Source organism: Microbacterium sp. Leaf161 (assembly GCF_001423645.1).
GTDB classification, from domain to species: Bacteria; Actinomycetota; Actinomycetes; order Actinomycetales; family Microbacteriaceae; genus Microbacterium; species Microbacterium forte.
In genome coordinates, this window is record NZ_LMOW01000001.1 from 897,946 (window position 1) to 1,123,293 (window position 225,348).

Consider the following 225,348-nt stretch of genomic DNA (forward strand, 5'->3'; position numbering starts at 1 on the left):
CGCGGCCATGATCACTCGCGGGATCGCGAGTCCGATGAGCTTCCAGACGTTGCGCGTCGACGTCATGGTCGACGTCAGGAACCGGTCGAGGTTGAAGATGATGAGCGCCCAGACGACCGCCAGCGGCACGGCCAGCCAGATCGCGGCCTGCACTCCCGTGGTGAGCGCGAACAGCATCGAGATCGCCGAGACCAGCGCGGTGCCGGCGAGCACGAAGAACATCTGCACGAAACGAGGCGTCTCGCCCGGAACGCGGTCGAGGATCTCGCCTTCGGCCCCGCCGAGGATCGCGAGCTTCCGCAGTCGCGAACCCGGCACGCGCGGTGTGCGCTCACGTGGCTGACGGCGGTGCTTCGGCTCGCGCGCGGGCTCGGGAGATGCTGCGGCATCCCGCTCGCCCTCTGTCGCCGGCGCAGAGTCGACCGCGTCCGGCGCCTGCAGATCGGCGCCGGTGGGCTCGTACTCGCGAAGGAAGTCGAGGTCGTCCGTGTCAGCATTCGGGTCGCTGTCGAGGATGATCCGGCCCTGCGAATCGAACCGTCCGGGGCGGTGAGCAGAATATTGCATCCGGACAATCTACGAAACATCGCCTGTGGATAACGTGCACGAACCCTGTGCTTCCGCCGCTCCGCCCGCAGAACCGGTCAGTTCCGCAGCATGCGGGCGAGCGAATCCGCGCTCGCGGCGAGCGCGTCGTCGAGCGAGAAGTGCCCTGCGGCGCACAGGGTTCCGAGACCGTGCACGAGCCCCCAGACGCCGGTGACGCCGCTCTTGCTGTCGAGCCCTGCGGCGACGGATGCGGTCGACAGCAGCTCTTCGAGCTCGGCGATCAGCGGGGCCATCGTCTCGCTCGGCTCGCCGGGGATGCAGACGGTCGGGTCGTAGATCACGTCGAAGCCGTGCGGATGCTCGACGGCGAAGCGGATGTACGCAGCACCGCCGTCGATCGCAGCCGATGCCGGGTCGGATACCGCCTCGATCGCCACGCGCACCGCGGCGACGAGGTCGGCCATGCTCCGCTCGGCGAGCACCTTGAGCAGCCCCCGCCGGTCGGAGAAGTGGTGGTACGGGGCGTTGTGGCTCACATCGGCGGCGCGGGCGACCTCACGCAGGCTGATCTCCCCCGCCGGCTTCTCGGCGAGCAACTGCATCGCCGCCGCCTCGAGGGCGTGGGCGAGGTCGCCGTGGTGGTACCCCGATCGAGAACTTGACACAAGCAACATTGTTGCCTATCTTGACAGTGTCCATCAAGCTTGACACTGTCAACATAGGAGTCCGCATGCCTTCCGCCCTGATCATCGACGGCCACCCCGATGCCCGCTCGCTCACCGCCGAGCTCGCCCGGCGTTACGCCGCAGCGCACGGAGATGCGCGCATCCTCGCGCTGCGCGATCTCGAGTTCGATCCGTCGCTGCGCTTCGGCTACCGCCAGCGCATGGAGCTCGAGCCCGACCTCATCGACGCCAAGCGCGCCCTCGCCGAGGCCGCGACGGTCGTCGTGTTCACGCCGCTCTGGTGGGGGTCGGTGCCGGCCCTGCTCAAGGGCTTCTTCGATCGGGCACTGCTCCCTCAGCAGGAGTACCGCTACTCGAAGCTCGGCCTTCCCGAGGGGCTGCTGCCCGCACGCAACGGACGGCTGTTCCTGCTCGCCGACACTCCGTGGTTCCTCACACCCTTCACGGGTCTGCCCGCGCAGACGCACGTCGCCCGTGGCACGCTGCGGTTCTGCGGGGTCCGCTCGGTGCGCACGACCAGGATGCTGGGCGTCAAAGATGCGAGCCCCGACCGCATCGCATCGTGGCTGACCCGGGCGGAGTCACTGGGTCGCCGAGACGGCATCCGCGACAGCTCGCGCACCCCGTCGGGGCCCGCAGAGCGTCAGGGATCTCAGGCCATCGCGGCGGAAGCCGCTTCGTCCTCGGTCGTCGCGACGAGCTGACCGCAGGCACCGTCGATCTCCTTGCCGCGGGTGTCGCGGAGGGTCGTCGGGATGCCGGCGTCGTTGAGACGACGCACGAACTCGTTCTGCGCTTCGCGCGTCGATGAGGTCCAGATCGAGCCGGGGGTCGGGTTCAGCGGGATCGGGTTGACGTGCACCCATCCGCGGCCGCGCTCGTTGAGCTTGTCGGCGAGCAGGTCGGCGCGCCAGGCGTGGTCGTTCATGTCCTTGATCAGCGCGTACTCGATCGAGACTCGGCGGCCCGTCTTCTCGTAGTAGTACCGAGCGGCATCGAGCGCCTCGTCGACCTTCCAGCGCGAGTTCACGGGGATCAGCTCGTCGCGCAGGTGATCGTCGGGTGCATGCAGCGACAGCGCGAAGGTGACGGGGATGCCCTCGTCGGCGAGCTTCTTGATCGCCGGCACGAGTCCGACCGTCGACACCGTGATGCCACGAGCGCTCATGCCGAGTCCGTCGGGCTGAGGTGCGACCATCGAACGCACGGCATCCATCACGCGCTTGTAGTTGGCGAGCGGCTCACCCATGCCCATGAAGACGATGTTCGAGACGCGCTCCATCGAGTGGTCGTCGGACTTCTTGCCGCCCAGACCACCATCGGCGATCAGGCGGTTGGCGCGCACGATCTGCTCGATGATCTCGGCAGTCGACATGTTGCGCGTGAGACCGGCCTGGCCGGTGGCGCAGAACGGGCAGTTCATGCCGCATCCGGCCTGCGACGACACGCAGAGTGTGATGCGACCGGGGTAGCGCATCAGCACCGACTCGACCAGGGCGCCGTCATGCAGACGCCACAGGAACTTGATCGTGTCTCCGCGGTCGGTCTCGAGGCGACGCACCTCGGTGAGCAGCGGCGGCAGCATGCCGGCGACGAGCTGCTCGCGGGTGTCGGCGGGGAGGTCGGTCATCTCCGCAGCATCCGACGTGTAGTGGCGGAAGTAGTGGGTCGAGAGCTGCTTCGCGCGGAAGCCGGGGAGGCCGAGCTCCTTGACCTTGTCGATGCGCTCGGCCGGCGTGAGGTCGGCGAGGTGCACCGGCGGCTTGCCGCGCTTGGGGCTCGCGAACTGCAGCAGCGGGCGCCCCTCGGCATCCTTCTGCTGGGTCCATCCCTCTGTCGCCGGACGCACCTGGGCGACGCCGGTGGAACGGACGGCCCCCGAACGGGACGACGCGGGTGCCGTGGCGGGGCGCGTCTCGCGCGTGCGGGGAGTCTCGGTCATACCTCCAGGGTACGCGGTGCCGGGTGGGAAGGCCCTGGGGCCGGGGCGCACGCATCCCTAGACTGAGCGAATGGACATCATCATCGCTGTCGGCGCGGTCATCGCAGCTGTCGTCGTCGGCGTGGTGATCATCGGCGCAGCGCTGCGGTCGATGCGCCCCCAGGCGCCAGAGCCCCACGTCTTCACCCCTTCGCCGACGATGGCCCGCTCGGTGGCGTCCACATCGACGTCGACCGCATCGGCGTCGCAGCTGACTCCCGCGGCGATCGCCGAGATCGACCGACTCGTCGCGGCGGGGCACAAGATCAACGCCATCAAGCTCTACCGGCAGCACACGGGCGTGCGCCTGCAGGAGGCGAAGGATCGCATCGACCACTGGTCGGTCAGCACCACGGCCCCGCATCTCGCGGCCGTGTCGAACACCTCGGCCGTGCACTCGTCGATCACGGCGACGCCGTCGTCGGTGCGCGGGGCACTGCCGGCATCCGTCTCATCGGAGGTCGACCGGCTCGTGTCCGCCGACCAGAAGATCCAGGCGATCAAGCTCGTGAGGGAGCACACGGGCCTGGGACTCAAGGAGTCGAAGGACGTCGTCGAGGCCTGGCCACGACCGCGTCAGTTGTAATTACAGGTTGCGGTCGGGGAGAATGGATGCGATCCCCCACTGAAGGAGCACCGATGTCCGACCGTCTCTCCCGCGCCCGCGTCACCGGCGTCCTCGCCGTGCTCCGCGCGCCCTCCCCCGAGCTCGCGCTCGAGGCGTCCGAGGCGATCATCCGCGGCGGCGTGACCGGCATCGAGGTGACCTTCTCGACACCCGACGCCCCCGCCGTGATCCGCGAGCTGATCGCTCGCCACGGTGATGCCGCATACATCGGCGCCGGCACCGTCACCACCGCCGCGCAGGCCGCACTCGCCGCCGACGCCGGTGCGGAGTTCCTCGTGAGCCCCGGCACCCTCCCCTCGCTGACGCGCGCGATGCTCGACACCGGCCGCGTCGTGATGACCGGCGCGATGACTCCGACCGAGGTCATGGGCGCGCTCGAGCTCGGTGTCGACGTCGTCAAGATCTTCCCCGCTTCGCTCGGCGGCCCCTCCTACCTCGGCGCGTTGCGCGGACCCTTTCCCGACGCCCCGCTGATGCCGACCGGCGGCGTCAGCCCCGACAACCTCGCCGAGTGGTTCCGAGCCGGCGCCGTCGCTGTCGGCGCGGGCGGCGACCTCGCGAACGGTGCCTCGCTCGCCGCCTCCGACTGGGCCGACATCGAGCAGCGCTCGGCTCGATTCGCCGCAGCCCTCGCGGCATCCCGCGGCTGATGTGATCGAACTCGCACCCCTGGCGTGGGCCGCGCTCGGCCTCGCCGCGGTCACGATCGGCATCTCGAAGACCGCGTTGCCAGGTGGCAGCATCCTGGCGATCGCCCTGTTCGCGACCGTGCTGCCCGCGCGCACGTCGACCGCCGCGATGCTCCTGCTGCTCATCGTCGGCGACGTGTTCGCGCTGATCACCTACCGTCGCCATGCGCACTGGCCGACTCTGCTGCGCCTGGCGCCGGCCGTGCTCGCGGGGCTGCTGGCGGGGTTCGCGTTCCTCGCGATCGCGGGCGACGGGATCGTCCGACGAGCGATCGGGGTGATCCTGCTCGCGATGATCGCGGTCACGCTGTGGCGGCGCTGGCGACAGAATCCGGCGGATGCTGTGGCCCCCGCCCCCGGCGGCATCGTGCTCTCGGGCGTCTACGGAACGCTCGGCGGGTTCACCACGATGGTCGCGAACGCCGGTGGCCCGGTCATGTCGATGTACTTCCTCGCGACACGCACTCCGGTGCAGGTCTTCCTGGGCACCTCAGCCTGGTTCTTCGCGATCATCAACCTCGTCAAGATCCCGTTCCTCGCGGGACTCGGCCTGTTCGAGGGGCACGTGCTGCTGATGGATGCCGTGCTCGCGCCGCTCGTCGTGCTCGGCGCACTGGCCGGCATCCGGCTGGCGAAGCGCATGAACCAGGTGCTGTTCGACCGCATCGTGATCGTCCTGACGATCGCCGGCGCCGTCTACCTGCTGTTCTGAACCTCCCGCCGGAGCGTAAGCCCCTCAGTCGAGGAAGATGTCAGGGAACAGCCGGTCGTCGGGGGTTCCCGGCACGGCGGCGTACTGCGAGAAGTCGGTGACGCCGTCGGCTTCGAGCACGTCCTCGACGATCAGCGTCTGGCCGGTGTACTCGGCCGCGGGCTTGAGCAGCACGGCGTAGGCGGCATCCGCATAGATGTCGGGCGTGCGGCTCGCGGCCATGACCTTGTCGCCACCGAGCAGGTTCTGCACTGCGGCGGTGGCGATCGTGGTGCGCGGCCACAGGGTGTTCGCGGCGATGCCGTCAGGGGCGAACTCCGACGCGAGGCCGAGCGTCACCATGGTCATGCCGAACTTCGCGAGCGTGTACCCGGTGTGCGCGCCGAGCCACTTCGGCGTGGGGTTCAGCGGCGGCGACAGCGACAGGATGTGGGGGTTCTCCGCATCCTTGAGGATCGGGATCGCCGCGCGGGAGAGCATGAAGGTTCCCCGCACGTTCACGTCCTGCATGAGGTCGTACTTCTTCGCGCCGAGGTCGAGCGAGCGCGAGAGGTCGATGACGCTCGCGTTGTTGATGACGATGTCGATGCCGCCGAACTCGCCCTGCGTCTTCATCACGGCCTCGGTGATGTCGTCGTCGTCACGCACATCGCCGACGATCGGCAGCGCCTGACCGCCGGCTGCCCTGATCTGCTCGGCCGCCGAGTGCACTGTGCCCTCGAGCTTCGGATGCGGGGTGTCGGTCTTCGCGAGCATCGCGATGTTCGCGCCGTCGGCCGCTGCGCGCAGCGCGATCGCGAGTCCGATGCCGCGGCTCCCGCCCGACATGAGGATCGTCTTTCCTGCCAGTGTGCTCATCGGCCGCCTTCTCGTTTCGAATCGCGTGAATTGCTGTGTCTGGAGCTCGAATCGGGTCGGTTGCGCGATTCGAACGCGGGTGGGCTTACTTCGGTGCCATGCGGATCGCGCCGTCGAGGCGGATCGTCTCTCCGTTGAGATAGCCGTTCTCGACGATCTGCTGAACGAGGGCGGCGTATTCGTCGGGGCGTCCGAGGCGCGAAGGGAACGGCACCTGCTGACCGAGCGAGTCCTGCGCGGCCTGCGGGAGACCCATCAGCATGGGCGTCTCCATGATGCCGGGGGCGATGGTGCAGACGCGGATGCCGTAGCGGGCGAGCTCGCGAGCGACCGGAAGGGTCATCGCGTGCACGCCGCCCTTGGATGCCGAGTACGCGGGCTGACCGATCTGACCGTCGAAGGCCGCCACGCTCGCGGTGTTCACGATCACGCCGCGGTCACCGTCATCTGTCGGCTCGTTCTTCGCGATCACGGCGGATGCCTGCGAGAGGACGTTGAAGGTGCCGACGAGGTTGATGCGCACGATGCGCTCGAAGTCGGCGAGCACCGCGGGGTTGCCGTCGCGGTCGAGCACCTTGGCCGGCGGGGCGATGCCAGCGCAGTTGACCACGATGCGCAGCGGCGCTGCCGCCTGAGCTGCGGCGACGGCCGCGGCGGCATCATCGGCGCTCGTCACGTCGCCGCCCGCGAAGACTCCGCCGAGCTCGTCGGCGATCTCGGCTCCGGCCGAGGACGGCAGGTCGAGGATCGTGACGACGGCGCCCGCGGCGGCGAGCGTTCGTGCGGTGGCGAGGCCCAGACCGGACGCACCGCCGGTGATGAGAGCACTCGAGCCCTGGATCTGCATGCGGTTCTCCTTCGAAACGTGTGCGACTCAGTGTCAGTTTAGCTGATTCCGAGTTTCAGGCGACACGTCAGGAGTGTGGCATCCGTCGACAGTGTCGATCTCGAGCCTACGCCGCGCACGCCGAAGGGGCGGAGCCGTCATGGCCCCGCCCCTTCCAGGCGACTCGCGAGATCAGACCTCGATCTGCGCGGCGATGCCCTTCAGCTTGTGACGTGCGAGCGCGAGGTTCGCCGACGCGCTGTTGAGCACCAGGTAGATGAAGAGACCGCTTGCGCCGGTCGCGTTGAGCACGTTGATCAGGTGGTACTGCGAGCTCAGGGTGATGAGGATGTCGTCGATCTCGTCGGTGACCCCGAGGTCTCTCATGGTCGCGAGCTTGGCGCGCACGACGTTCGAGTTGCCGGCCGCGGCGATCCCCAGATCGAACGAGGGGTTGCCGCCCTGGGCGAGGGCCATTCCGCTGCCGTAATCGACGATCGCGGCGCCCGTGGCGCCCTCGATGGCCAGCAGCTGCTGCAGGGCGTCGTCAAGTGAACTCATGTTGTACTGCTCCTCTATGGTGATGCGTGCGCCGGTGTCGTCGGGCGCGGAGGCGGATGCGGATGCCGGCACGGATGACTCGGCGTCCTCACTCCAGATCCACTGCACGAACTGGTCGAGATCCCGTTCACCGGACTCCTGCGTCGAGATCGCCGGAGCCTTCGGCAGTCCGAACGCGGTAGCCTGAGCGGCGCCCGGACCGGGCACCTCGGATGCGGACGAGGCGGCGTCGGCATCGCTGCCGTGCCGCCGCCACCACTGCGACCGAGACGAAACGCGCACGAAGACCTCTGGGTGTCGAGTGGGATGGATGATGCGGCCGCCGACGGCGACCGGGACTGACACTAACCGCGCATGGCCTCCGAGAACCGGGAAAATACGTGCATTCCGATATACGTTCACACACGAGGTGAGCGACCCATGAGCATCCCATCCGCCACGACGGACATCCCGCCGATCGTGCGGTCCTTGGCCGCGGCGCCACGCTGACTCGGCTGGTCGTGTGTCATGGCGACGCGTGCATGCCGAACACGCTGCTCGACGATGCCGGTCGACCGCTCGCACATGTCGATCTCGCGGCACTCGGCACAGCCGACCGCTACGAGACCTGAGCCTCAGCCCATCGGCGCAGAGGCACCCGGATCGGCATCCGCGGCGGCATCGACGTCGGCGTCCTCGTGCAGAACCACCCGGATTTCGGCGATCCGTCGCCGATCGACCGCAGTGACCCGGATCGTCGCCCCAGGCACCTCGACCGAGTCGCCGACCACCGCGAGGCGCCCGAGCATCTCGGTCACGAAACCGGCGACCGTGTCCGACGCGCCTCGGGGCAGGGCGATGCCGGTGATCTCAGCGAAGTCCTGCAGGTTCAGGCGTCCGTCGAGGGCGCCGCCGGCATCCTGCATCCGGTCTTCCGTGTCGTACTCGTCGAAGATCTCGCCGACGACCTCCTCGACGAGGTCCTCGAGGGTCACGATGCCGTCGGTGCCGCCGTACTCGTCGACGACGACCGCGATCTGGTGCCCGGCCGCCCGCATGCGGGTCAGGGTCGGCAGCACGCCCGCGGTCGACGGCACGTACTCGACCGGGCGCATGAGGCCGACCACCTCGCGCGTGGCGTCGTCGGCTGCGGCCTCGAAGAGATCGCGCACGTGCACGAAGCCCACGATGTCATCGAGCGACGCGTCGATCACGGGGTACCGCGAGAACGGCAGCTCCCTGACCTGCGAGATCGCCTCGGCCAGCGTCGCCGCACCGTCGAGTGCGACGACCTCCGGACGAGGCCGCATGACCTCGCTCACCTGGCGGCCACGCAGCGACAGCACGTCGTCGAGAATGCGTCGCTCATCGTCGGGGAGGCTCTGATGCGTCGCGACGATGTCGCGCAGCTCTTCTTCGCTGAGCTCGTCGGCGGCCTTGTGCGGATCGCCGCCGAGCAGGCGCACCACCGCGTTCGTCGACACCGAGAGCAGCCAGATGACGGGCCGCATGACGGTGGCGAAGCCGTCGAGCACCGGCGCGACGGCGTACGCGAACTGCGCGTTGCGCTGGATCGCGAGGCGCTTGGGCACCAGCTCGCCCAGCACGAGCGAGAGGTACGCGATCACCAACGTCAGCAGCACGGTCGCCAGCGTCAGGGCCAGCGGCGCCGCGACGCCGAGGCTCTCGAGCAGCGGCGCGACCGACGGGGCGATCGAGGTCGCACCGTATGCCGCGGACGCGAAGCCGGCGACCGTCACGCCGATCTGCACCGCCGAGAGGAACGTGTTCGGGTTGCGAGCCAGGCTCGCGACCTTCTCACCTCGTCTGCCGCGGGCGGCGATCGCGTTGATCTGGCTCTCACGCAGCGTGACGAGCGCCATCTCGGTCGCGGCGAACACGCCGCCGACGAGCACGAAGACGAACACCAGGGCGATGTTCACCGCGAGGTCGCCCATCAGCGGGTCACCTCACGAGGTGCGGGGGTGCCCGAGGTCATTCGGGCGCCGGATCTGTCGGGGTCTGCGGACGCGTCGGAGCGGCGCGACTGGTTCACGAGTGTTCCTTCTGGGTGTGGGTGGTGCCGGTGTCGGAGGAGGAAGCGGAGGTCGAAGCGGAGGTCACCGTGGAGTCGGCATCCGAGGCTCCGGGGAGCGCAGCTGCGGCTTCGGTCTCGAGCGCGGTGCGCTTGTCATCGCGTCGCGTCTTCATGAGGCTCGCGATGGTGGCGACGGCGATGGTCGCGCCGATGAAGACCAGCGAGAACCAGATCGGGATCTCGGGCACCCACAGCAGCGGCTCGCCGCCGTTGATGAACGGCAGCTCGTTGACGTGCAGGGCGTGCATCACGAGCTTCACGCCGATGAAGGCGAGGATGACTGCGAGACCCTGGGCGAGGTACACCAGGCGCTGCAGCAGACCGCCGATGAGGAAGTACAGCTGACGCAGACCCATGAGGGCGAACGCGTTGGCCGTGAAGACGATGTACGCCTCTTCGGTCAGACCGTAGATCGCGGGGATCGAGTCGACCGCGAAGATCAGGTCGACGAAGCCGATCGCGATGATCACGAGGAACATCGGAGTGAAGAAGCGCTTGCCGTCGCGCTGCACGGTCAGGCGATCGCCGTTGTACTCGTCGCTCACCGGCAGGACACGGCGCACGAACCGCATGAAGCGGCCGTTGGCGGGGTCGGACTCGCCGTGCGCGAACGCCTGGCGGTAGGCGAGGAACAGCAGCAGGGCGCCGAAGAGGTAGAAGATCCACGAGAAGTTCTCGATCAGCGTGGCGCCGAGCGCGATGAACCCACCGCGCATGATCAGCGCGATCACGATGCCGATCATCAGCACCTTCTGCTGATAGATGCGCGGCACGGCGAAGCCGGTCATCACGATCAGGAAGACGAAGAGGTTGTCGATCGACAGCGCCTTCTCGGTGAGGTATCCGGCGAAGTACTCGCCGCCGTAGGTCCAGCCGGACACGGTGCCGATGCCGACGCCGAACAGCAGCGCGAGGCCGATGTAGAAGGCAGACCAGCGGGCGGACTCGCCGATGGTCGGCTCATGGGGCTTTCGCACGTGGGCGAAGAACTCGTACACGAAGAAGGCGATCGTGACGGCGATCGTGATGATCCACACGAGAGGCGTGATGTTCAAGAGGTCTCCAGAAGACGTAGGCGTGACGATGTCGACGCCAAGGTCTTCTCCATCCTCGAGAACGAGAACCGGGGACCCGGGATGCAGGGACATCCGTAATGACGAGCCGCCCGTGGTGGAGTACTCCCCTTGGGTTCACTCGATGCTAGCGAATACATCGGCATTCCAGCTATGAGAAAGCTGAGTGGATGCTGCGGGTCTGTCTCGTTCGTGCGCCTCAGGCGGTCGGGCCGAGGATGAAGTTCCACGCACCGGTGAGCACAGCCACGGCGATCGCCACCACCGGGATCACCGCCGCGACGACGACCAGTACCGTGTCCCGCCGATCCCACCTCGACTCCCTCGCCCACGAGCGGGTCGCTGTGCCGCCGAAGCCACGGGCTTCCATCGCGGTGGCCAGGGAGGATCCGCGCCGGATGGCCAGCACGAACAGCGCGAAGGCCATGCCGAAAGCTCGGCGAACCCGCCCTTCGTCGGCCACGCCGCGAGCCCTCCGCGCGAGTGCCAGTGCGCGCCAGTCATCGGCGAGCAGGCCCAGCATCCGCATGCCCGCAAGCGCGCCGACGACGAACCGCGCCGGCAGCTTCACCCGCTGCGCCAGGTCGTCGGCGAGATCGGTGGGATCTACCGTGACGAAGAGCACCACGGCCGGCAGCCCGATCGCGAGAACGCGCACGGCGGTCGCTGCGGCGAGGGCGAGCGACCCGTCGCTGACGCGCATGACCAGCCACTCGAAGTGCACCGTTCCGCTGGTCGCGCCGTAGAGCGCGATGGTGACCGCGCTCAGCGGCGCTGCGATCCACAGCACGGCGGTGCGGGTCCAGAACTCCTTGGCCCGCAGGCCGGCGAGAACAAGCAGCGGGATCTCGAGCAGCAGGGCGACGGATGCCGAGACGACGTCGATCGTCAGCACGAGCGGCAGCGCGATCAACAGCGCCGCGGTGAGCTTCGCGAGGGCTGAGCGAGGGGCGATCGGCCCCGGTCTTTCGATGCGGGCGGTCAGCGGGTCGATCATCGGCCGACCTCCAGGCGCCGCGCATGCAGGGCCTCCAGCACGGCCTCGTCATGGCTGATCGCCACGATCGCCGTGCCCTCGTCACGCAGGCGTGCGATCAGGCCGACGAGTTCGGCCCAGGTCGTGGCGTCCTGCCCGAAGGTGGGTTCGTCGAGCACCAGCATCCGCGGCCGGGTGGCGAGGGCCGCGGCGACCGTGAGCCGCCGCTTCTCCCCGCCGGACAACGTGTACGGGTTGGCTCCGGAGAGCGAGGTGAGCCGCAGTCGTTCGAGGAGGTCGTCGACACGAGCGGTGATCTCGGGCTCGGAGAGTTTCAGAGCCCGGGGGCCGACCGATAGCTCGTCGCGCACGGTCTTCGCGAGCAGCTGGTGCTCGGGAGTCTGCATGACCGATGCGATGCGGGTGAGCAGCGCGCGCGACGACCAGCGGATGGGGTCGGGCTTCTCTCCGGCGGCGAGCGCGGGCAGAGCCGCGACCCGGCCGTCCTCGGCGGGGATGAGCCCTGCGAGCGTGAGTCCGAGCGTCGACTTTCCTGCGCCGTTCGCGCCGGTGACTCCGAGCACCTCGCCCGCGCGAACCTCGACATCGAACGGCCCGGCGACCGCGAGCCCCCGTCGCCGAGCGACCGTGAGGCCGCGCGCTTCGAGGAGGGTCTCCCCCGGCTGGTGCGCCGGCGCGGGCGGAACGGCGGGCGGGTGGCCGGGAACCCACACACCGGATGCCGCGAGCTCTGCCCCTCGCGCGCCGAGCACCTGCTCAGGGCTCCCGTCGGCGAGGACGACCGTGCCCTCCGGCTCGGCGCCGAGCACGATCACCCGCGTGACGAGCGGCAGCCAGACGTCGATGCGATGCTCGATCACCACGAGGGTGGCGCCCGTTGCATCGAGGGCGGCGGCGACGGCATCCCGCACGTCCTGCACTCCCCCGGGGTCGAGGTTCGCGGTCGGCTCGTCGAGCAGGATCGCGCCCGGTCGCATCGCCAGCACGCCGGCGAGCGCGAGACGCTGCTTCTGACCGCCCGACAGCGCGGCCGTCGATCGATCGAGTGCGACATCGAGCTCGACGGCGTCCAGCGCCGCGCGCACCCGCTGCCAGATCTCCTCGCGGGGGACACCGAGGTTCTCGCAGCCGAACGCCACGTCGTCGCCGACCCTGGCGAGGATCGTCTGCGTGTCGGGGTCCTGCAGCACCATGCCGACCCGGCCGCGCGCCTCGGTAGGCGGCACGCCGTCGACGAGCAGCCCTCCGCGCGTCTCGCCCTCGTCCGCCCCTCCGAGCACCCCGCCGAATCCCTGCAGCAGGGTCGACTTGCCCGAGCCCGAAGCCCCCAGCAGCAGCACCCGCTCGCCCGGTTCGATCCGCAGATCCACGTCGCGCACCGCCCACCGCAGTCGAGTCGCGTACCGCCACCCCCAGCCGTGGGCTTCGAGGGTGGCGGGCGTCGTGGGCGAGCTCACACCCGTGCGGTGACCTCGCGGCCGGCGGCGAACCGGCTGAGGGCTCCCGTCGCCGCGAGTCCTCGGGCGATCAGCCACGCGCCGAGTCCGGCGATCACCGCACCCGAGATGGTGGTCGAGACGATGTAGACGGTGGTGAAGAGCGTGTCTGCCCCGGCGTACCAGAGGATGCGGTCGTTGATGCCGCACGCGAGTCCGGCTCCGGCACCCGCCAGCATCGCGACAGGCAGACGCCAGACGCCGTAGAGGAACACGAGGAAGATCAGCTCGGCACCGAGACCCTGCACGAGGCCCGAGACGATGGTCAGCGGACCCCAGGCGTTGCCGACGAGGGCCGAGATGATCGCGGCGACCAGCTCGGTGTAGAGCGCGGCGCCCGGCTTGCGGATGATCAGCGCGCCCAGCACACCGGCGATGAGCCAGGGGCCGGCGAGCAGGCCCTGCACGCCGGGGAGCAGCGGCTTCAGGATGCTGCTGGGCACCTCGTAGCCGACGTTCCAGAGCAGGAAGATCAGCGCGCACGCGACGGCGATGACGCTGGCGACGACGATGTCGACGACCCGCCAGCGCCAGAGCTCAGGGCGACCGAGGCCCTTCGAGGCGCGCGAGACGGCTGCGGATTCCGTGGTGGATCCGGGCGTGGATGTACTCATCAGTGACTCCTCCCTGCGCTGGCATTACCCAGATCAGGTTCGACGGTCGAAGCGCGATTCGCTCCCTCTCAGCCCGGCTCGCCGGACTCCCGTGGTTGTTCTGACGATCTTACCCAGTGACGACACTCACGTCTGCTCTTGTTGCAGCGACACTGATCCCTGCGCGAGTTCGGTACCGTGAGGAGGTGACCGCTCCTGACTCCGCCGAGGCCACCGCCTCCGCCGTTCCTGCGGGCGATGCGTCGACGCCCGATGCGACAGCGCCTCATGCGTCAGCGCCTGCCGGTGCCACGGCTGACTCGTCGGAGCCCGCCGGTTCGCCTGCGGCGCTTCCTGATGCCGACGTCTCGTCGGCCGGCACGACGGATGCGGCACCCAGATCAGATGCGGATGACGACGCACCCGGGCTCATCGCTCTCGAGGCGGCTCTCGAGGCTCCCGAGACGACTCCCCACGCCCAGTGGGCAGAGGGCGCCAGCGGTGGGACGCCCCTGACGTGGGTCGACGCGGTCGAAGTCGCGCGGCACCCGGCGACCGAGGCGCTCGATGACACGCCTCCCGCCGCGAGCGGCGGCGCACTTCTGACCGGAGCCCATCTGCGCCCGGCGATCACCCGCCCCGGCGTGCTGGTCCCGCTCGGCGTTCTCGTCGGATTGCTCGGCACCTATGTCGGGTCGGCCATGCTGTGGCCGTTGCACGAGGTGGCGCCGACCGTGCAGGCAGTGGAGCTCTCCACGGTCGCCGCGCCCACAGCCGCCATCACCTGGCCCACCCAGGGAAGCGCCGCCGTGGGAATCGGCGGCATCGGCACGACGTCGTCATCGCTCGATGCGGCGGCGATCGCGAGCGTCACCAAAGTGGTCTCGAGTCTGATGGTGCTCGATCGGATGCCTCTCGCCGTGGGCGAGCAGGGCCCGGAGTTCTCGTTCACGCGGGCGGACAACCTGGCGTACTGGGACTACCGCCGCTCCGACCAGTCGGCGCTCGACGTGCCCGTGGGCGGCACTCTCACCGAGTTCCAGCTCCTGCAGGGAACGCTGCTCGGTTCGGCGAACAACTACATCGACCGCCTCTCTCAGGAGATCTGGGGCTCCCCCTCGGCGTTCACCGCTGCGGCGGAGGTGTGGCTGCGCGACCGTGGCCTCGACAGCATCACGATCGTGACCCCATCGGGATTCGACGCCCGCAACACGGCCACGCCTGAGTCGCTCGTCGCACTGGCCGAACTGGCGATGCAGAACCCCGTGTTCGCCGGCATCGTCGGCACTCCGTCTGTCGATCTTCCGGGCGCCGGCACAGTGGTGAACACGAACGGGATGCTGGCGGATCCTGGCGTGGTCGGAGTCAAGACCGGCACGCTCGGCGACAGTTGGAACCTGTTGACCGCGAAGGTCATCACGCTCGACGACACGACCGTGCACCTCTATGCGTCGGTTCTCGGGCAGGCCGACGATGAGCAGCGCCTCGCCCAGACCCGTTCGCTGTTCTCGCAGGTCGAGACGGCATTGGAGCAGCAGGCTCCCGCTGTCGCGGCCGGCACCGTCGTCGGCACGGTCACGACGCCGTGGGGCGCGACCGCTGATGTGGTGACGGATGCCGATGCCGACATCGTGCTGTGGAACGGCGCGATGGCCGAGGCCTCGACCGACTTCTCCCTCGGCGACAACCGCGAGTCGGGCGACGAGGTCGGCACCTTGACGAGCTCAGGACCGTTGAACACGGTGACGACGTCGTTGTCGCTCGCCGATGACGTCGATGCCCCGAGCCCGTGGTGGCGCCTGACCCATCCGCTCGAACTCCTCGGCATCACCGAAGCGCAGCGCTGACGACATCAGAATGCCCCGCCCCCGGATGAACGGGAGTCGGGGCATTCTGCTTCTCGGCCGTCGTGCGGATCAGCCCTTCTGGCCCCCGTCGTCCGAGCGTTCGACGACGGACTGTGCCGCAGCGGCTTCGGCGGCAGGAACCTGCGCCCCCACCGAGACCCCGACCTGTGCCGCCGCAGCAGCTTCTTCGGCGTCGCCGCTGACGACGACAGGGGTCGAGCCCGTGAGCGCGTCCTCTGCGTCGATGTCGGTGGCCGCCTGCTCGAACTGCGACTGGTAGAGACGCCAGTACGCACCCTGCGCCGTGATGAGCTCGTCGTGCGTGCCCTTCTCGACGATGTCACCGTGTTCCATCACGAGGATGAGGTCGGCGTCGCGGATCGTCGACAGTCGGTGAGCGATCACGAACGAGGTGCGTCCCTGTCGCAGCGCCGCCATCGCGTGCTGGAGCAGAACCTCGGTGCGGGTGTCGACCGCCGACGTGGCCTCGTCGAGGATCAGGATCGACGGCTGAGCGACGAACGCTCGCGCGATCGTGATCAGCTGGCGCTCACCCGCCGAGACGTTCGATGCGTCCTCGTCGAGCACCGTGTCGTAGCCCTCGGGGAGGGAGCGCACGAAGCGATCGACATACGTCGCCTTCGCCGCCTCGAGAACCTCGTCGTCGGTCGCCGTGGAGCGTCCGTATCTGATGTTCTCGCGGATGCTGCCGGCGAACAGCCACGGATCCTGCAGCACCATGCCGGTGCGTGAGCGCAGCTGCTCACGCGTGACCTCGGAGATGTCCTGACCGTCGAGCAGGATCCGCCCACCGTTCAGTTCGTAGAACCGCATGATCAGGTTGACGAGCGTCGTCTTGCCCGCTCCGGTCGGACCGACGATCGCGACCGTCTGACCGGGCTCGACCCGGAAAGAGAGGTCTCTGATGAGCGGACGCTCGGGCGTGTACGAGAACGCGACGTTCTCGAACTCCACGACGCCCTTGCCGTCGGCGAGCTTCGGAGCATCTGCGGCGTCGGCCTCCTGCTCTTCGGTGTCGAGCAGCTCGAACACCCGCTCGGCGGACGCCGTTCCCGACTGCACGACCGCGGCCATTCCACCGAGCTCCGACAGCGGCTGCGTGAACTGCTGCGAGTACTGGATGAACGCCTGCACGTCGCCGAGACGCAGCTGCCCGCTCGCGACCATGAGACCGCCGAGCACGGCGATGCCCACGTAGGTGAGACTGCCGACGAAGGTCATCGCCGGCATGATGATGCCGGAGAGGAACTGCGCCTTGAAGCTCGCCTGGAACAGCTCCTCGTTCTCGGCCTTGAACTTCTCGAGTGCATCCTGCTCGCGACCGAAGACCTTGACCAGCGCGTGGCCGGAGAAAGCCTCTTCGACGCGGGCGTTCAGGCGACCGACCTTGCGCCACTGGGTGCCGAAGGCCTTCTGTGACCGAGGGCCGATGACCCCGAAGATCACACCCATGAGCGGGAGCGCGATCAGCGCGACGAGAGCGAGCTGCCACGAGATCGAGAACATCAGCACGAGCACGCCGACGACCGTGAGCACGGCCGTGATCGCACCGGACAGCGACTGCTGCATCGTCTGCGTGATGTTATCGATGTCGTTGGTCACACGGGAGATCAGGTCTCCGCGCTGCACCTTGTCGAAGTACGACAGGGGCAGGCGGTTGATCTTCGCCTCGACCGCTTCGCGAAGGCGCCACATGGTGCGGACCATGATGACGTTGATCACGTAGCCCTGCAGCCAGCTGAGGAAGGCGGCGGTGATGTAGATCGCCAGCACGGCGATGATGATCCACCGCAGCGCGTCGAAGTCGACACCGTCACCGACCCTGAAGCTGCCGAGAGCCTCGACCTGGTTGGCGAAGTCGTCCTGCCCGCCCTGGCGGAGCGCGGCGACGACATCGTCCTGCGGGGTGCCGGCGGGGAACCCGGGGAAGTCCCCGTTCGCCTGCGCGAGCTGCACCGAGATGAAGCCCTTGTAGATGAGGTTCGTGGCCTCGCCGAGCACCTTCGGCGCGGCGACCGTCAGCACGACGCCGACGGCGCCGGCGATCGACACGAGGATGAACCACACGGCCGAGGGCTTGAGCAACCCGATCATCCGGCTGAAGCTCTGGCCGAAGTTGTCGGCCTTGCCGGGTGCGACGCTGTCCCAGCCGCCGCCGTCCTGGCGCGCCTTCTCGGCGAGCTCGGCTTCGTACTTCTCTTCTTCGGTCAGTTCGGGTGCGACCGCGGCGGTCGCGGCCGTGGCCTTGGCTGCGCGACCGCGACGGGTCTGAGGTGTGTTCTGCTCGCTCATGCGTCCACCCCCAGCTGCGATTCGACGATCTCTCGGTACGTGGTGCTCGTCTCGAGGAGCTCCTCGTGCGTGCCGACGCCGACCATGGTGCCCCCTTCGAGCACGACGATGCGGTTCGCATCGGTGATGGACGAGACGCGCTGCGCGACCACGATCTTGGTCACGTGCGGCAGCTCACGCCATAGGGCCTGCCTCAATCGCGCGTCGGTGGTGAGGTCGAGAGCCGAGAACGAGTCGTCGAACACCAGGATCTGCGGCTGACGCACGATCGCGCGGGCGATCGCCAGACGCTGACGCTGTCCGCCCGAGACGTTCGTGCCGCCCTGTGTGATGCGCGATTCGAGGCCCTGCGGCATCTCCTCGACGAAGTCGCGGCCCTGTGCGATCTCGAGGGCATGCCAGAGCTCTTCGTCGGTCGCGTCCTCTCTGCCGTAGCGGAGGTTCGACGCCACCGTGCCGGTGAAGAGGAACGGGCGCTGCGGAACGAGACCGATCGTCGCCCACAGCGATTCGACATCCGCCTCGCGGACATCCGTGCCGCCGACGAACACGGCTCCGCCCGAGACGTCGAAGAGTCGCGGGATCAACGACACGAGTGTCGTCTTGCCCGCACCGGTCGACCCCACGATCGCGACGGTCTCGCCGGGCTCTGCAGCGAAGCTGATGCCCTTGAGCACGGGAGAGTCGGCCCCGGGGTAGGTGAACTCGACGTCGTCGAAGGCGACCGAGCCGGGCGTCGGGAACTCGGTGACGCCGTTCGCCGGGCGCTCCATGCTCGACTGCGTGTCGAGGACCTCGCCGATGCGCTCGGCCGAGACCGCGGCGCGCGGGATCATGATCGCCATGAAGCTGGCCATGATGACGCCGCCCATGATCTGACCGATGTACTGCATGAACGCGAAGATCGTGCCGACCTGCACCGTGCCGCTGTTGACCTCGATGCCGCCGAACCACACGACTGCCACGATCGTGACGTTGAGGATCAGCATGAACAGCGGGAACAGCAGCACGAACAGCGAGCCGACCTTGCGGCCGACCACCATGATGTCGGTGTTGGCTCCGCGGAAGCGCTCTTCTTCGATGTTCTCCCGGACGAAGGCCCGCACGACGCGCACGCCGGTGAGCTGCTCGCGCAGCACGCGGTTCACGGTGTCGAGCTTGCCCTGGTAGCTGCGGAACAGCGGCACCATGCGGCTGACGACGAGCCCGGCGACGATCAGCAGCAGCGGCACGGACACGGCGATGAGCCAGCTCAGACCGATGTTCGTCTGCACGGCGAAGATGATGCCGCCGATCGCGAGCAGCGGCGCGGTGACGAGCATGGTGGCGCCCATCATCGCGAGCATCTGCACCTGCTGCACGTCGTTCGTGTTGCGCGTGATGAGGGAGCCGGCACCGAACTGCGACACCTCGCGCTCGGAGAATCCGCTGACCTTGGCGAAGACGTCGGCGCGGATGTCGCGCCCCGCGCCCATGGACGCGCGGGCGGCGAAGTAGGTGGCGATGACCGAGGCGATGATCTGCCCGAGCGAGACGGCGAGCATGAAGAGCCCGGTGCGCCAGATGTAATCGGTGTCCGACTGGGCGACGCCCTTGTTGATGATGTCTTCGTTCAGGCGCGGGAGGTAGAGGGTGGCGAGCGCGCTGGCGAACTGGAACACCAGGACGGCCGCGAGCAGCCATTTATAGCGGGCGAGATAACGGAGGAGGATTTTTCCCAGCACAGGCGGACTTTCTAGGAAGGATGAATCGGCGGATCTCCCGACGGGCGGACGCAGGCCGACGATCGCGCACAAGCAAGAGTGGCATGAACTTCGGACATTCGTATCCCCCGATGGGCGGACCTTCGCTGACAGCGAACCATTTAGCCCGCGGCCAGCGGTTTATGCACCGCGGCGAACAACCGCAGATATATCGAAATACCTCAGAAGAGCGAGCGTTCGGGCACGAAATCCCGAGCCTCAGCACCGGCATCCGACGGGAGCTCGGCGATGGTCGCCGGGTTCCACTTCGGATTGCGGTCCTTGTCGACGACCTGCGCACGGATGCCCTCGACGAGATCGGGATGCCGCGTCACGAACCACATCACACGGCGGTACTCGCCCTCGAGAGCGGCGCGCAGGTTCGGGAGTCGACGTGCCTCCCTGACGGCGTCGAGGGTGACGGCGAGTCCGGTCGGCGCCAGGCTCTCGAGCAGGTCCGCGGTCGTCGCGGCATCCGCAGCCTCCTCGGCGCGGAGCCGCGACACGATCTCCGCGATCGTGTCGGACGAGAACGCGCGGTCGATCCAATCGCGTGACGCCGGGAGCGCAGACGGCTCAGGAGTCTCGTCGAACAGCAGCACGATCTCGGCCGGCCCGGTCGGGTCGGCACGATAGGCCAGCGCCTCGCGCAGCGCATCGAGCCGATCGGACGGCACGAAGTGGTCGGCGAAGCCGAGCAGCACCGCATCCGCTCCGTTCATCGTCGAGCCCGTGAGTCCGAAGTACTCCCCGAATCGCCCTGGCATCCGCCCCAGCAGCCACGTGCCGCCGACGTCAGGGGTGAATCCGATGCGCGTCTCGGGCATCGCCAGCTGGGAACGCTCGGTGACGATGCGGATGGCCGCGTGACCCGAGAGGCCGACGCCGCCGCCCATCGTGATGCCGTCGGCGATGGAGACGATGGGCTTCGGGTACTCGGCGATCATCGCGTTCAACGCGTACTCGGCGCGGAAGAACTCGGCGGTCTCTTCAGTGCGTCCGGCCACGATCTGCCCATGCAGTGCGCGAACGTCTCCCCCGGCGCACATGCCTCGCTCGCCCGCGCCGTCGATGACGACGATCTGCACATCGGTGTCGTCGCGCCAACGCTCGAGGGCCTCGGTCAGCTGCTGGATCATCCCGGGGTCGAGCGCGTTGATCGCTTCCGGCCGGTTCAGGGTCAGCCTGCCGAGGGCCCCTTCGGTGCGGACGAGGACCCGGGAAGCAGCGCTGGATTCGGTCACGGGTGCCAGGCTACCCGGTTGACGGACCCTTGCATCCGGCCGCGTTCGTAGGGTAAATGCACGATCCTGCGGCTTTTCCGGCAGGATAGACAGAACTGCCCACTGCAACGAGAGGTCGCAGATGCCCGACGGACAGGTGCTCGAGTTCACGCACGTCACGAAGCGCTTCAACGACGTGACGGCGGTGTCCGACTTCTCCGCGCGAGTCGAGCCCGGTGTCGTGACCGCTTTCCTCGGCCCGAACGGCGCCGGCAAGACCACCACCCTGCGCATCCTCCTCGGCCAGGTGCGCGCCACGAGCGGCACCGCCACGATCGGCGGAGTCTCGCATGCAGAGCTGCGTCACCCGCTGCGCACGATCGGTTCCGTCCTGGAGGAGACCGCGTATCGCCCTCGCCGCTCGGCCTCACGCCAGCTGACGATCGCTGCCAAAGCCAACGGCATCCCGCTCTCGCGTGTCGACGAGGTCCTCTCGCTGGTCGGTCTCGAGCACGAGGCCGAAGGTCGCATCGGCAGCTTCTCGCTCGGAATGCGTCAGCGGCTGAGCGTGGCACACGCGCTGCTCGGCGACCCCGGCGCTCTGGTCTTCGACGAGCCGGCCAACGGCCTCGACCCGGAGGGCATCCGCTGGATCCGCCTCCTTCTGCGTCGCCTCGCCGACGAGGGCCGCACGGTTCTCGTCTCCTCGCACGTGCTGAGCGAGATCGAACAGGTCGCAGACCACGTGCTCGTGCTCTCGAAGGGCCAGCTCGTTCTCTCGAGCGGCATCGAGACGCTCGCCGACCCTTCTGCCGGTTCGGTCGTGGTTGACGCGGCGGATCGTGCCGCACTGAAGTCCGCGCTCTCGGCGGCGGGCCTCGAGGTCGAGGTGCTCCGATCGGGTCTCACGGTTCGCGGCAGCAACGCGGGAGCCGTCGGCGCCATCGCGGCATCGGCCGGCATCGCCCTCGCCACCCTGGTGCAGCGCGGCCCCACTCTCGAGGACGTCTTCATCGAGCTCGTCCGCGGCGGCAGGCTCGCGCCGCAGGCCATCACCGCCGCCCCGGTCGATTCCGCAGCGCCGGTCGCGGATGCCGGAGCGCCTGCCGTCGATTCCGCGCCGCCATCCGAGTCGTCGGACGTGGCCGACTCCGACCACGCCGATTCCGAGACCCTGCAGGCTCAGGATGTCGCGGGGTCCGATGTGTCCGAGTCCGATGCAGCTGCGACCGATGCGGATGCGTCGGTTCTCTCCGAATCCGATGCGGACGTGGCCGACGCCGCCCGCGCGGAGGCCGACGCGGCGGATGCCGAGGCCGACGACGCGGCGGATGCGGCGGATGCGGCTCGTGACATCGAGTACGCCGCGGCAGAGCTCCGCTATGCGGCCGATGCCTCGGATGCGAACGACGCGGAAGATGCGGCCGACGTCGCGTCGGAGGCCGCGCATGCGGGCCGCGAGGACGCCCACGGCGATGATGACCCGGCAGGCGGATCGACCGAGCCGCAGACGCCCGCGGACACCGAAGCTGCGAACGCCCAGCCGTCGTTCGACGACATCCTCTTCGGCACCGCCCCGGCCGACGCGCCGGACGCTCATGCCGCCGACGACACCGACGCCCGCGTCAGCGACGACACCGACGGTCACGTCCCTGACGCGACAGACCCGACTGCGAACGAAGACGGCACCGGCGAGCACTCCGGAGTCGAGTTCTTCGCCGAGGCACACGATTCCGACGAATCCGACAAATTCGACGAATCGTCGGCTGAAGCTTCTGATGACGCGTCGGCTGAAGCGTCTGGCGACGACGACCCTCGTTCGGCTGCCGTCACCTCCATGCTCGCCGCAGCTGCGCGCGCCTACTACGAGGACGAGCCCAAGGACTACCCGCTCGGAGAAGTCGACGCATCAGCAGAGGCGGAGACAGAGGCGGATGCCGCTCCCGAGGCGGACGACGGTCGCGATGGCGAGCACTACGAGCAGCACGAGGGCGAGCACCACGAGCACCACGAGGGCCAGCACCACGAGCACCACGAGGGCCAGCACCACGAGCACCACGAGGGTCAGCACCACGAGCACCACGAGGGCCAGCACGACCGGTCCTGAGGTCACCCCTCGAGGGCACCGACGCGAACGCCCTCCGCGCCGTGAGGCTGCGGAGGGCGTTCGCTCGTTCTCGGATCGCTCAGGCGGGCCGTGGGCGGATCACCGGACGGCGACTCCCCTTCGACACCGGCGTGGGCGATGTGGCCACGATCTCCTCGACGTCTGCCGGTTCATCCGACACATCGAGTCGGAGCGCCTGGGTCAGAGCGAGGCCGTGCCTCGTCGTGAGGATCAGTCGTCGATACTGCTCGTCACCGGAGAGGTCGATGACCACGCTGGGACGCCGGCGGCGGATGAGGACGAAATCGACGCTGCCCGCAGCCTTCCACGTTCCGGCGGCGAGCACACCGGGGATGTGCGTCCCCGGATTCGGCACGCCACGCAACCAGGTCCATGCGTCGTCGATCAGCTGGACCTTGGTGATGGTGTCGCGCACGAGCCTCACGTTGTCACGGTGGAAGCTCGCCGCACGCTCGATCGGCGAGAGCACGATCTCGAGTTGCGTCTGGTCCAGCAGCAACGTCACCATGCGTCCAGTCTGCCAGCGGCACCCTTCCAGATGTCTGTGTCTTGTTCACAGGAAGGCAACGATCCGTTGTCGGTTCCCACGATTCCACCTTCTTCCATTCCGATGTTCTGCTCGACCTTCGAACAAATCTACTAGAGTCGGAGCATGACATCCGCCACCGATCCCGACCGCGAGCAGCGCGCAGAGCTGCTCGACTCGTGGGTCGAGAAGCGGCGACAGATCGCAAGCCTCGAAGCCGAGGCGTCCGATCTCCTTGCCGAGCGGATGCGCCTGAGCCGGTCTGACTCCGACGAGAACCCGTTCCACCGCGACGCCATCCACAGGTCGATGATCGCGGAGTACTCCGCGGCGGGCCGATTGGCTCAGGGCAGCGTCGAGTACGCCTTCAGCGACGCCGGCTTCCTCGACGCCAGCCACCCCGGTGTGCGTTCGGCTTTCAGAGCCGGCAGCATCACGGCGGCGCATGTCCGCGAGATCGTGCGGGCGGCGGGAGTGGTCCGTGAGGCCGTCAACAACGGGCGAGCGGAGGCCGATGTGCTGCCGCTGTACGACACGGTCGCGGTCATCGTGGCCGAACGGGAGACCCCTGCCCGAACACGAGCGCACCTGCGCGAGCTGGCCGCCGTCCTGGCAGGCTCCACGGTCGCCGAGCGCCATGCGCGCTCGAAGTCGGAGCGCACCGTCACCGTACGCCCGGCAGGAGACGGTCTGTGCGTGCTGACAGCCGTGCTCCCCGAGCATCTCGCGACGGCGATCCTCGACCGACTAACGCGACTCGCGCACGTCGTCGTCGCCGGGCGGAACGACCGCGAGCCGACGCTCGCTCCGGTGGACGATGGCGAGAATCCGATCTATCCCGAAGACATCGCGCAAGACGACCCGTCGCGAGACGACTACGCGATCTTCGGCGACGGGACCTTCACGACCGATCCGACCGGCCCCACCGTCGAGCACATCCCGTCCGACACCCGCACGATCGATCAGGTGCGGGCAGATCTGCTGATCGACCTCCTGCTCGCCTCCGATCCGAGCGCCGCCAACGGGTCAGGACTCGACAGCATCCTGGGGCGCATCCACGTCACAGTCGCCGCCTCCACACTCGCGGGCTGCGACGATCGCCCCGCACAGCTCGACGGACACGGGCCGCTGCACCCCGACATCGCACGCGATCTCGCGGGCCGCAACGGCGGATGGACCCGGCTGTTCCTCGATCCGACCGGGCTGGTCGTCGAGACCGACACCTACCGGCCGACAGAACCCATGCGACGGTTTCTCCGAGCGCGAGATCAGCACTGCCGGTTCCCCGGCTGCAGGATGCCGGTGCATCGGTGCCAGATCGACCACACCTTCGATCATGCGAAGGGCGGACGGACCGAGATCCACAACCTCGCCCATCTGTGCGCGCGTCACCACTCCCTCAAGCATCCAGACGTCGCTGACGACACTCGCTGGACGGCGCAGCAGCTTCCCGACGGCACGATCGACTGGTTCAGCCCGCTCGGCCGCACCTATCGGGACTCACCGTCACGACGAGTCATGTTCGTCTGAGGCGGGATCGTGCAGCTTACGCGTGTGCGCGGGCAGCAGCGTCGGCCGCGATCGGGAGCGCTGCTTCGATGCGCTGAAGCTCTTCCTCGCCGTGCGCGGCTGTCAGGAACCAGGCCTCGAACACGCTCGGAGGCAGCGCGACGCCATGCTCGCGCATCGCGTGGAAGAACGGCGCGTACCGGAACGACTCCTGGGCCTGGGCCTCGGCATAGTCGCGAGGCGCTGAAGCACGGAACGAGGCGCTGAAGAGGTTTCCCGCATGCGCGACGGCGTGGGTGACACCTGCGTCCGCGAGAGCGGCGTCCAGAGCGCCAGAGACCCTGGCTGCGGCGGCATCGACGGTCGCATAGACCTCGGGGGTCGCGAGCCTCAGAGTCGCCAGGCCGGCAGCGACCGACAGCGGGTTGCCCGAGAGCGTGCCCGCCTGGTAGACCGGGCCGAGAGGTGCCAGCAGGTCCATGACCTCAGCGCGTCCACCGAGAGCGGCCAGGGGCATTCCTCCGCCGACAACCTTGCCGAACGTGAAGATGTCGGGCAGGTAGTCCTCGCCGGCCGCGGCCTGGAGCCCCCAGAAGCCTGCGGGGTGCACGCGGAAGCCCGTCAGCACCTCATCGAGGATCAACAGCGCGCCATGAGCGTGTGCGGTCTCGGCCAGCAGCCGGTTGAACCCTGGCAGCGGCGGAACCACACCCATGTTCGCGGCTGCGGCCTCGACGATCACCGCGGCGATACGCGGACCGTGCTCGGCGAAGACGGCCTCGAGCGCGCCCGGGTCGTTGTAGTCGATCACGAGGGTCTGTGCGGCGATCGGCGCGGGCACCCCCGCGGACCCGGGCAGAGCGAGAGTCGCGACGCCGGACCCGGCCGCGGCGAGGAGACCGTCGGAGTGACCGTGGTAGTGGCCGGCGAACTTGACCAGCAGGTCGCGCCCGGTGGCGCCGCGGGCAAGGCGGATCGCGGTCATCGTCGCTTCTGTGCCGGTCGAGACGAGCCGCACTCGCTCGATGGGCCGGGTCTCCCCGAACCGCACACGATCCGCGATCAGCTGAGCGAGTTCGACCTCGCCCTCGGTCGGGGCGCCGAACGAAAGTCCTCGAGTCGCCGCCTCCTGCACGGCGGCGACGACCTCAGGCTGCGCATGGCCGAGCAGGGCCGGACCCCACGACGCGACGAGGTCGACGTACTCGTTGCCTGCGGCATCGGTCACCGTCGCACCCGCGGCCGACGCGAGGAAGCGCGGCGTGCCCCCGACCGAACCGTATGCGCGCACGGGTGAGTTCACACCACCGGGGATCACCGTGCGGGCAGCGGAGAACAGGTCATCATTGCGGTCGGTCACAGCACACTCCTCAGCGATGCACGGAGCTCTCCCGGCATCCCCTCCAGGCTAGTCCGCAGAGCTGAGGGAGGGACTCAGACGACCTCGTCGAGTCGACGGAGCGCGATCAGGGGCGTAGCCAGCGAGCGGCTTCTGTCGCCCAGTACGTCAGGACGACATCTGCGCCAGCGCGGCGGATCGACAGCAGCGACTCGAGGATCGACGCGCGGCGATCGATCCAGCCGTTCGCGGCAGCGGCCTCGATCATCGCGTACTCGCCGGACACCTGATATGCCCACACCGGAATGTGCACGGTGTCTCGCACCTCACGCAGCACGTCGAGGAAGGCCATGGCGGGCTTCACCATGACGATGTCCGCACCCTCCTCCTCGTCGACGACAGCCTCTCGCACGCCCTCGCGGCGGTTGCCCGGGTCGAGCTGGTACGTGCGACGGTCGCCCTTCAGCTGCGAATCCACGGCCTCACGGAACGGACCGTAGAACGCGCTCGCATACTTCGCGGCGTAGGCGAGAAGCAGGGTGTCGGTGAAGCCCTCGGAATCGAGCGCCTCGCGGATGACGGCGACCTGGCCGTCCATCATTCCCGAGAGGCCGAGCAGCTGAGAGCCAGCCCGAGCCTGAGCCAGGGCCATCGACGCGTAGCGCTCAAGCGTCGCGTCGTTGTCGACGGTGCCGTCAGCCGCGAGCACGCCGCAGTGCCCGTGGTCGGTGAACTCGTCGAGGCACAGGTCGGTCTGCACCACGAGGGCGTCCCCGACCTCGGCCGCGAGCACCTCGGTGGCGACGTTCAGGATGCCCTGGGGATCGTCGGCACCCGAGCCCTGCGCGTCTCTGACTGCGGGGACTCCGAACAGCATCACACCGCCGACACCCGCCTCGGCGGCCTCGGTGGCGGCGGCACGCAGAGAATCGAGCGAATGCTGCGCGACTCCGGGCATCGACCCGATGGGGGCGGCCTCGGTGAGTCCCTCACGGACGAACAGCGGGAGCACCAGCTGCCGCGGCTCGAGGGAGGTCTCACGCACCAGACCCCTGACGGCAGGGGACTGCCGCAGGCGGCGCAGTCGGACGTCGGGGAAGCTCACGGCGCCAGCTCGTCCGCCGCGTGCGGGAGGGTGTAGCTCGACACGGCATCGATGAGCGCGTCGACCGTCTGACGATCGGCGACGACCGTGATCGGAAGACCTGCCTTGTCGGCATCCTTCGCCGTCCGCGGACCGATCGCAGCCAGCAGCGTCTCATCCGGGATCAGCGGGAACTGCTCGCGCACCTGCTCGGCGACCGAACCGCTCGTGATCAGGATCGCGTTGATGCGTCCGTTCTCGACGTCGCGCTTGATGCGGTCTGTGACCGGCACGCCGACGGTCCGGTAGGCGACGACGCTGTCGACGTCGTGACCGGCCTCCTGCAGAAGGACGCTGAGCACGGGCTTCGCGATCTCGCTGCGCAGAGCCAGGATGCGACGCGGCTCGGCCTCGAGGGCGATGAGCTGCTCGGCCATGCCCGCAGCCGAATTGTCTTCATCCGGCACCATCGCGACTTCGTACCCGACGGCCTGCAGAGCGGCTGCGGTCGTCTCTCCGACTGCCGCGATCTTCGTACGGCGCGGCACCACGGCGCGGTGCGCGAACATCACGTCGACGGTCGTCGCACTGGTCACCGTCAACCAGTCGTACTCTCCGGCAGCCAGCCGGGTGAGCGCCACGTCGAGCGCGGCCTGATCTGTGGTGGCCGCGAAGTTGATCAGCGGCGCGACGACGGGCACCGCTCCCCGGGAACGGAGACTGGCGGCGACGCCGTCGCCCCACGGGCCTCCACGGGGTACGAGGATGCGCCAGCCGTCCAGCGGTCGGTCCTGCTTCGAATTGGTCATGATGAGGAATGCTCTCGGGAGACGAGGTCGGCCGCCCCTTGCTCGAGCAGCCGATGGGCGACAGACAACCCGAACTCGCGTGCTGTGCGCATCGGGTCTGCACCACCGGCAGCATCCGCTCCATTGCCGCTGCCGTTCCGACGAATATACTCCCCGTTCAGAGTCTCCGTGACGTCGAGGCCGATCCGGCGACCGCCGTCGGTCGAGTAGACGACCGTCCTGACGCGGATCTCATCGCCGTCCACGACCGCATGAGCGGCCATCGGCGCCTGGCATCCGGAGTCGAGTCCTTCCAGAATCCCCCGCTCGACCGTGATGGCCAGCCGGGTGTCGTGGTCGTCGAGTTCGGCGAGCGCGGCGAGGAGCTCAGCCGGAGCGTCGGACCGGGTCTCGACCGCGAGCGAACCCTGACCCGGTGCGGTCGGCCATTCGGACAGCCCCAGCTCCTCACGGCGAAGCGGCGAGTCGGTGCCGAGGCGCGAAAGGCCGGCGGCAGCGAGGATGACGGCGTCCAGCTCACCCGACGCGACCCGCTGAAGACGCGAGTCGACGTTGCCGCGGATGTCGACGACCTCCGCGTGCGGAGCCCTGCGGCGCACCTGCGCGATGCGGCGAGGTGACCCCGTGCCGACCTTGCTGCCGGTGCGCAGCTCGTGCAGCGGCGTGCCCCCGCGCGTGATCGCGACATCGCGCGCGTCCTCGCGCACCGGAGTGGCGGCGATGACAAGCCCCTCGGGGATCGCCGTGGGAAGGTCTTTGAGCGAATGCACGAGGATGTCGCACTCCCCCGCGAGCAGCGCCTCACGCAGACGCGTGGCGAAGATGCCCTGGCCGCCGATCTCCGACAGCGACGCACGATTCGTGTCGCCCTCGCTGGTGATCGGCACGAGTTCGACGGGGCGCCCCGAGATCTTCTCGAGGGCGGCGGCGACATGACCCGACTGCGCCTGCGCGAGCGCGCTGCGGCGAGTGCCCAGTCGGATCGGGACGGCTGTGTGACTCTGAGTGCTCATCGTCGACCTACTGCAGCACGTCCGCGATCTCGTCGAACCGGAGGCGACGGCCCGTGTAGAACGGGATCTCCTCCTTCACGTAGAGACGCGCGTCGGTGTAGCGCAGGTCACGCATGAGGTCGACCAGCTCGGTGACCTCGTCGGCTTCGAGCGGCAGGATCCACTCGTAGTCACCCAGAGCGAATGCGGCGACCGTGTTGGCGATGACTCCCTTGAAGGCGGCACCCTTGCGACCGTGATCGGCGAGCATCTTGCGACGCTCCTCCTCCGGTGCGAGATACCACTCGGGTGTGCGGACGAACGGGTAGAGGCACAGCCAGTCCTTTGGCTCGACACCGCGGAGGAACCCGGGCACGTGCGCACGGTTGAACTCGGCATCCCGATGCACGCCCATGACGTTCCACACAGGCAGCAGAGTGCGCAGCAGCTCAGTGCGACGCAGGCGCCGCAGGGCCTTCTGCAGATCTTCCGCAGTGTCTCCGTGCAGCCACACCAGCAGGTCGGCGTCGGCCTTCAGGCCCGAGACGTCGTAGAAGCCGCGGACCGTGACTCCGGAATCCTCGATGTAGGAGACGATCGTCTCGAGTTCCGTGGAGTCGGACTCGGTGACCGCGACATCGGGGTTTCGTCGCCAGACGGCCCAGAGGGTGAAGCCGGACGGGTTCTCTTCGCGTGCATCGGACATGGATCCAGTCTGCCCCCTTTGTGAATCACTCGCGAACGCGAGTCAGGATGCGAGGATGCGCCTGCGGTCAGCGAGAAAGCGCGCGGGCGATCGCCCAGACGGCTCCGCCCACGATCACGGCGACTCCCACCGCTCCGGCGATGGCCGCGGCAGGGTTGCGGTCGGCGAAGACCCGTGCCTTCGCCGCAGCGCGCTTCGATGCCTTGTCGATCCGCCGGGGGAAGTTGCCCTTGACCTCGATCGCCGCGAGCGCGGCCTTGAGCTCGGCGCGGGCGGACTGCACCGGATCGACGATCCCTGCGGGGACAGCCGTCTTGGGCAGCGGCCTCGTGATCTCAGAGTTCGTCATAGCCGGCTTCCTTCACGAGTCTGATGTCCTCGCCCACCGCCTGGGCGGGGTTCTTCCGAGCGAGCACCTTGCGGAACTTCAGGATGCCGAGCAGCGCGAACAGCAGCACGGCGAGGATCAGGATTCCGAACACTGCCAGCGCGGAGAGCCAGACGGGCCACCACGACGACAGCCCGGCGATCGCGAAGACCAGGATCACCGGCACGGCCCAGAACAGGAAGAAGAGTGCGACGAGGAACCAGACGGAGCCGATCCCGGCATCCTTCGCCGTCTTCGAGATCCAGGTCTTGGCCGCGTTGATCTCGGCCTTCACGAGGCTGCTGATGAGCTCCGGAAGATCGCCGATCAGGGACAGCAGGCTGTCTTCGGCACGATCGCGGTATCCGCGGGGCATGTCAGCTGCCAGACTTCGCGGCGGTGGAGCGCGAGGATGCCGGCTTCTTGGCCGCAGGCTTCTTCGCGTCGTCCTTCTTCGCGGCGTCCTTGACCTCTTCGACAGCGTCTTCGGTGGCGTCGACGATGTCGTCAGCGGCCTTGCGTCCGGCAGCGACAGCGGAATCGAGTCGCTGACCTGCGGTCTTGTCGCCGCCACTGGCCGACTTGACGACCTTCTGCACGCCGGTCCAGATCGCACCGGGCACTGCTGCGGCCTTGTCGCCGACGTAGCCCTTGACCTTGTCGACCTGGTCCTGCACGGGGTCGAGGTTCCAGACCTTCAGCCACTGCGTCTTGATCTGCTCGTAACGCTCGCGTCCTGCGCGCGTTCCGAGTACGTATCCCACGCCGATTCCTACGACGAGTCCGATCTTCCCCTTCATGGGGTCTCCTCACGTTGTTCCGGTGTGAACGCCTGGGGCGAACCGACGACATGGAGCCGCCTGCCAGGTGTCCAGCGTAGCCCCGTATGCCGATTTCGGCATCTGTCAGGCAGAGGGTTGACAGCAGGGCGACTTTCGGATTGACCTCAGGGTGCGCGTCACGCTCTCGGCCGCGCCCGGAACTCAGCCCCACGCCACGCGTGTCAGTCCCAGATCAGAGAGCGCCGCAGCCGATCGGCTTCCTCTCGCGCGTCGGGGATCACCTGCGCGAGTCCGGTGCCGGCGAGCCACGCACCCACCGCCGCGAGGCCGGGAACGGCCTGGATGGCCGCGCGCGCCGCCTCCCGCCGCTCGCCCGAGCCGATGATCGACGCGGGCTGCGACTGCACGAACCGCGAACGGTGCGCACCGATGAGATCGCCAGGGGCGAGCGGAACGCCGAGAAGAGCGGATGCCTCACCGAGCGCGAGCTGAGCAGCCGCGTCCTCGTCGAGGCCTGCGGTGGCGGCCGGTTCTCCCTGCGCGCCGAACGAGACGCGCACCAGATGCCGATCACCGGCGGCGGCCCTGAGCCATTCCCACTTCGCCGTCGAGTGCGTGAGCGCCTTCGCTGTGTGGCTTCCTGGAACTGTCAGGACTCCCGTCCCCCGAGGAGCGCCCTGGAGTGCGGAGGCCCGCAGCAGCAGCGTGACGATCTCGATCTCGGGCGCATCCGCCGCCGTGGTCTCGGCGAGTGCGGGTGCGATGTTCTCGAGCAGACGCCGTGCCACCGCCTCCGAGGTGCCCAGCACCACGCCGTCGGCGCTGAACTCGAGGGCCTCCGTGGCCGACTCCGCATCGCCATCCGAATCCGCGAGCGCTCGCCCTTCGGCACGCACCGTCCAGCTCGCAGCGGACTGCGCGATCTCAGACACCCGCACACCCGTGCGGACGACGCCGCCGAGCTTCTCGATGTCGGCGACCAGTGCATCGATCAGCACCATCATGCCGCCGGCGATGCCTTCCACGGCCGCACCGGGCGCCTGCGCCGCAGCCGCCTGCGCCGCGCTCTCGTCACGCAGAGCCTGCACAGCACCCGACAGAGAACCGACGCGCGTGAGGGCGGCGTTGAGCCCGGGCGCAGCGATGTCGACATCGACGTCTTCGGGTGATGCGGAGTACACGCCCGTCGTCACCGGAGCCACCAGCCGGTCTCGCACCTTGACGCCCATGCGCGAGGACACCAGCTTGCCGAGGCTCTGGCTGTGGCCGATCGTGAGGGGCGGGCGCACGCGGTCGAGGTAGGCACGCCACACTCCCGACCAGCCGATGATGCGGCGCACGTCCTCTTGGAACGGGTTGCTCGGGATGCCGAGGATGCCGCCGACCGGCAGCGGTGCGGCACCGACGCCGGGGATGCCCGCGAGCCAGGCGCTGCCTGCCGCCGGGGCGACGATGCGATCGGTGAGGCCGAGTTCGTTGAGGAGCGCTCGCACCCGTCCGCCCCGCGTCGCGTAGCTCTCCGCCCCGGCATCCACGACGACGCCGTCGATCTCGGCCTGACGGATCGCGCCGCCGACGGCATCCGACGCCTCGAGCACGGTGACGTGCATGCCGACCTTGACGCATTCGCGAGCCGCGATCAGTCCCCCGATGCCACCGCCGATGACGACGATGTGGCGCGTGGCCGCGCGGGCTGCCAGCGTGGCGGGCTCGGCTCGGGACGACTCACGGTTCGCGGGATTCGACGGCATACGTCAATCCTTTCACCCGCGACCTGGATGCCTCGCCGGTTGCGACCGGAGAAACGGGCACGGTGCGGAGATCCATCGGCGGCCGCTCGGGCGAGAATGCGCCGGCTCAGGCCTCGACGGTCGCAGTGGCGGCGCGCCCGGAGCCACGCTTGCGCACCTCGCGGAGCACGATCTGCTCGGGGCACACGGTCGAGAGGAAGTCGCCGACGGAGAGCGCGAGACGCTCGCCGACGAGGGAGTACAGGATGCGGTTGGCATCGCGACGCTCACTGACGAGGCCCGCCTGGCGCAGCACGCTCAGGTGCCGCGAGATCGTGGGGCCGCTCGCCGAGAACCGCGAAGCGATCTCACCCGCCGCGAGCTCGCCGTCCTTGAGATCCTGCAGGATCTGACGACGCGTCGGATGGGCCAATGCCGCGAAGATGTCTGACGCACTGTCTGTCATGTTTGCAATATAGCACTCATGCTATATTGCGTTGTGCTCCCGAAACGATGACGCCGGAGCGAACCGCCCCTGGCTGTCAGATCGGGTGGACCGGTTCTCTCAGATCGAGTGCACCAGTTCGACGATGCGGGTGAGCTGATCGGGGTCGGTCTCGGGGGGAACCCCGTGTCCGAGGTTGACGATGTGGCCCCTGGCCGCGCGCCCGCGCTCGACCACGTCGCGCACGTGCGTCTCGAGCACCGACCACGGCGCCGAGAGCAGCGCCGGGTCGATGTTGCCCTGCACCGAGACGTCGGGTCCGAGGATCGCCGCGGCCTCATCGAGCGGCAGGCGCCAGTCGACGCCGACGCCGTCTGCGATGCCACCCAGGCGCATGTCATCGAGGAAGGGCCCGGTGCCCACGCCGAAGTGGATGCTCGGCACGCCGATGCCGTCGAGCGCGACCTTCGAGTGCGGAGCCACGAACGCGCGGTAGTCGGCGGTGCTCAGGGATCCGGCCCACGAGTCGAACAGCTGCACCACGGATGCTCCCGCGTCGCGCTGGATCTCGAGGAACCGGCGCGAGACCTGCGCCAGCCAGCCCGCGAGACGGTTCCACGAGTCGGGGTCGGCGTGCATCATGGCGCGGGCCCGCAGGTGCTCCTTCGACGGGCCGCCCTCGACGAGGTAGGCGGCCAGCGTGAACGGAGCGCCGGCGAAGCCGATCAGCGGGGTCTCCCCGAGCTCTGCGGTGACGATGCCCACGGCCTCGGCGATCGCGGAGCCGTCGAGCGAGAGGGGATCGATGGAGGTGATGCGATCGACGTCACCCGCGGTGCGCACGGGATTCGCGAACACCGGACCGCGTCCGGCCTCGATCTCGACCTCCACGCCCGCCAGTCGCAACGGGATGACGATGTCGCTGAAGAACACCGCAGCATCGACGCCGTGACGCCGCACCGGCTGCAGAGTGATCTCGGCGGCGAGGTCGGGCGTGAGGCAGGCGTCGAGCATCCGCGTTCCGACCCGCAGCTCGCGGTACTCGGGCAGCGATCGGCCGGCCTGGCGCATGAACCACACGGGGGCGTGCCCGGGTCGGGGGCCGGTGAGGGCGCGCAGCAGCGGAGCGTCGGAGAGAGGCATGCGTCCATCCTCCCATCCGCCCCTGGGCCGACCTGCATGAAGCCTCAGGTAGAATCGAAAGGTGCTGCTGGTTGTCACGGCGAGTCACAAGACCGCCCCCTTCGAATTGCTCGAACGCCTGAGCCGCACCCCCGACGACGTCGCCTCCACGGTTGTGGACATGGCGTCCTGCGTGCAGGGTGCGGTCGTTCTTGCTACCTGCAACCGCTTCGAGGCCTACGTCGAGATGGACGAGCCCGTCACCGCCGCAGGTGCGATCGGCGTCGAGGCAGTGCTCGAGGCCGTCGAGGCGTCCACGGGCATCCGCGCCACCGAACTCGACGGCGCCTATGAGGTGCACTCCGGCCGCCGTGTCGCAGAGCACCTCTTCTCGGTCGCATCCGGCCTCGAGTCCGTCGTGTCGGGCGAGGGCGAGATCGCCGGGCAGGTGCGTCGTGCGCTCAAGTCCGCACGCAAGGAGGGCACGACCTCCCCCGAGCTCGAGCGCCTCTTCCAGCGGGCCAGCCAGGCGCAGCGCAAGGTCAAGAACGTCACTGCGCTCGGCCGCGCCGGTCGTTCACTCGTGCGCCTCGCTCTCGAGCTCGCCGACAGCCGCATCGTCGACTGGTCGGCTGAGCGCGTGCTGCTCGTCGGCACCGGCGCCTATGCAGCCGTCACCCTCGCGACGCTGCGCGAACGAGGAGCCGTGAACATCTCGGTGTACTCGCCCTCGGGACGCGCTGAGAAGTTCGCCGCGAAGCACGGCATCCGCCCGGTCTCCGCTGAGGACTACGCACGCGTCGCCTCGCGATCGAGCCTGCTGATCACCTGCACGACGGCGGCCGCTCCCGTGCTCACCCCCGAGCACCTGCAGGCGCCGATCGGTATCGCCCCTGAGGGCTGCCCCGTCGCATCCCACAACCAGATGGTCGTCGACCTCGGCATGCCGCGCAACGTCGACCCCGCTGTCGCTGCCCTCGAAGGCGTGGCTCTGCTCGACCTCGAGACCATCAGCCTGCACGCACCGCTCGAGGAGCTGCAGGCGACGGATGCCGCGCGCACCGTCGTGCGCGAAGCCGCCGACACCTTCCACGTCGTCGGCAGCCGCCAGAGCGTCACCCCCTCGGTCGTCGCGCTGCGGTCGCACATGTTCGCACTGCTCGAGTCCGAGATCGCCCGGGCCCGCGCCAGGGGCGACGACGACGGCAAGGTCGAGCAGGCCCTGCGCCACCTCACCGGCGTGCTGCTGCACGTGCCGACCACGCGCGCGCACGAGCTCGCCGCCACCGGCCGGGCAGACGACTTCGCCGCCGCGCTCTCGACGATGTACGGCATCGAGCCGATCGAGCCCGCGCAGGCATCTGACGCAGACGACGCCGCGACCGCCTGAGGGCCTCACCCTCACTGCACTATCAGCCTCGGCGGAGACCTCTCCCCCGGCTCCGAGGATCTCGGCTCCGACGCCTGCACGCATCGTCCGTGCTTCATATCGTCGAACCATGACAAATCCCTTCCCCGAACGCAGACTGGGAGGATGCTCGTGGATCCGGATGTGATCGGCATCATCATCGCCCTCTTCGCGTTCACCGCGACCGTGCTCGGCGGGGTCTCCAGAATGCTCGCGAAGCAGTCCCGGGGACTGGACACCCGCTTCGACAACATCGATGAGAGGTTCACGCGAGTCGAGACGCAGATCACCGAGCTCAGGGTCGAGCTCACAGGCGACATCGCCGACGTGAGAGTCGAGATCGCCGATCTGCGCACCGAACTCAAAGCCGACATCGCTGAACTCCGGGTGGAGCTCAAGGGCGACATCGCCGAACTCCGAACCGAACTCAAGACGGAGATCGCCGCCGTCAAGACGGAGCTCAAGGCCGACATCGCGGACGTCAGAGTGTCGATCGCTCGCCTCGAGGGTCCGCTGCCCAAGCTGCAGAGGATCTGACTGCGCGTCGCCCGGGCGGGGATGCCAGACTGGACGCATGGCCCTTCACATCACCGGAGACACCGCCGCCGACGCTCTGCTCACCGACAATCCGCTCGCACTGCTGGTCGGGATGCTGCTCGATCAGCAGGTCCCGATGGAGACGGCGTTCGCAGGACCCCTCAAGATCGAGCAGCGCACCGGCGCGACCGATGCGGCCACCATCGCGGCGATGGACCCCGACGAGTTCCTCGAGGCGTTCAAGACGACCCCAGCCGTGCATCGGTTCCCCGGTTCGATGGCGACTCGCGTGCAGACGCTCTGTCAGGAGATCGTCGATCAGTGGGGCGGAGACGCCTCGGCACTCTGGACCGAAGGCGACCCGTCGGGCGCCGAGGTGCTCACGCGACTCAAGGCTCTCCCCGGCTTCGGCGAGCAGAAGGCGAAGATCTTCCTGGCTCTGCTCGGCAAGCAGTACGGGTTCACCGGCGCCGGGTGGCGCGAGGCCGCGGGCGACTACGGTACCGAGGGTTCCTACCGCAGCGTCGCCGACATCGTCTCGCCCGAATCGCTCACCAAGGTGCGCGAACACAAGAAGGCCATGAAGGCCGCGGCGAAGGCGAAGGCATGAAGCCCACCGGCGACGACGTCGCCGGACTCATCGCCCGATCCACTCCGGCGGTCCGACGTCGGGATGCCGAGACGCTGACCGCCCTCATGCAGGAGATCACAGGCCGCGACCCTCAGACCTGGGGCACGATCATCGGATTCGGCAGCTGCCACTACAGGTATCCGACCGGCACCGAGGGCGACAGCGGACTCCTCGGCTTCGCCCCCCGCAAGGCGGCTACGACGATCTATCTGTTCGACGGCGTCGACGCCCACTCCGAGGCACTCGAGAAGCTCGGCCCGCACAGCACGGGCGTCGGATGCCTCTACATCAAGGATCTCGAGAAGATCGACCTCGACGTGCTTCGCGGCATCCTCGAGCGATCGCTGGCCTGGGTCGAGGCGGGCGGCACCGATCAGGTGCAGCTGACCGTCACCGGGTGACGCGAGAGGCCCGCCGTCCTGTCGGATAGCGGGCCTCTCGTTCTGATCGTCCGAACGTCACGCGCCCTTGAGACGCTCAGCCAGGTACTGGTGCAGCTCGTCGATCGAGACGCGCTCCTGCGCCATGGTGTCGCGGTCGCGCACGGTGACTGCACGGTCGTCGAGCGAGTCGAAGTCGATCGTGACGCAGAACGGCGTGCCGATCTCGTCCTGTCGGCGATACCGGCGACCGATCGCACCCGCGTCATCGAAGTCGACGGCCCACGAGCTGCGCAGCGTGTCGGCGACCTCGCGAGCGAGCGGCGACAGCCGCTCGTTGCGGCTCAGCGGCAGCACGGCCGCCTTGACCGGAGCCAGACGCGGGTCGAGCTTGAGCACTGTGCGCACGTCGGTGCCGCCCTTGGCGTTCGGCACCTCCTCTTCGCGGTACGCGTCGACGAGGAAGGCCATCATGGCGCGGGTGAGGCCGAACGACGGTTCGATCACGTACGGCGTGTAACGGTCGCCCGTGGCCTGGTCGAAGTAGGTGAGGCTCTGACCAGACGCCTCGCTGTGGCTCGACAGGTCGTAGTCGGTGCGGTTGGCGACGCCCATGAGCTCGCCCCACTCCTTGCCTGTGAAGCCGAAGCGGTACTCGACGTCGATGGTGCCGGCGGAGTAGTGCGCGCGGTCGTCTTCTGGCACGTCGAACTGACGCATGTTCTCGGGGTCGATCCCGAGATCGATGAACCAGTTCCAGCACGCCTCGACCCAGTGCTCGAACCACTGCTGCGCGTCTGCGGGAGGCGTGAAGAACTCGATCTCCATCTGCTCGAACTCGCGCGTGCGGAAGATGAAGTTGCCGGGGGTGATCTCGTTGCGGAACGCCTTGCCGACCTGGCCGATACCGAACGGCGGCTTCTTGCGGCTGGCCGTCAGAACGTTCGAGAAGTTGACGAAGATGCCCTGTGCCGTCTCCGGGCGGAGGAAGTAGAGGCCCGACTCATCGTCGACGACACCGAGGTACGTCTTCACGAGACCCGAGAACGACTTCGGCTCGGTGTACTGGCCCTTGGTGCCGCAGTTGGGGCACGGCACGTCGGCGAGGCCGTTCTCCGCCTTGCGGCCCTTGCGCGCCTCGAAGTCCTCGATCAGAGTGTCGGCGCGGAAGCGCTTGTGGCAGCTCAGGCACTCGACCAGCGGGTCGGTGAAGGTCGCGACGTGACCAGAGGCCTCCCACACGCGCTTGGGCAGGATGATGCTCGAGTCGAGTCCCACCATGTCGCCGCGGCCGCGCACGAACGTCTGCCACCACTGGCGGCGGATGTTCTCTTTGAGCTCCGTGCCGAGGGGCCCGTAGTCCCACGCGGACCGGGAACCGCCGTAGATCTCACCCGCCTGGAAGACGAACCCGCGGTGGCGGGCAAGGGCGATGACCTTGTCAAGACGGGACTGTTCGGCCACGGTGGCTCCAATGGTCGCATGCGGGAAAGCCCGTGATCACGGGCACATCAATCTTATCCGCGACCGGTTCGCGTCAGGACCCTGGCCAGGTCGGTCCGAGCCCTCAGGCCGTGAAGAGGTAGCCCTTCTCGACATCGAACCCCGAGAGCGTCAGACCGCTGCCCAGCAGGCCCTCCATCTGCGCACGCAGACGGGTGCGCCATTCATGCGCAGCATCCGGATCCTCGACGCGGATGCTCTCGATGTCGCTCGGGATCTCCAGCGTCTCCACGACCTCGTCGGATGCCGGCGACTTGGCGATGTCGGCGAGCGCCCATTCGACGTCGAGCCGGTCGCTCTCGTCTCCGGCATCCCCTCCGCCGAAGATGCCGTAGCGGTTCACCGAGTACCCGGTCACGCGGGCACCGAGCACCGTGAGGAAGAAGTGCGCGTTGCGGGCGACCAGCGGGTCGAACGTCCAGGTGATGCGACCGACGTCCCGCGAGAACGCCCATTGGCGCTGGTGCTCTTTGAGCTCTCGTCCCCAGCCGCGTCCGCGGTACTCGGGCAGCAACGCCGTGATGTGCGAGTGCATCGCCCGACGTCCGGGGGCGCCGAAGAAGGCGATCGAGGCACCCACCATCCGCTCTTCCCCGTCCTCGGCATCGAAGAGTCCGACGACGTAGTTGCCCGACTGCTGAAGAGCTCGCAGAGTGCCGGCGTCGATCACGCGCTCGGGGCCGCGGATGGAGTCGAGCAGGCCCTGCGCGGCGATGATGAGTTCAACGGTGTCCAGATCACGGATGGTTCGCACGCCCCTAGTCTGCCCCTCCGGTCGCAGATATCGGAATCGAACACGTGCGAGTGGGCTGGGAACCACGTCGCGACCGGGCGTACCGTGGAGGAATGGCAACCAGCGACACGACGGCCGAGAAGTCCGACACCCGATTCTTCGGGCAGCCCTGGGCACTCGTCCACATCTTCGGCGTCGAGATGTGGGAGCGGTTCAGCTTCTACGGCATGCAGGGCATCCTGCTCATCTACCTGTACTTCTCGGTCACCGAGGGGGGCCTCGGACTCTCCCAGGCCGTCGCCGGCGGGATCGTCGGCGCCTACGGCGGGTCGGTCTACCTCTCGACGATCCTCGGCGCCTGGATCGCCGATCGGATGCTGGGCTCGGAACGTGTGCTGTTCCTCAGCGCGATCGTGATCGTCGCAGGGCACGTCGCCCTCGCCCTTCTCCCCGGATTCATCGGCGTCGGGGTCGGCCTCGTGCTCGTCGCGCTCGGCTCGGGCGGCCTGAAAGCGAACGCGACCTCTGTCGTCGGCACCCTCTACAGCGCAGACGACACCCGTCGGGATGCCGGATTCTCGCTGTTCTACCTCGGCATCAACCTCGGCGCCTTCATGGGTCCGATCCTCACCGGCATCCTGCAGTCGACCCTCGGATTCCACTACGGCTTCGGGCTCGCCGCGATCGGCATGACGCTCGGACTCGTGCAGTACTCCTTCGGCCGCAAGGCGCTGCCGGATGGGGCGCGACGCGTGCCGAACCCGCTGCCCTCCTCGCGCTACCCGCTCGTCGCGATCATCGCGGTCGCCGCCATCGCCCTCATCGCGGTGCTGGTGCTCGTCGGCGTGGTCAGGGCCGACAACCTGGCGTCCATCGTGATCATCGGAACGATCGTCGCGACGGTGGCCTACTTCGCGGTCATCCTCAGCAGCCGCCGGATCGACGGCACCGAGCGCTCGCGCGTGTGGGGATTCCTGCCCCTCTTCATCACGAGCGTCGCGTTCTGGTCGCTGTACCAGCAGCAGTTCACCGTGCTCACGGTCTACTCCGACGAGCGCCTCGACCGCAACATCTTCGGATTCGAGATGCCCGTCTCGTGGGTGCAGTCGATCAATCCCGTGTTCATCATCATCCTGTCCGGCGTCTTCGCGGCGATCTGGACCCGCCTCGGCCGCCGTCAGCCCTCGACACCGGTCAAGTTCGCACTCGGCGCGATGATCATGGGGGCGGCGTTCCTGCTGTTCCTGCCGTTCGCGGGCGGCGGCGCCAACTCCACCCCGTTGATCGCCATCATCGGCATCCTGTTCGTGTTCACGGTCGCCGAGCTGCTGATCTCGCCGGTCGGGCTGTCTGTGACCACGAAGCTCGCCCCGAAGGTGTTCCACACCCAGATGGTCGCGCTGTTCTTCCTGTCGATCGCGCTGGGCACGGCGATCTCGGGCTGGCTCGTGCAGTTCTACGACCCGAAGAACGAGGTGCCCTACTTCTCGATCCTCGGTGCCATCGCGATCGTGGTCGGCCTCGGACTGCTCGTCGCCGTCAAGCCGGTGCTGCGACTGATGAAGGGCGTGAGCTGACGATCGCAGCACGCGGGCTCGCGCCTCGGGTGGCTCAGACGCCGATAGCCTGAAGCGATGGGAGAGAACGATGAACGCGCGCGCAGAAGACTCTCCCGGACATCACCGAAGTGGGCGATCGTCGCGGTCCTGGCGTTCGCCGGTCTCTGCTCGTCGTTCATGTTCACACTGGTCGTGCCGCTGCAGGCCGAGCTTCCTCGCCTGCTGAACGCATCCCGCGAAGACACCACCTGGGTCGTCACGATCACGCTGCTCGTCGCCGCGGTCGCCACCCCGATCTCCGGCCGACTGGGCGACATGTACGGCAAGCGCCGCGTCGTGATCGTGCTGCTCGGGCTGCTGATCCTCGGCTCGCTGATCGCCGCGCTCTCGGGCTCGATCATCGGAGTGATCATCGGTCGCGCGCTGCAGGGCGCGGTGACCGGCGTGGTCCCGCTGGGCATCGCCATCATGCGCGACGTGCTGCCGCCCGAACGCCTGGGCACCGCCGTCGCCCTGATGAGCGCCACGATGGGCGTGGGCGGTGCGATCGGGATGCCGGTGGCCGCCCTGCTCGCGGTGAACGCCGACTGGCACTGGCTGTTCTGGCTCGCGGCCGCTCTCGGCGTCATCGGCCTCGCCCTCGTGCTGCTCGTGATCCCCGAGGATGTGCTGCGGTTCCCGGGGCGCCTCGACGTGATCGGCGCGATCGGACTCGCGATCGGCCTCACCGGCATCCTGCTGTTCGTGTCGCGCGGCGCGGAGTGGGGCTGGACGGCACCGCTGACCCTCACATGCATCATCGGAGGCGTGGGGGTGCTGCTGGTGTGGGGGTGGTATCAGCTGCGCACGAAGGATCCGCTGCTCGATCTGCGCGTCGCGGCCCGCCCCGCCGTGCTGTTCACCAACATCGCCGCGATCGGCATGGGCTTCGCCCTGTTCGCGTCGAACGTGACCTTCCCGCAGCTGCTCGAGGGGCCGGTCGCCTCCGGTGCAGGCTTCGGACTCGACATGGTCTCCGCCGCACTCGTGATCATGCCGGCGGGTCTCGTGATGATGGTGATCTCTCCGCTGTCGGGCTGGCTCGAGCGCACCGTCGGGCCTCGCCCGCTGTTCACCGTCGGCGCCGCGGCGATCGTGCTCGCCTACGTGTTCGTGCTGCTGTGGTCGAGCGAGGTCTGGCACATCCTCGTCGGAAACCTGCTGATCGGCGTCGGCATCGGATTCACGTTCGCCGCCATGCCGATGATCATCATGCGATCGGTGCCCGCGAACGAGACGGGTGCCTCGAACGGACTGAACGCGCTCTTCCGCTCGATCGGCACGTCGAGTGCGTCCGCCGTGATGGGCGGGGTGCTCGCCGCCATGAGCATCGACGTCGGCGGAGTCTCGGTGCCTACGCGGGCGGCGTTCGATCTGTGCTTCTGGCTGGCGATCGGGGCCGGGATCGTCGCTCTGGTGCTCTCGATGTTCATCCCCCGGCAGCGTGCAGCAGAGCAGCATCCGTCGCTGCCCGGCTAGCCGTCAGCCCGGATCGCGATCAGAGCACGCGCGGATCGGGATCGCCCGTCGTCGGCGCTCGCAACCGCGCAGGGATCGGCCACTCGAGCACGTACTGCTGCACGGGCGGACGCGCCATGTCGCCGAAGTCGTCGATCTTCACGACGATGCGTCCGGGAACGCCTTCGTCGTCGGGAGTGACCTCGAGGATGCGCACGCGAAGAGGCCTGTCGGCTTCACCCTCGAGCATCCACGGATCGGCGAGCCAGCCGATCCCCCGCTCCTCGAGCGCGGTCTCGGCGTCGAGCCACTCGGTGGGACCGGAGACCGGGCGACCCAGCACGTCGACGGCCACCCACTCGTCGCCGTCGGGGTGGATCCATCCGAGCAGCTCGCCGTCGTCACGGCGGTGCGGAGTCCAATCGGGGCGAGGCATGCCTCCAGGCTAGCGACGCCGGGGCGAGGGCGTCCGTGAGCTCAGTGCGTGTACTCCATGAGCTCGACCCCGAGCACGCGGAAGGCATCGTGTGCACGAAGCCGGTGCGTGATCGACAGGTCGTCGAAGCAGACGATCAGGGAATAGGCGACGCCGGCGCGTGGCCCGGCGAGGACTCCCGCCTCTGCCCGCACGCCGCGATCGCGCCCGGTCTTGTTGATGAACAGCAGACCGTGGGCGTCGTGGTCGTGAGCGAAGGGATCGAGGCCCGTCGACGAGGCCACCAGGCTCAGGTCCTGGTTCAGACTGAGCCACTCGGACACCTGAGCGCTCACCGAGGCGCCCACCACCTGCGAGTTCACGAGTGCCGAGAAGAGTCCGGCGAATTCGCGCGCGGAACCCACGGCGACCTGGGGCGCGTCGTCGGGACCGCGCTCGTCGCGGAATCGATCGAGAAGGGCTGTGCGGCGGAGTCCGAGGGCCTCGATGCGCTCACGCACGCGATCGTGACCGACCCGCTGCAACAGGGCGTTGACTGCGATCGGGTCGCCGGCTGTCGCTGCGAGCACGGCGAGATCTTCGAGCGGCAGCGCGGGCGCATGCAGGTGTCGCCAGAGACCCGAGGTCGACACCGACTCGACGGCGGAGCGCTCGACGATCTCGAGCGGGTCGAGGGTGCCTGCATCGAACGCTGCCGCCACCTCGATCAGCAGCGGTACGACCCCGAGCCCCGCGACAGGCATGGTCACATGGTCATCGCCGGAGAGGACATGCGTGTGGTTGTCGAGATCGACGACGTGAACCGACACCTGCGCGCCCGCGTCCGCGAGCTGTTCGAGCGCCCGGAGGGTCGAAGTGAACGACCGACGCCCCGAGGCCGCACGACGCGGCAAGCGTCGGCTGGGCCGCTGAGAGCGGCGCAGCGAGGCCAGTGGCGGGCCGTCGGCAGGCTCGGAAGCACCCACGCGTGATCCTTAATAGGGGGGTTGGATTGGCGGGATGCTGCGGTGTCCATCCTCCGCAGCACCGATATCGTAACCCCGTCAGGTGAGGATGCCCTACATACTCCGGTATACGGTCATCAGATCGTCATCCGGGAGACAGCAGGGCACCCGTCGAGACCTGATCGGCTACGCGGAACGACTCACCAGATCGTCACTCGCGAGCCCTGCGGCAGCCACAGCGCGTCGGATTCGGCGACGTCGAACGCCTCGTAGAAGGCGTCGATGTTGCGGACGATCTGGTTGCACCGGAACTCGTTCGGGGAGTGCGGGTCGATCGTGAGCAGGCGAAGCGTCTCGGCGTCGCGGCTCTTCTGCTGCCAGACCTGCGCCCACGACAGCAGCAGGCGCTGCACGCCCGTGTAGCCGTCGATGACCGGGGCCTCCTCTCCGCCGAGCGCGATCTCGTAGGCCTTGAGCGCGATGCCGAGGCCGCCCAGGTCGCCGATGTTCTCGCCGATCGTCAGGGCGCCGTTGACGTGATGCTCGGCGTCGAGGCCTTCGGGCACGAGCTCGTCGTACTGCGCGATCAGTGCCTTGGTGCGCTGCTCGAACGCCGTGCGATCCGCATCCGTCCACCAGTCCTCGAGCTTGCCGTCTCCGTCGTAGCGGCTGCCCTGGTCGTCGAATCCGTGACCGATCTCATGGCCGATGACCGCGCCGATCCCCCCGTAGTTGGCAGCCGCATCACGCGACGCATCGAAGAACGGATACTGCAGGATCGCCGCCGGGAACACGATCTCGTTCATCGACGGGTTGTAGTACGCGTTGACCATCTGCGGCGGCATGTGCCACTCGTCCCGGTCGATCGGCTTTCCCACCTTCGCGACGTTGCGGTCGTGCTCGAAGATCGCCGCTCGCCGCACGTTGCCGAACAGGTCGGCGCGGTCGATCTCGAGGCTCGAATAGTCGCGCCAGACGGCGGGGTGGCCGATCTTCGGCGTGAACGAGTCGAGCTTGGCGAGAGCTCGCTCGCGGGTCTCGGCGGTCATCCACTCGAGGTCGGTGATGCTCTGCCGATAGGCCTCGATGAGGTTCGCGACGAGCTCGTCCATCGCCGCCTTCGCCGTCGGCGGGTAGTGCCGCTCGACGTACACCTTGCCGATCGCCTCGCTCAGCGCGCCCTCGGTCACCGAGACGCCGCGCTTCCACCGCTCGCGGATCGAGGGGACGCCGGTCAGCTCGGTGCCGTAGAACGAGAAGTTCTCCTGCACGAAGTCGTCGGTCAGATACGGAGCCGCGGCGTGAACGACCTGCGCGCGCAGCCAGGCCTTCCAGTCGTCGAGGCGCTCGGGGGTGAGCAGCGATCCGAGCCCTTCGAGGAAGCTCGGCTGCGAGACGACCACCTCGGCGAAGGCCTCGGGGTGGGCCGGCGCGACGGAGTCGCGCCAGGGCTCGAGGTCGACACCGGCGAGCTCCTGGATCTCGGCCCATGTCTTGAGGTTGTAGGTGGCGACGGCGTCGCGACTGCGCACGTTGTCCCAGTGGTGGCCCGCGAGCTCGGTCTCGAGGGCGATCGAGCGGTCTGCGGCGCCCGCGGCATCGGCGACACCGGCGAGCGCCAGCAGACGCTCGAGGTGGGCGCGGTAGGCCGCTCGCGTCTCGGCGAAGGTATCGAGTCTGAAGTAGCTCTCGTCCGGCAGCGACAGGCCGGACTGCACGATCACCGGAAGGTAGCGCTCGGGGTTTCCGGGGTCGCCGTCGACGTAGAACCCGATCAGGTGCGCGCGACCGTCGCGGTCGTAGGCGCCGACGGTGCGCAGGAACGCGGGGATGTCATCGATCGCCTCGATCTCGGCGAGGGTCTCGGCGAGCGGCGTGACACCGGCCTCGGCGATGCGCTCGGTGTCCATGAAGCTCGCGAACAGATCGCCGATCTTGCGGGCGAGGGTGCCCGGTTCGGCATCCTGCGACTCCTCGATGATCGCCCTGACGTCCTTCTCGGCCTGCTCGGCGAGCAGATGGAACGAGCCCCAGCGCGCCTTGTCGCCGGGGATCTCGGTGCGGGCGAGCCATGCGCCGTTGACATGGCGGTACAGGTCGTCCTGCGGGCGGATGTCGGAGCTGAACTCGGAGGTCTCAAGGCCAGAGGGAAGCACGTCGGTCATGCCGACCAGCCTATGCGTCGCTCCGACATTCGGGCGGGAACGGGCTGGCGGTCCTCGCCGACCTCAGCCCCGGCGACGGATGCCGAAGCGACGCGTGCGCGGCTGGATCGGCTCCGGCGTCGGCCGGGCGGCCAGGCGCGCCGCTCGACGCTCGGCCCACGCGGCCACCTCGGCGTCGATGTCGCGAGGCTCCGTCACGACGGGCGGTCCGCCCTGCAGCTGACGTCGCGCCTCGATGACGCGACGGTTGAAGTCCTCGAGCACCTCCCGCATGTCGACCTCGCGACCGAGCAGGTCGAGCTGGTCGTCGAGCTCTCGGTTCTCGGTCCGCAGCAGGATGGCGGGCGGGCCGAGGCCCGTCAGGTTCTCCTGCTCGATCTTGCGCCGGATCCACCAGTCCGGGTCGTGGTGCGTGCCGAGACCCTCGAGCGGCTTGCCTGCTCCGGGGAGATCGTCGAAGTCGCCCCTGCGGATCGCGACCTGGATCGCCGTCTCGATGAAGGCGGCCCGGTCGGTGGCTGCGGCGATGCCCGGTGCCGTGCCGGATTCGGCGTCCTCGCCGTCGTTCTCACTCTGCTGTCGCGCGCGGTACCTCGCCGCGGCCTCTCGTGGATCCGTCATGGGCGCCTCCGTCGCATCCGGGATTCCTCCAGGGTACGACTGCACGGGATCCGGCGGGCCGAGTGCGGGCGCGCTGGATGCTCTGAGGTCGACGCCAGCCCATAGGCTCGGAGGATGACCGAGCGCACTCTCAATCGTGAGATCCTGCGCCTCGCTGTCCCCGCGCTCGGCGCCCTGATGGCGGAGCCCGCGTTCCTCATCGTCGACGCCGCCCTGGTCGGGCACCTCGGCACGACGCCGCTCGCCGGGCTCGGCATCGCGGGTGCGGTGCTGCAGACGATCGTCGGACTCATGGTCTTCCTCGCCTACTCGACGACCCCGGCGGTCGCCAGGCTGTTCGGCGCCGGCAGGCCGGGCGAGGCCGTCTCGGTCGGCATCAACGGCATGTGGCTGGCGCTGGCGATCGGGGCCGTGCTCGCCGCGGCCGGGGCGGTCGCCTCGCCGTGGCTCGTGTCGCTGTTCGGCGCGAGCGAGGCCGTGGCCGCCGATGCCAACGCCTATCTGGTCGTCTCGATGTGGGGGCTCCCGGCGATGCTCATCGTGTTCGCCGCCACCGGACTGCTCCGCGGGATGCAGGACACCATGACGCCCCTGTGGATCGCCGGCATCGGCTTCGGCGCGAACGCGCTGCTCAACGTGCTGTTCATCTACGGGCTGGGCTGGGGCATCGCCGGGTCGGCGGCCGGCACGGTCGTCGCCCAGTGGGGCATGGTCGGCGCCTACGTGCTGGTGATCCGGCGCCTCGCCGCGAAGCACGATGCGTCGCTGATGGCGCAGCGAGCGGGCATGGGCAGCACTGCGCGTTCGGGCGGCTGGCTGTTCCTGCGCACGGTGAGCCTGCGGGCTGCGCTGTTGGCGACCGTCGCGGTCGCCACGGGCATCGGCACGGAGGAACTCGCCGGGTGGCAGATCGTGTTCACCATCTTCTCGGCGGCCGCGTTCGCACTGGATGCCCTCGCGATCGCGGCCCAGGCACTGATCGGCAAGGAGCTCGGTGCGGGCGACGAACGCCAGGTGCACCGGGTGCTCAGACGCACGGTCGCCTGGGGAGTGTGGTTCGGCGTCGTGGTCGGCGCGCTCATCGCGGCGCTCTCGGGTGTGCTCGGCATCGTGTTCACGGGTGATCCGTCGATCGCCGCGCTCGTGCAGCCTGCGCTCCTCATCCTCGCGGTCGCGCAGCCGATCGCGGGTGTCGTCTTCGTCCTCGACGGGGTGCTGATGGGAGCGAACGACGCGCGCTATCTCGCGATCGCGGGCGGCCTGAACCTCCTGCCGTTCCTCCCGGCACTGTGGGTCATCGCCGCGACCGGCGTCGACGACACCGCAGGTCTCGTCTGGCTCTCGGTCGCGTTCTTCGGGGTGTACCTGCTCGCTCGGCTGGCCACCCTCGGCTGGCGCGTGCGCTCAGGCCGCTGGGTCACTGCCGGGGTCTGAGATCAGGCGTTCTCGAGTTCGGCGATCACGATCTTCTTCATGTGCATGAGCGCCTGGATCTGCTCCGGCCTCTGCTGCAGCAGATCGAGGCCCGCGGGCACGACCTGCCAGCTGACGCCGAACCTGTCCTTGCACCAGCCGCACGCCTCCGACTCCGGCACGGCCGAGAGCGCCTGCCAGTAGTGGTCGATCTCGGCCTGGTCCTCGCATCCGATCACGAACGAGATCGACTCGTTGAACGCGAACTCAGGTCCGCCGTCGAGGCATCCGAACGGCGAGCCGTTCAGCGTGAAGTCGCCGTTGAGGACCTTGCCGGTCATCCCTTCGAAGTGTCGATCGAGCGATTCGTCGGGGTAGAGCACCACCTGGTCGATCGACGAGTTCGGGAACACCGAGACGTAGTACTCCATCGCCTCCTGCGCCTGACCGTCGAACCAGAGGAACGGGCGGATGCGACTGATCTCTGCCATGTCGACCTCCTCAGATCGGCACTCACGCTACGCCCGCGCAGCCGCCGTGTCGAGAGGGTCCGCCCACCTGTCAGCCCGCGTGCCTCCGGCACCACTCGTACATGATCACGGCGGCTGCCGCGCTGGCGTTGATCGATCGCGTCGAGCCGTACTGCGTGATCTCGATATGGGCCGACGCCGCGGCGAGCGCGGCATCCGACAGCCCTGGCCCCTCCTGACCGAACAGCAGCACGCAGCGCTGCGGCAGGTCGGCGCGGTCGACCGGCACTGCGCCGTCGACGTTGTCGACCGCGATGACCGGCAGCCCCTCTGCCGCGGCCCAGGCGGTGAACGCCTCCACGTCCTCGTGGTGCACGACGTGCTGGTAGCGGTCGGTGACCATGGCGCCCCGTCTGTTCCAGCGCCGCCGCCCGATGATGTGCACGGTATCGGCGAGGAACGCGTTGGCGCTGCGCACGATCGAGCCGATGTTCATGTCGTGCTGCCAGTTCTCGATCGCGACGTGGAACGGATGCCGTCTGGTGTCGAGGTCGGCGACGATCGCATCCATCCGCCAGTAGCGGTAGCGATCGATCACATTGCGCGTGTCGCCGACCGCCAGCAGCTCAGGGTCGTACTGCTCTCCCGCGGGCCATTCCGCCTCGCCTCCGGGCCACGGCCCCACTCCGTAGCCGGGCTGCGCCGACGATCCGCCTGTCTCTGCTGCATCCGCGGCCGCCTGCTCTTCCATTCCGCCAGGCTATCCGCCGAGCCCCGCACAACATATTTAGGTACACCGAAAAATCCGCTACGATTTCGGCATGCCTAAAAATTCCGCACTCGAGACGGCTGCGCCGACCGCTCGCGCCACAGCGCCCCGTAGCCTCTGGCTTCTCGGCCCCGCACTGGTGGCCGGCGTCGCGTATCTCGATCCGGGCAATGTCGCGAGCAATATGACCGCGGGCGCGCAGTACGGGTACCTGCTCGTGTGGGTCGTGGTCGCCGGCAACATCATGGCCTGGCTGATCCAGTACCTCTCGGCCAAACTCGGAGTCGTCACCGGTCAGAGCCTGCCCGAAGTGCTGGGAACGCGACTGAAGAACCCGTGGGCACGACGCGCGTACTGGCTGCAGGCCGAGCTCGTCGCGATGGCGACCGATCTGGCCGAGGTCATCGGCGGCGCCGTCGCTCTGTATCTGCTGTTCGACATCCCCCTGCTGCTCGGCGGGATCATCACCGGGGCGGTGTCGATGATCCTGCTGGCGGTGCAGAGCCGCCGAGGGCCCCGACCCTTCGAGTTCGTGATCATCGCGCTCATGGTGATCATCACCGTGGGTTTCATCGCGGGCCTCTTCGTCGCCCCGCCCGACGCCTCGAGCATCGTCGGCGGCCTCGTGCCCCGCTTCGAGGACACCGGATCGGTGCTGCTCGCCGCATCCATCCTCGGCGCCACGATCATGCCGCACGCGATCTACGCCCACTCGTCGCTCACCCGAGACCGCTTCGGCTCGACGACGACCGATGCGCCGACGGAGGCCGTGCGCACGGAGACCTCGCGCATCCGTCGCCTGCTCACCGCGACCCGGTGGGACGTCTCGATCGCGATGGTCATCGCGGGTACGGTGAATCTCGGCATCCTGCTGCTCGCGGCCGCGAACCTCGCCGGTGTCGAGGGCACCGACTCGCTCGAAGGCGCGCACGCCGCGCTGGCCGCCGGGCTCGGTCCTGTCGTCGCGACGTTCTTCGCGGTCGGGCTGCTGGCCTCAGGCCTCGCCTCGACATCGGTGGGCGCCTACGCGGGAGCCGAGATCATGCACGGACTGCTGCACGTGCGCATCCCGCTGCTCGCGCGTCGGCTGGTGACTCTGATCCCCGCGCTCGTGATCCTCGGCATCGGCGTCGATCCGACGCTCGCCCTCGTGCTCAGCCAGGTCGTGCTCTCGTTCGGCATCCCCTTCGCCCTGATCCCGCTCATCGCGCTCACGGCTCAGCGCCGCACGCTCGGCGTCTGGGCGAACCGCCTGTGGACGACGGCGGCCGGCATCATCGCGTCCGTCCTGCTCATCGCCCTCAACGGCGCCCTGCTCTGGCTGGTGCTCACCGGCGCCTGAACCGCAGCCCCTCGAGCAGACCGGCACCGGGACGCAAGACGCAGGGGTCAGGACGCAAGACGCAGGGCGCACAGAACCGCCCCGAGCCGGCACGGGAAGAGTCGACTCGGGGCGGCGGTCTGTCACCGAGAGCGGAGGTTCTCCGTCCATCGCGAGGTCGCGCCGTCGGCGATGCGGTAGCCGGCGTCCGGCACCGCCACGACGGTCACCTCACCGGTGACCCGCACCTTGCCGCCCGGCGATTCGACCTTCTCGCCGTTCACGTAGTAGCTGACGCCCTTCACGTTCGTCGGCACCTTGACCTCGTCGCGAGAGGTGCCCGGCTTGTCGGTGAACTTCGGCGCCTTCGGCTCCGTCGGGGCGGTCAGCACCGGCACGTCCGCCCAGTCGAGGTCACTCGCGATATAGAACGAGGTGTACGCCGGCTGGTTGTAGGTCGTCTGCTGACGCGCGGTCTCAGCCCGGTACTGCACATCGTGCATGAGGGTCGTGAGCTTGTGCGCCGTGGGCTCGGTCGTGGTGAAGAACCGCAGCGCGCTCGAGTCGGCCGTGCGCACCAGCAGCTCCTCGCGCCAGTCGCCCAGCACATCGGCGACGAGCGAGGGGTTGCCCTTCGTGCCGTTGTTGGTGAGCGTGCCCTTCGCGGTGAGCACAGTGCCTCGCGTCCAGTCGTCGATGGTCGGCGTCTGGTCGCCGCTGCCGTTGACGAGCTGCGTCGTCAGGTCGCCCGCCCAGCGGATCGACATGTTCGTGCCCGGCGTCTGCGCCTGCAGCACCTCGCCCGTCGCACTGAGCAGACCGCTGCCCTCCGTGCCGCCGGGCATGCTCGACCACACCTCGATGCCGGGCACGTCCGGCCGCACGTCGCCGATCATCGCCCGACCCGTGTCTCGGCCCGAGTAGGCGCCGAAGAGAGACTCTCCCGTGGCGGCGTCGCGCATCACCGACCCGTACGGCGCGCTGGTCGCACCCTCATGTGCCGTCCAGATCTCCACACCCGGGCGGCTCGGATCGATGTCGGTCACGTGCATCGCGTCGCCGTGTCCCAGGCGCACCGATGCTCCTGGATCCGCACTGCCCTCGGGGAGCACGTCGAACGAGCTGTACAGCAGGCTGCCGTCGTCGTCGATCGTCGCGGAACCGTAGACGAGCTCCTGCCTGCCGTCGCCATCCACGTCGGCGAAGCTCAGCGAGTGATCGCCCTGCGTCGTGATGGTGCCGAACTCGGGGTCGCTGCCGTCGCGGCCGTGCGGCGAGTCGTTGAACGGGTTCGTCAGGGGCACGTGGCCGCTGTCGACATCCCAGCGGGCCTTCAGCCGCTTGCCGTCCCAGTCGAAGGCCGCGACGGTCGTACGTGTGTAGTAGCCGCGGGCGAAGACGGCGGACGGATGCTGACCGTCGAGGTAACCGACTCCCGCGAGGAAGCGGTCGACGCGGTTGCCCGGCTCGATGCGCGACATCGCGTAGTCGCCCCACAGCAGGCCGTCGTCGCCGCGCTCGGTCGGATACGGGATGGTCTGCAGCTCCTTGCCTGTCGCGCTGTCGAAGACGGTGAGGTACTCGGGTCCGTCGACGATGAAGCCCTCGAACTCTCGCAGCAGGTTGCGAGCGCTGCGACCGGGCGCGTACACGTCGATGAAGGTCCTGGCGAGCTCCTGCGCCGACTCGGGAGAGAGCGGATACTCGTGCGCGACGGGCATGCCCCACGCCTCTTCGAGAGTGGCCGGCCACTGACCCGACACGACCTCCTCCCGCTCACTCCAGCCGAGGAACATCTCGACGAGGTGCTGCTCGTAGTCCGCGGCGCTGAGTCGGTAGTCGTCGTCGTTCGAGTAGCCCGCCTTGCGGTCGTCCTTCGGCAGCGTGATGTACGACTCGCTCGCGACGCTGCCGTCGGCGGTGTACTGCACGGACTTCGTGCCAGGGGCCGTCTTCAGCATCGTCTCGGAGCGTCCGTCGCCGTCGAAGTCGTAGACGAGGAACTGCGTGTAGTGCGCACCGGCGCGGATGTTCACGCCGAGATCGAGGCGATTGAGCAGCGTGCCGTCGAGCTCGTAGGTGTCGAGGTAGACGGGGCCCGTGTAGCCGCGCTGCGAGACGTCCTTCGAGTTCGAGGGGTCCCACTTCACGACGTACTCGTACCGCCCGTCGCCGTCGACATCGCCGACCGACACGTCGTTGGCCGAGTAGGTGTATGCCTCGCCCTTCGGCGTCACGCCGTCTGCGGGCTTCTGCAGCGGAAGGTCGTAGTGCCCCTCCGCCCACGCAGAGACGGATGCCGAGGCGGATGCTGTCAGCTCGACGCCGTTCACCACCGGCACCACGGAGTACTGCGATGCGGCCGCGCCGTCGGCATCCGCGTAGTTCGTGCTGTCGGTGATCGTGGCGATCTTCGCTCCGTCGCGGTAGACGGCGAAGTCGGGACCCGCGAGCCCCGTGGCGGTCGCACCGCTCGCCTCGGTGGCGAGCAGTCTCCAGCTGAGGAAGACCCCGTCGGCGGTCGAGACGGCGACAAGACCGCGGTCGAGCGTCTCGAGCTGTGGCGTCTTCGGACCGGAGTCATGGCGACCGGCCGTCGGCGCTGTGGGCGACGCCGCCGTCGCACTCTGCGCGCCTCCCACGAGGAGGCAGCCGACTGCGGCCACCGCCACGACGGCGCGGAACGATTGGTGTCGGATATTCATCGTCGAAATCCTTCTCTGGGCATGGCGCCCGCTCGGATAGCGTTTTCCCGTGCCCGGTCGAAGCTACCCGCAGAGCTCGTCCCCCGTCAAGGAATCCGGGCCGATTGACACGATTCACAGCGTGCGCGGCGGAGTGCTCCGACGGTTAGGCTCGAGGGATGTCTGCCGAAACCGCGCGCCGCAACGTCCGCATCCTCACCTGGATCGGCATTGCGACCGGCGTGATCGGCGGGCTGCTCGTCGCCTTCCCCACCGTGCTGCCCTTCGGCGGTCCCTGGGTGCAGCTCGCCCTGGGCATCGCGACCCTCGTGCTGGCCTTCCGCGCGCGCAAGATCGGCATCGCCGAGATCGAGGGCTTCGACGGTCGCCTCTCGCTGTTCGCCGCGCTGCTCGGGTTCCTCATCGTGTTCTTCGCGGGGCAGGTCGCCTTCGGCATCCTCGTCGACGTCGCGAACCCCTGATCTAGGCTGGACCCGTGGCATCTCCGGCAGCAGACGACTATCTGAAGACCGTCTACGCGCACACCGAATGGCAGGACGCGCCGATCACCCCCTCGGTGCTCGCGGCGAAGCTGGGCATCGCCCCGTCGTCGGTGACCGAGATGGTCAAGAAGCTCGCCGCCGCCGGGCTCGTCTCGCACGTTCCCTACGGCGCGGTGCGGCTGACGGAGGCCGGCACACAGCGAGCTCTGGCCATGGTGCGTCGACACCGCCTGATCGAGACCTGGCTGGTGCAGGAGTTCGGCTACGGATGGGACGAGGTGCACGACGAAGCCGAGGTGCTCGAGCACACGATCAGCGACCGTCTGCTCGAGGGCATCGACGCACGCCTCGGACGCCCGCGGTTCGACCCGCACGGCGACGCGATCCCCGACGCCGCAGGTGTCGTCGAACGCGAGCCCTTCGTGCTTCTCGCCGATGCGCCGTCGGGGCACGTCGGACGCGTGCTGCGCGTCGATGACCGAGACCCGGAACTGCTGCGTGCTCTCGAGGGGGCGGGCGTCACCGTCGCCGCGAACATCACGACGACCCCCACGGGCATCGAGCTCGAGGGCACCGCGACCGAGCTCCCCGACGGCGCCGCACAGGTCGTCTGGCTCAGCGCCTGAGAACCTCGTCAGAACCTGACACCTGCCCGTAACCGCCGCCGCATAGGCTGTGCACATGGCACACCGCGACAACATCGAATGCTGGCTGACCGACATGGACGGCGTGCTCGTTCATGAGAACGATGCCATCCCCGGAGCGTCCGAGCTGCTCGCAGGGTGGGAGCAGAACGAGATCCCCTACCTCGTGCTGACGAACAACTCGATCTTCACGGCGCGTGACCTGTCGGCCCGCCTTCGCGCCAGCGGTCTCGTCGTGCCCGAGGAGCGGATCTGGACCTCGGCACTGGCGACGGCCGACTTCCTCGCGCAGCAGCTGCCCGGCGGCTCGGCCTTCGTGATCGGCGAGGCGGGCATCCTCACAGCCCTGCACGAGGCCGGCTTCATCATGACCGAGACGAACCCCGACTTCGTGGTCGTCGGCGAGACCCGCAACTACTCGTTCGAGGCGATCACCAAGGCGATCCGGCTCATCATCAAGGGCGCGCGCTTCATCGTCACGAACCCGGATGCCACCGGGCCGTCAGCCGACGGCGTGATGCCGGCGACGGGCGCGATCGCGGCCCTGATCACCAAGGCCACGGGCAAGGAGCCGTACGTCGTCGGCAAGCCGAACCCGATGATGTTCCGCTCGGCCCTCAACAAGATCGGCGCGCACTCGAAGAAGACCGGCATGATCGGCGACCGCATGGACACCGACATCATCGCCGGCATCGAGGCAGGACTGCACACCGTGCTCGTCATGACGGGCATCAGCGACGAGGCCGAGGTCGAGAAGTACCCGTTCCGCCCCGACGAGATCGTCGACTCGGTCGCCGATCTGCTGCCGACGGTCACCGAGTCGATTCCGACGCTCGACGAGGACTGAGATGGGCGCGCTCGACGAAGGAGAACGGGTCGTCGCAGCGGATGCGGCCGCCTGGCGCGCCTGGCTCGAAGAGCATCACGAGCGCACCTCGGGCGTCTGGCTGTTGAGCGTGCGCGGTCAGAACGCGGGCAGGGTGGGATACGACGACGCCGTGCGTCAGGCTCTGTGCTTCGGATGGATCGACGGCCCCGTGCGCACGTTCGACGACGAGACCGTGGGTCAGTGGTTCTCGCCCCGCCGACGCGGCAGCGGGTGGGCGGCGACCAACAAGGCGCGGCTGATCGACCTCGAGGCCGCCGGGCTGCTCGCGCCCGCCGGCATCCGCGTGCTCGAGACCGCCAAGGCCGACGGGTCGTGGACTCTGCTCGACGGACCGGAGGCGGGCATCGAGCCGCCGGAGCTGACCGAGGCGCTGGATGCCGTGCCCGCTGCACGAGCCAACTGGGATGCCTTTCCGAAGTCGGTCAAGAAGTTCGGCCTGACGCACATCGCGATGGCCAAGCGTGCAGAGACGCGATCCGCCCGGATCGCGAAGATCGTGGCGGATGCCGCCGAAGGGAAGCGCCCATGAACCAGTCCGACCTGCTGTTCCTGGTGATCTTCGTGATCCTGCTCAGCTCGCTCACCGTGTTCATCGTGCAGTTCGTCCGTTCCCGTCGCCGCGGCGGAGGCGACGTCGACCGCCGCGCCGGCTGGTGGGAAGGCCCCTGGGACGACGACGACCGCAAGCGCTGACCGGCGGCGCTTCGCACCCGACGTGGATCAGCGCAGAGTCAGGCTGCGCACGCGCTCGACGGGCTCGGGCATGCGCAGCGGCCCCGCACCCGGCGTGATCGTGCCGAGGATGCGCGGCTCGCGAGCTCCCGTGCCGCCGGGCGTCACCGCGGCGACTCCGTGCATGGTGCACCAACCGATCAGTGCGAACAGGATCGCCTCCTTGCTGTCGACCGGGGCACCGAGCTCATCGGCGAGCACGACCTCGACGCCGGGGAGAGCATCGCGCAGACCCTGCATGATCAGGGGGTTGTGGCATCCGCCTCCCGAGACGGCCAGGAATCCGATGCCGGCAGCCCGCACGTCCTGAACCACGGTGCGCACGGTGAGTTCCGTGAGGGTGCGCACGAGGTCTTCCGCTGCGATGTCGTGCTGCGCCCGGTCGACGTGGCCGCGCACATAGTCGAGGTGGAAGTGCTCCTTGCCCGTGCTCTTCGGGGCAGGGAGTGCGTAGTAGGGGTCGTCGAGGAGCGTGGCCAGCAGCGCCTCGTCGACGGCGCCGGTGCGGGCGATCGCGGCGTCCGCGTCGTAGCCGCGCTCGTTCAGTCCCTCCGCGACGACGACGGCGTCGACCAGCGCGTTCGCCGGACCGATGTCATACGCCGAGAGCCCGTCGGCGCCCACCACGGTCATGTTCGCGATGCCGCCGAGATTGACGGCCGCCGAGACGCCCGCTCGGCCACGCAGCAGCAGCTCGTCGAGGAACGACACCAGCGGAGCACCGTGTCCGCCGGCGGTGATGTCGCGGATGCGCACATCCGACACGACCGGCGCGCCGACCCGCTCGGCGATCCATGCGGGCTGGCCGATCTGCAGCGTGCCGAGCGCGTGGCCGTCGGCGACCCAGTGGAAGACGGTCTGGCCGTGCGTGCACACGGCATCCACTCCCCCGACCGCGTCGGATGCCGCCGCGGCGACCTCGGCGAAGGCCTGCCCGATCAGAGTGTCGAGTTCGCAGACCTCAGCGAGGGTCGTGGGCGCCGGGGGCAGCGCGGCGACGAGTCGAGCCCGGAGCTCTGGCGCGTACGGGATGCTGTCCTCGTGCAGCACGGTGCCGTGCAGCGCGCCATCGCTCTCCTCGAAATCCACGACCGTGACGTCGATGCCGTCATGTGAGGTGCCCGAGAGCAGTCCGAGTACGCGCATGCGTGTTCCTTCCGTCGCCTCCTCCGAGCGTAAGGCCGATTTGTTAGGGAGGCGAACGGAAAGCTGATGCCGTTCTGCACGATCACTGTCTGGGCCGCGTTCTCCCCACTGCCCGACGGACGACCCGCACCGCTGGCGGCCCCCGGTCGTCGCCTGCGTAGCATTCTGCGAGACCCCACCGTCCACCCCCAGAATGGGAGCATGTTCGTGTCCGCAGAGATCATCACGATCGTCCTCAGCGCAGTCGGCCTCTTGCTGACTCTGGGCGGCACCATGTTCGCGGGCTTCGCCTGGTGCATTCGCAGATCCGATGCCCTCCGCACCGATCTCACGAACGTCGAGAAGTCACTCGGGGCGCGGATCGACGGAGTGGAACGGAAGCTCACCGCACGCATCGACGGAGTCGAAAGCTCGCTCGGCGCACGCATCGACACGGTCGCCGCCGACACGACCGAGCTCAAGATCGCGATGGCCAGACTCGAAGGGCCGCAGCGTCATCTGATCGTCGCGACGCACTGACCTGCTGTCAGGGGTCGGACGTCAGCGCAGGACGAGCGCCGCGGCGCCGATGAGCGGCCCCTCGTCACCGAGTCCCGAGCGCACGACTCGGGTGCGACGCGAGTAGTCGTGCGCCGCGCTCGCGGTGAGGGCCTGCTGCACGAGGTCGATGTAGTCGGCGGAGACCCGAGAGAAACCGCCGCCGATCGCGACGGTGTCGAGGTCGACCAGGGTCGCGGCATCCGCCAGTGCCTCGCCGACCGCCTTCGCCGATCGCTCGATGGCAGCGCGGGCGATGGCGTCGCCCGCCGCGGCATCCCGCGCCAGGTCTTCACCGGTGGCTCCGGTCCAGCCCTGCTGCTGTGCCCACGCGGCACTTGCGGGCCCCGAGGCGATCTCCTCGAGCGTGAGTCCGCCTTCACGGCGCACCTGCCCCAGGTGTCCGGCGTTGCCGGTAGCGCCGGGGATGTACGCGCCGTTCACGACGAATCCGCCGCCCACGCCCGTCGAGACGACGATCGACAGCGAAGAACGGGCATCCTTCGTCGCACCGAGCCAGGACTCGGCGAGCGCGAGCGCACCACCGTCGTGACCGAAAACCGTGGGCAGCGCACGGCCGAGGAGCCCCGATGCGGTCGTGCGCACCGCATCCGCGAGACCGTACCCTCGGGCTGCAGGCATGTTCACGGGAAGGATCTGACCGACGTTGCGGTCGATCGGCCCGGCACTGCCGATGCCGGCGCCGACGAGCTCTGCATCTTCGGGAAGACGGGACAGCGCATGGGAGATCAGTGTCGCGATCGCGTCATCGAGCGACGCCGGAGTGGCATCCCGGCCCGTCGCCCGGCGGCTGCGGCTTCCCCGCACGAGCGCGCCGTGCTCGTCGACGAGCGCGGCCTCCATCTTGGTGCCGCCGACGTCGACGGCGAGCGCGTAGCGGGTCACTGGGGGTCGAGTCCGAGGTCGTCGAGGTCGAAGGCCGCACGCCATTCGAGACCCTCGGCTTCGATCGCGGCCTGAGCGCCGGTCTTGCGGTCGACGATCACGGCGACGGCGACGATCTCGGCGCCCTCCTTGCGCAGCGCCTCGACGGCCTTGAGCGCGGACTGACCCGTGGTCGAGGTGTCTTCGAGCACCACGACGCGCTTTCCCTTGACGTCTGCGCCCTCGATCTGGCGGCCGCGGCCGTGATCCTTCGGCTCCTTGCGCACCACGAAGGCGTCGAGCGGCTTGTCGGCGGCGACGGAGGCGTGCAGCACCGAGTTCGCGATCGGGTCGGCGCCGAGTGTCAGGCCACCGACCGCCACGATGTCGAGGTCGCCGATCAGGTCGAGCATGATGCGGCCGATCGCGGGAGCGGCGCGGTGGTCGAGGGTGAGCTTGCGCATGTCGACGTAGTACGTCGCCTTCTTGCCGCTCGAGAGCGTGAAGTCTCCGTGGAACACGGCCTCGTCCTTGATCAGGTCGAGGAGGGTCTGGCGGTCAGCGTCGAGTGCGGTCACGGCATCCAGTGTAGGAGGTGGGCCCTAGGCTTGACGCATGCGCTTGGCCACCTGGAACGTCAACTCCATCCGCACCCGCGTCACCCGCACCGTCGAGTTCGCCGTCAGAGAAGACATCGACGTGCTGGCGATGCAGGAGATCAAGTGCAAACCCGAGCAGTTCCCCTACGGGCCGTTCGAAGAAGCCGGCTACCACGTCGAGGTGCACGGCCTCAATCAGTGGAACGGCGTCGCCATCGCGAGCCGGCTGCCGATCACCGATGTGCGCACGGCGTTCGACGGCATGCCGGGCTTCGCCAAGGGGCATGAGGGGCCGGATGCTCCGCTCGAGGCTCGCGCCCTCGGTGTGCTCGTCGACGGCGTGCGCGTGTGGAGCCTGTACGTGCCGAACGGCCGCTCGCTCGACGACCCGCACTACGCCTACAAGCTGCACTGGCTCGAAGAGCTGAAGAAGTCGACCGCTGCCGAGCTCGCGGCGAACCCCGATCTGCCCCTCGCCCTGGTGGGCGACTTCAACATCATCCCGTTCGACGCCGACAACGGCGACCCCGACATCGTCGAGGGTGTCTCGACGCACGTCTCGCCGCAGGAGCGCCAGGCCTTCTTCGCGTTCGGCGACGCGGGAGTCACCGACGTCGTGCGCCCGCTGCTTCCTGAGGGCTACACGTACTGGGACTACCAGCGCCTGAAGTTCCCCCGCAACGAGGGCATCCGCATCGACTTCATCCTCGGCTCGAAGACGCTTGCGGAGGCGGTCACCGGCGCATCGATCCACCGGGAAGAGCGCAAGGGCGAGCAGCCCAGCGATCACGTTCCCGTGGTCGTCGAGTTCGACCTCGGCGGTGCCGACGAAGACGACGACGACCTGCCGATGATCTTCTCCTGACTTCCCCGTCGTTGAGCGAGCGAAGCGAGACGTAACGGATGACCCTGCGCCTGATCGCCACGGACCTCGACGGCACTCTGCTGACGTCGGCATCCGAGGTGAGCGTCCGCACGCGCGCGGCGCTCGACGCGGCGCGGGCACGCGGCATCCACGTCGTTCCGGTGACGGCCCGTCAGCCGATCGGCTTGCGCACTCTCGCGAGTGATGCAGGATTCGACGGATGGGCGCTGTGCAGCAACGGCGCCTACGCGACCCACCTCGTCGACGGGCGGATGCTGTTCGCCGAAGAGCTTCCGGCAGAGACCATCCGCACCCTGGCCGAGGCGCTGCGCGCCAGCATCCCCGGGCTGCTGTTCGCGAGCGTGCGGGAGGGCGGCGAGACGTTCGTGGCCCAGCACGGCTACGCCGAGATCGCCGACCTCGCCGACCACAAACGCGATCCTCGCACGATGGGCGGCGTCGCCCTCGACCACGTGCTCGCCGCACCGAGCCTCAAGTTGGTGATCCGGCATCCCGAGCTCGCCCCGACAGCGCTGTTCGACGCACTGTGCGCGCTCGGGCTCACCGGCTTCGAGGCGACGCTGTCAGGCGCCCCGTTCCTCGAGGTCATGGCCGAGGGCGTCACCAAGGCCACCGGACTGGCACGCCTCTGCGAGCACCTGGAGATCGAACGCCGCGACGTCATCGCCTTCGGCGATGCCCTCAACGACGTCGAGATGCTGCGCTGGGCGGGCCACGGCGTCGCGATGGCCGGCGCGGCGGACGTCGTGCAGGATGCCGCCGACGAGACCGCCGCATCGAACGACGACGACGGGGTGGCGAGGGTGATCGAGCGGGTGCTCGGGATCGGCTGACCGGCCCCTCAGTCGCGGGGCTCGTCGCAGGGGCTGTCGCTGACCTCACCCGAGTGATCGACGAATCTCCAGTCCGGACGACGTGCCGCAATGTACACGAACACGGAAGACACCCGCCTTACGACCGCACCATGTGATCACTGGTTGGCCTTCCGGATCGTCAGAGAGATCGGCCGGTCGGGCGCTACCGCCTGAGAAACAGCGCAAGAGAAAAGAAAGCGCGTGGCTCCGGCGACGGCCGGCACGCCGAGAGATAGACGCCGCAGTTCTCTCAACATTCGACTCCGCCCCTCCGCCGCGAGTACTTCTGACGGCACGATGTAGCGCTGGGGATCGGCCCCGTGTCCGCTGACGTCAGCGCGGAAGCTCCACGAGGCTTTGAGCTCAAATTGGAGTTCTCGTCCACCGGGAGCAGTTCTGACCTCTTTCATTGCGAGACCGCATAGATCGCGTAATTCTCGAAAGTCCAAGGTGCGCGTGTGACGTCATCGCTGACCGGTCCCGGTGCCAGACGCCGCCAAGTCAAGGGGGGACAGTCACCCACGTCAGTCGCGGGGCATGTCGCAGGGGCTGTCGCTGATCTCGCCCGAGTGATAGACGAACTTCCCGTCCTCTAGGCTCTTCACGTCGATGTTGTTGAAGGCCATCTCCGCTCGAACATTCGGCCCCGTCAACACCAGGAAAACGGTGATCGTTCCCGCCAAGGATGAGAGGGGGATGTCGTTGGCTTCCACGACAGGAAGACCTGCGAAGGTGGTCTGCAGGTCCACCGGCATCTGCGGCGCGAACTCCACCGTGTCCTCGTCGTCGCCCTCCGCAGTGAGCACCGGCCATTCCCGTTCTTGCCCGCTCTCCTCCCGTATACGCGCAGACACATACGTCACTCGCATGCTCTCGTCGAGACATTGCACCCAGGAAATGCGATCGCCCACGGCCGTGACGCTGATCGGTTGGACCGCAAGCGGCCGAGACGGAAGGATAGGAATGCACCCGACGAGCACTACGGACGCCACCATTGTCGTTGCAACTACGCCGAGGGCTTTGCACCGAAACGGAGTCAGCAAGACGAGTACCTCCCTTCTTGCAGACCCGCGTCGAACTCGAACCAGATGCTCTTATTTTCTCGCGGTCACGCGAACATCGACCCCGATTCCCACAAGACAATCGAGGACGTCTCGGCCAAGGACAATCCCAGCAATTCCCCATTCCGCAATCAATTCAACGTCCAGGTTCGTAGCGTCGATTCGTGTCCCTCGCTCGCCATAGTTAGCGAACCAATCCACAAGCTCAGCCTGCCTTCGATCTGCGTCGTTCCCGAGTATCTCCTGTGACGCCACAACGTTATGGCCATTGCGGAGCACCATATTGATCACATCCGTCCCACCACTATCTTGCTTGGAGTCGGATACCTCCACCCAGATCTCGTGCACCAGGTGACGCCACTCCACGAGCCAATCGTGGGAAACTACCAGAGAGTCACCTTCGTGAACGAGCCACGCGACGATCTGCATCCCCTTGGATGACGCGGCGATCTCGGCCATTTCGCGAATTGCTGGGCTCCCGTCCAACGGATGCAGACCCAACAGCTCCGCCACACTGAGCGTATGACTGCCTGGTGTAGCGGCATATTCGGCGACCAGCCTCGTCCCCTTGCGAGTGGTAACGAAACGCAAGGCCAGCGGCCCTGCAACCTCAAAACTCAAAGGAGAATCGATGGCTACGTCGCGGATTGAGAACTGAATCGTAGACTGCTGCGTTTTCATGTTGGCCTCTCGCGCTATCCCGTAACTGCTGCCGCTGGAGCCGAGGCTATGAAGCCCACTACCGCCAACAATCCAATCATCACACCCGCGGTTGCGGCGCCGATATCTATCGTCGGCCCTTGTTGCGGAGGCGCCCAGTGCGACTCCTCAAAGTAGTCGTCAAGATTTCCCACGGGTTCACCGTCACCACCCTTGATGCGAACTTCTCCGGTCTCAATGTTCACTTCCACATCCGGGTTCTTTCTTGCACCCGGATATTTCAACTCATCTTTGAGTTCGTGGATCGCCGACTTGACATCCTGAACGCTCCTTCCCCAATCGCGGGCGATGCGTTGCTCACTGCCGGTCCATACGCCCGCCGGGTAGGCCGTAGGGGCTTGTGGAGTCGTAGAGGGGGAGGGCATCCACCTCCCTGACCGTTGCATTCCGTTTACCATTTCGCGTGAACTGGGTTGGACGCTCGACGATGGTCTGTTCGAGACAGGACTCCGCGGAGTCAGCTTCTGCGCAATCGTGGCCGAACCTTTGGGGCAATTCGGCTCGCACCCGATGGACAGTCGGAGTCCGGTCGGGTCCATATACGTGGTCGGGTTGTTGCCCGAGTACGTATAGCCCGTGTTCTGCTGCGGCAGGTTCGTGTCGATCACCGGATCCACAGACAGGAACTTCCCCAACACCGGGTCGTACGTGCGAGCACCAACGGTCGTCAGCCCCGTCGACGCGGTGACCGGCTTGTTCATATACCCGGTGCCACTCGACCACACACCGCTCGACCCACCGATCGGAGCACCATACGGATCACGCAACATCCGAGTCGTCGTCCCCACGGCACTCGCGACAGTCTGCACGTCCACCGTCCCCTCCAAGTTCGAGAACAACCACGTCAACGTCGTCCCCGTGGTCCCGGTCTTCGCCGACTTCTCCGCAATCGGCTTACCCTCCGCACCAGAATACGTCCGCACACCCGACACCACCGAAGAACCCGGCGCCTGAGACAGCACCGTGTCACCGACGAACAACGACGCACCCTCCTTCGAGCTCTTGCGCAGAAGAAGACTGCCATCGACGTTGTACACGTTGTCCTGCGTCACCGACCCGGTGACGACCTTCGACACCTTGCCGACGTCGTTGAACGTGATCGTCTGCCCCGGACGACCCGTCATATTGCCCGCCGCGTCGTATGTGTAGGAGCCCGGCCCCGTGCCCGCAGGACCCGTCACCGTGTTCACCGAGTGCGGGCGGTCCCCGCCCGCGGCAGGATACGTGTACGCCGCCGTCGATACCGCGCCCATCGTCGACCGCTTCACCAGGCTCGTGCGGTTGCCCGTCTTCGTGTCATAGGTGTAGTCGTGCCAGTACGGCTCAAGCCCGCCCATCGCACCCGCCGAAGGAGCCGCCGTGCAGGCTGTGGCCGCATTCGGCGTCCAGGCTCGCGTCAACTGCCGCAGACCGTCGTAGGTATAACAGGTCTTCTGCGTGCCATTCGTCGGCAGCACCGAGTTCATCGTGGCTGACGTCACGTTGCCCACAGCATCCCGCGTATATGCGCGACTGGCGACGCTATGCCCGGTGCCCCCGAAGACAGCGAGGTCGTCGATCGCCATCACAGCACCGGTGGCCTGGTCATAGGCGTAAGTGGAATACGCCGTGGATGTCGAGCCGTTCATGCGATTCAACTGCGAGAGCTGACCGATCGGTGAATACACCGTGTTCGCGAGGATGATCGAGGTGCCTCGCACGCCGCTCAGCTTGCCCCAGGTGTCGTAGCTGTATCGGATGAGCTCCGACGGGAGCCCGCCCATCGCGGGCATCTGCTTGGCTTGCAATGACGAATCCGGGTTGTAGTACAGCGTGGTCTTGTAACTCGTCCCCGCGAACGCCGGGGCACCGGCGGGGATCGACAGCGTCGTGTCGAGCGGGTTGCCTGCCGCATCGTAAGCGCCCACCGTCGTCGCGTATGCGAGGCCGGGAGTTCCGGGTGCCGACCCGGTGTACGACGTGGACGTCGTGACCAGACCCTTCTTCACCGAGTCATATGTCCACGACGACAGCATCGACCCCGAAGCCGTGCCGGCGTAGGTCGCCTTCTTGCGATTGAGCTCGTCGTACGTGGTGGTCACCGTCTTGCCACGTGCATCGGTCGTCGACGTCATGTTGCCGACGAGGTCGTAAGTCGCCGTCGAGACGCCCGAGTCCGCATCGTCCTGGCCCACGCGGTTGCCGAGAAGATCGAACGTCCACGTCCAGGCGTTGCCCGCAGGGTCGGTCATCTTGGTCATCCGGTTGCCGCCGTCATACGCGAACGTCGTCGACTGCCCCGTCCCGCTGATGGCACCGGTGAGGTACTGCACCAGCTTCGTCTTATGACCCAGAGTGTTGGTGAAGGTGCTTGTCGCCGTGCCGCCGATCGGCGGAGTGGTGTCGACCCGGTCTGCGCCGGCGTATGCGTTGACCGTTTTTGAGCGCAGGGAACCCGTCGTGTTGAGCGTTGAGGTCAGGGGCCGCCCGACAGCGTCGTAGGCCGTGACCACCTGCGACGGCACGTTGTCCTCGGTCACCGGGGTGAAGAACGCCGTTCCGGGTGAGATGGATGCCGTCCAATAGTCGTTGTCGACGAAGTAGACGCGCCCCTGGTGGTCGTAGTTCGTCGTCTTCACGACCGTGCCGCCGCCGACCGCAAGGGTCTGTGTCTGCGTGGCACGCCCGAGCCCATCGAACAGCTCGAACTTGTCGACGACCCCTCCACCCGTCACCGTGCTGGTCTTGATCGCGTTCGGCGCGGTCTGCGACAGGGTGTATGAGAACGCCATCGAGGGCGAACTCGGGTTCGTCGCCTGCGGACGCAACGGCAGCCAGACGTTCGTCGTGCGCCCCAGACCGTCGATGGCGATCGTCGTGGTCGAGCCGTTCGGATCCACCACCTTCGACGTGGCGCCGGTGGTCGGCTCGAACGACGTGACGGTCTGCCAGGAGAAGGGCGCGGTGTTGGTCTCGGTCGTCGACAGCAGCGGCTGAGCTGCGGCTGGCGTGTATGCCGTAGAGGTCTTCCGCCCCAGCGCATCCGTCTTCGTGAGCGCTCGCCCGAGGGCGTCGTACGTGCTGGAGCCGGCGTTCACCCAGTGCGGCTGACCGTTCTCGTACTTGTCGACCACCTGCGACGACGTCGCAAGGCCCTTGCTCGGCGCCGCACCCCACGCCAGACCGTCATACGTCGTCTTGACATCGCTGACGAGATCGCGGGGGAACTGCGCCGCCGCGAGATCCGCGCAGGTCGTGTTGACCGCGCGCTCCTGGCTGGGCAGGCCGATGATCCAGGCCGAGGTGTTCGGTGCCGCATAGGTGGTCGTCACACACTTGCCCGTCGCGTCGGACGGGATCGTGGACACAGTGAGCGGATAGCCATAGGTCGAGTCGAAGGTCGTGCGGGTCTCGAGCGTGCGGTTGCCGCCGGTGGAGAGCGGCTCAGTCACGATCGTCTTCTGAACACCCGTCTTGCGCGCCTGCCGGGTGCCGTCGTTGGCACTGATGCCCGATGCCCACGGCGTGCTGATCTGGTCGGTGACCAGCGCGCCACCGACGCCGTTGAACGTCTGCTGACGATATGTCTGCCCGGCGAACCATCGGTCGTCGGGGATGCTGGTGCCGGTGACGTTCACGGCCTTCGTGCCGCCGGTCGCCGTAGCGCGGTCGCCGTTCATGCCCTGGTAATAGGTGTATTTCGACACCTTCTGCGCGGCAGGCGTGGCGGGGTTGCCTTCGCGGACCTCGACGGCGTCGACACCGGCGAAGACGTTCCACGTTCGCGCGTTCGCGACCGTGAGCGGCGAATCGTTGTAACGCCACTTCGGGGTGCCGTAGAAGTACTGCGTCTGCTGCACCTGACTGAGTGGACCGCCTGTCGCCCCGTTCACGAGGATCGACGACACCGGGTACTTGTGGAACAGGTCCTGTCGACCACCGAGCGGGATCGTCGACTGCGGCACCCACCATTCGGGGAAGCACCATCGGGTGTTGTTCGCGAGGTCAGCGAGGATGGCTGGCGCCTGCGCTGCCGTGCACTGCTGCGGACGGTAGTTGACGCTGATGGCGGCGCCGAGACTCGTCTTGATCGAGGTGAGTCGCCACTTGTCGAGAGGAGCGAGACCATCGACGACCCACACACGGTTCTGCATGGTGGCGCCACTGAAGAGGGTGGGGGGCTCCGCGATCGCTGCCTGACCCGCGGCCGTTCCGGTGCGCTGCACCTTCGTGAGCCAGAGAGCGGCAGAGGTGTTGTCACCTGGGTCGGGGAAGGAGTGCGACAGGACCCACGAGTCGACTGTCGAATAGGCACCCGAGACCTTCGCCTGCGACGTGACCTTCGCCAGGCTCGCGTTCGTGAAGAAGGTCGGCACGATCTGGGATGCCGAACACGATGTACCCGTGCAGAGCTGATCCCAGGGTACGTCGGGGTACTTCGCCGGGTTGGCCGGCGCGACCGCGCCGTCTAGGGTGCCCGTGGTGCACGTGGCACCGGACGCGTCGTTGCACCGCCCCTTCGCGTCGTACGTGAAGAGCACGCGGTAGCCTGCGGCATTCGCCGCGAAGATCTCAGTCGAGCGGAATCCGTACTCGATGCGGGTGAGGGCACCACCGCGGTGGTATGCCGTGGCGCCGGAACCACCCTTGGCGTACTTGTTCGTCTCCGCCGTGTAGTACATCGTCTGGGCGTTGCCGTGCACGTCGACCACGTAGTCGAGGTTCCATCGCCACGCCTGGTTGCACGAGGACGTGGCGAAAGTGGAGGCGTGGCACGGTTCGCCCGCATCGTTGCCGAAGACCGGAACAGTCCAGGTCGAATTGGTGGTCGGCTTCCCGCTCGACCATCCCGGCAACTGGTTCAGTCCGAAGAAGTACCGGGTTCCGTCTGTCGTCGTCATGCGCCAGCACTCGTTGTTCACGGTTCCGTTGGGGGCACAGCCCTGGGCGGTGCCGACGAGACGCTCGAACCGGGTGCCGTCGTCGTTCTGCAGACGCCACACGCCTGACGCAGCATCCTTGATCAGCGCTCCCGACCGACCTGCCATCGAGACCGTCGCGTTGTCGGTGCGCCAGCAGAGGTCGCCGGACGTGGCGACAGCGCCGCTCGCTCCGTCGTCTTTCGCGCAGGGGATGTAGCTGCGCTCGATGAACCCCGCTCCGGTGAGCTCCCATCCTTCGCCGACTGCGGACGGCTGATTGTTCGTGGACGCCGTCAGCCCGTCGACGGACTGAGAGTTGTACGAGAGCCCGACCGACGGCACCGGTCCCGCTCCGGCGGTCGGCGCCCCCATCTCGTAGTTCCATGTGAACGCGCCCGTCTGTTCGGCGACATCCCACGTCGACGACGACTTCAACGGCGTGGCGGCGTAGGACCCGGTTCCACTGCTCGAGCTGGCTCCCGCGAGCGCCGCGAGCAGCATGGGCTCTGCCGAGACCGCAGGCGTGAGCACGAGGCCTTCGTCGGTCGACGCGGTCGCGACGCTCACGGACTCCTTGCGAAGATCCGAGGCCTTCGTGTCGGCCGGCACCTGCACCCATTCGAGCCTGCTGTCGAAGTCCGCCCCGTACGCTGCAGAGAGGAGCTCGTTCGGAAGACGGACCGCGACAGAGTTACCCGTCTCGGGGGCATCGGCGCGCGTCAGTGACAGGACGAGACCGTCCAGGCCTTTCTCGGTTGTCGCCTTCTCATCGAGGACCTCGACGGCGAGCGCGGTAGGGGGCTCGACCTCATCCTCAGCCGCGTCCGGCTTTTCCTCGTCCGGCTTCTCCTCGTCCGGCTTCTCCTCGTCCGGCTTCTCCTCGTCCGGCTTCTCCTCGTCCGGGTTCTCCGCATCCGGCTTCTCCGCGTCCGGCTTTTGCTCGTCCGGCTTCTCCTCGTCCGACTTCTCTTCGTCCGACTTCTTTTCGTCGGGTTTCTTATCAGGTCGCACGCCCGCCGGCGCAAGTGCGATGCCCGTATCAGCGAGCGGAGTCCATTCACCGATCACGGTCGCCGCGGTGCTGTCCTCTTCCCCTTCCGTGGTCACGCCCACGGAATCCGACGGCGCGAGGGAGACCTCTGTGACCTTCAACTGCGGCAGCTCCTGCGCGCTGGGCGTGGCGGCGGTCGTCGACGAGGCAGCATCCTCGCCTGTCTCGACGTCGCCGAGGACAGCGCCGGGAACGGGATCTCCGAACACCGGGGTAGGCACAGTCGGGGTCGCATCGGCTATTGCAGCGCCGGGCGCGGCGACCAGTACACCGCAGACCAGCACAGCGGCCACGGCGACGCCCAGAACACGTCGCCCCAAAGAGTAAGTCATCATCGGCTCCGAATAGGTCGAACGTCGTCAGTCGGAAAAGGGGATCTCGAAGGCAGCAAGGCGCGCAAGCTGGAAATGGTCGATCACTCCGGGGACTAGCACCGGATTCGTGAACAGCCCCTCCCACCGGCCGGTCATCGGCGCGGGACCGAACACCAACGGGCCGTGCGCGGACCTGTCGCCCGCGCCGAGGATGTGCCCGTTGATCGCCGTCGGGCTGATGGAGTTGCCCACGTGCAGCCGCAACTGCTGATTCACCGCATCCCACACGCCTGTGACCAGCTGCCACTGCCCCGTCATCTTGCCGCCGGTGGCGCAGTTGCTTGCACGATTCGTGCTCGACGACGACACGTTGTTGTCGCCGAGACAGAAGGCGTAGATGCCCTCCGGTGTGACTTGGAGCTGGATAGACCCCGCCGCCCCTCCGCCTTGAATCGCGATCTTCTGCGCCGAGCCCGTGCCGGAATATCCGCCCTTGAGCCAGACGCTGAAGGAGAAGCTGTTCGTGGCGTTCACCGGTGGGAGCACCGTGCTCACCTCGAATGCAGTCCCCCCTGCAGTCGAGAGCACGGGAGACACCAACGGCGGATCCGGGAGATCCGTCGACGTCCTGGAGCTGGTCTCGGGGACGAGCAGATCGATCCCGTTCGCCCCGATCCACGGGTTGGAGTCGGGGATCGCGTCCGGGAGCGGACTCGACATCGACGAGAGCTGCCAGGCGTGTCCCGCGTCGAGGTTCGCAGAAGCTGCCGGGGTGGTGTCGTTGCCGTTCGGATACAGCGGAAGTCCGACGACTGCGCTCTGATTGCCCGCCCTGTCATACGCCGAGACCCACAGGGTCGACAAGGAGTCAATGGGCGCAACGTTCATCGTCGCCGGTGTGGCTCCGCTCGCGCATTTCCACCGCACCGTGGACCCGGCTCCGATGTTGCAGTCGGGGAGTGCTGCAGCCACGTTGATCGTGCCGTCGACAGGTATCGCCGGCGACGGAGATGTGCGACGGGTCGGAGTGACCCACGAGACGTATCCGGCAACGTCTGCGGCGGCGGTTAAGGACACCGACACGCCCTTGCCAACGACGTAGGTCGCGCCTCCCGGGGCGGTCACCGCAGGCGCGGCGGGCTTCGTCGTGTCCACCGTGAAGTAGCACCACGCCGTGAACCCGACTCCGTCGAGTCTGTGGTCGCTTCCCCGTGCGCGCCAGGCATACACCTCACCGTTGGTCAAGCCTGTGAATGTGACCGACTTCAACCCCTGATCGCTGAACCCCCCTGCTTTGTCCTGGATCTTCACGCCCAGGTTCGAGGCTTTCGCGAGGTGGAAGTTGGTGTCGACGTTCCCAGGGTCGGGGTCCGTCTGGTGCACCTGCACGACGACGTTCGCCTGGCCGAGAGTTGCCGGGGAGGCGGCCGTGCCGCACTGTCTGCTGGGCGAGGTGAACACCGGATTGGTCGGGACACCGGGTGCAGAGTTATACGTCACGGTGAGCGTCGCCCGCCTTTCGAAGTGACGGCGAGACGGTACATTCTCGTCTTGCGGCGCGAGCCCCAACTGAATCGCGTGCGCGCCCAGACGGGACCGAACGCCTGCAGTCACGTCCCATCCCACGCTCACGGGGCCGCTGCCGCACGAGCCCGGATTCTTCGTGTCGAGGACCGGCCCCCACAGCGCGTGGTTCTGCTGGTTCCAGGTGAAGCCTGCAGCCTGGAGGCCGAAGGTGCGCACTTGCACAGGGCTGTTCGGGCAGGCCGCCCACGTGATCTGCGTCGCCCCGAGCTGCGCTGCGACGATCTCCTTGCCACTCAGAGCGCTGAGTGGAAACTCGAAAAAGGCATTCCCGTGCATATTGCCCCAACGGCCCATACGGAGCGGGACAGAGTAGTCCGCGCTGAGGTACGACTGACTCGGGTACTCCGCATCCGTGTACCAGGACTGGACGCTCCCGGCCGCCCAGTCCGGGTCGACGAAGATCGGGTAGGTGACGTCGTCACCGTCGCGTCGCTCCTCGGCTGCCACCGTTGCGCCGACGTCCAGAGCCACACGGTCTTCGAGCACTTCGTGCGCAACCGGCAGGATGGGCTCGATGCCGCCTGGCTCTCGGTATGTGCCGCCGTCGGACGAGTCCCACCACAGCGGCTGGCCGGCCACGACCTGCGAGCCGTCTGCCAGCTCCGCTTCGACGGCGCCATTCGAGGTCGTGGTGAGGTCGGCGTTCTCGATGACCACGTGGAGGTCGTCGAGGCGCGCGGACAACGCAGCCTTCTCTGTCTTGACCACGTAGATGGACGCCTGGCCGGTCCTCGTGGCGACCATCTTGAGGTCGACATCGGGAAGCACGTCGGGGTATGTGGCGGTGTCGCCGTCGATGATGGGGGCGGGAAGCGTGCCGTACGGCCACCGTTCGGTGATCCACTCACCCGTCTCTGTCTGAACCTGGGCGAGTTCGTCAGTGCCGCCGGGCGAGAACCGCACGGGCGCCGCCGAAGCGACGGGCTCGACCCAGTCTCCGACGCGCACGAGCGTGGTGTCGATCGCGACCCACTCGCCGTTCCGCGCGACGCGCACGGGCACGGTGGTTGCTTCGTACACCATGGTTCCGTCGGGCATTGCGAGAGTCTGCTCGGTCGGCGTGGTCATCCCGTCGACGGCGACGCCTTGCCCCGTAGCCGCGGCCGCGGAGCTCGCCGCGCTGATGGCAGCGCGCTGAACATCGCGGAACGAAGTCGCGGGAGCCATTCTGCTGGCTCCCACAGCAGTAGAGATCTGTGCGGCGGATGCCGAGATCGGCGCACCGGCGAACACGATCACAGCCGCGCATACAGCCGCGATGAGACGAACAGATCCAGAGGTGGTGCGAAGGCGAGTCACATACCGAAAGCTATGGTTGCGCTGAGAGCTGCACCAGTATTTAGCGCTCATCAACGATGTTTGTAAGGTATTCGTCGCAGCCGCAATACGTCGGCGATCAGCCCGCGCGGATCATCGACCGCGGGGCGAGCAGCTCCGACCTCGAGCCGACGTCTTGGCCGAGCTCTCCGATGAGCTTGGCGCGAGCTCGGCTGAGGGTAGTGAACACGGAAGCCTGCGAGCAGCGATCGAGTTCGGCGATCTCGCCCGCAGCGAGCCGATCCCAGTAGAAGAAGATGACGAACCGTCTCTCTCGGCGCGTGAGCACCGAGTCGATCGCGTGGCGCACGGCGAGAACATCGAGCACGTCATGTGCTCGCGCCCCCTCGGCCATGCGGCGGACGGCCTCCATGGCCCCTGCCCGAACGCGGAGGGTGCGGTCGCGGTCCTTGAGCTTGTTGTCCGCGGTCCTGAGCAGCCAGATCAACCCCAGAGGCCTCAGTATGTCGAGCTTCACCCAAGCGAGCGAGAACACCTCTGACACAAGGTCCGAGACCTCATCATCGTCATCCAGCACGCACTCCACATGGTGTCGAACCGCCCCCCAGTGCGCGACGAAGATCTCATTGAACACGCCCACGCGCTCCGCGTGAGCGACTTCCCCCCGGGTGCGCACATGGAGGATCGTACTGCGACCGCGTCGGCTCGGACAGTAGTCGAAAGTCGCTATCTCAGACCCCTCGGGGAACGTTGGGGCCGGGTTGCGTGAGGCCTCAGCCCTCGAACGTCCCGACCTCCGGCACCCGATCCGTTCGTCCGTAGCGCAGCAGCATCACGCCGCTGTCGTCGACGACCGGCGGCTCGAGCAGGCGCAGCACCGACGGCATGGCACCGTCGTCGAACACCTTCTTGCCCGTGCCGAGCAGGATCGGATACACCCACAGGTTGAGCTCGTCGAACAGCCCTCCGGCGAGCAGCGAGTGCACGAAGTCGATGCTGCCGATCACGTGCACCTCGTCGTGCTGCGCTCTCAGTTCGGCGATCTCGGCGGCGAGATCGTCCCCGACGCGGTGACTGTTCTGCCACGAGAGCGCGACATCAGGGTTCCGCGACGCGACATACTTCGGCACCCGGTCGAAGAGCCTGCCGATCTCCCCCGACGGGCCTTCCGTGTGATGCGGCCAGTACGACGCGAAGATGTCGTAGGTGCGGCGGCCGAGCAGCAGGGCGTCGAGCCGCTGCATCCCCTGCGAGACGGTCTCTCCCATGCCCGACGACGGATACCCCGCCTGCCAGCCGCTGAATTCGAACCCTCCGGACGGATCCTCGTCGGTGCCGCCCGGGCCCTGGGCGACGCCGTCGAGGGTCATGAAGAGGTCGATCAGGATGCGTCCGGTCATCAGAGTGCTCCTTTGCACAAGAGTGCGGCGATGTTCCCAGTATGCGCTCGTGCGGTGCCGTCGCGCCGTCTACCCTTCCGCACCCCAGCGCCCGAGCTGCTCGATCGCCTCGCGCAGCGCGAGACCACGATCAGTGAGCGCGTAGGCACGCGTGTTGTGCCGCAGCGGAAGTCGACTCAAGACCCCGGCCGCTTCGAGCTCGCGCAGACGGGTCGCGAGGATGTTGGTCGGCACCCCGAGCTCACGCTGCAGGTCGCCGTATCTCTGCGGCCCAGCGAGCAGCTGCTCGACGATGAGCAGCGCCCACCGGGCGCCCACGATGTCGAGGGCGGCAGCGAGGTCGCTCACGCGTTCTGATCGGAATCCGACTTCATCCAGAACGGCGAGTAGTGATACCCGTCGGGGTCGTCGAACTGGCGCTGATACATGAACGAGTAGTCGTCGGTGTCGCCGATCCTGCCACCGGCGGCAGCGGCACGCTCGACGAGCTCATCGACGGCCTCGCGGCTGCCGAGATCGAACGAGACCGTCACCTTCGACGGCGTATCGGGTCCACCGATCACGTCCTCGGTGCCGCCGACGCTCGCATACATCTCGCGGCTGCCGAGCATGACGTACTGCTCGGGCGCGATCGCGAAGCACGACACGTTGTGATCGGACATCTCGGCATTGAGGGTCCAGCCGAGAGCGGTGTAGAAGGCGGTGGCCCGGTCGACGCTCTCGACGGGGCAGGTGATGAAGATGCTCATGCGCCCACACTTGCAAAATACAAGTAACACGTCAAGAGGTCTTCGCGGCGAGCACACGATCCCCCGTGCGGGGGATGCCACCGCATCCGCCCCGGCTCTACGGTGGGGGGATGCCTGCAGCGCCGTTCACCCGCATCCCCAGCGTCCGCGAGCAGCGCGGCGATATCGTGCTCGCTGCGGTCATGTTCGTTGGCGCCGTTCTGAGCGCCGCACTCTCGACGGTGGCCGAGATCTACGGCGACACCAGGGCAGAGCCGTGGACCGCGCTGGTCTACGCGGTCGCCGTCACCGCGCCGCTCGCCGTGCGCCGGCGCTGGCCCGCCCCGGTCGCCGTCGCCATCTCGCTCGCGTACTTCCTCGCGATCACGTTCCAGGTGCCCGAGATCTACGTCGGCAACATCGCCATGTTCGTGTCGCTGTACACGGTGGGCGCGTGGATGAACAACCGCAGAGTCGCGATGATCGTGCGCGTCTCGATCATCGTCGGCATGTTCGTCTGGCTGATCATCACGATGTACCGACAGGCGATCGAAGAGGCCGACAAGGCCGAGGTCGCGGCGGGCCTCCTCTCGCCCTATCTCGCCTTCATGCTCATCCAGCTGCTGCTGAACGTGCTGTACTTCGGCGGTGCCTACTACTTCGGCGAGCGCTCCTGGCACGCCGCGCAGGAGCGAGCGGTGCTGGAGCAGCGCACGGCCGAGCTCGAGAAGGAGCGCGAGGTCACCGCTGCCCAGGCCGTCGCGCTGGACCGCGTGCGCATCGCCCGAGAGCTGCACGACGTCGTCGCCCACCATGTGTCGGTGATGGGCGTGCAGGCGGGAGCCGCCCGGCTCGTGATCGATCAGGATCCGGAGAAGTCCAAGAGCATCCTCACAGGGATCGAGGCATCGGCGCGTGATGCGATCCACGAGCTGCGGCAGCTCCTCGAGACCCTCCGCACCCCTGGCGGCGAGACGACGGATGTCGCATCGACGGTGACCTTGGACGACATCCGCTCGCTGGTCGAGGCGTCGACGGAAGCGGGGCTGCCCACGCACTACGTCGTGATCGGCGAGCCGGTGCCCGTGCCCTCGATCGTCGCCGTGAATCTGTATCGCATCGCCCAGGAGTCGCTCACGAACGCCCGTCGTCACGCCGGCGTCGGCGCCACCGCCGATGTGCGCGTGCGTTACGACGACGACGGTGTCGAGGTCGAGATCGTCAACACCGGCCGCGCGGTGGCGGTGCTGCGTCCCGGGCTCGGCCAGCTCGGCATGCGCGAGCGCGCCGCAGCATCCGGGGGCACGCTCGACGTCGCCCCGCGTGCGGCGGGAGGGCTTCGCGTGCGGGCTCGCGTTCCGCTGACCGGCGACGGCAGCACCCAGACCGCGCAGACCGAGCCCACCGCTCCCACCGCCCCCACCGAGACATTGATCGAGACGAGCACCACCTCATGAGCCAGACCGATGCGCCGATCCGAGTCCTGCTCGTCGACGATCATGCGATGCTGCGAGCAGGATTCCGGACCATCCTCGACACGCAGCCCGACATCACGGTGGTCGGCGAGGCGGCAACCGGCGCCGAGGCGGTCGCCCAGGCGTCTGCCCTGCGCCCCGACGTGATCACGATGGACGTGCAGATGCCCGACATGGACGGCATCGAGGCCACCAGGCGGATCGTCGCCGATGCGGGCGTCGGAGCGGCCATCGCGATCGTGACGACGTTCGACCGCGACGACTACCTCTACCAGGCGCTGGACGCCGGAGCGAGCGGCTTCCTGCTCAAGAACGCCGGTGCGGAGGATCTCATCGCGGCGGTCCGGGCTCTCGCAGCGGGCGACGGGATGCTGGCGCCCGAGGTCACGCGTCGGGTGCTGGCTCGATTCACGACAGCATCCTCTCCAGCATCCTCTCCGGCATCCGCTTCGGCATCCTCTCGGGCATCCGCTTCGGCATCCGCAGGGGAATCGACGCCGACCGCCGCGCCGTCACAGGTCGCCCCGACCGTGCCCGTCGACCCGCTCACCGAGCGCGAGGCCGAGGTGCTGGTGCTGCTGGCCGACGCCCGCAGCAACGCCGAGATCGCCGGCGCCCTGTTCATCGGAGAGGCCACCGTGAAGACCCACGTCTCGCGGATACTGCAGAAGCTCGGTGCGCGTGATCGCGTGCAGGCCGTGGTGCTCGCGCACCGGATGGGACTCACATAACGCCGACCCCGATACCCTCGGATCCATGACCACCGCCGCACCTCTGTCTCGACCGATCCTGGCCGGGGTGGTCACCGCACTGGTCGGATTCACGAGTTCGTTCGCCGTCGTGCTCACGGGTCTCGGCGCTGTCGGCGCCACGCCTGCGCAGGCGGCCAGCGGGCTGCTCGCCGTCAGCCTCACGATGGGACTCGCCTGCATCGTGCTCGCCTGGCGGTATCGGATGCCGATCACCGTCGCCTGGTCGACCCCCGGCGCCGCACTCCTCGCCGCGACCGGAGTGGTCGACGGCGGATGGCCTGCCGCCGTCGGCGCGTTCCTCGTCGCGTCCGCGCTCATCCTGCTCACGGCGCTCTGGCCGGCGCTCGGTGCGCTGATCGCCCGCATCCCGCCGTCCATCGCGCAGGCGATGCTCGCCGGAGTGCTGCTGCCACTGTGTCTCGCGCCGATCACCGGCCTCGTGGCGAACCCGTGGGGCGTGGTTCCGGTCGTGCTGACGTGGCTGGTGTTCGCACGCCTCGCGCCGCGGTGGGCCGTCCCCCTCGCCTTCGTCGCCGCAGCGGTCGTGGTGGCCGTCTCGCTGATCCAGGAGCGCTCCGCAGTCGACGCCGGACTCCTCGTGCCCCGGCTCGAACTCACCGCCCCCACCTTCACGGTCGGCGCTCTCGTCGGTCTGGCTCTGCCGCTGTTCATCGTCACGATGGCCTCGCAGAACGTCCCCGGCATCGCCATCATGCGCAGCTTCGGCTACGAGGTCCCCTGGCGCCCAGCGATGCTCGTGACGGGAGTCGGAACGGCGGTCGGCGCGACCGCCGGCGGCCATGCCATCAACCTCGCGGCGATCAGCGCCGCCCTCGCCGCCTCACCCGACGCCGACCCCGATCCGAAGCGCCGCTGGGTCGCCGGGGTCTCGACCGGAGTCTCGTACCTGGTGCTCGGCGGCTTCTCGGCAGCCTTCGCCACACTCGTGCTCCTCGCTCCCGAGGCGGTGATCCCGGCGGTGGCAGGGCTCGCACTGTTCGCCGCCTTCGGGTCTTCCGTGCAGCAGGCGATCGACGACCCGGGCGAGCGCACCCCCGCGGTCGTGACCTTCCTTGTCGCGGCCTCCGGCATCGCGGTGCTGGGAGTCAGCGCCGCCTTCTGGGCTCTCGTCGCGGGCCTCGTCGTGCGCACGGCGCTGCATGCCGGGCGCCGCTGACCCCGGCCAGCACTGACACCGGCCAGCACTGACACCGCACGGCGCCGGCACCTCACGGAACGCCCTCGGCTACCGTGGACGCGTGACAGTTCCCACGCCTGCTCCTGTGCCGTCGGCCGGTGCGCCAGTCGGATACTTCGACGCACGTGCACTGCTCGACCCGGTGAACCCCGCCGAGGTCGACGCCTTCGCCCGAGCGCAGCGCGCGGCGAACCCCACGCCGGCCGGTCGGATCGTCGCGTGGGTGGTCGCGGGGTTCGCCCTGCTGTGCGTGGTGCCGGTCCTCGCGATCATGATCCTGGGCCTGGGCTATGCGATCGGTCGTGAGACGGGGGTCGCGGTCGCCGCTCTCCTCGGACTGATGCTGCTCGCGGGCCTCGTCATCGGGATCGTGATGCTGGTGCGTCGCAGCATCCGTCTGCGCAATCTCACCCGATTCCGCCTCGCGCGCTTCGCCGGGGCGAACGCGATGAGCTACATCGAGCGGATCGACGACCCGCCGTTGCCCGGCATGATCTTCTCGTCGGGGTCGAGCCGCATGTCGACCGACGTGCTGCGAGGGGTCGAACCGCGCTTCGTCGAGTTCGGCAACTACCAGTACACGACCAGCAACGGCAAGCAGTCGACGACCCACCGCTGGGGATACGTCGCGGTGAAGCTCGACGTGCCGCTGCCGAACATCGTGCTCGACGCGCTCGGCAACAACACCCTCGGCAGCACGCTCGCGGCCGCGTTCCGCAGCGACCAGCGGCTCTCGCTCGAGGGCGACTTCGACCGGTACTTCTCGTTGTACTGCCCGACCGGATACGAGGTCGACGCCCTGTATCTGTTCACCCCCGACGTCATGGCGCGGTTCATCGACCACGCGGCGCAGCTCGACGTCGAGATCGTCGACGACTGGCTCTTCCTCTATGCGCGCCGCAACCTGTCGACGCTCGACCCCGCGACCTGGGCGTGGCTCTTCGGCGCGGTCGGGGCGCTGCTCACCAAGCTCGATCAGTGGGCGCGGTGGCGCGACGACAGGCTGCGGCTCGCAGCGCAGCATCCGTCCCTCCCGACCTACGGCGCCCCGGCTCCGGCGCCTGCCGGAGCACCCGCCTTGCCGTTCGCCGCTCCGGCGGGGATGCTGACCCCTCCGCCCATCGGCGTCGCCCCGCCCGGTCAGCGCCTCAGGCGACGGAGTCCCTGGCTGATCGTCGGGATCATCCTGGGGATCACGTTCGTCGTGACCGCGGCGCCGTTCGCGCTCGGGATCTTCTCGGTGCTGTTCCTGCGCTGAGCACTTCGCTCTCCCGCGCGCGCTTCACCGCTCTCCCCCGCACGGCTGACGACTGCCCACGCGGGGCACTCGCAGATCCCCCTCACAGATCCGCCACAGGGGGGATGCCGGGGCCGAGCACCGCGCCATAGCGTGAGGGCATGACCACAGGAAAGCTCGTACTCACCGGCATCACCAAGAGCTACGGCTCTCGGCGCGTGCTCGACGACGTCTCGTTCGAGGTGTCCCCCGGGCGCCTCACCGGGTTCGTCGGCGGCAACGGCGCCGGCAAGACCACCACGATGCGCATCGTGCTGGGCCTGCTCGGCTCCGACGGCGGACGCGTCGAACTCGACGGCGTCGCCCTGACCAGCGCAGACCGCCGCCTCTTCGGGTACATGCCCGAGGAGCGTGGCCTGTACCCCAAGATGAAGGTGCTCGAGCAGATCGTGTACCTCGCCCGGCTGCACGGCATGAGCAAGGCGGATGCCACGGCACGGGCGACCGCCCTGCTCACCGAACTCGGGCTCGAGGAGCGCCTCAACGACACGATCGAGTCGCTGTCGCTCGGCAACCAGCAGCGCGCGCAGATCGCCGCAGCGCTCGTGCACGACCCCGAGGTGCTGATCCTCGACGAGCCGTTCTCGGGCCTCGACCCGCTCGCGGTCGACGTCGTCGCGTCGGTGCTGCAGGCATCGGCTGCCAAGGGTGCGTCGATCCTGTTCTCGTCGCACCAGCTCGACGTCGTCGAGCGGCTCTGCGACGACCTCGTGATCCTCGCCGGAGGCACGATCCGTGCGTCCGGCTCGCGTGACGGGCTGCGCGCACAGCACGCCGGCAATCGGTACGAGCTCGTCTCCGCCGGGGATGCAGGATGGCTGCGCGCCGAGCCCGGTGTCACCGTGGTCGACTTCGAGGGCGGCTACGCCCTGTTCGACGCCGAAGACGCCGACACCGCCCAGCGCGTCCTGCGCACCGCCGTCGAACGCGGCGATGTCGCCAGCTTCGCACCCAAGCATCCGTCCCTCGCCCAGATCTTCAAGGAGGTCATCCAGTGAGCACCTCGAGCACCACCGGCTCGCCGTCGCAGGCATCGCTGATCTGGCTCGTCGCCGAGCGCGAGATCGGATCGAAGCTGCGCAGCAAGGCCTTCCTGATCTCCACCGGCATCCTGCTGATCCTCGCCCTCGCCGGCATCGTGATCGGCGGCTTCGCCAGCAAGAACACCGACGCGATGCCCGTGGCCGTGACCTCCGAGACGGCATCCGTCGTGTCGGCTCTGCCCGCCGTCGAGATCACCGAGGTGGCAGACCAGGCCGCGGCCGAAGAGCTCGTGCGCTCGGAGAAGGTCGACGCCGCGGTCCTTCCCGGCGACGGCCCGGCGGGAGTCACGATCGTCGCTCTCAAGGACGCGCCGACCAGCCTCGTGTCGGCGCTCTCGCAGGCGCCGGACATCGAGATCCTCGAACCCGCGACGACCAACCCGCTGCTGCGGTACTTCATCGCGATCGCGTTCGGCATCGTGTTCATGGGTGCGGCCGCGACCTTCGGCGGCACGATCGCGCAGAGCGTCGTCGAAGAGAAGCAGACCCGCGTCGTCGAGATCCTGCTGTCGACCATCTCGGCGCGCACACTGCTCGCCGGCAAGGTGATCGGCAACACGATCCTCGCGATGGGGCAGATCCTGGCGCTGGCGGCGGTCGCGACGATAGGACTCATAGCGACGGGTCAACGCGAGGTGCTGTCGACCCTCGGCGCCCCCATCATCTGGTTCGCGGTGTTCTTCCTGTTCGGGTTCATCCTGCTCGCGGCCCTGTTCGCCGCCGCCGCCTCGATGGTGTCGCGCCAGGAGGACATCGGCTCGACCACGACTCCGATCACGATGCTGATCATGGCGCCGTACATCCTGGTCATCTTCTTCAACGACAACCCGCTGGTGCTGACGATCATGTCGTACGTGCCGTTCTCGGCTCCGGTCGGCATGCCGATGCGGCTCTTCGTGGGCGAGGCGCAGTGGTGGGAGCCGCTGCTCAGCCTCGTGATCCTGCTGGCCAGCTGCGTCGCGGCGATCATGATCGGCGCGAAGATCTACGAGAACTCGCTGCTGCGCATGGGTTCGCGGGTCAAGCTGGGCGAGGCGCTGCGAGGCTGATCACAGCCCCGCCCCTGACGCCCTCTCCATCGACGAAGCCCCATCCTGCAGATGTCTGCGGGGTGGGGCCTCGTCGTTCAGACGGTCACGGACCGGTTCAGATCAGGCCGTCCGACAGGGTGGTGGGGTTGCCGAACCGGTGGTTGGTGATCGACACGGCCTGCTCGTGCAGGAACGGCAGCATCTCGACTCGACCGGCGCCCGTGACCGCATGCGACCAGACGGCGACATCGGGCGTGCCGCCGAGCGCCTCGAACAGCGCAGCCGCATCGCCGCCGACGAGACGCACGCGCTGCCAGCTGTGCTCGGCCTTCGCCGCAGTCTTCGCGTAGCGCTTGACCCAGGCGGCGTCGTTCTCGAGCTTCGGAGTCACGCCCTGGGCGCGCAGCGCCTTCTCGACCCGCGAGGGCAGGGCCGATGCGGACACCGTGAACGGGCTGCCGCTGCGCAGGGCCGCGGCGATCACGCGGATGCCGTCGGCGAGCGGTGCATCCTCGGCGATGCGCACGTCGACGGCGACCGGGCGGTACCGGAACACGTTGCGCTCGACGCCGAGACCGGACTTGTCGCTCACGGCGCCGAACTCGTCGACCCAGGCGCGCTCGTCGGAGGCGGCCGCGCGGTGCAGCCACTCGATCTCGACGGCGCCGAGGTCGGAGCCGGCCGCGCTGAGCACCGCCTCGACCGAGGGGTTCACCGCAGCCCCGGGAGCCGCGGCGGGGAGCTCGGCCGGAGCCCACTCGCCGAGACCGAACAGGTAGTTCGGGCCACCGGCCTTGGCGCCGGCGCCGACGGCCGACCGCTTCCAGCCGCCGAACGGCTGGCGCTGCACGATCGCGCCGGTGATGCCGCGGTTGACATAGAGGTTGCCGGCGTCGACGCGGTCGAGCCAGGTGGCGACCTCGTCGGAGTCGAGTGAGTGGATGCCGGCGGTGAGGCCGTAGTCCACGGCGTTCTGCAGGCGGATCGCCTCGTCGAGGTCCTTGGCGTGCATGATGCCGAGCACGGGTCCGAAGAACTCGGTGAGGTGGGTCGTCGAACCGGGGGCGACGCCGATCTTGACGCCCGGCGTCCACTGCGTGCCCTCGTCGTCGAGCTTCTTCGGCTCGACGAGCCAGCGCTCGCCCTTCTCGAGGGTCGTCAGCGCGGTGAGCAGCTTGCCGTTCGCCGGCTCGATGATCGGACCCATCTGCGTGGCGGGGTCTTCGGGCAGTCCGACGCGCATCGAGGTGACCGCATCGACGAGCTGACGCTCGAACCGCTGCGAGTCGGCGACCGAGCCGACGAGGATCGCGAGCGATGCGGCCGAGCACTTCTGCCCGGCGTGGCCGAATGCACTGCGGGCCACATCGGCGGCCGCCAGGTCGAGGTCGGCCGAGGGCGTGACGATGATCGCGTTCTTGCCGCTCGTCTCGGCGAGCAGCGGCAGGTCGGAGCGGAACGAGCGGAACAGCTGCGCCGTCTCGTATGCACCGGTGAGGATCACGCGGTCGACCACGGGGCTGGCGACGAGGCGGGTGCCGAGGTCGCGGTTCGCGAGATCGACCAGTGCGAGAAGGTCGCGCGGAACACCCGCGGCCCACAGCGCCTCGACCATGACCGCGCCGCAGCGCTGCGTCAGCTTGGCCGGCTTGATGATCACGCCGGAGCCCGAGGCGAGACCCGCGAGCACGCCACCGGCGGGGATCGCGACCGGGAAGTTCCACGGCGGGGTGACGACGGTCACCTTCGACGGCACGAACTCGGCACCCGAGATGTTCTCGAGGTCGAGGGCGCGCTCGGCGTAGTAGTGCGCGAAGTCGATCGCCTCGGAGACCTCGGGGTCGGCCTCGGCAATGGTCTTGCCCGCCTCGTGCGCCATGATCTCGATCAGCTGACCACGGCGGGCGGCGAGCTCATCACCCGCGCGGTGCAGCACGGCGGCACGCTCGGCGGCAGGAAGCGCCGCCCATCGAGCGGCGGCGGCGGATGCGGCGGCGAAGATCCCGTCGAGCTCGTCGGTCGTCTCGACCTTGGCCAGAGCGATCGAGTCCAGACCCAGCGTCGAATCGACCGAGCGCTGCAGGATCTCACGACCCCAGGTGCGGTTCACGGCGATCGCCGGGTCGCTGTCGGGCTGGTTCTCGAAGCCGGTGGTGACGGCCCCGCCCGCACCGGCAGCCGCCTCAGCGGCGCGGTCCTGCACGCGGTTCGACGAGGGCACCGAGCGGTCGGCCTCGAGGCCGGCGAGCGAGCGCTCGAACCGCTCGCGCTCCCGGGTGAGCAGCGCCGGGTCGGAGGCCAGCTCGAACACGGCAGACATGAAGTTCTCGGGGCTGGCGTTCTCTTCGAGGCGACGCACGAGGTAGGCGATGGCCACGTCGAACTCGGCCGGGTTCACGACGGGTGTGTACAGCAGCAGCTGACCGACGTCCTTGCGCACGGCCTCCGCCTGGCCAGTCGCCATGCCCAGGAGCATCTCGTACTCGACGGCGTCCGTCACGCCACGCGCCTGCGCGAGCAGCCACGTGTAGGCGATGTCGAACAGGTTGTGGCCTGCGACGCCGATGCGCACGGCATCCAGTCGCTCGGGAGTCATCGACCAGTCGAGCACGCGCTTGTAGTTCGTGTCGGAGTCCTGCTTGGTGCCATAGGTCGCCAGCGGCCAGCCGTGCACCTTCGAGTCGACCTCTTCCATCGCCAGGTTCGCGCCCTTGACGACGCGGACCTTGATCGGCGCTCCGCCCTTCGCGCGCCGGGCGGCGGCCCACTCCTGCAGCTGCTGCATCGCGCCGAGCGCGTCGGGCAGATAGGCCTGCAGCACGATGCCCGCCTCGAGCTTCTCGAGACCCGGCTGGTCGAGGATGCTGGTGAACGCCGCGATCGTCAGGTCGAGGTCGCGGAACTCCTCCATGTCGAGGTTGATGAACTTCGTCCTGCCTGCGGCCTCCGAGGTCGCCGCGAGCTCGTAGAGCGGGGTGAGCTTCTCGACGACGTCGGCCACGGCCTCGTCGAACGACCACATCGACAGCTGGCTGACGACGCTCGAGACCTTGATCGACACGTAGTCGACGTCCTTGCGGGCGAGGAAGTCGTAGGTGCCCTGCAGGCGACGACCGGCCTCGCGCTCACCGAGCACGGCCTCGCCGAGGAGGTTGAGGTTGAGGCGGTTGCCGCTCTTGCGCAGCTTCGCGATCGCGGGGCCGAGCTTCGACGGGGTCGCGTCGAGCACGAGGTGTCCGACCATGGCGCGCAGCACACGCCGCGAGATCGGCACCACGACGCCGGGGAGCTTCGGCGCCCAGAACCCGCCCGTCTTGATGGCGGCACGCAGGTATCCGGGCAGCAGCGAGGGCGTGATCTCCGAGAGGTCGGCGAGCGCACGGCCGGCGACGCTGAGGTCTTCGGGGCGCATCACGCCGTCGACGAAGCCGACGGTGAACGCGAGTCCGTTCGGGTCCTTGAGGACCTCCGACAGGCGCTGGGCGGCGGGCTCGACGGGGTGGGTCTCGCTCTCGGCGAGCCAGCGCTGCACGAGGGCGGCGACCTCTTCGGTGCCGGGGGTGGTGCCGCGCGGGGTGGCGTCGGGGGTGGTGGTGTCGGCGGCGACAGTCATCGGGGAACCTTCCAGGGGGATCGCACACCCGGGTACGTGTGCGGCTCGATCATTGTCAGGCGCGCCAGTAGGCTACGTCTATCAACCGATTCGCTAGCGTTCTGTTCAGTCAGAGTGAACGATTGGGACCACTCGGAAAGGGAGCGGATGCTTGACGTGAACCGACTGCGGATGCTGGTCGAACTGTCGCGCCGAGGAACCCTCTCAGCCGTCGCCGACGCCCTCTCCTACAGCAAGGCCTCGGTGTCTCAGCAGCTCAGCGCGCTCGAACGAGACGTGGGCGTCCCGCTGCTCCGCCGCGTCGGGCGAGGCGTGCAGTTCACCCCGCAGGGCAACGTGCTCGTGGCCGAGGCCATCGGCATCCTCGATCAGCTCGAGCACGCCGAGGTCGCTGTCGCCGAGTCGCTGACGGAGGTGACCGGAACGGTGCACATCGCCGTCTTCCAGTCCACGGCGCACTCCCTGCTGCCCGGCGCGCTCAACGCGCTGCGTGAGCAGCATCCCGCGCTCCGCGTCGAGGTGACCGAGAGCGACCCCGAGACCGGACTCGTCGGCGTCTCGAGCCGCGACTTCGATCTGATCCTCGCCGAGCAGTACCCCGGTCGCACCCGCCCGATCCATGCCGACCTCGACCGGATGGTGCTCGTGCACGACTCGATCGCGCTGGCCCGGCGCCCGGGCACGCCGGAGACGGCGGATGCGGTCGCGGCGCTGTGGTCGACGAGAGACGAGCCATGGGTGCTCGAGCCCGCGGGCACAGCGTCGCGAGCCTGGGCCGAGCAGCTGTGCCGCACTGCCGGCTTCGAACCCGATGTGCGATTCGAGGTCGCCGACCTCACCGCCCACGTGCGTCTGATCCGCGCGGGCCTCGCCGTCGGCCTGCTGCCCGAGCTCGTGTGGGCCGGCGAGGCGCCCACCGTGACGCTCACACCCCTGCCCGACGAGCCGCGTCGGGAGATCTTCTCGTCGGCTCGCCGGGTGTCGGCCGCGGCCCCGTCGATCCGCGCGGTGCGCCGCGCACTGGCATCCGCCGCATCCCGCAACCTGCTGGACTGAGCCGCCTGCGCCGTCATCGGCGTTCGGGCGTCACACGACGTCATCGGGAATATGCATTCACATGCATCTGTTGAGATCCTCGTACCCGGACGAAGGAGTCCGATCGATTCCTTCTGAAAGGCACTTCTGTGAGCACTCCCGTGATCGACCGCACCGCCCCCACCGAGCACCCCGTCCTCGACGTCCTCGCCGGGCGCTGGAGCCCGCGCGCGTACGACGCCGAGAACTCGATCGACGACGCCAAGCTGAACGCCGCCCTCGAGGCCGCGCGCTGGTCGCCCTCCGCCTACAACCTGCAGCCGTGGCGCTTCATCGTCGCTCGGCGCGGCACCGCTCTGTTCGACCAGGTCGTCGACTCCCTGGTCGAGTTCAACCAGCTCTGGGCCTCGAAGGCCTCGGCTCTCGTCGTCGCGATCGCCGAGACCGAATCCGAAGAGGGCAAGGCCATCAGCCACGCGGTCTACGACCTGGGCCAGGCCGTGGCGCACTTCTCGGTGCAGGCTCACCACGAGGGTCTCCTCGTGCACCAGATGAGCGGCTTCGACCCCGAGGTCATTCGGGAGTTCGCCGATCTGTCGCCGCGTTTCTCGGCCATCACCGTGATCGCCGTCGGCGAGCTCGGCGATGCCTCGGGCCTCCCGGAGGGCCTCCAGCAGGGAGAGACCGCCCCGCGCGTGCGCCGTCCGATCGCCGAGACGGTCATCCTCAGCGCCTGACGCTCCCTCGCACCACGAAGGGCGTCACCCGATATACGGGTGGCGCCCTTCTGCGTCGCGTCCGCACGCGACCTAGAATCGTCCGCATGGCGATTCAGCGAAGGATCAAATCGGTCGAGCAGTCGATGGCCGAGACGCACGACGAGAAACGCTCGCTGAAGCGCTCCCTTGGCGTCTGGGACCTGGCGGTCATGGGCGTCGCCGTGGCCGTCGGCGCCGGCATCTTCTCGGTCGGCGCCGAGGCGTCTGCCCGCCACGCCGGACCCGCGGTCATCATCTCGTTCATCATCGCCGCGGCCGTGTGCGGACTCGCGATCCTCTGCTACGCCGAGTTCGCGTCGTCCATCCCGGTCGCCGGCTCCGCATACACCTTCACCTACTCGACCCTGGGCGAGTTCCTCGCCTGGATCATCGGCTGGGATCTCATCCTCGAGATGCTGATGGCTTCGGCCGTGATCGCGAAGTACTGGGGCGTCTATCTCGGCGACGCGGTCTCGCTGTTCGACCTCGAGATCCCGATGACCCTGCAGCTGGGGCCGCTCTCGTTCGACTGGGGCCCCGTCGTCATCGTGGCGATCTTCACCGTGCTGCTCGCGCTCGGCACCCAGCTGTCGAGCCGTGTCAACAGCGTGTTCACGGTCATCAAGGTCGCGATCGTGCTGTTCGTGATCGTGGTCGGCTTCTTCTTCGTCAACGGTGCGAACTACACGCCCTTCGTCCCGCCGGCCGAGTCGGGCGCCGCCTCTGAGAGCGCCTGGACGCAGTCCCTCTTCTCGTTCATGACCGGCTCCGACCCGACGATGTACGGCGTCTTCGGCATCCTCAGCGGTGCGGCCCTGGTGTTCTTCGCGTTCATCGGCTTCGACGTCGTGGCGACCAGCGCCGAGGAGACCAAGGACCCGAAGCGCACGGTGCCCCGCGGCATCATCCTCGGCCTGATCATCGTCACCGTGCTCTATGTGATGGTCGCGATCGTCATCACCGGCATGGTGTCGTACACCGAGCTCGCGAAGCTCGACGAGCCGTCGCTCGCGAGCGCGTTCGAGCTCGTGGGCGCCACCTGGGCCGCACAGGTGATCGCGATCGGCAGCCTCGTCGGGCTCACCACCGTCGTCATGGTGCTGCTCATGGGCCTCGCGCGCGTCGTGTTCGCGATGAGCCGCGACGGCCTGCTCCCCCGCTCGCTGAGCGTCACCGACGCCAAGCGCGGCACTCCCATCCGCATCCAGCTGATCGTCGGAGTGATCATCGCGATCATCGCCGGATTCACCGACGTGCAGGTGCTCGGCGACATGATCAACATCGGCACCCTGTCGGCGTTCGTGCTCGTCAGCATCGGCGTGCCGATCCTGCGCAAGAGCCGCCCCGACCTCGAGCGTCCGTTCACGGTGCCGCTGTCGCCGTGGCTACCGTGGATCTCGGCGCTCGCCTGCTTCTGGCTCATGCTCAACCTCAGCACCGAGACGTGGCTGCGCTTCGCGATCTGGCTCGCCCTCGGCCTCGTGATCTACTTCGCGTACTCGCGGCGCCACTCGCTGATCGGCCGCGAGCTCGCCAAGGATGCGATCACAAGCCGCGGAATGCGGATCTAGCGCACGCGCGTACGCAGACGAAGAGGGGCGGATGCCGCAGCATCCGCCCCTCTTCGATTCCAGGATCAGTCGTCGAGCAGCTCGGCCTCGATCACGTCGTCGTCTTCACCGGACCCCAGGTCGGGTTCGGGCTCGGGCGAGGTCGATGTGAGCACGAGGCCCGCGCCGTCGACCGCGACATCGACCCTCACCAGGTCGCCGTCGTGCACGCCGCCGGAGAGCAGCGCCGTGGCCAGCTTGTTCTGCACCTCGGTCTGGATGAGACGGCGCAGCGGGCGAGCACCGAACATCGGGTCGTATCCGCGCTCGGCGAGCCACGCCCGAGCATCGGGAGTGACCGCCAGCGTGAGTCGCCGGTCGTGCAGCCGGTCGTGCAGCTGATCGATCGACAGCTCGACGATCTGGGCCAGGTCGTCTTGGCTGAGCGCCGAGAACATCACGATGTCGTCGAGACGGTTGAGGAACTCGGGCCGGAACGCCTGGTGCACGAGAGCCATCACCTGCTCGCGCTTCTCATCGGGCGACAGCGTCGGGTCGATGAGGATCGGTGAACCGAGGTTCGAGGTCAGGATCAGGATCACGTTCGTGAAATCGACCGTTCGCCCCTGCCCGTCGGTCAGACGACCGTCGTCGAGAACCTGCAGCAGCACGTCGAACACCTCGGGGTGCGCCTTCTCGACCTCGTCGAGCAGCACGACGCTGTACGGACGCCGCCGCACGGCCTCGGTGAGCTGCCCGCCCTGCTCGTAGCCGACGTATCCCGGAGGGGCGCCGACGAGCCGCGAGACCGAGTGCTTCTCGCCGTACTCCGACATGTCGATGCGCACCATGGCGCGCTCGTCGTCGAACAGGAAGTCGGCCAGAGCCTTGGCCAGCTCGGTCTTTCCGACGCCGGTCGGCCCGAGGAACAGGAACGATCCGGTCGGCCGACCGGGGTCACTGATGCCCGCCCGCGAACGGCGGACCGCATCGGACACCGCCTTGACGGCATCCTTCTGCCCGATGAGGCGCTTGCCGAGCTCGGATTCGAGGTGCAGCAGCCGCTCGCTCTCACCCTGCAGCAGTCGACCGACGGGGATGCCGGTCCACGCGGCGATCACGGCGGCGATGTCCTCGTCGGTGACCTGCTCGTTGACCATGCGCCCCTCTGTCGAGACCGTGGCCTCGGCCTGCTCGGCTTCGGCGATGTCGCGCTCGAGGCGCTTGATCGTCTCGTATTCGAGCTTCGAGGCACGCGTGTAGTCGGCCTCGCGCATGGCGAGGTCGCGCTGCGTGATCGCGTCGTCGAGCTGCTTCTTGAGTTCGCCGACGCGGTTCAGCCCCTGGCGCTCGCGCGCCCAGCGGGCTTCGAGCTCGGCCAGCTGCGCCTCCATGCCCACGAGCTGCTCGCGGAGAGCCGCGAGTCGCTCTTTCGAGGCCGCATCCTTCTCGCGCTTGAGAGCGAGCTCTTCGAGCTTCATGCGGTCGACCTGGCGCTTGAGCTGGTCGATCTCGACGGGAGACGAATCGATCTCCATCTTGAGACGCGACATCGACTCGTCGATCAGGTCGATCGCCTTGTCGGGGAGCTGCCGCGCGGGCAGGTACCGGTTCGACAGTGCAGCGGCGGCGACCAGCGCGCTGTCGGCGATCGTCACCCCGTGGTGCGCCTCGTAGCGCCCCTTGAGCCCTCGCAGGATCGCGATGGTGTCTTCGACCGTGGGCTCGCCGACGTAGACCTGCTGGAAGCGCCGCTCGAGAGCGGCATCCTTCTCGATGAACTCGCGGTACTCGTTGAGGGTCGTCGCGCCGATCAGTCGCAGCTCACCCCTGGCGAGCATGGGCTTGAGCATGTTCGACGCGGCCACCGAGCCTTCACCACCGCCGGCGCCCATCAGCACGTGCAGCTCGTCGATGAAGGTGATGATCTGCCCGTCGGATTCGGTGATCTCCTTGAGCACGCTCTTCAGCCGCTCCTCGAACTGCCCGCGGTACATCGCACCCGCGACGAGGGCCGAGATGTCGAGCGACACCAGCTCCTTGTCCTTGAGGGACTCTGCGACGTCGCCCGCGACGATGCGCTGGGCGAGGCCCTCGACGACGGCGGTCTTGCCTACGCCTGGCTCGCCGATCAGCACCGGGTTGTTCTTGGTACGGCGCGTGAGCACCTGGCTGACGCGCCGGATCTCGCTGTCGCGCCCGATCACCGGGTCGAGCTTTCCCTGGCGGGCGCGGTCAGTGAGGTTGATCCCGAACTGCTCGAGGGCGGACTGCTGGTCGTCGTTCTGCGTGCTCTGTGGGGTGGGCATATGTTCCTCCTGAGGAGACTCCTTCTGGTCGCTGTCTTGTTGTCATGGTCCGCAAAGTTGAGTGGACTTGACTCAAGTTTAGCGCATACTGCGCACGGCATCCAGGATCGCTCGTGCGACCGCGTGCTTAGAGCCTGACGCGGATGACACGACGGCGCCACCCCCTCCTACGACCTCGACGGCGTTGTCCCTCTTCTCGAAACCGTGATCGGCATTCGCCAGGTTGACGGCGAGCAGGTCGACGCCCTTGCGCTCCCGCTTGCGGCGAGCACGTTCCCGGCGCTCAACCGGATCCTCCGAGGTCTCGGCGGCGAAGGCGACGATCGTCTGGCCCTGCGGTGCTCGGCCGTCGGCGCGCGATGCGGCGAGCGCGGCGACCACGTCTTCGTTCTCGACCAGATCGAGGCGCGTCAGCACGCCGTGCTCCTTGGTGAGCTTGTGCTCGGACACCGTCGCGGGGCGATAGTCGGCGACGGCTGCGGCCATGATCACGATGTCGGCCGCCTGCGCCGCCTCCTTCATCGCGTCGGCGAGCTCCGCCGCGGTGCCGACGGGGACGACTCCGATGGACGGATGCCGCGCGTCGGCGAGCACATCGGCCGAGATGTTCGCCGCGACCACCGTGACGTCTGCACCGCGCGCTGCGGCATCCGCGGCGAGCGCGATGCCCTGCCGGCCACTCGACCGATTGCCCAGGAAGCGCACGGGGTCGATCGGCTCTCTGGTGCCACCCGCCGAGACGACGACCCGAAGCCCTTCGAGATCGCGCGGCGCGAGCAGCGCGATCGCCGCCTCGAAGATCTGCTCGGGCTCCGCCATGCGGCCGGGTCCGCTGTCACCGCCGGCGAGCTCTCCGTCGGCCGGGCCGACGAGGTGCACCCGGCGGGACCTCAGCGTCGCGATGTTCGCCTGCGTGGCGGCGTTGCGCCACATCTCGGCGTGCATCGCCGGCGCGAGCAGCACCGGCGCCTCGGTGGCGAGCAGTGTGGTGCCGAGCAGGTCGTCGGCGATGCCCGCGGTGATCTTCGCGATCGAGTTGGCGGTCGCAGGGGCGACGATCACGAGATCGGCGCCCTGGCCCAGCGCGACGTGCCGCACCCGGGCGACGTCGTCGTGCACGCTTGTCGTGACCGGATGCCGACTGAGCGCCTCCCAGGTGGGGGTGCCGACGAATCGCAGCGCGTCCTCGGTCGGAACGACGGTCACATCGTGCCCCGCCTTGGTCAGCAGACGCACCAGGTGCACTGTCTTGTATGCGGCGATGCCACCCGTAACCCCGACGACGATGTTCACGGTTCGATTCTGCCCCAGCATCCGTGGCCGCGGGCCCGAGACTGCTCGACCCGCTTCTAGACTGAAACGCGTGTGCACCGTGGTGATCGATGTGGCCGGCCCCGAGACCGCGCGGCTGCTCGCGGTGCGAGACGAAGACCCGCAGCGCGAGTGGGACGCCCTCGGCGAATGGTGGCCCGACGCCTACCCCGGCGTCTCGGGCATCCGCGACCGGCGGGCGGGCGGCGCCTGGCTCGCCGTGAACGCCGCCGAGCGGCGACTCGCTGTGCTGCTCAACCGCGCCGACGTCGTAGACCTCGCGGCTGACGTCGCCCTGTCACGCGGCTCCCTCGCCCTGGAGTCGGTCATGGGTCACTCCCCGATCGCGCCGCTGCCCATGCACGGCTTCAACCTGCTCGAGGTGCGGCCCGAGGGGGCGCGCGTGCTGAGCTGGGACGGCGTCGAGCTGCGCGAGACATCGCTCGCCGACGGCATCCACATGATCGCGCACGATGACCTCGACGATCTCGACACTCCGCGCATCGCCGCCTGGCTGCCCGAGTTCCGCGCTCTGGGCGCGACGGGCGACAGTCTCGACTGGTCAGGCGCGTGGACCTCGCTGCTCGCCTCATCCGCTCGGCTCGACCCAGAGGATGATCGGGCGATCATCCGCGACAACCGTCCGCATGGCTATCCGACGCAGTCGCTGCTGTACTGCACCGCGTCGGTCACCCCCGAGGGCGTCGACGTGGACTATCGCGCCCTCCCGAGCCCCGGACACTGGGACCACTGAGCGCAGCGCGCGTCGCAGCGCTCTTCACGGGGGCTCGTCGCAGCGCTCGTCGCAGCGCTCGTCGCAGCGCTCGTTGCGCGCTCGTCACCGCGCGGCAGGCGATCGAGCGGTCAGGCCGCAGACGACTCCGCATCGTCCGCGCACGAGAAGCGCGCGCGATAGGCCGTGGGAGTGGTGCCCAGCACCCGTGAGAAGTTCTGCCGCAGCACGGCCGCCGACCCGAAGCCGCATTCGTCGGCGATCTGCTCGAGTGACAGATCGCTGCGCTCGAGCATCCGCTGGGCGTGCAGCACGCGCTGTCGCGCGAGCCAGGCCGCGGGAGTCGCGCCGTATTCCGCCTTGAATCGACGAGCGAAGGTGCGCGGAGACATGAGAGCGCGAGCCGCGAGCTGATCGACGCCCAGGTCGTCGCGCAGGTGCTCGACCGCCCAATCGGCGACGGCAGCGAGCGAGTCGTTCTGGGCGACGGGGATCGGTCGGTCGATGAACTGCGCCTGACCGCCGTCGCGCTGCGGCGGAACGACCATGCGGCGCGCGATGCGGTTGGTGAGCTCGGCGCCGAGCTCGATGCGCAGCAGATGCAGGCACGCGTCGATGCCGGCCGCCGTGCCGGCGCTCGTGATGATCCGGTCGTCCTGCACGAACAGCACGTCGGGGTCGATGTCGATCGCGGGATACATCTCGGCCATCACCTCGGAGTACATCCAGTGCGTGGTCGCGCGACGCCCGTCGAGCACGCCGGCGGCACCGAGGATGAACGATCCGCTGCAGATGCTCAGCACCCAGGCGCCGCGTGCGACCGCGTCTCTCGCGGCATCGAGAAGGAGCGGATCGATCTGGCCCCAGTACTCGCGGGGCACGGGACAGAAGACGACGAGGTCGGCCTCGTACGCGAAGGACAGGTCGTGCTCGACGTTGATCGAGAAGCCCAGCTTCGAAGTGACGACGCCGGGGCGCGGCGCGATGACCCGGAAGTCGAAGTTCGGCACGCCGTCGTTCGATCGGTCGAGGCCGAACGCCTCGCAGGCGAGACCGAACTCGAACGGTGCGAATCCGTCTTGGACGATGCAGGCGACGGTCTTCATCATGGCGCTCTCCCGGTTTGGCAGTTTTCCTACGAGCAGAGTCTATTCTGCCACTCGTGGCAGGTCAACAGTGATCGTAGCGTTTCTGCCATGATCCTTATCATCGCACTCATCACCCTCGCCGTGTGGGCCCTCGTCGCCACGGTCATCGAACTCCGCCGCGACGGGCACCGACGCGTTCCCACCGACTGGACACGTGTCGTCGAAAGGGATGCCCTCGACCGCGCGGAGGCCGGGCACGTCTATCGCTGACCCGCGGCGCGCGATCTCCCCCATGGGACGACGCACGCGGCTACGCTCGTGAACATGAGCGAGCCTCAGCAGCAGCCTCCTGCGCAGCCACACGGAACTCCCCCGCAGTACGCGGGCTCGCACTATCCGGCACAGCCGCCGCAGTCGTCGCAGCCGCCGCAGTCGCACTCCGGCCAGCCATACGGTGGGCAGGCGTACGCGGGGCATCCATACCCGGCGCAGCCCTATCCTGAGCCACAGCGTGCGGCTTCCTCTGGCAGCTCAGGACTCGGTCGTCTCGCCTTCCTCCTCGCCGTGGTCTCGCTGGGGATCGGGCTCCTCGTCACGCTGTCGTATCCGCTGATGTACCGGATGATGGGCGATCCATCAGCCATCGGCGCGTTCGGAGCGGTCGGCAACGGGCTCGTGCTGATCATCGCCGTCGTGGGGCTCATCCTCGGCCTGATGTCGGTGCGGCGACCAGGGTCGCAGATCCTCGCGGGCATCGCGATCGGTGTCACCGCCTCGCAGCTCGTCGGGATCGTCATCTCGTGGGTGTCGAACCTCTTCTACGCGTTTTCCTTCTGATCGTCCGGAGAATCGATGACCGAGCAGCAGAATCCAGACCGGCCGCAGAACGACGGACAGATCCCGTATCCGCCGCAGCAGCCCGGCCAGCCCTACGCCCAACCCGGCCAGCCCTACGCCCAACCCGGCCAGCCCTACACGCACCCCGGCCAGCCCTACACGCACCCCGGCCAGCCGTACGCCCAGCCGTACGCACAACCCGCCCAGCCGTACGCACAACCCGGCCAGCCCTACACGCACCCCGGTCAGCCGTATGCCCGACCGGGCCAGCCCGATGGAGTCGCGGCGGCGCCCTACGCTCCGGGCCCGGCGACCGCCCGCCGTTCCGGAGGTCTCGGTCGCACGGCATTGGTGATCGCCGTGAGCGCCGTGGCGATCGGGCTGCTCTGGCAGCTCGTCACCCCGTTCATGTATGCGAGCGTCGGCTTCGGCGTCGTCGACCTGCTGTCGAACGTCGTGAACCTGGTCGTGATGGCAGGCGCAGGTGTCGCCCTGGTGCTCGGAATCATCGCGCTTCGACGCCCGGCGCCTCATCTGCTCCCGGCGATCGCCATCGGCGTGGGAGGCAGCACGGTCGTCGGCACGCTCGTCGCGTGGGTGTCGAACGTGTTCTACTACTTCGGGTTCTGACTCCGAGGATCAGCGCGCGAGCACGCGCTCGTAGATCTCGATCATCGCCGCGGTGCGCGACGACTGCCGGAACGACTCCGAGACTTCGCGCATCGGCTGCGGTGCGATGCCGGCGGCGATGTCGGATGCCGCGCGGTGCAGCGTCTCGACGAGACCCGCTCGTCGCTGATCCTCGGTGCCGGCGGCTCCGGGCACGGCCCAGAGTCCGCCGCCGAGCTCTGCCGCGATGTCGGGGTCGCTGATCACCGACGGCGTGCCGAGGGTGGCCGCCTCGAACGGCGTCATGCCCTGCGTCTCGAAGCCGATCGACGTCTGCACGAGTGCGTCGGCGGCGGCGATGCGAGCGAGAGTGTCTGCGTAGCTGAGCTTGCCGGCAAAGTGCACGTTCGACAGGCCCGAGACGATCTTCTCGGCGGCGGCGCGCTGAGCGCCGCCCCCGATGATCTCGAGGTCGGCGTCGATTCCCGACGCGACGAAGGCCTCGAGGAACGGCAGCAGGCGCTTCTCGGGGCTCATGCGCCCGAGCCAGACGAAGCGGGGACGCCCGGGGGTGCGTTCGGTCGGAGCGGCGGCGAGCGTCGCCTCGCGCACGTCGTCGTCGATGCCGTTCCACACCACGTCGACGGGGCTGAAGACCCCGTGCTCTTCGAGGCGGCGTGCGAAATGCGTCGAGGGTGCGGTCACGGCCGACGAGCCGCTCGCGATGCCACGCAGGAAGGCCCAGCCGTCGTTCCCGCGCATCTGCTCCGCGGCGCCTCGCAGCGCGCGGCGGCGCCAGAGGTTGAGTGCTCGAAGCACCGGGCCGTGCAGCGGCGTGACGGCGGCGATCCCGACATCGACGCGGTTGTGCATGGTGTGGACGACGGGGATGCCGTGACGAGCCGCATACCGGTGGCCGATGAAAGCGCCCCAGAAGTCGGCCTGGACATGCACCAGATCGACCGGAGGGCGGTGCGTAATCGCGCGGTCGAGCGCACGGTCGGTGGCGCGGCCGGGCCAGCTCATCGAGTACTCGCGGTCGGTGGTGATCGGCACGGACGGCAGATCGACGTTCGACGAGTCGGCGACGCGTGAGGCGCGAGCCCCGTGCATCTTCGGTGCGACGACGGTCACCGTGTGGCCGGCGCGCTCGAGGAACTCCCGCTGCAGCCGCATCGACACCTGAGCTCCGCCGAGGGAGTCCAGGTGCTGATCGCCGAAGAAGACGATGTGCATGACGGGCGTCGTCACTCGGGAAGCGGCTCGTCGCGGTACAGCGCCTCGAACGTGTCGAGTGTGCGGTTGATGTCGTGGATCGCGACGCCGTCGAGCGATGCCTGCTGCAACCGCGCGTACTCGCCTGGCGATGCGGTGAGCACGTCGGTCAATCGCGCGGCGAGGGCATCCGCGTTGCCCGGCTCGAACAGGTAGCCGTTCTCACCGTCGTGCACGAGGTGCGGCAGGGCGACGGCATCCGCTGCGACGATCGGCAGCGCCGAGGCCATCGCCTCCATGGTCGCGATCGACTGCAGCTCGGCGATCGAGGCGATGGTGAACACCGACGCGCGCGACAGCAGTGCACGCAGCTGCTCATCCGTCGTGCGGCCGTGGAAGGTGACGCGGTCGGCGATGCCCAGCTGAGTTGCCAGGTTCTCGAGCTGCTTGCGCTGGTCGCCGCCGCCGACGATGTCGAACGTCGCCTCGAGCGCCGGGTCGAGCTTCGTCATCGCCTCGAGGATGACCTCGACCTGCTTCTCGGCGGTCAGGCGTCCGACGAAGATGATGCGGTTCTTGTCGCGAGGAGCGATCACCGGGGTGTACTGCGTGCGGTCGATGCCGCAGCTGACCGGGATGACGCCAGTGACCGCTACGGTGCGCTCGAGGAAGTCGGCGGCGCGACGCGTCGGTGTCGTGATCGCGCGCGTCAGAGCGAACGTGCGCTTCGCGTCTCCCCACGCCCAGCGCAGGACGAGGTCATCGACGAACTTCGGCATGGTGGTGTGGTCGAGGATGTTCTCGGCCATCACATGGTTCGTCGCGATCACCGGGATGCCGCGTTCGTGCGCGATGCGAGAGAGGCCGCGGCCGATCACGATGTGCGACTGGATGTGCACGACGTCGGGCTGCACGCTGTCGAAGATCTTCCGGGCATAGTGCTTCACGCGCCACGGCCAGACGAAGCGCAGCCAGTCGTGGGGTGCCCAGCGCACCGACGGCAGCCGGTGCAGGGTCATAGGCTCGCCCTCGATCACCTCGGTGCGCGGCGCAGCTCGGCGGTAGGCCTGGTTCGGTGCGACGACGTGCACGTCATGACCGCGCTGCACGAGTCCGGCCGCGAGACGCTCGGCGAAGCGGGCGGCGCCGTTGATGTCGGGCGCGAAGGTGTCGCATCCGATCAGGATGCGAAGCGGACGCTGCCCGGAGTCGGGGGCGACGTCGGGAGCACTCGTCGGATCGGAGGTAGAGGAGGACATTCTGCCTTACGGTACGGCGGTCAAAGAGCCCGATCGGGCGCTGGCCACTCTACCTGAGGGGCCTGATCGGACCGCCGAGGCATACCGGCATCCCTCAGCCTCACCCCCTAGCGTGGAGACATGCGACTGACTGCCGACGCCGACCCCCGGCTGTGGATCCCCGTCACCGATTCGCTCGGCTGGAAGGGGCGCCGGCACCGAAAGGCCGCCATCCGGATGCTGTTGGGGCAGGTGAACTCGGCGATCGGCGTCACCGAGCGCCCGGGTTCACGGATCGGCGCGTGGGCGATGAGCCAGGCGGCGCCGATGCTGATGCGCCGGGCAGACGGTCGCGTGCTCGTGTGGACGTGGAAGGCGGATCCGGAGCTTGTCGTCGCGATGGCGACCGTGCAGGCGTTGACTCCGCAGGTGCGGGTCGCTCGCGCGTCGATGCCGATGGACTACGACGACACCCAGTCGTTCTCGAGCCGGTGGCTGGGCACGGGAGAGAAGCTGGTGGTGGCGATGCCGCCGTCACCCGCGTCACCCCCGTTCGCCACCTACACCTGGGACACCGGCACGCATCTTGTGACACTCACCGCAATGTGCAGCGACCGCGAACGCTTCGGCACGCTGGACGGCGCTCTCGACGATCTGGCTCGCAGTATCCGCGTCGTCGACGAGGTCGCGGGAGGCGAGTCGCCTGAGGTGCTGAGGCTCGACCCGGCCTGATATCCCGTCTCGGTGCGCGCGGTTTCGCCCGGGTGTGCGTCGTCTCCCCCGGGTGTGCGTGGTTCCATCCGGGCGTGCGTGGTTCCCCTCGGTGCGCGTCGCCCCCCGGGTGTGCGTGGTTCCACCCGGGCGTGCTCAGACGCGAAGCGAGGTGCGGCGCACTCGAGCGGGTGACGGCAGGCTGAGTCGTGGGGTGCGCCAGTGCTGTGCGGGATCCCACCATGCCGGTCCGCGGACCTGCGGGAGGCCGTCTTTCATGCGGATCTCCCACCCGGAGGTGCCGAGGGAGCGGTGGTGCCACCAGCACAACGGCACACCGTTATCGGTATGCGTGGGCCCGCCCCTGGCATGCTCGGTGACGTGGTGGATCTCACACCATGAGGCGGGCACGTGACATCCCGGGATCAGGCACTCCTTGTCCCGGGCGATGATCGCCCGACGTTGATGCACGGTGAACACCCGATCCGTCGTCGTGATCCCGATGATTCGACCCTCGTCCATGAGGACGCGTTGGATCGCCCCGCTGCAGGCGACCTGCGCCGCGACGGAGACGGGGACGTGGGCACCGGATCCGGGGATCGTCGCCCACCCACCATTGCCGCCCGCTCCAGACCCAGCGCCTCCGAACGCAGCATCGGTGACAGCGCCTCCGAACGCTGCACCGGTGACAGCGTCTCCGAACGCAGCACCGGTGGCACGCGTGGCGTGGTGGGCGAGGTCTGTCGCGTCGACGGTGACGACGAGGACCGGTGATGCGCCGCCGAGGGTGGGCATGTCCTTGTGCCGGGCAGCGATCCCGAGCGCTGCGGCGAGAGCGTCGTGGCGCTTCTGCGCCGCGGTGCGGTCATCGAGCACGCTGCGCTCATCCGAATTGAACGGGTCCTCCCCCGCATCCGAGTCAGCGTTCGAGCCCGCATCAGCACCAGCAGGCGAAGAGTCGGCGTCCGAAGAATCTGTGTCCTCACCGGAGCTCCCACTCGGGGCGAAGAACACCCCCGGCATCGGCGGCCCGTCGCCCTTCGGGTTGAGGATCGCGTCCAGGATGAGCTGCAACTGGGCCGCGGCGTCCGGGGTCAGGTAGCCGCGGATCGCATGCATGCCGTCCTTCACCCGGCCGATCGTGATCCCCCGACGACGACGCGCATCCTCGTCCTTCGGTTCCTCACCATCCGGATCGAACATCGACGCGAGATCCTCCGCCAGAGCCTTCAGATCCTGCGCCGTCGGCGACGGACCCGCCGCATGCTCGTCCACGTCCGGGTCGTCACGGGTCGAGTCGTCATTGGGTGCCGCCTCGAGGCCGTGACCGCGGGCGCACCCCGCCAACGCGACATCCGCCGCCAACCGCTGATCGACCGTGAGCCGATCCCACACCTTCTCGATCGGACCCGTCGCCGCCAGAAACCCCGCGACACCGACCACCCCGTCCAGCAGGGCGAGCCGCATCTCCGCCCACCGTGCCGGCATCCTCTCCCCCGCCAGACTCATCGGCCGCCGCACCAGATCGACCACCCTGTCGACCCGGGTCGCACCCCGCACATCCACACCCACCGTCCGCTGCAGCAGCTCATTCAGCCCCCGGCAGCCCGCCGAATGCGGAAAGTCGCCCGGATCCCCCGTCGCGATCGTCTCCACAATCACCGCCTCGGCACGTCGGAACGCCGCCCCCGCACCCTGCAACACCGCAACCCGGTCCGCATCCGACAACCCCGCCAGCGCGTCGTCGGACAGCACCGCATCCAGGTCGGCGATGATCCGATCCAAAAGCTCCGCAGCGCTGTTCATACCCCCTAGTCAACCGGGGACCGCCGACATTCGAGACCTGAGTCCGCCCACTTTTACCCCAGATCAACGCCATATTCCGATCTCCCAATACAGCGCAGAGAAGGACGCGCGGCCGACGAAAGCATCAAGAAGAAGAAGACGGCGGAGGAGAAAGGGAAGGAGACGGAAGGAGACGGAGACGGAGATGGAGAAAGAGAAAGAAAAGGAGAAAGAGACGGAAGCGAAAAGGAGAAAGAGAACGAGAAAGAGAAGACGAAGGAGACGTAGGAGGAGAAAGGGAAGGGGAAGGGGAATTAGCAGGCGGAGCGCGAAAACTAGTGAATACAGGTAACTATGTAGTACCATCACAATCATGGAACTGCTTTTCGTCGACCGCCTGCTGCTGATCGCAGACCTCTTCCAGAGGGACATGGCCCGCGCTTTCGACGGCACCGGACTCACGACAGCCCGCGTGCACCTGCTCTGGGTGCTGCAGCACGCCGGACCGTCGACGCAGCAGACACTGGCACAGCTCTGCGATGTCACCCCTCGCAACATCACGGGGCTCGTCGATGCTCTCGAGAAGTCGGGGCATGTTCGCCGCACCCCGCACCCGACCGATCGACGTGCCGTCCTGGTCGAGCTGACCGAGGCCGCCACCGCGACGATGGCGCGGATGCAGGACGAGCACGCGCAGCTCAACGAGACGCTGCTGTCGGCGATCGACCCCGCCGACCGCGCGGCCGTCGAACGCGGCCTCGCGGCCGTGGCAGCACACCTCGAGCACCTCGTGACCACCGCCGCCACGCCCGCTCCCGAGAGCACGGGCGAGCCCTCCACGCCCGGAGACGCACCGTGACCGAACAACTGCAGACGACGGGCCCGACCCCGATCGCGCGCATCCTCAACTTCCTCCATCGCGCATGGATCGCCGAGCTTCGCGTCTACTCGAGCATCGCCCGCGCGATCGCCCGCCGCCCCGCAGTCCCGAAGGGCGGTACGGGAATCGGCTATCACCGCCCCGTGCTCACGGTGCTGTTCATCTTCATCGGCCTCTCCGCTGTCGAGATCCCGATCCTCGACCTCATCGTGCACCAATGGCCCGCCGTGCGGATCACGCTGCTGGTGCTCGGAATCTGGGGCGTCACCTGGATGGTCGGCCTGCTGTGCGCGATGCTCATGCGGCCGCATTCGGTGGGGCCCGACGGAGTGCGGGTGCGCAGCGGGCTCGAGCTCGATGTGCCGATCGGATGGGCCGACATCGCGTCGGTCGCGATCGACCGCCGGGTCGACGAACCCAAGCAGCCACGCATCACCGGTTCGGAGTACGCCGAGCGGATGCAGGATGAGACCAACATCGAGATCGAGCTCGAACGCCCGGTCGCGATCCGGCTCCCGGGCCTCGCTCCGAAGGGCGGAGTGCACCATGTCGACCGCATCCGGCTGTGGGCCGATGATCCTCGCGCCTTCCTCGACGCGGCTCGACCCTTCCTGACAGCGGCCTGATCAGTCGAGACCGCGCTCCGCGAGCCACTGCTTCGCCACGAGCACCGGAGCCCTCACGAGCCACGCATCCGCGATGATCTCGGCCAGCCGGCCGCGATCGACCGCGTCGAGCTGCACCAGCAGGCCGGGGTATCCGTCGAAGTGCGGAATCGAGAACAGACCCTCGGGCTCTGCCGCCAGCAGCATCGCCTTCTCCTCGAGGCTCGCGACTCGCACGCCCAGCACCGGCCCGTCGGGCCAGACGAGCCCGAGATCTGCGAGCTGGCGAAGATCGACCTTGCTGGCGCCGCGCACCCAGGCGATCTGACCGCTCGGCAGCCGCCAGGAAGGCTCGCCCGTGTGACCGCCCACGCGCTCGGTCACACCGGGCAGCGCGAGCGCGATCTCTCGAACGTCATCGACTGTCGCCATCCGCCCATCGTCCTCCCGTGAGGCAGCCCGCCACAATGGCGACCGCGGATGACGGAGGTCTCAGCGCACGATGCGCAGCGTCCGCACCTCGAACGGCCGCAGACGCAGCTCGCCGCCCACGCGCCCGTCATCCAGCGCGTCCTCGATCAGAGAGACCTCGCGGATCTCGCTGTGCTCGAAGTCGGCAGCGAGCGACCCGACCGCACGGCGCCCGAGCGCCTCGTAGAGGCGGACGATCACGTCGCCCGAGCCGTCGTCGGCGAGCTTCACACCCGAGACCACGATGCCCTCGCCCTCGACGCTCACGAGCGGTGCGACCTCGTGCGCGCCGCGCACGAGCGTCGGCAGCGAGTTGAGGCGGATGCCCTCGGCGGTCGCGATCGCGGCGTCCGCACCGACCACGAACCCGATCTCGATCTGGTGGTGGCCGTGATCGGTGCTGGGGTCGGGGAACCGCGGCGCGCGCAGCAGCGAGAGCCGCACAGTGGTCGTGACGGCCTCATCCGACACCTCGCGCGAGGTGTCGTAGCCGTAGATCGAGTCGTTCACGAGCGCGACGCCGAAGTCCTGCTCGCGCACCAGCACGAAGCGGTGCATCGAGGTCTCGAACTTCGCCGCCTCCCAGCTGGTGTTCGTGTGCGTCACCCGCGCCTGGTAGCCGAACTGCGTCTCGGCCTCGGTGTGCGTGGCCTGGACGTCGAGCGGGAACGCGAGCTTGAGCAGCTTCTCGGTCTCGTGCCAGTCGATGTCGTTGCGGAGCAGCACGGTGCGCTGACCGGGCGCGAGGGTGATGGTCTGCTCGACCGTCGACTGCGAGAACGACCGGGTCACGACGACGGAGGCCGTGCCGTCGACGACGGATGCCGAGATCGAGTCGACCGCGGTCAGATCGTCGACGCTGTTGCGGTAGTACTTGTCGATGTCCCAGGCGTCCCACATGTTCGGGAAGTCCTGGTGCAACTGGAACAGGTTCGCCGCGCGCCCCTCGGCCACCGCCTCGCGACCCGACGTCTTGTCGACCGCTGAGACGATGAGCCCCTCGGAGGAGATCAACACGGAGACGAGCTCATTCTCGAGGCGCCACCCGCCGTCTTCGCCGGAGAGCATGACGGATGCCGGGGCAGGCGCCTCGACGAAGCCCGCCCCGAGCGCGCGTCCACCGCCACCGACCGACGTCGGCACGAACCGCAGCTCACGATCGCCCTCGCCCGCGAGCGAGCGACGCGCGGCATCCGCGATGTCCCGGGCATCCGACAGCACGTTCGTGAGGACCTCGACGGCCTCGCGGTGCACCCACGCGATCGACGTGCCCGGCAGGATGTCGTGGAACTCGTGCAGCAGCACGGTCTCCCACAGCCGATCGAACTCGGCCTGCGGGTATGCGGCTCCGGTGCGCACGGCATCCGTCGCCGCCCACAGCTCGGCCTCGACCAGCGCGTGCTCGGCCCAGCGGTGCAGCGCCTTCGTGGCGTGCTGGCTGGTGAGGGTTCCGCGGTGCAGCTCGAGATAGAGCTCGCCGACCCAGACGGCCGGGTTCGGCAGCTCGGCGCGGGCGGCGTCGAAGAAGGTGTCCGGGTGCTCCCACACGACACGCGCGCTGCCCTCGAGGTTCTCGAGGCGCTTCGCCTTGCCGGTCATCTCACGCGTGGTGCCTCCACCGCCGTCGCCCCAGCCCACTGGCGCGATCGACCGCGATGTCACGCGGTTCTCCTTGAACTGACGCGAGGCCTTGGCGACCTCCATGCCGCTGAGCTGGGAGTTGTAGGTGTCCATCGAGGGGAAGTGCGTGAACACCTGCGAGCCGTCGATGCCCTCCCAGAGGAAGGAGTGGTGCGGGAAGACGTTCTGCTGGTTCCACGAGATCTTCTGCGTGAAGAACCACTCGAACCCGGCACGGCGCATGAGCTGCGGCAGAGCAGGCGAGTAGCCGAAGCTGTCGGGAAGCCAGACACCCTTCGAGCGGATGCCGAATTCGCGTTCGAAGAACCGCTGACCGTACGAGAACTGACGCACGAGCGACTCCCCGGTCGGCATCACGGTGTCGGATTCGACCCACATTCCGCCGAGCGGCAGGAAGCGCCCCTCGGCGACGGCGGCCTTGACCCTGGCGTACACCTCGGGGCGGTGCTCCTTGAGCCACGCGTACTGCTGCGCGCTCGACATGCCGTAGAGGAAGTCCGGCTGCTCGTCGATGAGCGTCGTCATCGACGAGGTGGTGCGGGCCACCTTGCGGATCGTCTCGCGCACCGGCCACAGCCAGGCGGAGTCGATGTGCGCGTGCCCGATCGCCGAGATTCGGTGCGCGCTGGCCTCGGCGGGGGCTGCGAGCACGCCCGCCAGGCGAGCGCGGGCATCGGATGCCGTCTGCACGATGCGCTGCAGATCGAGCACATCGAGGGCGTCGTCCATGGCCTGCAGGATCTGCATGCGTCTCGGCGACGTCGCCGGCAGCTCGGCCTGCAGCTCGAACAGCACCTCGAGGTCGAGGGACAGCTCGAAGACCTCCTGCTCGAAGACGGCGAGGTCGATGCGGCGGGTGCGATACAGCGGCTCGCGGGACGACGTCTGGATGTCGCCCTCCTGCGTCGGCAGGAAGGGGTGGTAGTCGAGCAGCACCGGGTTGGCAGCCGCCTCGAGATACAGCTCGACGGGCTCGTCGCCGTGAGCGTCCTCGGTGATCGGCAGCCACTGGTTGCGCGGGTTGATGCTCTTGACCGGACTGCCGTCGGGCCGGTAGACGAGCGCCTCGCACTGGAAGCCCGGCATGTTGATGTCGAATCCGAGGTCGATGACGGCCTCGACCCGGCGGCCGGCCCATTCGGCGGGCACGCGACCGGTGATCTTGAACCAGGTCGTCGACCAGGCGGGGCCCCACATGCTCGGCACGGAGGCCGGGGCGAAGTCGAGAGCGAGCCCGTCCGCGGGGCTGATCGGCTCACCCGGGAGCTGGTTCACCTCGATCGTCAGGGGCACGGATGCGGAGTGGACGGCCGGGCGGATGCGCTCGTCGAGCACCCGCTTGACGCGGCCGACGGTGAGCGAGGTGTCGTCATGCATGGTGTGATTCTCCGGGCTCGACGGTGAGAGGGGACCTGACTCGCGCCCGGGAGTCGGGCGGTTGCCGACAATGCTATCGGATTTACTAAAGCGATCTAGTAAACCCGCCCGGAATCACGCTCGACAGCTTCCGAGCGGCTAAACCGATCAAGTAGTGTGAGGCGCATGACCTCGGGCAAACGCGTCACCATCGCGGACATCGCGCGCATGGCCGGAGTCTCGCCCGGAGCCGTGTCGTTCGCGCTCAACGGGCGCCCCGGCGTGAGCGACGAGACCCGTCAGCGCATCCTCGCGATCGTCGAGGAGAACCACTGGCAGCCCAGCTCCGCGGCGCGCGCCCTGGTCGGCGCCCGCGCCAACACGGTCGGCTTCGCACTCGCGCGTCCCGCCCGTTCGCTCGGATCCGAGGCGTTCTTCACCGACCTCATCGCCGGCATCGAGTCGCGGCTCTCCGAGAGCAAGGTCAGTCTGCAGCTGCGCCTGGTCACCGACATCGCCGAGGAGATGGAGGTGCATCGGCAGTGGCGGTCGTCGAACCAGGTCGACGGCATCATCCTCATCGACCCCCGCGACGACGACCCCCGCAGCGACCGGATCGCGGCGCTCGACGCTCGCGCGGTGATGATCGGCTCGAAGCCCTCCCCCGAGGGAGCAGTGCCGAGCGTCTGGATCGCCGACGACGAGGTGGCCGAGACGCTCTTCTCCTACCTCGCCGCACTGGGACACACGCGCATCGCCTATGTCGCCGGCCCCGCCGAGCTCGAGCACACCCGTCTGCGCGCCGAGGTGCTGCACGCCATGGCCCCCGACGGCATCGCCGGCGAGGTGATCACGACCGACTTCTCCCCCGCCAGGGCATCAGCCGTCACACGTGCCCAGCTCTCGGGCCGCCTGCGCCCGACGGCGATCGTCTACGACAACGACGTGATGGCCGTGGCCGGCCTCAGGGTCGCCCAGGAGATGGGCCGCGCCGTTCCGCGCGACGTCTCGATCGCATCGTTCGACGACTCGGTGATCGCCGGCCTGATCAACCCGTCGATCACCGCGATGACCCGTGACACGTTCGAGCTCGGCGAGCAGGCCGCGACACTGCTGCTGCAGCAGATCGTCGCCGGCCTCAACCTGCCCAGCGCTCAGGGCCCGACGCCGACCCTCACCGCCCGCGAGAGCACGGCTCCGCCGGCGGCAGCATCCTGACGACGGCTCTCCGGCGTCTCGCGATGTCGTCGTCAGCCGTCGACGACGGTGTTGACGGAGCCGTAGGGGTCGACCCCGCTCGTCGAGAGATCAGGACGGATGAGGCGACGGATGCCGCGCGCGGCGAGCGTCGCGTCGTCGAGAGCCGTCTGCGACGTCACGAACGCGGGGTCGAGGCCGGCCTCGCAGGCATCCACCCAGGCCTGGAAGACCGCACCCCCGGGGCTGAGAGCCGCCCGGCTCACCGGCACCTCGCGCTCGTCGACGTCGACCACGATCGCCGCCTCCCGCGCAGGCGCCGCGCTGCGCTCGCGCAGTTCGGGGATCAGCTCGGCGAACCGCCGGCCGAGGGGCTTGGCCGCGCCGCTCTGATCGATCAGGCCGAGCGAGTACTCCAGCTCGGGGAAGTCGCCGAGGTCGCGGCTCACGTCGTGCGAGCACCACCAGGTCACGCCCCAGAGGTTCTCCGTGCGCACCGCCGACCGCAGCGTCGCCTCGAGGAAACCGGGCATCTCGCTCTCGTCGAGGCAGTTCGACGGTGCACCCACCTCCTGCAGCCACACGGGTCGATCGAGATCCGTGGCGAAGGCGCGGGAGAGCTCGATGAGGTATTCGGCGTGGCGGTCGGCGGCGACCGACCTGCCACCGTAGCGCTGAGCCGTGCCGTTGAAGATCCAGGAGTGGATCGTGGTCATCTCGCCCAGGCGCGACGCATGCGCGGGGGTGAAGCCGTGCCCGTCCATGTACCAGACCGCGTCGTACTCGCTGTGGACGTGCGAGAGACCGGGTGCCGCTCCTTCGGCGGCAGCGAGCAGCGACTCGATCCAGTGCCCCGCTTCGTCGGTCGTGACCGGCCAGGGCGACGGATGCGTGTGCGCCGAGAACTGGTTCGTCTCGTTGCCGAGGGTCAGCCCCAGGAAGTTCGGGGCGTCGCGCAGCGCGCCGGCGAGCGTCTGCACGAGGTCGACCTGCCCGCTGAGCGCTGTCGGGTCGGTGAACATGTTGCGGTCGTGCCAGGTGTAGAGCCAGGAGGGCACGAAGTCGAAGCTCGACAGGTGCCCCTGGATCACGTCGACGCTCGCGTCGAGCTCGAACTCGGCAGCGATGTCGACCATGGCGCGGACATCGTCGATCGCCTTCGTGCGGATGAGCGTGCGGTTCGGCTGCAGCACCGTCCACAGCGGGAAGACCCTCACGTGGTCGAGTCCGAGCTCTGCGAGAGCCGCGAAGTCGCGCCGCACGTCATCGGGGGTGAAGTCCAGCCAGGAGTGCATCCAGTCCTTCGACGGCGTGTAGTTCGCCCCGAATCTCAGGCGAGCATCGAGAGCGCGGCGCTGCGTCATGTGTCCGGACCTTTCCGACAGAGCCCTCCGGCGAGGACATTTCGCACCACTATAACGCTTGAGCACGAGGCCGCCACCCGGAATTCCGCTATCTGCATGCACGCGGAGCGTCGAGACCTTGACAGAGACCGCGACGGATGGTTTCATCTGCTAAAGCGTTGTAGTCCGCCGGACGGACACCGCCAATCGCCCGCCTCGAGGAAGAAGCACGATGAAAGTTCCCGCACGCATTGTCGCTCTGGCAACGTTCACGATCGGCGCCATGGCGCTCGCCGGCTGCACCGGAGGCGGCGCCACATCGGGTGCCGCCGGTCCGATCGACACCTCCGGTGAGCTGAGCGGAACCATCCAGTTCCAGACCTGGTCGCTGAAGAACGAGAAGTTCACCCCCTACTTCGAAGACCTGATCGACGCGTTCGAGAAGGAGCACCCCGATGTCACGGTCGAGTGGCTCGACCAGCCGGGCGACGGCTACCAGGAGAAGATCCTGAGCCAGGCGAACGCCGACACCCTCCCCGACGTGCTGAACCTGCCGCCGGACATCGCGTACCCCCTCGTCGCCGCCGGCAAGCTCGTCGACCTCGAGACGGCGGATCCCGACCTGAAGTCCGGGTACAACGCCGGCGCATGGGATGCGTACAGCCAGTACCCCGGCGTCGAGGGCACCTACGGTCTGCCCTGGTACCTCTCGAGCGACGCCTCGTGGTGGAACCTCGCACAGCTCGCCCCCTACGGCGTCACGGAGGAGAACCTCCCCACGACGGTCGACGAGCTGCTCACCCTCGCGAAGGACGTGGCCACCGAGTCCGGCGGCAAGGTGCAGCTGCTGTCGTCGATCCCCGCTCTCGACACATTCACCTCCGCCGGCATGGAGGTCATCAACGACGAGGGCGAGTTCGACTTCAACACCGAGGAGGCCGCCGCGATCATCGAGAAGTACGCCGACGCGTATGCGGCCGGGGCGATGCCCGCCGAGGCTCTGACCGGTGACTACGGCGGAAACGCCGAGGCCTACATCCAGGAGAAGGTCGCCTTCACCACCGGCGGCACCGGCTTCACGACCGACCTCGCCAAGGACGCGCCCGCGCTGCTGGAGAACACCGTCGCCACGCAGCGTCTCGGCATCCCTCCGCTCTATGTGCAGGGACTGAACGTCTCCGCCGACTCCGACAACAAGGAGGCCGCACTCGCGTTCGCCGAGTTCGCGACGAACGAGGTGAACCAGGTCGCCTTCTCGTCGCTCGCCGTCGGCACCGCGCCCGGCACGTCGTCGGGTGGTGACGCCGTGGTCGAGAACATCTCGTCGTCGATCACCGACGAGAAGCAGCTGTCGGCGATCGACACCGTGTTCACCGCGATGGAGGATGCCAAGGCCATCCCGTTCCAGTGGACGTCCGACATGGCCACGTACATGACCCAGCAGATCGCGCTCGCCGTCAACGGCGAAGCCGACGCGCAGGAGCAGCTCGACAAGATCGTCGAGTACGCCAACGCCAACCGCGTGGACAAGTAAGCCATGAGCGCGCACACCAGCATCCGGAGCCGGAGGAAGAGCATCACGTCCCACCGGTGGTTCACCCCGTGGCTGCTCCTCGGCCCCGCCGTCATCTGGGTGCTGGTGTTCGCGCTCTGGCCGTTCCTCAACACCGTCTTCCTGAGCTTCACCGACGCGCGCCCCCTGCGAACCCCCGAGTTCGTCGGCGGGGCGAACTACGAGCGGATGTTCGGCGACGAGATGTTCTGGAACGCCCTCACCACGTGCATCATCTACGTGGTCGTCTGCGTGCCGCTGCTCACGATCCTCCCGCTGCTTCTCGCGCTGCTCGTGCAGAAGAAGCTGCCGGGTATCGCGTTCTTCCGCACCACCTTCTACTTCCCCGTCATCGCCTCGGTGGTCGTGGTCGCGCTCATCTGGACCTGGCTGTTCGACAGTCGCGGCATCATCAACCAGACGCTCGAGTTCCTCGGCCTGGTCGACAAGCCGATGGCGTTCCTCGTAGACCGCTGGCTGCTGCTCGGCTGCGCGATCCTGCTGACGGTGTGGAAGGGCCTCGGCTACTACATGGTCGTCTACCTCGCCGCCCTCGGCAACGTCGGCAAGGAGCTGCATGAAGCGGCGATGCTCGACGGAGCAGGGTCGTTCCGCCGCTTCCTCTCGGTGACGATCCCCTCGGTGCGCGGTGCCATGCTCCTGATCGCGGTACTCATAGCGGTCTCGGCCATGAGGGTGTTCGCCGAGCTCGATGTGCTCTCGAAGAGCACCGGCGGGCCGGGCGGCTACGACATGTCGCTGGTCATGCTGATCCGTCAGGTCGGCTCCGGTCTCAACGGCAACATCGGCTACGCCTCGGCGATCAGCGTCGCCCTGTTCCTCCTCACCCTGATCCCGCTCGCCGCGATCGCCATCATGAATCGCGAGAAGAAGGCGAAGGTCCCCGCATGAGCACGCTCACCCCGCCGCGCGTCGACGACGACCGGCGTCCCGACGATCAGACCGCCGCGACCGCACGCGAACGCATCTTCCGCCGCCGCGGCTCAGGCGACTTCAGCAAGCCGACGCTCGGCGGGCTGATCGGCCGCTACGCTCTGCTGCTGTTCGTGCTCGTCCTCGTGATCGGCCCGTTCGTCTGGCAGCTCTCGACCTCGTTCAAGGGCCCGCAGGAGAACATCTACTCCTTCCCGCCGAACCTCATCCCCCGCGAGCCGACGCTGCAGAACTACGCCACCGTCGCCGAGATCGTCCCGGTCTATCTCTACGCCTGGCACTCCCTGCTCGTCTCAGTCGGCACGGTGCTCAGCAACGTGATCCTCGCCACGTTCGCGGGCTACGCCCTCGGCTGCATGCGCTTCCGCGGCAAGTGGATCGTCATGGCCATCCTGCTGTCGACCCTGCTCTTCCCCGGCGAGGTCACCGTGACGAGCAACTTCCTCACGATCCGCGCGCTCGGCCTCGCCGACACCCTGTGGGGCGTGTTCCTGCCCGGCGCGATCAGCGCCATGAACGTGCTGCTCGTCGCCACCGCGTGCCGGATGATTCCCCAGGACGTGCTGGATGCCGCGACCGTCGACGGCGCCACGACCTGGCAGCGCATCCGCCATATCGTGTGGCCCAACATCCGGGGCATGGTCTCGGTCGTCGCCGTCTTCGCCTTCATCGGCGCGTGGGACGACTACCTCTGGCCCCTCATCGTGCTCTCCGACCCGTCGAAGTACACGCTGACCGTGGGCATGGCCTATCTGAACAGCAGCTTCTCGGTCGACCCGCGCCTGATCGCGGCGGGCACCATGATCGCGCTCGTGCCGATCGTGATCATGTTCTCGTTCACGCAGCGGTTCTTCTTCAAAGGCGTGCAGGAGGGCGCGGTCAAGGGGTGAGCACCGTGCACCTCATGCCCGCCGACGGGCCCGCAGACCCTCCGTCGTCTCGCCCTCGGGCGGGCGTGCTCCCCGGCCAGGTCTTCGCCTTCTCCTTCGATCCGTCGGCCGGCGAGCAGCGGATCGACGTGCCCGGACTCGCAGACATCCCCGTCGCGTCCGACACCGTGCTGCACTGGGCGTTCTATGCCGACGGCGCCGACGCGACCCTCGCCCCGCATGCGGCGCTCGCGGCGACCGTCGATGCGCGGCGTGCCGACGGCGCGAGGCTGAGTGACATCGCCGCCGTGCGCGACCGGTACGATTTCCCGCTCACCGCCGATGCGCAGTTCGGGGCCCGCTGGAGTCTGCCGGAGCAGTGGAACGCCGACACGGTGTCTCTCGCCCCGCTGTGTTCGGGTTCTGTGCCGCACACCTCGGTCACCGTCGAACTCGTCCTGGGCACAGGATCCCTGGCGACCGACGCGGATCTCCCCTCGCGCGTCAGCGGCTTCGTGCAGTGCGTCGTCGAGGAGATGCCGGAGCACCCCACGGCGGCGAAACTTCCTCCCGTCGAACGGGTCGACACCCGTCGAGGCACACACTCCGGACCGCGCTTCTCGCGCGGCAACACGATCCCCGCGGTCGCCGTTCCGCACGGCTTCACGTTCGTCACTCCGGCGACCGATGCCTCGGACACCCGTTGGCCGTACCGCCCCAGCATCCACGACGACCCGCCGGGGCGACGCCTCGAAGCGCTGCAGTTCTCCCATCAGCCGAGTCCGTGGATCGGCGATCGCTCGGTGCTCCAGCTCATGCCGTTCGACGGACGCCCGATGTCTGACCGTGGGGAGCGTCGACGCTGGATCACCCCCGGGTCCGAGCGCGCCCGCCCGCACGAGTACGCGGTCGACCTCGGCGGACTGCGCGCAGAGATGACCGCGACCTCGCACGCCGCCGCCTTCCGGGTGCGCGGCGCCGAGGCCGACGCCATCGTCGGGTTCGTGATCGATCAGCCGACCGATGAGGGACGCCTGACCTGGACCGATGACGGCGGCTTCGAAGGGTGGACGCCGGAGGGCACCGAGGACTGGGGCAACGCTCCGCGCTGCTACTTCGCGGGCGTGGTGCTGCGCAACGAGGGCGACGACGCGTCGGGCCCGCGCGGCGCTGCGTCGGGCCCGCGCGGCGCGCTCGACGACGCCGAGCGGGTGCACGTCGCCGGCTATGTCGGCGGGCGCGGTTCGCTCGAGGTGCGCGTGGCGGTGTCGTTCGTGTCGGTGGAGCAGGCCAGACGCAGCCTCGACCTCGAAGCACCGGCAGAGGTGACATACGAAGACTTGCGAGCGGCATCCGCAGCATCCTGGAACCGTGTGCTGGGGCGCGTGACCATCCCGCCGCTCCCCGAGGCGGAGGCGCCGTATCGCCGATTGGCGCACGAAGAGCATCTGAGCCGGATCGCCGCGGCCCTGCACCGGATGCATCTGTATCCGAACACCGCCGCCGAGAACGCGGGAACCGCCGATGCCCCGATCCCTCGATTCGCCGACGTCTTCGCGGCGCGAGAGCCGTTCGGCGAACGCACCACCAGCGCCCCGATCGTCGACGGCGAGCTGGTGGTGAACAACGGCTACTGGGACACCTACCGCACCGAATGGCCGGCACTCGCGCTGCTCGACCCTGCGCTGACCGGCAGGCTGCTCGACGGACAGCTCGAGCAGTATCGTCGGGGAGGCTGGATGGCCCGGTGGAGCGCCCCGGGATACGTCGACAGCATGGTGGGAACGTCGAGCGACCAGATCTTCGCCGACGCCGCCCGGTGGGGAGTGGAGTTCGACCATGCGGAGGCGTTCGAGAGCGGCTGGCGCAACGCCTGCGAGCCGGGGCCCGATGCGCTGCGCGGTCGCAAGGGCATCGCCCGCGGGCGCTTCACCGGATTCATCTCGTCCGACGTGCCGGAGGGCATGAGCTGGACCATCGAGAACGCCGTGAGCGATGCGGCGCTCGGCCGGTTCGCCGCGCAGCTCGCCGCCGATGCGGAGTCCGCACAGGATGCCGCGCGCTACCGCTCTTCCGCCCGGTACTTCGCGAACCGGGCACTGTCGTACCGCACCCTGTTCGATGCGGACTCCGGCTTCCTCCGTGGCAAGGACTCCGCAGGCGGCTTCACGCCGGGCTTCGACCCACGCACCTGGGGCGGCGACAATGTCGAGACGAACGCCTGGGGCATGTCAGTCGGCGCCGTGCACGACGGAGCCGGACTCGCGACGCTGCACGGCGGCCGCGGCGCCTTCGGCCAGCATCTCGACGACCTCTTCGCGGAGCCCGAGACCGCCGACGAACGCTTCGGCGGAGCATACGGCGCGGTCATCCACGAGCAGCGCGAGGCGCGGGCGCTGCGCTCCGGCATGTGCGCGATCTCGAATCAGCCCGCCCACCACATCCCATTCATGTACGCGTTCAGTGACCGGCCGTGGCGCACCGCGGCGATCGTGAACGAGCTCGCCGCCCGCCTCTTCGCGGGCGCCCACATCGGTCAGGGCTTCCCCGGCGACGAGGACAACGGCGAGATGAGCGCGTGGTGGCTGTGGGCGGCTCTCGGGCTCTACCCGCTCGAGCTCGCGTCGGGAGTGCTGCGGATCGGGTCCCCCCTCTTCGACGACATCCGCGTCGATCGCGCCGACGGGTCCTCGCTGCGCATCCGCTCTCACCGCAGCGAGCCGGCCGCCCACGTGCTGCAGAGCGCGCGACTGGACGGGGTCGATCTCGATCGCGCCGAGCTCCCCATCACCACGCTGGCCGGTGACGCCGACCTCGAACTGATCTTCGTCACCGATCCTTCGGATGCCCTCGAGACGGGCGAGCACGCACCCGCAGCCCACTCGACCTGGTGTGGCGATCTGACGGCCGAGCGAGCCGATGTGATCGCAGCGGCATCCGTCGTCGATGCCCGGCGCCTCTTCGACGACGGCGAGCATGGCGGTTCGAGCGGCGTCGCCCTGGCCACCGGTGAATGGGCGGGATGCCGCTTCGCCGAGCCCCGCGCCGTGAGCGACCTCACCGTGACGATGGTCGCTGCAGCCCCATCGTCGCGCCTGCAGTGGGAGGTCATCGATGAGGACGGGAACTGGACCGCGGCACCGACCACGCACGACGCGGAGCTGGCCGCAGACCGCACCACCCCGTTCGAGCTGGCGTCACGGGTCGTGACCCCGGCGATCCGCGTGCGGGCGGAGGCCGGGGTCACGATCCGTCAGATCGAGGTCTTCGACCTCGGGTGATCACTTCGATCTCGGGGTATCACTTCGATCTCAGGGGATCACTTCGACAGGATGAACGACACCTCGGTGGTGTTCCCGGCGACGTCGACGACCTGCAGCGTGTTCGCGCCAGTGACAGCGCCGAAGGCGCCCGACTTCACGAAGTTCAGGTCGCTCCACTCGTTGTCTGTGAGATCCTTCTCGACGCCGTTGACGTAGAGCCTGTCGATCTTGCCCTCGTCGTAGAGCGTGAAGCTGACCCGCTGATAGCCGCCCGCCGCATCGCCCTTCGTGAACCGCGCGCCCTCCTTGACCGTGACGGTCGGGGGCGTCGTGTCGCGGGGCGCCGCCCGATACTCGGTCGCCTCGCCCTTCAGCGCCTCGGTGATGCCCGAGAGATACGCCGACTGGTCGGTCGCGGTGAGGTTGTAGGCGACATAGACGCCGTAGCCGTCGGCGACAGTGCGGGTCGCGAAGTCCGCGGCGGTGGCCGCGCTCGTGTTCGCCAGGTCGATGGCCGCAGCCCCGAGCAGACCGCGGTCCTCGAGGCCGGGAACCACGGGGGCGTCGTAGGTCGGGTAGTAGGGGTTCCAGGCGTAGTCGAGCACGCTCGCCGCGTCGAACAGCGTGAAGTCGGTCGTCGTATAGGTCGGGCCGATCGCATACAGACTGATGATCTTGTCGGGGCCGAGGCGGTCGCGCAGCGCGGTGGCCAGCCATCCGAACGACTCCGCATTGGGCTGCGGGGTGCCATTGGCGCCGTAGTTCGTCCACTCGTCGTCGAAGTCGATGCCGTCGAGCCCATAGGTCGTCACGGCGTCGGCGAGCTGAGCGGCGAACGCATCGGCCTGCGCGAACGAGGTGAAGTTCGCGAAGCCGGCGCCCTGGTGGTTGCCGAGCACCGAGAGCAGCACCTTGGTGCCCTTCGCCTGCACAGGGCGGATCTGCGTCTCGGCATCGTCGAGCGTCTCGGTGACCCGCTCGTTGAAGTGCAGGTATGCCTTCTCACCGTCGTAGTTGATGTTCGCAGCGAAGATCATCGCCATGTCGATGGCTGCATCGCCGGACTCGGCGAGCGTGTAGTCGGCGACGTTGGCTAAATCGTTCGAGTTCACCTCGACATAGACGGCGAGCTTCGGGTCGACCGGCTCAGCACTCTCGGCGGCAGCCCCCAGTGAACCGGTGAGAATGCCTGCAGCAGCGGTCGCGAGCACCCCCAGCCCGGCGATGCTCTTTCGCAATCGGTGATTCCTGACGTTCTGACTCATGACGGATCGTCTCCTTCGGCGTCGTTGTCGAATCCGGCCGCACCGTCGCGACCTGCGGCCGACTATAGCGCTTAAGTACGCCATGCGGAAGAAGTCCGGCCCGACGGCCGGGGGAGGGGGCGGATGCCGCAGCATCCGCCCCCTCCCCCGGCCGCCCTCCGGAGCTCACCCTCACCCAGCGGTCAGATCGTCACGTCTCCGACCAGGTTGACCTTGATGCCCATGCCCGCGAACATCGCGGCCTTGGCGACCAGCGCCTTGTCGGCCGTCTCAGCATCCGGCGCGTAGACGAGCTGAGCGTGATTGGCCTTGTGCCGCGCCATGAACTGATCGCGCGAGATGCCGTGCAGCACCACGTGCGCGATCGGCCACTCGGGGTTCGTCGCGTCCTTGCGGCGCTGGGTCTCCTCCGCCGGGAGCTCGACGACGGAGGCGCGGAAGATGTCGGCCTGCAGGATGCCGTCGGCGATGAACACGCGCGACAGCACGATCTCGCCGGGCTTCGAGACGCCGTTGATCGTCGCGCCGCCCGCCGGGAAGAACACGTGTCCTTGACGCCATCCTTCGGCGTTCTGCCAGCCGCCGAGGTGCGACGCGGGCACCGACCCCGAGATCTCGTAGACCCAGACGAACTGGCCGTCGTGATCTTCGCCCCAGCGCACGTCGTGCAGGGTGTTGTCGGGCACGAGTCCCATCGCGCGCCACACCCGATCGGTGACCAGCGCGTCGACCGCGACGCCCTCGTCGGCCTCGTTGAAGTGCGGGAACGCACGGCCCTCGTGCAGCACGCGCGAGCCGTCGCGCGAGGTGACCGGCGGGCGCTCGGTCGAGTTGAGAATCCCCTCGGCGAGATCCGATGCCGGAACCAGATCCTTCAGACCCTGCTGGTACTGGATGCCGACCGCGTCGAGGCCGAAGTCGTCGGCGATGCGGAGCGCAGCGATGTACATCTTCAGCTGCCACTGCACCTGCTCTCGGGTCAGTTCGGTCTCGGCATCCTCGCCGTACCGGAACGTCATGCCCGCATCGATCAGCCAGTCGTAGGCGGCATCCGCCTCGTCGTCGCCGACCTCGAGCATCTCGGCATACAGAGCCGACTGCGAGAGGCGCTCCTTGTAGATGCCGGTCTTGTTGAGCAGCTCGTCGTCGAAGATCGCGTTGTACATGCCCATGCAGCCCTCGTCGAAGACGCCGATGATGGCCTTCTCGGCGCGCAGCTCGGCGGCCAGCGCCTCGCCCAGCTGCTTCTCGGGGCTGTCGGGAAGTTCGGGCAGCGGGCGCACGTGCGACGCGTCGTGCGTGATCGAGCCGGTCTCGGTCCACTCCTCGATCCCGGCCCGGAACCAGTCGTCGGTGAAGTCGACCGACCAGATCGTGGCGTAGGGCTTGTCCATCTTGGTGAGGCCGGCGTTCAGGCCGAGGAGCCCGACGAGGCCGGGCCAGTCACCCGCGAAGTTCGCGACGGTGAGGATCGGACCCTCATGCGTGCGCAGACCTGCGAGCACGTGGTGCGAGTACTGCCACACCGCTTCGGCGACGATCAGCGGAGCATCCGTCGGGATGTTCTTGAAGACCTCGAGACCCATGCGCTGGCTCGAGATGAAGCCGTGGCCGGTCGCAGGGTCGACGTCGTTGGCGCGGACGACGGTCCACCCCAGGTCGTTGAAGACGCCGGTCACGCCTGCTTCGAGCTCGACCTGCACGGGCCAGCCGCCGGTGTTGGCGGCTTCACGCAGGTCACCCGAGGCGATCAGGTACGCGGTTTTCGGCGCGGACGCCGGTCGGGATGCCGGTGCCGGCAGGGTGTAGGTCATGACTCGCGTCCTCCTTGATCGCACGTGTTCTGCCACTGTATGTGAAATCGGTTTCAGACCGCAACCGGCCATCCGTTCTGCACCGTCGCCAACATCGCCGATTTGTGCACACCGAGTGTGAACTCCGGCATACAGCGCGGGACCCCGGTGACATCCTGAGTTCCGCGCCGAACAATGGAGGTATGGACTTGAGCGATCCGCAGGCCTGGACGATGATCGGCATCTTCGCGAGCGCGATGCTCGGCGGCATGACCCTGATGACGACACAGTTCAGCCGGGTGCTTCGCGCCGAGATCGGGGGCCTTCGCGGCGAGCTCGGCGGCGAGATCGTCGGCCTTCGCAGCGAGCTCGGCGGCGAGATCGGAGGGCTTCGCGGCGAGTTGCGCGGCGAGATCGACGTGCTGCGCACTGAGATGCGAGCCGGTTTCGAGGTGATGAACGTGCGGCTCGACTCCCTCGACACCCGACTCACTCGTGTCGAGGGCAAAGTCGACGACCTCGACACCGAGCTCACGCACCTCGCGACCCGGTTCTGGCGGTCTCAGTGAGGGACCGCGGGTGCTGTCAGCCCCTGGCCGTGGCGACGGCGCTGGCCGGCTGGATCTCGTTGCGCAGCACCACCGTGCGCGACGGCTGATCATCGCCGCCGATGCGCTCCAGCAGCATCCGCGCCGCCGTCACTCCCATGTGACGTGCGGGCAGCCGCACGACCGTCACGGCTGTGGGCGAGAGCGTCGTGAAGGGCAGCGAACCGATCACCGCCACGCCGACCTGCGGCGGGGTCAGGCCCTGCTCGGTCAGCACCTGGATCGCTCCGACGCCGATGAGGTTGTTGCCGGCCACCACGGCATCAGGCGGCTCGGGGAGTGCGAGCAGCTGCTCCATCGCCTCTCGCCCGCCGTCGACGCGGAACGTGGTGAACCGCTCGAGGTCGTCGAGGTCGAGATCCGGATGCGCTGCGCTCAGCGCCTGTCGCCAACCCGCGGCCCGTTCGGCCGCCGTGTCGATGTGCTCGGGACCGCCGATGTAGGCGATGCGCCGGTATCCGGCATCGATGAGGTCTTTCGCGGCCGAGGCGCCGGCCGCCCGGTTCGCCATGACGACGCCGTCGATGTCGTAGGTCGTGCTGCGGTCGACGGCGACGACCGGCCGCCCCGTCGCGAGGATGCCGCCGAGGTCGGAGCGCTCGTCGGCGGTTGCGATGATCACGCCGGACATGTGCTCGGAGATCGCGATCTGCAGATAGGTCGCCTCCTTCTCGAGCTGCGAGTCGGAATTGCAGAGCACGACCGAGTACCCGGCCTCCGAGGCGACGTCTTCGACACCTCGGGCCATCTCGGTGAAGTACGGGTTCTCGATGTCGGGGATCACGAGGCCGATGACCTCGGAGCTCTGCCGCCGCAGGGTGCGAGCGGTGCGGTTGGGGGTGAAGCGCAGCTGTTCGGCGGCTCGACGCACCGCCTCGACCTTCGACGCCGAGACGCTGGTGCCGTTGAACACGCGCGAGACGGTGGCCGGCGAGACCTGCGCGAGTCGAGCGACGTCGTAGATCGTGACCATCGGCACACTGTAACCGATTTCAATCCCGTCGGGGAGCTCGCGAGCGGGCGCACGAGGTCCGACGGTCAGTCGGCGAGCATCCGATCCCGCACCTGCCTGCGCAGCACCTTGCCGATGAGCGAACGAGGAAGATCATCGACCGCCGTGATGCGCTTGGGCACCTTGTAGGGGGTCAGCCGGGTGCGACAGAAGTCGCGCAGCGCGCCCGAGTCGAGTGTCGCACCCTCGCGGAGCACGACCGCGGCGGCGACCTCTTCGCCTCCGCTCGCTCTCGGAAGGCCGACCACGGCGGCGGCGGCCACGTCAGGGTGCGCCTCGAGCGCATCCTCGACCTCGCTGGGCGAGACGTTGAAGCCGCCGGTGATGATGAGCTCCTTGAGGCGGTCCACGATCGTCACGAAGCCGTCGGCAGAGACCTCGGCGATGTCGCCGGTGCGCAGCCAGCCGCCGGCGAGCAGCACGTCGGCGGTGTCGCTCGAGCGGCCCCAGTAGCCCTGGAACACCTGAGGTCCGCGGATGAGCAGCTCGCCCCGCTCGCCCACCGGCATGTCGACGTCGGTGTCGGCAGGATCGACGACGCGGATCTCCGTGCTCGGGAACGGCACGCCGACCGTGCCGGGGCGACGGCTGCGGCCCATCGGGTTTCCGAGTGCGACGGGCGAGCTCTCGGTCATGCCGTATCCCTCGACGAGCAGGCCGCCGGTCGTCTCCTCCCACCGCTGCACGGTCGCGACCGGCAGGCTCATCGCACCGGAGATCGCGAACCGGACCGTGGAGAGATCGATGGTCCCGCGTGACGCGGCACGCGCGAGCTGGTCGTAGATCGGCGGCACGGCAGGGAGGAAGGTCGGCGGACTCGTGCGCGCCGCCTTCGTGACGAGGCCGAGGTCGAAGGTCGGGAACAGCACGAGCTTCGCGCCGATGCTCATCGCGAACGTCAGGCACAGCGTCATCCCGTAGGCGTGGAACAGCGGCAGCACACCGTAGAACGTCTCCTTGCCGTCGACGAGTCCTGGCACCCATGCGCGACCCTGCATCGCGTTGGCGCGCAGGTTCGCGTGGGTGAGGATCGCGCCCTTCGGGTCGCCCGTCGTCCCACTCGTGTACTGCAGCAGCGCGATGTCGCCCAGCGAAGGGCCCTCGATGCGACGCGAGAGCGGACGATGGTCGACCAGCTTCTTCCAGGCCAGCGCGCGACGCGTCTTCGGGGTGGCTGTCAGCTTGGCCCTCGACGCCCGCGCCTTGGGGATGGGCAGCCGCAGGAGCATCCGCTGCGAGGCGGGCATCGCCTCGGTGAGGTCGACGCTCACGATGTGCTCGACCCGCAGGTCCGAGGGGAAGTCCGCGATCGTGTCGACCGTCTTGTCCCAGACGATCGCGACCTTCGCGCCGTGATCCTCGAACTGGTGCCGCAGCTCCCTCGCCGTGTAGAGCGGGTTGTGCTCGACCACGATGGCGCCGAGACGGAGTGCCGCATAAAAGGCCACGACATGCTGCGGGCAGTTGGGCAGCACCAGCGCGACGCGGTCGCCCTTGCGCACGCCCAGGCGCCGGAGCCCCTCGGCGGCGCGCGTGATCTGATCGCCGAGCTCGCGGTAGGTCGTCACCGCGCCGAAGAACTCGAGCGCCGGGCGACGCGCGAATGCGGAGACGCTGGCCGCCATCATCTCGGGCAGCGTCTGAGTCGGAGCCTCGATCTCCGCAGGAACGTCATCTGCGTAGGAGGCGAGCCACGGCCGGGATTCGTGCGGGTTGACGGACATGTCCTCCATCCTGCCCCGGTCGGCTGTGAGGCGCCCCCGCCCTGCCCCGGCGCACGCGTCTAGCGGTGCACCGCCACGACCCGCGCGACGGCCTCGCGCTCGGCATCCGTCGGCTCGGCGATCGCCATGCGGCAGTGCGTGTCGACGACGTCGAGCACGCGGTAGGCCTCCTTCATGCGCGCCATGTCGCCACCGATCAGCGACACGACGTCGTCGACGGCGGCCTGGGCTGCGGCGATCGCATCCGCATCGCCGGAGCGGCCGGCATCGGCCAACGCGCGGAACGGCTTGGGAGTGACGGAGGAGACCCCTGAGACGACACCCTGCGCACCCGAGCGCACCGCAGCGATCAGGTCGCGGTCGGCGCCGGTGTAGAGATCGAAGTCTGCCGGGACCGCAGCTCGGTAGGCGGCGATCTCGTCGAGAGACAGTTCGCTGACCTTCGCGCCCACGATGTTCGGCAGCGCGGCCAGGCGCGTGAGCAGCTCGACCGACACCGGATTGCCGCTGCGCGCCGGGTAGATGTAGACATAGAGCCGGCCGTCGCCGACCGCTGCCGACAGCGCTTCGAAATAGTCGAAGATCGACTGGTCGGTGGCCTTCAGATAGTAGGGGGTGAGGGCGGCGAACTCGGTCGCACCGAGGCCCTTCGCGATCTCGACCAGCCGCAGCGCCTCGAACGTGCTCGGCTGACCGACATGCACGACGACGCGCATGCGATCCTTCAGCTCGGCCAGCGCCGCCTCGACGATCGCGGCGAACTCGATCGCGTCGATCGCGGGGAATTCGCCCGTGGTGCCGAGGATGAACGCGCCCTCGTTGCCTGATTCGGCGACGAAGCGGAAGATCGCTCGCGATCCCTCGAGGTCGAGTGCACCGTCGCTGTGGAAGGCGGTCGGCACGGCGGTGAGGATGTCGTAGCGGGTCACTTCTCGTTCTCCTTGGAGTTCTTTCGGGTCTTTCGCGGGCGCCGCGCAGGAGCGTCGACGTTGCGGACGGTCGAGGTGAGCAGATCCGGGTCTGCGGCGAGTTCGCCGTGCGCCTTCTCGATCTGCTCGCGGCTCTCGGCGGGGAGGATCGACTCCGAGAGGGAGGCCCGCTCGGCGCGCGGGGTGCGGGCGGCTCGGATGGCCGGCATCACGATCGACAGCACGGCGAGCACGAGCAGCACGATCGCGATCGGGCTCACCACCTCGAAGAACGGACGCGTCGGCAGGATCGCCAGGGTGCGAGCGAGGTTCTCTTCGGCGAGCGGTCCCAGAAGAAGGCCGAGCACGATCGGGCCGGCAGGCACCTGCATCCGCTTGAGCAGCACCCCGATCACGCCGAAGACGAGCATGGTGACGACCGTCGAGAGACTGTTCGACGTCGCATAGGTGCCGATGATGCAGAAGATCAGGATGCCGCTCCACAGGTACGGCTGAGGCACATCGAGCAGCTTGACCATGCCCTTCATACGGACGAGGCTCAGCGCCAGCGAGAGCAGCGTCGCGACGAGCATGATGCCGACGATCGAGACGACCAGGTCGGGGCGGTTGGTGAACAGCGTGGGGCCGGGGGTGATGCCCCAGATGATCATCGATCCGATCATCACGGCCATCACCGAGTCGCCGGGGATGCCGAGGGCCATCGTGGTCGTGAGCGAACCGCCGAGCGTGGCGCTCGAGGCCGTGTCGGAGGCGGCGACGCCCTCGATCGACCCCTTGCCGAACATCTCGGGGTGCTTCGACGCCTTGCGCGCGCGCTCCCATCCGATGAGTCCGGCGATGTCGCCACCGGCCGCGGGGATGAGCCCGACACCGAGTCCGACAGCGCCGCCGACGGCAGTGGCGCGTCCGCTCTGCTTCAGCTCGGCCCTGTTCGGCCACCAGCGGCCGAGGCTCGAGATGGGCCGCACGTTCGACTTGCGGTAGGTGAGCAGCTGGTCGAACAGCTCGGCGATGCCGAAGAGCCCGATGATCACCGCGATGAAGTTGACGCCTTCGACGAGTTCGAGCACGCCGAAGGTGAAGCGCTGATCGGCCGTCGCCGCGTACGTGCCGACGGTGCCGAGCATGAGCCCGAAGAGTCCGGCCAGGATGCCCTTGAGCATCGACTTCGACGAGATGCCGATCATGATCGAGATGCCGAAGACGACCAGGGCGAAGAGCTCGGGCGACTTGAAGTAGTCGCGGGCGAAGCTGGCGATCGGCACGGCTGCGACAGCGAACAGCACCAGCGAGGCGAGGATGCCGACGGCCGAGACGATCGCCGAGATCGTGAGGGCGAGACCGGCGCGGCCCTGCTTCGCCATCGGATAGCCGTCGAGGGTCGTGGCGATCGAGGCGGGCGTGCCCGGGGTGTTGATGAGGATCGACGGCACCCGGTCACCGAAGTTCGCGGCCACGTAGATCGTCAGCAGCACGGCGAGACCCTGGACGGGCTCGAGCGTGAGCGTGAATCCGGCCGCGAGCGCGACCGCCATGGTCGCGGTGATGCCGGGGAAGGCTCCGACCATGAAGCCGAGCAGCAGCCCGACGAGCATGTAGAGCAGGATCGAGATGTCGAGGAGCGAGTTCAGCCCCTCCATGAGCGCGTTCACAGGGGGATCCTCAGGAGCATGCCGAACACGACGTAGACGAACGCGGTGACGGAGGCGGAGTAGATGATCAGGCTCAGCCAGCGGCGGTGGCCGTAGAGGAGCATGAGAGCGGCCATCAGCACGGCGGCGGCCACCGGGAAGACCTCGATGCGGTACCCGAACAGGATGACGGTGCCCAGCGACCACACCGCGATGAACGCTCCGGTGATCGCGAGGGTGGCGACGACCCTGACCACACCGCCGGGCTGGATGCGGTCGAGATCCTCGCGCCCCGGCGCGGGCCGGGTGACGGCGAGCGCCAGGATCGCGAGCGAGATGACGACCGCCGTGACGGCGATGACCATCGGCCAGAAGCGCGCGTCGATCTGCCCCGGGAGCGCTTCGCGGCGCAGCGGGATCTGCGTCGTGAGGAAGAGATACCCGGCGCTGAAGGCCAGGGCGACGGCCCCGAAGACGATCTCGAGCGGTCTGGACGCGGGTGCGCCCTGGTGTTCGTCCTGCTCGACCGCGGATGTGGCATCGGCGTGGGACATGGTGCTCCTTCCCTGGTCTGACGTCGGCGACTGGCTGCGGGGCCGGCGTGGCGGCCGGCCCCGCAGTCCGGGCCGGTCAGCCCAGGAGGTCCTTGAAGAGGTCGAACTGCTCGTCGACGAACGTCGTCCACTCGGCGGAGTCGCGGTAGACCACGAGATTGCCGGCGTCCTTCTGGAACTGCTGGTAGGTGTCGGACTCGACGGCCTCCTTGACGGCTGCCTCGAGCTCGGTCTTCACGTCGTCCGGCAGACCCTTCGGGGCGTAGATGCCGCCCCACCCGCCGAAGACCACGTCTTCGCCGATGGCCTCGTCGGCCGTCGGCACGTCTTCCGCATCGGGGTGACGCTCATCGTTCAGGACGGCGAGGATGCGCACGGCTTCGCCCTGTGCGAGAGCCTCGCCGAGGCCCGACACCGCGGCGACGGTCTCACCGGAGGCCGCGGCCGCCACGGCGGTGGCTCCACCGTCATAGGGCACCGGGGTGAAGTCGGCGCCGGTCGCGTCGCCGAGGCCGATCGTCGCGGCCTCCCAGATCGAGCCGGCTCCGGAGTTGGCGACGGTCACCGCGCCGGACTCCGCCTGCGTGACGAGGTCTTCCAGCGTCTCGATCCCGCTGTTGGCGCCGACCGTGACGACGCCGGGAGCCAGCATGATCTGACCCAGGAGGTCGAAGTCCTCGGGCAGGACGTTCGCGCTCTGCGTGGTGTTGAGCATCGCGATCTCGACCGGGGCGAACCCGATGACGTAGCCGTCGGGGTCCTGCGCTCCGACGTACTCCATGGCGAGCGCACCTGCGGCACCCGGCATGTTCTCGGGGATCACGCTCACGCCGAGGATGCCCTCGAGTTCGGTCGCGAGGGCGCGGGACGACAGGTCGGATCCCCCACCGGGGTTGGCCTGGATGATCAGGCGGATGTCGTTCTCCGGAAAGGTCGACGCCGCTTCCTCCCCCTCTTCGACCTTCGTGCAGGCCGACAGGACGAGAGCGGTGGCGGCGACGGCCGCGAGGGCGGCGGCCGCCCGGGTGATGCGCTTGCGGGGCATCTTTGCTCCTCTACGTGGGTCGACCTTGTTGTCGACTCCCCGACCGTACCAGTGTTGACTGTTAACAGTCAACACTGTCACCCTGTGCCCCTCCCATGAGGCTCACTGTCCTCGCCGCCCTCCAAGATGCCAGTATGGGAGCAGCTACGAGGGAGGCGGAGCATGTTCGACGAGCTCAGAAGACAGCAGGCACTGGAGGAACTCGGGATTCTGGACACCCCCCGGGATGAACGAGTCGATCGCGTGGCCCGCCTGGCGAAGCAGATGTTCGGCGTGCCGATGGTGAGCGTCTCTCTGCTCGACGGCGACCGCCAGTGGCGCAAATCCGAGATCGGCCTCGGCGGCGACGAGGCCCCGCGGCAGGATTCGTTCTGCGACTACACGGTCGGCCAGGACCGCACGGTCGTGATCGAGGATGCCAGCGCGACGGAGACGTTCGCCACGAACCCGTTCGTTGTCGGTGACCCGCACCTCCGGTTCTACGCCGGCCACCCGCTCCACGCACCCGGCGGCGAGCCCGTCGGCACGCTGTGCGTGCTCGACACGGAACCGCACTCGTTCTCGGAGGCGCAGCGCGGCCTGCTCCGCGACCTCGCCTTCTGGGTGCAGAGCGAGATCGCCTCCGACGTCGAACTCGATCACGCCACCCTGATCCAGAGCGCCCTGCGCCCGCAGTCCATCCCCACGATCACCGGATACACGGTCGCGGGCGGCGGCGCCTCGCGCGGGCGCCTGGCGGGGGACTTCTACGACCTGCGCCTCCACGACGGGGCTCTGCGCATCACCCTCGCCGATGCGATGGGCAAGGGCACGGGACCCGCCATCGTCGCGGCCGGAGTGCGCGCATCGCTGCGCACGGCACCCGAACGCAGCATCGCCGAAGCGATCGCCGACGCCGACCGCCTTCTCGAGGAGGACCTCTCGGAGACGACGATGTTCGTCACGGCCGTCCATGCCGAGCTCCAGCCCGAGACCGGCGACCTGGAGGTGATCGATGCCGGTCACAGCCTGGCGTTCATCCTGCGCAGTGACGGCTCGTGGGAGCACCTTCGTTCGACCGGGCTGCCACTCGGAATGGGCGCCGCACTGCCCGACCAGGGCGCTCGGGAGTCGCGGCGCACCCGCCTCGAACCCGGTGACGCGTTCGTCTGCTGCAGCGACGGGCTGCTGGACGTGCTCGACGCCGATGACCCGTTCGCCCACGTGGCCAGAGTGCTCGACACCCTCGGCCCCGACGGGGCGATCGGCGAGGCGCTCCGACTCATCTCGGACGACAGGGCGACCGACGACATCACCGTGGTCGTGGTGAGGCGCGACGCATGACAGCTCGCTTCGCCGCGATCCGGGTGATCGCTGTCCTCTCGGTGCTGCTGGGGGTGAACTACGTCGCCTGGCGGTGGCTGGAATCGGTCAACTGGTCGGCGTGGTGGATCGCCGTGCCTCTCGTGGTCGCCGAGACCTACAGCCTGATCGACACCTTCCTCTTCTGCCTGACGATGTGGCGAGCGAAAGAGCGCCCGGCGCCCGTCTCGCCACCCCAGGGCACGGTCGACGTGTTCATCACCACGTACGACGAGCCGATCGAGCTCGTGATGACGACGGCCCGCGCCGCACGGGGGATCGCCTACCCGCACACGACCTGGATCCTCGACGACGGGGCCCGCCCCGAACTCGAGCGGGCGGCTCGCGAGGCCGACATCGGCTACCTCACCCGCTCCGACGACTGGACGGGCAAGCCGCGCCACGCCAAGGCGGGCAACCTCAACAGCGCGCTGTTCGAGACCGACGGGGAATTCCTCCTCATCCTCGACGCCGACCAGATACCCGACCCGCTGATCCTGCACCGCACCCTGGGGTATTTCGCCGACGATCCCGAGGTCGCCGTGGTGCAGACCCCGCAGTGGTTCGTCAACGTCGACGAGGCCGACCCTCTCGGCAGCCAGGCTCCGCTGTTCTACGGCCCGATCCAGCAGGGCAAGGACGGCTGGAACGCGGCGTTCTTCTGCGGATCCAACGCGGTGCTCCGTCGTGACGCCCTGATGCAACTGGGCATCATCGGCTACGTGCGCGAGGTGACCGACACCGCGGCCCGCGCGCTGCGCACGTCGGAGACCCTGATCGAGAAGGAGATGCGCTCGGCATCCGATCCGGAACTCCGCCGCGAGCTCTTCGCGCTGCACGTGGCGATCGGCCGGGGTCGTCGCGATCTCGCCGGCGGCGCCCCCGTCAGGGAGGTCGCGGACGCCGTGCTCGCTGCGGTGCACAACGCGTCGGTGATCCTCGTCGCGAAGGACCTCGCGGGGATCCGAGCCGATCTCGCAGAGCTCGGCTCGCTGCCGATCGCACACGACGCGCAGCTCGATGCGATCGTGGTCGACGAGGTGGGACTCACCGCACTCGCCGACTCCGACCTCTCCCCCATCAACGCGCTGGATGCGGTCAGGGCACTGCTCGACGCGCTCCGGCTCGATCGAGGCGACGAGGCGCAGCCGATCCTCCCCCTCGCCACGATCTCGGTGACCGAGGACATGGCCACGGCCATGCAGCTGCACTCGCTCGGCTGGCGCAGCGTCTATCACCACGAGATCCTCGCCAAGGGCCTCGCCCCCGAGGATCTGCGCACGATGCTGACGCAGCGACTGCGCTGGGCGCAGGGCACCTTGCAGGTCATGCTGCGCGACAACCCGCTCGCCAAGCGCGGGCTGTCGATCGGCCAGCGACTGATGTACTTCGCCACGATGTGGAGCTACCTGTCCGGGTTCGCCGCTGTGGTCTACCTCACGGCGCCGGTCTTCTACCTCGTCTTCGGCGTGCTGCCGGTCACCGCCTGGTCGGTCGACTTCTTCGTGAGGTTCCTCCCGTACTTCCTCGTCAACCAGGTGCTGTTCCTCGTGGTGGCCAAGGGGCTGCGAACGTGGAGGGGGCAGCAGTACTCGCTCGCGCTGTTCCCTGTCTGGATCCGCGCCTGCTGGTCGGCGTTCGCCAACGTCGTGCTCCACCGCCCGCTCACATTCGCCGTGACGCGCAAGGACGGACGGGATCCACGAGGGGTGCCGTGGCGGGAGATCTGGCCGCAGCTGACGGCGATGGTCGTGCTCGGCATCGCTCTCGTGATCGGTGTGACCCGGGTCATCATCGGCACCGGCGACGGGACGGGCACTCTCGTCAACACGGTATGGGTGCTGTACGACCTCGTCGTGCTCAGCGTCATCATCCAAGCCGCCCGCTACCGCGGACCGGCCCGCACCCTCGAGGAGGAGAACCATGGATCTCAGAACTGACATCAGAGACGGCTTCGCCGTGATCGCCCTGTCCGGCCGCCTCACCGCGACAGGAGCGCCCCTGCTGCGCAAGGCGGTCAACGACCTCGTGGCCGGGGGCGATTCCCGGATCGTCATCGACATGACCGACCTGCAGTTCGTCGACTCCTCTGGTCTCGGCGCTCTCGTCGGCGGACTGAAGAGCGCCAGGGTCGCGGGCGGCGATCTGCGCATCGCGGCAGTGCCCGAGGCGGTTCGGACGGTGCTGCACCTGACCAACCTCGACCGCGTCCTGCTCGACCACCCCACGCCCGAGACGGCGTTCGATGGGCGCTGACCGGAGCACCGCGCACGTCGCCGGCCTCGCAGGGCCCGCCTTCGTCGAGCATGTCCTCGACGCACTCGACGCGCTGTGGGAGGCATCTCCGCACGTGACCCCGGAAGACCGCACGCTGTTCGCGCTGGCGGTCAGCGAGGTGTCGACGAACATCGCCGCGCACGGCGAGGCCGAGGGCGAGCCGGATGCAGGCATCACCGTCGAGGTCGACATCGCGGTGGCCGCCGATGAACTCGTCGCCACCTTCGTCGACACGGCCGATCCGGCCAGGATCGACTGGGATGCCGTGACGATGCCCGGCGTCGACAGCGAGAGCGGACGCGGTCTGGCCCTCACGACGGCTGTGCTCGACGACTTCGAGCACAGCGGCGATGCGACCGGCAACACGTGGGTGCTCCGACGCCGTCTCGCACCTCTCGCCTGAGCCCGGTGCCGGGCGGAACCGCGCGGCAGGCGCTGTCAGGCAGGTCGGTCGGCCAGCTCGCTGAGCATCCGGTCGCGCGCGCCGTCGAGGTGCGCGGTGAGCACCGACGCCGCCTCCTCGGGCGTGCCTGAGCGCATCACGTCCATGAGCTTCATGTGGTCGTCGGATGACTCGTGGAGGTCGTCGTCGTGGTTGATGGTCACCTCGAGGAGCGACGCGAAGGTCGGCAGGTACTGACTCCACGCTCCCTGCAGACGCGGATGGTCGGCGAGGACGTAGATCTCGGAGTGGAACTCGAGGTCGGCGGCGACGAACGCCGCATGGTCGCCCGCGTCGGCGGCCTGACTCATCCGGTCGACGGCGGCTGCCATCGCCGCCCACCGCGCATCGTCGTCGACTCTCATGGCGCGCGAGAGCGCGAGCTGCTCGAGGGCGCCGCGCAGGCTGTAGAGCTGGTCGACGTCGTCCTGGGAGAGACCGGTGATGTACACCCCGCGCGGACGCTGCACCTCGACGAGCTTCTCGAAGCTGAGCTGGGTGAGGGCGTCGCGGATCGGCCCGCGGCTCACCGAGAACTCCTCGGCGAGCGCCTCCTCGGTGATGCGCGCGCCGGGCGAGAGCTCGCCTCGGACGATGCGCTGACGCAGGACCTGCGCCACCTGTGCGCCGAGGGATTCTCCGCGCTTGACGGTCTGTGTCACGGTGACCTCCTGTTAACTGTTGACAGGATACACACCGGCAGAGGGGGCGTCCCGTGGAACGCCCCCTCGTCTCGTCAGCTGAGCCAGGCGGGAACCCGGCCGCGCAGGAAGGCGCCGTCGAGCGAGAAGCGCCCAGCGCCCATGAGCGCGAGAGCCAGCGCGGCTGCACCGAGCACGGCGACGAACTCGTATCCGCCTTCACCGACCCAGAGTCCCGCGGCGAGGTGCACCAGGACCAGCGCCACGACCATGTCGATCGCGAGCAGGATGCCGGCCAGGCGGGTGAAGAGGCCGAGGACCAGCAGGATTCCGCCGATCAGCTCGACGAAGGCGACGAACGGTGCCGCGATCTCGGGCAGGGGAACCCCCATGCCCGCGAAGCTGCCGATCGTGCCGGGGATCGTGTATACGAAGATCTTCTGCGCCCCGTGAGCGGCGAAGACGGCGCCGACCACGATGCGCAGGACGAGGAGTCCCAGCGAGGCGGCGGCGGAGGGGGCGGTGGTGTTCGTCATGAGGAGGTGTTCCTTCGTGGCAGGACACCGCGCGCCAGGCGCGGAGCAGGGGCTATCCCTCCTTCCACGCTATTCAGACGAGTTTTCCGTCTCCTGTGCGCAGCTCGTCGCAGCCCCGCTCGCCGCGCCTTCCGTAGACTCGCCGGATGGGAGATGCGCCGTCTGGACGACGATGCGCACAGCCGGAAAGGGGCACGAGGCGAGAGTGAGGGCACGATCGGCGTTCGGCGTGCTGCGCTTGGCCACGGCCGCAGTGTGCACCGTCGCGCTCGTGCACCGGCTGTTCTGGGGCCTGAGCTCCCGATCGATCGCGGGAGAGAACTTCTTCGCGTACCTGACGGTCCAGTCCAATTGCGCGCTCGTGGTCGTGCTGCTGATCGGTGCGGTGCTCGCCTTCATCCGGGCGACGGATCCTCGCTGGTTCACGGTCGCGCTGGCGCTCGTGCTCACCTGGACGATCACGGCAGGACTCGCCTTCGCGCTGATCGTCTGGCAGGCGGGACTCCGCGGCATCCGCGTCGACGTGCCATGGTCTGATCAGGTGCTGCATTTCTGGCTGCCCGCGTGCACCGCCCTCGCCTGGGTGCTCACACCGGGGCACCGCGGCGTGCCCTGGTGGGTGGTGCCGACGGCGCTCACCTTCCCGCTCGCGTGGGGCGGTGTCACGATGTGGCGCGGGCCGTCTGTGGGGTGGTACCCGTATTACTTCCTCGACCCCCGACAGGTATCAGGGCCTCCCGAGTTCCTGCTCACCAGCGGGGTGGCGCTGGCGATCTTCGCGCTCGTCGCGACGTTCATCGTGCTCGTCAGCCGGATGCGGCGACGCGGCCAGGAGCGCCCGGAGGTCTGACCCCGCTGCAGCCGGTGCGAGTCAGGTCGGTGCGAGTCAGGTCGGTGCGAGTCAGGCCGGTGCGAGTCAGCCCGGTGCGAGTCAGGCTCGGAAGAGTCAGGCCGGTGCCGTGAGGAACGGTGCGAGCGAGGCGATCGCCGCCTCGAGCGCCTTCTGCTCGCTCATCTCGGCGAACGTGGCTGCTGCTTCTCCGCCGACGATGCCCACCACGACGTTCTCGCCCGTGACCGGTGCGAGGTTGATCCAGGTGCGGATCAGCGCATCGCCGCCGACGACGTGCCAGAGCGTCGCAGCGGACTCGGCGTCAGCACCCTCTTGGGCGTCGCCTTCAGCGTCGCCTTCGGGCTCGGGTGCCGACACGATCAGAGGATCGTCGAAGCGCAGCCAGACCGTCTCGATGAGTCCCATCCCGAGCTCGGCGATGGCACCGCGATGACCGAAGGGCAGCGCCGGAGCGAACTCCACGCCCTCGCCCTTCAGCACTCCGAGCGGCACCGTGATCAGGACTCGGTCGAACGACAGCGACTCCCCCGAGGCGATGCCGAGGCTGACGCCGGCGTCGTCGTAGGCCACGCGACTGACGGGCGATGAGAGGCTCAACTTCGCGCCCTCGAGAAGCTCGTCGATGGCCGGGGTCAGGTCGCCGAGAGGTGCCACCAGCTGGTCGGTGGGAAGCCGAGGGGGGAACCAGGTCGACTCGTCGGAGGCATCGGCCCCCGATGCGGCCGCGATCGAAGCGAGCAGCGCCGCGAGTCCCGGCTCGTCAGGATCAGCGCCCGCTGCCGTCAGCGCATCCTCGAGAGACGAGTCGGTCGGCCCCTGCTGGGCGGTGGCGATCGCCGCCTGCACCGGTTCGATCGGCACCGGCTCGACGTCTCCGTCAGTCGACCGCCACAGCGAACCCGAGATCGGAGCCGTCCGGATGTCGCGGGCGTTGAGAGTCTCGAGCAGGACGTCGTCGGACGAGCCGAGCAGCCAGCCGCCCAGTTGCGCGGGGAAGGGCCAGGCCGTGTCGTCGACCACCGAGTGCACGCGTCCGCCGATGCGGTCACGCGCCTCGAACACCGTGACCTGCAGCCCCTCGGCGACGAGTCGGGCAGCGGCGGCGGCACCGGCGAGACCTGCGCCGACGATCGCCACGCGCTCACCGCTGTCGGCGGCGCGAACGAGCTCGTCGGCGGCTCGATCACCGGATCGGAGCGCGGCGGCGATCGTGCCCGGCGCCTCGACGTCGGTCGCTTCGCCCGAGAAGAAGAGCCGGTCGTCGATCGGCTCGGCCAGCGCCTCGCGGGCCCTCGCCTGGGTGCCGACCGGAGTGAAGCTCGCAGCGCCGAGCGCGAACGGGTCGGTCGTCCACGAGCTGCGGGCGAACGCGGCGGGGGTGATCGCACCCGCGGTCGGCTTCGGAGTGGGCGAGCGATCGGGCGTGGGCGACGGCGCCGGCTCGGGCGTGCAGGAGGCCAGCAGGACTCCCAGGACACCGGCTCCGGCGCCCATCAGCAGTGTGCGACGCGTCATCCTCATCGTGTCGCAACGATACCGCGCGCGGGTGGCCGACGTGTGCGAGGAGCCCTCCTGCACAGACTCGCCTGCCGCTCGATCCGCCCCCACGCCTGCGGGATCATCGCGGTCGGGCCTCGTCCGATCACGCAACACTGCCATTCTGGCGCGACGTTCACAGGATGGAGTCATGACGATGAACGAACCTCAGATCTGGACACTCATCGCGGTGTTCTCCGCGACGATGCTGGGGGTCGTGACGGTCATGACCACGCAGTTCAGCAGAGTCATCCGGGCTGAGATCGGCCGTCTCGACGGCAGGCTCACCGGACAGATCAGCGGGCTCGAAGGAATGCTCACCGGAAAGATCGAGGCACTCGACCATCGACTCAGCGGCAAGATCGAGGCACTCGACCATCGACTCAGCGGACAGATCGAAGCACTCGACCACCGGCTCAGCGGACAGATCGAAGCGCTCGACCACCGACTCAGCGGACAGATCGAGTCGCTCGAGTGGCGACTCAACGGCAGAATCGACGCTCTCGACTCGAAACTGACCGCGCGCATCGACACGCTCGACAAAGAGGTGGCCGACATCGCAACCCGATTCTTCGGTGCCGCCTAGCAGTCGTGCAGTTCGCCGACTATCAGCTGCGGCCGCTGCCCGGGTGCCAGAGCACGACCTCGGCCGAGCGGCGGATGCGGCGGCCACTGGGCACCGGAATGACGCCGGCGGATCCCGCGGCGAACACGCGCATGCCCGGACGGTTGTCGCGCTCGGCACGCAGCGCGGCGTCGAGTTCGGCCACGCGGCTGCGCAGCATCCGGTTCTCGTCTTCGAGGTCGAGGACACGCGCGATCGCCGGAAGACTCATGCCCTCGGATGACAGCTGGGCGACCTCGCGGAGTTGTTCGATGTTGCGGGTCGAATAGCGACGAGAGCCGCCGGAGGTGCGACCGGGCACCACGAGCCCGATGCGGTCGTACTGCCGCAGCGTCTGCGGGTGGAGACCCGAGAGCTGGGCAGCAGCGGCGATCGCGAACACCGGGGTGTCGGAATCCATGCGCTGGTCAGCCACAGTGGATCACCTCCTCCTCGGTGTTCGCGTTCGTCATGATCTTCTAGCGCCGTGCCTTCGCCATGAGGTCGGCACGCGGGTTCTCCGCCGGCTCCAGCGACTGGAACTTCTCCAGAGCCTCCCGAGCAGCCTCGTCGAGGTGAGACGGCACTGCGATCTGCAGCTCGGCGAGCAGGTCGCCCGTGCCCTTCGAGGTGGCGACGCCGCGACCCTTGACGCGCAGGACGCGTCCGGACGGCGTGCCGGGTGCGACACGGAGCTTGACCGTGTCGCCGCTGAGCGTCGGAACCTCGATCGTCGCGCCGAGTGCCGCCTCGGTGAAGGTCACCGGCACGACCACGCGCAGGTTCAGCCCCTCGCGGGTGAACACCGGATGCGGTCGCACCGCGATCTGCACCACGACGTCGCCGTTCTCCCCGCCATCGGGCGAGGGACGACCACGCCCGCGGAGTCTGATCTTCTGCCCGTCGGCGACACCGGCGGGGATCTTCACCTTGAACGGCTTGCCGTCGTCCCCCTGCAGGCTGATGGTCTCACCCTGCACGGCGGTGGCGAAGTCGAGCGTGGTGCGCGCCGTGACATCGGCGCCCTTCTGGGGGCCGCCGAAGCCGCGGTATCCGCCGGAGGTCTGGCCGAATCGACCGGAGCCGAACGCGCCGCCCTGACCCTGATTGAACATCGCGAAGATGTCCTCGAAGTCGGCGGACTGCTGCTGCCCGCGCCCCTGCTGCCCGAACCGGCTGAAGACGTCTTCGAAGCCGCCTGCGCCCGCACCGCCCGCCGTGAAGCGTGCGCCCGAGCCCATGGCGCGGATCTCGTCGTACTCCTTGCGCTGCTCGGGATCCGAGAGCACCGAGTACGCCTCGCTGATCTCTTTGAACTTCGCCTCGGCCTTCTCGTCACCCTGATTGGAGTCGGGGTGGTACTTGCGAGCGAGCTTGCGGTAGGTCTTCTTGAGATCAGCGTCGCTGACGTCCTTCGAGACCCCGAGGATCTTGTAGAAGTCCTTGTCGAACCAGTCCTGGCTAGCCATCGATCACCTACTCTGCGGGTACGGCGACGACGACCTTCGCGGGACGCAGCTCGACGTCACCGAGGCGGTAACCCACCTCGACGACCTCGAGCACCGTGGTCTTGTCGGCGCCCGGGGTGGGCTGCTGGAAGATCGCCTCGTGGCGCTGCGGGTCGAATTCCTCACCCTTCTCACCGTACGAGACGACACCGAGACGCTCGACGACCGTGCGCACCTTGCCGGCGATCACGGCGAAGGGCGTGCCTTCGACCAGATCACCGTGCTGAGCGGCGCGATCGAGGTCGTCGAGCACGGGGATGAGGCCCTTGGCGGCCTCGCCCTTCGCGCGCTCGATCTCGACCTGACGCTGCTCTTCGGTGCGTCGGCGGTAGTTGGCGTACTCGGCCTGGAGCCGCTTGAGGTCGTTCAGCAGCGCGTTCTCGGCATCGGCGATCGCGGCATCCCCCGCAGCGGCCTCAGCCGTCTGGTCGGCGTTCAGGATGTCGTCGATCGTGAAGTCCGCGTCGTCAGAGCCCTCCGCAGCCCGGGCCTCATCAGAGTCCGGGTTGTGCGGCGCGGGGCCGGATGCCTGAGCATCCGACCCCTCGCTGTGACCTTCGGCGGGCTCAGGAACCTGATTGTCGTCGAAGTTCTTGTCAGTCATGATTACTTCTTCTCGTCCTCGTCGTCGACGACCTCGGCGTCGATGACGTCCTCGTCGGAGGAGCTGTCATCGGCCGGAGCCTCGCCCGCGGCGTCGGCGCTCGGGGCGCCCTCTGCCTGGGACTGTGCGTAGATGGCCTCGCCGATCTTGCCCTGCGACTGGTTCAGCTTGTCGAACGCGGTCTTCACGGCCTCGTCGTCTTCGCCGGCCAGAGCCGTCTTGAGAGCGTCGACGTCGGCCTTGACCTCGGTCTTCACGTCCTCGGGCAGCTTGTCGTCGTTCTCGGTGATCAGCTTCTCGATCGAGTACGCGAGCGTCTCGGCCTGGTTGCGGACCTCGGCGGCCTCGCGGCGAGCCTTGTCCTCAGCCGCGTGCTCCTCGGCCTCGCGCACCATGCGCTCGATGTCCTCCTTCGACAGCGACGAGCCGCCGGAGATGACGATCGACTTCTCGGTGCCCGTGCCCTTGTCCTTGGCGGACACGTGCACGATGCCGTTGGCGTCGATGTCGAACGTGACCTCGATCTGCGGGATGCCACGGGGAGCCGGGGCGATTCCGGTGAGCTCGAACGTGCCCAGCGGCTTGTTGTCGCGGGTGAAGTCGCGCTCGCCCTGGAAGACCTGGATCGCGACGGACGGCTGGTTGTCGTCTGCCGTGGTGAAGGTCTCGCTGCGCTTGGTCGGGATGGCCGTGTTGCGCTCGATGAGCTTGGTCATCATGCCGCCCTTGGTCTCGATGCCGAGGCTGAGGGGGGTGACGTCGATGAGCAGAACGTCCTTGCGCTCGCCCTTGAGGACACCGGCCTGGAGGGCGGCGCCCACGGCGACGACCTCATCGGGGTTGACGCCCTTGTTGGCCTCCTTGCCGGTCTCGCGCTTGACGAGCTCGGCGACGGCGGGCATGCGGGTCGATCCACCCACGAGCACGATGTGGTCGATGTCGGCGACCTTGATGCCGGCTTCGCGGATGACGTCCTCGAACGGCTTCTTGGTGCGGTCGAGCAGGTCCTTCGTCAGGTCCTCGAACTTCGCGCGGGTGATGGTCTCGCTCAGCGACACCGGACCCGACTCGGTCAGCGACAGGTACGGGAGGTTGATGCTGGTGCTGGTCGAGGAGGAGAGCTCCTTCTTGGCCTGCTCCGCAGCCTCCTTGAGACGCTGCAGGGCGATCTTGTCACCCGAGACGTCGACGCCGGTGGTCTCCTTGAACTGCTTGATCAGGTGGTCGACGAGGCGCTGGTCCCAGTCGTCACCGCCGAGGCGGTTGTCACCCGCGGTGGAGCGCACCTGAATGGTCGAGAAGTCGTCGTCCTTGCCCACCTCGAGCAGGGAGACGTCGAACGTTCCGCCACCGAGGTCGAAGACCAGGATGAGCTCGTCTTCCTTGCCCTTGTCGAGTCCGTAGGCCAGAGCTGCGGCGGTGGGCTCGTTGATGATGCGCAGGACGTTGAGGCCCGCGATCTCACCGGCCTCCTTGGTCGCCTGACGCTCGGCGTCGTTGAAGTACGCGGGGACCGTGATGACGGCATCCGTCACCGTGTCACCCAGGTAGGACTCGGCGTCGCGCTTGAGCTTCTGGAGGATGCGCGCGGAGATCTCCTGCGGCGTCCACTTCTTGCCGTCGACGTCGAACGTCCAGTCGGTGCCCATGTGACGCTTGACGGATGCGATGGTGCGGTCGACGTTCGTGACGGCCTGGCGCTTCGCGGTCTCGCCGACGAGCACCTCGCCGTCCTTCGTGAATGCGACGACCGAGGGGGTGGTGCGGAAGCCCTCGGCATTGGCGATGACCTTCGGCTCGCCACCCTCGAGGACGCTGACGACGGAGTTCGTCGTACCGAGGTCGATTCCAACAGCACGTGCCATGTGATTCTCCTTAGTTGCTGAGGTTGATGTGGGTCTGGAAATCCGGGGCGATCAGGGAAACCTGAGTCGCGATGGCTCAACTGTACTCCGACCTCCGGACGCTGTCAAATAAAGTTGATACGAACCGGCTCAACTTTTGAATCGGACGCCTCGACCCCGCACATCCGCACCTGCGTCGAGGCGAGGTTCCCGAAACACCGCCGTCACACGGCTCACCTAGAGTCCCTGCATGAGCCGCCCCATCCTCCTCGCCGTGTCGCACGGCACCTCGGATGCCGAGGGAGCCCGCGCCATCGCCGACCTGGTGGGCGCCGTGGCCGCAGCGATGCCCGAGGTCGAGGTGCGCAGCGCCTTCGTCGACGTGCAGCAGCCCGATGCCGCCGATCTGCTGCCGACGATCGACGGGCCCGTCGTGATCGTGCCGCTGCTGCTCTCGCGCGGCTTCCACGTGCATCACGACCTGCACGGCATGGCCGCGAACAAGGCGGATGCCGTGGTCAGCGCCCCGATGGGCCCGGACCCCCGCCTCGCCGAAGTGCTCGCGGAACGTCTGGCCGAGACATCCGCGGAGACATCCGCAGAGACATCTCCAGAGACCGACGGACCTGTGGTCCTCGCGGTGGCCGGGTCCAGAGACCCCGCGTCGCTCACGGATGCCGAAGCCACGGCGTCCCTTCTCTCGCTGCGGCTCGGCAGAAGAGTCGAGCTCGCGTACCTCGCGGCGCGCGAGCCCGACCTGCCCCACGCGCTGCGCGAGCACCCCGACGCGGTCGTCTCGACATACCTGCTCGCCCGCGGCTTCTTCTTCGACCTCGCCCTGAGGCAGGCGCCGGGCCGACGCGTCACCGCTCCCCTGCTCGACGGCACGACCGTGCCACAGCCGCTGATCGATCTGATCGTCGCGCGATATGAGGAGGCCTCGGCGCAGTTGCAAGCCGCACTGACCCCCGAGCCCGCACAGTCATGACCCTCGGCACGGTCACCCTGGTCGGAGCAGGACCCGGCGATGCCGGCCTGCTGACCCTGCGGGGGCTGCGCGCCCTGCAGCAGGCCGATGTGATCGTGGCTGACCGCCTCGGAGCCCGCGCCGTGCTCGCACAGCTCGCCGACGAAGGAGTGCAGCTCGACGCCGAGGTCATCGACGTCGGCAAGCGCCCCGGTCATCACCCGGTGCCGCAGGACGGCATCAACGAGCTGCTTGTCTCGCTGGCCCAGCAGGGCCGTCGTGTGGTGCGGCTCAAGGGCGGCGACCCCTTCGTCTTCGGACGAGGGCGCGAGGAGCAGCTGTTCGTCGAAGCCGCCGGCATCGCGGTCGAGGTCATCCCGGGCGTCACGAGCGCAGTGGCGGTGCCGGGCCTCGCCGGGATCCCCCTGACCCAGCGCGGCATCGCTGAGACGTTCACCGTGGCCAGCGCCCATGACCAGATCGAGGCGCTCGGGGGCGGCCGCGACCACACCGTCGTGCTGCTGATGGGCGTGAACACGCTCGGGCATTCCGCGCATGTGCTCGCCGCCGGGTCGCGCGGCGCCGACTGCCCGGTGGCCATCATCGAAGACGGGTTCGGCGCCCGACAGCGGGTCACGGTCGGCACCCTCGGAACGATCGCGCACCTCTCCGCGGTTCGACAGGTGCGATCCCCCGCGGTCGTCGTGGTCGGTGACGTGGTCGCGCTCAGCCCGCACGCCGGGATCAGCCCGAGTTAGGCCACCCTCAGTCAAGAGGTGGCAGACTGTCGTCAGCGGACCGATTCTCGCCCGATGAGCGCGTCCGTCGGCGGCGCCGCCATGGTCGGCGCATCCGCGCCCGGTCACACGGCGGTCACCGCTCTTCTCCCGGGAGCGCGAATGACTGACACGGACACCTACGACGTGCTCGTGATCGGCGGTGGTCCCGCAGGACTCTCCGCCGCCCTCAACCTGGGCCGTTCGCTCATGCGCGTGCTGGTGGTCGACGCCGACCGCCCGCGCAACGCCGCCACGCTGAACTCGCACGGCTTCCTCACCCGTGACGGAGTGGCCCCGCACGAGCTGCGCCGCATGGCCCGCGACGAGCTCGCCGCGTACCCGAACATCGAGGTGCGCACGCGCGTCAGGGTGCTCGAACTCCGCAGATCGGCACCCACGGCGGATGCCGGGACGGATGCGGGAACAGGTTCGGGAACAGGTTCGGGAACAGACTCGGGAACGGATGCCGGTTTCACGGCATCCGTCGGCCGCAAGGACCCGACCGACGTGGTGACCGCTCGGAACGTGCTGCTCGCGACGGGCCTGCGCGAGACCCTTCCCGACGTTCCGAACCTGCGCGGCTTCTACGGCATCAGCCTGTTCAGCTGCGCGGCATGCGACGCGTGGGAGCTGCGCGGGCGACGACTCGCCCTCATCGGAGAGACGCCCGACCTCGCCGACCGCGCCCGTCTCATCTCGCGATGGACCGAGAGCCTCACCGTCTTCACCCTCGGCGCAGACACGGTCACGGCCGCGGAGGAGGCCGAGCTCGCCTCCACGGGGGTCGCTGTGCTGCGGCATCCGATCGCCGAGCTCGTCGGAGACCGCGGGCGCATCGAGGCGATCCGGCTGACAGACGGCACCGTCGTCGCGGTCGAGGGCGGTTTCGTGCGACCCGAGTGGCAGACCGATGTGTCATTCCTGCACGGGTTCGCCCCCGCCATCGACCACGACGGGCACCTCGTCACCGATCGGTCGGGCCGCACCGACATCCCGGGGCTCTATGCCGCCGGTGACGCGGCGATCCCCGGCCCCCAGCAGCTGATCGTCGCAGCCGGGGCGGGCGCGAGGGTCGCGTCGGTCATGGTGCACGATGCGGTCGGCATCGCCACGGCGCACTGAATCAGCCGGCATACCGGCGACTAGGCTGACCGGCATGACGCGCATCTCGCAGGCCCCGCAGCTCGTCCGCCTCGCCGCCCTCTCGGTGATCGCGCTGGCCGCGCTGCCGCTCAGCGGCTGCCTGTATGCGCAGATCCCCGTGAACGTGCCGGATGGCGACGGGCCAGAGCCCTCCCCGACCGCGATCCCGTCCGAGCAGCCCGCTGACGAGCCCTCAGGCGACCTGCCATCGACCATGACCTTCGCAGACGGTGCCGACATCCCTTCGGAGGGGTACATCCAGTGGGGCGACGGGCTCATCGCCGACGACGGCTGGAAGATCGTCAAGCCGGACGACGGCAACGGAGGCTGGACGTACGGCACGGTCGACGACACCTGCACGGCCCAGTTCTGGCAGGGCCTGATCCCCGATGTGCCGACCGTGGCCGGCGACGACAGCGTCAGCTCGGATGCCATGCTCGCCGTCATCCTCGGCGAAGCGGACGCCGCCGCGATCACCCCGCTCGCGACGACGGGGTCGTTCAGCTATCAGGTCGGCGGCAACGCCGACGTCGAGAACCGCCAGGTCGTGGGCGAAGAGGGTGAACGCCGATGGGCGATGGCCGCACGGGCCTTCACCGCGACCGGTGTCGGACTCTATGTGATCGTCGACTGCACCGGCGGCGACATGCAGGCCACGATGGCCGAGGTCATCGACGAGAACGCCGTCGTCATCCAGTGACGCCGGCCGCCCGGCATCCGCTCTGCTGAGGTCGGGCGGAGATCACTTGCCGCCCGGCGGGCCCACGAGCAGCAGGATCACGTACAGCGCGACGATGCCGACGGCGAGGAGGATCGCCAGAACCCACGGGCGGCGAAGGAACCAGCGCATGAGCCGGTCGTACCAGCGCGCATCGCGCGGGTCCTGCGTCTGCTCGAGTCGCCACTCGCCGGCCAGGCGGCCGGTGCGGTGCAGCCAGATCTCCATCGGGATCGTCGCGTAGGGGACGATGGCGCTCGCCACGGCCAGGATCGCGACACCGAGGTGCCAGCGCTGGTTGAGCGCGACGAGCACGGCGGTCGCCGCGTAGGCGAGGAACACGAACCCGTGGATGCCTCCGCCGATGGTGACGACGATTCCCGGCGCACCTGCGGCACGGGCGATGATCGCCAAGATCAGGATGGTCCAGGTGATCGCCTCCGCGATCGCGAGAACTCGGAACAGGCGGTCGGGTGTGCGGAACACGGGACTCCTCGGGTGGGGGTCCGTCCAGCGTATCCGGAATAGCTATGCGCCCCCGGGTGTTGCGGAAGGCATGGTGACCGTCGACTCCGCAGCCCTCGGGCACGTGCTCGACTCCGTCGACCTCCGCGTCGGCATCGCCCGACGCGTCGCCCTCGCCACCGGCGGGCTCCTGCCGATCCCCTCGGGTTCGGCCACCCTCGTCTACATCGCCTCGGGCTCGGTGCACGGGCATCCTCCGCTGACCACCGGATGCCGCCTGGACGTCGACCCCGCAGCGCAGATCGTCGCGGTGGACGATCGCCCGCTGCACGCGAACCTGGTCGCCGGAGATGCGTTCCTCACGCTCGGCCGTGCGTCCATCGCCCTCGAAGCCGACGGGGCGACCGACCTCGTCGTCGTCGACCTCGAATTCTCCGACAGCGCCGCGATGATCGCCGCGCTCCTTCCCGATCCGATCACCGTCATGTCGTTCGCCGCTCTGGAACCCGCTGCTGCCGCACTCGCCGGAAGCATGGGCCCCACCGATCCAGCGACCTGCCCGTCACGCCAGGGCGACCCGGTGATCTGCCGGATGATGGCGCAGACCGTGCTGCTCTCGGTGATCCGCGCGTGGGCCGCCAACGGCTGCGCGCCGGCCGGCTGGCCCTCCGTGTCGAACGATCCGTTCCTCGACCGCGTCGTCGAGGCGATCCATGAGCAGCCAGGCCGCGACTGGACGGTCGAGCGCCTCGCGAGCGTCGGCGCGATGTCGCGCTCGGTGTTCGCCGAGCGATTCCGCAGCGCGATCGGCCGCTCGCCCGCCGACTACGTCACCGAGGTGCGCGTCGACGCGGCGAAGCGGATGCTGAGCGAGGGCCGCTCGGTCAGCGAGACGTCGCGCGAACTGGGCTACGCCTCCGACGAGGGCTTCAGCCGGGCGTTCCGCCGCCGCACGGGGATGACTCCGTCGGTCTGGCGGGCGACGCAGCTCACCGCCGTCCCTGCCTGAGCCGGCCCTGCCCGCCGCTCAGGCGCGCTTCGCCGCCGCGACGCTCCTGCGGTTCGACATTCCGAAGAGCACGGCGCCGACCAGCAGGGACGCAGCCCCGAGCACGTAGACGAACTCGACGTCGAGGGTGTCGACGAGCAGTCCGCCGACTCCGGCGGCGATCGTGATCGCGCCCTGGAATCCGACGACCACGAGGCTTCCGCCCGCCTCGAGACGGTCGGGCGAGCGGTGCCCCACCCACGTGTTGATCACGAGCAGCCACGACGAGAAGAAGAAGCCCCAGACCAGCACGACGATGCCGATGCCGAGGACCGACCCCGACAGGAAGATCATCGACAGCACCGATGCAGCGATCACCAGCGGGGCGAACACCGCGAAGAAGCCGAAGGTGCGGTCGATGAAGAACCCGAGTCCGAGGTTGCCGGCGAGGCCCCCGAGCCCGAAGAGGGCGAGAAGCAGGATGATCGTCGACGGCTCGATCTCGGGGATGCGTTCGAGCGCGAGTCGCACGTACGTGTAGGCGAGGAAGTGACCGAGCACGACGAGCACGTGCCCGACCATGCCGAGCCCGATGCCGGGACGACGCAGCGTGTCGACGAGAAGCCGGATGCTGGCGCCCTGCTCGGCCGGGACCGACGGGAGCATGAACCGCAGCGCCACGGCGAGCAGCACCATGAGGACGCCCGCGATCGCGAACACGGTCTGCCAGTCGACGATCTCGCTGAGCATCACGCCGAGGGGCACGCCCGCGACCGTCGCGAGCGACACGCCCGCGGAGGTGAACATGACGCCTCGCCCGAGGTGCGCCGGTCCTGCCAGGCGCACGGCGACCGTGATCGACATCGCCCAGAAGGCGCTGATCGCCGCACCCAGCAGGAACCGCGCGAGCAGCACGATGATCAGGTTGGGCGCGATCGCGACGATGAGGTTCGACGCGGCTGCGGCGAGCGCCATCCAGACGAGCAGCGAGCGCCGGTCGAGACGGGGGAAGATCAGCCCCACCGTCGGCGCCACGATCAGACCGACGAGCGCGGTGACCGTGACCGTCTGCCCCGCCTGCCCTGGTGTGACGCCGAGGGCGTCGGCCATCTCGGTGAGCACGCCGTTGGGCAGGAATTCGGCCGTGACGAGAAGGAACCCCATCAGCATCAGCACGATGAGTCCGCCGTAGCGGATGCTCTCGGTGCGGGCGGTCGTCACGGGTACGGGCGCGGTCGTGGTCATGGTTCAACACTCCCAGGCGCGGAGGCCGGTCGCCCGACGCGGCGTCCAGGGCATCCGACCATTCGTCCGGACTGCGATGAGACCGGGAGATCCGGGTCTGGACAGCATCCGCCCGCGCCCCCTAGGCTCGACGACGCACCGGGTTCTCCCGGAAGGCCAGAGCGAGAGGAGTGGATGACATGAACACCGTCTCTGTCGTGCCCGTCGCCGACATCCTTCCTCTCGAGGCCCCTCGCTCCTGATCCGCGCGTGGCCTCCCTCTCTCGGAGCCACATCGTGTCTGATCTCTTCGCTTCTTCCGAAGCATCCTCTTCTTCCTCCTTCTTCGACGCATCCCCTTTCGATTCCGTCCCCACCTTCGCCGACGTCGAACCCGGTGAGCACCAGCGCTGGACCACCTGGCCGGCGATCACCCCGTCGGAGCGCGGGCCGCTCCCCTGGCCCGAGTGGGTCGTGACGAGCGCCGGCGCACTCGACACCGAGCTCGGCATCCTCAAGACCGGCAAGGAGGCCGACGTGTTCCTGCTCGAGCGCGCGGTGCCGGATGATCCGACCCAGCGCACCCTGCTCGCGGCCAAGCGCTACCGCGACTCCGATCACAGCAGCTTCCACCGCTCGGGCGTCTACACCGAGGGCCGCAGCACGAGGAACACCCGCGACACCCGAGCCCTCGCGAAGAAGTCCGAACACGGACGAGCCGTCGCCGCCCTGCAATGGTCGTTCGCCGAGTTCGACGCGCTGTGCCGCATGTGGGAGCTCGGAGCGCCGGTGCCCTACCCCGTGCAGGTCAACGGCACCGAGCTGCTGATGGAGTTCATCGGCGACGCGTCAGGAGTCGCGGCGCCCCGGTTGGCGGCCGTGCGCAGCGACCGGGCCGAGCTCGCCGGCCTCTACGACCAGATCGTCGACCTCATGCGCATCTTCGCCGCGGCGGGCTTCGCCCACGGCGACCTCTCGGCTTACAACCTGCTGGTGCACGAGGGGCGCGTGCGGGTGATCGACCTGCCGCAGATCGTCGACATCATCGCCAACCCCCAGGGCCTCGACCTGCTGCACCGCGACTGCGTCAACATCTGCGACTGGTTCACCCGCCGCCGCGTCGAACGCGACGCCGAAGAGCTCTTCGCCGAGATGCTCGCGGCGTCGTATGCGTGAGGGGTGTCGTCGCGACCGAGTCAGTCGCAACCGAGTCAGCTGCGGCCGAGTCAGCTGCGGCCGATGCGGGCGGCGAGCAGCGACACCAGCTCGTACACGACGTGGCTCGCCGCGATGCCGGTGATCTGCGCGTGGTCGTACGCGGGCGACACCTCGACGACATCGGCGCCCACGATGTCGCAGTCTCCGAGGGCACGGAGGATGCGCAGCAGCTCGCGGCTCGTGAGGCCCCCGGCCTCGGGTGTTCCGGTGCCCGGTGCGTGCGCGGGATCGAGCACGTCGATGTCGATCGACACGTACAGCGGCCTGTCTCCGACGCGCTGCAGGATGCGCTGGATGCCGGCCTCGACGCCGTGCTCCTCGATGTACTCGCTCGACACGATCGAGAATCCGAGGCGCTCGTCGTCTTCGAGGTCCTGCTTCGAGTACAAGGGCCCGCGCGTGCCGACGTGGCAGCTCGAGGTGAGGTCGATCAGCCCCTCCTCGCTCGCGCGGCGGAACGGCGTGCCGTGTGTGATCGGGGCGCCGAAGTAGGTGTCCCAGGTGTCGAGGTGGGCGTCGAAGTGCAGCACGGCGACCGGGCCGTGCTTCGCCGCCACCGCCCGCAGCAGCGGCAGCGCGACCGTGTGGTCGCCGCCGATCGTGACGATGCGCTGCACCTGCTCGCCGAGCGCGAGCGCGGCGCGTTCGACCTCGGTCACCGCCTCGGTGAGGTCGAACGGGTTGACCGGGATGTCACCGGCATCCACCACCTGTGCGACCGCGAACGGCGACACGTCCTGAGCGGGGTTGTACGGACGCAGGAGCCGCGAGGACTCGCGCACGTGCGACGGGCCGAAGCGCGTGCCGGGGCGATAGCTCACGCCGGAGTCGAAGGGGATGCCCACGACCGCGATGTCGGCGCGGGGCACGTCTTCGATCCTCGGCAGGCGGGCGAAGGTCGCGATCCCGGAGTACCGGGGGTTCACGGAGGCGTCGATGGGGCCCACGTTCTCGGTCATGATCAGTCCTGTCTCTGCGTGGGGATGTGCACGAGCTGCACTCCGCCGGCGGCGATGGCGTCGCGGATGCTCGGCACGATGTCGTCTCGGTCGTCGACCCGACGCCCGGTGGCGCCGAAGGCGGTCGCCAGCGCCGCCCAGTCGGGCTGCACCAGGTCGACGCCGATGGGGGTCATGCCTCGGTCGACCTCGTTCTGGCGGATCTCGGCGTAGCCGCCGTTGTCGACGCACACGATGGTGACGTCGAGCCGCTGTTCGACGGCCGTCACGAGCTCGTTGACGCAGAACATCAGCGCACCGTCTCCGATCACGGTGACGACGGGATGCTCGGTCTGCGCCACCCTGGCGCCGATCGCGGCGGGAAGGCCGTAGCCGAGGGTCGCATAGGTGGGCGTGTAGAGCAGGGAGTGCGGATGCTGCGAGCGCAGCACGCTGCCGAGCGCCATGTAGACGATCTGCGAGGAGTCGCCGGCGACGATCGCGTCATCGGGGAGAGCGTCGGCGATGAGCTCGGCCAGCGCGACCGCCTCGGGGGCGGTGTCGCGCATCTCGGCCTCGATCGCGGCGCGCTCGATGGTCAGGTCTCGAGCGGCCCTGCCCTCGCCGGGCAGCAGCGCGAGCAGGGCGGCGCTCACCGCGGCGGCGTCACCGACGATCCCCACGGTCGCGTCGAGATTCTTGTTCCGCTGCAGAGGCGAGATGTCGATGCGCACGACGGCGCCGCACGCCTCCAACCGCGGAGCCCAGAGTTCGGCCTCACCGAGCTTCGATCCGATGACGAGCACCACGTCGGCGTCCTCGGCCACCTCGCGGGCCGCAGCGAGACGCAGGTTCGAGCCGAGCGACAGCGGATGCCGCTCGTCGACGACACCCTTGCCGTTGAGCGTGGTGAGCACCGGGGCCCCGAGGCGTTCAGCGAGTGCGGTGACCTCGTGCGCGGCATCGACCGACCCGCCACCCGCGACGATGACCGGCCGCTGCGCACCCTGCAGCAGACGTGCGGCATCGGCGAGAGCTGACGGGTCACCCGACACCCGCGGAGGCATCGCCCTGGGGTGGCGCGCCTCCGCGGGGACATCGGCCGGGGCCTCGAGCACGTCGAGGGGGATCTCGATGTGCACGGGGCGGGGGCGGCCGGTCTGGAAGAGCGTGAAGGCGTCGTGCACCGCATCGACAGCCTCGGCGGCGCTGGACACTCGGCGCGACCACTCGGCGATCGCCCCGACCATGGCCGTGGCATCCTTCGTCTCGTGCAGGGTGCCGACATCGGCGAACTCGGCGCCCAGCGGCACCCCGGGAGACAGCACGATCAGCGGCCGCGACTCGCAGAACGCCGTGCCGATCGCGCTCATCGCGTTCTGCAGGCCGGGTCCGGAGGTCGTGATGACGACACCGGGAAGACCTGTCTGCTGCGCCCAGCCGTCGGCGCCGTAGCCCGAGCCCTGCTCGTGCCTGTTCGTCACCGCGCGGATGCCGAGATCCGCGAGCGGGCGGTACAGCTCGAGGTTGTGCGTGCCCGGGATGCCGAAGATCGCATCGACGCCGTAGGCGCGGATGGTCTCGAGCACCGCGCGACCGGCGGTATCGGCGTAGCGGTCGGCGGTATCGGCGCAGCGGTCGTCTGTCATGGTGGCATCCTCGCTCATGCCGAGACCATGACTGCGGCGCCGACGTGACGGCGTGTGCCGTCGACCCACGTCTCGCGCACGGCGATCGACGAGATCTCCTCGGCGTCGACGGTCAGCGGGTCGTCGGAGAGCACGACGAAGTCGGCGTACTTGCCGACTTCGAGCGAGCCGAGGTCGTCTTCGCGGCCGATCGACACGGCGCCTTCGATCGTGTGCGCGCGCAGAGCCGAGAGGGCGGAGACCCGCAGATCGTCTGGCCCGAGCTTGTGCCCCCGACGGGTCACGCGGGTGACGGCCGTCTGGATCGCCTCGAGCGGGATGGGCTCGGCCACCGGAGCATCCGACGAGATCGTGAACCGCACCCCCGCCCTCTCGAACTCGCCGAGGGGGTTGAAGCGCTCGCCCGGAGTGCCGATCGCCTCTTCGACGCCCTCGCCCCAGTTGAAGTAGTGCTGGGTCTGATTGACCGGGCGGATGCCGGAGGCCGCCATCCGGTCGATCTGCTCGGGCGTCGGCAGACCGCAGTGCTCGATGCGGTGCCGCGCGTCGGAGTCGGGGCGCTCGGCGAGAGCCGCCTCGATCGCCGACACGACCATCTCGATCGCGGTCGGCGACTGCGCGTGTGTCGCCGTCTGCAGGCCCGCCGCATGCGCCCGGCTGATCAGCGCCGCATATTCGGCGGGCTCGTGGTACAGCTGACCCGTGCGGCACGGGTCGCCGACGTAGCCGTCGGGGAAGTACGCCGTCCAGCCGCCGAGCGTGCCGTCGGCGTAGAGCTTGATGCCGGCGAAGCTGAGGTGGGCGTTGCCGAACTGCCCCACGAGACCCATCTCGAGCGCCTCGTCGAGCAGGTGCGACAGCAGGTACATCGACACCCGCAGCTCGAGGCGGCCGGCCTCGGCGAGACGCAGGTACATGTCGAACTCGCGCCGGGTGACCTGGCAGTCGCCGATCGACGTGACACCCCCGGCGAGGAAGCGCTGCGTCGCCGCATCCAGCTGCCGCAGGTGCTCCTCGGGCTCGTCGGCGAGGTGGAAGTTCGGACCGTGATGGCCGATCTTCACCCCGTGCACGCCGGTGAGGATGTTGCACGCGGCATCCGACAGCTCGCCCGTCAGCTCGCCGTCGGCGTCGCGGAAGAACTCGCCGCCGTCGGGATTCGGCGTGTCACGGTCGACGCCGTTCTTGGCGAGTGTGTACGAGTTGACGACGCCGCCGTGTCCGGAGGCGTTCATCAGGTAGACCTCTCGGTCGGCGGCGACCTCGTCGAGCTCGAAGCGGGTGGGATGCCGCTTCTCGGCGAGGTTGCGCTGCTCGTAGCCGTAGCCGCGCACCGGGCGTCCGGCGGGTGCGTCCACCGCCGCCGCCTTCAGCAGCGCCACGATCTCGGGGATGCTCTCGGCCTTCTCGGGTCCGCAGTCGACCCACGTCATCAGCTGCCCGAACATCAGCGGGTGGGCGTGCGCATCGACGAAACCGGGCACGATCACCGCGTCACCGAGATCGACGTGGTCGGGTGCGAGCCCCGCGCGCTCCGCCGCGGCCCGGCACTCGGCCGGGGTGCCGACCGCGAGGATCCGGCCGCGATCGGTGAGCATGGCGGTCGCCGTCGTGGCATCCGCATCCACCGTCCGGATCACGCGAGCCGTGAACAGCTGCGGGATCGTCTGGGCGGAGCGGTCGAAGGGAGTGAGCTTTCTCATGGCAGCCTGTTCGCGGTCGTGTCGGTGCGGGCGGTGAAGGATGCCGTGACCGGGGCCTCATCCGAGTGCTGCGGGGCGAGCTTCGTGCAGATGCCGGCGATCACAGCCATGCCGGTGAACATCGCGAGGACCGACCAGATGTTGCCTGTCCAGGCGATGAGCTGCGTCGCGAACCAGGGCGAGAATCCTGCCCAGATCGCGGCACCCACGCCGTAGGACAGCGCGATCGACGTGTACCGGGACTGCGGACGGAACATCTGCGCGAGCAGCGCCGCGATCGGAGCGTAGGTCGCGCTCATCGCGATGCGCACGAGCGAGGCGAAGAGGAAGATCAGCGGCTCGACGCGTCCGGGGAGGATCAGCAGGAACGGGACGAAGGTGAGCACCGAAGTGATCAGACCGATGTACATCACGTTCTTGCGGCCCCACTTGTCGCCCAGCCAGGCGACCGGCAGAGTCACGACGAACTCGACGAAGGAGGCGATCGTCATCGCGTCGAGGATCACGCGCTCGTCGATCGCGATCGGGTCGCCCGTCGCATAGGCCGTGGCGAAGGTCGTCGCAAGGTAGTAGCCGCCGGTCGAGATGGGCAGGATGCCGATGCCGAGCAGGATCGGACGCCAGTTGGTGCGCAACGCGTAGGCCAGGGGCATCGACTGCTTGCGCCCCTCGATCTTCGTCTCGAAGACCGGGGTCTCCTCGACGCGGTAGCGCACCCAGAACCCGACGCCGACCAGCACGATCGACAGCAGGAACGGGATGCGCCAGCCGCCGTTGATGATGAAGTCGTCGCCGACGCGCGACATGATCGCGAAGACGCCCGAGGCCAGCAGGGCGCCGGCCGGGTTGCCGAGCTGAGTGAAGCCGCCGTAGAAGGTCTTCGACTTCTCGGGGGCGTGCTCGACGCTCATCAGCACGGCGCCGCCCCATTCGCCGCCGACCGCGAGGCCCTGGACGGCACGGAGCAGGATCAGGAGGATCGGAGCGAGGATGCCGATGTTCTCATACGTGGGCAGGCAGCCCACGAGCACGGTCGCCGCGCCCATGAGCAGCAGCGTGATGACGAGCGACGTGCGCCGGCCGAGCTTGTCGCCGATGTGGCCGAAGATGATGCCGCCGAGCGGGCGGACGAGGAACGCGACGGCGAACGTCGCGAAGGCCGCTGCGGTCTCGGCGAGCCGGTCGCCGCTCGGGAAGAACAGCGGACCGAAGACGAGGGCGGCAGCGGTCGCGTAGACGTAGAAGTCGTACCACTCGATGGTGGTGCCGACGAAGGCGGCGAAGCCTGCGCGTCGCGCCTTGCTGTGGGTGGAAGTCATGTGTGGCCCGCTCCTTTGCGGAAGATGTCGGATAGCGAAGGATGCTACGGACGTGTGGACGCGAGGACAAGGTCAGAACTCCAGTGTGAAGCCTGATTCACTGATGTTGTGCTCGCTGGATCACGCACTATTCGCCTACCCAACCGCACTGACCGCTTTTAGACTGCAGTTATGCACCTGCGGCGGCGCGTTCGCGGGAAACTGACGAATGTGGGTGGTCCATGGATTTCGACGCCGAACTGATCCGCGCTCTTCAGGAAGACGGTCGCGCCAGCATCCGCTCGCTGTCGCTGCGCCTCGGACAGTCGAGAGCCGCGGTCGCCGCCCGACTGCGCACGATGCTCGACGATCGCACCGTGCGCGTCGTGGCAGCGGTGGATCCGGTGTTCCTCGGTCAGCACGTGCTCGCGCACGTGTCGATCCGCACCGATGGGGCCGTGGAGATCGTCGCCGAGCACCTGCGCGACATGAGCGAGACCGTGCTCGTCTCGGCGGTCGGCGGCGCCCACGACCTCGTCACCGAGGTGCGCCTGGGCACCATGGCGGATCTGCACGACCTGCTGGCGCAGATCCGAGCGATCGACGGCGTGCTCGACATCAACACGATCATCTACTCGACCGTCGTGAAGGGCTTCTTCGTCTCGGAGTACCACGGTGACGTCACGCTCGACGCGGTCGATGAAGACCTCATCGAGCGGCTGCAGTCCGACGGGCGCATGAGCTTCCGTGCGCTCGGCGAGGCCGTGCGCCTCTCCCCCTCGGCCGTCGCCACCCGGGTGCAGCGACTGATCGACGGCGGGGTGATCAAGATCAGCGCGGTCGAGGCCAGGGGTCTTGCGCACAGACAGCTGTCTATGGGCGTCGGCCTCAATCTCAACCACGATGACGAGGCGGTGATCGAGGAACTGAAGACCGGTCGAGGCATCGACTTCGCCGCCCGCACGCTCGGGCGCTTCGACGCGGTGGCGACGCTGGTCGAGCCGTCTGCGGGGGCGCTGTACGCAAGTCTCGAGCGGCTGAGGTCGCTCGCCGGCGTCACCCGCATCGAGGCATGGCTGCACCTGGCCGTGCTCAAAGAGGACTACGCGCGGACGCTGCGCGAGCCGATGCCCCACCCTTGACGTGCGGCGCGCCGTCACCGTCCGTTCACCGGGCGCCGTCAGACTGCGATCATGAGCGAATCCCCGCAGAGCGGCGCGGTGCCCGAGCCCGCCGCGACGGCGAACAGCGGCGCGGTCGGCGTGATCGGCCTCGACCTGCGCGGCGAGACCCCCGCACCGAAGAAGCAGGTCTACTCGTGGGCGCTGTGGGACTGGGCGACGCAGCCCTTCAACACCGTCATCCTCACCTTCATCTTCACGGCGCTGTATCTCACGACCGAGGCGTTCCTTCCGGCGGAGATCGCCGGCCTCGACGCGAAGGACCCGATCCGCGAGGCGGCCGAGGCAGACCTCGCCTCGGGTCTGGGCCTCGGGTCGACGATCGCCGGGATCGCGATCCTCCTGATCGCACCGGTGCTGGGTCAGCGCGCGGATGCCGCGGGGCGCCAGAAGCTCTGGCTCGGGATCGGCACCGGGGCGCTCGTCGCCTGCATGCTCGGCCTGTGGTTCGTCGAACCGACGCCGACGCTGTTCTGGCTCGGCGTCGCGCTGATCTCGGCAGGGTCCGTCTTCGGCGAGATCGCCGCGGTCAACTCGAACGCCATGCTGATCGGCATCGCGAACCCGAAGACCGTCGGGCGCATCTCGGGCCTCGGCTGGGGCTTCGGCTACATCGGCGGCATCCTCGCACTGGTGCTCGTCGTCGTCTTCTACGTCTTCGACTGGTTCGGCCTGCCGGATGACGCGGGACTGCCGTTCCGCATCATCGCGGTCGCCTGTGCGCTCTGGGCGATCGTCTTCTCGATCCCGATCTTCCTCAACGTGCCGGAGCCGTCGCTCGGACGCCCCGAACGCAAGGTCGGCTTCTTCGCCTCCTACGGCCTGCTGGTGAAGGACGTCGTCGGCCTGTACCGCAACCGCGACACTCGTCAGACGTTCTGGTTCCTGCTGTCGAGCGCCGTGTTCCGTGACGGGCTCGGCGGCGTCTTCGCCTTCGGCGCCGTCATCGCCAGCCAGGTGTTCGACTTCGGCTTCCTCGACCTCGTGATCTTCGGCATCGCCGCGAACCTCATCGCGGGCGTCTCGACGATCATCGCCGGGCGCTACGACGACCGCTTCGGCCCGAAGCGGATCATCCTCGTCTCGCTCGCCGCCATGGTGGTCGCAGGCCTCGCGGTGTTCTTCCTGGTGGATGCCGGAACGGTCGTCTTCTGGATCGGCGGTCTGGTGCTCTGCGCCTTCGTCGGCCCCGCCCAGGCGGCGTCGCGGTCGTTCCTCGCCCGCATCACGCCTGCCGGACGGGAGGGCGAGATCTTCGGCCTGTATGCGACGACCGGGCGTGCGGCGAGCTGGATGGCATCGGGCGCCTGGACTCTGCTGATCGTGCTCTCGGGCTCGACGTCGTACGGCATCCTGGGCATCGTGCTGGTGCTGATCGCCGGATTCCTGCTGCTGCTGCCGGTGAAGGCGACGCAGCGCGGCTGAGCGGCGATGCGGGAGTAGCCTGACCGCGTGACGGTCATCATCGCTTTTCTCGCCAACATCCTCGTCGCGATCGCCAAGACGATCGCTGCGGTGATCACGTCTTCGGCGTCGATGGTCGCCGAGGCGGCGCATTCGTGGGCGGATGCCGGCAACGAGGTGTTCCTGCTCATCGCCGACCGCCGGGGCGCGAGGGTGAAGGATGAGCGGCATCCGCTCGGCTATGGACGTGCGGCGTTCGTGTGGTCGTTGATCGCGGCGTTCGGGATCTTCACCGCGGGGTCGATCGTGTCGATCATGCACGGCGTGCAGGAACTCGCCGAGACAGGCCCCGTAGAGAGCCCCGGGGTGGCGTACACCGTGCTCGGCATCGCCTTCGTGCTCGAGGGGGCGTCGTTCACGCAGGCGATGGTGAAGTCGCGACGGTTGGCGCGCGAGCGCGGATCGTCGACCTGGGACTATGTGCTCGAAACGAGCGATACGACGCTTCGGGCGGTGTTCTTCGAGGACATGGCCGCCCTGGTCGGACTGGTGATCGCGGCCGGTGCGATCGCAATGCACCAGATCACCGGAGTCGCCGCGTGGGATGCCGTGGGGTCGATCCTCGTCGGCGTGCTGCTCGGGGTGGTCGCGATCATCCTCATCGGCCGCAACATCGCGTTTCTCGTGGGCTCTAACGCGTCGCCCGCATTGCGCGATCGCGTCGGGCGCGCACTGCTCTCGTCCCCGCAGATCCAGCGGCTCACCTATCTGCACATCGAGTACGTGGGCCCGAACCGACTCTTCATTGTCGCCGAGGTCGATCTCACCGGAGACGCCCGCGAACACGATGTGGCCCGGAGCCTGCGCGCGATCGAACAGCAGATCGAGGCGCATCCGGTCGTCGAGACCGTGGTGCTGTCGCTGTCGGTCGACGACGAGAAGTCGCTGGAGTTCGGCAAGGTCCCCTGAACCTCTCACCCTGGACGCCGAATCATCCAGCGGGAGCAAGGGCCGACTCTTCCGGAAGACTGAGCCGCGGGGTGCGCCATTGCTGTGCCTGGTCCCACCATGCCGGCCCCCGCACTTGCGGAATGCCGTCGTTCATCCGGATCTTCCACCCGGACGTGCCCAGACTTCGGTGGTGCCACCAGCACAACGGCACACCGTTGTCCGTATGGGTCGGCCCACCCCTGGCGTGCTCGGTGACGTGGTGGATCTCGCACCACGACGCCGACACATGACACCCCGGGATGAGACATTCCTTGTCGCGGGCGATGATCGCGCGGCGTTGGTGCACGGAGAACACCCGATCCGTCGTGGTGATCCCGATGATCCGGCCCTCGTCCATGAGCACCCGCTGAATCGTCCCCGAGCATCCGACGTGCGAGGCGACACTCGCAGGCAGCTGTCCCCACGCACCGCTGACGCTCGCACGCCCAGTGCCGTGCTCGAGGTCCTTCGCATCCACCGTCACGACCAGAGTCGGGGACGCGCCGCCGAGAGTGGGCATGTCTCGGTGTCGGGCGGCGATCGCCAGGGCGACGGCGAATGCGTCGTGCCGCTTCTGCGCCGCCGTGCGGTCATCGATGACGGCACGCGGATCAGAGTTGTACGGATCGTCGTCGTCGGCCGCGCCCGAATCGGTGGGGGTGAACGCCACGCCCGGCATCGGCGGCCCGTCGCCCTTGGGGTTGTTCACCGCATCGAGGATCAGCTCGAGCTGGGCCGCGACCTCGGGCGTCAGGTATCCCTTGATCGACCGCAGTCCGTCGCGCACCCGCCCGAGGGTTATCCCCCGGCGGCGGGCAGGCTCATCGCCGGGCTCGTCTCCGTCGGGGTCGAGCAGCGAGACCAACGTCTCTGCAAGGAGCTTCAGCTCGTCGAGCGTCGGGGCCGGGCCCTGCGCCTCTGCGCCGGGGCCGGCCTGCGGGTCGGGCCTGACGCCCCTCGCCGCACGGGCGAGGCACTCGTCGGCGTCGAGCCGGTCAGCGGCGCTGATGCGATACGACACCTTCTCGATCGGCTCGGTTGCGGCGAGCATCCCAGCGACTCCGATCGCACCGTCGAGCATCGCCTCTCGCAGCGCCGGCCACCGTGCAGGCATGCGGTCGCCGGAGACCAGGTTCACCCTCCGCCGCACCAGATCGACGACCTTCCCGACGCGCGTCGCCCCGCGCAGGTCTGTCAGCAGCGTGCGCTGCAGCAGTTCGCTCTGCGTGCGGCATCCGGTGGAATGCGGGAACTCCACCGCATCCCCCGTCGCGATCGTCTCGACCACCACGGCCTCGACCCGACGAAACGCCGCGCCCGCCGCCTGCAGCACCTCCACCCGTTCTGCGTCAGACAATCCGGCGAGCGCGTCATCGGACAGCACCCGATCGAGGTCGGCGACGACCTGATCGAGGAGGGCGCGAGTGCGGGATGACATGGCTTCATCCAACTCGGGGTCACCGACATTCAGACCGCAGAATCGAGCACTTTTCGACCAGATCAGAAGCATATTCCGGAACACCGGATGAGCGTTCCGGAACACCGGTCAGCGATCGCGGAACACCGGCGACCGGTAACGCCGGCCGACAGCGCACGTCACGTGCGAGCTCAGCTCTCCCAGTTGTCGGCGAGCTTGTTCAGCAGCGTCGCGAGCTGGTCGCGCTCGTCATCGGTGAAGGCCGCAAGCGCCTTCTCCAGCGCCTCTCGCCGTTCGCCCCGCATCCCACGGGCGATCTTCCGACCCTCGTCGGTCAGCGCGATCCGGGTGCGCCGCGCATCGTCGGGGTCGGCCTCACGGCGCACGAAGCCGTGTGCGACCCCCTGCTGCACGAGCCTCGATGCTCGGGGCTGGTCGACGCCGATCGCCGCACCGAGGTCACTGACGCTGAGCGGGGCCGACGCCGCGGCGAGCGCCTCGAGCATCCGCATGCGAGCCGGTCCGCCGAAGCGTCCCGACGGGTCGTTCATCCAGGGCGGCATGCCCGGGTGCCCAGGGCGCCCGTGCCCGTGATGCCCCTGGTCCGAATGGCCCGAATGGCCCGAATGGTCCGAATGCTCTGCGTGGTCGGCATGATCCGCGTGGTCGGAGTGCGGCCCGCCGTGCCACCCGTGCGGCCCGCCCATGCCTCGCGGGCCGCGCCCGCGCTCGCCAGGACGTCGTCCGCGCAGGCGCGACAGGGCGCGGGCTATGGCCTCGGCGGGGTCGTTCTCAGCGGAGCTCACGATTCGATTTTACATGCGACTTGACATGGATCATTACTGCATGTCACACTACATATACATGTATATTGACAAGCACATGCCCCATGACATCTAAGGACTCCACTCATGAACACCTCTGACACTCAGAACACAGACAGCACCCACCGCCCCTTCGGCTACTGGCTGAAGGCCGTCGACCGCCTGATGGCGGCCGAGTTCGACTCCGCATTCGAGGGCGAGCACGCCAGCCGCCGCGACTGGCGGATCCTCAACGTCATCGATGGCACCGCGCCCACACGTCGCCCCCTGAACGCCCACAAGCTGCATGCCCTCGTCGAGCGTGGCTGGGTCGTCGCCGACGGCGACGGCTGGACGCTGACCGACGACGGCCGTGCGGCCAAGGAGCGCCTCGGCGGCATCGTCGACGGCATCCGCGCCAAGGTCACGGACGCCGTGAGCCCCGAAGACCTCGAGACCACGATGAACTCGCTCGAGCAGATCGCCCGTGCGTTCGGCTGGGACGAAGAGACTCCGCTCCCCCGTGGGCGCGGTCGTCGTCACGGCTTCGGACCCCGCGGCTTCGGTCGCGGCTTCGCGTCCGAGCACGGGTTCGGCCCCGGCCGTCCCGGACGTGGCTTCGGCCGTCGCCACGGACACCCGTTCGGACGCGGTCGCGGCTTCGCACCCGGGTTCGACTCCGAGCACGAGCACGGAGCGGATGCCGAGCTCGGCGGCCACGACTGCGGACACCGCGGGCACCCGGGGCACGACCGCTTCGCGGACGCGCACGATCGCGCGCACCACGGTCACGCTGGCGCCGGGCGCGAGCACGGCGGACACGAGCACGTCAGGCACGAAGGGCCCCGCCGCGGCGAGCACCGCGTCGCCCGAGCGGCGCAGCACGCCTATGAGCGCGGCTTCGACGCCGGGTTCTCCCGCGGTCGCGACGCCTGACGGCATCCGTCAGCAGGCACCTGATCCACAGAACGCCCCGTTCGCTCCGGCGAACGGGGCGTTCGCCGTTCACCGGGAATGGGGCCACCTCCTACCGGAGAGCGGGAAGGACGACGTCGTCCACCAGCTGCACCACCGCATCCGGTTCGAGCGCACGCCGGCGCAGACTGATGCTGCCGAACGCGGCGGTCGGCACGAGACCCGCGATGAGCGCGACCGGAGCGTCCGCCCGGACCTCGCCCCGCTCGATCCACCGCTCTATCACCGCGCCGAGCGCTGCGACGGGCGGTCCCCCGACCACTCGATAGGCGACGTCGCGCAACTCGTCGTCGCGGCCGATCTCGCTCAGGATGCTGGCGAGCACGCCCGCCGTCCGTTCATCCGCCTGGGCGAAGTGCATAGCCGCGGCGATGAGATCACCGCGGAGCGTTCCGGTGTCCGGAACCGCGGCGGTCACCTGCAGCGCCCGGACAGCCGCCACGACGAGTTCGGCCTTGTTCTCCCAGCGACGGTAGATGGCCGACCGCCCGCAGCGCGCACGATCAGCGACCGCGCCGATCGTCGTGCCGGCATAGCCGTTCTCGATGAGGAGCTCCTGAACCGCATCGAGGATCGCCCCCTCGACGCCGGGGTCGCGGGGACGCCCTGCGCGCCGATTCGATTCGTCTTCGCTCATCGCACCCCATTGTATATTCCGGTATCGAGCAGTACCGTTATATCCGGTACTGATCAGTACCGGAATGAGATCAGCGAAGGAGTCGTCATGGTCACCACCACCGCCCGCGGAGATCGGCACGCCGCCGGTTCACGGTTGCGTCGCGCCCTCATACTCGCCGCCGCCGTGGCCATCGCGATCGCGGCGAACTCCATGGTCGCCCTCATCGCCGTTGCCGCCGGCGCGCCGACGACCTACGGCCCGCTGACGTTCCCCGCCTTCAGCCTGTTCACCACCGTGGGCATCATCGCCGGGTGGATCGGATGGTCGCTCGTGCGCCGCCACGCGCGCGACCCCCGCCGCACTCTCACCATGGTCGTGCCGATCGTGACCGTGGCGTCATTCGTCCCCGACGTTGTGCTGGTCGCCCTGCGCTTCATCCCCGGGACGACAGTGAGCGCCGTCATCGCGCTGATGGTCATGCACCTCGTGGTCGTCGCCGTGGCAGTGCCCGCGTACATGTGGGCGTCGCGGTCGAGCTGACGGGAACCCGCTGTATGTCAGACGGCGCGGTCCTCCGGACGGAGCAACCGAGAGGCACCGAGGAGTTCGATGCCGAGCAGATGGCCGTCCTCGTCGAAATCGAGGAACAGCTCACCCGAGACGCCGTCCGGCAGGTGGACCGGAACGGTTCGTGCAACCTCGCCGTCGGCGATCGGAGCACCCAGCGTCACATAGGCGGCATCGACCTCAGGGTCGTATCTCAGATCACCCATGCCACAGCGACCCGGCGACCGTCGCAGGCTCGCCAGTCGCCAGCGCGAACGACACGTTCGTGCCGAGATAGACGGCCCCGGCGATCGCTGCCACGAGCAAGACGATGAGGAACGCGAAGATCACGAAAGTCAGCGCGCCGTATCCGCCTGATGTCGGCGCCTCGGGCGCGACGGACGGCTGCGACCAGTCCTCCGCGACCGGCGCAGGTTGGTCGCCGGTGAGGATCGCCGGCTTCGGCCGCGATCGGCGCGTCGACGGAAGCATCGCCTCCGGGGGAGGCGGCGGGATCACCGCATCCGGAATCGCAGACTCCGACGGAGGCGGCGGGATCACCGCATCCGGAATCGCAGACTCCGACGGAGGCGGCGGGATCAGACCGTCGGGGATCGGGATCTCGGCCGGCGGCGGCGGAACGACAGCGTCCTCCGACGGGATGGACGGATCTCTGCTGTCACCGCTCATGTCAGCCCCCTACGGCTCCGACGTCGGTCGTTCCGACGTCGGTCTTGTGGAAGTTCTGGAACGAGCGGGATGCCGTGGGTCCGCGCTGTCCCTGGTAGCGGTTGCCGTACGGACCGGAGCCGTACGGATTCTCAGCCGGAGAGGTCAGCCGGAAGAAGCACAACTGTCCGATCTTCATGCCCGGCCACAGCTTGATCGGCAGCGTCGCGACATTCGCGAGCTCGAGCGTCACGTGCCCCGTGAAGCCGGGGTCGATGAAGCCGGCGGTCGAGTGCGTGATCAGCCCCAGGCGACCGAGTGACGACTTGCCCTCGAGGCGGGCCGCGATGTCATCGGCCAGCGAGACCTGCTCGAACGTCGCGCCGAGCGCGAACTCACCGGGGTGCAGGATGAACGGCTCGTCGGGGTCGACCTCGATCAGCCGAGTCAGCTCCGGCTGATCGACCGACGGGTCGATGAACGGGTACTTGTGATTGTCGAAGAGACGGAAGTAGCGGTCGAGGCGCACGTCGATGCTCGACGGCTGGATCATCTCCGGCTCGTGCGGGTCGAGACCGATGTGGCCGGAGGCGAGTTCTGCTCTGATGTCGCGGTCGCTGAGAAGCACGGCCCCAGCCTAGTCACCACACGCGGCCGACACTTTGGCCATGACGGATCGGGCGGGTAGGCTTGCGTTCACCCGCTCCTCGGATGCGGGTACGGGGCTGTAGTTCAATGGCAGAACTTCTGCTTCCCAAGCAGATAGCGCGGGTTCGATTCCCGTCAGCCCCTCCGTATATGTGAGCCCCGCTCGCTGTTCCCGCGACGCACTCCGGCACCTCCTCGTAGATCCATCACGGATTCGTCGGTGGGTGGTCGAGAGTGATGACGAGTTTCCGTGCCGATACGCCACGGCGAAGGGTGTCGATGGCTTCTTGGATGGCCGAAAGCCCGTGTCCTGCGATGTGGGCCTCCGGGTAGAGGTGGTGGCTGCCCGAGGCGAGAGCGGCAGGGAGATACCCGCCCCAGACGGCCGGACCCACGGGAGAAGCGGCGATGGCGCTTCCCCAGATGAATGATGCCCTGATGCCACGAGTGCGACTGCGCACCTGCAGGAGGGCGGTTCGCGTTCCGAGCTTCAGGAAGAGTCGGATGCGGGCGAGAGAGAGACCGCCACGACGGGGTTGTTCATAGAACGAGACGGGAGGGCTCGCCATCGCGAGCCGCGTGGCACCGGTGGCGCGGGCGATCCTCAGACACGGCTCGGCCGATCCCACCGCGACGGCGAGGATCCCCGCCACCGCGGAGCCGCCGACCGCCTCGACGATCCGATTCGCCGCTTCCGGGTCGCGATAGTCGAAGGCGGCTTCTGCTCCCAGCCGCCTCATCCGGTCATGGTTCTTCGCAGAGGCCGTCGTGATGACGCGATAGCCGGCCGCTCGGGCGAGTTGGATCGCATTGCCTCCGACGGCTGTCGCGCCGCCCCAGATCACGACGACCTCATCGCGATGCGCCGCGTCTCCGAGACGGGAGTAGTCCAGTCCCAGCTGTTCCTTCTCGAACAGGCCGGCCGCCGCTGTGGACACCGCCAGCGGCAGGACGGCGGCATCCTCGAAAGCGGTGGTGGCCGGCAGAGCGGCGGCCAGGCTCGCGTCGACCGCGACGTAGGCCTGGAAGCCGCTCTCGGACACGGCATCCCGGCCCTTCTCCAAACCCATCGCATACGCCACGACGCGGTCTCCGACGACGAAGTCGTCCACGCCCGCTCCGGTCTCGACGACCACGCCCGCGACGTCCTCCCCGAGGATCACCGGGTAGCGCAACCATCCGTACATGACAGTGCCGTTGGACTGGATGATCGCATCGAGCGGATTCACCGCCACCGCATGCACCTCGAGCACGAGCTGCCCCGCCCCCGGCTTCGGCATCGGGGCATCTCGAATCGTCAGGTCCGCATAGGCGGAATCGATCCACGCCGCAGTGTTGTCGCTCATTTTCTTCCGCTCTCCGAATCCGATGACATCTCGTGTCATCACAATCGAGCTTACGACAGTTCGTGTCATCATTGCTGTATGCCTCGATGGTCACCGGATGCTGCACTGCGGTTGGAAGCTGCAGCGATGAACCTGTTCACCGACCAGGGGTACTCGGGAACCACGGTTCCCCAGATCGCCGAGGCGGCGGGACTGACCACGCGGACGTTCTTCCGCCATTTCTCCGACAAACGGGATGTGCTGTTCCTCCGAGATCGCGAGTTCCCCCAAGCGGTGAGCGACTTCATGGAGTCCATCCCGCAAGAACGCGGCGGGACGGCCACCGTGCGCGCAGGCCTCGCGGCAGCATGCCGAGGCCTCCAGGAGTGGCGGGAGCAGATCGCACGTCGACGCAGCATCATCCGCAGCGAACCCGCGCTGCACGAACGCGATCTTCTGCGCAGTCACTACCTCGCGCGCGCCATCGAACGGTCACTGAACCAGCGCGGCATCGCCCCTGAGCACGCACATACCCTGGCCGCCCTCGCCGTGACGTGTTTCGACCTCGCGATGGACCGATGGCTGGAGGGCCCCTCCGATCTCTCACTCGAGGATGCCCTGACTGCGGTGTGGACCGACGTGCAGGGATGGATCAACGGGTGACATCGCCCCCACCGCATTCGGCTGGACACCGACGGGAGAGTGCCGAGACGTCGACTGGCCGAGACAGCAGCAGTGCCTTTCCCCATCCGATTCCTCCCGGGCTCCGAACAGGAGCAGATGGGCCCGTTCTCCCGCGCCCGAGAGGAGTTCCGATGATCGAATCGTCGACCCCGCCGCTCGCCGACCTCGAAGGGTATCGCAACGTCACCGACCTGCTGGTCGCACGCGCAGCCGCAGCTCCCGATCACGTCGCCTTCGAGGTCAAGGGCGCGGATGCTCGAGGCCCGTGGCGCCCGATCACGACTCGGGAGTTCCTCACCCAGGTCCGCGCTCTGGCCAAGGGCTTCATCGCCCAGGGCGTGCGGGCCGGTGACCCCATCGCGATCATGGCGCCGACGCGCTACGAATGGGCCGTCGCCGACCTCGCCTCCTGGTTCGCCGGCGCCGTCGTCGTGCCGATCTACGAGACGTCATCGCCGTCGCAGGTCAACGCCATCGTCGCCGATGCCGGCGTGCGCCTGGCGATCGGCGGCACCACGGAGCACGCGGTGCTTCTGCGGGCGGCGCTCACGCAGACCGGACGGAACACTCTCGGCGCCTGGACGATGGATGCCGCGGCATCCGGCACGCTCTCCGACCTGGTCGCGCGGGGCGTCGACGTCGCCGACGACGAACTCGAGGCTCGCAGGACTTCGGCCTCGCAGGACGACCCCGCGACGATCGTCTACACCTCGGGCACCACGGGCGAGCCCAAGGGCGTCGTGCTCACGCACCGGAACTTCCTCGGGCAGGTCCTCAACATCGCCGCCGCGTATCGCGAGATCGTGAACGAGCAGGGCAACACCGTCATCTTCCTGCCCCTCGCCCACGTGCTGGCGCGCGGGCTGCAGCTGATCTGCCTGGCCAGCGGCATGCGCATCGCGCACCTCTCCGATCCCTCGACGGTCGTCGCGACCCTCGACACTCTGCGCCCGACATTCCTGGTCGTCGTTCCGCGGGTGCTGCAGAAGATCCAGGCCGCCGCGGCCGACAAAGCCGCCGAGAAGAAGCTCTCGGCGGTGTGGGCCAAGGCCCGGTCGACGGCCGTCGCCTGGGGCCACCGCGCCGAACGGATCGACGCCGGCCGCCGTGTCCGGAAAGGCGTCGGGCTCAGCCTGCGGCACCGCTTCTTCGACGCTCTCTTCTACCGCCGCCTCCGCACCGTGATGGGCGGGCGCGTCGGATACATCCTGTCGGGTGGAGCCGCGCTCGACGCCGAGCTCTCGCTCTTCTTCCGCGGCATCGGCGTTCCCGTCATCGAGGGCTACGGTCTCACCGAGACGACGGCGCCGCTCACCGGCAACCTGCCCGGTCGCATCGCCTCCGGCAGCGTCGGCTCGCCGCTGCCCGGGCTCACCGTGCGCATCAGCGACGACGGCGAGGTGCTCGCCCGCGGCATCGGCGTCTTCGACGGGTACCGCAACCCGGCCCACGACGAGGGCGCCTTCGTCGACGGCTTCTTCCGCACCGGCGACCTCGGGCGGCTCGACGACCAGGGCCGGCTCTTCCTCGAAGGCCGACTCAAAGACGTGATCGTGACCTCGAACGGCAAGACGGTGGTGCCGACGCGGTGGGAGAGCGCGGTCGAGGCGGATCCGCTCGTCTCGCACGCGGTGATGGTGGGCGAGGGCAAACCGTATCTCTCGGCGCTTCTCGTGCTCGACCCCGAGCAGACCGTGGCCTGGGCGGCATCCGAAGGCGTCAGCATCCCTCCGATCGCCGAGGCCGACCTCCGCGCCGTGACCGACCCGACCCTGCACGCTCGCCTGCAGAATGCCGTCGACGCCGCCAACGCACTCGTGGCCCGCAGCGAGCAGGTGCGCCGTTTCAGCGTCGTCTTCGCCGACCTCGACGACCGCGCCCTGGTAACGCCGACCATGAAGCTCAAGCGGAGCGTCGTGCTGGATCGCGCCGCCGTCACCGTCGAAGACCTGTACCTCTGAGAAGCAGAAAGAGAACGATGTCCTCCCCCACCTCCTCCACCCCCAAGTCTTCGCGATCGTCTCTCATCGCGATCATCGTCGCGCTCGCCATCGGAGCCCTCGTCGCACTCGCCGGGAGCCAGGGCGGTGCGGCGATCGGCGGCATCCCGCTGTTCGCCCTCGCCGTCGCCGCGGCATTCGCCATCCAGGTCATCGCGTTCATCCCGGCGATGATCCTGCGCACCGAGCGGTTCTTCGACCTCACCGGCAGCCTCACCTTCCTGGCCATCTCGGTCGCTCTCGTGCTGCTGACGCCTATGCCCGATGCGCGCAGCTGGATTCTCGCGGCGATGGTGATCCTGTGGGCCGTGCGCCTCGGGTCGTTCCTCGCCCTGCGCGTGCACAAGGCCGGATCCGACGGCCGCTTCGACGAGATCAAGGGCTCGCCCGTGCGCTTCCTGCAGGTGTGGGTGATCCAGGGTGCGTGGGTGTCGATCACGGCGGCGGCGGCATGGATCGCGATCAGCACGGATGCTGCGGCACGAGCGCCCATCGGATGGCTGACCGTCGTGGGCATCGTCGTGTGGCTGCTCGGCATGACCATCGAGATCGTCGCCGACGCGCAGAAGTCGGCGTTCCGCGCCGACCCGAAGAACAAGGACGAGTTCATCCGCACCGGCCTGTGGTCGCGCTCGCGGCACCCGAACTACTTCGGCGAGATCGTCATCTGGGTGGGCGTGTTCCTGACCGCCGCACCCGTGCTCGCGGGGTGGCAGTGGGTCGCGATCCTGTCGCCGTTGTTCGTGATCCTGCTGCTCACCCGCGTGAGCGGCATCCCACTGCTCGAAGCGCGCGCCGAGAAGAAGTGGGGCGACCGCGCCGACTACGTCGAGTACCGCGAGAACACGCCCTCCCTGGTCCCGCGCCTCACCCGGCCTGCCGTGCGGGAGCGTGCTGCGTAGAAAGCGCGGAGACCGGGTTCACGCGCAGGCAGCCGCCCTCAACGCGCGCAGATTGTCGTCGACCGTCCGGATGACATCTTCCGCCGTCGTGTCTCCCGGCCGTCGACTGACCTTCAGCCCGAGTCGCTCGACCTGACCGGCGGAGGCGAGCGCGGCGGCGACATGGGCCGCATCCAACAGCGAACCGGATGCGGGATCCGCTGCCGCGAGCGGCAGGTGCCCGTCCGTCCAGGCTGGGCCATAGGGGCCGTCGATCGCTGCCGACCCCGAGAACGTCAGCCCGGCGAGCCGACCGGTCGCCGCCGCCTCGGCGATCTGCCCGGTCACCGCGTCGGCGTCGCGCGTCTCGATCACCGAGCGACCCCAGTTCAGCCAGAGCGCCAGCGGAGCGTCGACCGAGAGCATCGCGCCGAGCTCGTCGTCCAGCGTCAGGAAGCCCTTCTCCCACGGATGACCGGGCACCGCGGCGTCGCAGTGCTCGATGACGAGCTGGGCTCCCGCCCAGTCCCATCCGGCGATCTCGGCGAGCGATGCCGCCAGACGCGCTCGATCTCCTCCACCCTGAGGGGCGGTGTGGAGCGCGACCACCGTCACTGACGCATCGGTGTCGTGGTCGATCCGCCGCACGTCATGGGCGACCGCGCGCAGATCTGCGATGGCGGCGCGACGCCCATCCTCATCCGGGGAGGCGATGCCGTAGCGGGCATCGGCCGCGCACCGCTTCATCACCCATGGCAGCGGGGTCACCGCGAGCTCCGCCCCGACAGGCACGTGGCGCAGGAACCATTCGGAGTCATGCGGATGGATTCCGCCGATCCAGGGAACCTCGAGCCCCACGACACCGGGCAGTGTGCAGAGCGCAGGCAGAAGTTCGGCCTCGAGATCGGGATCCCAGGTCGCGTGCGCGGGAGACACCGCGTAGGAGCTGACCAGCAGCGGTGCGAGCGGCTCTTTCATGACACCAGGTGGCGGTGCGCCTGAGTGTGCCGGTAGTACTCGGCGAGCGCGAGCCCCGACGCGGCAGCGTCATCGACGAGCACGGTGACGCGTCGGTGGTGTTGCAGGATCGTCGCGGGCCATCGGGCCGACACCGCCCCTTCGACGAGCTGCGCGACGGCCTCTGCCTTCGCCTCACCGGTCGCGACGAGCACGATGCGTCGCGCGTCCATGATCGTGCCGAGCCCCTGCGTGAGGCAGTGATACGGCACTGCGTCGACGTCGCCGCCGAAGAAACGGGCGTTGTCTTCACGGGTCTGTGCGGTGAGCGTCTTCACTCGGGTCCTCGACGCCAGCGACGAGCCGGGCTCGTTGAACGCGATATGCCCGTCTGTGCCGATGCCCAGGATCTGCAGGTCGACACCGCCGGCATCGCGGATCGACTTCTCGTAGCCGGCACACGCCGCGTCGAGATCAGCGGCGTCACCGTCCGGCCCGCGCACCGCGCCGGGGGCGAGATCGACGCGCGAGACGAAGTCCTCGTCGATCACCGTGCTGTAGCGGCACGGATGCCCCAGCGGCAGTCCGACATACTCGTCGAGCATGAACCCGCGAGCGCTGGCGAGGGAGAGCTCCCCGCGCTCGACGCGCTCGGCGACCGCGTCATAGATGCGCAGCGGACTCGATCCCGTCGCGAGGCCGAGCACGGCATCCGGTCGAGCGGAAATCAGGGCGGCGATGTCGTCGGCGACGATCTCTCCGATCTGGGCTTCGGGTGCGATGACGACGTCCATCAGCTCTCCTCGGTGAGTGCGGCGACGAACCATGATGTGATGGTCGCCGGGTGGGTGATCGCGGTGCCGACGCACACGGCGAATGCCCCGGCGGCGGCCGCGGCGGCCGCCTGCGCAGGCGAGTGGATCCGCCCCTCCGCCATGATCGGGGTGCTGCAGCGGGCGGCGAGGAGCGAGATCAGCTCGAGATCCGGCCCCTCGGTCTTCGGGCGCTCCGCCGTGTAGCCCGAGAGCGTCGTGCCCAGGATGTCGACGCCGGCCTGCTCGGCAGCCAGGGCGTCGTCGAGCGAGCCGCAGTCGGCCATGATCAAGGCGTCCGTGTGCTCGCGGAGCGCCGCGACCGTCTCGGCGAGGCTCTTCCCATCCGGCCTTCGCCTGCGGGTCCCGTCGATCGCGACGACGTCGGCACCTGCGTCGGCGACCGCCTTCGCGTGCTCGAGCGTCGGGGTGATGAAGACGTCGACGTCACCGTCCTTCCAGAGCCCGATCACCGGCACGGTCATCCCGGCGACGGCTCTGATGTCATCGAGGCCCTGCACCCGGATGCCGGCGGCTCCGCCGACGACCGCCGCGTGCGCGACCTGCGCCATGGTGCGGGGATCACGCATCGCCTCGCCGGGGTAGGCCTGGCACGAGACGATGAGGCCCCCTCGCAGCTCGTCGAGGATGTCGGTGGATGTCATATCGCCCTCCAGGCGGATGCTGCGGCGCCCCGCAGGGGCGCGTCGTCACCGAGCGCGCCCGGCAGGATCGGAGTGGACTGCAGCGCATCGATGGCGTCGTCCGCGTACGCGCTCAGCATGGGCTTCCACCACGCGTCGCCGATCTTCGGCACTCCCCCGGTGATCACGATGCGCTCCGGGTCGAGGATGGTCGCGGCGCCGGCGAGCGCGCGCCCGACGGCAGCGGCGGACTCGCCGACGGCACGGAGCGCGATCGGGTCGCCGTCCGCCGCGGCGGCCGCGATGCCGCGGGCATCGGCGATGAGCGGATCTCCGCCCAGCCGACGGAAGTGCGCGTGCAGACCTATGCCGGAGCCGATGGCTTCGAGGTGACCCATGCGGCCGCAGGGGCAGCGCAGATGCTCGGCCCCCGGGGTCGGCAGGTGGGCGATCTCGCCCGCGACGTGGTGCGCGCCGCGCACGGCGCTGCCGTCGAGGATGAGTCCTGCCCCGACACCGGTTCCCACGGCGACGACGAGCACGCTGGCCGCACCGGCCGCCGCCCCGTGCCGGTGCTCGCCCTCGGCATGCGCGTCGACGTCGTTCTGCACGACGACCGGGGCGCCGGGAGCGAGCATGTCGCCCAGCGCCTCGCGCACGAGCCGGGCCACGGGCGTGCCCGGCCAATCGGCGAAGGTGTCGGTCGCCGAGACGATCGTGCCGGTGACGGCGTTCACGACGCCGGCCGCGCCGATCCCGACGCCCGAGAGACGTCGGGGTGATCCGTCGAGAAGCCTCTGCGCCAGACCGGCGACGGTCGAGACGACCACCGCCGGTCCTTCCGCTGCTCGCGTGGGCGCCGTCTCGGTGCGCAGCAGCATGTCGTCACGGTCGGCGAGGGCCGCCGACGTCTTGGTGCCGCCAATGTCGACCGCCAAGACCACGTCGCGCGACTCCGCTGACACGAGACGATGCGCTGACACGAGACCATGCGCTGATCCGAGACGATGCGCCATCAGGAGACGACGACCGGCAGCATCCCCTGCTCCGAGAGGATCTGTCGGATGCGCGTGATGGTGTCGGCATCGAGCGACTGCACGGTGTCGGCCATCGTCGCGTGGTCGATGATGCCGCGGGCGTGCATGGCGGCCTTGAACGCGCCCACTCCGGTCGCGTCACCCGAGAGACCCTGCGGTGCGAAGACGATGTCGAACGCGCGGTTGATGCGCTCCTGCTCGGTGCGCGCCTCTGTCCAGTCGCCGCGCTGCGTGGCATCCCACAGCCTGACGTAGCCCGCGGCCTCGACGTTCGCGAAGCCCGGCACCACGCCGTCCGCTCCGGCCAGCGCCATCGCGTCGACGACGACCTCGTGACCGGTGAGCAGCTGCAGCGGGCGCCCGGCGGCGTCGTTCGCGGCGATCAGACGGCGGAACGAGACGTCATCGCCGGAGGAGTCCTTGACCCCGTGGATGACTCCCTCGGTGCCGAGTCGCACGAGCAGGTCGATGCCGAGCTTGGAGTGCACCCGCACGGGCACGTCGTACGCCCACAGCGGCACGTCGATCGCCGCGGCGATCGCCCGGAAGTGATCGGCGACCTCTGCGGCGGAATTCAGAGTGTAGAGCGGTGCCGTCGTGACGATCGCCTGTGCGCCGGCCGCCACCAGACGACGCGCGGTCTCGATGATGCGGGGAGCAGTCAGCTCGATCGCACCGGCGATGATCGGCACCCGACCGGCGTTCACCCTGACGATCGTGGTGAGCAGCTCGACGCGCTGGTCGTCGGTGAAGTAGGCGGTCTCGCCCGTCGACCCGAGCGCGAACAGCCCCGAGACGCCCTCGGCGATCAGTCGCTCGACGAGACGCTCGAGCGAGACGTGGTCGATCGTGCCGTCGGGCAGCAGCGGGGTGGCGACGGGCGGGATGACACCGGTGAAGGTGACGGAGGAGGATGCAGCAGTCATTGTGTTCCGGTCGTTTCAGTTGGTCGGTTCGAGCAGCGAGGGCGCGGCGCCCAGCAGCGTTCTGGTGTAGTCGTCGGAGGGCGCCTCGAACACGCGGGCGGCATCGCCGAACTCGACGACCCTCCCCCGGTTCATCACGGCGATCTCGTCTGAGAGGTAGCGGACGGTCTGGATGTCGTGCGAGATGAAGACCATGCCGAGGCCGAGCTGCTCCTTCAGGTCGGTGAGCAGGTTGAGGATCTGAGCCCGCACCGAGACGTCGAGCGCCGAGGTGGGTTCGTCGGCGACGATCACCTGCGGATCCAGCACCAGCGCCCTCGCGATCGCGACACGCTGACGCTGACCGCCGGAGAGCTGGCTGGGCAACGCCTCGAGTGTGGAGGCCGGCAGACCGACGAGTCCGATCAGATCGCGCACCTTGCGGTCACGGCTCGCCGGCGTGCCGAGCCGGTGCACCTGCATCGGGTCGAGCAGCGCATCGCGCACGGTCATCCGGGCGTTCAGAGCCGTGGCAGGGTCCTGGAAGACGACCGACAGGATCCGCCCGAGCCGTCGGCGCACGGCCGGCGTGAACGAGGTCACCGTCTCGCCGCCGAACACGACGCGGCCGCTGGTCGGCTTCTCGAGGCCGACCAGAACCTTCGCCGAGGTGGACTTGCCTGAGCCCGACTCGCCGACGATCCCCAGCGTCTGCCCCCGTTTCACGGTGAGCGAGACGCCGGCCAGTGCGCCGACGTACTTCGGCGTGAACAGCGACGACGCACGCGTCTTGTAGCGGACGTGCACGTCCTCGAGCTCGATGACGGTCTCGCTCATCGTCCTGCTCCGATCGCATCGATGGGCGCATCGTCCGGATGCGCCGAGTAGTAGTGCTCGGTTCCCTCGATCCGTCGGCGCACCGGCGCGACCCCCGCGTAGCGGTCCGGGTCGGACGAACGAGGAGCGAAGCGGTCGCCGGCGGGGAAGTCGCGCGGCGACGGGACGACGCCGGAGACCTGGTGGAGCCTGTCGGAGCCCGCCTCGATCGACAGCACGGCCCCGAGCAGCCCCTGCGTGTATTCATGCACCGGCTGCGTCAGGATCTCGCGGGTCGTGCCCTGCTCGACGACCTGACCGGCGTACATCACCGTGATGCGGTGGGTGAGCTCTGCGACGAGCGCGAGGTCGTGCGAGACGAAGACGAGAGCGAAGCCGAGCTCGCGCTGCAGCCGCATCAGCAGTTCGACGACCTGCGCCTGCACCGTGACGTCGAGGGCCGTGGTCGGCTCGTCGGCGATCACGAGGCGCGGGTCGCGGGTGAGCGCCATCGCGATCAGCACGCGCTGCCGCTGACCTCCCGACAGCTCGTGCGGATACGAGGCGAGGGTGCGCGCGGGGTCGAGACCCACCAGCTCGAGCAGGTCCTCGGCTGTGCGGGTGCCACCCCGCGAGGTGAGCTGCTTCATCTGCGAGCGGATGAGCATCGCCGGATTCAGCGAGCTCAGCGCATCCTGATAGATCATCGCGATGTCGTGGCCCCGCAGCGCGTTGCGTCGCTTCGGGGTCATCTGCAGCAGATCCTGGCCGTCGAAGAGGATGCGCCCTCGAACGTCGGCCTTCGGGTCGAGCAGGCCCATGATGGCCAGCGAGGTGATCGACTTGCCGCAGCCCGACTCGCCCACCAGCGCCATGGTCTCGCCGGGGCGCACCGTGAAGCTGACATGGTCGACCACGTCGACGTCGCCGTGCCTCGGGAACGAGATGCAGAGGTCCTGCACATCGAGCAACGGGGTCTCGTCGCCCGCGTAGACGAGCCGATCGGTGCGGGAGAGCTCGCGCTGCCGCAGAACGGCGAGCCGCTCGGAGAGAGGCACCGCGGGTGCCACCGGCACCAGCACGTCCGGCACGCCGCTCGGAACGGAGAGATTGACGGCGGTGTCGACCGTGACGATCACATTCGTGTCGTCGGGGCCGGCGGCCGCCTCTTCGAGCTCGTGCGTCGGCTCCTCGGTGTTCGCGGCATCGGCGGTGATCTTGCGTGCCCGCGGCGACACCATCGCATCGGTCATCCCCTCGGAGAGGATGTTGAGGCAGAGCACTGTCAGCATGATGAGGATGCCGGGGAAGAACGTCGCCCACCAGGCCCCGCTCATCAGCAGGTTGCGACCGGCGGCGATCACGTTGCCCCACGACGGCTCGGGGTCGGGCACGCCCGCCTGCAGGAACGACAGCGACGCCTCGAAGACGATCGCGTCGGCGACGAGCACGGTCGCGAAGACGAGCACCGGGGCCATCGCGTTGCGGGCGACGTGCGTGGCGATGATCCTCGGAGTGCCCGCGCCCATGACCCGCACGGCCGAGACGTAGTCCTCGCCGTACTGATCGAGGATGTTCGCGCGGATGATGCGGGTGAGCTGCGGCACATAGAGGAAGGCGATCGTGAGGACGAGCACCGGGAGCGACTTGCCGAACACCGCCACGAACACCGCGGCGAGCGCGATGCCCGGGAAGGACATCACCACGTCCATCACCCGCATCAGGGTCTCGCAGATCCACCGGGGCGCGGTGGCGGCGATGGTGCCGAACACGCAGGCCGCGGCGAGCGCGACCAGGGTCGCGCCGATCCCGATCACCAGGGAGTACCGGGCGCCGTAGACCAGGCGGGAGAAGATGTCGCGGCCCTGGCGATCGGTGCCGAACCAGTGCTCCGCGCTCGGTGCCTGCACCGGGGCGCCGGATGCCAGCGGGTCGAACGGCGCGATCAGGGGTGCGGCGATCGCGGCCAGCGCGATCACCGCGAGCACCACGATGCAGATCAGGGAGCCGAGGGACAGGCCGCCGAGGCGGAGTCCCGGAAGCGAGAGTCGTTCAGTCAGTTTGCGTCGCATGTCACACCGCCCGGATTCGGGGATTGATGAGCACGTACAGGAGGTCGACGATGATGTTGATCACCACGAAGGCCAGTGACACTGCGAGTGTCACGCCCTGCACGAGATTGGGTTCGTTGTTGGTCACGCCGTTGAGGATCAGCGTGCCCATGCCGGGGATCGCGAAGATGATCTCGATCACGACCGCCCCGCCGATGAGGTAGCCGATGCGCAGACCGAGCACGGTCACGGGCGTGATCAGGGCGTTGCGCAGCACGTTGCGACCGACGACGACGGTCCGCGGGATGCCGGCGCCGAGGGCCGTGCGCACGTAGTCGCGGTCGAGCTCCTCGACCATCGAGGTGCGCACGACGCGGGAGAGCTGCCCGATCACCGGAACGGCGAGAGCGATGGCCGGCAGCGCCATGCGGGCGAGCCACCCTGCCGGGTCGGTCCACGGATCGGGCAATGGGCCGGACGCGGGCAGCACGTTCAGCCCGAGGGTGAAGAGCTGGATGAGCAGGATCGCGAGCCAGAACGAGGGCGTCGACAGCGACGCCACCCCGATGATGCGGATGAGCTGGTCGGGCCAGCGGTCACGATAGACGGCGGCGAGAACGCCGATCACGAAGGCGACGATGACGGCGATGAGGAGGCCGAGGAAGGTCAGCGCCAGTGTGACGGGGAACGCACGGACGACCTCGTCGATCACCGGAAGGCTCCGCGCCGAGTAGGTGCCGAGATTGCCCTGCAGCAGCCCCACCAGGAAGGTGAAGTAGCGCACGAGCAGCGGCTGATCGAGGCCGTACTGCTCCCGGTACGCCTGCAGCGCCTCCGGGGATGCGGTCTCGCCGAGCGCGGTGCGGGCGGGGTCGACGGGCGAGAACGACATCACGAAGAAGACGAGGAACGTGATGCCGAGGATCATGAACGGCAGCTGCAGCAGCCGTCGTCCGATGAGGCGGAGCGTGTGGGACACGTGCCGCTCCTTCCAGGTTCGGGGAGGTGTGGCGGGGATGCGCTCGGGCGCGCACCCCCGCCGTGGAGACCGGGACTACTTCGCCGCCACGCCGACGTCGAGGAACGACAGGCCGGTGGTGGGGACGGGGGCGAAGCCGATCAGCTCCTGGCTGCTCCACGCGGTGGGGAGCTTGCGGTGGAACAGCGGGTAGAGCACGGCCTCGTCGGCGATCAGGTCGTATGCCTTGTCCCACGTGGCCTGCTGCTCGTCGCCCTGCTGCTGCACGGCATCATCGAGGAGCGTGCGCAGCTCGGCGTACTCGGCCGAATCGGCCCAGTTGGTGCGAGTCTGGGTCCAGACGTTCTCGCCGTACCACCAGTTCATGAGCAGGTCGGGGTCGACGCCGAAGACCGACGGGTCTCCCGGAGCGATCGCGACCGTGTAGTCGCCGGAGTCGACCTTCTCGTACATCGCAGCGGACTGACCGATGTCGAGCGTCGTGTCGATTCCGATGGCGTCGAGCGACTCCTTGATCAAGGGCGCGACCTCCTTCACCCAGCCGGTGTCGGTGGTGAGCAGCGTGATCGAGAGGTCGTCGACGCCCGCCTCGGCCAGCAGCTCCTCGGCCTTCTCGGGGTCGTAGCTGTAGACCGTCGAGGCCTCGTTGTAGTTCGGGTAGGTCTCGGGCAGGAACGACGTGGCGGGAGTCGCGTTGCCGAGCATCCCCGTCTCGATGATCTTGTCCATGTCGAGCGCGTAATGCATGGCCTGGCGCACCCGGACGTCGTCGAACGGGGCGGCCTTCGTGTTGAACATCATGAACAGCAGCCCGAACGACTGCACGCTCTCGACATCGGCGGCGGATGCGAGCGAGTCGACGTCGATGTAGGGCACGTCCTCCATCGCCTGGATCGTGCCGGTCGACATCGCCGTGACGCGGGCTGAGGCGTCGGACAGCAGGTTCCAGTTCATCCCCGCGGCGAGCGCCGGGTGGGGACCGTTGTAGTCGTCGTAGCGCTCGAAGACGAGCTTGTCCTCGGGCACGGCGGAGACCAGCGAGTACGGACCGGAGCCGACGGGGTTCGCACCGAAGCCCTCGGGGTCTGCCTCGACGACCGCCTTGGGCACGATCTTGACGACGCCGAGGCGCTCGTCGATGAGCGAGAACGGATAGTCGGTCGTGATCTGCACCGTGTCCTCATCGACCGCGGTCACGGTGTCGATGAAGTCGATGAAGGTCCGGAACAGCGAGTTGTTGTCGGGATTCAGGACGCGCTCGTAGCTGAAGACGACGTCGTCTGCGGTGACCGGGTCGCCGTTCTGGAACGTCGCGCCCTCGCGCAGATCGATCTCGTAGGTGGTGTCATCGACCTTGGTCGGGAGGTCGGCGGCGAGTGCGGGGGCGGCCTCCTGCGTGACGGGGTCGAGGTCGACGAGGCCCTCGAAGACATGCCAGTTCGCAGAGACCGTGACGGCGCCGGAGGCGACCATCGGGTCGAAGCTGCCGTTGAGCGTGTACGAGATGCCCGCTTCGATGATCGCGTCGGGATCGACGGCGCCGGCGGACGCACCGTCATCGGGTGCGGGGGTCGCGCCGGCGGCGCAGCCGGCCAGGACGGCGGAGGCGGCGACGGTGCCGGCGACCAGTGTCGTGAATCGACCCGCACGGCGGCGGGTGACGTGTCGGTTCATGTGTGCTCCAGGGTGGGTGGGGACATCTTGAGGACATCTGATGTCTGATGTACTCTAAACACACGTTCGGTCGAATCACAAGAGTGAGATGATCGGAGCGTTTCAGTCGGGACGAGAGGGAGACCAGATGAAGTCCACCACGAGTAGGGCATCGCGGATGCGGCGCTCGACGACGGCGGATCAGATCAAGCAGCTCATCATCGCCCGCGGGCTGACACCCGGAGACCCCCTGCCGACCGAGGCCGAGCTCTGCGAAGAGCTCGATGTGTCTCGCTCGTCGGTCAGGGAGGCGATCCGCACCCTGTCGACCCTCGACATCGTCGATGTGCGGCACGGCCACGGCACCTACGTCGGCCCGATGTCACTGGATCCGATGGTCGAGGCGCTGGTCTTCCGAGGGGTCCTCTCCCCCGAGGGATCCCTGCAGTCCCTGCGAGAAGTCGTCGAGGTGCGACTGGCTCTCGACCTGTCGATGGCGGATCGCGTCGTCGCCGCCGCCCAGGTCGGAATCGGCGGAGAACTCGACGAGCTCGTCGCCGAGATGGTCGACAAGGCCAGCAGAGGCGAGCACTTCCTCGAGGCCGACCGCCTGTTCCACACCAAGCTCTTCGACGCGATCGGCAACCGACTCGTCGGGCAGCTCGTCGGCGCCTTCTGGGATGTGCACACAGCCGTGCTGCCGCAGCTCGACATCGATCAGCCCGACGACATCCATCAGACCGCGGTGGCGCACGGCGACATGCTCGCCGCCGTGCGGGCCGGCGACGTCGACGCCTATCGCGCCGCCGTGATCGAGCACTACCGACCGCTGCAGCGCGTCCTCTCTCAGGCGGAGAACTCGCACGCCTGAGCCCGCGGCGAGGAATGAACTCGCGCTAGCCGAGCAGCCACTGCTGCAGCGGGTACACGAAGTACAGAAGCGAGAAGGCCTCGTAGACCGCACCGATCACGAGCAGCGCGAGTGCCGGCAGGCTGAGCCAGCCGATGTGCTGGAGCCCACGGACGTATCCCTGCCGCCGAGTCGTCGCCTGGATCACCTGCGGCCGCAGCCAGTACTTGCCCAGGAGGAATGCCCCGAGCAGCAGCAGGATGTACGCCTGAAGCTCGATCACCAGGGTGAGCGAGTGCGGGATCAGCGCGACCCAGCCCTCCGGCGTGGCGGGCACGAGGGTCACGCCGGTGGTCACCGACCAGATCGCGAAGGTCGCGAGCCCGAGGAAGGGCACCACGAGCGATGGCAGCAGGATCGTCAGCGCTCCGAGTCGAAGCGTGTTGACGGCCAGGATGGTCAGCGCGAAGAGCCAGGGGCTGCTGAGCAGCGAGGTGACCAGTGCCGCCGTGCCGTCGTCCTCCATGGCCTGCGCCCGCCCGGCGACGAGGTCGGGGAAGAGCAGGCCGACGATGAAGCCGATCACGAACGTGCCGTAAGCGAGCGCATTGAGGAGAAGGTAGACGCGCAGATTGGCACGGATGATCCGGAACGGCTTTCGAACGATATTCACGGGTGTCCTTTCGATGCACTAACACGGCGTGTTAGTGAGTGACGCCGACCACGCTAACACACCGTGTCAGCGTGCGTGAGGGAGAATGAGAGAATGACGGTCGATCCGAGCACCATGCACACCCGGGATCGCATCCTGCATACGGCCCTGACGATGTTCGGCGAGAATCCCGGCGGGAAGCTCAGTGTGCGCGCGGTCGCAGCGCGCACAGGCGTGAGCACCGGCTCCTTGCGATTCCACTTCCCCACCCAGCGCGAGCTGCTCGACGAGGTGCTGCGCATCGTCTACGAGGTCATCGCACCGGACGACCCCATCCATGACGAGGCACTCTCACCCCGCGAACGGCTCCTCGCCTGCCTGCGCCAGGTGCTGGCGCCCTCCGGCGTCGGCGAACAGGCCAGACGCGCCGCGACGCTGCTGCATCAGACCTTCATCGAACCCGAGCTCACGGACGAGCTCCGGGACGCCTATCTTGCGAACGAGCGCATGGGGCAACGCCGAGTCGAGCACTGGCTCTCGGTGCTCGGTCGAGACGGCTCGCTGCCACCGGGCGACGATGCGCGGCGCGCGCGGTTCCTCAACACTGTGCTCGCCGGCCTCGCGCTCGAGAGGGCGCTCCCGTCGGACGAGTCGATCCTCGAAGCCGAGACGAACACGCTCACCCTGGCCGTCGATGCCGTATTCGCCGGCGCGACCTCACCTGCTGCGGACTGATCCGCTCGCACTCGCACCAGACGACGTCCCTCAGGCGAAGTCGAGCTCTCCCCGCACGATCGAGTCTCCCGAGTGCGCCGGATCGCCGTCCACCGGCTCGAAGGAGATGTCGACCAGGCGGTACTCGTCGAGGTCCACGCCGTCGGGCACACGGAAGGTGCCCGACGCGTCGTCGAGCACGCCGAGGCTGATCAGCGCCTGCCCGTCTTCGCGGATCAGCCACACCTCGCGGTAGTCGCCCTCTGCGAGCTCATCGCCTTCGAGCGTCACCGTGAGCGTGCGCCGGCCGTCGCCGTCGTCGTCGACCTCCGCCTGCCCGACCGCATCGGGGTGATCGGGGAACGCCGCGAGCTCGGCCGACGCGATCACGGCAGACGAGGGCGTCAGCGAACGGGCGATCCAGACACCGGCGCCGATCGCGACGACGAGCGCCATCGACGCGGCGAGGATCCAGACGGATGCCGAAGAGCGACGACGCGAGCGCACGCGAGCACGCTGACGCGGATGCGCGGCATCCGCAGCAGCCGGCTCCGAGTCGGGCTCGGGCTCGGGCTCGGGCTCGGGCTCGGGCTCGGGCTCGGCAGCGGTGGACGCGGGATCGGCAGCGACCGCCGGGGTCAACCCGAGCTCGCCGTGGATCCGCGACCACACGTCTGTCGGCGGGGCTTCCAGGTCACCCTCGACGACGCTGGATCGAGCCACGAGCGCGACCCGGGACATATCGGCGACCTCAGCCGCGCAGGACTCGCATTCGGCGAGGTGCTGCATGTCCGCATCGGAGCCGGCCGGTTCACCCATCGCGATCAGGGCGATCTTCTCGTCATCGAGATGTGACATGGTTCACCTCCAATCGATCGCGCATTCGGGCAAGGCTTCGGCGGATATGGCTCTTCACGGTGCCGAGCGGCATCCCCATTCTGCGTGAGATCTCTTCGTGGGTCAGGTCATCGTAGAAGGCCAGTCGCATGACCGCCTGCGCGTCGGGTGCGAGCTGCTGCAGCTCGCTCGAGAGCAGCAGCGTCTCAGACAGATCGATCGACTCCGAGACGAGTGCGTCCGGCGGAGTGAGGCGCTCCATCTCGGACTGCAGCTGCTGCACCTTGGCCCGCGCCTCGAACGTGTCGGCGATCCGGCGGCGCGCGATCGTGATCAGCCAGGTCGACAAGCGCGCCTTCGACGAGTCGTATCCGGCGCGCGAGTTCCAGGCCGACACGAACGTGCGCTGTGTGACGTCCTCGGCGTCCCCCCGATCGCCGAGCGAGCGAAGCGCCAGGGTGAAGACGACCGGCGACCAGCGTCGGTAGAGCTCCGCGAGGGCCTGCTCGTCGCCTGCGACGAAACGTCGATCGAGCGCCGCCTCGGCGTCGGTGGTCTCATCCACCCGGAGTCTCCTCTCCATGGTGATCACCCCGCCTCATCGCGGGACCGCCACAGCCACCACGTTATCGCGGTAGTGGCCCGTCTGGCTGTCGAAGGGGCCGCCGCACGTCACGAGAACCAGGGCCGAGGGCCCGCCGCGCTCGAAGAGCTCAGCCGTGGGGAGCGAGGCCTTCTCGTAGTAGGTCAGGGACTGGACCACGAACTCGCGACTCGTGCCGTCTGCCGCGGTGAGACGGACGGCCTCGCCTGCGGGCACGTCCCGCAGGCGAGCGAGCGGTCCGATCGGATAGTCGACCGCGTCGACGTGCGCTGCGATCAGGATCCGGCCGCTCGTACTCGTGGCATCCGCCCCGTATCGGTACCACCCGGCGACGGCCGGGTCGGTCGGCAGCTCCATCTGTCCGGTGTCGGCGACCCCGACGTCCGTCACCGGCATGTCGATGGCGAGCGACGGGATGGTCAGACTCACGGGAGCGACGGATGCCTCCGGGGTGGGGAGAGCACCCGGCCGCACCTCGACGTCTCTCGTGGTTGTGGGGGTGGAGCTGGGAGTGGGAGGGACGGGCGGTGGAGTCGTGGGGGGCGACTCCGAGGAAGGAGGGAGTTCCGCGCCCGCCCCTCCCGGTGCGCACGCCACGAGGCACGCCGCAGTGACCAGGGCGCCCAGCGTCAGGGTGACGCGGCGCAGACCGGCTTCTCGCGGCGTGCCTCGGAGCATCAGCGCACCGTCTGGCGACGACGGACGATCAGACCCGCACCCACGGCGGCCGAGATCGCGAGGGCGACGAGACCCGCCGAGAGAAGCGTGGTCACCGATGCGTCCTGCTGGGCGAGGTAGCCCGCGGTGCCCGAGGGCACTCCGTCGGGGTTGGAGTGGAGTCCCGAGATCGTCTGCGCGGCGATCGCGAGGTTGCCGTCTTCGGCACTGCCCCAGGCGTAGACGATCGTGTTGACGCCCTCTTCGATCGCGACGTCCGCCGGGCCGATGACCGGGTCGGTCGTGCCCGTGAGTGCCACGGCGGCCGACACGGTTCCCGCGGGCAGGTCGAGCTTCGCCTCGTTCGGGTTCGTGAGGTTCTCGATCACGGGCGAGCCGCCGGCGAGGATGTCGACCGCGGGTGCCGCAGCCGTGTGACGCACCGTCAGCCTGCCCTGGCCGGGTGCCGTCTGCGAGATGTCGTTCGTGAACAGGTTGAGGCCGGGTTCGCCGGCTTCGGTCAGGTGGGCCACGGCGGTGTAGTTCCCGCCCGCGTCGAGAGCGATCGTCGCGGGTCCGAGGATGGGAGCGCTCGCGTCTGCGGCATCGGGAGCGGTGAGGGCGACCTCATACGAGCCGGCAGGCAGCTCGAGCGGACCGGCCAGGTCGCCGGGGGCAAAGTCGTCGAGGGTCAGCTCGCCGTTGACGTACACGTCGACCGGGGTGTCGGGGATCGCGTGCAACACGGAGAGCTGAGCCGCCTGGGTGGTGGCGGCGCCGGCCGGCAATGCCAGGCCGAGAGCGGTGATCATTCCGACGGCGAGGCCGGCGGCGACTGTCTTGCGCATCTGTTCCTCCTGTACCCGGACCGCCCTGTGCGGCCCTTCATAGGAGTTGTTCCCCGGGAACCCGGGTTTTGGATGCAGGTGGATGAAGATTCTTCTCAGAGCCTGTCGGCGATGGCCTCGAACGTGCGCTCAGGATCCTCGAGCCGCGTCAGTCTGCCCGCGCGGCGCGCTTCGCCTCTTGGAAGACCCGGATCGCCTCGTACCTCTCGGCCGAGCGCGCCTGTCGCTTCTCGCGCTGCTCGTCGCGGTTCTTCGGCGGCGCCGTCGTCACGAGACCGTCGAGAAGACGTCGCACGGACTGCTCGATCTCGGCGACGGCGCGGTCGAACACTTCCTGGTTCGCCCGCGACGGCGCGTTCGTGCCCGAGATCTTGCGCACGAACTGCACGGCGGCCTCGTGGCACTCGTCGTCGGTCGCGGGCGGTGCGAGGTTGTTCAGCGGAATGATGTTGCGGCACATGCCTGCCAGGCTAGATCGCTGAGCGCCGGAGTCAAGAGGTGCGGCGGAGTCAGTCCGAGCCGCTGTCGAGGAAGACCGCGACGCGGCCGCCGTCGAGAACGAACTGCAGTGCGGCGCCCTCAGGGTAGCGGTCGATCAGCTCGTCGGGAGAATCGCCGTCGATCGGCATCGAGAAGGTCGCCGGGAACGATCCGACGCTGCACGCCCCCCAGATCCGCCCGCTGACATACGACGATCCGTCGGGGTCCGCCTCCGGCGGCACGTCCTCCGTCGGGACGCCATTGAGGCAGCGATCCTCGGACGACCGATCCCCCGACTCCGAGACCCACCCGGGGGTCGCGAAGATCGTCAGGCCGTAGAACTCGACCGCCGCGACGTCCTCCTCCGCTCCGAACCACCCGGGCGGCACGGCTCCCGTGCGCGTCAGCTCGAGCGTCGCGATCTGCGGCGCGCCCGCGGCCGACGACACCGGAGGGATCGACGCGAACGCGTAAGTGATCATCGCTGCGAGTGCGGCAGCCATGACGACGGATGCCGCCCACAGCGGCGTCCGCCACCGCGCCAGGCGCCCAGGCTGCCGGGGCGCATCGATCGGAGCATCACGTGCGATCGGCTCCTCCCACGTGGCTTCGTCGCCGAGCCGGTCGAGAAGGTCGCTGCTCTCTCGTGCGGCATCGGCCGAGGGATGCACGACGCGCAGCTCGGCGGCCTCGCCATCCGCTCCGGAGTCGGCGATCGCCGCGTGATCGCGGCCCCCGCGCCGGACAGCCGCCGCACTGCGTGAGGATTCGAGCTCCTCGAGCCGCCGGGCCGCGGCGGGGTCGGTCGCGATGTCGGCATGAGGGCCGTACGCGCGAGCACGGAGCTCACGCAGCTCTTCGTCGGCGGCGGGATCCATCTCGGGCATCGTCTCATGCCCTCCTCCCCGCGCACAGCAACGGGCGGGTGGAGGTGTGAATCGCCCTCCACCCGCCCGCTGGGTGTGTCAGTTCTTGAACGTGTCCTTGACGTTCTCGCCGGCGTTCTTCGCGTCGGCCTTGACCTGATCGGCCTTGCCTTCAGCGGCGAGCTTGTCGTTGTCGGTCGCGTTGCCGATCGCTTCCTTCGCCTTGCCGGCGATGTCCTGAGCGGCGTTCTTGATCTTGTCGTCGAGTCCCATGAGGAGCTCCTTTCGTGAGGGTGATCGTTGACTGCGGGAGGATTCCCGCCGTCTTATCGCCGTTGCTCTTCGCGACCGACGATAAGTCTCTGCGTCACGACAGTCGACGCTGGTCGTGAGCGAGCCGCGCCCGCAGACCGGTGTGGATCGAGACGTAGGTCTCGGTGTCGCGGCCGGTCAGGGTGGCGAGGTTGGCGAGCAGTCGGTCGAGATGATCGACGAGCTCGCGGGGGTCGGTGTTCTGCCGAGGCGTGACCGACACGTGCAGCACCGGCGTCTTGCGGATGTCATTCGCCGTGACCTGCGCTGAGAGGATCTCGTCACGGGTGGCGAGCGAGTTCTTGACGGCATCCGACACGAACGACTCGGTGACGGTGACCCGACCGATCGGATTCTGCTCTCCCGACGAGCGGAACGCGGTCTTCGACCGACGGCCAGCGACGCTGGTGAGCGCGAGGACCAGCAGCACGATCACGACGACGATCGCGACCACCGCGCCGATGCCGATCCACGACAGGCTTCCGCCCGCGATCGCCGTGGCGGCGATCGCCTGGTCGAGCCACGAGCGCGCGTTCTCGCCGCCCGAGGTCCAGATGTCGGTCGCGGTCGGCCAGCTCATGATGGCGATGCCGAGGGCTCCGAGACCGAGGAAGAGCAGGCCGATGATGAGCAGCAGGGTGCGGTTCAGCGCACGATTCGTGTTGTTCACAGCTCGTCTTCCTTCGCGTTCGGACGCTCGATGCGCACGCGGGTGCTCACGTTGCGGGTCAGCCGGTAGGTCTGCAGCTCGGCCTCGGCGGCCGACCGGACCGCGTTCTTGTCGAGCGGGATGCCGGCCCCCGGACGCACGGTGACGTCGACGCTGCGGTGGCCGACCCCCACGGTGATGCTGTCGCGTGCCAGACCCGTCTCCTCGGAGAGGTGCTGCGCGAGGGCGCTGGCGATCACGCCGTTGTCGACGACCACTGCGCGGTCGTCGGACTCGAGGGTGTGCTTCGACAGGCGCCCCGGCGTGATGGCCAGCACCACGAAGACGATGCCGATCACAGCCAGCACGACACTGCCCGCGATCACGAGCCCCGCGGGCTGCGCGGTGGGCAGGCCCACGAGCCATCCGCCCGCCGCGGCGGGTCCGAGCAGGAGCGCCGGCTGCGCAGCGAGGCTCAGCACGATCTCGAGCCCGATGTAGGCGAGAGCGAGGACGAGGAGGATGACCGCGACGAACATCGCGACGGTGCGCGGTGAATGCGTCTCGCGTCGCACGACGCGGCGAAGAACAGGGGTGCTCATCGCACTCGTCTCCTCTCTGGGATGGTGGCACCGGTGATGGTGAGGTTGATGCGGGTGACGTCCCTGCCGAGGATTCCCGTCAGACGCTGCTGCAACTGCTCCTGCAGCTGACGGGCCCGTTCGAGCACGGGAACGCTCTGGGAGATCGCGACGGTGTCGTCGAGATCGGGGATCGGAAGCGGCGTCGCGATGCGCACGGTCATTCCTCCCGGGTGTTCGGCGACATCGACCTTCACGTCACCGCGGGGCACACCGATCAGGGTTGCGGACGCCTGTTCGGTGACCGTGCGGTAGACGCGCTCTTTCACGTCGATGCGCCCAGGGACGGTGGTCTCTCCGGTGGCGACCCGCGAGGAGCCGCCACCGGTGGCGAGGTTCTGGTCGATGCGCATCAGGAGGTGCGCCGCCCCGTGAACGCGTCTGCGAGACCGCGGACGTCGAGCTTGCCGGAGGCGATCCGGCCGATGATCGCTCCGACGCCTGCGAACAGGGCCATGAGGAGGAACCCCCAGAACCCGAACAGCAGAGCCGCCAGGGCGAGGAGCGCACCGATCAGGGCGCCGGTGGTGGTGGGGGTCATGAGACTCGCGACTCCTCGTTCTCGTTGCTGTCATCGCCGGGCACGTGCACGTCGTTGACCTCGACGTTGACCTCGACGACCTCGAGACCGACGAGGCGGGTGATCGCACCCGCGACGGCGGCGCGCACGTTGTTCGCGACCTCCTGGATGGGGGCGGGGTACTCGACGACGATCGTCAGATCTGCGGCGGCCTGCGTCTCGCCGACCTCGACCTTGACGCCCTGCGAGAGGTCGGTCGCGTTGACCGCGTCACGGATCGCGCCGAAGGCGCGTGCTCCGCCGCCACCGAGTGCGAACACGCCGGCGACCTCACGGGCGGCGATGCCGGCGACCTTGGCCACCACTCCATCGGCGATGGTGGTCTTTCCGGCGGCGTCCGAGTCGGCGGGAATCCGCGACGACGAGAAGCTCGAGGTGCGGTCGACGCGCGAGCCGGATGCGGCCGGCTTCGGCGCTGCGGAAGTCTGGGCCAGCTCCTTCTCGGCGGGGCTGGTGGGGGTGTTCTGGTCCTGAGTTGCCATGTCGATTCCTTTGCCTGAAGTGGATGCCGGCTGCGAGACCGTTCCGGCCTCACCGGGAGCGTGTCGGTCGCTCACAGATAGGACGTGCGAGGGTGCGCGTTCGTCACAAATTCGTCGCGCAGGGTCGGACAGACCCGATGGCGTGCCGATCGTGGTTGCCGTTCCGAGGTAGTGAGTGTACAGTCACTCATATGTCCTCCACGCGCAGCTCCGTCCTCTCCACGGCAGATGCCCGCCGCCCACTCGTGGCCGCGGCAGCTCTGACCGAGTTCGCGCGAGGCGGCTATCACGGCACCACGGTCGCCGATGTGGCACGCGAGGCGAAGATCTCGCCGGCGTACGTCTTCAAGCTGTACTCCGGCAAAGAGGCGCTGTTCATCGCCGCACTCGAGGCCTGCTTCGAGGCGATCCTCGTCGCACTCGCAGAGGGAGCGGATGCTGCGCCCGACCAGTCAGCCGGCAGCACGCTCGAGGCGATGGGCGATGCGTACGCGCACCTGATCTCCGACCGCACGCTGCTGATGCTGCAGGTGCACGCACAGTCGGTCGCCGACATTCCCGAGATCGGAGCCGCTTTGCGATCAGGGCTCGGCCGCGTCACGTCGTTCGCGAAGACCCGGTCGGGCGGGAGCGATGCCGAGGTGCAGCGCTTCATCGCCTTCGGTCAGCTGTGCCATCTCATCGTGACCACGCAACTCGACGGTCGACCAGAGGACTGGGCCCAGCTGCTCACCCACGGCATCCGCCACCCCGACTGACCCCGGGCCGAGCCACCGGCCCTTTTTTCTTGCCCGAAAGAGTGAGTGAACAATCACTCTCCACCCATCCGAGAAGGAGTTCCCATGACCAGCCTCACCCCGGCCACGCGAGTGACCGGCCCGCGCAGCACTCGCAGCTGGCTCGCCCTCGGCATCCTCGCGCTCGCACAGTTCCTCGTCGTGCTCGATGCCTCCATCGTCAACATCGCCCTGCCGGTGCTCGGGCGCGAGCTCGGCATGGACACCCTGGGCCTCTCGTGGGTCATCACCGCCTACGTGCTCGCCTTCGGCGGGCTGCTGCTGCTGGGCGGGCGCCTCGCCGATCGCTACGGCCACCGTCGGGTGTTCCTGATCGGCACCGCCGGGTTCGTGGCCGCATCGGCCCTTGCCGGCCTGTCGATCTCGAGTGAGATGCTGCTCGCCGCGCGCGCACTCCAGGGGGCATCCGCCGCGCTGCTCGCGCCGTCGGCCCTCGCGCTGCTGACCCATCTGTTCCCCGATGATCGCGAGCGCACGAAAGCACTCGGCGTGTGGGGCGCCGTCGCCGGCATCGGTTCCGCGGCCGGCGTTCTGCTCGGCGGCGTGCTGACCGCTTCTCTCGGCTGGCAGTCGGTGTTCTTCGTGAACGTTCCGGTCGGTGCGGTCGTGCTCATCGCCATCCCGCTTCTCATCACCCGCGACACGATGCGCGCGTCCGGCCGCCTGGACGTCGCCGGCGCGGTCACGATCACCACCGCGCTCGTCGCACTGGTCGGCGCGCTGAGCGCGGTCGAACAGCTGGGCTTCACTCATCCGCTGCCGATCGTGCTCCTCGCCGTCGCCCTCGCGCTCGGCGCCGCGTTCATCGTCATCGAGCGTCGCAGCCCCGAACCGGTGCTGCCGCTGTCGGTCTTCCGCAACCGCGACCTCGCACTCGGCAATATCGTGATGCTGCTCGCGGGTGCTGCGATGGTGGCCCTGTTCTTCGCCCTCTCGGTCTACATGCAGGCCGTGCTCGGCTACGACGCTCTCGCCACCGGGCTCACGCAGCTTCCGCTGGCCGGCGCCCTCGTGCTGCTCGCCGGAGCGGTGCCCGCTCTGATCGTTCGACTGGGCACACGCCCGGTGCTCATCGCATCTCTGCTCGTGCTCGCGGCCGGACTCGTCTGGATCGCGTTCGCCCCATCCGATGCCGTGTTCCTCACGCACCTCCTCGCGCCCACCCTGCTCATCGGCGTCGGTCTCGGTGGAGCATTCGTCGCCACCACGCAGCTGGCCGTCGACGGCGTCGAGGGCGGCGAAGCCGGACTCGCCGGCGGCCTGATCAACACCAGCCAGCAGATCGGCGGCGCAGTCGGCCTCTCGGTGCTCGGGACGATCGCGGGACTGCGGACATCCGCGCTCGAAGCGGGAGGCGCATCAGCGCCGGATGCCCTCACCGGCGGCTTCGCCTGGTTGTTCCTGTCTGCCGCGGCACTGTCGGCGATCGCGGCGCTGATCGTTGCGCTCTGGCGCCGAGCATGAGCGCTGCGGGATCGGCGGGATTCGCGCGAGGCATGGCCGCTGACGGTCTGGCCCACGCCGCCCTCGACCGCGAGGATGAGGGCATGAACCGAGACATCGCCACCGCACTGCTCGTCATCGACGCCCAGGAGTCCTTCCGTCAGCGGCCGGACGAGTGGGCGGCCACCGCCAACCCGGATGCCGTCGACAACATCTCGAGGCTGGTCGATCACGCTCGCGAGATCGGCGACCAGGTCGTCTGGGTCACTCACGCAGAACCGGGCAGCGGCGGAGTGTTCGACCCGGTCAACGGCTTCGTCCGAGTGATCTCAGACCTCGATCCGCAGGTCGACGAGATCGCCGTGACGAAGACCACCGTCAACGCCTTCACGTCGACAGACCTCGAAGAGCAGCTGCGGCAGCTCGGCGTCGGGCGCGTGGTCGTGTGCGGGATCCGCACGGAGCAGTGCTGCGAGACGACCGCTCGGATGGCGTCCGACCTGGGCTTCGCGGTCGAGTTCGTGACGGATGCCACGACGACCTCGGCTATCGAGGCGAATGACGGACTCGCGGCCGTCTCGGGTGACGAGATCATACGACGCACCGAGAGCATCCTCGCCGCGCGCGGATTCGCGACCGTCATCCGCACGGCCGATCGGGTCGGCATCTCCGCCTAGGTTGGAGGGCATGCCCCCCTCGCTCGCGCTCCCCGATCTCGCCGGCCGCACGATCCTCGTGACGGGGGCGAACGCCGGCATCGGCTACTGGTGCGCAGAGATCCTCGCCGGGCACGGCGCCAGGGTGCTGCTCGGATGCCGGTCGACCGAGCGGGCGGAGGTCGCGGCATCCTCGATCCGCGCGCACGCGCCCGGCGCCGATCTCGGAATCGTCCCGATAGATCTCGGCTCGCTCGTGAGCATCACCGCTGCCGCGGCATCCATCGGCGAGCGCATCGACGCCGTGATCTGCAACGCCGGAGTGAAAGCAGCGGATCGCGGCGCCCGCACCGCTGATGGCCTCGACCTGATGGTGGGCACGAACTTCGTCGGGCACTTCACCCTGATCTCCCAACTCGGCGGCGTGCTCGCCGACGACGCCCGGGTCGTGGCGGTGGGCTCGCTTGCTCATCGCTTCGCCGAGATCGACCCCGCCACGCTCGCGCAGCCGTGGACCGGTCCGTCGCTGCGTCAGTACGGCCGGTCGAAAGCCGCGCTGATGGCCTTCGCGTTCGAGCTGAACCGGCGTTGGAGGGGCTCCGCGCGGTCAGCGCTGTGCGCGCACCCGGGCTACGCGGTCGACCCGCTGACTCCGCACCGCGACGGCCTCGCCGAGGTGCCGACAGTGACGCGCGCCCTCGCCGCACTCAGCCGCCCGCTCGTGCAGGGCAAGGATGCCGGAGCCGCGCCCATCGTGCATGCGGCGGTCGCCGCCGACGCCACGGGTGGAGACTACTGGGGACCCGGCGGGCTGCTGGAGTTCCGCGGGGCACCGAGACGCGTCGCCGCGAGCGCGCAGGTGCGCTCGGTCGATATGGGGGCTGAGCTGTGGTCCGTCGCCGAGCACATGGCGAGCGTGCGGTTCAGGATCTGACGCTCGGCGCGTCGGTCAGTCCGTCTCGAGCACATAGGCGCCGGATGCGTCGGCGAACAGCCCGGTCTGACCGGGGCGCGCCTCGCGCACGAAGTCGGCGACCCACGGAAAGCGCGCGATGAACGAATCGACCGACCACACCTCGTGGTTGGCGGAGTCGTTCATGTACGCCTCTGACTCGAGTCCGGTGACCGACTGCAGGTCGCGCCCGGTGAACGTGATCCACCGCGGCGGATGCTCGGCGTGCAGCTTCGAGAGGAAGACAGGCGCGTTGCCCTTCACCCCTGGGGCTGCGACGACATCTTCTCGCGTGACGTCGAGCAGCGCGTCGACGGAGCCGGCAGCAGCGACCAGTGCCTCCCACCCCTGGGCCGACGCGAACGACGCCTCGCCGTCGGTCAGCATCCGGAGTGTGCGCACGTGGCCGACCACTGCGCCGTCATCGGACCGCACCTCGTCGAAGGATGCTCCCCAGCGCGACGGGCTGACCATGATCGCCGAGATGCGGGTGCCGGTGAGGAAGGACTCGCTGTTGCGCCACGGGGCTCCGACAGGAGGCACCCGCCGATTCGTCGCGATGTCGTCGCAGACGATCCCGAGCGCGATCCGCGCCGCGCCCTGCTGGCCGTCCAGCACCTCGACGGCCAGCTCGACATGCTCGCCAGATTCTGTGGGCATCAGGGAGACGCCCGATGTCATCACGGTGATGGGGCCGCCCGCCGGCCGCTTCTCGACCACGCGGATCGCCCCGCCGATCCGGTCTTCCCACGCGATGGGGTCGGCGTCGAGCGAATCGAAGACGTGTCGGGGGAACTCCAGGCCATCGGTCATGGCCCCAGTCTCACAGCCCTCCGCCGACCCCGGCAACAGTCGAGGCAGCGGCCCCGAGGTCGGTGGCCTACGCCGCGGCGACCTCGCGCGCAGGGATCTCGTCGAGAGATCGATACACGGGCAGGCCGCGCTCGAGGGCGATCTCGACGTCCTTGTCGGCGCCGGCGGAGTCGCCGGGCAGGCGGAGCACCGCGTCGCAGTGCTGCAGCAGTCGGTGCGCGGTCTCGTACATGACGTCGCCCTCGGCAGCATCCGTCTCGTCCATCCCCCGGAGGATCGGCAGGGCTGCCCATTCGCCGATCATGGGCACGTGACCGAGGCGATGGATCGGCGCCGCCGCCTCTTCGAGTCGTGCGAGGTTGCGTGCGATGAGGGCGGGGTCGCCGTCGGTGCCCGAGCGGTAGGGGCCGGCGATCAGGATCAGGAGTGGAGTTGTCATGGAGAAGACTGTAACGTTAACCGTGCAAGAACGTGCAACTTCGCGAAGAAACAAGATTCAGAGGAGCCGGATGCTGGGCGCACAGCGCAAGGACCACCTGCGAGAGATCCTCCGCAGGGACGGCCGCGTGGTGGCGAAGGATGTCGCCGCCGATCTGGGCGTCTCAGAGGACTCGATCCGCCGCGACCTCCGCGAGCTCGCCGACGCCGGTGAGATGGTGCGGGTCTACGGCGGCGCCCTGCCGATTCCGCCGGCCGACCGCCCCGTCGACCAGCGGGCACTGCTCGCCACCGAGAGCAAAGAGCGCGTCGCCCGTCGCGCCGTCGAGCTGGTCGCCCCGGCCTCGACGATCGTGCTGGACGCCGGCACCACGACTCTCGCGATGGCGCGCATGCTGCCGCGCGGCTCCGACCTGACCGTGATCACGCCCAGCCCGACGATCGCCCTCGCGGTCGCTGAGCACTCCGATGCCCGCATCGTGATCATCGGCGGTGAGCTCGCACGCTTCTCGATGGTCGCGAGCGGCCCCCTCGCGATGGAGGCGGTGCAGCACCTCCATGCCGACATCTTCTTCCTCGGCGCGACCGGCATCGACCCGGTGCGCGGGCTGACCACCGGCAACCTCGACGACGCCGTCACCAAGCGCGCGATCGCCGCTCGCTGTGCGCAGACCTACGTGCTCGGCAGCGAAGAGAAGATCGGGGCGACGTCGCGCCACCCCGTGCTCGACCTCGAGGCCGTCGCCGGTCTGGTCGTCGACCCCGTCGACTCGAACGCCGTGATCAGCGAGCTCGCAGAGCGTGTGGCCGTGCTGCGCTGAGCGCGCGTCAGTCGGGCACCTCGAGCTGATCGCTGCGTTGAACGCCGGAAGCGGAAGCGCGGAAAGGAACAACACCACGACTGTGAGGGGCAGCGACGGATACGTGAACACGACCATTTCCTGCCCTAGCGCGAACGCAGCGAGCGCGGTGCCCCCGAGACGGCCAAGCCGGAACCGTGAAGAGAGCGTTCCTGCCATCAGTGCGCCAGCGACGACACCGGCCCCGAACGCTGTCGCGAGAATTCCGATCGCAACAGGCGCTTCTCCACTCTTCTGGTAATACGCGATCAGCGTGAGCGGCAGGACGATGATCGGAAGGTTCGCGAGCCCGGCGACGATCGCTACGCCACGAAGCCCCGGCTGCCTCCAGACGAAGACGAACCCTTCCCGCAGTTGTGCGATGTACCCGCTCGGTGACGGTTCGTATTCGGCTACTCGCGACGGCCCCGGTGTGAAGATACCCGCGACCACATTGAGCGATTTGAGTCCCAAGCGCCCACGCTCCACCCAGCGAATACAGCAGGCCTCCTATAGGTCCGCCGACAAGTCCGGCGCCGGCCTCCCGCTGCGAAACGGCAGCCGCCTGGCCGAGTTGACCACGAGGAACGATCACCTTGACCAGAGCCTGTTCGCTAGGTCCGTCAAGTCCCGACGCGGCTCCCGCGAGCGCCGCCCCCAGAATCAGGACCGGCAGCATTCCCGGCTCAGGGAAGAAGATGGCGAGCAGCGCGAGCGCCCACCCGGATGCCTGCGTGAACGACGACAGACGCAGGACGAGTGACGGTGAATGCCGATCCACTAGCGCGCCACCGAACGCCTGGGTGGCGATCAGAGCGGCATTCGACGCGAAGAGAACCAGACCAGCGAGAGTCGCGGATGCCGTCACCCCGAGGACGAGAGTGGCAACGCCACGTTTCCTATCGCCGACGACAGCTCGTGTCTCGTGGAATCACCACGGTAGGCACGGCCACAGCAGAGGTACCGACACCGCTCGCAGAAGTCGCGGTGCTACATCGGAATGCGATCCGACACCCGGAATCAGGCAGGCAGAACGCACCAGTCGCGGACGATATATGCCAACACGAACGCTCGAAGGGTCTTCACATCACTGCGCTGACGGCTCATCACGGGCGGGACAGATTCGGATGGATGCTGACGACACCCCGCCATCACCGGTGCCGCCCCGGCGGGTCGTCCCCGATCTTCAAAATCGTGCCCGGCGCGGGCCACGCCGGAGCGGCGCGTCAGGTGATCGTCGCGGCGACGATCGTCGGAGTCATGACGGCCACCATCGCCGCGGTGATCGCGTCGTTGACGGCCTTGGCGACGGCATCCCCCGCCGGCGACCCCGCCGTGAGCTCTTCGATCCGCTTCTTGAGGTCGCGCGCCGACATTCCGCCGCATTCGTCGCGCAGGATCGCATGCGCGCAGTTCAGGTTCTGCAGGATCGAGAGCAGCGCCAGGTCGACCTGCGTAGGGGAACCGGTTCCGGCGAGCACGGCGGCGAGTCGGGCGCGCAGCATCTGCTCCGGTGCGGAGTCGGATTCGGGCGTGCGCGCCGCACCCCAGCCGAAGAACCCGCGCTCCCCGCGGATCAGGACGCCCTGTGCGATGAGCGACTCGACCACCACCTCGAGCGGATCGAGCTTGGGCCGCACCACGAGCGACTGCAGCCTCTTGCCCCGCAGCGGCACGAGGCGCTGCAGGGTCGTGTCGAGGATCGGATTGCCGGTCGGCTCGGTCGACACGATGTCGACGACGGGGTTCTTCTCGTCCGAGACCGAGATGCGCCCGTGCAGGGCGAGGTCGACGATGACGGCCGCGACCTCGCCATAGAGGCGGTTCACGCTCACCGGACTCTCGACGCGGCCATCAGGCCGGAGAAGCAGCAGGTGGAGTTCTTCGACGATCAGCATGCATCCACGCTATGACGGCTCTGCGCGCGTCGGCATCCCCCGGACGGATGACTTCGGATGCCGAGCTCGATACCTCGTCCTGTCAACCCCGTCGCCGTGCAGGCGCCGAATCCATAGATTTTCAGGATGACATCCGACACCGCCCAGACGCAGGAGGAGCCGACCCGGCTGCGTCGCGCCATCACCGGCCCCCTCCTGTTCGCCTTCATCCTGGGTGACGTTCTCGGCGCCGGAATCTACGCCCTGATGGGAGTGCTCTCCGAAAAGGTCGGCGGCATGCTGTGGGCTCCGTTGCTGCTCGCGCTCCTGCTCGCCCTGCTGACCGCGGGTTCGTACGCCGAACTCGTCACCAAGTACCCGCGCGCGGGCGGAGCGTCCGTGTTCGCCGAGCGCGCCTTCCACAGCCCGGTCGTGTCGTTCCTCGTCGGATTCAGCATGCTCGCGGCGGGCGTGACGAGCGCCGCGGGTCTGGCGATCGCCTTCGCCGGCGACTACCTGGGCACCTTCTTCGACCTGCCGACGATCCCCGTCGCGATCGTCTTCCTCGCCATCGTCGGAGCGCTCAACGCCCGAGGCATCCGCGAGTCGCTCGGTGCGAATCTGGTGATGACCGCTATCGAGTTGAGCGGTCTCGTGATCGTCATCGTCGTGGTGGGGGTGTTCGTGGCCGGTGGCGGCGGTGACGCCTCGCGGCTCACTCAGACACCGGAGGGGACTCCCGTGGCCATGGCGGTCCTCGCCGGGGCCGTGATCGCGTACTACTCGTTCGTCGGCTTCGAGACATCGGCGAACATGATCGAAGAGGTGAAGGACCCGCGGCGCACCTATCCACGCGCGCTCTTCGGTGCCCTCTTCACCGCCGGCGCGGTCTACGTGCTCGTCGGCGTCGCCAGCTCGATCGCACTGCCGGCATCCGAGCTGCAGGAGTCGAGCGGGCCGCTGCTCTCGGTCGTGGAGGCGGCGGGCGCCAGCATCCCCTCGTGGCTGTTCAGCCTGATCGCCCTGATCGCCGTCGCCAACGGCGCCCTGCTGACCATGATCATGGTCAGCCGCCTGACCTACGGGATGGCGGAGCAGAACCTGCTGCCCCCGGTGCTCGGCCGCGTGCTGCCGAACCGCAAGATCCCCTGGGTGGCGATCCTCACCACGACCCTCGTCGCGATGGGCCTGACGCTGGTCGGCGACCTGGCGACGCTCGCCGAGACCGTCGTGCTGCTGCTGCTGTTCGTCTTCCTGAGCGTCAACGTCTCGGTGCTCGTGCTGCGACGCGACCGGGTCGAGCACGATCACTTCCGCATCTGGACCGTCATCCCGGTGCTGGGAATCGCGTCGTGCATCCTGCTGCTCACCCAGCAGCGCCCCATCGTCTGGCTCTTCAGTGCGATCCTGCTGGCCGTCGGCGGCGTTCTCTATCTGCTCGCCCGCTGGGGACGGAACCGCACCCGGAAGCAGAGCCAGAATGCAGACCCCTCATCCACCACCACGAAGGAGAACCATGAGCACGCCTGATCACACCCCCGAGGCAGACGACGCCATGACCAGCGAAGAGAAGCGACACGACCAGCTGACCTCGGCACCGGAGGCGACCGAGGCCGATGCCGCGCCCCGCATCGAGGTCTCCGAGCACGACGGCAACACCCGCATCGACATCGCCCCCGATGCTGCGGTGCGCCCCGGCCCTGGCCCTGGAGTCGAGATCGACGACGAACCCGAGCGGTAACAGTGCGGGGTGACACCCCTCTCCCGCGGATATGCCGATATATCACAGATGCCCCTGAACGGCAACCCCTGAGCGTATGCTGACATCGAGGTCGTGTCCTCGGCCTCGAGGTCGGTGACAGACGTCGTCACCACGATCGGGGGGATGTCGTGAGCCTCACCGCAGATCCGAGCACTGACACGAGGTCGGACGCCGAGCTGGCCGATGCGACTCGCAACGGCGACGCTCAGGCGTTCGCCGTGCTGTGGCAGAGGCACGCCGAGGCTGGACTCCGGGCGGCCCGCGCGGTGACGCGCTCGATCGACCCGGACGACCTGGTCAGCGAGGCCTTCACGAAGACCTTCAGTGCGATGCAGAACGGCGGCGGACCGACCGACGGCTTCCGCGCCTATCTGTACGCCGCCATCCGCAACGCCGCGGCGACGTGGGGCGGCAAGCAGAAGGACATCCCGATCGAGTTCATCGAGGAGATCCCCGACGAGGCACCCGACGCGATCGAGCAGCTGTCGGACAAAGCGATGCTCGCCGCCGCCTTCAAGAACCTGCCGGAGAACCACCGCACTCTGCTCTGGTATCTCGAGGTCGAGGGCATGAAGCCGCGAGAGATCGCGCCGCTGATGGGACTGACCCCGAACGCCGTATCCGCCCTCGCCCTGCGCGCACGAGACGGCTTCCGTCACGCGTGGCTCGACGCGCTCATCGCCGACCCCTCCCGCCCTGAAGAGTGTCGCTGGGCCTGCGGACGGCTCGTGCGCCGCACCCGCCGCCCGGTCAGTCGACACGAGCGTCCGCGGCTCGAGACTCATCTCGAGGGGTGCGCGGGGTGCACGATCATCGCTCGGGACATCGACACGGCCTCGTCGAAGCTGCGGGCGGTGCTTCTGCCCCTCGTGCTCGGCAGCGCGGGGGCCGCTGCCTTCGCGGCGCTCGAACCCGGCGCCGCGGCGAGCGCAGCCGTCGTCGGACCATCCGCAGTCCTGCGATCCCGGCGCGTTCTCACCCTCGGGGTCGCCGCGGGCAGTGCAGTCGCACTCGCGGCGACCGTCGCGGTGGCGATCGCCGCTCCGTGGGCGCAACCTGCGCCGGACACCGACCGCAGCGAAGCGTCGGGACCGGTCGCCCACCCCGTCGACCCGATTCCCGGCACGTCGCCCACGACGCCGGTCGGCACCTCTCCGACGCCCCCTCCCGTGCCCCCGCTGGTCCCGGCGCCGGTGGAGCCCTCGCCTGAACCGGTGGTCGAGACCACACCGCTGACCTCCACTGACCGAGCCGTTCCGGAGACGAAGCGTCCTCCCGCACCGGCTCCCCCCGCGGCGGCGCCTCCCGCAGCGACTCCGCCGGCCCAGAAGCCGCCGGCGCAGAAACCGCCTGTCGAGACCCCTCCGGCCGAGAAGCCGCCGGTCGAGATCCCCTACGCGTTCAGTCTCGAGCCGGCCGGCTGGGACACGAGCAACCCCCTTGCGGTCTCGGCGCGCGGCACCGGCATCCCCGGCAGCACGGTCGCGATGCTCGACGAGCTCGGTGCGGTTCTCGCCGAGGTGCTGGTCGATGACGAGGGCGGGTTCGAGATCTCGGTCGCGGGCGACGACCTCCGGCAGGGCATGACCCTCACCGCGCAGCACACGTCTCCCACCGGTGACGTCGACCTCAGCGAGCCGCTGGGCCCCGTCGCGTTCCCTGTGCCCGTAATCTCCGGCGGCCCGTCGCGGATCCATCTCGACAGGGCGGATGCCGACGCAGACGGCGAGCGGGATGACGCGCTCGTCTCCCTCGAGGGAATCCCGGGCGGATGGGTGCAGGTGGCTGTCGACGGTGTCGTGAACCCCCACCTCATCGCCATCGACGAGGTGACCTCCGACGACTACATCCCCGACATCCACCTCGGGTTCCACCTGCTGACCCTGCGGTACGTCGACGTGGCGTCGGGCCTGACCGGCCCCGGCGCCGAGTATGCCGTCGTCGTCACCCCCGGTGGAAGATGACGGCCTCCGGCCGAGCGGCTACAGCCACCCCTTGCGCTTGAATGCCCAGTAGAGGCCGACGCCCATCCCCACCATGAGCGCGACCGCCATCGGGTAGCCGAGCGTCCAGTGCAGCTCGGGCATGTGGTCGAAGTTCATGCCGTAGACCGTGCCGACGAGAGTCGGGGCGAACAGGATCGCCGCCCAGCCCGAGATCTTCTTCACCTCGTCGTTCTGACGGATGCTCAGCTCGGTCATCCGCCGCATCTCCTCGTTCTGCCGCCGCGCCACGATCGTCGACTCGACGGTCAGGGCGTTGTCGAGAACCGTGCGGAAAGTGTTCGCGCGCTCAGACACGCGCAGCGTGTGGTCGAGCACGTCACGGAGATACCGCTGCAGCTCCTCGTCGACCTGGTACTTCGCCGATCCGCGCAGCAGCGAGTCGAGCATCCCCGCCAGAGGCTGCACCGCCCGCTGGAAGTCGATCACCTCGCGCCCCAGCTCGTAGATGCGCTGCGTGGCGTCGGCCTCGTCCTCGAAGAGCTGGCTCTCGATCTCATCGATGTCATTCTCGAGGCCGGCGAGCACTGGTGCATACTCGTCGACGACCTCGTCGAGGATCGCATAGAGCACGGCCTCAGGGCCGAGCTTCAGCAGCCCCGGGTCGTCTTCGAGGCGGCGCCGAACGCGCCCGAGATCAGGCGACTCCGCGTGACGGATGGTGACCACGAAGTCCGGCCCCACGAGCACGTGGATCTCCCCGAACTCGACCTCCTCCGCCTCATCCAGGTACCGGGCGGAGCGGAGCACCATGAACAGCACATCGCCGTAGCGCTCGAGCTTCGAGCGCTGGTGACCCGAGAGGGCATCTTCGACGACGAGCGCGTGGATGCCGAACTCGTCGGCCACCTCGCGGATCTCGGCCTCGCTCGGACGATACAGGCCGATCCAGCTCATGCCCCCGCGTTCGCGCAGCACCTCGAAGGTCTCGCTGAGGCTCCGCGGATTCTCGGTGCGGATGCCGTCGACATAGATCGCGTTGTCGATGATCGCCATCGGCGTTCCCTCCATCGGTCGGGGCCGCGGATCAGTCGTCCGCCTCCGAGATCAGCCGGCGGGCGGCGCGACGCAGGGGATCGCGGAATCGGTGATCGCCTGGTGGTACTGCTCGGCCGTGAACGGCAACCCGAACTCGGGCGCCGTCTCGCCTGCGGCTGCAGGGGCCTTCGATGCGATCGCGGCCAGCTCCCATGCCAGGAACATCGCGGTCGTCCCACCGGTCGTCGAGTCGTTGAGCGACACCGCGACCGTGAAGCCGCTCGCAGGGTCGGAGAACGCCGACGTCTGGTACCCGGGGGTCCAGCCCGACTGTCCGATCATCGAGCCCACGAGCAGGGCTCCTCCGGTGGCCTGGAACCACGAGGGCGCCTCGGGGCTCTGCGGCAACGGGGCCCCGAAGCGATTCGGCTCATCCTTCGTCCGCAGCTTCTGTGCGGCCTCGGCCTGGGCATAGCGACCGAGGTCATCGATCGTCGACACGACGCCGGAGTCGGTGTATCCGGTGCTCGACGACAGCGTGGTGATGTCGGTCGGAGCCGCGCAGTTGTATCCGCCTTCGACGGGCGTCAGGTAGTGCCCGTTCATGACCGGACCGGTCGATGGCGCAGCCGGGGCCGGCGAGGGCAGCGACGTGGCGGTGAGGCCGAGCGGCTTGGTCACGTACTCGGCGATCAGTTCGGATGCCGTGAGGCCCGACGCCCGCTCGAGGGCGAGGCCGAGCAGCAGGTAGCCGGCGTCCGAGTTCGTGTACGTCGTCTTCGGCGTGGCGCGCGGGGCGCCGAGCCCATAGGAGGCGAGTTCGAGCGGCGCCCACACGCGCTCGGGGGTGGCGAACCACGAGGCCTGCGCGGTGGCCTCGGACGAACCGGCCCCGCTCGTGCTGTTGCACAGATCGAGGAGCGTGATGTCCTTCATGTCGGCGACGCCCGAGACGTACTCCGGCACGAGGTCGTCGAGTTCGACCACGCCCTCGTCTGCGAGGCCGTAGAGCACGTCGCACGTCATGAGCCGGGTCATGTCCGCGACACGGAAGGCCATGTCGGTGCTGATCTCCTCATCGGAACCGGGGCCCTGCGTGCCGACGCCGGTGACCCAGCTGCCGCTCCAGGGAGCCCAGACGCCCACGACAGCACCCGACGCCCCCGACGCGGCGAGCGCGTTGGCGACGGCCGCCTCCATGGCGGCGACGGTGTCGTCGGGCAGTGCGCCCTCGACCTGAGACGGCGGCTCGTAACTGAACTCCGGCTCGGCGGTGCAGCCGGTGAGGAAGAGTCCGAGCGCGGCGACGCCGGCCGCTGCTGCGCGGAACGTGCGCGACGAGAGAAGCTGCATGAAAGGGGACCCCCGGAAGACGTGTCTCCCGAGTCTAGAACGCCGTTCCTGAAAGAAGGCATCGCCGGGGCCCCTTTAGGGTGATCAGCATGCCCCACATCTTCGAGGCCGACGTCGTCTCCGCCATCCTGCGCCACATGAACGGCGACCACACCGACGACAATCTGCTCATCACGCGCGCCTTCTCGGCCGTCGAGGACGGCGAGATCACGGATGCCGTGATGACGGACCTCGATGGCGACGGCGGCGTCTGGAAGGTCACCCGCTCTGGGGTCGCCTCCGAGCTGCGCATCGCATGGCCCTCGGGCTCGATCACCGAGCGCCCGGCTGTGCGCCGCGAGGTCGTCGCACTCTACGATCTCGCGTGCAAGAAGCTCGGGGTCGAGCCGCGTCCGCACGCATGACGCTCTGAGATATCGGGCTATCGCTCCAGGTTAGGCAACCCTTACACTTGGCACATGTCCGAGATCCTCTCCTTCTCCGCAGCCCTCCGTGAGCGCTCCTCCGGTTCGCACTCGCGCAGCGAGGGGGCGGGCTTCATGTCCGACCTGCTCAAGGGCGAAGGCTCGCGTGAGGACTACATCGCGCTCGTCGCACAGCACTACTTCATCTACGAGGCCCTCGAAGGCGCGGGAGAGCGCATGCGCCGCGACCCCGTGGCATCCGTCTTCCTCAGCGACAAGCTGACCCGTCTTCCTGCACTGGAGGCCGACCTCGAGTTCCTGCTCGGCGCCGGCTGGCGCGACGAGATCGTCGCTCTCCCCACCACGCAGCGCTACGTCGAACGCATCCGTCAGGTCGGCGCGACCTGGGCCGGAGGCTTCGTCGCGCACCACTACACGCGCTACCTCGGCGACCTGTCCGGTGGCATCTTCATCGGACGAGTGATGGCGCGCCGCTTCGGCTTCGAGACCAACGGCATCGGCTTCTACCTGTTCGACGACATCGCCGACCCCGCGGCCTTCAAGGACGTCTACCGCGAGCAGCTCGACGCAGCGCCGTGGGACGACGCCGAGCGTGAGCGCGTGATCGACGAGGTGCTCCTCGCCTACCGCTTCAACACCGAGCTGTTCGAAGACCTCGACCACGCACGCGTCGCCGCCTGAAACGCCTCAGGCCCTGCCGACCTCGGGGGTGGATGCCGCGAGCCACGCGTCGCGCATGAAGCGGCGCACGTCCTCGTCGACCCGGATGTCGCTCGGGCGCAGCGCCCTCGACAGGTAGAGCCCGTCGAGCGACGTGAGTCGCGACAGCGCCACGTAGGTCTGCCCCGGTGCGAAGGCACCGGACCCGAGGTCGATGATGGCGCGGTCGTAGGTCTTGCCCTGCGACTTGTGGATCGTGACCGCCCAGGCCAGACGCAGCGGGAACTGGGTGAACTCCGCGACGACGTCTCGGGAGAGCTTCTTCGTGCTCGGTTCGTACGAATAGCGGAAACGTTCCCAGACCGCGGGCTCGACGTCGACCTCGTCTCCGTCGATCTCGACGCGCACGGTCTCGCCGAGGATCCGGACGACCGTGCCGATCGTGCCGTTCACCCACCGCGGCGGCTCCCCCGACATCGAGGTGTCGTTGCGGAGGAACATCACCTGCGCGCCGATCTTCAGCTTGAGCTCCGACTCGGCGGGCAGCGACGCCTCGCCCCTGCCGAACTCTCCGCTCACCTCGGCCTTCGCCGTCTGCTCCTTGCCGGGAAGCGCCGCGAGATGCCGGCTGTTGATCGTGTTCACGATGTCGTTGCGCGTGGCGAGCGTGATCATCGGCACCTCGCCCGGTTCCGGGTCGGGGGGTGTGCGTGCGCCCTGCGCGTTCAGCACCCCCGCGATCTCGGCGGTGACCCGGCCGTACCGCACCGCGTTCAGCATGGCCTTGAAACCGTCATCCGACTGCCGGTGGATCTGCACGAGCTCGCGCACATGCAGCTCGGCGCGGGTGTCGACGGCGAAGAGTCCCTCGTCCTCCTCCGGCTCCTCACCGCCGGCAGCGCCGGCCCACACCTTGGCGTCGAAGAACCAGAACGAGCGGTAGTGGTCCTTCACGTATCGCAGCTCGTCGCCCCGCGGGGGCACGGGAGCCAGCTGATACGGATCGCCGAACATCACGATCTGCACGCCGCCGAACGGGATGCCGCGCTTGCCTCGCGCCTGCCGGAGGGAGCGGTCGATCGCGTCCATGAGGTCGGCGTTGACCATCGAGATCTCGTCGATCACGAGCGTCTCGATCGCGTTGAGGATGCGTCGCGTGTTGTCGTTCTGATCGATGTCCGAGTCGCCGATCAGACCGATCGGCAAGCGGAACAGCGAGTGGATCGTCTGACCCTCGACGTTCAGTGCGGCGACACCGGTGGGAGCGCAGATCGCGATCTGCTTCTTGGTGTTCCACGAGAAGTACTGCAGCAGGGTCGACTTGCCGGTGCCCGCTCGGCCGGTGATGAAGACATGCTCGCTGGTGTCCTCGATCAGCCGGAACAGCTCTTGCTGCTCTTCGGACAGGGCGGGAAGCGACACGGTTCTCTCACACGGCTGGAGGCGGGAGTGCACGTTGGGACCGTGCCTTCCCATGCTACGTGGCGCCGCCGCCCGGCATCCGACGGACACAGCGATCACCGCCGACGCACAGCGACCCACGCTCGGCTCCGTCCCAGGCCGCGCTTCTAGACTGACGCCATGCAGCAGGTCGAGACGAAGGCGCCCCGGCGCTCCCGCCTCGCTGCCGATCTCACGCTGCTCGCAGTGGTCGGCCTGGTGCTGGTCGCCGCTCTCGGCGCAGGCGGGGCCACTCTCTACCAGCAGTTCTACGGACCGTCGGCCTTCGTCGTGCGGTATCTCGATCTGCTCTCCGAAGGCCGCGCGGCCGATGCCCTCCGCGTGCCCGGCGTCGCGATCGATCGCGAGACACTCGAGGTCGCCGGCATCGGAGCGACGGCGTCAGAGGCTCTGCTGCGGCACTCGGCCCTCGCCCCACTCACCGACGTGGAGGTGCTGTCGGAGAAGCAGGACGACGCAGGCAAGACCGAGGTGACCGTCTCCTTCTCGGCGAGCGGACACGCCGGCACGACCACCTTCACGGTCGAGCAGGACGGCTGGGCGGGCGTCACCCCGAACTGGCGGTTCACGACGAGCCCTCTCGCGGTGGTCGAGCTCACGCTGCGCGGCGCCGATCAGTTCGCCGTCAACGGTTTCGAGATGGACCGCCGCCAGGTGTCGGCTGCGGGCGCGCAGGCCGCTCCGCTAGATCCCCTGCCGCTGCTGGTCTTCACGCCGGGGCTGTACTCGGTCACCGTCGACACGGCGATCGCCGACTCCGACGGTGTCGGCGTCCTCGCAGACACCCCGCTGGCCACCACCCCCATCGACGTGCAGACCGAACCCACCCCCGAATTCGTCGCGGTCGTGCAGCAGCGTGTCGAGGAGTTCCTCACGGGGTGCACGGCTCAAGAGGTGCTGCAGCCGACCGCCTGCCCGTTCGGCCTTGAGGTGTACAACCGCCTCGCGTCACTGCCGAAGTGGTCGATCACGGCTCAGCCCCAGGTCAGCGTCGTTCCTGACGGCGGGCACTGGAAGATCCCCCCGACCGATGCGGTCGCACACGTCGACGTCGAGATCAGGTCACTCTTCGACGGCTCGGTTCAGGAGGTCTCTGAAGACGTGCCGTTCCAGGTCAACGGGTCGATCACGATCCTGCCGGACGGAAAGGTGTCGATCCGCGTCGGATCCCCCGGCGAGGAGCCGACGGGCTGATCCGCCCGCCCGCGGCAGTGCGGGCGCAGGGTCAGCGTGCTTCGCGCTCGGCCTGACGAAGGTCGCGCTCGGCGAGGGCCGCGAGCCTCTCGTTGTACTCCTCGAGCTCGGCCTCGCCCGTGCGGTCGGCATGACGGTCGCGACGCTTCTGCAGCTTCGTGTCGCTGCGGCTCCACTGGATCGCCACCGTGATCGCGAGGATCAGGGTCGGGATCTCACCGATCGACCACGCGATGCCGCCGCCGATGTACTGGTCTTCGAGCGGCGACGGACCCCAGGTGCGCCCCATCGACCCGAACCAGTCGGCGACCATCAGCCCCTCCTGCATCATGATCGCGACGCCGAAGAAGGCGTGCATGGCCATGATCGCGATCAGGGTGATGAGGCGCCCCGGGTAGGGCAGACGGTACGGCACGGGGTCGGCGCCGACCAGGCTCAGCACGAAGAGGTATCCGGAGATGAGGAAGTGCGCGACCATCCACTCGTGGCCGAGGTGCTCGAACATCGACCAGCGCACGAGGTCGGTGAAGTAGAAGGCCCACAGCGACAGGATGAAGATGCCCGCCGCGACGAACGGGTGGGTGACGACCTTCGAGAACGGCGAGTGCACCGCCCACATGATCCATTCGCGGCCGCCGCGGGTGCCGTCGTCGCGCTTGTGGATCGCACGGAGGGCCAGGGTGACCGGCGCCCCCGAGACCAGCAGCAGCGGGATCGCCATCGACAGCATCATGTGCCCCAGCATGTGCACGCTGAAGAGATACTCCTGATAGGCGTTGATCGGGCCACCCGTGACCCACAGCAGCATCAGCATGCCCAGCACCCAGAAGACTGTGCGATGGATCGGCCAGCGGTCGCCCCGCAGGCGCAGACGGCGCACCCCTGCGAGATAGAAGAAGAGGCCGAAGCCGGCGGCCACCAGCCAGAGCACGTCGATGTCCCACGCCGTGAACCACCGGTCGATCGTGAACTCGGGGGGCAGGGGCGAACGGGTGAGGTTCTCCGCTGGCGTCTGCACGAACGCGGCTTCCTCGCCGGTGGGCGGAGGAGTGCGCGCGAGCGCGGCGGCCGCACCCGAGGCGAGACCCATCAGCGCGACCTCGCACAGCACCAGCATCCAGAACCAGCGCGCTGCTCCAGCGCCCTCGAGACGAGGGATCAGGCGGATGCGGTACCAGGCACCGAGCAGGCCCATGCCGACGAGGAGCACGACCTTCGCGAGGAGGATCGTGCCGTAGGGCGTCCAGAGCTGTGAGATGTCGCCGAAGGAGACGATGGAACGCGCCAGGCCCGAGATCGCGACGACGGCGAAGGCGGCGATCGCGAGACTCGAGTAGCGGCTGACCAGCCGCGCGGTTCCCAGGCCGGAGCGGTCTCGCAGGATCACGACCAGCAGCAGACCGCCGAGCCACACCGCCGCGCCGATCGTGTGCAGCAGAATCGAGTTCACGGCGATGTTGTGGCCCGCGAGCTCACCCGAGTGACCCTGGGTCGCCAGCGGGAGGAAGGATGCGGCGGCGAGGATCGCCGTGATCAGGGTGGGCGTCCACGTGCGCCACGCGAAGGCGAGCACGGTGATCACCGAGCCCATGATCGTGGTGATCAGCCACGACTGACCGAGCGGCAGCTGCAGCAGGAAGCGCCCGAGCTGCTCGCCGAACTCGCGCTCGGCGCTCAGCTGCGGGTTGAAGGCCGCCATGAACGTGAAGAATCCGCTGATGCCCGCGGTGACCGTGAAGACGGCCGCGCCCGCTGATGCCGTGTTGAGGGCGGTGTCGAACGACTTCTCCTCGCTGCGCAGCGCGAACAGCGCCAGCACGAGGGATCCCAGCATCGCCGCAGCCGCGATGTTCATGACGAGCTTGACGATGGGGGTGGCCCAGCGCACGAACGGCCCCGGATCCTGCAGCAGCAGCGGCGCCGCACCCCCGCCGATCACGAGGGCGATGAGCACGCCGATCAATCCGGTCGCGAGCAGGATTCCGACTCCGGCCGCGCGATACGCGGAGCGGCTCGGGGTCTGCACGGCGCGGGCACTCACCCCTCAAGCCTAAGCCGCGGATTCGGGGTGGGAGCACGAAGGCCGCCCCCGACGGATCGGGAGCGGCCTTCGAAGAGGTGCAGTCTTACTTGACGGCAGCCTTGAGCTTGGAACCAGCGGTCACCTTGACGCGGTGGCCGGCCGGGATCTTGATCTCGGCACCGGTCTGCGGGTTGCGGCCCGTGCGAGCTGCGGTTGCGACCTGCTCGAACGAGATCCAGCCCGGGATCGAGACCTTGCTGCCCTTGGCAACAGCGTCGGAGACCGAGGAGAACAGCGCGTCGAGGACACCCGAGACGGTGGCCTGGCTCTGGCCGGTGGCAGAAGCGATGCTCGCGACGAGCTCGGTCTTGGTGATGGACTTGTCAGCCATGTCATCCTCCAGCGACGAGGTTCCCGTCGCATCGTTGGTGTTCGAAGGGCGACTGCCCTCCGTTGGTCGAGTGACCGCCTTGAATGTACCAACCACCACCCACATTTCCGCGTCATTTCGCGGGTTTTGGGGTTTTCGGCGGCGTGTCGTGGTGCAGAAGTGACGAAAGTGACCCCTGTTGTGCCCTGTTCGGCAGCCGAACACCGCCGTTTCGCGGCCCGCAGCGGGCTGCGACGGGTCGGCCTCGTCGACTTCGCGCTGCGCTTCGGTAGGAGTCAGTACCGTCGACTTCGCGCTGCGCTCCGGGAGGAGGACTGCGCTTCGGGAGGAGAGATCTGCTGAGCCTCTCCTCCCGAAGCGCAGCGTTCCTCCCGAGGTGCGGCGTTCCTCCCGAGGCGCAGCATTCCTCCCGAAGCGCAGTCCCGAGGGATGCTCAGTCCCGAGGTGCAGTCCCGAGGGATGCGCGTCTCAGCGCGGGCGGTGGGACTCGACGACCGAGCGGGCGGTGCGCGCGAATGCCGGGGTGACGCGCTCGTCTCCGTCGAGGTAGCCGCCGACGAGCGCTGCATCGCGCAGCAGAACAAGGGATGCTGCGACATCGGCGGGGCTCTCGAGGCCGGCCTGCTCGGCGACGGCCTGCAGGGTCGACCGGAACCATTCGCGGTGCTCGTCGATCAGTCGTCGCACGGCGCCGTCGGCATCCGGATACTCCGCGGCCGCGTTGATGAACGGGCAGCCGCGCGTGTGCCGGAGGCGGATGTCGGCGGCGATGCCCTCGATCACCGCGTCGACCAGCTGAGCCGGGTCCGTGACCTCCGCCCCTGCCTGGGCGAACAGCGCCCGAAGCATCTCGTCTTCGTTGCGCAGGTACGCGAGGACCAGGTTCTCCTTGCCGCCGAACTGGTTGTAGAGCGTCGCCCTTGTGACGGCGGCCTCGTCGATGATGCGGTCGACGCCCACGGCATGGATCCCCTCTTCGTAGAAGAGCCTGGTGGCGCTGTCGATCAATCGGGTGCGCGCGGCGCTCGGACGCTTCGGGGTCGGGGTCGGAGTCTTCGCCGGAGCGGGGGTGGGAGTCGTGGTCTTCATGGTGATCCCTCTCATCGTGTCATCCGAAAGCGACTTTCGGGAATAGGTTGCGGTAGATAGAACGTTCGGTCTACTATCAGCGTAACGCATCCGCACCGGGCGGGAGCAGAAACAGGAGAAGAGACCATGAACAGCACCGAGAAGACCCCGATCGTCCTGATCCACGGACTCTGGATGACGCCGAAGAGCTGGAACACCTGGGCCGAGCGCTTCCGCGCACAGGGTCACGAGGTGATCATTCCGGGCTGGCCCGGCATCGACGACCGCTCTGTCGAGGACATCCGCCGCGATCCGTCCGCGCTCAAGGGCATCGGCCTGAAGCAGATCGCCGACAACTACGAGCGCATCATCAGAGCGCTCCCGGTGAAGCCGATCATCATGGGCCACTCGTTCGGCGGCGTGATCACGCAGATGCTGGCAGACCGCGGCCTCGGTGCCGCCTACGTCGGCGTCGCCCCCGGACAGACCGCCGGCGTCACCGCACTCCCCCTCTCGACCCTCTGGACAGGAACGCCGATCCTCTCGAACCCGTTCGGCCGCAACGGCGCCAAGCCGCTCTCGAAGCGCCACTTCCACTTCACATTCGGCAACGACCTGTCGCGCGCGGCATCCGACGCGCTCTGGGAGGAGTATGCCGTCAACTCCTACAACCGGGTCTTCTTCGAGGGCGTGACTTCGGTGCTCAACGAGAAGGGGGGCGTCACGCACGTCGACTACGCTCGTGCCGACCGCGCTCCGCTGCTCGTCATCACCGGCGAGATCGACCACGTCGTGCCGCCCACCATCGGCCGCGCGATCGTCAAGAAGTACCGGTCGAGCGGCAGCCCGGCCGTCGTCGAGTACAAGGAGTACGCCGGCCGCACCCACCGCCTCGTCAGCCAGGACGGCTGGGAAGAGATCGCCGACTACGCACTGACCTGGGCGGTGGCGCACGCGACAGCATCCGTCGCCTGATGTCGGGCTCGTGCAGGGGTGGGCCCTTCGCGACGGGGCCGGCCGCGGCGCTCTCACCCCACCTCGGGCAGCGCCCCGGGAGGAGAACTGCGCTCCGAGAGGAGAGATATGCGGATTCTCTCCTCCCGAAGCGCAGTCTTCCTCCCGAGGAATCCAGCAGTGACAGGAATGCGGATCATTCACTCCGCGACGTGCAGTCGCTGCCCGATCGCGGTCAAGATCACCTGTTGCACCTGCGCCCATCGGCTCATCAGCTGGTCGTAGCCGATGCGGATGACGTGATAGCCGTGCAGCTTCAGAAGAGCGTCGTGGGCGATGTCGCTCGTCCGCTGTTCACCGACATGATGGCCGCCGTCGATCTGAATGACCAGTCGCTCACCGATGACGAAGTCGACCCGATGGCCGAGTATCCAGACCTGCGGCACGACGGGGATCCCCAGCCATCTCAGCCGCACCTGGAAGATGCTCTCAGTACCGGAATCGGCGAACTGCCGCGCGTCCGCGAGCAGACGTCGAGCAGTGGGCGGAAGCGGAGCCCGCTCGAGGATGCCGGGGGCGATGAGATTCTGACGCATGGCCGACTCCCAGGTCGCGAGCGCGCTCTCATACGGCTGGCACCCCGCGATCAGGATCAGCGCGTTCTCGAGGGAGTCCTCGCGCGAGTCCGGATCCCGCGGGAACACCGGTTCGTTCCAATGCACCGTGCCGCGGGACACCTTCACATGGCCCGATCGCGCCGGCGCCGCGACGTGCGGCTGTGAGTCGCCGAGCACCCACACCCCTTTCCGCGACGCGAGCGTGACGCAAGTCAGGAACACTCCGCGGCGGGCAGCCGCGAGAAGCATCGGGTCGGCATCCGGCAGCGCGACCCACCCTCGGCGAACAGCGATGACGTCACCTCTCTGGACCGACGATCGGAGCACGTGCCTGCTGACCCCGAGCCGTCTCAGGGTCTCGGTGCGGGCCACGCCGTCGCGCTGCGTCAGCGCCTGTCTGGGGTTCACCCGTCGAGGATCACTCACGCTCGCATCCGCGATCGACACGGCATCCACGATTCGTGCCCCGCCGCCTCAGATCCCCATCCGTGCAGAAGAGGTCACGCCGCCGTCGGCCCCTGCCCCGTGCGTCGTGACGCCCGAATTTTCGACGGCACCTCGCGGCAGCCCACGCGGCCCACGCTCCACACACCCCACTCACCCCCCACGCCCCCACACGTGAACATCCGTCGGGAGGAGGACTGCGCCTCGGGAGGAGGAGTTCTCGAGATAGCTCCTCCCGAAGCGCAGATCTCCTCCCGAGGCGCAGAGGAGACAGAGCCGAGTGAGGCGATGCCGGGGCGCAAGAGCGGATGCCGCGGGCACAAGCGCGGATGCCGCGGAAGTGCGGATGCGGGGGCGGATGCCGGGGCCGAGCGGATGCCGTGGGCGGAGCGGATGCCGCGGCGGGGCGGATGCCGCGGCGAAGCCCCCGGGCACGCGAAAGGGGCGAGGATCCGAAGATCCTCGCCCCTTCAGGCTTGTCTGCTGAGACTTACCAGCTCGACTTGGTGACACCGGGCAGCTCGCCACGGTGTGCCATGTCACGGAAGCGGACGCGCGAGACGCCGAACTTCGTGAGGACACCGCGGGGGCGGCCGTCGATGACGTCGCGCGAACGCACGCGAGCCGGCGACGCGTTGCGCGGCAGCTTCTGCAGGCCGACGCGTGCGGCCTCGCGGGCCTCGTCAGTGGCGTTCGGGTCGACCAGGGTCTTCTTCAGCTCGGCGCGACGCTCTGCGTAACGCTCGACGATGACCTTGCGCTGCTCGTTGCGAGCGATCTTGCTCTTCTTAGCCATTGATCAACGCTCCTCTCGGAATTCGACGTGCTGACGGATGACCGGGTCGTACTTCTTGAGCACGAGGCGGTCGGGGGTGTTGCGGCGGTTCTTCTTGGTCACGTACGTGTAGCCCGTACCTGCCGTCGAACGCAGCTTGATGATCGGACGTACGTCCTGAGCCTTCTTGGCCATTAGAGCTTCACACCCTTCGCCTGGAGGTCCTTGACCACGTTCTCGATGCCGCGGACATCGATCACCTTGATGCCCTTGGCGGACACGTTGAGCGTGATCTTACGACCGAGCGACGCGACGAAATAGGTCTTCTTCTGCACGTTCGGGTCGAAGCGGCGCTTCGTCCGGCGGTGCGAGTGCGAGACGTTGTGACCGAAGCCGGGAACAGCTCCGGTCACCTGGCACACTGCTGCCATGATGGTGACTCCTTCTATACCGTGAGGCCGGACGGCCTCACCCAAGATCCCTTGTCTGCGCGCCACCCCGCAGCGCCGATCTCTCGGCAGAAGAAGGGGAAGCACGCGAACTACGCACAGGAGTGTGCGCAGACAAAGAGTCAGTTTAGCACGGTCCGTTCCGTCACACTCGCACGGCCTCGAGCAGCAGCGCCGCCCCCGGAGCGAGCAGCGGCAGCGGCACCCCCACCGATCCGAGCAGCGAACCCGACGCCTCGATGCCGGACTCCAGCCACGCGGGGTCCGAGACCTGATGGCGCGACACCGATCCGAGCTCCTCGCACACCCGCAGCCGGTACCGCTCCCCCGCCTGAAGCCCCGGAATCCGAGTGCGCGGCGTGAACCCGTCGACCGAGGTGCCCAGACGCACCCACGCGAACACGCCCCGCGAGCCGTCACCGGCGACGACGCCGTGCAGCAGCGTCTCGTCGTCGACCTCGTCGCTGCGCACCGTGACGCCCGAGTGCAGCAGCGGCCGCAGCTCGCGATAGAGGGCGGTCCACCGCGACAGCATCTCGCGCTCCTCCGACGTGCACCGGGAGATGTCCCACTCGATGCCGGCATGCCCGAACAGCGCGGTCGTCATGCGGAACGGCAGGGATGCCGCGCGGTGCGTCGTCTCGGCGATCGGCGGGCCCACGTGCGAGCCGACGAGCTCGGGCGGCACGAGCGTGCCGGTCCAGCGCTGGATGCGCTGCCGTTCGATCGGGTCGTTCGAGTCCGACGCCCACACGCGCTGCGTGCGCTGCAGCACGCCGAGGTCGACGCGGGCGCCACCGCTCGCGCACGACTCGATCTCCAACGACGGATGCCGTTCGCTCAGCGCATCGAGCAGGGCGTAGAACGCGGTGGTCTGCGCGTGCACCGACGCGCGGCCGGTGCGTGGCGACACCGCGGCATGCAGGTCGCGGTTGTGATCCCACTTGATGAAGTCGATGCCGACCTCGGCGACCAGAGCGTCGATGCGCTCGAAGAGGTAGGCGGCGGCATCCGGGTTCGAGAGGTCGAGCACCTTCTGGTGCCGCCAGGTCGAGGAGTCGGGTGACGCCTGGAGCACCCAGTCCGGATGCCGTTCGGCGAGGTCCGACACCGGATTCACCATCTCGGGTTCGAACCAGAGCCCGAACTGCATCCCGAGCCCGTGCACGTGGTCGGCGAGGGGGCGCAGGCCGTCGGGCCACTTCGCGTGATCGATGTACCAGTCGCCGAGCCCTGACCGATCGTCGGGACGCCCCCGGAACCAGCCGTCGTCGAGCACGAACCGCTCGACGCCGACGGATGCCGCGGCCTCGGCGAGCTCGACGATCTTCGCCGGGTCTTGGTCGAAGTACACGGCCTCCCATGTGTTCAGCACGAGGGGGCGCGGCGTGGTCGGGTGCGCGGCGAACGAACGCACCGCCTGGTGCAGTCGGGCAGACACCGAGTCGAGTCCGCTCTCGCCATAGGTGAGGAACACCTGCGGCGACACGTAGGTCTCCCCCGCCCCCAGCCGGATCTCGCCCGGCAGCAGCAGCTCACCTCCGCCGAGCACAGCCCCGTGCACACCTGCGCCCTCGGGCAGCCTCTCGACGCCGACTTCGAGGTCGCCGCTCCACGCGACGTGCGCGGTCCACAGCTCGCCGCGTCGGAAGCCGAACCCGTCGGTGCCGACCGCGGTCAGGTAGGGAGCGTCGTGTCCGCCGCGGCCTCGACGAACCTGTCGCAGATGCACCCCGTGCCGCAGCTCGCCCCGCTGCGGGTGCCGCTCGCCGGTCCAGCGACCCGTGTGGTCGAGCACCTCGGTCGCGTGCGCCGGAACAGGGAGCAGGATGCGGGCCGCGAGCAGATCCAGCGGCTCGACGCCGTCGGCGATGCTCGTGACCGACACCTGCGCGGTCAGCACGCCCCCGGCATCCAACGTGAGGTCGAGCACGACCGTGACCCCGGCCCCGGCATCCGAGAACTCCGCCCGCACCGACGTCGCCGTCGACTCCCACCCGACAGACCTCAGCAGCGGAGCGCTGTGCAGTCCGCCGCGATGCCATGCCAGAGCCGGAGCACCGGACCAGCCATCGGCCTCGACGGCGAGCAGCGGGAAGGCCCGCGGAGCGTCGAACGAGCTGAACGTCACCGAGCCGGTCGACGACCCGGCGAGCGCCTCGAGGTCGGCGGGATCCAGCGCCGCCCCCCAGTGCAGCAGGCGCGCAGTGGTCGTGTCGATGACGACGCTGACGCCGCCGGAGGTCAGGTGGACGAGTGCGCTCATTGCCGCTCCAGACGGGTCGCAGACGAAACAGGAGGCCCGCCCGTGAGCATACGGGCGGGCCTCCGGAGGGTGTTACTCCTTGACGGGGATCGACGCGGCCTTGAGCGCGTCGACGGTCGCCGTCTGACCCTTCTCGATCGCGTCGAGCAGCGTTCCGCTGCCCGAGACCGCGGCCTTGAACCCGTCGGACACGTCCGAGTAGGTCTGGGTCATGGTCGGGCCCCACGCGAAGTCGGGCGAGACCTGGGTGGCGGCCTCGGCGAAGACGTCGTAGATCTTCTGTCCGCCGTAGAACTCGACGCCCTCTGCGTAGACCGGAAGGTCGAGCCCGGCGGTGGTGGCCGGGTAGAGGTTGGCCGCCTCGGCGAGCGCGGTCAGCGCCTCATCGGACGTGTTGAGCCACAGCGCGAACTTCGTCGCCTCGTAGAGGTGCTCGCTGCCCTTGAGCACGGCGGTCGACGAGCCGCCCCAGTTGCCGGCGGCGGATCCGCCCTCCTCCCACTGCGGGAGCGGTGCGACGGCCCAGTTGCCCGCGGTGTCGGGCGCGCCGCTCGAGATCGAGTTGGCACCCCAGACGGCGGAGTTCCAGGTCCAGACCTGACCGGAGTTGTAGGCGTTGTTCCACTCGTCGGTCCACGCGGGGACCGTCGCGACCAGGTCGTCGTCGAGCATGCTCTGCCAGTAGTCGGCGACCGTGGTGGTGGCGTCGTCTGCGAGCGAGACCGTCCAGCCCTCGTCGTCGCTCGAGAACCACTGCGCGCCGTCCTGCCAGGCGAAGCCGGCGAACTGGTTGATGTCGGACTGCGAGAAGTTGGTGATGTAGCCGCCCAGTTCGCGGATCTTGACCGCGGCCTCGCGATACTCGTCCCACGTGGTGGGGATCTCGATGCCGTTCTGCTCGAACAGGTCGGCCCGGTAGAACAGCCCCATGGGGCCGGTGTCCTGCGGCACGCCGTAGACGCCCTCGGTGCCGAGAGTCACCTGACCCCAGGCCCAGTCGACGAACTGGTCTTCGGAGGCGACCACGTCTTCGCAGGCGCTGAGGTCTTCGAGACCGTCCTGCACGAGGAAGTTCGGCAGGGCGTCGTACTCGATCTGCCCGAGGTCGGGAGCGTCGCCCGCCTTGATCTGGTTGAAGAAGTTCTGGTACGTGCCGCCGTTGCCGTTGGGGCCGGTCTGCACGTCGACCTGGATCTCGGGGTTGGCGTCGTTCCAGATCTTCACGACATCTTCGATGCCGGGGATCCAGGAGGTGAACTCGAGCGTGACGTCGCCGTCGGCCGGGGTGCACGAGGCGGCGTCGCCGCCGGTGCCTGAGCTGTCTCCGCCGGATGCCGAGCAACCGGCGAGCGCGAACGCCGAGATGGCGATGACAGCGGCTGCCTTCATCTTCGAATGCTGCATTTCGATCCTTTCGTGGATGCGATGGGGTGGTGCGGGTGTGTGGTGCGGGTGGTGCGGGTGGTGCGCCGCCCGGTCGGTCCGGGCGGCTGCCTGCTCACTTCAGGGCGCCGGCGCCCAGTCCGTTGCGCCAGAAGCGCTGGAGCAGGAGGAAGGTGACGATCAGCGGGATGACCGACAGCAGAGCGCCGATCAGCACGAGGCCGCGGAGTTCTGGCAGCTGATTCAGCTGGTTGTTCCAGTTGTAGAGACCGAAGACCACCGGGAAGAGGTCTTCGGATCGCAGCATGATCATCGGCAGGAAGAAGTTGTTCCAGATGGCCACGAACTGGAACAGGAACATCGTCACCAGAGCGGGGGTCATCAGCCGGATGCTGACGGTGAAGAACGTGCGGATCTCCCCCGCGCCGTCGAGTCGACTCGCTTCGAGCAGCTCGTCCGGCACCGACGAGGCCGCGAATATCCGTGCCAGGTAGACCCCGAACGGACTCACGATCGACGGCAGGAAGACCGACCAGAACGTGTTGGTCAGCTGCGCCTGGCTGAAGATCAGGAACAGGGGCAGCGCGAGCGCGGTGGCGGGCACGAGCACCCCGCCGAGCACGATGTCGAACATCAGGTCGCGGCCCGGGAACCGGTACTTCGCCAGGGCATAGCCGGCCATGGCGGCGAGCAGGGTCGCGATGGCGCCGCCGAGTGCCGCGTAGAGCACCGAGTTCATCAGCCACCGCAGGTAGACGCCGTCGCGGTAGGCGAACAGCTCCGCGATGTTGTCGAACAGGTGGAAGTCGGCGAACCACAGTGGCGCGGTGGTCAGGATGTCGCCGGTCTCTTTGCTCGACGCGACGAGCAGCCACCACAGCGGCAGCAGGAAGTAGACCGTGAACACGGCCATGATCAGCATGGCGCCGGTGCGCGAGATGCCGGACTCGCGAGCGGCCTTTCCGCGCGGGGCCTTGCCGCGGGTGCCCCGGCCAGGGGCGACGATCGACATGGTGCTCATGCGTTCTGCTCCTTGCGCTGCATGTACTTCATGAACCCGAACGACAGCACGAACGTCGTCACGGCGAGCACGACCGAGAAGGCGGCCGCCAGGTTGGTGTTCGGAATGGATGCCGTGGCGTACACGGTCATGTTCGGGGTGAAGGTGCTGGTCACCGCCGAGCTGAACGAGCGGAAGACCTGGGGCTCGGCGAGCAGCTGCAGCGTGCCGATGATCGAGAAGATCGCGGTCATGACGATCGCCGGGCGCACCAGCGGGATCTTGATCGACCAGGCGATGCGCCACTGGCCTGCGCCGTCGAGGATGGCCGCCTCGTAGAGCTCCTGCGGGATCGACAGCAGCGCCGAGTAGATGATCAGCATGTTGTAGCCGACGTAGACCCAGGTGACGACGTTCGCGATCGACCACAGCACGAGGTCGGCACCGAGGAAGTCGATGTTCTTGGTGATCGCGGTGAACGGCGACAGGTTGGGCGAGAACAGCGAGCCCCACATGATCGCGGCGATGACGCCGGGCACCGCGTAGGGCACGAAGAACGCGAGACGGAAGAAGCGCTTGCCCCGCACGAGCGGCGAGTCGAGCAGCAGCGCGAACAGCAGGGCGAGGCCGAGCATGACCGGCACCTGCACGACGCCGAACGTCAGCATCCGCCCCATCGAGCTCCAGAACGCCTCGTTCTGGAAGACGAGCACATACTGCGTGAGGCCGCCGAACACCTGCTCGGCCTTGCCGAAGGTGCCGTCGCGCTCGACGACGAGCAGCGACTGCCAGAAGGCATAGACGATCGGCACGACGTAGAACAGCGCGAACAGCACGCCGAAGGGCACGATGAGGAACGCGATCGCGCCCTTGTGCGGAATCCGTCGACGGCGGCCCGGCGCCCGGCGCGCTGAGGCGACCGCCGGAGCGGTGAGCGTGGTGGTCATACATCCTCCTTGATGATGCGGACGGCCCCTGCCGGCACGAGCCCGGTGGCGGCGGCGTCGGTGACGAGGTCGTGGCCCGAGGTCGCGATCTCGACATCCGTCGATCCGTGGTTGATGACGAACAGGAACGACCCGGCGTCGCCGGTGCGGCGCACGATCTCGACGTCGGGTCCGGCGCCGGGCGTCGGGGCGATGCCGGCGGATGCCGCGAGCCGCGCGATCAGTCGGCGGTAGTCGTCGCGAGCGGGCTGGGTTCCGAGGAACCAGGCCTCGCCCTCGCCTGCCGCGCGGCGTGTGATCGCAGGGCCGCCGGCGGCAGGGCCGTCGACGAACGACGCGACGACCTCGGCATCCGTCGTTTTGAGCCGCTCGCTCCAGACCGTGGCGGTGGTGCCGTCGCTGAGGGTCACGGACTCGCCGGGGCGGAGCGGTGCGAACTCCTCCGAGCGGATGCCGAGCAGGTCGCGGAACGCGCCGGGGTAGCCGCCGGTGCGCACTCGGTCTTCCTCGTCGACGATGCCGCTGAAGAAGGTGATCAGTGCGGTGGCGCCGTTCTCGACCGCGCGGGCGATGGCCGCGGCGTCCTCATCGCTGATGAGGTGCAGCGCGGGCACGATCAGCAGGCGGTACCCGTCGAGGTCCGCGCCCGGGCGGACGACGTCGGTGATGACACCGGCATCCGCCAGTGCCGCGTGCGCGGCATGCACCTGGCCGAGATACGTGAGCGCCTCGCTCGGGCGGCCCTCGTTCTCGGTCGCCCACCAGCTCTCCCACGAGAAGAACAGTGCGGCGTCGGCGGCGACGCGGGTGCCGGCGACCTCGCCGAGGCGGTCGAGCAGACCGCCGAGCTCGACGACCTCGCGCCACTGATCCGAGTCCTCGCCCGCGTGGGGCACGAGGGCCGTGTGGTACTTCTCGGCGCCCTGCGTCGAGGCTCGCCACTGGAAGAAGCAGATGCCGTCGGCGCCGCGGGCGACGTGCGCGGCGATGTTGCGCTGCATCTCGCCCGGAGCCTTGGCGAGGTTGTAGGGCTGCCAGTTCACGGCACCGGTCGAGGTCTCCATCAGCAGCCACGGCGCGCCCTGCGCGAGGCCGCGGGTCAGGTCGGCGGCGAACGAGAGCTCTCCCCGAGCATCGTCGAGGCGGCGGTCGAGGTAGTGGTCGTTGGCGATCAGATCCATCTCGCCCACCCACGTCCAGTAGTCGAGGTTGCGGATGTGCGCGGTGACCATGAAGTTGGTCGTGACCGGCACGTCGCTGCGCTCGCGCAGGGTCTCGGCCTCGGCCCGGTAGAGCGCGAGCTGCTCGTCGGAGCTGAACCGCTGGAAGTCGAGGATCTGGCCGGGGTTGCGCAGTGACAGGGCCTGGCTGGGCACGCGCACGTCGTCGAAGTCGCTGTAGCGCTGGCTCCAGAACGTCGTGCCCCAGGCGCGGTTCAGCGCGTCGATGTCGTCGTAGCGGTCGCGCAGCCAGCCGCGGAACGCCTCGGCGCTCGTGTCGCAGTAGCAGAGCGCGTTGTGGCAGCCCAGCTCGTTCGACACATGCCAGAGCGACACGGCGGGGTGATCGCCATAACGCTCGACCACACGGGTGACGACCTCGGCGGCGTAGGCGCGGAAGAGCGGGGAGCTCGGGCAGTACCCCTGGCGTCCGCCCTGCTGGAAGACGGTGCCGTCTTCGCCGACCGGAAGGATCTCGGGGTGAGCAGCGGTGAGCCAGGGAGCAGGAGAGGCGGTGCCGGTGCCGAGATTGATGCGGATCCCTGCCGCGTGCAGCAACTCGATGATCTCGTCGAGCGCGCTGAAGTCCCACACTCCTCTGGCCGGGTTGATCGACGACCAGCCGAAGATGTTGATCGCCACGAGACCGACGCCCGCCTGCTGCATGAGACGCACGTCGTCGGGCCAGACGCTGCGATCCCACTGCTCGGGGTTGTAGTCGCATCCGAAGACGAGGCCGCGCCCTGTGGAGAGGGTGGCGATGCGGTCGGGCACTGCGGCGGCCATGCGAGGCGCTCCTTTGCGGATCATGTGTGCACGTGCACAGTTCGCGGCATGAGAACAGCGATCGGGATTTCTGTGAACGTGCACACATCGTCGCATGTCGTGGCGAATCCCGTCAAGTCCGGGTCGCTAGGCTGTCGATCATGAGCACTTCCGCCCGTCGTCGCAGCACCGTGCACGACGTGGCGCGCGTGGCCGGGGTCTCGCGCGGAACCGTCAGCCGCGTGATCAACGGCGGGTATGTGTCGGATTCCGCCCGCACCGCCATCGAGGACGCGATCCGCGAGGTCGGCTACGTGCCGAACACAGCCGCGCAGAACCTCGTGCGCCAGCGCACCCAGGCGATCGCGTTCATCGTGCACGAGCCGCATGCGCTGTTCCTCGAAGACCCGAACATCGGCGCGATCATGCTCGGCACGAACGAGACGCTCTCCGAGGCCGACTACCAGATGGTCTGCCTCGTCGTGGACTCGGTGCGAGACACCGAGCGGGTCGCCCGCTACCTCAACGGCGGCTTCGTCGACGGAGCCGTCATCGTCTCGGCGCGCGCGCAGGACCCGATCACCAAGGCCGTCATGCGGCTCGATCTCCCGGTCGCCTACGTCGGGCACCCGCCCGATGTCGATGCCGCGTGGGTCGGCGTCGACAACCGCGGCGCCGCGCAGGCCGTGACCTCGCGCCTCCTGGCGACGGGGCGCACACGGGTCGGAATGATCGCCGCCGCGCTAGACCGGGATTCGGGCACCGACCGCCTCGCGGGCTTCACCGACGCTCTGGGCGATGCCTTCGACCCCGACCTCGTCGAAGAGGTGCCGCTGTACTCCTACGCCGACGGAGCCGCGGCGATGACGCGACTGCTCGAGCGGGCTCCCGACATCGAAGGCGTGTTCGCCGCCTCCGATGCGGTCGCGGCCGGAGCCATGTGGGCCCTCCGCGAAGCCGGACGCCGCGTGCCGGAGGACGTGGGCGTCGTGGGCTTCGACAACAGCAGCTGGGCGACCCGCACCACCCCGCTGCTCTCCACCGTCGACCAGCCGGCCGAAGGGCTGGGGGCCGCGGCCGCGGCATCCGTCCTCGCGCAGCTGCGCGACGATCAGCGCCCGCGGGAGGGCATCATGCTGCCGACGCCCGTCGTGTGGAGGGACTCGGCCTGAGCGCGCGCCTCAGACGCCGAGGGACGCGGCCTGAGCGCCTCTCCCCCAGCGGAACGGCGAGACCGTCGGGTCGCCGGCGATCCAGAATCGCCAGGGGAACGCCGCGGTGCCGGCCACGCCAGCCACCCCGACCCTCGGCCCGGTCGCCACGTCGATCACGGGCTCGTCGCGCAGCCACAGCTCGGCGCGGGCGCCCTCGAACTCCTCGCCGGTGACCGCGTCGATCCCGTCGTGGATCGGATGCCGCAGGCCCACCGCCTGGCCGAATCGGCCCGGCCCCTTGGCGAGGTCACGCAGCGCCGTCGCCGTCAACGGGGTCGTCGCGCGGCGGCGCACGGCCACGGCATCCGCCCCGTGCACGACCTCGCCCGCGCGCAGCAGGATTCCGCCGGCCTGGCCCTCGAGCCCCGAGACGACGTTCACGCACGAGTGGATGCCGTGGCTCAGGTAGACGTACAGATGCCCCGGTTCGCCCCACATCGTCGCGTTGCGTGCGGTGCGGCCCATGCGGGCGTGAGAGCCCGGATCGGCCTCCGGCCCGGTGCCCTGGCCGTGGTACGCCTCGACCTCGGTGAGCCGGAGTCGCACCTCGGAACCCGCGACGACGGTGCGCAGCTCTGCGCCGAGCAGCAGTGGTGCGACCTCGACCGGCAGCCCGCTCAGCTCGGTGCGGGTCGCTCGGTGCAGGGCCTCCGTCGACATGCGGTCAGAACTGCGGCGCCGTCTGGCACCACGAAGCGTCGAAGCCGGTGAGCGCCACGATCTCGTCGCCCGTGCGCAGGTCGAGCAGGTGCGTCTCGAGGTTCTCGGGCAGCGGGAGCAGCATCTGGTCGTAAGGGTTGTCTGCCAGATCGGGCGCGATCACGACCGCGGCGTACTGGCCGCTGGGTGAGGCGCAGGCCTGCAGGATCGAGTCGGTCGAGTCGACCTCGACGAGCGGCGTCGCGGCGCCTTCCTCGTTCACCCGGATGACCGCCTGTCCGACGGGCAGCCCGTTCTCATCGCGCGAGACGACGTGGCGCAGCGTGCCGCCGGGGAAGGGCGTGATCGTGATCGCGGAGCCGTAGTCGGGAGTCGACGCCTCGAGAGGCACCTCCGAGCCGTCGGTGAGGTTCAGCTCGACCACCGAGCCGTCGAGTCGCTCGACGATCGCCGTGTAGGTGCCTCGCGAGATGCCCTGGATGGTCGTCGCGAGTCCGAGGGACTGCACCCCCGCGTCGGTCGTGCGATCGACCAGCGAGAGCGCACCGTCGAAGTCGATGAAGAGCACGGCGGCACTGTCGGGCACGAACTGCCAGACGAAGATGTTCGCCTCCTTGTCGCCGACCTCGGTCACCACGGGTTCGTCGTCGCCGCTCAGCGACTGCGTGACGAGCACGCTGGCGCGGCCCTCGGTGTCGCTGAGCTCTTTGTCGGAGTAGCTGTAGCCGACCAGGCCCCCGCGGTCAGAGACCTGGATCGCGCCCACGTATCCGACGCCGGGCAGCTCGAGCTCGCGCGGGTTCTTGCCGTCGCGGTCCATCACGAGCAGCCTCGACCCTTCGTCCTCCTCGACCGAGACGACGAGCTGCGACGAGGTCGCGCGGAAGTCGTTGATCTTGTCGGCGGCGAAGACGGGCTGCGCCTGCTCGCCCGTCAGGTCGGTGCGGAAGATCTGGTCGTCGCCATCGGCGTCTCGACGCAGCAGGAAGATGTTCGACGCCGGGGTGGAGAAGCTCGTCGAGAGCGTCGCGCTGGGGCCTCCTCCGGCGCCCACGGCATCGGCGACCTTCACGGTGTACTCGGTGTCGTCATCGAGCGGCACGGTGAAGCGGATGCCGATGCCACGGCCTGCGGCGTCGAGGGTGAACGGCACCGCAGGTTCGACAGTGACCTGAGACTCGTCGATCGCCGCCAGCGACTGGTTCGCGGTGAGGATGACACGACTGCCCGAGGCCTCGATCGCCTCGGTCGGATTCACCTGCACGTCGGTGATGCGCGGGCCCTGCGTGAGGCTGACGACGCCGAGTCCGGCACCCACCAGCACGAGGATGCCGAGCACGGCGCCGAGCGCCAGCAGGAATCGGCGGTCGTTCGAGGTGGCGGGCTTCTCGGGCTTGGGCGCCTTCTCGGTCTTCGCGGCCTTCGGCTGCTTCTCGGGCTTCGGCTGCTTTTCGGGCTTGGGCTTTTTCTCGGGCCTGGGCTGCTTCGCGGGCTTCGGCTTCTTCTCCGCCTTGGGCTTCTCCGGCGCGGGGGGTGCATAGTCGGTCGAGGAGTGCGCCGCGAGCGTGGTCGTCGACTCGGCATCCGGCGGGACGAAGGTCGAACGCATCGGCCGCTCATCGCCCGTCGAGCGGGCCACGGGCGAGACGGCACGCGGCCCTGTCGCGGGAGGCGTTTCGTCTCGGTCGGCTCCGCCGTCCTCGCTCAACGAACGGGGAGAGGCGGCTTCTTCACTGGTCGTTGAGCGAGCCGCAGGCGAGACGAAACGCGGTGTCGGCTGGGGAGGCGTTTCGTCTCGCTCGGCTCCGCCGTCGCCGTTCGACGCACGGAAGGCAGCTGCCGCCTCGGCCTCGCGCGCGGCACGCAGCTCGGCGCGGGTGCGCGGCACCGCCGGCTCGTCGCGGCGCTCGTCGTCAGTACTCATACGGATCCGAAGGCTCGTCGATCGCGGTGACCGTGGTCGGTTCGACGTGCAGCGAGCCGTCGGCATCCGCCTTGACCGTGCCTTCGACCTCGACCCACTGGCCGGTGTCGAACTCTCCGGCGTCGATCGTCACGGGCAGGGTCGCCGGCTGCGCGTCGATCACGCAGTGCGTGATGACCAGGCGGGTGAGGTTGACGCCGTCGGCATCCGTCGGGGTGACGAATCCGGTCAGTGTGACCGTCTTTCCGTCGTAGGCCGCGGTGTTGGTCGCCGTGGCGAACACGCTCGCCCAGTCGCCGACCCCGAAGGTGGCGGTGTCGGCCACGCCGAGGGTCACGTCGTCGGCCCCGGCGAACAGGGCGGTCTGCTCACCGACCCTCGACATCGCGAGTTCGACCGACAGCGATGCGGGAGGCAGCACGAGCGCGGCGATCACGACGCCACTGGCCACGACACCGCCGGTCACCGTGCCGGCCAGGGCGAGGGAACGGCGCGGCGTCGGCGCCGCATCCGCCTCGTGGCTGTCGCCATGGTCGTGACCGTGGTCGCCCTCTTCGCCGAGCGGCAGCGTGCACGACCAGATCGCGCCCGCGAGAGTCACGACGGCCGCGGCGCACGCGAACCACACCGATTCGGGGCTGATGTAGAGGTTCAGTCGTCCGGTCAGGCCGAGTCCGAGAGTGACGACCGAGATGACCGTGGCGAGGCCGATGCCCAGCCAGCGGGTGGCGAGTGCCCGGGCGCGCGAAGGCGCGTCAGAGGTGGGTGTGTGATCAGACAAGGACGTTCACCCCGATCCCGATCGCGAAGGCGGCGAACACGACCACGCCGACGATGCCGGCGAGCGTGCGGGTGGTGAAGGTCGTGCGCATGAGCGCGAGCATCTTGACGTCGACGAGGGGCCCGACGAGCAGGAACGCGACGAGAGCGCCCGATGAGAAGGTCGAGGCGAACGAGAGCGCGAAGAACGCGTCGACGTTCGAGCAGATCGCGACGGTCATCGCCAGCGCCATCATCGCGAGGATCGACAGCACCGGGTTCGAGCCGATGGCCAACAGCACCTCACGCGGGATCAGCACTTGCACGGCCCCGGCGAGCGCCGAGCCGATCACGAGAGCCGGCATGACCGCGCGCAGCTCGACGAGGAACTGCGTGAGGCTGCGCCGAACAGGGGTGCCGTGCTCGTGCGTGACGCGGTCGCAGGTGTCGATGAAGCGCTGCGTGAGCAGGGAGTCGGGTGAGGGGTGTCGGCTGTAGATCCAGCCGATCAGGTTGGCGATCAGGTAGCCGCCGATGAGACGCGCCACCAGGATGCCGTCGTCGAAGCCGAAGGCCGCATGCGTGGTGAGGATCACGATCGGGTTGACGATCGGAGCGGCGATCAGGAAGGTGAGCGCCTCGGCGGGGGCGAGACCCCGCATCATCAGTCCGCGCGCGAACGGCACGTTGCCGCACTCGCACACCGGGATCAGCATGCCGAGCAGCGACAGCACGGCACGGCGTGCCCACGCTCGCTGCGGAAGCCAGCGGTGGATCACATCGGCCGGCAGCCACACCTGCACGACGATCGACAGCAGCACGCCGAGGATGACGAACGGCAGAGCCTCGATGAGCACGCTCAGCGCGAGCGTCAGTCCGTCCTGCGCCCTGCTCGGCAGGCTCGCGGTGAAGAGCGTCGGCAGGAACCGGTCGACCAGGAAGAGCGCGGCCACGATCGCGGCGCCGAGGGCCACTCCGATCCACGGCGAGCGCAGCGATCGGGAGGGTCGGTGCGAGTGCACCGTCCGTGGAGCGGCCTGGGTGGTCACGCGTTCGCTGCCTCTTCGGCGTCGCGCTTGTTGGTGCACGAGGCACACAGTCCGAAGATGTCGACGACGTGTGCGGCATCCGTGAAGCCGTGCAGAGCCGCGGTGCGGTGCGCCCACTGCTCGACGTCGGTCGCTTCGATCTCGACCGTGAGTCCGCAGTTGCGGCAGATCAGGTGGTGGTGGTGCCCCTGGGTCGTGCAGGCACGGTAGAGCGCCTCACCCTCGGGGCTCTGCAGCGAGTCGGCGTCGCCCGCAGCGGCGAGCCCGGCCAGCGCGCGATACACCGTGGCGAGGCCGATGCCGGTGTTGTCGTCGCGCAGCGAGGCATGCAGGTTCTGCGCGCTGACGAACCCTCGCGCATCGGCGAGGGCTTCGCGCACGCGATCGCGCTGCCAGGTGTTCCGCTGAGCCATACCCACGATTCTAGGCGCGCCGCCCTTGCCGGGCCCTGGGAACGTCAGGCCCGCACTCGTCGCACACCGCCGCGGGCTCGCTGGATGATCCAGCACACCACGTAGATCGTGAACGACAGGGTGGTGATGTACGGGCTCACCGGCAGAGTGCCCGCGAGGGCGAGCAGAATGCCGCCGACGGCCGACACGAAGCCGAACAGTGCGGCGAGCAGCGGCACGGCGACGGGTCCGGCCGAGACGCGCATCGCGGCGGCCGCGGGAGTCACGAGCAGCGCCATCACGAGCAGGGCACCGATGATGTGCACGCTGACGGCGACGATCAGCCCGAGCAGCACCATGAAGAGCAGGCTGACGGCCCTGGTGGGCACTCCGCGGGCCGCGGCCGATTCGGGGTCGAGCGAGTCGAAGCGCAGCGGGTTCCACATGAGCAGCAGGCCGAGCAGCACCACGATGCTGATGCCGAGCAGCCAGCCGAGGTCGGGGCTCGAGACCGAGACGATCTGCCCGGTCAGCAGACTGAACCGGTTGGCGCTGCGCCCGTCGTAGAGAGACAGGAACAGGATGCCGAGGCCGAGCCCGAACGGCATCAGCACTCCGACGATCGAATTGCGGTCGCGGGCCTTGGCGCCGAGGATGCCGATCAGGATCGCCGCGACCAGGGCGCCGCCGAGCGACCCGACGACCACGCTGCCGCCGAACAGCAGCGCCGCGGCGGCCCCGGCGAACGACAGCTCGCTCACTCCGTGCACCGCGAACGCGAGGTCGCGCTGCATCACGAAGACGCCGATGAGTCCTCCGACGATGCCGAGCACCGCTCCCGCGATGATCGAGTTCGCGAGCAGAGCGACGAGCTCGCCGTAGTCCTGGAACGAGAAGACGTCGCTCCAGTCGACCGCGGGGACGATGCCGGTGATGACGGTCATGCGGCACCTCCGTGATCGTGCGCGTGCTCATGGTGGGGCTCGGCATCCGGCACTCCGACGACGACCAGCCGGTCGCCCGCTCGCAGCACGAACACCGGGGTGCCGTAGAGCTCGGTGAGCACCCGCGTCTGCAGCACCTCTTCGGGGGTTCCCAGCACGAAGCGGCCGCCGGCGATGTAGAGGATGCGGTCGACGCGGCCGAGGATCGGGTTGATGTCGTGGGTCACGAACAGCACGGCGGCGCGGCGATCGCGACGCTGGCGGTCGATGATGTCGGTGATGGCGACCTGATTCGCGAGGTCGAGGTTCGACAGCGGCTCGTCGCACAGCAGCAGGGTCGGCTCATCGGCGAGCGCCTGGCCGACGCGCAGCCGCTGCTGCTCACCGCCCGACAGCAGCCCGACACGGCGATCGGCATAGTGCGCGGCTCCGACCGAGGTCAGCAGCTGATCGACCTTGGCCCGGTCGCCGCGGTGCGGGATCGGGAATCCGAAGCGGCTGCCCTGCACGCCGAGCGCGACGAGGTCGCGGGCCCGCATGCTCGTGTCGGGGGCGAGTGAGCGCTGCTGCGGGATGTATCCGATGCGCGGATTTCCCTTGCGCACGGGTTCGCCCGCAACCGTGATCTCGCCGGCCGACAGCGGCTGCAGGCCCAGGATGCTGCGCAGCAGCGTGGTCTTGCCCGAACCCGACGGACCGAGCACGGCGATGAACTCGCCGGGCTCGACCGTGAGGTCCAGTCCCGACCACAGCTCGCGGTCACCGCGCTGCAGCGCGGCTCCCCGCACTTCGAGCACCGGTTTCGACTTCTCGGCTCCTGCCCGCGCGTCGGCGGCGGCGCTCACGACTGCAGCGCGTCGGCGAGGCTCTGGATCGCGTCACTCATCCACTCAGAGTACGACGATCCTTCGGGCAGCAGCTCCGTGAAGGCGACGACAGGGATGCCGGCCGTGGTCGCGGCATCCTCGACGCGCTGCGTCTCGGCTCCACCGGTCTGCGCGTTCGTGAGCACGGCCGCCACATCGCCGCCGTCGACGACATTGAGGGTGTCGAGCAGCGTCGCGGGGGCGACATCGCTGCCCTCCTCGACGGCCTCGCCGAACCCCTCGGGGGTGACATCGGTGAGTCCGGCGGCGGTGGCGATGTAGCCGGGCAGCGGCTCGGTGATGATCACGTTGGCGCCGGCGGCATCCGTCTTCAGCGTCTCGAGGTCGGCCTCGAAGCCCTCGAGGTCGGCGACGATCTCTTCGGCGTTGGCGGTGAACTCCGCCTCGCCGTCCGGATCGATGGCGGCGAGCTCGTCGGCGATGGCCTCGACGACGTGGATCATCGTGTGCGGGTCGAACCAGACGTGCTCGTTGAAGCCCTCGATGTGGTTGTGACCGTCGTGGCCCTCTTCACCTTCGGCGTGATCGTGGTCGTGGTCTTCCTCGCTCGTGCCCTCCTCGTCGGAGTGGCCTTCGTTGCCGGGGAAGTCGTGCGAGAACTCGACGGCGCTGACCACGTGCACGTCCTGCGCATCCTGCAGCAGCGTGTCGATGAAGCCGTCGTAGCCGCCGCCGTTCTCGATCACGAGGTCGGCCTTCTGCACCGTCAGGCGGTCGCGGGCCGATGCCTCGTACGAGTGCGGGTCCTGCGTGGCCGAGGTGATGATCGACGTCACGTCGACGCGGTCACCGCCGATCTGCGCTGCGAGCGAGCCGTAGACGTTGGTGCTCGCAGCGACCGTGACGGTGTCGCCGGCACCCTCTCCCGCTGCGGGAGTGGTGGAGCATCCGGCCAGCGAGAGCGCGGCGACGGATGCGATGGCGAGGGCGACGAACGGGTTCTTCATGCTCTCACTCTAAACGCTAATGAGAACCATTATCAAATCGACCGTTCGCCGCCTTGGTGCCGGGTCGGCTCGCCACCGCGCCGTCTGCAGGACCGCAGCTCGGATGCAGGACGAGAAACCGTGTTCTCGTCCTGCATCCGTGCTTTCCTCCTGCAAACGACTCAGTGGAACCTGGTCACCCGATGAGGCCGGGCGTGATCCACACGGTCGAGTCCCCCGGCACGGCCCCGTCGACGACCGCGCCGAGCACGACATCCGCGGCATCCGCCCCGAGGTCGAAGGGCTCCGAGCCGAAGTTGGTCACGATCTGCCAGCCGTTCGGGCGAGCGAAGCGCAGCACATCGGGGCGCCCGGTCTCGATCCACTCGAGGCTCTCCTCCGTCTGCAGCTCATGGCGCAGGCGCAGCGCCTCGCGGTACAGCGCGAGTGTCGACGACGGGTCGGCCGCCTCGACATCGACCGCAGACTCGGCGAACCAGGCGGGCTGCGGCAGGTGCGCGTCGCCAGACCCGAATCCGAAAGAGGGACCGGATGCCGTCCACGGCAGCGGCACGCGGCATCCATCCCTTCCCAGGCCGTCGAAGACGGCACCGCGGAAGAACGCCGGGTCCTGACGCTGCTCGGGCGCGACGTCGGCGACCTCGTGCAGCCCCAGCTCCTCGCCCTGATAGAGATAGGTGCTGCCGGGAAGGCCGAGCAGGAGCAGTGTCGCGGCGTGTGCCCTGCGCAGGCCGCGCTCACGGTCGAGCTGGTCCTCCGGGCCCCCGGCGGAGACCCATTCGACACCCTGCTTCACTCCGGTGCGTCCCCCGAGCTGCGGCAGTCCGTAGCGCGTCGCGTGACGCGTGACATCGTGGTTCGACAGCACCCACGTCGTCGATGAGCCCGTCGCCTGCGACTGCGCCAGGTTGTCGGCGATGATGGTGCGGAACTGCGTCGCGTCGAAGTCGGCGACGAGCAGATCGAAGTTGAACGCCTGGCCCAGCCCCTCAGCCGAGGCGTACTTCGCCCGCCGCTCGGGCGTGCTCACCCAGGCCTCGGCGACAGCCGTGCGGGGCGGGTCGTACTCGTTGAAGACCCGACGCCATTCGGCGTACACCTCGTGCACGTCGTCACGGTCGTGCAGCGGGTGGTTGCCGTCGTGCGGCAGCAGCTCGAGCTCGGCGGTGCTCGGCAGCGGTTCGGTGAGGTCCTTGGTGAGCATGTGGGCGACGTCGATGCGGAAGCCGTCGACTCCACGGTCCGACCAGAAACGCAGGGTCTTCAGGAAGTCCTCGCGCACCTCGGGGTGGTCCCAGTTGAGGTCGGGCTGCTCGGGAGCGAAGCTGTGCAGGAACCACTGCCCGTCCGCCACGCGCTCCCATGCAGATCCGCCGAACGCGGCGGTCCAGTCGGTCGGCGGCTCGGAGCCGTCGGGACCGCTGCCCTCGCGGAAGATGTACCGCTCACGGGCGGCCGAACCGCGGCCGGCGGCGAGCGCCTCCTGGAACCACTCGTGCAGGTCGGACGAGTGGTTCGGCACGATGTCGACGACCACGCGGATGCCGCGCTCGTGCAGCGCGGCGACCATCTCGTCGAAGTCCTCGAGCGTGCCCAGGCGCGGATCGACGTTGCGGTAGTCGGCCACGTCGTAGCCGCCGTCGGCCAGCGCCGACGGGTAGAACGGGCTCAGCCACACGGCGTCGATGCCGAGGTCGCGCAGGTAGTCGGCCCGCGAGA

The 225,348-nt window shown here is 68.5% G+C and carries 213 protein-coding genes, 1 tRNA gene, 1 pseudogene and 1 riboswitch (2 of these 216 cut by a window edge); of the genes and pseudogenes, 82 read left to right on the top strand and 133 right to left on the bottom strand.

The genetic code is table 11. The annotated features are described in order from the left end of the window. A protein-coding gene (locus ASF87_RS04450) for a DUF4407 domain-containing protein (RefSeq protein ID WP_056374478.1) crosses the window boundary here: on the bottom strand, nt 1-567 show its 5' end (the start). Its footprint begins 1,059 nt before the window's first position; 567 of the gene's 1,626 nt are visible here — the first part of the coding sequence; its start codon is at nt 565-567; the stop codon falls past the left edge of the window. A gap of 77 nt (nt 568-644) precedes the next feature. Next, nucleotides 645-1,214 (bottom strand): TetR/AcrR family transcriptional regulator, encoded by a 570-nt coding sequence (locus ASF87_RS04455; protein WP_056374480.1) that lies wholly within the window; start codon nt 1,212-1,214, stop codon nt 645-647. 65 nt (nt 1,215-1,279) lie between these two features. On the opposite strand from ASF87_RS04455, the gene ASF87_RS04460 reads away from it, so the two are divergent. Beyond that, entirely contained in the window at nt 1,280-1,939 is a 660-nt protein-coding gene (locus ASF87_RS04460) for an NAD(P)H-dependent oxidoreductase (RefSeq protein ID WP_056374482.1), read from the top strand. Here ASF87_RS04460 and rlmN read toward each other — a convergent pair. Then, on the bottom strand, nt 1,888-3,177 hold the full coding sequence (gene rlmN / locus ASF87_RS04465; RefSeq protein WP_200933692.1) for a 23S rRNA (adenine(2503)-C(2))-methyltransferase RlmN: 1,290 nt from the start codon (nt 3,175-3,177) through the stop codon (nt 1,888-1,890). The two genes, ASF87_RS04460 and rlmN, sit on opposite strands and share 52 nt — an antisense overlap. 70 nt (nt 3,178-3,247) lie before the next feature. Here rlmN and ASF87_RS04470 point away from each other — a divergent pair, with 70 nt between their 5' ends. Genes ASF87_RS04470 through ASF87_RS04480 form a run of 3 tightly spaced genes read left to right on the top strand, consistent with a single transcriptional unit; the run spans nt 3,248 to nt 5,245 of the window. Continuing rightward, nucleotides 3,248-3,802 carry a ribosomal protein L7/L12 gene (locus ASF87_RS04470; protein WP_056374484.1) on the top strand — a complete coding sequence of 185 codons (555 nt, stop codon included), beginning with the start codon at nt 3,248-3,250 and terminating at the stop codon, nt 3,800-3,802. A gap of 53 nt (nt 3,803-3,855) precedes the next feature. Then, entirely contained in the window at nt 3,856-4,494 is a 639-nt protein-coding gene (locus ASF87_RS04475; protein WP_056374486.1) for a bifunctional 4-hydroxy-2-oxoglutarate aldolase/2-dehydro-3-deoxy-phosphogluconate aldolase, read from the top strand. A gap of 1 nt (nt 4,495) precedes the next feature. Further along, the gene (locus ASF87_RS04480) at nt 4,496-5,245 is read left to right on the top strand and encodes a sulfite exporter TauE/SafE family protein (RefSeq protein ID WP_056374487.1); all 750 of its coding nucleotides are present in this window, start codon (nt 4,496-4,498) and stop codon (nt 5,243-5,245) included. Between the two features lie 24 nt (nt 5,246-5,269). Here the strand turns inward: ASF87_RS04480 and ASF87_RS04485 are convergent, their stop codons facing one another. From ASF87_RS04485 to ASF87_RS17970, 3 genes are all read right to left on the bottom strand, one after another. Continuing rightward, entirely contained in the window at nt 5,270-6,103 is an 834-nt protein-coding gene (locus ASF87_RS04485; protein ID WP_056374489.1) for an SDR family oxidoreductase, read from the bottom strand. Nucleotides 6,104-6,188: 85 nt separating this feature from the next. Beyond that, entirely contained in the window at nt 6,189-6,950 is a 762-nt protein-coding gene (locus ASF87_RS04490; RefSeq protein WP_056374492.1) for an SDR family NAD(P)-dependent oxidoreductase, read from the bottom strand. Between the two features lie 171 nt (nt 6,951-7,121). Next, the gene (locus ASF87_RS17970; protein WP_235558862.1) at nt 7,122-7,772 is read right to left on the bottom strand and encodes a hypothetical protein; all 651 of its coding nucleotides are present in this window, start codon (nt 7,770-7,772) and stop codon (nt 7,122-7,124) included. A 203-nt stretch (nt 7,773-7,975) separates the two neighbouring features. Between ASF87_RS17970 and ASF87_RS17435 the strand changes: the two are divergent. Then, nucleotides 7,976-8,092 (top strand): annotated as a pseudogene (locus tag ASF87_RS17435) (aminoglycoside 3'-phosphotransferase); the annotation flags it as partial. Between the two features lie 12 nt (nt 8,093-8,104). Here the strand turns inward: ASF87_RS17435 and ASF87_RS04500 are convergent. The 5 genes from ASF87_RS04500 to ASF87_RS04520 all read right to left on the bottom strand — a co-directional run bounded on the left by ASF87_RS04500 (nt 8,105) and on the right by ASF87_RS04520 (nt 13,747). Beyond that, nucleotides 8,105-9,427, bottom strand: coding sequence for a hemolysin family protein (locus ASF87_RS04500; protein ID WP_056374493.1), 1,323 nt, complete (start codon nt 9,425-9,427; stop codon nt 8,105-8,107). A gap of 94 nt (nt 9,428-9,521) precedes the next feature. Continuing rightward, a complete protein-coding gene (locus tag ASF87_RS04505) occupies nt 9,522-10,622 on the bottom strand; it encodes a TerC family protein (protein WP_056374495.1) in 1,101 nt (366 codons plus the stop codon). Nucleotides 10,623-10,839: 217 nt separating this feature from the next. Next, nucleotides 10,840-11,637, bottom strand: coding sequence for an energy-coupling factor transporter transmembrane component T family protein (locus ASF87_RS04510; protein ID WP_056374497.1), 798 nt, complete (start codon nt 11,635-11,637; stop codon nt 10,840-10,842). Continuing rightward, a complete protein-coding gene (locus ASF87_RS04515; RefSeq protein WP_235558863.1) occupies nt 11,634-13,094 on the bottom strand; it encodes an ATP-binding cassette domain-containing protein in 1,461 nt (486 codons plus the stop codon). Before ASF87_RS04515 ends, ASF87_RS04510 begins: the two co-directional genes overlap by 4 nt. Further along, a complete protein-coding gene (locus tag ASF87_RS04520; protein WP_157549999.1) occupies nt 13,091-13,747 on the bottom strand; it encodes an ECF transporter S component in 657 nt (218 codons plus the stop codon). The genes ASF87_RS04515 and ASF87_RS04520 overlap by 4 nt, the downstream gene beginning before the upstream one ends. Continuing rightward, nucleotides 13,741-13,850: riboswitch (TPP riboswitch) on the bottom strand. It overlaps the preceding gene by 7 nt. Nucleotides 13,851-13,932: 82 nt before the next feature. Between ASF87_RS04520 and ASF87_RS04525 the strand changes: the two genes are divergently transcribed. Continuing rightward, on the top strand, nt 13,933-15,573 hold the full coding sequence (locus ASF87_RS04525) for a D-alanyl-D-alanine carboxypeptidase family protein (RefSeq protein WP_056374502.1): 1,641 nt from the start codon (nt 13,933-13,935) through the stop codon (nt 15,571-15,573). 69 nt (nt 15,574-15,642) lie between these two features. Here the strand turns inward: ASF87_RS04525 and ASF87_RS04530 are convergent, their stop codons facing one another. The 3 genes from ASF87_RS04530 to ASF87_RS04540 all read right to left on the bottom strand — a co-directional run bounded on the left by ASF87_RS04530 (nt 15,643) and on the right by ASF87_RS04540 (nt 20,872). Beyond that, nucleotides 15,643-17,886: an ABC transporter ATP-binding protein gene (locus ASF87_RS04530; protein ID WP_056374503.1), complete on the bottom strand. Its 2,244-nt coding sequence runs from the start codon at nt 17,884-17,886 to the stop codon at nt 15,643-15,645. Beyond that, nucleotides 17,883-19,610: an ABC transporter ATP-binding protein gene (locus tag ASF87_RS04535; RefSeq protein ID WP_056374507.1), complete on the bottom strand. Its 1,728-nt coding sequence runs from the start codon at nt 19,608-19,610 to the stop codon at nt 17,883-17,885. Before ASF87_RS04535 ends, ASF87_RS04530 begins: the two co-directional genes overlap by 4 nt. Nucleotides 19,611-19,810: 200 nt before the next feature. Continuing rightward, nucleotides 19,811-20,872: an enoyl-CoA hydratase/isomerase family protein gene (locus ASF87_RS04540; protein WP_056374508.1), complete on the bottom strand. Its 1,062-nt coding sequence runs from the start codon at nt 20,870-20,872 to the stop codon at nt 19,811-19,813. Nucleotides 20,873-20,993: 121 nt separating this feature from the next. Between ASF87_RS04540 and ASF87_RS17875 the strand changes: the two genes are divergently transcribed. Beyond that, nucleotides 20,994-22,958 carry an ATP-binding cassette domain-containing protein gene (locus tag ASF87_RS17875; protein WP_082508757.1) on the top strand — a complete coding sequence of 655 codons (1,965 nt, stop codon included), beginning with the start codon at nt 20,994-20,996 and terminating at the stop codon, nt 22,956-22,958. Between the two features lie 79 nt (nt 22,959-23,037). Here ASF87_RS17875 and ASF87_RS04550 read toward each other — a convergent pair whose 3' ends face one another. Next, a complete protein-coding gene (locus ASF87_RS04550; protein ID WP_056374511.1) occupies nt 23,038-23,487 on the bottom strand; it encodes a hypothetical protein in 450 nt (149 codons plus the stop codon). 144 nt (nt 23,488-23,631) lie between these two features. On the opposite strand from ASF87_RS04550, the gene ASF87_RS04555 reads away from it, so the two are divergent. Next, complete coding sequence (locus ASF87_RS04555; protein ID WP_056374512.1) at nt 23,632-25,035, top strand: HNH endonuclease signature motif containing protein; 1,404 nt, start codon at nt 23,632-23,634, stop codon at nt 25,033-25,035. A 16-nt stretch (nt 25,036-25,051) separates the two neighbouring features. Here the strand turns inward: ASF87_RS04555 and ASF87_RS04560 are convergent, their stop codons facing one another. From ASF87_RS04560 to hemE, 11 genes are all read right to left on the bottom strand, one after another. Next, complete coding sequence (locus ASF87_RS04560) at nt 25,052-26,374, bottom strand: glutamate-1-semialdehyde 2,1-aminomutase (RefSeq protein WP_056374514.1); 1,323 nt, start codon at nt 26,372-26,374, stop codon at nt 25,052-25,054. A gap of 106 nt (nt 26,375-26,480) precedes the next feature. Then, entirely contained in the window at nt 26,481-27,458 is a 978-nt protein-coding gene (gene hemB, locus ASF87_RS04565) for a porphobilinogen synthase (protein WP_056374516.1), read from the bottom strand. Then, nucleotides 27,455-28,246 (bottom strand): uroporphyrinogen-III synthase, encoded by a 792-nt coding sequence (locus ASF87_RS04570; RefSeq protein WP_056374518.1) that lies wholly within the window; start codon nt 28,244-28,246, stop codon nt 27,455-27,457. Before ASF87_RS04570 ends, hemB begins: the two co-directional genes overlap by 4 nt. Beyond that, the gene (gene hemC / locus ASF87_RS04575) at nt 28,243-29,259 is read right to left on the bottom strand and encodes a hydroxymethylbilane synthase (protein ID WP_056374520.1); all 1,017 of its coding nucleotides are present in this window, start codon (nt 29,257-29,259) and stop codon (nt 28,243-28,245) included. The genes ASF87_RS04570 and hemC overlap by 4 nt, the downstream gene beginning before the upstream one ends. A gap of 7 nt (nt 29,260-29,266) precedes the next feature. Continuing rightward, nucleotides 29,267-29,944: a hydrogen peroxide-dependent heme synthase gene (gene hemQ, locus ASF87_RS04580; RefSeq protein ID WP_042541315.1), complete on the bottom strand. Its 678-nt coding sequence runs from the start codon at nt 29,942-29,944 to the stop codon at nt 29,267-29,269. Nucleotides 29,945-30,011: 67 nt separating this feature from the next. Continuing rightward, complete coding sequence (locus ASF87_RS04585) at nt 30,012-30,293, bottom strand: hypothetical protein (RefSeq protein ID WP_042541313.1); 282 nt, start codon at nt 30,291-30,293, stop codon at nt 30,012-30,014. Further along, nucleotides 30,280-30,687 carry a phage holin family protein gene (locus ASF87_RS04590; protein ID WP_056374522.1) on the bottom strand — a complete coding sequence of 136 codons (408 nt, stop codon included), beginning with the start codon at nt 30,685-30,687 and terminating at the stop codon, nt 30,280-30,282. Before ASF87_RS04590 ends, ASF87_RS04585 begins: the two co-directional genes overlap by 14 nt. Nucleotide 30,688: 1 nt before the next feature. Then, nucleotides 30,689-31,111, bottom strand: a complete 423-nt coding sequence (locus tag ASF87_RS04595; RefSeq protein WP_042541310.1) for a hypothetical protein — start codon at nt 31,109-31,111, stop codon at nt 30,689-30,691. A 203-nt stretch (nt 31,112-31,314) separates the two neighbouring features. Beyond that, complete coding sequence (gene hemG, locus ASF87_RS04600; RefSeq protein WP_056374524.1) at nt 31,315-32,844, bottom strand: protoporphyrinogen oxidase; 1,530 nt, start codon at nt 32,842-32,844, stop codon at nt 31,315-31,317. A gap of 106 nt (nt 32,845-32,950) precedes the next feature. Beyond that, nucleotides 32,951-33,289, bottom strand: a complete 339-nt coding sequence (locus ASF87_RS04605) for a metalloregulator ArsR/SmtB family transcription factor (protein ID WP_056374525.1) — start codon at nt 33,287-33,289, stop codon at nt 32,951-32,953. 99 nt (nt 33,290-33,388) lie between these two features. Continuing rightward, nucleotides 33,389-34,411 (bottom strand): uroporphyrinogen decarboxylase, encoded by a 1,023-nt coding sequence (gene hemE / locus ASF87_RS04610; protein WP_056374527.1) that lies wholly within the window; start codon nt 34,409-34,411, stop codon nt 33,389-33,391. 61 nt (nt 34,412-34,472) lie between these two features. On the opposite strand from hemE, the gene ASF87_RS04615 reads away from it, so the two are divergent. From ASF87_RS04615 to ASF87_RS04630, 4 genes are all read left to right on the top strand, one after another. Next, entirely contained in the window at nt 34,473-35,780 is a 1,308-nt protein-coding gene (locus ASF87_RS04615; RefSeq protein ID WP_056374529.1) for a glutamyl-tRNA reductase, read from the top strand. Between the two features lie 144 nt (nt 35,781-35,924). Next, nucleotides 35,925-36,335 carry a hypothetical protein gene (locus ASF87_RS04620; protein ID WP_056374531.1) on the top strand — a complete coding sequence of 137 codons (411 nt, stop codon included), beginning with the start codon at nt 35,925-35,927 and terminating at the stop codon, nt 36,333-36,335. Between the two features lie 37 nt (nt 36,336-36,372). Beyond that, nucleotides 36,373-36,945 (top strand): HhH-GPD-type base excision DNA repair protein, encoded by a 573-nt coding sequence (locus ASF87_RS04625; protein ID WP_056374533.1) that lies wholly within the window; start codon nt 36,373-36,375, stop codon nt 36,943-36,945. Beyond that, a complete protein-coding gene (locus tag ASF87_RS04630) occupies nt 36,942-37,367 on the top strand; it encodes a DUF1801 domain-containing protein (protein WP_042541300.1) in 426 nt (141 codons plus the stop codon). Before ASF87_RS04625 ends, ASF87_RS04630 begins: the two co-directional genes overlap by 4 nt. Nucleotides 37,368-37,424: 57 nt before the next feature. Here ASF87_RS04630 and ASF87_RS04635 read toward each other — a convergent pair whose 3' ends face one another. Next, nucleotides 37,425-38,810, bottom strand: a complete 1,386-nt coding sequence (locus ASF87_RS04635) for a glycine--tRNA ligase (RefSeq protein ID WP_042541298.1) — start codon at nt 38,808-38,810, stop codon at nt 37,425-37,427. A 103-nt stretch (nt 38,811-38,913) separates the two neighbouring features. Beyond that, nucleotides 38,914-39,603 carry a GNAT family N-acetyltransferase gene (locus ASF87_RS04640; RefSeq protein ID WP_056374535.1) on the bottom strand — a complete coding sequence of 230 codons (690 nt, stop codon included), beginning with the start codon at nt 39,601-39,603 and terminating at the stop codon, nt 38,914-38,916. Nucleotides 39,604-39,695: 92 nt separating this feature from the next. On the opposite strand from ASF87_RS04640, the gene ASF87_RS04645 reads away from it, so the two are divergent. After that, nucleotides 39,696-41,159: a peptide MFS transporter gene (locus ASF87_RS04645; RefSeq protein ID WP_056374538.1), complete on the top strand. Its 1,464-nt coding sequence runs from the start codon at nt 39,696-39,698 to the stop codon at nt 41,157-41,159. 57 nt (nt 41,160-41,216) lie between these two features. After that, nucleotides 41,217-42,659 carry an MFS transporter gene (locus ASF87_RS04650; protein WP_056374539.1) on the top strand — a complete coding sequence of 481 codons (1,443 nt, stop codon included), beginning with the start codon at nt 41,217-41,219 and terminating at the stop codon, nt 42,657-42,659. A 19-nt stretch (nt 42,660-42,678) separates the two neighbouring features. On the opposite strand, the gene ASF87_RS04655 is transcribed toward ASF87_RS04650, so the two are convergent. From ASF87_RS04655 to ASF87_RS04670, 4 genes are all read right to left on the bottom strand, one after another. After that, nucleotides 42,679-43,074, bottom strand: a complete 396-nt coding sequence (locus ASF87_RS04655; RefSeq protein WP_056374541.1) for a hypothetical protein — start codon at nt 43,072-43,074, stop codon at nt 42,679-42,681. A gap of 41 nt (nt 43,075-43,115) precedes the next feature. Further along, nucleotides 43,116-44,039 (bottom strand): serine hydrolase, encoded by a 924-nt coding sequence (locus tag ASF87_RS04660; RefSeq protein ID WP_056374543.1) that lies wholly within the window; start codon nt 44,037-44,039, stop codon nt 43,116-43,118. Between the two features lie 179 nt (nt 44,040-44,218). Further along, nucleotides 44,219-46,183: a M13 family metallopeptidase gene (locus ASF87_RS04665; RefSeq protein WP_056374546.1), complete on the bottom strand. Its 1,965-nt coding sequence runs from the start codon at nt 46,181-46,183 to the stop codon at nt 44,219-44,221. Between the two features lie 63 nt (nt 46,184-46,246). Beyond that, entirely contained in the window at nt 46,247-46,804 is a 558-nt protein-coding gene (locus ASF87_RS04670) for a J-domain-containing protein (protein ID WP_056374548.1), read from the bottom strand. A 114-nt stretch (nt 46,805-46,918) separates the two neighbouring features. On the opposite strand from ASF87_RS04670, the gene ASF87_RS04675 reads away from it, so the two are divergent. After that, a complete protein-coding gene (locus tag ASF87_RS04675; protein WP_056374550.1) occupies nt 46,919-48,238 on the top strand; it encodes an MATE family efflux transporter in 1,320 nt (439 codons plus the stop codon). A gap of 2 nt (nt 48,239-48,240) precedes the next feature. Here the strand turns inward: ASF87_RS04675 and ASF87_RS04680 are convergent, their stop codons facing one another. Then, nucleotides 48,241-48,708, bottom strand: coding sequence for a VOC family protein (locus ASF87_RS04680; protein WP_153302259.1), 468 nt, complete (start codon nt 48,706-48,708; stop codon nt 48,241-48,243). A gap of 70 nt (nt 48,709-48,778) precedes the next feature. Next, on the bottom strand, nt 48,779-49,438 hold the full coding sequence (locus ASF87_RS04685) for a TrmH family RNA methyltransferase (protein ID WP_200933693.1): 660 nt from the start codon (nt 49,436-49,438) through the stop codon (nt 48,779-48,781). A gap of 70 nt (nt 49,439-49,508) precedes the next feature. On the opposite strand from ASF87_RS04685, the gene ASF87_RS04690 reads away from it, so the two are divergent. After that, entirely contained in the window at nt 49,509-50,798 is a 1,290-nt protein-coding gene (locus ASF87_RS04690) for an Nramp family divalent metal transporter (RefSeq protein WP_056374553.1), read from the top strand. A gap of 122 nt (nt 50,799-50,920) precedes the next feature. Here the strand turns inward: ASF87_RS04690 and ASF87_RS04695 are convergent, their stop codons facing one another. Continuing rightward, the gene (locus tag ASF87_RS04695) at nt 50,921-53,482 is read right to left on the bottom strand and encodes a rhamnogalacturonan lyase (protein WP_056374555.1); all 2,562 of its coding nucleotides are present in this window, start codon (nt 53,480-53,482) and stop codon (nt 50,921-50,923) included. Nucleotides 53,483-53,640: 158 nt separating this feature from the next. Between ASF87_RS04695 and ASF87_RS04700 the strand changes: the two genes are divergently transcribed. The 5 genes from ASF87_RS04700 to ASF87_RS17805 are packed head-to-tail and all read left to right on the top strand — an operon-like array spanning nt 53,641 to nt 56,190. Continuing rightward, nucleotides 53,641-53,943 carry a hypothetical protein gene (locus ASF87_RS04700; RefSeq protein ID WP_056374557.1) on the top strand — a complete coding sequence of 101 codons (303 nt, stop codon included), beginning with the start codon at nt 53,641-53,643 and terminating at the stop codon, nt 53,941-53,943. A 14-nt stretch (nt 53,944-53,957) separates the two neighbouring features. Further along, nucleotides 53,958-54,590 (top strand): metal-dependent transcriptional regulator, encoded by a 633-nt coding sequence (locus tag ASF87_RS04705; RefSeq protein ID WP_056374559.1) that lies wholly within the window; start codon nt 53,958-53,960, stop codon nt 54,588-54,590. Nucleotides 54,591-54,645: 55 nt separating this feature from the next. Next, nucleotides 54,646-55,455 carry an HAD-IIA family hydrolase gene (locus ASF87_RS04710; protein WP_056374561.1) on the top strand — a complete coding sequence of 270 codons (810 nt, stop codon included), beginning with the start codon at nt 54,646-54,648 and terminating at the stop codon, nt 55,453-55,455. Between the two features lies 1 nt (nt 55,456). Then, entirely contained in the window at nt 55,457-56,026 is a 570-nt protein-coding gene (locus ASF87_RS04715; RefSeq protein WP_056374563.1) for a YdeI/OmpD-associated family protein, read from the top strand. Further along, nucleotides 56,023-56,190 carry a hypothetical protein gene (locus ASF87_RS17805; protein ID WP_164481677.1) on the top strand — a complete coding sequence of 56 codons (168 nt, stop codon included), beginning with the start codon at nt 56,023-56,025 and terminating at the stop codon, nt 56,188-56,190. Before ASF87_RS04715 ends, ASF87_RS17805 begins: the two co-directional genes overlap by 4 nt. Nucleotides 56,191-56,217: 27 nt before the next feature. On the opposite strand, the gene ASF87_RS04720 is transcribed toward ASF87_RS17805, so the two are convergent. After that, complete coding sequence (locus tag ASF87_RS04720) at nt 56,218-57,375, bottom strand: anhydro-N-acetylmuramic acid kinase (RefSeq protein WP_056374565.1); 1,158 nt, start codon at nt 57,373-57,375, stop codon at nt 56,218-56,220. Nucleotides 57,376-57,576: 201 nt separating this feature from the next. On the opposite strand from ASF87_RS04720, the gene ASF87_RS04725 reads away from it, so the two are divergent. Further along, entirely contained in the window at nt 57,577-57,894 is a 318-nt protein-coding gene (locus ASF87_RS04725; RefSeq protein ID WP_235558864.1) for a hypothetical protein, read from the top strand. Nucleotides 57,895-57,915: 21 nt separating this feature from the next. On the opposite strand, the gene ASF87_RS04730 is transcribed toward ASF87_RS04725, so the two are convergent. Next, nucleotides 57,916-58,818, bottom strand: coding sequence for an ROK family protein (locus tag ASF87_RS04730; protein ID WP_056374567.1), 903 nt, complete (start codon nt 58,816-58,818; stop codon nt 57,916-57,918). Continuing rightward, a complete protein-coding gene (pyrE, locus tag ASF87_RS04735; protein ID WP_056374569.1) occupies nt 58,815-59,375 on the bottom strand; it encodes an orotate phosphoribosyltransferase in 561 nt (186 codons plus the stop codon). The genes ASF87_RS04730 and pyrE overlap by 4 nt, the downstream gene beginning before the upstream one ends. Before the next feature lie 37 nt (nt 59,376-59,412). Here pyrE and ASF87_RS04740 point away from each other — a divergent pair, with 37 nt between their 5' ends. Next, the gene (locus tag ASF87_RS04740) at nt 59,413-60,261 is read left to right on the top strand and encodes an exodeoxyribonuclease III (RefSeq protein WP_056374571.1); all 849 of its coding nucleotides are present in this window, start codon (nt 59,413-59,415) and stop codon (nt 60,259-60,261) included. Nucleotides 60,262-60,299: 38 nt separating this feature from the next. After that, nucleotides 60,300-61,115: a Cof-type HAD-IIB family hydrolase gene (locus ASF87_RS04745; RefSeq protein ID WP_056374573.1), complete on the top strand. Its 816-nt coding sequence runs from the start codon at nt 60,300-60,302 to the stop codon at nt 61,113-61,115. Nucleotides 61,116-61,660: 545 nt separating this feature from the next. Here the strand turns inward: ASF87_RS04745 and ASF87_RS04750 are convergent. From ASF87_RS04750 to ASF87_RS04785, 8 genes are all read right to left on the bottom strand, one after another. Continuing rightward, entirely contained in the window at nt 61,661-62,047 is a 387-nt protein-coding gene (locus ASF87_RS04750; RefSeq protein WP_157550000.1) for a hypothetical protein, read from the bottom strand. A gap of 183 nt (nt 62,048-62,230) precedes the next feature. Next, complete coding sequence (locus ASF87_RS04755) at nt 62,231-62,878, bottom strand: hypothetical protein (protein ID WP_056374577.1); 648 nt, start codon at nt 62,876-62,878, stop codon at nt 62,231-62,233. A 14-nt stretch (nt 62,879-62,892) separates the two neighbouring features. Next, nucleotides 62,893-69,201 carry an RHS repeat domain-containing protein gene (locus ASF87_RS04760; protein WP_157550001.1) on the bottom strand — a complete coding sequence of 2,103 codons (6,309 nt, stop codon included), beginning with the start codon at nt 69,199-69,201 and terminating at the stop codon, nt 62,893-62,895. A gap of 27 nt (nt 69,202-69,228) precedes the next feature. Beyond that, nucleotides 69,229-71,808, bottom strand: coding sequence for a LamG-like jellyroll fold domain-containing protein (locus ASF87_RS04765; RefSeq protein WP_157550002.1), 2,580 nt, complete (start codon nt 71,806-71,808; stop codon nt 69,229-69,231). A 358-nt stretch (nt 71,809-72,166) separates the two neighbouring features. Then, nucleotides 72,167-72,625, bottom strand: a complete 459-nt coding sequence (locus tag ASF87_RS04770; protein WP_157550003.1) for an RNA polymerase sigma factor — start codon at nt 72,623-72,625, stop codon at nt 72,167-72,169. Nucleotides 72,626-72,821: 196 nt separating this feature from the next. Continuing rightward, nucleotides 72,822-73,448, bottom strand: a complete 627-nt coding sequence (locus ASF87_RS04775) for a dihydrofolate reductase family protein (RefSeq protein WP_056374584.1) — start codon at nt 73,446-73,448, stop codon at nt 72,822-72,824. A gap of 69 nt (nt 73,449-73,517) precedes the next feature. Next, a complete protein-coding gene (locus tag ASF87_RS04780) occupies nt 73,518-73,796 on the bottom strand; it encodes a winged helix-turn-helix transcriptional regulator (RefSeq protein ID WP_042541257.1) in 279 nt (92 codons plus the stop codon). Beyond that, the gene (locus ASF87_RS04785) at nt 73,793-74,197 is read right to left on the bottom strand and encodes a VOC family protein (RefSeq protein WP_042541255.1); all 405 of its coding nucleotides are present in this window, start codon (nt 74,195-74,197) and stop codon (nt 73,793-73,795) included. The genes ASF87_RS04780 and ASF87_RS04785 overlap by 4 nt, the downstream gene beginning before the upstream one ends. Before the next feature lie 110 nt (nt 74,198-74,307). On the opposite strand from ASF87_RS04785, the gene ASF87_RS04790 reads away from it, so the two are divergent. The 6 genes from ASF87_RS04790 (at nt 74,308) to ASF87_RS04815 (ending at nt 80,990) form a co-directional block, all read left to right on the top strand. Then, nucleotides 74,308-75,633 (top strand): sensor histidine kinase, encoded by a 1,326-nt coding sequence (locus tag ASF87_RS04790; protein ID WP_056374585.1) that lies wholly within the window; start codon nt 74,308-74,310, stop codon nt 75,631-75,633. Continuing rightward, entirely contained in the window at nt 75,630-76,382 is a 753-nt protein-coding gene (locus tag ASF87_RS04795) for a response regulator (RefSeq protein ID WP_056374587.1), read from the top strand. The genes ASF87_RS04790 and ASF87_RS04795 overlap by 4 nt, the downstream gene beginning before the upstream one ends. Nucleotides 76,383-76,407: 25 nt before the next feature. Continuing rightward, nucleotides 76,408-77,580 (top strand): benzoate/H(+) symporter BenE family transporter, encoded by a 1,173-nt coding sequence (locus tag ASF87_RS04800; protein WP_056374589.1) that lies wholly within the window; start codon nt 76,408-76,410, stop codon nt 77,578-77,580. Between the two features lie 82 nt (nt 77,581-77,662). Continuing rightward, nucleotides 77,663-78,859: a hypothetical protein gene (locus tag ASF87_RS04805; protein WP_200933694.1), complete on the top strand. Its 1,197-nt coding sequence runs from the start codon at nt 77,663-77,665 to the stop codon at nt 78,857-78,859. Nucleotides 78,860-78,999: 140 nt separating this feature from the next. Further along, nucleotides 79,000-79,896, top strand: coding sequence for an ABC transporter ATP-binding protein (locus tag ASF87_RS04810; protein WP_056374593.1), 897 nt, complete (start codon nt 79,000-79,002; stop codon nt 79,894-79,896). After that, nucleotides 79,893-80,990, top strand: a complete 1,098-nt coding sequence (locus tag ASF87_RS04815) for an ABC transporter permease (RefSeq protein ID WP_056374595.1) — start codon at nt 79,893-79,895, stop codon at nt 80,988-80,990. The genes ASF87_RS04810 and ASF87_RS04815 overlap by 4 nt, the downstream gene beginning before the upstream one ends. Nucleotides 80,991-81,087: 97 nt before the next feature. Here the strand turns inward: ASF87_RS04815 and ASF87_RS04820 are convergent, their stop codons facing one another. Then, the gene (locus ASF87_RS04820; RefSeq protein ID WP_056374597.1) at nt 81,088-84,585 is read right to left on the bottom strand and encodes a proline dehydrogenase family protein; all 3,498 of its coding nucleotides are present in this window, start codon (nt 84,583-84,585) and stop codon (nt 81,088-81,090) included. Nucleotides 84,586-84,732: 147 nt separating this feature from the next. Here ASF87_RS04820 and ASF87_RS04825 point away from each other — a divergent pair, with 147 nt between their 5' ends. The 3 genes from ASF87_RS04825 to ASF87_RS04835 all read left to right on the top strand — a co-directional run bounded on the left by ASF87_RS04825 (nt 84,733) and on the right by ASF87_RS04835 (nt 87,949). Continuing rightward, the gene (locus ASF87_RS04825) at nt 84,733-85,641 is read left to right on the top strand and encodes a LysR substrate-binding domain-containing protein (protein ID WP_056374599.1); all 909 of its coding nucleotides are present in this window, start codon (nt 84,733-84,735) and stop codon (nt 85,639-85,641) included. Nucleotides 85,642-85,769: 128 nt separating this feature from the next. Further along, nucleotides 85,770-86,357, top strand: coding sequence for a nitroreductase family protein (locus ASF87_RS04830; RefSeq protein ID WP_056374600.1), 588 nt, complete (start codon nt 85,770-85,772; stop codon nt 86,355-86,357). Between the two features lie 86 nt (nt 86,358-86,443). Then, on the top strand, nt 86,444-87,949 hold the full coding sequence (locus ASF87_RS04835) for an APC family permease (RefSeq protein ID WP_056374602.1): 1,506 nt from the start codon (nt 86,444-86,446) through the stop codon (nt 87,947-87,949). Nucleotides 87,950-88,014: 65 nt separating this feature from the next. Here ASF87_RS04835 and ASF87_RS04840 read toward each other — a convergent pair whose 3' ends face one another. Beyond that, the gene (locus tag ASF87_RS04840; RefSeq protein WP_082508758.1) at nt 88,015-90,237 is read right to left on the bottom strand and encodes an ATP-dependent Clp protease ATP-binding subunit; all 2,223 of its coding nucleotides are present in this window, start codon (nt 90,235-90,237) and stop codon (nt 88,015-88,017) included. A 78-nt stretch (nt 90,238-90,315) separates the two neighbouring features. Then, nucleotides 90,316-91,530 carry a bifunctional phosphopantothenoylcysteine decarboxylase/phosphopantothenate--cysteine ligase CoaBC gene (gene coaBC / locus ASF87_RS04845; protein WP_056376335.1) on the bottom strand — a complete coding sequence of 405 codons (1,215 nt, stop codon included), beginning with the start codon at nt 91,528-91,530 and terminating at the stop codon, nt 90,316-90,318. A gap of 70 nt (nt 91,531-91,600) precedes the next feature. Here coaBC and ASF87_RS04850 point away from each other — a divergent pair, with 70 nt between their 5' ends. Next, nucleotides 91,601-92,302, top strand: a complete 702-nt coding sequence (locus ASF87_RS04850; protein ID WP_082508759.1) for an NRDE family protein — start codon at nt 91,601-91,603, stop codon at nt 92,300-92,302. A gap of 110 nt (nt 92,303-92,412) precedes the next feature. Here ASF87_RS04850 and ASF87_RS04855 read toward each other — a convergent pair whose 3' ends face one another. Beyond that, complete coding sequence (locus tag ASF87_RS04855; RefSeq protein ID WP_200933738.1) at nt 92,413-93,387, bottom strand: GlxA family transcriptional regulator; 975 nt, start codon at nt 93,385-93,387, stop codon at nt 92,413-92,415. A 90-nt stretch (nt 93,388-93,477) separates the two neighbouring features. On the opposite strand from ASF87_RS04855, the gene ASF87_RS17810 reads away from it, so the two are divergent. Genes ASF87_RS17810 through ASF87_RS17880 form a run of 3 tightly spaced genes read left to right on the top strand, consistent with a single transcriptional unit; the run spans nt 93,478 to nt 94,836 of the window. Beyond that, complete coding sequence (locus tag ASF87_RS17810) at nt 93,478-93,639, top strand: hypothetical protein (RefSeq protein WP_164481678.1); 162 nt, start codon at nt 93,478-93,480, stop codon at nt 93,637-93,639. Nucleotides 93,640-93,693: 54 nt separating this feature from the next. Next, nucleotides 93,694-94,206 (top strand): hypothetical protein, encoded by a 513-nt coding sequence (locus ASF87_RS17660; RefSeq protein WP_157550004.1) that lies wholly within the window; start codon nt 93,694-93,696, stop codon nt 94,204-94,206. Nucleotides 94,207-94,221: 15 nt separating this feature from the next. After that, nucleotides 94,222-94,836: a hypothetical protein gene (locus ASF87_RS17880; protein WP_082508760.1), complete on the top strand. Its 615-nt coding sequence runs from the start codon at nt 94,222-94,224 to the stop codon at nt 94,834-94,836. A 9-nt stretch (nt 94,837-94,845) separates the two neighbouring features. Here ASF87_RS17880 and ASF87_RS04870 read toward each other — a convergent pair whose 3' ends face one another. Further along, nucleotides 94,846-96,066: a glycosyltransferase gene (locus ASF87_RS04870; protein ID WP_327037335.1), complete on the bottom strand. Its 1,221-nt coding sequence runs from the start codon at nt 96,064-96,066 to the stop codon at nt 94,846-94,848. Next, nucleotides 96,063-97,289: a glycosyltransferase gene (locus ASF87_RS04875; RefSeq protein WP_056374610.1), complete on the bottom strand. Its 1,227-nt coding sequence runs from the start codon at nt 97,287-97,289 to the stop codon at nt 96,063-96,065. The genes ASF87_RS04870 and ASF87_RS04875 overlap by 4 nt, the downstream gene beginning before the upstream one ends. 120 nt (nt 97,290-97,409) lie before the next feature. On the opposite strand from ASF87_RS04875, the gene ASF87_RS04880 reads away from it, so the two are divergent. Next, a complete protein-coding gene (locus tag ASF87_RS04880; protein WP_056374613.1) occupies nt 97,410-98,000 on the top strand; it encodes a hypothetical protein in 591 nt (196 codons plus the stop codon). Between the two features lie 135 nt (nt 98,001-98,135). Here the strand turns inward: ASF87_RS04880 and ASF87_RS04885 are convergent, their stop codons facing one another. Further along, nucleotides 98,136-99,785: an HNH endonuclease signature motif containing protein gene (locus ASF87_RS04885; protein ID WP_082508761.1), complete on the bottom strand. Its 1,650-nt coding sequence runs from the start codon at nt 99,783-99,785 to the stop codon at nt 98,136-98,138. A gap of 352 nt (nt 99,786-100,137) precedes the next feature. Here ASF87_RS04885 and ASF87_RS04895 point away from each other — a divergent pair, with 352 nt between their 5' ends. Both ASF87_RS04895 and ASF87_RS04900 read left to right on the top strand, forming a co-directional pair. Beyond that, a complete protein-coding gene (locus ASF87_RS04895; protein ID WP_157550005.1) occupies nt 100,138-100,623 on the top strand; it encodes a MarR family winged helix-turn-helix transcriptional regulator in 486 nt (161 codons plus the stop codon). Further along, the gene (locus tag ASF87_RS04900; RefSeq protein ID WP_157550006.1) at nt 100,620-101,270 is read left to right on the top strand and encodes a hypothetical protein; all 651 of its coding nucleotides are present in this window, start codon (nt 100,620-100,622) and stop codon (nt 101,268-101,270) included. The genes ASF87_RS04895 and ASF87_RS04900 overlap by 4 nt, the downstream gene beginning before the upstream one ends. Here ASF87_RS04900 and ASF87_RS04905 read toward each other — a convergent pair whose 3' ends face one another. Both ASF87_RS04905 and ASF87_RS04910 read right to left on the bottom strand, forming a co-directional pair. After that, entirely contained in the window at nt 101,271-101,681 is a 411-nt protein-coding gene (locus ASF87_RS04905; RefSeq protein WP_056374618.1) for an MmcQ/YjbR family DNA-binding protein, read from the bottom strand. 60 nt (nt 101,682-101,741) lie between these two features. Beyond that, entirely contained in the window at nt 101,742-104,738 is a 2,997-nt protein-coding gene (locus ASF87_RS04910; RefSeq protein WP_056374620.1) for an alpha-mannosidase, read from the bottom strand. Nucleotides 104,739-104,903: 165 nt separating this feature from the next. Between ASF87_RS04910 and ASF87_RS04915 the strand changes: the two genes are divergently transcribed. Next, entirely contained in the window at nt 104,904-105,935 is a 1,032-nt protein-coding gene (locus ASF87_RS04915; RefSeq protein ID WP_056374622.1) for a LacI family DNA-binding transcriptional regulator, read from the top strand. Between the two features lie 32 nt (nt 105,936-105,967). Here ASF87_RS04915 and ASF87_RS04920 read toward each other — a convergent pair whose 3' ends face one another. Then, nucleotides 105,968-107,278: a glycoside hydrolase 5 family protein gene (locus ASF87_RS04920; protein ID WP_056374625.1), complete on the bottom strand. Its 1,311-nt coding sequence runs from the start codon at nt 107,276-107,278 to the stop codon at nt 105,968-105,970. Between the two features lie 211 nt (nt 107,279-107,489). Here ASF87_RS04920 and ASF87_RS04925 point away from each other — a divergent pair, with 211 nt between their 5' ends. The 4 genes from ASF87_RS04925 to ASF87_RS04940 are packed head-to-tail and all read left to right on the top strand — an operon-like array spanning nt 107,490 to nt 113,913. Then, nucleotides 107,490-108,791 (top strand): ABC transporter substrate-binding protein, encoded by a 1,302-nt coding sequence (locus ASF87_RS04925; protein WP_056374626.1) that lies wholly within the window; start codon nt 107,490-107,492, stop codon nt 108,789-108,791. A gap of 3 nt (nt 108,792-108,794) precedes the next feature. Then, a complete protein-coding gene (locus tag ASF87_RS04930; protein ID WP_200933695.1) occupies nt 108,795-109,721 on the top strand; it encodes a carbohydrate ABC transporter permease in 927 nt (308 codons plus the stop codon). Then, nucleotides 109,718-110,653 (top strand): carbohydrate ABC transporter permease, encoded by a 936-nt coding sequence (locus ASF87_RS04935; protein WP_200933696.1) that lies wholly within the window; start codon nt 109,718-109,720, stop codon nt 110,651-110,653. Before ASF87_RS04930 ends, ASF87_RS04935 begins: the two co-directional genes overlap by 4 nt. Then, on the top strand, nt 110,650-113,913 hold the full coding sequence (locus ASF87_RS04940; RefSeq protein ID WP_235558865.1) for a GH92 family glycosyl hydrolase: 3,264 nt from the start codon (nt 110,650-110,652) through the stop codon (nt 113,911-113,913). Before ASF87_RS04935 ends, ASF87_RS04940 begins: the two co-directional genes overlap by 4 nt. 38 nt (nt 113,914-113,951) lie before the next feature. Here ASF87_RS04940 and ASF87_RS17975 read toward each other — a convergent pair whose 3' ends face one another. Continuing rightward, complete coding sequence (locus tag ASF87_RS17975; RefSeq protein WP_235558866.1) at nt 113,952-115,160, bottom strand: endo-beta-N-acetylglucosaminidase H; 1,209 nt, start codon at nt 115,158-115,160, stop codon at nt 113,952-113,954. 182 nt (nt 115,161-115,342) lie between these two features. Next, a complete protein-coding gene (locus tag ASF87_RS04950) occupies nt 115,343-116,974 on the bottom strand; it encodes a fucose isomerase (protein ID WP_056374629.1) in 1,632 nt (543 codons plus the stop codon). A gap of 182 nt (nt 116,975-117,156) precedes the next feature. Here ASF87_RS04950 and ASF87_RS04955 point away from each other — a divergent pair, with 182 nt between their 5' ends. Further along, nucleotides 117,157-117,522: a hypothetical protein gene (locus ASF87_RS04955; RefSeq protein ID WP_042536822.1), complete on the top strand. Its 366-nt coding sequence runs from the start codon at nt 117,157-117,159 to the stop codon at nt 117,520-117,522. A 16-nt stretch (nt 117,523-117,538) separates the two neighbouring features. On the opposite strand, the gene ASF87_RS04960 is transcribed toward ASF87_RS04955, so the two are convergent. The 6 genes from ASF87_RS04960 to ASF87_RS04985 all read right to left on the bottom strand — a co-directional run bounded on the left by ASF87_RS04960 (nt 117,539) and on the right by ASF87_RS04985 (nt 124,456). Then, nucleotides 117,539-118,534, bottom strand: a complete 996-nt coding sequence (locus ASF87_RS04960; protein WP_056374631.1) for a LacI family DNA-binding transcriptional regulator — start codon at nt 118,532-118,534, stop codon at nt 117,539-117,541. Nucleotides 118,535-118,599: 65 nt separating this feature from the next. Then, nucleotides 118,600-120,297, bottom strand: a complete 1,698-nt coding sequence (locus ASF87_RS04965) for a long-chain-fatty-acid--CoA ligase (protein ID WP_056374633.1) — start codon at nt 120,295-120,297, stop codon at nt 118,600-118,602. 59 nt (nt 120,298-120,356) lie between these two features. Then, on the bottom strand, nt 120,357-121,226 hold the full coding sequence (locus ASF87_RS04970; RefSeq protein ID WP_056374636.1) for a dihydrodipicolinate synthase family protein: 870 nt from the start codon (nt 121,224-121,226) through the stop codon (nt 120,357-120,359). Beyond that, complete coding sequence (locus ASF87_RS04975) at nt 121,223-122,878, bottom strand: tripartite tricarboxylate transporter permease (protein WP_042536826.1); 1,656 nt, start codon at nt 122,876-122,878, stop codon at nt 121,223-121,225. Before ASF87_RS04975 ends, ASF87_RS04970 begins: the two co-directional genes overlap by 4 nt. Continuing rightward, nucleotides 122,875-123,411, bottom strand: a complete 537-nt coding sequence (locus ASF87_RS04980) for a tripartite tricarboxylate transporter TctB family protein (RefSeq protein ID WP_042536827.1) — start codon at nt 123,409-123,411, stop codon at nt 122,875-122,877. The genes ASF87_RS04975 and ASF87_RS04980 overlap by 4 nt, the downstream gene beginning before the upstream one ends. Nucleotides 123,412-123,487: 76 nt before the next feature. Continuing rightward, nucleotides 123,488-124,456, bottom strand: coding sequence for a tripartite tricarboxylate transporter substrate binding protein (locus ASF87_RS04985; protein ID WP_042536828.1), 969 nt, complete (start codon nt 124,454-124,456; stop codon nt 123,488-123,490). A gap of 162 nt (nt 124,457-124,618) precedes the next feature. Between ASF87_RS04985 and ASF87_RS04990 the strand changes: the two genes are divergently transcribed. The 4 genes from ASF87_RS04990 to ASF87_RS05005 are packed head-to-tail and all read left to right on the top strand — an operon-like array spanning nt 124,619 to nt 128,477. Beyond that, complete coding sequence (locus ASF87_RS04990) at nt 124,619-125,779, top strand: PP2C family protein-serine/threonine phosphatase (protein ID WP_082508763.1); 1,161 nt, start codon at nt 124,619-124,621, stop codon at nt 125,777-125,779. After that, nucleotides 125,776-127,737, top strand: coding sequence for a glycosyltransferase family 2 protein (locus tag ASF87_RS04995; RefSeq protein WP_056374638.1), 1,962 nt, complete (start codon nt 125,776-125,778; stop codon nt 127,735-127,737). Before ASF87_RS04990 ends, ASF87_RS04995 begins: the two co-directional genes overlap by 4 nt. Beyond that, nucleotides 127,721-128,053, top strand: a complete 333-nt coding sequence (locus tag ASF87_RS05000; protein WP_042536831.1) for an STAS domain-containing protein — start codon at nt 127,721-127,723, stop codon at nt 128,051-128,053. The genes ASF87_RS04995 and ASF87_RS05000 overlap by 17 nt, the downstream gene beginning before the upstream one ends. Beyond that, complete coding sequence (locus ASF87_RS05005; RefSeq protein WP_056374640.1) at nt 128,043-128,477, top strand: ATP-binding protein; 435 nt, start codon at nt 128,043-128,045, stop codon at nt 128,475-128,477. The genes ASF87_RS05000 and ASF87_RS05005 overlap by 11 nt, the downstream gene beginning before the upstream one ends. 35 nt (nt 128,478-128,512) lie before the next feature. Here ASF87_RS05005 and ASF87_RS05010 read toward each other — a convergent pair whose 3' ends face one another. Both ASF87_RS05010 and ASF87_RS05015 read right to left on the bottom strand, forming a co-directional pair. Continuing rightward, nucleotides 128,513-129,178: a GntR family transcriptional regulator gene (locus ASF87_RS05010; RefSeq protein ID WP_056374642.1), complete on the bottom strand. Its 666-nt coding sequence runs from the start codon at nt 129,176-129,178 to the stop codon at nt 128,513-128,515. 74 nt (nt 129,179-129,252) lie between these two features. Next, on the bottom strand, nt 129,253-129,693 hold the full coding sequence (locus ASF87_RS05015; RefSeq protein ID WP_056374643.1) for a DoxX family protein: 441 nt from the start codon (nt 129,691-129,693) through the stop codon (nt 129,253-129,255). A 205-nt stretch (nt 129,694-129,898) separates the two neighbouring features. On the opposite strand from ASF87_RS05015, the gene ASF87_RS05020 reads away from it, so the two are divergent. Continuing rightward, nucleotides 129,899-130,543: a Pr6Pr family membrane protein gene (locus ASF87_RS05020; RefSeq protein WP_056374645.1), complete on the top strand. Its 645-nt coding sequence runs from the start codon at nt 129,899-129,901 to the stop codon at nt 130,541-130,543. Nucleotides 130,544-130,639: 96 nt separating this feature from the next. Here the strand turns inward: ASF87_RS05020 and ASF87_RS18120 are convergent, their stop codons facing one another. Beyond that, complete coding sequence (locus ASF87_RS18120; protein ID WP_327037336.1) at nt 130,640-132,061, bottom strand: FAD-dependent oxidoreductase; 1,422 nt, start codon at nt 132,059-132,061, stop codon at nt 130,640-130,642. A 172-nt stretch (nt 132,062-132,233) separates the two neighbouring features. Between ASF87_RS18120 and ASF87_RS17885 the strand changes: the two genes are divergently transcribed. Continuing rightward, a complete protein-coding gene (locus ASF87_RS17885; protein WP_056374647.1) occupies nt 132,234-132,668 on the top strand; it encodes a hypothetical protein in 435 nt (144 codons plus the stop codon). Nucleotides 132,669-132,690: 22 nt separating this feature from the next. On the opposite strand, the gene ASF87_RS05035 is transcribed toward ASF87_RS17885, so the two are convergent. Genes ASF87_RS05035 through dnaK form a run of 4 tightly spaced genes read right to left on the bottom strand, consistent with a single transcriptional unit; the run spans nt 132,691 to nt 136,663 of the window. Beyond that, nucleotides 132,691-133,122: a heat shock protein transcriptional repressor HspR gene (locus tag ASF87_RS05035; RefSeq protein ID WP_056374649.1), complete on the bottom strand. Its 432-nt coding sequence runs from the start codon at nt 133,120-133,122 to the stop codon at nt 132,691-132,693. 43 nt (nt 133,123-133,165) lie between these two features. Beyond that, nucleotides 133,166-134,155, bottom strand: coding sequence for a DnaJ C-terminal domain-containing protein (locus ASF87_RS05040; RefSeq protein WP_056374651.1), 990 nt, complete (start codon nt 134,153-134,155; stop codon nt 133,166-133,168). A 7-nt stretch (nt 134,156-134,162) separates the two neighbouring features. Continuing rightward, nucleotides 134,163-134,798 (bottom strand): nucleotide exchange factor GrpE, encoded by a 636-nt coding sequence (locus tag ASF87_RS05045; protein WP_042536839.1) that lies wholly within the window; start codon nt 134,796-134,798, stop codon nt 134,163-134,165. Between the two features lie 2 nt (nt 134,799-134,800). Next, the gene (gene dnaK / locus ASF87_RS05050; protein WP_042536840.1) at nt 134,801-136,663 is read right to left on the bottom strand and encodes a molecular chaperone DnaK; all 1,863 of its coding nucleotides are present in this window, start codon (nt 136,661-136,663) and stop codon (nt 134,801-134,803) included. 229 nt (nt 136,664-136,892) lie between these two features. Here dnaK and ASF87_RS05055 point away from each other — a divergent pair, with 229 nt between their 5' ends. From ASF87_RS05055 to ASF87_RS05070, 4 genes are all read left to right on the top strand, one after another. Beyond that, a complete protein-coding gene (locus tag ASF87_RS05055) occupies nt 136,893-137,630 on the top strand; it encodes a sirohydrochlorin chelatase (RefSeq protein WP_056374653.1) in 738 nt (245 codons plus the stop codon). Further along, entirely contained in the window at nt 137,627-138,367 is a 741-nt protein-coding gene (gene cobA / locus ASF87_RS05060) for a uroporphyrinogen-III C-methyltransferase (RefSeq protein ID WP_056374655.1), read from the top strand. The genes ASF87_RS05055 and cobA overlap by 4 nt, the downstream gene beginning before the upstream one ends. A gap of 141 nt (nt 138,368-138,508) precedes the next feature. Next, nucleotides 138,509-139,510, top strand: a complete 1,002-nt coding sequence (locus ASF87_RS05065; RefSeq protein WP_056376343.1) for an NAD(P)/FAD-dependent oxidoreductase — start codon at nt 138,509-138,511, stop codon at nt 139,508-139,510. A 34-nt stretch (nt 139,511-139,544) separates the two neighbouring features. After that, complete coding sequence (locus ASF87_RS05070) at nt 139,545-140,231, top strand: hypothetical protein (RefSeq protein WP_056374658.1); 687 nt, start codon at nt 139,545-139,547, stop codon at nt 140,229-140,231. A 42-nt stretch (nt 140,232-140,273) separates the two neighbouring features. On the opposite strand, the gene ASF87_RS05075 is transcribed toward ASF87_RS05070, so the two are convergent. Continuing rightward, nucleotides 140,274-140,735, bottom strand: coding sequence for a DUF3817 domain-containing protein (locus ASF87_RS05075; RefSeq protein WP_056374660.1), 462 nt, complete (start codon nt 140,733-140,735; stop codon nt 140,274-140,276). A gap of 70 nt (nt 140,736-140,805) precedes the next feature. Here ASF87_RS05075 and ASF87_RS05080 point away from each other — a divergent pair, with 70 nt between their 5' ends. Beyond that, the gene (locus ASF87_RS05080) at nt 140,806-141,723 is read left to right on the top strand and encodes a helix-turn-helix transcriptional regulator (RefSeq protein ID WP_056374662.1); all 918 of its coding nucleotides are present in this window, start codon (nt 140,806-140,808) and stop codon (nt 141,721-141,723) included. Nucleotides 141,724-141,741: 18 nt separating this feature from the next. Here ASF87_RS05080 and ASF87_RS05085 read toward each other — a convergent pair whose 3' ends face one another. Beyond that, nucleotides 141,742-142,947 (bottom strand): MFS transporter, encoded by a 1,206-nt coding sequence (locus tag ASF87_RS05085; protein ID WP_056374664.1) that lies wholly within the window; start codon nt 142,945-142,947, stop codon nt 141,742-141,744. Between the two features lie 276 nt (nt 142,948-143,223). On the opposite strand from ASF87_RS05085, the gene ASF87_RS05090 reads away from it, so the two are divergent. Then, nucleotides 143,224-144,102, top strand: a complete 879-nt coding sequence (locus ASF87_RS05090; protein ID WP_056376344.1) for a serine protein kinase RIO — start codon at nt 143,224-143,226, stop codon at nt 144,100-144,102. A gap of 50 nt (nt 144,103-144,152) precedes the next feature. Here the strand turns inward: ASF87_RS05090 and speB are convergent, their stop codons facing one another. Genes speB through ASF87_RS05110 form a run of 4 tightly spaced genes read right to left on the bottom strand, consistent with a single transcriptional unit; the run spans nt 144,153 to nt 149,753 of the window. Continuing rightward, nucleotides 144,153-145,103: an agmatinase gene (gene speB / locus ASF87_RS05095; protein WP_056374666.1), complete on the bottom strand. Its 951-nt coding sequence runs from the start codon at nt 145,101-145,103 to the stop codon at nt 144,153-144,155. 2 nt (nt 145,104-145,105) lie between these two features. Then, nucleotides 145,106-146,731: a thiamine pyrophosphate-binding protein gene (locus ASF87_RS05100; RefSeq protein ID WP_056374668.1), complete on the bottom strand. Its 1,626-nt coding sequence runs from the start codon at nt 146,729-146,731 to the stop codon at nt 145,106-145,108. A gap of 14 nt (nt 146,732-146,745) precedes the next feature. Next, on the bottom strand, nt 146,746-148,434 hold the full coding sequence (locus tag ASF87_RS05105; RefSeq protein WP_056374670.1) for an amidohydrolase: 1,689 nt from the start codon (nt 148,432-148,434) through the stop codon (nt 146,746-146,748). Next, on the bottom strand, nt 148,431-149,753 hold the full coding sequence (locus tag ASF87_RS05110) for an MFS transporter (protein WP_056374671.1): 1,323 nt from the start codon (nt 149,751-149,753) through the stop codon (nt 148,431-148,433). The genes ASF87_RS05105 and ASF87_RS05110 overlap by 4 nt, the downstream gene beginning before the upstream one ends. A 221-nt stretch (nt 149,754-149,974) precedes the next feature. Between ASF87_RS05110 and ASF87_RS05115 the strand changes: the two genes are divergently transcribed. Genes ASF87_RS05115 through ASF87_RS05125 form a run of 3 tightly spaced genes read left to right on the top strand, consistent with a single transcriptional unit; the run spans nt 149,975 to nt 153,286 of the window. After that, nucleotides 149,975-150,874, top strand: coding sequence for an Lrp/AsnC family transcriptional regulator (locus ASF87_RS05115; protein WP_056374674.1), 900 nt, complete (start codon nt 149,975-149,977; stop codon nt 150,872-150,874). A gap of 51 nt (nt 150,875-150,925) precedes the next feature. Next, complete coding sequence (locus ASF87_RS05120; protein ID WP_056374676.1) at nt 150,926-152,338, top strand: MFS transporter; 1,413 nt, start codon at nt 150,926-150,928, stop codon at nt 152,336-152,338. A gap of 27 nt (nt 152,339-152,365) precedes the next feature. Next, a complete protein-coding gene (locus tag ASF87_RS05125; RefSeq protein WP_056374678.1) occupies nt 152,366-153,286 on the top strand; it encodes a cation diffusion facilitator family transporter in 921 nt (306 codons plus the stop codon). A 22-nt stretch (nt 153,287-153,308) separates the two neighbouring features. Here ASF87_RS05125 and ASF87_RS05130 read toward each other — a convergent pair whose 3' ends face one another. Both ASF87_RS05130 and ASF87_RS18000 read right to left on the bottom strand, forming a co-directional pair. Further along, nucleotides 153,309-154,745, bottom strand: a complete 1,437-nt coding sequence (locus ASF87_RS05130) for an HNH endonuclease signature motif containing protein (protein WP_056374680.1) — start codon at nt 154,743-154,745, stop codon at nt 153,309-153,311. A 170-nt stretch (nt 154,746-154,915) separates the two neighbouring features. Next, a complete protein-coding gene (locus tag ASF87_RS18000; RefSeq protein WP_235558867.1) occupies nt 154,916-155,530 on the bottom strand; it encodes a MarR family winged helix-turn-helix transcriptional regulator in 615 nt (204 codons plus the stop codon). Between the two features lie 105 nt (nt 155,531-155,635). Between ASF87_RS18000 and ASF87_RS05140 the strand changes: the two genes are divergently transcribed. Next, nucleotides 155,636-156,463: a MarR family winged helix-turn-helix transcriptional regulator gene (locus ASF87_RS05140; protein WP_056374684.1), complete on the top strand. Its 828-nt coding sequence runs from the start codon at nt 155,636-155,638 to the stop codon at nt 156,461-156,463. 91 nt (nt 156,464-156,554) lie between these two features. On the opposite strand, the gene ASF87_RS05145 is transcribed toward ASF87_RS05140, so the two are convergent. Further along, nucleotides 156,555-157,139, bottom strand: a complete 585-nt coding sequence (locus tag ASF87_RS05145; RefSeq protein ID WP_056374686.1) for a TetR/AcrR family transcriptional regulator — start codon at nt 157,137-157,139, stop codon at nt 156,555-156,557. An 87-nt stretch (nt 157,140-157,226) separates the two neighbouring features. Between ASF87_RS05145 and ASF87_RS05150 the strand changes: the two genes are divergently transcribed. Next, nucleotides 157,227-157,661 (top strand): DUF6069 family protein, encoded by a 435-nt coding sequence (locus ASF87_RS05150; RefSeq protein ID WP_056374687.1) that lies wholly within the window; start codon nt 157,227-157,229, stop codon nt 157,659-157,661. Between the two features lie 17 nt (nt 157,662-157,678). Here ASF87_RS05150 and ASF87_RS05155 read toward each other — a convergent pair whose 3' ends face one another. From ASF87_RS05155 to dcd, 3 genes are read right to left on the bottom strand one after another with little or no spacing between them, the layout of a single operon-like run. Further along, entirely contained in the window at nt 157,679-157,894 is a 216-nt protein-coding gene (locus ASF87_RS05155) for a DUF2283 domain-containing protein (protein ID WP_056374690.1), read from the bottom strand. After that, nucleotides 157,887-158,357 carry a hypothetical protein gene (locus ASF87_RS05160; RefSeq protein WP_056374692.1) on the bottom strand — a complete coding sequence of 157 codons (471 nt, stop codon included), beginning with the start codon at nt 158,355-158,357 and terminating at the stop codon, nt 157,887-157,889. The genes ASF87_RS05155 and ASF87_RS05160 overlap by 8 nt, the downstream gene beginning before the upstream one ends. Nucleotide 158,358: 1 nt before the next feature. After that, nucleotides 158,359-158,964, bottom strand: coding sequence for a dCTP deaminase (gene dcd / locus ASF87_RS05165; protein ID WP_042536862.1), 606 nt, complete (start codon nt 158,962-158,964; stop codon nt 158,359-158,361). Nucleotides 158,965-159,057: 93 nt separating this feature from the next. On the opposite strand from dcd, the gene ASF87_RS05170 reads away from it, so the two are divergent. Further along, nucleotides 159,058-159,128, top strand: a tRNA-Gly gene (locus ASF87_RS05170). Between the two features lie 62 nt (nt 159,129-159,190). Here ASF87_RS05170 and ASF87_RS05175 read toward each other — a convergent pair. After that, nucleotides 159,191-160,330 carry a zinc-binding alcohol dehydrogenase family protein gene (locus tag ASF87_RS05175; protein ID WP_056376345.1) on the bottom strand — a complete coding sequence of 380 codons (1,140 nt, stop codon included), beginning with the start codon at nt 160,328-160,330 and terminating at the stop codon, nt 159,191-159,193. 126 nt (nt 160,331-160,456) lie between these two features. On the opposite strand from ASF87_RS05175, the gene ASF87_RS05180 reads away from it, so the two are divergent. The 3 genes from ASF87_RS05180 to ASF87_RS05190 all read left to right on the top strand — a co-directional run bounded on the left by ASF87_RS05180 (nt 160,457) and on the right by ASF87_RS05190 (nt 163,895). Beyond that, nucleotides 160,457-160,972 carry a TetR/AcrR family transcriptional regulator gene (locus tag ASF87_RS05180; protein WP_056374694.1) on the top strand — a complete coding sequence of 172 codons (516 nt, stop codon included), beginning with the start codon at nt 160,457-160,459 and terminating at the stop codon, nt 160,970-160,972. 152 nt (nt 160,973-161,124) lie between these two features. Further along, nucleotides 161,125-162,954, top strand: coding sequence for an AMP-dependent synthetase/ligase (locus ASF87_RS05185; RefSeq protein WP_056374696.1), 1,830 nt, complete (start codon nt 161,125-161,127; stop codon nt 162,952-162,954). A 17-nt stretch (nt 162,955-162,971) separates the two neighbouring features. Next, the gene (locus ASF87_RS05190; protein WP_056374697.1) at nt 162,972-163,895 is read left to right on the top strand and encodes a DUF1295 domain-containing protein; all 924 of its coding nucleotides are present in this window, start codon (nt 162,972-162,974) and stop codon (nt 163,893-163,895) included. 18 nt (nt 163,896-163,913) lie between these two features. On the opposite strand, the gene ASF87_RS05195 is transcribed toward ASF87_RS05190, so the two are convergent. From ASF87_RS05195 to ASF87_RS05235, 9 genes are all read right to left on the bottom strand, one after another. After that, on the bottom strand, nt 163,914-164,852 hold the full coding sequence (locus ASF87_RS05195) for a DUF4862 family protein (protein WP_056374700.1): 939 nt from the start codon (nt 164,850-164,852) through the stop codon (nt 163,914-163,916). Continuing rightward, nucleotides 164,849-165,625 (bottom strand): glucosamine-6-phosphate deaminase, encoded by a 777-nt coding sequence (nagB, locus tag ASF87_RS05200; RefSeq protein WP_056374701.1) that lies wholly within the window; start codon nt 165,623-165,625, stop codon nt 164,849-164,851. The genes ASF87_RS05195 and nagB overlap by 4 nt, the downstream gene beginning before the upstream one ends. After that, nucleotides 165,625-166,308: an N-acetylmannosamine-6-phosphate 2-epimerase gene (locus tag ASF87_RS05205; RefSeq protein WP_056374703.1), complete on the bottom strand. Its 684-nt coding sequence runs from the start codon at nt 166,306-166,308 to the stop codon at nt 165,625-165,627. Before ASF87_RS05205 ends, nagB begins: the two co-directional genes overlap by 1 nt. Further along, a complete protein-coding gene (locus tag ASF87_RS05210; RefSeq protein WP_235558868.1) occupies nt 166,305-167,270 on the bottom strand; it encodes an ROK family protein in 966 nt (321 codons plus the stop codon). Before ASF87_RS05210 ends, ASF87_RS05205 begins: the two co-directional genes overlap by 4 nt. A 32-nt stretch (nt 167,271-167,302) precedes the next feature. After that, nucleotides 167,303-168,250: a dihydrodipicolinate synthase family protein gene (locus tag ASF87_RS05215; protein WP_056374704.1), complete on the bottom strand. Its 948-nt coding sequence runs from the start codon at nt 168,248-168,250 to the stop codon at nt 167,303-167,305. 15 nt (nt 168,251-168,265) lie between these two features. Continuing rightward, nucleotides 168,266-169,066: an ABC transporter ATP-binding protein gene (locus ASF87_RS05220; RefSeq protein WP_056374706.1), complete on the bottom strand. Its 801-nt coding sequence runs from the start codon at nt 169,064-169,066 to the stop codon at nt 168,266-168,268. Continuing rightward, on the bottom strand, nt 169,063-171,117 hold the full coding sequence (locus ASF87_RS05225; protein WP_056374708.1) for a dipeptide/oligopeptide/nickel ABC transporter permease/ATP-binding protein: 2,055 nt from the start codon (nt 171,115-171,117) through the stop codon (nt 169,063-169,065). The genes ASF87_RS05220 and ASF87_RS05225 overlap by 4 nt, the downstream gene beginning before the upstream one ends. Nucleotide 171,118: 1 nt before the next feature. Continuing rightward, on the bottom strand, nt 171,119-172,075 hold the full coding sequence (locus ASF87_RS05230; RefSeq protein ID WP_056374711.1) for an ABC transporter permease: 957 nt from the start codon (nt 172,073-172,075) through the stop codon (nt 171,119-171,121). 75 nt (nt 172,076-172,150) lie between these two features. Further along, nucleotides 172,151-173,749, bottom strand: coding sequence for an ABC transporter substrate-binding protein (locus ASF87_RS05235; RefSeq protein ID WP_056374713.1), 1,599 nt, complete (start codon nt 173,747-173,749; stop codon nt 172,151-172,153). Nucleotides 173,750-173,876: 127 nt separating this feature from the next. Between ASF87_RS05235 and ASF87_RS05240 the strand changes: the two genes are divergently transcribed. Then, nucleotides 173,877-174,599, top strand: coding sequence for a FadR/GntR family transcriptional regulator (locus tag ASF87_RS05240; RefSeq protein WP_235558869.1), 723 nt, complete (start codon nt 173,877-173,879; stop codon nt 174,597-174,599). Between the two features lie 25 nt (nt 174,600-174,624). Here ASF87_RS05240 and ASF87_RS05245 read toward each other — a convergent pair whose 3' ends face one another. Then, nucleotides 174,625-175,251: a hypothetical protein gene (locus ASF87_RS05245; RefSeq protein ID WP_056374717.1), complete on the bottom strand. Its 627-nt coding sequence runs from the start codon at nt 175,249-175,251 to the stop codon at nt 174,625-174,627. 93 nt (nt 175,252-175,344) lie between these two features. Here ASF87_RS05245 and ASF87_RS05250 point away from each other — a divergent pair, with 93 nt between their 5' ends. Then, the gene (locus tag ASF87_RS05250; RefSeq protein WP_235558870.1) at nt 175,345-175,965 is read left to right on the top strand and encodes a TetR/AcrR family transcriptional regulator; all 621 of its coding nucleotides are present in this window, start codon (nt 175,345-175,347) and stop codon (nt 175,963-175,965) included. A gap of 30 nt (nt 175,966-175,995) precedes the next feature. Here the strand turns inward: ASF87_RS05250 and ASF87_RS05255 are convergent, their stop codons facing one another. The 12 genes from ASF87_RS05255 to ASF87_RS05310 form a co-directional block, all read right to left on the bottom strand. Next, complete coding sequence (locus ASF87_RS05255; protein ID WP_056374718.1) at nt 175,996-176,802, bottom strand: anti-sigma factor; 807 nt, start codon at nt 176,800-176,802, stop codon at nt 175,996-175,998. After that, nucleotides 176,786-177,346, bottom strand: a complete 561-nt coding sequence (locus ASF87_RS05260) for an RNA polymerase sigma factor (protein WP_157550009.1) — start codon at nt 177,344-177,346, stop codon at nt 176,786-176,788. Before ASF87_RS05260 ends, ASF87_RS05255 begins: the two co-directional genes overlap by 17 nt. Nucleotides 177,347-177,379: 33 nt before the next feature. Next, entirely contained in the window at nt 177,380-177,814 is a 435-nt protein-coding gene (locus tag ASF87_RS05265; RefSeq protein ID WP_235558871.1) for a class F sortase, read from the bottom strand. 248 nt (nt 177,815-178,062) lie between these two features. After that, complete coding sequence (locus ASF87_RS05270; protein WP_056374722.1) at nt 178,063-178,890, bottom strand: DUF4397 domain-containing protein; 828 nt, start codon at nt 178,888-178,890, stop codon at nt 178,063-178,065. A gap of 148 nt (nt 178,891-179,038) precedes the next feature. Then, a complete protein-coding gene (locus ASF87_RS05275) occupies nt 179,039-179,350 on the bottom strand; it encodes a DUF2277 domain-containing protein (protein WP_056374724.1) in 312 nt (103 codons plus the stop codon). Between the two features lie 49 nt (nt 179,351-179,399). Then, nucleotides 179,400-180,257, bottom strand: a complete 858-nt coding sequence (locus ASF87_RS05280) for a hypothetical protein (RefSeq protein WP_056374726.1) — start codon at nt 180,255-180,257, stop codon at nt 179,400-179,402. A gap of 78 nt (nt 180,258-180,335) precedes the next feature. Continuing rightward, a complete protein-coding gene (locus tag ASF87_RS05285; protein ID WP_056374729.1) occupies nt 180,336-180,509 on the bottom strand; it encodes a CsbD family protein in 174 nt (57 codons plus the stop codon). Between the two features lie 94 nt (nt 180,510-180,603). Then, nucleotides 180,604-181,218, bottom strand: coding sequence for a hypothetical protein (locus tag ASF87_RS05290; protein ID WP_056374732.1), 615 nt, complete (start codon nt 181,216-181,218; stop codon nt 180,604-180,606). Then, entirely contained in the window at nt 181,215-181,799 is a 585-nt protein-coding gene (locus tag ASF87_RS05295) for a DUF6286 domain-containing protein (protein WP_056374734.1), read from the bottom strand. Before ASF87_RS05295 ends, ASF87_RS05290 begins: the two co-directional genes overlap by 4 nt. Continuing rightward, on the bottom strand, nt 181,796-182,191 hold the full coding sequence (locus tag ASF87_RS05300; RefSeq protein WP_056374735.1) for a hypothetical protein: 396 nt from the start codon (nt 182,189-182,191) through the stop codon (nt 181,796-181,798). Before ASF87_RS05300 ends, ASF87_RS05295 begins: the two co-directional genes overlap by 4 nt. Further along, the gene (locus ASF87_RS05305) at nt 182,191-182,379 is read right to left on the bottom strand and encodes a DUF2273 domain-containing protein (RefSeq protein WP_056374737.1); all 189 of its coding nucleotides are present in this window, start codon (nt 182,377-182,379) and stop codon (nt 182,191-182,193) included. Before ASF87_RS05305 ends, ASF87_RS05300 begins: the two co-directional genes overlap by 1 nt. Next, complete coding sequence (locus ASF87_RS05310) at nt 182,376-182,900, bottom strand: Asp23/Gls24 family envelope stress response protein (protein ID WP_082508766.1); 525 nt, start codon at nt 182,898-182,900, stop codon at nt 182,376-182,378. The genes ASF87_RS05305 and ASF87_RS05310 overlap by 4 nt, the downstream gene beginning before the upstream one ends. Nucleotides 182,901-183,091: 191 nt before the next feature. Between ASF87_RS05310 and ASF87_RS05315 the strand changes: the two genes are divergently transcribed. The 4 genes from ASF87_RS05315 to ASF87_RS05330 all read left to right on the top strand — a co-directional run bounded on the left by ASF87_RS05315 (nt 183,092) and on the right by ASF87_RS05330 (nt 186,730). Continuing rightward, a complete protein-coding gene (locus ASF87_RS05315) occupies nt 183,092-183,658 on the top strand; it encodes a TetR/AcrR family transcriptional regulator (protein ID WP_056374739.1) in 567 nt (188 codons plus the stop codon). A gap of 84 nt (nt 183,659-183,742) precedes the next feature. Continuing rightward, nucleotides 183,743-185,161 (top strand): DHA2 family efflux MFS transporter permease subunit, encoded by a 1,419-nt coding sequence (locus tag ASF87_RS05320; protein WP_056374740.1) that lies wholly within the window; start codon nt 183,743-183,745, stop codon nt 185,159-185,161. Beyond that, on the top strand, nt 185,158-185,817 hold the full coding sequence (locus ASF87_RS05325; protein ID WP_235558872.1) for an isochorismatase family protein: 660 nt from the start codon (nt 185,158-185,160) through the stop codon (nt 185,815-185,817). Before ASF87_RS05320 ends, ASF87_RS05325 begins: the two co-directional genes overlap by 4 nt. Nucleotides 185,818-185,827: 10 nt before the next feature. Continuing rightward, a complete protein-coding gene (locus ASF87_RS05330; RefSeq protein ID WP_056374743.1) occupies nt 185,828-186,730 on the top strand; it encodes an SDR family NAD(P)-dependent oxidoreductase in 903 nt (300 codons plus the stop codon). 15 nt (nt 186,731-186,745) lie between these two features. Here ASF87_RS05330 and ASF87_RS05335 read toward each other — a convergent pair whose 3' ends face one another. Both ASF87_RS05335 and ASF87_RS05340 read right to left on the bottom strand, forming a co-directional pair. Further along, nucleotides 186,746-187,561: a 3-octaprenyl-4-hydroxybenzoate carboxy-lyase gene (locus ASF87_RS05335; RefSeq protein ID WP_056374745.1), complete on the bottom strand. Its 816-nt coding sequence runs from the start codon at nt 187,559-187,561 to the stop codon at nt 186,746-186,748. 67 nt (nt 187,562-187,628) lie between these two features. Next, entirely contained in the window at nt 187,629-188,000 is a 372-nt protein-coding gene (locus ASF87_RS05340; RefSeq protein ID WP_056374747.1) for a DUF4406 domain-containing protein, read from the bottom strand. Nucleotides 188,001-188,070: 70 nt separating this feature from the next. Here ASF87_RS05340 and ASF87_RS05345 point away from each other — a divergent pair, with 70 nt between their 5' ends. Next, nucleotides 188,071-188,820: a DeoR/GlpR family DNA-binding transcription regulator gene (locus tag ASF87_RS05345; RefSeq protein ID WP_056374749.1), complete on the top strand. Its 750-nt coding sequence runs from the start codon at nt 188,071-188,073 to the stop codon at nt 188,818-188,820. Nucleotides 188,821-190,064: 1,244 nt separating this feature from the next. Here the strand turns inward: ASF87_RS05345 and ASF87_RS05355 are convergent. Further along, complete coding sequence (locus tag ASF87_RS05355; protein ID WP_056374753.1) at nt 190,065-190,736, bottom strand: GOLPH3/VPS74 family protein; 672 nt, start codon at nt 190,734-190,736, stop codon at nt 190,065-190,067. 126 nt (nt 190,737-190,862) lie between these two features. Between ASF87_RS05355 and ASF87_RS05360 the strand changes: the two genes are divergently transcribed. From ASF87_RS05360 to ASF87_RS05370, 3 genes are all read left to right on the top strand, one after another. Continuing rightward, nucleotides 190,863-192,245, top strand: a complete 1,383-nt coding sequence (locus tag ASF87_RS05360; RefSeq protein ID WP_056374755.1) for an APC family permease — start codon at nt 190,863-190,865, stop codon at nt 192,243-192,245. Beyond that, nucleotides 192,232-192,456 carry a hypothetical protein gene (locus ASF87_RS05365; RefSeq protein WP_042541580.1) on the top strand — a complete coding sequence of 75 codons (225 nt, stop codon included), beginning with the start codon at nt 192,232-192,234 and terminating at the stop codon, nt 192,454-192,456. The genes ASF87_RS05360 and ASF87_RS05365 overlap by 14 nt, the downstream gene beginning before the upstream one ends. A gap of 149 nt (nt 192,457-192,605) precedes the next feature. Beyond that, complete coding sequence (locus ASF87_RS05370; RefSeq protein ID WP_056374757.1) at nt 192,606-194,441, top strand: RNA polymerase sigma factor; 1,836 nt, start codon at nt 192,606-192,608, stop codon at nt 194,439-194,441. Nucleotides 194,442-194,459: 18 nt separating this feature from the next. Here the strand turns inward: ASF87_RS05370 and corA are convergent, their stop codons facing one another. Beyond that, complete coding sequence (gene corA, locus ASF87_RS05375) at nt 194,460-195,476, bottom strand: magnesium/cobalt transporter CorA (protein WP_056374759.1); 1,017 nt, start codon at nt 195,474-195,476, stop codon at nt 194,460-194,462. A gap of 51 nt (nt 195,477-195,527) precedes the next feature. Continuing rightward, nucleotides 195,528-196,811, bottom strand: coding sequence for a serine hydrolase domain-containing protein (locus tag ASF87_RS05380; RefSeq protein WP_056374761.1), 1,284 nt, complete (start codon nt 196,809-196,811; stop codon nt 195,528-195,530). Between the two features lie 89 nt (nt 196,812-196,900). Here ASF87_RS05380 and ASF87_RS05385 point away from each other — a divergent pair, with 89 nt between their 5' ends. Both ASF87_RS05385 and ASF87_RS05390 read left to right on the top strand, forming a co-directional pair. Continuing rightward, the gene (locus tag ASF87_RS05385) at nt 196,901-197,215 is read left to right on the top strand and encodes a DUF2470 domain-containing protein (protein WP_056376351.1); all 315 of its coding nucleotides are present in this window, start codon (nt 196,901-196,903) and stop codon (nt 197,213-197,215) included. Between the two features lie 54 nt (nt 197,216-197,269). Beyond that, complete coding sequence (locus ASF87_RS05390) at nt 197,270-197,917, top strand: biliverdin-producing heme oxygenase (RefSeq protein WP_056374763.1); 648 nt, start codon at nt 197,270-197,272, stop codon at nt 197,915-197,917. 6 nt (nt 197,918-197,923) lie between these two features. Here the strand turns inward: ASF87_RS05390 and ASF87_RS05395 are convergent, their stop codons facing one another. Continuing rightward, nucleotides 197,924-199,318, bottom strand: coding sequence for an ATP-dependent DNA helicase (locus ASF87_RS05395; RefSeq protein ID WP_056374765.1), 1,395 nt, complete (start codon nt 199,316-199,318; stop codon nt 197,924-197,926). 159 nt (nt 199,319-199,477) lie between these two features. On the opposite strand from ASF87_RS05395, the gene ASF87_RS05400 reads away from it, so the two are divergent. Continuing rightward, on the top strand, nt 199,478-200,551 hold the full coding sequence (locus ASF87_RS05400; protein WP_056374767.1) for a hypothetical protein: 1,074 nt from the start codon (nt 199,478-199,480) through the stop codon (nt 200,549-200,551). A 31-nt stretch (nt 200,552-200,582) separates the two neighbouring features. Here the strand turns inward: ASF87_RS05400 and ASF87_RS05405 are convergent, their stop codons facing one another. The 3 genes from ASF87_RS05405 to ASF87_RS05415 form a co-directional block, all read right to left on the bottom strand. Further along, nucleotides 200,583-202,592: a cytochrome c oxidase assembly protein gene (locus ASF87_RS05405; RefSeq protein WP_082508768.1), complete on the bottom strand. Its 2,010-nt coding sequence runs from the start codon at nt 202,590-202,592 to the stop codon at nt 200,583-200,585. 85 nt (nt 202,593-202,677) lie between these two features. Beyond that, nucleotides 202,678-202,965, bottom strand: coding sequence for an HU family DNA-binding protein (locus ASF87_RS05410; protein WP_042541574.1), 288 nt, complete (start codon nt 202,963-202,965; stop codon nt 202,678-202,680). 468 nt (nt 202,966-203,433) lie between these two features. Next, entirely contained in the window at nt 203,434-204,054 is a 621-nt protein-coding gene (locus ASF87_RS05415) for a TetR/AcrR family transcriptional regulator (RefSeq protein WP_056374769.1), read from the bottom strand. Nucleotides 204,055-204,180: 126 nt separating this feature from the next. On the opposite strand from ASF87_RS05415, the gene ASF87_RS05420 reads away from it, so the two are divergent. Further along, nucleotides 204,181-205,008: an alpha/beta hydrolase gene (locus ASF87_RS05420; RefSeq protein WP_056374771.1), complete on the top strand. Its 828-nt coding sequence runs from the start codon at nt 204,181-204,183 to the stop codon at nt 205,006-205,008. Nucleotides 205,009-205,187: 179 nt separating this feature from the next. On the opposite strand, the gene ASF87_RS05425 is transcribed toward ASF87_RS05420, so the two are convergent. The 9 genes from ASF87_RS05425 to ASF87_RS05465 all read right to left on the bottom strand — a co-directional run bounded on the left by ASF87_RS05425 (nt 205,188) and on the right by ASF87_RS05465 (nt 214,874). Then, a complete protein-coding gene (locus tag ASF87_RS05425; protein WP_235558873.1) occupies nt 205,188-206,030 on the bottom strand; it encodes an endonuclease domain-containing protein in 843 nt (280 codons plus the stop codon). 508 nt (nt 206,031-206,538) lie between these two features. After that, the gene (gene rpsN, locus ASF87_RS05430) at nt 206,539-206,844 is read right to left on the bottom strand and encodes a 30S ribosomal protein S14 (RefSeq protein WP_042540535.1); all 306 of its coding nucleotides are present in this window, start codon (nt 206,842-206,844) and stop codon (nt 206,539-206,541) included. A 3-nt stretch (nt 206,845-206,847) separates the two neighbouring features. Beyond that, nucleotides 206,848-207,018 carry a 50S ribosomal protein L33 gene (gene rpmG, locus ASF87_RS05435; protein WP_017203558.1) on the bottom strand — a complete coding sequence of 57 codons (171 nt, stop codon included), beginning with the start codon at nt 207,016-207,018 and terminating at the stop codon, nt 206,848-206,850. Beyond that, nucleotides 207,018-207,254: a 50S ribosomal protein L28 gene (rpmB, locus tag ASF87_RS05440; protein ID WP_042540533.1), complete on the bottom strand. Its 237-nt coding sequence runs from the start codon at nt 207,252-207,254 to the stop codon at nt 207,018-207,020. Before rpmB ends, rpmG begins: the two co-directional genes overlap by 1 nt. Before the next feature lie 163 nt (nt 207,255-207,417). Beyond that, nucleotides 207,418-209,538, bottom strand: a complete 2,121-nt coding sequence (locus ASF87_RS05445; protein ID WP_056374772.1) for an alpha-galactosidase — start codon at nt 209,536-209,538, stop codon at nt 207,418-207,420. 72 nt (nt 209,539-209,610) lie between these two features. Further along, entirely contained in the window at nt 209,611-210,942 is a 1,332-nt protein-coding gene (locus ASF87_RS05450; RefSeq protein WP_056374774.1) for an ABC transporter substrate-binding protein, read from the bottom strand. 94 nt (nt 210,943-211,036) lie between these two features. Next, nucleotides 211,037-211,942, bottom strand: a complete 906-nt coding sequence (locus ASF87_RS05455; RefSeq protein WP_194285975.1) for a carbohydrate ABC transporter permease — start codon at nt 211,940-211,942, stop codon at nt 211,037-211,039. Then, the gene (locus tag ASF87_RS05460; RefSeq protein WP_056374776.1) at nt 211,939-212,868 is read right to left on the bottom strand and encodes a carbohydrate ABC transporter permease; all 930 of its coding nucleotides are present in this window, start codon (nt 212,866-212,868) and stop codon (nt 211,939-211,941) included. The genes ASF87_RS05455 and ASF87_RS05460 overlap by 4 nt, the downstream gene beginning before the upstream one ends. Then, the gene (locus tag ASF87_RS05465; RefSeq protein WP_056374778.1) at nt 212,865-214,874 is read right to left on the bottom strand and encodes a beta-galactosidase; all 2,010 of its coding nucleotides are present in this window, start codon (nt 214,872-214,874) and stop codon (nt 212,865-212,867) included. The genes ASF87_RS05460 and ASF87_RS05465 overlap by 4 nt, the downstream gene beginning before the upstream one ends. A gap of 140 nt (nt 214,875-215,014) precedes the next feature. Here ASF87_RS05465 and ASF87_RS05470 point away from each other — a divergent pair, with 140 nt between their 5' ends. Beyond that, nucleotides 215,015-216,025: a LacI family DNA-binding transcriptional regulator gene (locus ASF87_RS05470; protein WP_056374779.1), complete on the top strand. Its 1,011-nt coding sequence runs from the start codon at nt 215,015-215,017 to the stop codon at nt 216,023-216,025. 9 nt (nt 216,026-216,034) lie between these two features. Here ASF87_RS05470 and ASF87_RS05475 read toward each other — a convergent pair whose 3' ends face one another. From ASF87_RS05475 to ASF87_RS05515, 9 genes are all read right to left on the bottom strand, one after another. Next, complete coding sequence (locus ASF87_RS05475) at nt 216,035-216,727, bottom strand: DNA-3-methyladenine glycosylase (RefSeq protein ID WP_056374781.1); 693 nt, start codon at nt 216,725-216,727, stop codon at nt 216,035-216,037. 4 nt (nt 216,728-216,731) lie between these two features. Continuing rightward, complete coding sequence (locus tag ASF87_RS05480) at nt 216,732-218,651, bottom strand: Ig-like domain-containing protein (protein WP_056374784.1); 1,920 nt, start codon at nt 218,649-218,651, stop codon at nt 216,732-216,734. Next, complete coding sequence (locus ASF87_RS05485; protein WP_056374785.1) at nt 218,641-219,432, bottom strand: TIGR03943 family putative permease subunit; 792 nt, start codon at nt 219,430-219,432, stop codon at nt 218,641-218,643. Before ASF87_RS05485 ends, ASF87_RS05480 begins: the two co-directional genes overlap by 11 nt. Further along, nucleotides 219,425-220,459 (bottom strand): permease, encoded by a 1,035-nt coding sequence (locus ASF87_RS05490; protein ID WP_082508769.1) that lies wholly within the window; start codon nt 220,457-220,459, stop codon nt 219,425-219,427. The genes ASF87_RS05485 and ASF87_RS05490 overlap by 8 nt, the downstream gene beginning before the upstream one ends. Then, nucleotides 220,456-220,872 (bottom strand): Fur family transcriptional regulator, encoded by a 417-nt coding sequence (locus ASF87_RS05495; RefSeq protein WP_042540517.1) that lies wholly within the window; start codon nt 220,870-220,872, stop codon nt 220,456-220,458. Before ASF87_RS05495 ends, ASF87_RS05490 begins: the two co-directional genes overlap by 4 nt. A gap of 44 nt (nt 220,873-220,916) precedes the next feature. Beyond that, nucleotides 220,917-221,795, bottom strand: a complete 879-nt coding sequence (locus ASF87_RS05500; RefSeq protein ID WP_200933697.1) for a metal ABC transporter permease — start codon at nt 221,793-221,795, stop codon at nt 220,917-220,919. After that, entirely contained in the window at nt 221,792-222,640 is an 849-nt protein-coding gene (locus ASF87_RS05505; RefSeq protein WP_056374788.1) for a metal ABC transporter ATP-binding protein, read from the bottom strand. Before ASF87_RS05505 ends, ASF87_RS05500 begins: the two co-directional genes overlap by 4 nt. Further along, entirely contained in the window at nt 222,637-223,629 is a 993-nt protein-coding gene (locus tag ASF87_RS05510) for a metal ABC transporter solute-binding protein, Zn/Mn family (RefSeq protein WP_056374790.1), read from the bottom strand. The genes ASF87_RS05505 and ASF87_RS05510 overlap by 4 nt, the downstream gene beginning before the upstream one ends. 175 nt (nt 223,630-223,804) lie before the next feature. Next, nucleotides 223,805-225,348, bottom strand: partial view of a glycoside hydrolase family 13 protein gene (locus tag ASF87_RS05515; RefSeq protein ID WP_056374793.1) — the 3' portion only. The gene runs 136 nt beyond the window's last position; 1,544 of the gene's 1,680 nt are visible here — the last part of the coding sequence; its start codon lies off the right edge, out of view; its stop codon occupies nt 223,805-223,807.

Bases quoted from the DNA above. Each gene is read 5' to 3' on its own strand.
- ASF87_RS04690 (WP_056374553.1), top strand. From the start codon at position 49,509: ATGCCTAAAAATTCCGCACTCGAGACGGCTGCGCCGACCGCTCGCGCC.
- ASF87_RS04745 (WP_056374573.1), top strand. From the start codon at position 60,300: ATGACCCTGCGCCTGATCGCCACGGACCTCGACGGCACTCTGCTGACG.
- ASF87_RS04685 (WP_200933693.1), bottom strand. From the start codon at position 49,438: ATGGAAGAGCAGGCGGCCGCGGATGCAGCAGAGACAGGCGGATCGTCG.
- ASF87_RS05295 (WP_056374734.1), bottom strand. From the start codon at position 181,799: ATGAGCACCCCTGTTCTTCGCCGCGTCGTGCGACGCGAGACGCATTCA.
- ASF87_RS05055 (WP_056374653.1), top strand. From the start codon at position 136,893: ATGAGCCGCCCCATCCTCCTCGCCGTGTCGCACGGCACCTCGGATGCC.
- ASF87_RS17875 (WP_082508757.1), top strand. From the start codon at position 20,994: ATGCCCGACGGACAGGTGCTCGAGTTCACGCACGTCACGAAGCGCTTC.
- ASF87_RS05155 (WP_056374690.1), bottom strand. From the start codon at position 157,894: ATGGGTGATCTGAGATACGACCCTGAGGTCGATGCCGCCTATGTGACG.
- ASF87_RS04570 (WP_056374518.1), bottom strand. From the start codon at position 28,246: ATGACCAATTCGAAGCAGGACCGACCGCTGGACGGCTGGCGCATCCTC.
- ASF87_RS05410 (WP_042541574.1), bottom strand. From the start codon at position 202,965: ATGGCTGACAAGTCCATCACCAAGACCGAGCTCGTCGCGAGCATCGCT.
- ASF87_RS04935 (WP_200933696.1), top strand. From the start codon at position 109,718: ATGAGCACGCTCACCCCGCCGCGCGTCGACGACGACCGGCGTCCCGAC.
- ASF87_RS05115 (WP_056374674.1), top strand. From the start codon at position 149,975: ATGGATTTCGACGCCGAACTGATCCGCGCTCTTCAGGAAGACGGTCGC.
- hemC (WP_056374520.1), bottom strand. From the start codon at position 29,259: ATGAGCACTCAGAGTCACACAGCCGTCCCGATCCGACTGGGCACTCGC.
- ASF87_RS05205 (WP_056374703.1), bottom strand. From the start codon at position 166,308: ATGACATCCACCGACATCCTCGACGAGCTGCGAGGGGGCCTCATCGTC.
- ASF87_RS05300 (WP_056374735.1), bottom strand. From the start codon at position 182,191: ATGCGCATCGACCAGAACCTCGCCACCGGTGGCGGCTCCTCGCGGGTC.
- hemE (WP_056374527.1), bottom strand. From the start codon at position 34,411: ATGCCTCTCTCCGACGCTCCGCTGCTGCGCGCCCTCACCGGCCCCCGA.
- ASF87_RS05310 (WP_082508766.1), bottom strand. From the start codon at position 182,900: ATGGCAACTCAGGACCAGAACACCCCCACCAGCCCCGCCGAGAAGGAG.
- ASF87_RS04880 (WP_056374613.1), top strand. From the start codon at position 97,410: ATGCGACTGACTGCCGACGCCGACCCCCGGCTGTGGATCCCCGTCACC.
- ASF87_RS05045 (WP_042536839.1), bottom strand. From the start codon at position 134,798: ATGACTGACAAGAACTTCGACGACAATCAGGTTCCTGAGCCCGCCGAA.
- ASF87_RS05480 (WP_056374784.1), bottom strand. From the start codon at position 218,651: ATGAGTACTGACGACGAGCGCCGCGACGAGCCGGCGGTGCCGCGCACC.
- ASF87_RS05305 (WP_056374737.1), bottom strand. From the start codon at position 182,379: ATGACCCCCACCACCACCGGCGCCCTGATCGGTGCGCTCCTCGCCCTG.
- ASF87_RS04500 (WP_056374493.1), bottom strand. From the start codon at position 9,427: ATGGGCGACCTCGCGGTGAACATCGCCCTGGTGTTCGTCTTCGTGCTC.
- ASF87_RS04885 (WP_082508761.1), bottom strand. From the start codon at position 99,785: ATGAACAGCGCTGCGGAGCTTTTGGATCGGATCATCGCCGACCTGGAT.
- ASF87_RS05085 (WP_056374664.1), bottom strand. From the start codon at position 142,947: ATGACCACGACCGCGCCCGTACCCGTGACGACCGCCCGCACCGAGAGC.
- ASF87_RS05065 (WP_056376343.1), top strand. From the start codon at position 138,509: ATGACTGACACGGACACCTACGACGTGCTCGTGATCGGCGGTGGTCCC.
- ASF87_RS04585 (WP_042541313.1), bottom strand. From the start codon at position 30,293: ATGACGAACTCTGAGATCACGAGGCCGCTGCCCAAGACGGCTGTCCCC.
- ASF87_RS17975 (WP_235558866.1), bottom strand. From the start codon at position 115,160: ATGAGTCAGAACGTCAGGAATCACCGATTGCGAAAGAGCATCGCCGGG.
- ASF87_RS04740 (WP_056374571.1), top strand. From the start codon at position 59,413: ATGCGCTTGGCCACCTGGAACGTCAACTCCATCCGCACCCGCGTCACC.
- ASF87_RS05320 (WP_056374740.1), top strand. From the start codon at position 183,743: ATGACCAGCCTCACCCCGGCCACGCGAGTGACCGGCCCGCGCAGCACT.
- ASF87_RS05415 (WP_056374769.1), bottom strand. From the start codon at position 204,054: ATGAAGACCACGACTCCCACCCCCGCTCCGGCGAAGACTCCGACCCCG.
- ASF87_RS05185 (WP_056374696.1), top strand. From the start codon at position 161,125: ATGATCGAATCGTCGACCCCGCCGCTCGCCGACCTCGAAGGGTATCGC.
- ASF87_RS05495 (WP_042540517.1), bottom strand. From the start codon at position 220,872: ATGGCTCAGCGGAACACCTGGCAGCGCGATCGCGTGCGCGAAGCCCTC.
- ASF87_RS17810 (WP_164481678.1), top strand. From the start codon at position 93,478: ATGATCCTTATCATCGCACTCATCACCCTCGCCGTGTGGGCCCTCGTC.
- ASF87_RS04855 (WP_200933738.1), bottom strand. From the start codon at position 93,387: ATGAAGACCGTCGCCTGCATCGTCCAAGACGGATTCGCACCGTTCGAG.
- ASF87_RS04825 (WP_056374599.1), top strand. From the start codon at position 84,733: ATGCTTGACGTGAACCGACTGCGGATGCTGGTCGAACTGTCGCGCCGA.
- ASF87_RS05225 (WP_056374708.1), bottom strand. From the start codon at position 171,117: ATGCGACGCAAACTGACTGAACGACTCTCGCTTCCGGGACTCCGCCTC.
- ASF87_RS04475 (WP_056374486.1), top strand. From the start codon at position 3,856: ATGTCCGACCGTCTCTCCCGCGCCCGCGTCACCGGCGTCCTCGCCGTG.
- ASF87_RS04700 (WP_056374557.1), top strand. From the start codon at position 53,641: ATGTCTGCCGAAACCGCGCGCCGCAACGTCCGCATCCTCACCTGGATC.
- ASF87_RS05340 (WP_056374747.1), bottom strand. From the start codon at position 188,000: ATGACAACTCCACTCCTGATCCTGATCGCCGGCCCCTACCGCTCGGGC.
- ASF87_RS04905 (WP_056374618.1), bottom strand. From the start codon at position 101,681: ATGGCGACAGTCGATGACGTTCGAGAGATCGCGCTCGCGCTGCCCGGT.
- ASF87_RS04760 (WP_157550001.1), bottom strand. From the start codon at position 69,201: ATGACTTACTCTTTGGGGCGACGTGTTCTGGGCGTCGCCGTGGCCGCT.
- ASF87_RS05365 (WP_042541580.1), top strand. From the start codon at position 192,232: ATGAGCACGCCTGATCACACCCCCGAGGCAGACGACGCCATGACCAGC.
- ASF87_RS05140 (WP_056374684.1), top strand. From the start codon at position 155,636: ATGAACACCTCTGACACTCAGAACACAGACAGCACCCACCGCCCCTTC.
- ASF87_RS04840 (WP_082508758.1), bottom strand. From the start codon at position 90,237: ATGCCCACCCCACAGAGCACGCAGAACGACGACCAGCAGTCCGCCCTC.
- ASF87_RS05475 (WP_056374781.1), bottom strand. From the start codon at position 216,727: ATGTCGACGGAGGCCCTGCACCGAGCGACCCGCACCGAGCTGAGCGGG.
- ASF87_RS05445 (WP_056374772.1), bottom strand. From the start codon at position 209,538: ATGAGCGCACTCGTCCACCTGACCTCCGGCGGCGTCAGCGTCGTCATC.
- ASF87_RS05080 (WP_056374662.1), top strand. From the start codon at position 140,806: ATGGTGACCGTCGACTCCGCAGCCCTCGGGCACGTGCTCGACTCCGTC.
- ASF87_RS05315 (WP_056374739.1), top strand. From the start codon at position 183,092: ATGTCCTCCACGCGCAGCTCCGTCCTCTCCACGGCAGATGCCCGCCGC.
- ASF87_RS04965 (WP_056374633.1), bottom strand. From the start codon at position 120,297: ATGTCCGTCAACCCGCACGAATCCCGGCCGTGGCTCGCCTCCTACGCA.
- ASF87_RS04835 (WP_056374602.1), top strand. From the start codon at position 86,444: ATGGCGATTCAGCGAAGGATCAAATCGGTCGAGCAGTCGATGGCCGAG.
- ASF87_RS04980 (WP_042536827.1), bottom strand. From the start codon at position 123,411: ATGTCCCACGCCGATGCCACATCCGCGGTCGAGCAGGACGAACACCAG.
- ASF87_RS05345 (WP_056374749.1), top strand. From the start codon at position 188,071: ATGCTGGGCGCACAGCGCAAGGACCACCTGCGAGAGATCCTCCGCAGG.
- ASF87_RS05175 (WP_056376345.1), bottom strand. From the start codon at position 160,330: ATGAGCGACAACACTGCGGCGTGGATCGATTCCGCCTATGCGGACCTG.
- ASF87_RS04925 (WP_056374626.1), top strand. From the start codon at position 107,490: ATGAAAGTTCCCGCACGCATTGTCGCTCTGGCAACGTTCACGATCGGC.
- ASF87_RS04655 (WP_056374541.1), bottom strand. From the start codon at position 43,074: ATGCCTCGCCCCGATTGGACTCCGCACCGCCGTGACGACGGCGAGCTG.
- ASF87_RS04650 (WP_056374539.1), top strand. From the start codon at position 41,217: ATGGGAGAGAACGATGAACGCGCGCGCAGAAGACTCTCCCGGACATCA.
- ASF87_RS04795 (WP_056374587.1), top strand. From the start codon at position 75,630: ATGAGCCAGACCGATGCGCCGATCCGAGTCCTGCTCGTCGACGATCAT.
- ASF87_RS05105 (WP_056374670.1), bottom strand. From the start codon at position 148,434: ATGAGAAAGCTCACTCCCTTCGACCGCTCCGCCCAGACGATCCCGCAG.
- ASF87_RS04470 (WP_056374484.1), top strand. From the start codon at position 3,248: ATGGACATCATCATCGCTGTCGGCGCGGTCATCGCAGCTGTCGTCGTC.
- ASF87_RS04550 (WP_056374511.1), bottom strand. From the start codon at position 23,487: ATGGTGACGTTGCTGCTGGACCAGACGCAACTCGAGATCGTGCTCTCG.
- ASF87_RS17880 (WP_082508760.1), top strand. From the start codon at position 94,222: ATGACCGAGCAGCAGAATCCAGACCGGCCGCAGAACGACGGACAGATC.
- ASF87_RS04765 (WP_157550002.1), bottom strand. From the start codon at position 71,808: ATGCCCGACGGAACCATGGTGTACGAAGCAACCACCGTGCCCGTGCGC.
- ASF87_RS04915 (WP_056374622.1), top strand. From the start codon at position 104,904: ATGACCTCGGGCAAACGCGTCACCATCGCGGACATCGCGCGCATGGCC.
- ASF87_RS05130 (WP_056374680.1), bottom strand. From the start codon at position 154,745: ATGTCATCCCGCACTCGCGCCCTCCTCGATCAGGTCGTCGCCGACCTC.
- ASF87_RS18120 (WP_327037336.1), bottom strand. From the start codon at position 132,061: ATGACGCGTCGCACACTGCTGATGGGCGCCGGAGCCGGTGTCCTGGGA.
- ASF87_RS04485 (WP_056374489.1), bottom strand. From the start codon at position 6,103: ATGAGCACACTGGCAGGAAAGACGATCCTCATGTCGGGCGGGAGCCGC.
- ASF87_RS04800 (WP_056374589.1), top strand. From the start codon at position 76,408: ATGACCACCGCCGCACCTCTGTCTCGACCGATCCTGGCCGGGGTGGTC.
- ASF87_RS04520 (WP_157549999.1), bottom strand. From the start codon at position 13,747: ATGAGTACATCCACGCCCGGATCCACCACGGAATCCGCAGCCGTCTCG.
- cobA (WP_056374655.1), top strand. From the start codon at position 137,627: ATGACCCTCGGCACGGTCACCCTGGTCGGAGCAGGACCCGGCGATGCC.
- ASF87_RS04775 (WP_056374584.1), bottom strand. From the start codon at position 73,448: ATGACCGGACGCATCCTGATCGACCTCTTCATGACCCTCGACGGCGTC.
- ASF87_RS04910 (WP_056374620.1), bottom strand. From the start codon at position 104,738: ATGCATGACGACACCTCGCTCACCGTCGGCCGCGTCAAGCGGGTGCTC.
- ASF87_RS05390 (WP_056374763.1), top strand. From the start codon at position 197,270: ATGTCCGAGATCCTCTCCTTCTCCGCAGCCCTCCGTGAGCGCTCCTCC.
- hemQ (WP_042541315.1), bottom strand. From the start codon at position 29,944: ATGTCCGATGCACGCGAAGAGAACCCGTCCGGCTTCACCCTCTGGGCC.
- ASF87_RS17805 (WP_164481677.1), top strand. From the start codon at position 56,023: ATGAACCAGTCCGACCTGCTGTTCCTGGTGATCTTCGTGATCCTGCTC.
- ASF87_RS04630 (WP_042541300.1), top strand. From the start codon at position 36,942: ATGAAGCCCACCGGCGACGACGTCGCCGGACTCATCGCCCGATCCACT.
- ASF87_RS04955 (WP_042536822.1), top strand. From the start codon at position 117,157: ATGGACTTGAGCGATCCGCAGGCCTGGACGATGATCGGCATCTTCGCG.
- rpmG (WP_017203558.1), bottom strand. From the start codon at position 207,018: ATGGCCAAGAAGGCTCAGGACGTACGTCCGATCATCAAGCTGCGTTCG.
- ASF87_RS05070 (WP_056374658.1), top strand. From the start codon at position 139,545: ATGACGCGCATCTCGCAGGCCCCGCAGCTCGTCCGCCTCGCCGCCCTC.
- ASF87_RS05500 (WP_200933697.1), bottom strand. From the start codon at position 221,795: ATGACCGTCATCACCGGCATCGTCCCCGCGGTCGACTGGAGCGACGTC.
- ASF87_RS05240 (WP_235558869.1), top strand. From the start codon at position 173,877: ATGAAGTCCACCACGAGTAGGGCATCGCGGATGCGGCGCTCGACGACG.
- ASF87_RS04790 (WP_056374585.1), top strand. From the start codon at position 74,308: ATGCCTGCAGCGCCGTTCACCCGCATCCCCAGCGTCCGCGAGCAGCGC.
- ASF87_RS04665 (WP_056374546.1), bottom strand. From the start codon at position 46,183: ATGACCGACGTGCTTCCCTCTGGCCTTGAGACCTCCGAGTTCAGCTCC.
- ASF87_RS04810 (WP_056374593.1), top strand. From the start codon at position 79,000: ATGACCACAGGAAAGCTCGTACTCACCGGCATCACCAAGAGCTACGGC.
- ASF87_RS04530 (WP_056374503.1), bottom strand. From the start codon at position 17,886: ATGAGCGAGCAGAACACACCTCAGACCCGTCGCGGTCGCGCAGCCAAG.
- ASF87_RS04930 (WP_200933695.1), top strand. From the start codon at position 108,795: ATGAGCGCGCACACCAGCATCCGGAGCCGGAGGAAGAGCATCACGTCC.
- ASF87_RS05150 (WP_056374687.1), top strand. From the start codon at position 157,227: ATGGTCACCACCACCGCCCGCGGAGATCGGCACGCCGCCGGTTCACGG.
- speB (WP_056374666.1), bottom strand. From the start codon at position 145,103: ATGACCGAGAACGTGGGCCCCATCGACGCCTCCGTGAACCCCCGGTAC.
- ASF87_RS05120 (WP_056374676.1), top strand. From the start codon at position 150,926: ATGAGCGAATCCCCGCAGAGCGGCGCGGTGCCCGAGCCCGCCGCGACG.
- ASF87_RS04725 (WP_235558864.1), top strand. From the start codon at position 57,577: ATGTTCGTGTCCGCAGAGATCATCACGATCGTCCTCAGCGCAGTCGGC.
- ASF87_RS05335 (WP_056374745.1), bottom strand. From the start codon at position 187,561: ATGACCGATGGCCTGGAGTTCCCCCGACACGTCTTCGATTCGCTCGAC.
- ASF87_RS04670 (WP_056374548.1), bottom strand. From the start codon at position 46,804: ATGACGGATCCACGAGAGGCCGCGGCGAGGTACCGCGCGCGACAGCAG.
- ASF87_RS05460 (WP_056374776.1), bottom strand. From the start codon at position 212,868: ATGACCACCACGCTCACCGCTCCGGCGGTCGCCTCAGCGCGCCGGGCG.
- ASF87_RS04755 (WP_056374577.1), bottom strand. From the start codon at position 62,878: ATGAAAACGCAGCAGTCTACGATTCAGTTCTCAATCCGCGACGTAGCC.
- ASF87_RS04920 (WP_056374625.1), bottom strand. From the start codon at position 107,278: ATGACGCAGCGCCGCGCTCTCGATGCTCGCCTGAGATTCGGGGCGAAC.
- ASF87_RS05215 (WP_056374704.1), bottom strand. From the start codon at position 168,250: ATGACTGCTGCATCCTCCTCCGTCACCTTCACCGGTGTCATCCCGCCC.
- dnaK (WP_042536840.1), bottom strand. From the start codon at position 136,663: ATGGCACGTGCTGTTGGAATCGACCTCGGTACGACGAACTCCGTCGTC.
- ASF87_RS05360 (WP_056374755.1), top strand. From the start codon at position 190,863: ATGACATCCGACACCGCCCAGACGCAGGAGGAGCCGACCCGGCTGCGT.
- ASF87_RS05190 (WP_056374697.1), top strand. From the start codon at position 162,972: ATGTCCTCCCCCACCTCCTCCACCCCCAAGTCTTCGCGATCGTCTCTC.
- ASF87_RS05180 (WP_056374694.1), top strand. From the start codon at position 160,457: ATGAACCTGTTCACCGACCAGGGGTACTCGGGAACCACGGTTCCCCAG.
- ASF87_RS04645 (WP_056374538.1), top strand. From the start codon at position 39,696: ATGGCAACCAGCGACACGACGGCCGAGAAGTCCGACACCCGATTCTTC.
- ASF87_RS05005 (WP_056374640.1), top strand. From the start codon at position 128,043: ATGGGCGCTGACCGGAGCACCGCGCACGTCGCCGGCCTCGCAGGGCCC.
- rlmN (WP_200933692.1), bottom strand. From the start codon at position 3,177: ATGACCGAGACTCCCCGCACGCGCGAGACGCGCCCCGCCACGGCACCC.
- ASF87_RS04785 (WP_042541255.1), bottom strand. From the start codon at position 74,197: ATGAGCATCTTCATCACCTGCCCCGTCGAGAGCGTCGACCGGGCCACC.
- ASF87_RS05040 (WP_056374651.1), bottom strand. From the start codon at position 134,155: ATGGCTAGCCAGGACTGGTTCGACAAGGACTTCTACAAGATCCTCGGG.
- ASF87_RS04680 (WP_153302259.1), bottom strand. From the start codon at position 48,708: ATGGCAGAGATCAGTCGCATCCGCCCGTTCCTCTGGTTCGACGGTCAG.
- ASF87_RS05235 (WP_056374713.1), bottom strand. From the start codon at position 173,749: ATGAACCGACACGTCACCCGCCGCCGTGCGGGTCGATTCACGACACTG.
- ASF87_RS05250 (WP_235558870.1), top strand. From the start codon at position 175,345: ATGACGGTCGATCCGAGCACCATGCACACCCGGGATCGCATCCTGCAT.
- ASF87_RS05330 (WP_056374743.1), top strand. From the start codon at position 185,828: ATGCCCCCCTCGCTCGCGCTCCCCGATCTCGCCGGCCGCACGATCCTC.
- ASF87_RS04510 (WP_056374497.1), bottom strand. From the start codon at position 11,637: ATGATCGACCCGCTGACCGCCCGCATCGAAAGACCGGGGCCGATCGCC.
- ASF87_RS04950 (WP_056374629.1), bottom strand. From the start codon at position 116,974: ATGACCTACACCCTGCCGGCACCGGCATCCCGACCGGCGTCCGCGCCG.
- ASF87_RS04895 (WP_157550005.1), top strand. From the start codon at position 100,138: ATGGAACTGCTTTTCGTCGACCGCCTGCTGCTGATCGCAGACCTCTTC.
- ASF87_RS05220 (WP_056374706.1), bottom strand. From the start codon at position 169,066: ATGAGCGAGACCGTCATCGAGCTCGAGGACGTGCACGTCCGCTACAAG.
- ASF87_RS05400 (WP_056374767.1), top strand. From the start codon at position 199,478: ATGCAGCAGGTCGAGACGAAGGCGCCCCGGCGCTCCCGCCTCGCTGCC.
- ASF87_RS17660 (WP_157550004.1), top strand. From the start codon at position 93,694: ATGAGCGAGCCTCAGCAGCAGCCTCCTGCGCAGCCACACGGAACTCCC.
- ASF87_RS05145 (WP_056374686.1), bottom strand. From the start codon at position 157,139: ATGAGCGAAGACGAATCGAATCGGCGCGCAGGGCGTCCCCGCGACCCC.
- ASF87_RS04960 (WP_056374631.1), bottom strand. From the start codon at position 118,534: ATGGTCACGATCTACGACGTCGCTCGACTCGCGCAGGTCTCGCCGGCC.
- ASF87_RS04620 (WP_056374531.1), top strand. From the start codon at position 35,925: ATGCTCGTGGATCCGGATGTGATCGGCATCATCATCGCCCTCTTCGCG.
- ASF87_RS05455 (WP_194285975.1), bottom strand. From the start codon at position 211,942: ATGAGCACCATGTCGATCGTCGCCCCTGGCCGGGGCACCCGCGGCAAG.
- ASF87_RS17885 (WP_056374647.1), top strand. From the start codon at position 132,234: ATGACGATGAACGAACCTCAGATCTGGACACTCATCGCGGTGTTCTCC.
- ASF87_RS04875 (WP_056374610.1), bottom strand. From the start codon at position 97,289: ATGTCCTCCTCTACCTCCGATCCGACGAGTGCTCCCGACGTCGCCCCC.
- ASF87_RS04715 (WP_056374563.1), top strand. From the start codon at position 55,457: ATGGGCGCGCTCGACGAAGGAGAACGGGTCGTCGCAGCGGATGCGGCC.
- ASF87_RS05420 (WP_056374771.1), top strand. From the start codon at position 204,181: ATGAACAGCACCGAGAAGACCCCGATCGTCCTGATCCACGGACTCTGG.
- nagB (WP_056374701.1), bottom strand. From the start codon at position 165,625: ATGGACGTCGTCATCGCACCCGAAGCCCAGATCGGAGAGATCGTCGCC.
- ASF87_RS05325 (WP_235558872.1), top strand. From the start codon at position 185,158: ATGAGCGCTGCGGGATCGGCGGGATTCGCGCGAGGCATGGCCGCTGAC.
- ASF87_RS05160 (WP_056374692.1), bottom strand. From the start codon at position 158,357: ATGAGCGGTGACAGCAGAGATCCGTCCATCCCGTCGGAGGACGCTGTC.
- ASF87_RS05195 (WP_056374700.1), bottom strand. From the start codon at position 164,852: ATGAAAGAGCCGCTCGCACCGCTGCTGGTCAGCTCCTACGCGGTGTCT.
- ASF87_RS05380 (WP_056374761.1), bottom strand. From the start codon at position 196,811: ATGCAGCTTCTCTCGTCGCGCACGTTCCGCGCAGCAGCGGCCGGCGTC.
- ASF87_RS04625 (WP_056374533.1), top strand. From the start codon at position 36,373: ATGGCCCTTCACATCACCGGAGACACCGCCGCCGACGCTCTGCTCACC.
- ASF87_RS05510 (WP_056374790.1), bottom strand. From the start codon at position 223,629: ATGAAGAACCCGTTCGTCGCCCTCGCCATCGCATCCGTCGCCGCGCTC.
- ASF87_RS04555 (WP_056374512.1), top strand. From the start codon at position 23,632: ATGACATCCGCCACCGATCCCGACCGCGAGCAGCGCGCAGAGCTGCTC.
- ASF87_RS04985 (WP_042536828.1), bottom strand. From the start codon at position 124,456: ATGCCCCGCAAGCGCATCACCCGGGCGGCCGCCGCCCTCGCGGCCGTC.
- ASF87_RS04675 (WP_056374550.1), top strand. From the start codon at position 46,919: ATGACCGAGCGCACTCTCAATCGTGAGATCCTGCGCCTCGCTGTCCCC.
- ASF87_RS04695 (WP_056374555.1), bottom strand. From the start codon at position 53,482: ATGAATATCCGACACCAATCGTTCCGCGCCGTCGTGGCGGTGGCCGCA.
- ASF87_RS05275 (WP_056374724.1), bottom strand. From the start codon at position 179,350: ATGTGCCGCAACATCATTCCGCTGAACAACCTCGCACCGCCCGCGACC.
- corA (WP_056374759.1), bottom strand. From the start codon at position 195,476: ATGGCGATCATCGACAACGCGATCTATGTCGACGGCATCCGCACCGAG.
- ASF87_RS04460 (WP_056374482.1), top strand. From the start codon at position 1,280: ATGCCTTCCGCCCTGATCATCGACGGCCACCCCGATGCCCGCTCGCTC.
- rpmB (WP_042540533.1), bottom strand. From the start codon at position 207,254: ATGGCAGCAGTGTGCCAGGTGACCGGAGCTGTTCCCGGCTTCGGTCAC.
- ASF87_RS04710 (WP_056374561.1), top strand. From the start codon at position 54,646: ATGGCACACCGCGACAACATCGAATGCTGGCTGACCGACATGGACGGC.
- ASF87_RS04590 (WP_056374522.1), bottom strand. From the start codon at position 30,687: ATGCCCCGCGGATACCGCGATCGTGCCGAAGACAGCCTGCTGTCCCTG.
- ASF87_RS04990 (WP_082508763.1), top strand. From the start codon at position 124,619: ATGTTCGACGAGCTCAGAAGACAGCAGGCACTGGAGGAACTCGGGATT.
- ASF87_RS05470 (WP_056374779.1), top strand. From the start codon at position 215,015: ATGAGCACTTCCGCCCGTCGTCGCAGCACCGTGCACGACGTGGCGCGC.
- ASF87_RS05385 (WP_056376351.1), top strand. From the start codon at position 196,901: ATGCCCCACATCTTCGAGGCCGACGTCGTCTCCGCCATCCTGCGCCAC.
- ASF87_RS04490 (WP_056374492.1), bottom strand. From the start codon at position 6,950: ATGCAGATCCAGGGCTCGAGTGCTCTCATCACCGGCGGTGCGTCCGGT.
- ASF87_RS05355 (WP_056374753.1), bottom strand. From the start codon at position 190,736: ATGCTGATCGTCGAAGAACTCCACCTGCTGCTTCTCCGGCCTGATGGC.
- ASF87_RS05280 (WP_056374726.1), bottom strand. From the start codon at position 180,257: ATGCCCGAGATGGATCCCGCCGCCGACGAAGAGCTGCGTGAGCTCCGT.
- ASF87_RS04605 (WP_056374525.1), bottom strand. From the start codon at position 33,289: ATGACAGACAGTGCGTCAGACATCTTCGCGGCATTGGCCCATCCGACG.
- ASF87_RS04820 (WP_056374597.1), bottom strand. From the start codon at position 84,585: ATGACTGTCGCCGCCGACACCACCACCCCCGACGCCACCCCGCGCGGC.
- ASF87_RS05000 (WP_042536831.1), top strand. From the start codon at position 127,721: ATGGATCTCAGAACTGACATCAGAGACGGCTTCGCCGTGATCGCCCTG.
- ASF87_RS05285 (WP_056374729.1), bottom strand. From the start codon at position 180,509: ATGGGACTCGACGACAAGATCAAGAACGCCGCTCAGGACATCGCCGGC.
- ASF87_RS05255 (WP_056374718.1), bottom strand. From the start codon at position 176,802: ATGTCACATCTCGATGACGAGAAGATCGCCCTGATCGCGATGGGTGAA.
- ASF87_RS05015 (WP_056374643.1), bottom strand. From the start codon at position 129,693: ATGACGAACACCACCGCCCCCTCCGCCGCCGCCTCGCTGGGACTCCTC.
- ASF87_RS05110 (WP_056374671.1), bottom strand. From the start codon at position 149,753: ATGACTTCCACCCACAGCAAGGCGCGACGCGCAGGCTTCGCCGCCTTC.
- hemG (WP_056374524.1), bottom strand. From the start codon at position 32,844: ATGCCGTCGAATCCCGCGAACCGTGAGTCGTCCCGAGCCGAGCCCGCC.
- ASF87_RS05270 (WP_056374722.1), bottom strand. From the start codon at position 178,890: ATGCGCAAGACAGTCGCCGCCGGCCTCGCCGTCGGAATGATCACCGCT.
- ASF87_RS04720 (WP_056374565.1), bottom strand. From the start codon at position 57,375: ATGCGCGTACTCGGACTGCTCTCGGGCACCTCACATGACGGCATCGAC.
- ASF87_RS05450 (WP_056374774.1), bottom strand. From the start codon at position 210,942: ATGCAGCATTCGAAGATGAAGGCAGCCGCTGTCATCGCCATCTCGGCG.
- ASF87_RS05465 (WP_056374778.1), bottom strand. From the start codon at position 214,874: ATGGCCGCCGCAGTGCCCGACCGCATCGCCACCCTCTCCACAGGGCGC.
- ASF87_RS04995 (WP_056374638.1), top strand. From the start codon at position 125,776: ATGACAGCTCGCTTCGCCGCGATCCGGGTGATCGCTGTCCTCTCGGTG.
- ASF87_RS05100 (WP_056374668.1), bottom strand. From the start codon at position 146,731: ATGACAGACGACCGCTGCGCCGATACCGCCGACCGCTACGCCGATACC.
- ASF87_RS04595 (WP_042541310.1), bottom strand. From the start codon at position 31,111: ATGAAGGGGAAGATCGGACTCGTCGTAGGAATCGGCGTGGGATACGTA.
- rpsN (WP_042540535.1), bottom strand. From the start codon at position 206,844: ATGGCTAAGAAGAGCAAGATCGCTCGCAACGAGCAGCGCAAGGTCATC.